At 45.6% G+C, this 230,686-nt stretch carries 171 protein-coding genes and 2 pseudogenes (1 of these 173 only partly in view); 52 read left to right on the top strand and 121 right to left on the bottom strand.

Annotation, left to right across the window (positions count from 1 at the left end):
* The 5 genes from PAEAM_RS24130 to PAEAM_RS24110 all read left to right on the top strand — a co-directional run.
* On the top strand, nt 1-329 hold the end of the coding sequence (locus PAEAM_RS24130; protein WP_100529252.1) for a carbohydrate-binding protein. It extends 1,612 nt beyond the left edge of the window; only the last 329 of its 1,941 coding nucleotides appear in the window; its start codon lies off the left edge, out of view; it ends in the stop codon at nt 327-329.
* Nucleotides 330-362: 33 nt separating this feature from the next.
* Nucleotides 363-2,426 (top strand): beta-xylosidase family glycoside hydrolase, encoded by a 2,064-nt coding sequence (locus PAEAM_RS24125; RefSeq protein WP_100529251.1) that lies wholly within the window; start codon nt 363-365, stop codon nt 2,424-2,426.
* Between the two features lie 121 nt (nt 2,427-2,547).
* On the top strand, nt 2,548-2,781 hold the full coding sequence (locus PAEAM_RS24120) for a winged helix-turn-helix transcriptional regulator (RefSeq protein ID WP_100529250.1): 234 nt from the start codon (nt 2,548-2,550) through the stop codon (nt 2,779-2,781).
* Nucleotides 2,782-3,035: 254 nt separating this feature from the next.
* Entirely contained in the window at nt 3,036-8,006 is a 4,971-nt protein-coding gene (locus tag PAEAM_RS24115; RefSeq protein WP_100529249.1) for a discoidin domain-containing protein, read from the top strand.
* 175 nt (nt 8,007-8,181) lie between these two features.
* On the top strand, nt 8,182-8,901 hold the full coding sequence (locus PAEAM_RS24110) for an SDR family oxidoreductase (protein ID WP_100529248.1): 720 nt from the start codon (nt 8,182-8,184) through the stop codon (nt 8,899-8,901).
* Nucleotides 8,902-8,980: 79 nt separating this feature from the next.
* Here the strand turns inward: PAEAM_RS24110 and PAEAM_RS24105 are convergent, their stop codons facing one another.
* Nucleotides 8,981-10,009, bottom strand: coding sequence for a leucine-rich repeat domain-containing protein (locus PAEAM_RS24105; RefSeq protein WP_100529247.1), 1,029 nt, complete (start codon nt 10,007-10,009; stop codon nt 8,981-8,983).
* Nucleotides 10,010-10,266: 257 nt separating this feature from the next.
* Between PAEAM_RS24105 and PAEAM_RS24100 the strand changes: the two genes are divergently transcribed.
* Together PAEAM_RS24100 and PAEAM_RS24095 are read left to right on the top strand one after the other, a co-directional pair.
* Nucleotides 10,267-12,342, top strand: coding sequence for a methyl-accepting chemotaxis protein (locus tag PAEAM_RS24100; protein ID WP_207765599.1), 2,076 nt, complete (start codon nt 10,267-10,269; stop codon nt 12,340-12,342).
* A gap of 94 nt (nt 12,343-12,436) precedes the next feature.
* Nucleotides 12,437-13,609, top strand: a complete 1,173-nt coding sequence (locus tag PAEAM_RS24095; RefSeq protein ID WP_100529246.1) for an aminotransferase class I/II-fold pyridoxal phosphate-dependent enzyme — start codon at nt 12,437-12,439, stop codon at nt 13,607-13,609.
* A gap of 288 nt (nt 13,610-13,897) precedes the next feature.
* Here PAEAM_RS24095 and PAEAM_RS24090 read toward each other — a convergent pair whose 3' ends face one another.
* The 4 genes from PAEAM_RS24090 to PAEAM_RS24075 all read right to left on the bottom strand — a co-directional run bounded on the left by PAEAM_RS24090 (nt 13,898) and on the right by PAEAM_RS24075 (nt 19,683).
* Nucleotides 13,898-15,946 (bottom strand): iron ABC transporter permease, encoded by a 2,049-nt coding sequence (locus PAEAM_RS24090; RefSeq protein ID WP_036617472.1) that lies wholly within the window; start codon nt 15,944-15,946, stop codon nt 13,898-13,900.
* Nucleotides 15,943-16,944, bottom strand: a complete 1,002-nt coding sequence (locus PAEAM_RS24085; protein WP_100529245.1) for an ABC transporter substrate-binding protein — start codon at nt 16,942-16,944, stop codon at nt 15,943-15,945. The genes PAEAM_RS24090 and PAEAM_RS24085 overlap by 4 nt, the downstream gene beginning before the upstream one ends.
* Before the next feature lie 175 nt (nt 16,945-17,119).
* Nucleotides 17,120-17,662, bottom strand: a complete 543-nt coding sequence (locus PAEAM_RS24080; protein WP_100529244.1) for a CueP family metal-binding protein — start codon at nt 17,660-17,662, stop codon at nt 17,120-17,122.
* A 170-nt stretch (nt 17,663-17,832) separates the two neighbouring features.
* Entirely contained in the window at nt 17,833-19,683 is a 1,851-nt protein-coding gene (locus tag PAEAM_RS24075) for an AraC family transcriptional regulator (protein WP_165790042.1), read from the bottom strand.
* Nucleotides 19,684-19,886: 203 nt separating this feature from the next.
* Between PAEAM_RS24075 and PAEAM_RS24070 the strand changes: the two genes are divergently transcribed.
* Nucleotides 19,887-20,861 (top strand): ABC transporter substrate-binding protein, encoded by a 975-nt coding sequence (locus PAEAM_RS24070; RefSeq protein WP_165790041.1) that lies wholly within the window; start codon nt 19,887-19,889, stop codon nt 20,859-20,861.
* Nucleotides 20,862-21,428: 567 nt separating this feature from the next.
* Here the strand turns inward: PAEAM_RS24070 and PAEAM_RS24065 are convergent.
* From PAEAM_RS24065 to hcp, 6 genes are all read right to left on the bottom strand, one after another.
* Nucleotides 21,429-21,827, bottom strand: coding sequence for a hypothetical protein (locus PAEAM_RS24065; RefSeq protein ID WP_036617460.1), 399 nt, complete (start codon nt 21,825-21,827; stop codon nt 21,429-21,431).
* Between the two features lie 173 nt (nt 21,828-22,000).
* Entirely contained in the window at nt 22,001-23,026 is a 1,026-nt protein-coding gene (locus PAEAM_RS24060) for an NAD(P)/FAD-dependent oxidoreductase (protein ID WP_100529267.1), read from the bottom strand.
* A 6-nt stretch (nt 23,027-23,032) separates the two neighbouring features.
* Complete coding sequence (locus tag PAEAM_RS24055) at nt 23,033-24,049, bottom strand: ABC transporter substrate-binding protein (protein ID WP_100529242.1); 1,017 nt, start codon at nt 24,047-24,049, stop codon at nt 23,033-23,035.
* 102 nt (nt 24,050-24,151) lie between these two features.
* Nucleotides 24,152-25,675 carry a helix-turn-helix domain-containing protein gene (locus PAEAM_RS24050; protein ID WP_243391455.1) on the bottom strand — a complete coding sequence of 508 codons (1,524 nt, stop codon included), beginning with the start codon at nt 25,673-25,675 and terminating at the stop codon, nt 24,152-24,154.
* 327 nt (nt 25,676-26,002) lie between these two features.
* Nucleotides 26,003-27,412: a PTS transporter subunit EIIC gene (locus tag PAEAM_RS24045; protein WP_165790040.1), complete on the bottom strand. Its 1,410-nt coding sequence runs from the start codon at nt 27,410-27,412 to the stop codon at nt 26,003-26,005.
* Between the two features lie 300 nt (nt 27,413-27,712).
* The gene (hcp, locus tag PAEAM_RS24040; protein WP_100529239.1) at nt 27,713-29,005 is read right to left on the bottom strand and encodes a hydroxylamine reductase; all 1,293 of its coding nucleotides are present in this window, start codon (nt 29,003-29,005) and stop codon (nt 27,713-27,715) included.
* A gap of 309 nt (nt 29,006-29,314) precedes the next feature.
* Here hcp and PAEAM_RS24035 point away from each other — a divergent pair, with 309 nt between their 5' ends.
* Nucleotides 29,315-31,966: a cation-translocating P-type ATPase gene (locus PAEAM_RS24035; RefSeq protein WP_100529238.1), complete on the top strand. Its 2,652-nt coding sequence runs from the start codon at nt 29,315-29,317 to the stop codon at nt 31,964-31,966.
* Nucleotides 31,967-32,029: 63 nt separating this feature from the next.
* Here PAEAM_RS24035 and PAEAM_RS24030 read toward each other — a convergent pair whose 3' ends face one another.
* A complete protein-coding gene (locus PAEAM_RS24030) occupies nt 32,030-32,413 on the bottom strand; it encodes a VOC family protein (RefSeq protein ID WP_207765598.1) in 384 nt (127 codons plus the stop codon).
* Between the two features lie 290 nt (nt 32,414-32,703).
* Between PAEAM_RS24030 and PAEAM_RS24025 the strand changes: the two genes are divergently transcribed.
* Nucleotides 32,704-34,044: an MFS transporter gene (locus tag PAEAM_RS24025; protein ID WP_100529236.1), complete on the top strand. Its 1,341-nt coding sequence runs from the start codon at nt 32,704-32,706 to the stop codon at nt 34,042-34,044.
* A 152-nt stretch (nt 34,045-34,196) separates the two neighbouring features.
* Here the strand turns inward: PAEAM_RS24025 and PAEAM_RS24020 are convergent, their stop codons facing one another.
* Entirely contained in the window at nt 34,197-34,853 is a 657-nt protein-coding gene (locus PAEAM_RS24020) for a DUF2625 family protein (RefSeq protein ID WP_100529235.1), read from the bottom strand.
* Nucleotides 34,854-34,955: 102 nt separating this feature from the next.
* On the opposite strand from PAEAM_RS24020, the gene PAEAM_RS24015 reads away from it, so the two are divergent.
* Nucleotides 34,956-36,443: a right-handed parallel beta-helix repeat-containing protein gene (locus PAEAM_RS24015; protein WP_100529234.1), complete on the top strand. Its 1,488-nt coding sequence runs from the start codon at nt 34,956-34,958 to the stop codon at nt 36,441-36,443.
* A gap of 130 nt (nt 36,444-36,573) precedes the next feature.
* On the opposite strand, the gene PAEAM_RS24010 is transcribed toward PAEAM_RS24015, so the two are convergent.
* Nucleotides 36,574-37,557, bottom strand: coding sequence for a sensor domain-containing diguanylate cyclase (locus PAEAM_RS24010; RefSeq protein WP_100529233.1), 984 nt, complete (start codon nt 37,555-37,557; stop codon nt 36,574-36,576).
* A gap of 25 nt (nt 37,558-37,582) precedes the next feature.
* Nucleotides 37,583-38,389 (bottom strand): alpha/beta fold hydrolase, encoded by an 807-nt coding sequence (locus PAEAM_RS24005; RefSeq protein ID WP_100529232.1) that lies wholly within the window; start codon nt 38,387-38,389, stop codon nt 37,583-37,585.
* Between the two features lie 219 nt (nt 38,390-38,608).
* Here PAEAM_RS24005 and PAEAM_RS24000 point away from each other — a divergent pair, with 219 nt between their 5' ends.
* Together PAEAM_RS24000 and PAEAM_RS23995 are read left to right on the top strand one after the other, a co-directional pair.
* Nucleotides 38,609-39,823, top strand: a complete 1,215-nt coding sequence (locus PAEAM_RS24000; RefSeq protein WP_036668642.1) for an MFS transporter — start codon at nt 38,609-38,611, stop codon at nt 39,821-39,823.
* Nucleotides 39,816-40,379: a TetR/AcrR family transcriptional regulator gene (locus tag PAEAM_RS23995; protein ID WP_036668643.1), complete on the top strand. Its 564-nt coding sequence runs from the start codon at nt 39,816-39,818 to the stop codon at nt 40,377-40,379. The genes PAEAM_RS24000 and PAEAM_RS23995 overlap by 8 nt, the downstream gene beginning before the upstream one ends.
* A gap of 85 nt (nt 40,380-40,464) precedes the next feature.
* Here the strand turns inward: PAEAM_RS23995 and PAEAM_RS23990 are convergent, their stop codons facing one another.
* Entirely contained in the window at nt 40,465-42,099 is a 1,635-nt protein-coding gene (locus PAEAM_RS23990) for a DUF1593 domain-containing protein (RefSeq protein ID WP_100529231.1), read from the bottom strand.
* A 333-nt stretch (nt 42,100-42,432) separates the two neighbouring features.
* On the opposite strand from PAEAM_RS23990, the gene PAEAM_RS23985 reads away from it, so the two are divergent.
* The 3 genes from PAEAM_RS23985 to PAEAM_RS23975 are packed head-to-tail and all read left to right on the top strand — an operon-like array spanning nt 42,433 to nt 44,376.
* Nucleotides 42,433-43,083, top strand: coding sequence for a hypothetical protein (locus tag PAEAM_RS23985; RefSeq protein ID WP_100529230.1), 651 nt, complete (start codon nt 42,433-42,435; stop codon nt 43,081-43,083).
* Between the two features lie 34 nt (nt 43,084-43,117).
* Nucleotides 43,118-43,675, top strand: a complete 558-nt coding sequence (locus PAEAM_RS23980) for a DUF1697 domain-containing protein (RefSeq protein WP_100529229.1) — start codon at nt 43,118-43,120, stop codon at nt 43,673-43,675.
* Nucleotides 43,676-43,728: 53 nt separating this feature from the next.
* On the top strand, nt 43,729-44,376 hold the full coding sequence (locus PAEAM_RS23975; RefSeq protein ID WP_036617416.1) for an Imm50 family immunity protein: 648 nt from the start codon (nt 43,729-43,731) through the stop codon (nt 44,374-44,376).
* A 122-nt stretch (nt 44,377-44,498) separates the two neighbouring features.
* Here the strand turns inward: PAEAM_RS23975 and PAEAM_RS23970 are convergent, their stop codons facing one another.
* The 3 genes from PAEAM_RS23970 to PAEAM_RS23960 form a co-directional block, all read right to left on the bottom strand.
* Entirely contained in the window at nt 44,499-44,942 is a 444-nt protein-coding gene (locus tag PAEAM_RS23970) for an Hsp20/alpha crystallin family protein (RefSeq protein ID WP_036617413.1), read from the bottom strand.
* Between the two features lie 191 nt (nt 44,943-45,133).
* The gene (locus PAEAM_RS23965; RefSeq protein ID WP_100529228.1) at nt 45,134-46,336 is read right to left on the bottom strand and encodes an MFS transporter; all 1,203 of its coding nucleotides are present in this window, start codon (nt 46,334-46,336) and stop codon (nt 45,134-45,136) included.
* 313 nt (nt 46,337-46,649) lie between these two features.
* Nucleotides 46,650-47,609, bottom strand: a complete 960-nt coding sequence (locus PAEAM_RS23960) for a helix-turn-helix transcriptional regulator (protein WP_036617408.1) — start codon at nt 47,607-47,609, stop codon at nt 46,650-46,652.
* A gap of 320 nt (nt 47,610-47,929) precedes the next feature.
* Between PAEAM_RS23960 and PAEAM_RS23955 the strand changes: the two genes are divergently transcribed.
* On the top strand, nt 47,930-49,516 hold the full coding sequence (locus PAEAM_RS23955; protein ID WP_100529227.1) for a choice-of-anchor I domain-containing protein: 1,587 nt from the start codon (nt 47,930-47,932) through the stop codon (nt 49,514-49,516).
* Nucleotides 49,517-49,651: 135 nt separating this feature from the next.
* Here PAEAM_RS23955 and PAEAM_RS23950 read toward each other — a convergent pair whose 3' ends face one another.
* The 3 genes from PAEAM_RS23950 to PAEAM_RS23940 all read right to left on the bottom strand — a co-directional run bounded on the left by PAEAM_RS23950 (nt 49,652) and on the right by PAEAM_RS23940 (nt 54,888).
* Nucleotides 49,652-49,864, bottom strand: a complete 213-nt coding sequence (locus PAEAM_RS23950; RefSeq protein WP_100529226.1) for a Z-ring associated ZapG family protein — start codon at nt 49,862-49,864, stop codon at nt 49,652-49,654.
* Nucleotides 49,865-50,005: 141 nt separating this feature from the next.
* On the bottom strand, nt 50,006-52,249 hold the full coding sequence (locus PAEAM_RS23945; protein ID WP_100529225.1) for a carboxylesterase/lipase family protein: 2,244 nt from the start codon (nt 52,247-52,249) through the stop codon (nt 50,006-50,008).
* A 725-nt stretch (nt 52,250-52,974) separates the two neighbouring features.
* Nucleotides 52,975-54,888 (bottom strand): AraC family transcriptional regulator, encoded by a 1,914-nt coding sequence (locus PAEAM_RS23940; protein WP_100529224.1) that lies wholly within the window; start codon nt 54,886-54,888, stop codon nt 52,975-52,977.
* A gap of 229 nt (nt 54,889-55,117) precedes the next feature.
* Here PAEAM_RS23940 and PAEAM_RS23935 point away from each other — a divergent pair, with 229 nt between their 5' ends.
* Together PAEAM_RS23935 and PAEAM_RS23930 are read left to right on the top strand one after the other, a co-directional pair.
* Entirely contained in the window at nt 55,118-56,770 is a 1,653-nt protein-coding gene (locus tag PAEAM_RS23935; protein WP_243391454.1) for an alkaline phosphatase, read from the top strand.
* Nucleotides 56,771-56,935: 165 nt separating this feature from the next.
* A complete protein-coding gene (locus PAEAM_RS23930) occupies nt 56,936-57,301 on the top strand; it encodes a VOC family protein (RefSeq protein WP_076252789.1) in 366 nt (121 codons plus the stop codon).
* A gap of 125 nt (nt 57,302-57,426) precedes the next feature.
* Here PAEAM_RS23930 and PAEAM_RS23925 read toward each other — a convergent pair whose 3' ends face one another.
* The 4 genes from PAEAM_RS23925 to PAEAM_RS23910 all read right to left on the bottom strand — a co-directional run bounded on the left by PAEAM_RS23925 (nt 57,427) and on the right by PAEAM_RS23910 (nt 62,794).
* Complete coding sequence (locus PAEAM_RS23925; RefSeq protein WP_100529223.1) at nt 57,427-58,650, bottom strand: GNAT family N-acetyltransferase; 1,224 nt, start codon at nt 58,648-58,650, stop codon at nt 57,427-57,429.
* Nucleotides 58,651-58,835: 185 nt separating this feature from the next.
* Nucleotides 58,836-60,314, bottom strand: a complete 1,479-nt coding sequence (locus PAEAM_RS23920) for a methyl-accepting chemotaxis protein (RefSeq protein WP_100529222.1) — start codon at nt 60,312-60,314, stop codon at nt 58,836-58,838.
* Nucleotides 60,315-60,617: 303 nt separating this feature from the next.
* Nucleotides 60,618-61,661, bottom strand: coding sequence for a pectate lyase family protein (locus tag PAEAM_RS23915; protein WP_091013596.1), 1,044 nt, complete (start codon nt 61,659-61,661; stop codon nt 60,618-60,620).
* 290 nt (nt 61,662-61,951) lie between these two features.
* Nucleotides 61,952-62,794, bottom strand: a complete 843-nt coding sequence (locus PAEAM_RS23910) for an AraC family transcriptional regulator (RefSeq protein ID WP_100529221.1) — start codon at nt 62,792-62,794, stop codon at nt 61,952-61,954.
* 114 nt (nt 62,795-62,908) lie between these two features.
* On the opposite strand from PAEAM_RS23910, the gene PAEAM_RS23905 reads away from it, so the two are divergent.
* Nucleotides 62,909-64,894 (top strand): beta-galactosidase, encoded by a 1,986-nt coding sequence (locus PAEAM_RS23905; RefSeq protein WP_100529220.1) that lies wholly within the window; start codon nt 62,909-62,911, stop codon nt 64,892-64,894.
* Between the two features lie 123 nt (nt 64,895-65,017).
* Here PAEAM_RS23905 and PAEAM_RS23900 read toward each other — a convergent pair whose 3' ends face one another.
* The 7 genes from PAEAM_RS23900 to PAEAM_RS23870 all read right to left on the bottom strand — a co-directional run bounded on the left by PAEAM_RS23900 (nt 65,018) and on the right by PAEAM_RS23870 (nt 69,512).
* Nucleotides 65,018-66,160, bottom strand: coding sequence for a DUF4179 domain-containing protein (locus PAEAM_RS23900; RefSeq protein ID WP_100529219.1), 1,143 nt, complete (start codon nt 66,158-66,160; stop codon nt 65,018-65,020).
* Nucleotides 66,150-66,698 (bottom strand): sigma-70 family RNA polymerase sigma factor, encoded by a 549-nt coding sequence (locus PAEAM_RS23895; protein ID WP_243391453.1) that lies wholly within the window; start codon nt 66,696-66,698, stop codon nt 66,150-66,152. The genes PAEAM_RS23900 and PAEAM_RS23895 overlap by 11 nt, the downstream gene beginning before the upstream one ends.
* A gap of 182 nt (nt 66,699-66,880) precedes the next feature.
* Complete coding sequence (locus PAEAM_RS23890) at nt 66,881-67,282, bottom strand: hypothetical protein (RefSeq protein WP_076252794.1); 402 nt, start codon at nt 67,280-67,282, stop codon at nt 66,881-66,883.
* 36 nt (nt 67,283-67,318) lie between these two features.
* Entirely contained in the window at nt 67,319-67,645 is a 327-nt protein-coding gene (locus PAEAM_RS23885) for a hypothetical protein (protein WP_100529218.1), read from the bottom strand.
* A gap of 14 nt (nt 67,646-67,659) precedes the next feature.
* Nucleotides 67,660-68,307 carry an SMI1/KNR4 family protein gene (locus tag PAEAM_RS23880; protein WP_100529217.1) on the bottom strand — a complete coding sequence of 216 codons (648 nt, stop codon included), beginning with the start codon at nt 68,305-68,307 and terminating at the stop codon, nt 67,660-67,662.
* A gap of 28 nt (nt 68,308-68,335) precedes the next feature.
* Entirely contained in the window at nt 68,336-69,016 is a 681-nt protein-coding gene (locus tag PAEAM_RS23875; RefSeq protein ID WP_100529216.1) for a hypothetical protein, read from the bottom strand.
* Nucleotides 69,017-69,044: 28 nt separating this feature from the next.
* The gene (locus PAEAM_RS23870) at nt 69,045-69,512 is read right to left on the bottom strand and encodes a DUF6386 family protein (RefSeq protein ID WP_243391452.1); all 468 of its coding nucleotides are present in this window, start codon (nt 69,510-69,512) and stop codon (nt 69,045-69,047) included.
* Nucleotides 69,513-69,700: 188 nt separating this feature from the next.
* Here PAEAM_RS23870 and PAEAM_RS23865 point away from each other — a divergent pair, with 188 nt between their 5' ends.
* A complete protein-coding gene (locus PAEAM_RS23865; RefSeq protein ID WP_036617371.1) occupies nt 69,701-70,078 on the top strand; it encodes a PilZ domain-containing protein in 378 nt (125 codons plus the stop codon).
* Between the two features lie 74 nt (nt 70,079-70,152).
* On the opposite strand, the gene PAEAM_RS23860 is transcribed toward PAEAM_RS23865, so the two are convergent.
* Together PAEAM_RS23860 and PAEAM_RS23855 are read right to left on the bottom strand one after the other, a co-directional pair.
* Nucleotides 70,153-71,496, bottom strand: a complete 1,344-nt coding sequence (locus tag PAEAM_RS23860; RefSeq protein WP_243391451.1) for a uracil/xanthine transporter — start codon at nt 71,494-71,496, stop codon at nt 70,153-70,155.
* Between the two features lie 50 nt (nt 71,497-71,546).
* A complete protein-coding gene (locus PAEAM_RS23855; RefSeq protein WP_100529214.1) occupies nt 71,547-72,134 on the bottom strand; it encodes an ankyrin repeat domain-containing protein in 588 nt (195 codons plus the stop codon).
* Between the two features lie 184 nt (nt 72,135-72,318).
* On the opposite strand from PAEAM_RS23855, the gene PAEAM_RS23850 reads away from it, so the two are divergent.
* Nucleotides 72,319-73,221, top strand: coding sequence for a LysR family transcriptional regulator (locus PAEAM_RS23850; protein WP_076252800.1), 903 nt, complete (start codon nt 72,319-72,321; stop codon nt 73,219-73,221).
* Nucleotides 73,222-73,291: 70 nt separating this feature from the next.
* Here PAEAM_RS23850 and PAEAM_RS23845 read toward each other — a convergent pair whose 3' ends face one another.
* The 6 genes from PAEAM_RS23845 to PAEAM_RS23820 form a co-directional block, all read right to left on the bottom strand.
* Nucleotides 73,292-75,196, bottom strand: a complete 1,905-nt coding sequence (locus PAEAM_RS23845) for a beta-glucoside-specific PTS transporter subunit IIABC (protein ID WP_100529213.1) — start codon at nt 75,194-75,196, stop codon at nt 73,292-73,294.
* Between the two features lie 128 nt (nt 75,197-75,324).
* On the bottom strand, nt 75,325-76,176 hold the full coding sequence (gene licT, locus PAEAM_RS23840) for a BglG family transcription antiterminator LicT (RefSeq protein WP_036617363.1): 852 nt from the start codon (nt 76,174-76,176) through the stop codon (nt 75,325-75,327).
* Between the two features lie 233 nt (nt 76,177-76,409).
* On the bottom strand, nt 76,410-77,834 hold the full coding sequence (locus PAEAM_RS23835; protein WP_036617361.1) for a glycoside hydrolase family 1 protein: 1,425 nt from the start codon (nt 77,832-77,834) through the stop codon (nt 76,410-76,412).
* A 48-nt stretch (nt 77,835-77,882) separates the two neighbouring features.
* Nucleotides 77,883-79,550 carry an S-layer homology domain-containing protein gene (locus tag PAEAM_RS23830; protein ID WP_165790039.1) on the bottom strand — a complete coding sequence of 556 codons (1,668 nt, stop codon included), beginning with the start codon at nt 79,548-79,550 and terminating at the stop codon, nt 77,883-77,885.
* A gap of 151 nt (nt 79,551-79,701) precedes the next feature.
* Nucleotides 79,702-81,159: a glycoside hydrolase family 1 protein gene (locus tag PAEAM_RS23825; protein WP_036668687.1), complete on the bottom strand. Its 1,458-nt coding sequence runs from the start codon at nt 81,157-81,159 to the stop codon at nt 79,702-79,704.
* Nucleotides 81,160-81,448: 289 nt separating this feature from the next.
* Nucleotides 81,449-81,742, bottom strand: a complete 294-nt coding sequence (locus PAEAM_RS23820; RefSeq protein ID WP_100529211.1) for an MbcA/ParS/Xre antitoxin family protein — start codon at nt 81,740-81,742, stop codon at nt 81,449-81,451.
* Between the two features lie 147 nt (nt 81,743-81,889).
* On the opposite strand from PAEAM_RS23820, the gene PAEAM_RS23815 reads away from it, so the two are divergent.
* From PAEAM_RS23815 to PAEAM_RS23805, 3 genes are all read left to right on the top strand, one after another.
* The gene (locus tag PAEAM_RS23815) at nt 81,890-82,954 is read left to right on the top strand and encodes a suppressor of fused domain protein (protein ID WP_100529210.1); all 1,065 of its coding nucleotides are present in this window, start codon (nt 81,890-81,892) and stop codon (nt 82,952-82,954) included.
* A 26-nt stretch (nt 82,955-82,980) separates the two neighbouring features.
* Nucleotides 82,981-83,742, top strand: coding sequence for a LuxR C-terminal-related transcriptional regulator (locus PAEAM_RS23810; protein ID WP_100529209.1), 762 nt, complete (start codon nt 82,981-82,983; stop codon nt 83,740-83,742).
* 112 nt (nt 83,743-83,854) lie between these two features.
* Nucleotides 83,855-84,634 carry a hypothetical protein gene (locus PAEAM_RS23805; protein WP_036617351.1) on the top strand — a complete coding sequence of 260 codons (780 nt, stop codon included), beginning with the start codon at nt 83,855-83,857 and terminating at the stop codon, nt 84,632-84,634.
* Nucleotides 84,635-84,748: 114 nt separating this feature from the next.
* On the opposite strand, the gene PAEAM_RS23800 is transcribed toward PAEAM_RS23805, so the two are convergent.
* Nucleotides 84,749-86,500: an ABC transporter ATP-binding protein gene (locus PAEAM_RS23800; RefSeq protein WP_243391459.1), complete on the bottom strand. Its 1,752-nt coding sequence runs from the start codon at nt 86,498-86,500 to the stop codon at nt 84,749-84,751.
* A 150-nt stretch (nt 86,501-86,650) separates the two neighbouring features.
* Here PAEAM_RS23800 and PAEAM_RS23795 point away from each other — a divergent pair, with 150 nt between their 5' ends.
* From PAEAM_RS23795 to PAEAM_RS23785, 3 genes are all read left to right on the top strand, one after another.
* Nucleotides 86,651-88,093, top strand: coding sequence for an ABC transporter permease subunit (locus PAEAM_RS23795; RefSeq protein WP_243391450.1), 1,443 nt, complete (start codon nt 86,651-86,653; stop codon nt 88,091-88,093).
* A gap of 36 nt (nt 88,094-88,129) precedes the next feature.
* The gene (locus PAEAM_RS23790; RefSeq protein WP_076328215.1) at nt 88,130-89,641 is read left to right on the top strand and encodes an ABC transporter permease; all 1,512 of its coding nucleotides are present in this window, start codon (nt 88,130-88,132) and stop codon (nt 89,639-89,641) included.
* Nucleotides 89,642-89,717: 76 nt separating this feature from the next.
* Nucleotides 89,718-91,538, top strand: a complete 1,821-nt coding sequence (locus PAEAM_RS23785) for an ABC transporter substrate-binding protein (protein WP_100529206.1) — start codon at nt 89,718-89,720, stop codon at nt 91,536-91,538.
* Nucleotides 91,539-91,599: 61 nt separating this feature from the next.
* On the opposite strand, the gene PAEAM_RS23780 is transcribed toward PAEAM_RS23785, so the two are convergent.
* From PAEAM_RS23780 to PAEAM_RS23770, 3 genes are all read right to left on the bottom strand, one after another.
* Nucleotides 91,600-92,244, bottom strand: coding sequence for a sugar O-acetyltransferase (locus PAEAM_RS23780; protein ID WP_243391449.1), 645 nt, complete (start codon nt 92,242-92,244; stop codon nt 91,600-91,602).
* Nucleotides 92,245-92,302: 58 nt separating this feature from the next.
* Nucleotides 92,303-93,310 carry an ROK family protein gene (locus PAEAM_RS23775; protein WP_076318758.1) on the bottom strand — a complete coding sequence of 336 codons (1,008 nt, stop codon included), beginning with the start codon at nt 93,308-93,310 and terminating at the stop codon, nt 92,303-92,305.
* 548 nt (nt 93,311-93,858) lie between these two features.
* Nucleotides 93,859-94,233, bottom strand: a complete 375-nt coding sequence (locus tag PAEAM_RS23770; protein ID WP_133120479.1) for a hypothetical protein — start codon at nt 94,231-94,233, stop codon at nt 93,859-93,861.
* A 95-nt stretch (nt 94,234-94,328) separates the two neighbouring features.
* On the opposite strand from PAEAM_RS23770, the gene PAEAM_RS23765 reads away from it, so the two are divergent.
* On the top strand, nt 94,329-94,529 hold the full coding sequence (locus PAEAM_RS23765) for a hypothetical protein (protein WP_026080945.1): 201 nt from the start codon (nt 94,329-94,331) through the stop codon (nt 94,527-94,529).
* 265 nt (nt 94,530-94,794) lie between these two features.
* Here PAEAM_RS23765 and PAEAM_RS23760 read toward each other — a convergent pair whose 3' ends face one another.
* From PAEAM_RS23760 to PAEAM_RS23750, 3 genes are all read right to left on the bottom strand, one after another.
* Entirely contained in the window at nt 94,795-95,253 is a 459-nt protein-coding gene (locus tag PAEAM_RS23760; protein WP_100529204.1) for a GNAT family N-acetyltransferase, read from the bottom strand.
* Between the two features lie 64 nt (nt 95,254-95,317).
* A complete protein-coding gene (locus PAEAM_RS23755; RefSeq protein ID WP_051447475.1) occupies nt 95,318-95,533 on the bottom strand; it encodes a hypothetical protein in 216 nt (71 codons plus the stop codon).
* Between the two features lie 247 nt (nt 95,534-95,780).
* On the bottom strand, nt 95,781-96,518 hold the full coding sequence (locus tag PAEAM_RS23750) for a cyclase family protein (RefSeq protein ID WP_100529203.1): 738 nt from the start codon (nt 96,516-96,518) through the stop codon (nt 95,781-95,783).
* Between the two features lie 200 nt (nt 96,519-96,718).
* Here PAEAM_RS23750 and PAEAM_RS23745 point away from each other — a divergent pair, with 200 nt between their 5' ends.
* Nucleotides 96,719-97,354 (top strand): type 1 glutamine amidotransferase family protein, encoded by a 636-nt coding sequence (locus PAEAM_RS23745; protein ID WP_100529202.1) that lies wholly within the window; start codon nt 96,719-96,721, stop codon nt 97,352-97,354.
* Here the strand turns inward: PAEAM_RS23745 and PAEAM_RS23740 are convergent.
* A complete protein-coding gene (locus PAEAM_RS23740; protein WP_165790038.1) occupies nt 97,338-98,264 on the bottom strand; it encodes an NADP-dependent oxidoreductase in 927 nt (308 codons plus the stop codon). The two genes, PAEAM_RS23745 and PAEAM_RS23740, sit on opposite strands and share 17 nt — an antisense overlap.
* Before the next feature lie 196 nt (nt 98,265-98,460).
* On the opposite strand from PAEAM_RS23740, the gene PAEAM_RS23735 reads away from it, so the two are divergent.
* A complete protein-coding gene (locus PAEAM_RS23735) occupies nt 98,461-99,339 on the top strand; it encodes a PhzF family phenazine biosynthesis protein (RefSeq protein ID WP_100529200.1) in 879 nt (292 codons plus the stop codon).
* 78 nt (nt 99,340-99,417) lie between these two features.
* Here PAEAM_RS23735 and PAEAM_RS23730 read toward each other — a convergent pair whose 3' ends face one another.
* From PAEAM_RS23730 to PAEAM_RS23710, 5 genes are all read right to left on the bottom strand, one after another.
* Nucleotides 99,418-100,365: an alpha/beta hydrolase gene (locus tag PAEAM_RS23730; RefSeq protein ID WP_100529199.1), complete on the bottom strand. Its 948-nt coding sequence runs from the start codon at nt 100,363-100,365 to the stop codon at nt 99,418-99,420.
* Between the two features lie 109 nt (nt 100,366-100,474).
* A complete protein-coding gene (gene exlX, locus PAEAM_RS23725; protein WP_036668609.1) occupies nt 100,475-101,191 on the bottom strand; it encodes an expansin ExlX in 717 nt (238 codons plus the stop codon).
* Between the two features lie 517 nt (nt 101,192-101,708).
* Nucleotides 101,709-102,914: a cation:proton antiporter gene (locus PAEAM_RS23720; protein WP_017687037.1), complete on the bottom strand. Its 1,206-nt coding sequence runs from the start codon at nt 102,912-102,914 to the stop codon at nt 101,709-101,711.
* Between the two features lie 3 nt (nt 102,915-102,917).
* The gene (locus PAEAM_RS23715) at nt 102,918-103,424 is read right to left on the bottom strand and encodes a cation:proton antiporter regulatory subunit (protein WP_036617317.1); all 507 of its coding nucleotides are present in this window, start codon (nt 103,422-103,424) and stop codon (nt 102,918-102,920) included.
* Nucleotides 103,414-103,887 (bottom strand): GreA/GreB family elongation factor, encoded by a 474-nt coding sequence (locus PAEAM_RS23710; RefSeq protein WP_051449595.1) that lies wholly within the window; start codon nt 103,885-103,887, stop codon nt 103,414-103,416. Before PAEAM_RS23710 ends, PAEAM_RS23715 begins: the two co-directional genes overlap by 11 nt.
* 388 nt (nt 103,888-104,275) lie before the next feature.
* Between PAEAM_RS23710 and gdhA the strand changes: the two genes are divergently transcribed.
* Together gdhA and PAEAM_RS23700 are read left to right on the top strand one after the other, a co-directional pair.
* Entirely contained in the window at nt 104,276-105,661 is a 1,386-nt protein-coding gene (gene gdhA / locus PAEAM_RS23705; protein ID WP_174806476.1) for an NADP-specific glutamate dehydrogenase, read from the top strand.
* A gap of 155 nt (nt 105,662-105,816) precedes the next feature.
* Nucleotides 105,817-106,671: a pentapeptide repeat-containing protein gene (locus tag PAEAM_RS23700; RefSeq protein WP_100529198.1), complete on the top strand. Its 855-nt coding sequence runs from the start codon at nt 105,817-105,819 to the stop codon at nt 106,669-106,671.
* A gap of 158 nt (nt 106,672-106,829) precedes the next feature.
* On the opposite strand, the gene PAEAM_RS23695 is transcribed toward PAEAM_RS23700, so the two are convergent.
* From PAEAM_RS23695 to PAEAM_RS23675, 6 genes are all read right to left on the bottom strand, one after another.
* Nucleotides 106,830-107,807: a diaminopimelate dehydrogenase gene (locus PAEAM_RS23695; RefSeq protein ID WP_017687032.1), complete on the bottom strand. Its 978-nt coding sequence runs from the start codon at nt 107,805-107,807 to the stop codon at nt 106,830-106,832.
* A gap of 212 nt (nt 107,808-108,019) precedes the next feature.
* Complete coding sequence (locus PAEAM_RS23690; protein WP_100529197.1) at nt 108,020-108,598, bottom strand: hypothetical protein; 579 nt, start codon at nt 108,596-108,598, stop codon at nt 108,020-108,022.
* A gap of 32 nt (nt 108,599-108,630) precedes the next feature.
* Complete coding sequence (locus PAEAM_RS31960; protein ID WP_165790037.1) at nt 108,631-108,777, bottom strand: hypothetical protein; 147 nt, start codon at nt 108,775-108,777, stop codon at nt 108,631-108,633.
* 47 nt (nt 108,778-108,824) lie between these two features.
* Nucleotides 108,825-109,808 (bottom strand): alpha/beta hydrolase, encoded by a 984-nt coding sequence (locus tag PAEAM_RS23685; protein WP_100529196.1) that lies wholly within the window; start codon nt 109,806-109,808, stop codon nt 108,825-108,827.
* Nucleotides 109,809-110,042: 234 nt separating this feature from the next.
* The gene (locus PAEAM_RS23680; RefSeq protein ID WP_036617303.1) at nt 110,043-110,798 is read right to left on the bottom strand and encodes an exodeoxyribonuclease III; all 756 of its coding nucleotides are present in this window, start codon (nt 110,796-110,798) and stop codon (nt 110,043-110,045) included.
* A gap of 110 nt (nt 110,799-110,908) precedes the next feature.
* Nucleotides 110,909-111,466 (bottom strand): GNAT family N-acetyltransferase, encoded by a 558-nt coding sequence (locus PAEAM_RS23675; RefSeq protein WP_076328222.1) that lies wholly within the window; start codon nt 111,464-111,466, stop codon nt 110,909-110,911.
* Between the two features lie 131 nt (nt 111,467-111,597).
* Between PAEAM_RS23675 and solA the strand changes: the two genes are divergently transcribed.
* Nucleotides 111,598-112,731: an N-methyl-L-tryptophan oxidase gene (gene solA, locus PAEAM_RS23670; protein WP_481856136.1), complete on the top strand. Its 1,134-nt coding sequence runs from the start codon at nt 111,598-111,600 to the stop codon at nt 112,729-112,731.
* Between the two features lie 130 nt (nt 112,732-112,861).
* Here the strand turns inward: solA and PAEAM_RS23665 are convergent, their stop codons facing one another.
* From PAEAM_RS23665 to PAEAM_RS23630, 8 genes are all read right to left on the bottom strand, one after another.
* On the bottom strand, nt 112,862-114,706 hold the full coding sequence (locus PAEAM_RS23665; RefSeq protein ID WP_100529194.1) for an RICIN domain-containing protein: 1,845 nt from the start codon (nt 114,704-114,706) through the stop codon (nt 112,862-112,864).
* A gap of 197 nt (nt 114,707-114,903) precedes the next feature.
* On the bottom strand, nt 114,904-116,253 hold the full coding sequence (locus PAEAM_RS23660; RefSeq protein ID WP_100529193.1) for a glycoside hydrolase family 43 protein: 1,350 nt from the start codon (nt 116,251-116,253) through the stop codon (nt 114,904-114,906).
* A 443-nt stretch (nt 116,254-116,696) separates the two neighbouring features.
* A complete protein-coding gene (locus PAEAM_RS23655) occupies nt 116,697-119,735 on the bottom strand; it encodes a beta-galactosidase (protein ID WP_100529192.1) in 3,039 nt (1,012 codons plus the stop codon).
* Nucleotides 119,736-119,991: 256 nt separating this feature from the next.
* Nucleotides 119,992-121,488 carry a glycoside hydrolase family 30 protein gene (locus PAEAM_RS23650; protein ID WP_100529191.1) on the bottom strand — a complete coding sequence of 499 codons (1,497 nt, stop codon included), beginning with the start codon at nt 121,486-121,488 and terminating at the stop codon, nt 119,992-119,994.
* Nucleotides 121,489-121,578: 90 nt separating this feature from the next.
* Nucleotides 121,579-122,424, bottom strand: a complete 846-nt coding sequence (locus tag PAEAM_RS23645; RefSeq protein WP_036617294.1) for a carbohydrate ABC transporter permease — start codon at nt 122,422-122,424, stop codon at nt 121,579-121,581.
* Nucleotides 122,417-123,304 carry a carbohydrate ABC transporter permease gene (locus tag PAEAM_RS23640; RefSeq protein WP_017687021.1) on the bottom strand — a complete coding sequence of 296 codons (888 nt, stop codon included), beginning with the start codon at nt 123,302-123,304 and terminating at the stop codon, nt 122,417-122,419. The genes PAEAM_RS23645 and PAEAM_RS23640 overlap by 8 nt, the downstream gene beginning before the upstream one ends.
* A gap of 101 nt (nt 123,305-123,405) precedes the next feature.
* Nucleotides 123,406-124,677, bottom strand: coding sequence for an ABC transporter substrate-binding protein (locus PAEAM_RS23635; protein ID WP_076252824.1), 1,272 nt, complete (start codon nt 124,675-124,677; stop codon nt 123,406-123,408).
* Between the two features lie 180 nt (nt 124,678-124,857).
* Nucleotides 124,858-125,886: a LacI family DNA-binding transcriptional regulator gene (locus PAEAM_RS23630; RefSeq protein WP_036617286.1), complete on the bottom strand. Its 1,029-nt coding sequence runs from the start codon at nt 125,884-125,886 to the stop codon at nt 124,858-124,860.
* Nucleotides 125,887-126,161: 275 nt separating this feature from the next.
* On the opposite strand from PAEAM_RS23630, the gene PAEAM_RS23625 reads away from it, so the two are divergent.
* Entirely contained in the window at nt 126,162-126,536 is a 375-nt protein-coding gene (locus PAEAM_RS23625) for an iron-sulfur cluster biosynthesis family protein (RefSeq protein WP_237177085.1), read from the top strand.
* 151 nt (nt 126,537-126,687) lie between these two features.
* On the opposite strand, the gene PAEAM_RS23620 is transcribed toward PAEAM_RS23625, so the two are convergent.
* From PAEAM_RS23620 to PAEAM_RS23600, 5 genes and pseudogenes are all read right to left on the bottom strand, one after another.
* Complete coding sequence (locus PAEAM_RS23620; RefSeq protein WP_165790036.1) at nt 126,688-127,113, bottom strand: hypothetical protein; 426 nt, start codon at nt 127,111-127,113, stop codon at nt 126,688-126,690.
* Between the two features lie 131 nt (nt 127,114-127,244).
* Nucleotides 127,245-127,430: a hypothetical protein gene (locus PAEAM_RS23615; RefSeq protein WP_100529189.1), complete on the bottom strand. Its 186-nt coding sequence runs from the start codon at nt 127,428-127,430 to the stop codon at nt 127,245-127,247.
* Nucleotides 127,431-127,483: 53 nt separating this feature from the next.
* Nucleotides 127,484-127,916, bottom strand: a pseudogene (fabZ, locus tag PAEAM_RS23610) (3-hydroxyacyl-ACP dehydratase FabZ).
* A 210-nt stretch (nt 127,917-128,126) separates the two neighbouring features.
* Nucleotides 128,127-128,771, bottom strand: a complete 645-nt coding sequence (locus tag PAEAM_RS23605) for a DEAD/DEAH box helicase family protein (RefSeq protein ID WP_100529188.1) — start codon at nt 128,769-128,771, stop codon at nt 128,127-128,129.
* A gap of 155 nt (nt 128,772-128,926) precedes the next feature.
* Nucleotides 128,927-129,403: a hypothetical protein gene (locus tag PAEAM_RS23600; protein WP_100529187.1), complete on the bottom strand. Its 477-nt coding sequence runs from the start codon at nt 129,401-129,403 to the stop codon at nt 128,927-128,929.
* Between the two features lie 199 nt (nt 129,404-129,602).
* Between PAEAM_RS23600 and PAEAM_RS23595 the strand changes: the two genes are divergently transcribed.
* The 7 genes from PAEAM_RS23595 to PAEAM_RS23565 all read left to right on the top strand — a co-directional run bounded on the left by PAEAM_RS23595 (nt 129,603) and on the right by PAEAM_RS23565 (nt 136,235).
* A complete protein-coding gene (locus PAEAM_RS23595; protein WP_100529186.1) occupies nt 129,603-131,303 on the top strand; it encodes a PucR family transcriptional regulator in 1,701 nt (566 codons plus the stop codon).
* 241 nt (nt 131,304-131,544) lie between these two features.
* The gene (locus PAEAM_RS23590) at nt 131,545-132,321 is read left to right on the top strand and encodes an ABC transporter ATP-binding protein (RefSeq protein ID WP_036617567.1); all 777 of its coding nucleotides are present in this window, start codon (nt 131,545-131,547) and stop codon (nt 132,319-132,321) included.
* The gene (locus PAEAM_RS23585; protein WP_076319947.1) at nt 132,321-133,193 is read left to right on the top strand and encodes an ABC transporter permease; all 873 of its coding nucleotides are present in this window, start codon (nt 132,321-132,323) and stop codon (nt 133,191-133,193) included. The genes PAEAM_RS23590 and PAEAM_RS23585 overlap by 1 nt, the downstream gene beginning before the upstream one ends.
* 34 nt (nt 133,194-133,227) lie before the next feature.
* Nucleotides 133,228-134,259 (top strand): ABC transporter substrate-binding protein, encoded by a 1,032-nt coding sequence (locus tag PAEAM_RS23580; RefSeq protein WP_100529185.1) that lies wholly within the window; start codon nt 133,228-133,230, stop codon nt 134,257-134,259.
* Between the two features lie 11 nt (nt 134,260-134,270).
* Nucleotides 134,271-134,456, top strand: coding sequence for a hypothetical protein (locus PAEAM_RS23575; protein WP_100529184.1), 186 nt, complete (start codon nt 134,271-134,273; stop codon nt 134,454-134,456).
* Nucleotides 134,453-135,829: an amidase gene (locus tag PAEAM_RS23570; protein WP_100529183.1), complete on the top strand. Its 1,377-nt coding sequence runs from the start codon at nt 134,453-134,455 to the stop codon at nt 135,827-135,829. The genes PAEAM_RS23575 and PAEAM_RS23570 overlap by 4 nt, the downstream gene beginning before the upstream one ends.
* Before the next feature lie 19 nt (nt 135,830-135,848).
* Nucleotides 135,849-136,235: a RidA family protein gene (locus PAEAM_RS23565; protein ID WP_100529182.1), complete on the top strand. Its 387-nt coding sequence runs from the start codon at nt 135,849-135,851 to the stop codon at nt 136,233-136,235.
* Nucleotides 136,236-136,334: 99 nt separating this feature from the next.
* On the opposite strand, the gene PAEAM_RS23560 is transcribed toward PAEAM_RS23565, so the two are convergent.
* Nucleotides 136,335-138,392 (bottom strand): methyl-accepting chemotaxis protein, encoded by a 2,058-nt coding sequence (locus PAEAM_RS23560; protein ID WP_165790035.1) that lies wholly within the window; start codon nt 138,390-138,392, stop codon nt 136,335-136,337.
* 275 nt (nt 138,393-138,667) lie between these two features.
* Here PAEAM_RS23560 and PAEAM_RS23555 point away from each other — a divergent pair, with 275 nt between their 5' ends.
* Complete coding sequence (locus PAEAM_RS23555) at nt 138,668-139,093, top strand: hypothetical protein (RefSeq protein WP_100529180.1); 426 nt, start codon at nt 138,668-138,670, stop codon at nt 139,091-139,093.
* A 154-nt stretch (nt 139,094-139,247) separates the two neighbouring features.
* Here PAEAM_RS23555 and PAEAM_RS23550 read toward each other — a convergent pair whose 3' ends face one another.
* The 5 genes from PAEAM_RS23550 to PAEAM_RS23530 all read right to left on the bottom strand — a co-directional run bounded on the left by PAEAM_RS23550 (nt 139,248) and on the right by PAEAM_RS23530 (nt 145,640).
* Nucleotides 139,248-140,411, bottom strand: a complete 1,164-nt coding sequence (locus PAEAM_RS23550; protein WP_074096076.1) for an iron-containing alcohol dehydrogenase — start codon at nt 140,409-140,411, stop codon at nt 139,248-139,250.
* 263 nt (nt 140,412-140,674) lie between these two features.
* Entirely contained in the window at nt 140,675-141,553 is an 879-nt protein-coding gene (locus tag PAEAM_RS23545; RefSeq protein WP_100529179.1) for an amidohydrolase family protein, read from the bottom strand.
* Nucleotides 141,540-144,707: a GNAT family N-acetyltransferase gene (locus PAEAM_RS23540; RefSeq protein WP_100529178.1), complete on the bottom strand. Its 3,168-nt coding sequence runs from the start codon at nt 144,705-144,707 to the stop codon at nt 141,540-141,542. The genes PAEAM_RS23545 and PAEAM_RS23540 overlap by 14 nt, the downstream gene beginning before the upstream one ends.
* Before the next feature lie 298 nt (nt 144,708-145,005).
* Complete coding sequence (locus PAEAM_RS23535; RefSeq protein WP_076252839.1) at nt 145,006-145,341, bottom strand: type II toxin-antitoxin system PemK/MazF family toxin; 336 nt, start codon at nt 145,339-145,341, stop codon at nt 145,006-145,008.
* Nucleotides 145,338-145,640: an AbrB/MazE/SpoVT family DNA-binding domain-containing protein gene (locus PAEAM_RS23530; protein WP_051449997.1), complete on the bottom strand. Its 303-nt coding sequence runs from the start codon at nt 145,638-145,640 to the stop codon at nt 145,338-145,340. Before PAEAM_RS23530 ends, PAEAM_RS23535 begins: the two co-directional genes overlap by 4 nt.
* A gap of 339 nt (nt 145,641-145,979) precedes the next feature.
* Here PAEAM_RS23530 and PAEAM_RS23525 point away from each other — a divergent pair, with 339 nt between their 5' ends.
* Entirely contained in the window at nt 145,980-146,585 is a 606-nt protein-coding gene (locus tag PAEAM_RS23525; protein ID WP_100529177.1) for a DedA family protein, read from the top strand.
* Between the two features lie 198 nt (nt 146,586-146,783).
* On the opposite strand, the gene PAEAM_RS23520 is transcribed toward PAEAM_RS23525, so the two are convergent.
* The 5 genes from PAEAM_RS23520 to PAEAM_RS23500 form a co-directional block, all read right to left on the bottom strand.
* Nucleotides 146,784-147,983, bottom strand: a complete 1,200-nt coding sequence (locus PAEAM_RS23520; protein ID WP_100529263.1) for an MFS transporter — start codon at nt 147,981-147,983, stop codon at nt 146,784-146,786.
* A 355-nt stretch (nt 147,984-148,338) separates the two neighbouring features.
* Nucleotides 148,339-149,376 carry an ROK family protein gene (locus PAEAM_RS23515; RefSeq protein ID WP_100529176.1) on the bottom strand — a complete coding sequence of 346 codons (1,038 nt, stop codon included), beginning with the start codon at nt 149,374-149,376 and terminating at the stop codon, nt 148,339-148,341.
* A gap of 198 nt (nt 149,377-149,574) precedes the next feature.
* Nucleotides 149,575-149,844, bottom strand: coding sequence for a hypothetical protein (locus PAEAM_RS23510; RefSeq protein WP_100529175.1), 270 nt, complete (start codon nt 149,842-149,844; stop codon nt 149,575-149,577).
* 106 nt (nt 149,845-149,950) lie between these two features.
* Nucleotides 149,951-151,258, bottom strand: a complete 1,308-nt coding sequence (locus PAEAM_RS23505; RefSeq protein WP_100529174.1) for a reverse transcriptase domain-containing protein — start codon at nt 151,256-151,258, stop codon at nt 149,951-149,953.
* 428 nt (nt 151,259-151,686) lie between these two features.
* On the bottom strand, nt 151,687-152,568 hold the full coding sequence (locus tag PAEAM_RS23500; RefSeq protein ID WP_100529173.1) for a hypothetical protein: 882 nt from the start codon (nt 152,566-152,568) through the stop codon (nt 151,687-151,689).
* Nucleotides 152,569-152,913: 345 nt separating this feature from the next.
* Between PAEAM_RS23500 and PAEAM_RS23495 the strand changes: the two genes are divergently transcribed.
* The 3 genes from PAEAM_RS23495 (at nt 152,914) to PAEAM_RS23490 (ending at nt 154,953) form a co-directional block, all read left to right on the top strand.
* Nucleotides 152,914-153,435, top strand: coding sequence for a TetR/AcrR family transcriptional regulator (locus PAEAM_RS23495; RefSeq protein WP_243391447.1), 522 nt, complete (start codon nt 152,914-152,916; stop codon nt 153,433-153,435).
* A gap of 196 nt (nt 153,436-153,631) precedes the next feature.
* Complete coding sequence (locus PAEAM_RS32405; RefSeq protein WP_243391446.1) at nt 153,632-153,991, top strand: amidohydrolase family protein; 360 nt, start codon at nt 153,632-153,634, stop codon at nt 153,989-153,991.
* Nucleotides 153,992-153,996: 5 nt separating this feature from the next.
* Entirely contained in the window at nt 153,997-154,953 is a 957-nt protein-coding gene (locus tag PAEAM_RS23490; RefSeq protein WP_243391445.1) for an amidohydrolase family protein, read from the top strand.
* Nucleotides 154,954-154,979: 26 nt separating this feature from the next.
* On the opposite strand, the gene PAEAM_RS23485 is transcribed toward PAEAM_RS23490, so the two are convergent.
* Both PAEAM_RS23485 and PAEAM_RS23480 read right to left on the bottom strand, forming a co-directional pair.
* Nucleotides 154,980-155,237 (bottom strand): type II toxin-antitoxin system HicB family antitoxin, encoded by a 258-nt coding sequence (locus PAEAM_RS23485; RefSeq protein WP_100529172.1) that lies wholly within the window; start codon nt 155,235-155,237, stop codon nt 154,980-154,982.
* A gap of 120 nt (nt 155,238-155,357) precedes the next feature.
* Complete coding sequence (locus PAEAM_RS23480; RefSeq protein WP_100529171.1) at nt 155,358-155,951, bottom strand: YdeI/OmpD-associated family protein; 594 nt, start codon at nt 155,949-155,951, stop codon at nt 155,358-155,360.
* A 276-nt stretch (nt 155,952-156,227) separates the two neighbouring features.
* On the opposite strand from PAEAM_RS23480, the gene PAEAM_RS23475 reads away from it, so the two are divergent.
* Together PAEAM_RS23475 and yidD are read left to right on the top strand one after the other, a co-directional pair.
* Nucleotides 156,228-156,449: a hypothetical protein gene (locus PAEAM_RS23475; protein WP_100529170.1), complete on the top strand. Its 222-nt coding sequence runs from the start codon at nt 156,228-156,230 to the stop codon at nt 156,447-156,449.
* A 55-nt stretch (nt 156,450-156,504) separates the two neighbouring features.
* Nucleotides 156,505-156,972 (top strand): membrane protein insertion efficiency factor YidD, encoded by a 468-nt coding sequence (gene yidD / locus PAEAM_RS32400; protein ID WP_243391444.1) that lies wholly within the window; start codon nt 156,505-156,507, stop codon nt 156,970-156,972.
* A 42-nt stretch (nt 156,973-157,014) separates the two neighbouring features.
* Here yidD and PAEAM_RS23465 read toward each other — a convergent pair whose 3' ends face one another.
* The 4 genes from PAEAM_RS23465 to PAEAM_RS23450 form a co-directional block, all read right to left on the bottom strand.
* Nucleotides 157,015-157,491: an EVE domain-containing protein gene (locus PAEAM_RS23465; RefSeq protein WP_100529169.1), complete on the bottom strand. Its 477-nt coding sequence runs from the start codon at nt 157,489-157,491 to the stop codon at nt 157,015-157,017.
* Between the two features lie 26 nt (nt 157,492-157,517).
* Nucleotides 157,518-158,054 (bottom strand): DinB family protein, encoded by a 537-nt coding sequence (locus PAEAM_RS23460; RefSeq protein ID WP_100529168.1) that lies wholly within the window; start codon nt 158,052-158,054, stop codon nt 157,518-157,520.
* A gap of 67 nt (nt 158,055-158,121) precedes the next feature.
* A complete protein-coding gene (locus PAEAM_RS23455) occupies nt 158,122-159,069 on the bottom strand; it encodes a helix-turn-helix transcriptional regulator (protein WP_100529167.1) in 948 nt (315 codons plus the stop codon).
* 216 nt (nt 159,070-159,285) lie between these two features.
* Nucleotides 159,286-162,825 carry an S-layer homology domain-containing protein gene (locus PAEAM_RS23450; RefSeq protein WP_133120478.1) on the bottom strand — a complete coding sequence of 1,180 codons (3,540 nt, stop codon included), beginning with the start codon at nt 162,823-162,825 and terminating at the stop codon, nt 159,286-159,288.
* Nucleotides 162,826-163,433: 608 nt separating this feature from the next.
* Here PAEAM_RS23450 and PAEAM_RS23445 point away from each other — a divergent pair.
* Complete coding sequence (locus PAEAM_RS23445) at nt 163,434-164,390, top strand: MORN repeat-containing protein (protein WP_100529165.1); 957 nt, start codon at nt 163,434-163,436, stop codon at nt 164,388-164,390.
* A 494-nt stretch (nt 164,391-164,884) separates the two neighbouring features.
* Here the strand turns inward: PAEAM_RS23445 and PAEAM_RS23435 are convergent, their stop codons facing one another.
* A complete protein-coding gene (locus PAEAM_RS23435; RefSeq protein WP_100529163.1) occupies nt 164,885-165,346 on the bottom strand; it encodes a MarR family winged helix-turn-helix transcriptional regulator in 462 nt (153 codons plus the stop codon).
* Nucleotides 165,347-165,482: 136 nt separating this feature from the next.
* Between PAEAM_RS23435 and PAEAM_RS23430 the strand changes: the two genes are divergently transcribed.
* Nucleotides 165,483-166,361, top strand: a complete 879-nt coding sequence (locus PAEAM_RS23430) for an SDR family NAD(P)-dependent oxidoreductase (RefSeq protein WP_100529162.1) — start codon at nt 165,483-165,485, stop codon at nt 166,359-166,361.
* Nucleotides 166,362-166,433: 72 nt separating this feature from the next.
* Here the strand turns inward: PAEAM_RS23430 and PAEAM_RS23425 are convergent, their stop codons facing one another.
* From PAEAM_RS23425 to PAEAM_RS23295, 27 genes and pseudogenes are all read right to left on the bottom strand, one after another.
* Nucleotides 166,434-167,261 carry a sugar phosphate isomerase/epimerase family protein gene (locus PAEAM_RS23425; protein ID WP_100529161.1) on the bottom strand — a complete coding sequence of 276 codons (828 nt, stop codon included), beginning with the start codon at nt 167,259-167,261 and terminating at the stop codon, nt 166,434-166,436.
* 145 nt (nt 167,262-167,406) lie between these two features.
* The gene (locus PAEAM_RS23420) at nt 167,407-168,729 is read right to left on the bottom strand and encodes an LLM class flavin-dependent oxidoreductase (protein WP_165790034.1); all 1,323 of its coding nucleotides are present in this window, start codon (nt 168,727-168,729) and stop codon (nt 167,407-167,409) included.
* A 30-nt stretch (nt 168,730-168,759) separates the two neighbouring features.
* Complete coding sequence (locus PAEAM_RS23415) at nt 168,760-169,989, bottom strand: MFS transporter (RefSeq protein WP_100529261.1); 1,230 nt, start codon at nt 169,987-169,989, stop codon at nt 168,760-168,762.
* Between the two features lie 154 nt (nt 169,990-170,143).
* Nucleotides 170,144-171,169 carry a hypothetical protein gene (locus tag PAEAM_RS23410; RefSeq protein ID WP_100529159.1) on the bottom strand — a complete coding sequence of 342 codons (1,026 nt, stop codon included), beginning with the start codon at nt 171,167-171,169 and terminating at the stop codon, nt 170,144-170,146.
* The gene (locus tag PAEAM_RS23405; protein ID WP_100529158.1) at nt 171,162-174,848 is read right to left on the bottom strand and encodes a non-ribosomal peptide synthetase; all 3,687 of its coding nucleotides are present in this window, start codon (nt 174,846-174,848) and stop codon (nt 171,162-171,164) included. The genes PAEAM_RS23410 and PAEAM_RS23405 overlap by 8 nt, the downstream gene beginning before the upstream one ends.
* Before the next feature lie 37 nt (nt 174,849-174,885).
* Nucleotides 174,886-175,758 (bottom strand): ABC transporter permease, encoded by an 873-nt coding sequence (locus PAEAM_RS23400; RefSeq protein ID WP_047843969.1) that lies wholly within the window; start codon nt 175,756-175,758, stop codon nt 174,886-174,888.
* A complete protein-coding gene (locus PAEAM_RS23395; RefSeq protein WP_017686951.1) occupies nt 175,755-176,735 on the bottom strand; it encodes an ABC transporter ATP-binding protein in 981 nt (326 codons plus the stop codon). Before PAEAM_RS23395 ends, PAEAM_RS23400 begins: the two co-directional genes overlap by 4 nt.
* A gap of 87 nt (nt 176,736-176,822) precedes the next feature.
* Nucleotides 176,823-178,097: an ACP S-malonyltransferase gene (gene fabD / locus PAEAM_RS23390; RefSeq protein ID WP_100529156.1), complete on the bottom strand. Its 1,275-nt coding sequence runs from the start codon at nt 178,095-178,097 to the stop codon at nt 176,823-176,825.
* Between the two features lie 30 nt (nt 178,098-178,127).
* A complete protein-coding gene (locus PAEAM_RS23385) occupies nt 178,128-179,198 on the bottom strand; it encodes an HAD-IIIC family phosphatase (RefSeq protein ID WP_100529155.1) in 1,071 nt (356 codons plus the stop codon).
* Nucleotides 179,199-179,256: 58 nt separating this feature from the next.
* Complete coding sequence (locus PAEAM_RS23380) at nt 179,257-179,490, bottom strand: acyl carrier protein (protein ID WP_017686948.1); 234 nt, start codon at nt 179,488-179,490, stop codon at nt 179,257-179,259.
* A 35-nt stretch (nt 179,491-179,525) separates the two neighbouring features.
* Nucleotides 179,526-180,377: a 3-hydroxyacyl-CoA dehydrogenase family protein gene (locus PAEAM_RS23375; protein WP_100529154.1), complete on the bottom strand. Its 852-nt coding sequence runs from the start codon at nt 180,375-180,377 to the stop codon at nt 179,526-179,528.
* Between the two features lie 27 nt (nt 180,378-180,404).
* Complete coding sequence (locus PAEAM_RS23370) at nt 180,405-189,398, bottom strand: SDR family NAD(P)-dependent oxidoreductase (RefSeq protein WP_100529153.1); 8,994 nt, start codon at nt 189,396-189,398, stop codon at nt 180,405-180,407.
* A complete protein-coding gene (locus PAEAM_RS23365) occupies nt 189,376-197,121 on the bottom strand; it encodes an SDR family NAD(P)-dependent oxidoreductase (RefSeq protein ID WP_100529152.1) in 7,746 nt (2,581 codons plus the stop codon). The genes PAEAM_RS23370 and PAEAM_RS23365 overlap by 23 nt, the downstream gene beginning before the upstream one ends.
* Nucleotides 197,122-197,782: 661 nt before the next feature.
* Nucleotides 197,783-209,092: pseudogene (locus tag PAEAM_RS23360) on the bottom strand (amino acid adenylation domain-containing protein); the annotation flags it as partial.
* Nucleotides 209,093-209,105: 13 nt separating this feature from the next.
* Nucleotides 209,106-212,957 carry a type I polyketide synthase gene (locus PAEAM_RS23355; RefSeq protein ID WP_165790033.1) on the bottom strand — a complete coding sequence of 1,284 codons (3,852 nt, stop codon included), beginning with the start codon at nt 212,955-212,957 and terminating at the stop codon, nt 209,106-209,108.
* A 20-nt stretch (nt 212,958-212,977) separates the two neighbouring features.
* On the bottom strand, nt 212,978-215,542 hold the full coding sequence (locus PAEAM_RS23350; protein ID WP_100529149.1) for a non-ribosomal peptide synthetase: 2,565 nt from the start codon (nt 215,540-215,542) through the stop codon (nt 212,978-212,980).
* A gap of 23 nt (nt 215,543-215,565) precedes the next feature.
* A complete protein-coding gene (locus PAEAM_RS23345; protein WP_165790032.1) occupies nt 215,566-216,273 on the bottom strand; it encodes a thioesterase II family protein in 708 nt (235 codons plus the stop codon).
* An 88-nt stretch (nt 216,274-216,361) separates the two neighbouring features.
* A complete protein-coding gene (locus PAEAM_RS23340; RefSeq protein ID WP_053061648.1) occupies nt 216,362-217,168 on the bottom strand; it encodes a helix-turn-helix domain-containing protein in 807 nt (268 codons plus the stop codon).
* 74 nt (nt 217,169-217,242) lie between these two features.
* Entirely contained in the window at nt 217,243-218,049 is an 807-nt protein-coding gene (locus PAEAM_RS23335) for a phosphotransferase family protein (protein ID WP_047843976.1), read from the bottom strand.
* 143 nt (nt 218,050-218,192) lie between these two features.
* Nucleotides 218,193-219,389 carry an acyl-CoA dehydrogenase family protein gene (locus PAEAM_RS23330; protein ID WP_100529147.1) on the bottom strand — a complete coding sequence of 399 codons (1,197 nt, stop codon included), beginning with the start codon at nt 219,387-219,389 and terminating at the stop codon, nt 218,193-218,195.
* Between the two features lie 92 nt (nt 219,390-219,481).
* Nucleotides 219,482-219,763: an acyl carrier protein gene (locus PAEAM_RS23325; RefSeq protein WP_165790030.1), complete on the bottom strand. Its 282-nt coding sequence runs from the start codon at nt 219,761-219,763 to the stop codon at nt 219,482-219,484.
* 274 nt (nt 219,764-220,037) lie between these two features.
* On the bottom strand, nt 220,038-220,475 hold the full coding sequence (locus PAEAM_RS23320; protein ID WP_100529145.1) for a GNAT family N-acetyltransferase: 438 nt from the start codon (nt 220,473-220,475) through the stop codon (nt 220,038-220,040).
* Nucleotides 220,476-220,720: 245 nt separating this feature from the next.
* Nucleotides 220,721-221,620, bottom strand: coding sequence for an ROK family protein (locus PAEAM_RS23315; RefSeq protein WP_100529144.1), 900 nt, complete (start codon nt 221,618-221,620; stop codon nt 220,721-220,723).
* A 28-nt stretch (nt 221,621-221,648) separates the two neighbouring features.
* Nucleotides 221,649-223,121 (bottom strand): glycoside hydrolase family 32 protein, encoded by a 1,473-nt coding sequence (locus PAEAM_RS23310; protein WP_100529143.1) that lies wholly within the window; start codon nt 223,119-223,121, stop codon nt 221,649-221,651.
* Between the two features lie 25 nt (nt 223,122-223,146).
* Entirely contained in the window at nt 223,147-224,754 is a 1,608-nt protein-coding gene (locus PAEAM_RS23305; protein WP_100529142.1) for an ABC transporter substrate-binding protein, read from the bottom strand.
* Nucleotides 224,755-224,809: 55 nt separating this feature from the next.
* Nucleotides 224,810-225,691, bottom strand: a complete 882-nt coding sequence (locus PAEAM_RS23300) for a carbohydrate ABC transporter permease (protein WP_036617174.1) — start codon at nt 225,689-225,691, stop codon at nt 224,810-224,812.
* Between the two features lie 16 nt (nt 225,692-225,707).
* Entirely contained in the window at nt 225,708-226,568 is an 861-nt protein-coding gene (locus PAEAM_RS23295) for an ABC transporter permease (RefSeq protein WP_223200008.1), read from the bottom strand.
* Between the two features lie 540 nt (nt 226,569-227,108).
* On the opposite strand from PAEAM_RS23295, the gene PAEAM_RS23290 reads away from it, so the two are divergent.
* Nucleotides 227,109-228,185 (top strand): LacI family DNA-binding transcriptional regulator, encoded by a 1,077-nt coding sequence (locus PAEAM_RS23290; protein WP_047843982.1) that lies wholly within the window; start codon nt 227,109-227,111, stop codon nt 228,183-228,185.
* Nucleotides 228,186-228,303: 118 nt separating this feature from the next.
* Here the strand turns inward: PAEAM_RS23290 and PAEAM_RS23285 are convergent, their stop codons facing one another.
* From PAEAM_RS23285 to PAEAM_RS23280, 3 genes are all read right to left on the bottom strand, one after another.
* Nucleotides 228,304-229,122 (bottom strand): purine-nucleoside phosphorylase, encoded by an 819-nt coding sequence (locus PAEAM_RS23285; RefSeq protein WP_036617166.1) that lies wholly within the window; start codon nt 229,120-229,122, stop codon nt 228,304-228,306.
* Between the two features lie 165 nt (nt 229,123-229,287).
* On the bottom strand, nt 229,288-229,458 hold the full coding sequence (locus PAEAM_RS31955; protein WP_164783344.1) for a hypothetical protein: 171 nt from the start codon (nt 229,456-229,458) through the stop codon (nt 229,288-229,290).
* Nucleotides 229,459-229,657: 199 nt separating this feature from the next.
* Nucleotides 229,658-230,659, bottom strand: coding sequence for an endo-1,4-beta-xylanase (locus PAEAM_RS23280; RefSeq protein ID WP_100529140.1), 1,002 nt, complete (start codon nt 230,657-230,659; stop codon nt 229,658-229,660).
* Between the last annotated feature and the right edge of the window lie 27 nt (nt 230,660-230,686).

The raw sequence follows: 230,686 nt of genomic DNA, 5'->3' as shown, positions 1-230,686 counted from the left end.
GCGGCCAATACGCTGGCGTAATCAGTTCCCCTTTTAATGGAGTCGCTCTTTACGGGAACAATGATTATGCAGCATACAATCAATATTTTGCATTCCCAACCCATCAATTCTCTGTCCGCGGCGCTTCCAACAATAATAGTACAGCCCGTGTTGATCTGGTCATCGGGGGTGTAACCGCTGGTTCTTTCTACTTCACGGGAACGGAGCCGACCGTTCAAACCCTCACCGGCATCACTCACGCTACAGGCAATCAGGAAATCAAGCTGGTCGTAACAACGGATAATGGCACTTGGGATGCTTACATTGATTATCTGGAGTACTCGCTTTAATTCCTAGGACATGATCAATTGGGAGGATAGAATATGTGGAAAAAAATCAGTGCTCTTCTACTCGCTCTTCCTTTGCTTATAACATCATTCCCTTTGACAAGTCCGGCAGCTTCGGCCGCAACGTTCAGCAATCCGGTTATTTACGCGGATGTTCCTGACAGTGACGTCATTCGGGTAGGCAATGCATTTTATATGACAAGCACAACGATGCATATGAATCCGGGAGTCCCGGTCATGAAGTCTTATGATCTGGTCAACTGGAGCATCGTAAACTATGTATACGATACGCTTGGAAACGGGGATATACAGAATCTGAACAATGGACAAAACGAGTATGGGCGTGGTTCCTGGGCGAGCAGCTTGCGGTACAACAACGGTATATATTATGTTGCCTTTGGCTCGCTTTCTACGGGCAAGACGTATATTTACCAAACCAGCAATATTGAAACAGGGCCATGGACACCTTACACATTGAACAGTTATTACCATGACCCCTCCCTTTTGTTTGACGGGAATCGAACCTTTCTTGTTCATGGCAGTGATAACATCAGTATCGTTGAGCTGACACCTGATGCCAAAGCCGTCAAATCCGGCGGGCTCAATCAGGTCCTGATTCCAAACGCAAGCAGTGTTGCCGGCTCCAACATGATTGTAAAGGCAGAAGGAGCACATATTCAGAAGATCAATGGTATGTACTATGTATTCCTGATTGCCTGGCCTTCAGGTGATGGTCGCATTCAGCTTGCCTATCGCGCAAACACATTGACAGGTCCATACACAGGTAAAGTTGTACTCAGAGACTCGGGAATCGCCCAAGGAGGCATCGTGGATACCGCATCCGGCGCTTGGTACGGCTTGCTGTTTCGTGATAGCGGGGCCATTGGACGCATCCCCTATCTTGTTCCAGTGACGTGGTCGGATAACTGGCCTGTGTTTGGGGTGAACGGCAAGGTTCCCCTTAACATGAATATGCCCGTTGAAGGTCAGCCTGCTGCCAAAATCTACGGGTCCGATGAGTTTAACGCAACCACATCAGGCACACCCTCAGTAACGCAACTGTTAGTGAACGGCGGCTTTGAGGAAAGTAGCATTCAGCCCTGGACCAGCAACAATACGGCAACCATCAACTTAACGAATGCCGAAGCATTCAGCGGTACAAAAAGTCTGCTCGTCAGCGGCAGACAGCAGACAGCAGGCGGAGCCAAACAGATGGTTACAGGCAAGCTGGTACCGGGAGGAACATACTCTTTTTCGGCAAAGATCAAATACACTACTGGTCCTGCAACCAAAACGTTCAATCTTAGCATCCAGAACGGTGCAAGTTACACCGGAATTACCATTATGGGCAGTGCAACGTTAACTCGCGGACAGTGGGGTACCATTCAAGGTACGTATACCGTTCCGTCAAATGCAGACCTGTCCCAAAGCTTTATTTTTGTGGAAACACCGTATAACTCGAATCCGGACCCGACCAATGATTTGATGGCGTTTTATGTAGATGACGTCTCCCTGACGAGCAATTCATCTTCCGGTACATCCAGTCTCGGTACTTTCTGGCAGTGGAATCATAACCCTGATGCTGCCAACTGGTCCCTGCTCCAGCGGCCCGGTTTCATGCGGTTAACCGCAGGCAAAATCAGCAAAAACCTGTTAGAAGCCCGCAACACCCTGACACAACGAACCTTTGGTCCAAAAAGCACAGGGATGACCGCTTTGGATACAGCCGGCATGAAGGATGGTGATTATGCTGGACTCGCTGCTTTTCAGGCCAAATATGGTTTTGTCGGCGTAAAAATGACGGGCAGCACCAAATCCATCGTTATGGCTAATGCCAGCTCCGGCACCATGACTGAAGTAGCAACTGTGCCATTAAACCAGAACAGAATCTATCTACGCGTCATCTGTGATTTTACGAACCAAACCGACAAAGCCTACTTTGCTTATAGCCTGAATGGTAGCAACTGGACAACCATTGGCAATACACTTCAAATGTCTTACACCCTGCCACACTTTATGGGATACCGGTTTGCACTATTCAATTATGCAACGAAGTCTACCGGAGGATATGCAGATTTCGATTATTTCCGCGTAGAATAAATGTAGTTTTATTCGGTTATTAATGTTTCGTTTATTGATCAGGACCTGGACTTCACCATGTGTGAGCCAGGTCCTTTTCAGTACATTTCTTATGAAGAGTTTCAGCTTTTAACTTTTAAAAATCCCGGAACAAGTGTTAATTCAACAATTGCGCGAGCTGGAGCGGGACGGCCTTGTCACCAGACATGTCTACCAACAGATGCCTCCCAAAGTAAAATATGGACTTACAGAATATGGCGTTACCGCCAACACCATCGTGGATGTCATGTGTGCTTGGGGGAGGGACAATATTGCTCTCAGGCAACAACGGGGCGAAGATATCGTATTATTGGAGAACAACGATTCCGAATCTTGATTTCACAGTTGCACATTCCCCATACATTATGTAGGACATATGTCTCTTTTTCCACGAAAACGATTAAAAAACCTTTATATTCCAGACAAAATGATCGATATACAAAATGGGGCACCTGAATATCCCGTGTTGAGCATTGGATTCACATCTCACAAAAGCAACACGGGAAACAAAATGATACATACGGTAGCGAGTAAGAGAAGAAGAGAAGCTCTGTCTGGTGAGATGGCAAGGGCTAACAAAGGAGTAGTCATATGAAGGTACGAACGAGTCAAAGAGGAAAAACACGCAACATCTACATGAACTTGCTGTTATCTGTTCTGTTGTTGATTAGCAGCATCCCGCTGTGGCCGGTCTCAAAAGTGAACGCCGCAGATGAGGAACATCATCTGTTATCCCTGAACCGGCCTGTGTACAGTTCCTCATCTCTGGGCGGCAATACGGCAGATCTTGTGGTTGACGGCAACAAAAACAGCCGCTGGGAAAGCATATGGCAGCAAGATCCGCAGTGGATCTATGTTGACTTAGGCACGGTGGCCTCCATCTCGGGCATCTCCATCCAGTGGGAAAATGCGTATGCTTCCGCCTTTGATCTGGAAGTATCCAACGACGAGGTCAACTGGCAGTCTGTTTACTCGACAACGAAGGGGCAAGGCGGCCTGACAGAAATCGAGGTCACAGCGGAGGCACGATATGTGCGCTTGTTTAGTCATCAAAGAGCACAGCCAGCCTATGGCGTCTCTGTATACGAATTCAATGTATATGGGACGGGCGGAGCAAATCCACCTCCCAAACCATTAGCAATGAACCTTGCACTAGGACAACCGGTTACAGCGTCTTCGGAAGAAATTGATGAGCCCAGCCGTTCAGCCGAGGATAAAGCCAAAATGGAAAAAGGGAATTACGAAGCCCGGAATGTAACGGATGGCCGTCCGGATACACGCTGGTCTTCCATCTACAAGGATCAGGAATGGATTGTTGTAGACCTTGGACTAGTCCGGGAAATCGGGAACGTATCCCTACAATGGGAAAACGCTTTTGGACGTGCATACGATATTCAAGTATCAAATGATGCAGACCAGTGGACTACATTATACCGGGAACTGCACAGCGACGGTGGACGGGATGAGATTCCGGTATATGCCGAAGCACGGTATGTGAAATTAGCCGGACTTGGCAGAGGAACAACCAACGGATACTCCCTGTACGCATTCGACGTCTACGAGTATATCGAAGGCGATGCCACACCTGTGCATACAATTCCGAATATCCCTGAACCGTCCTCGGTAAAGGTGGGTTCCGGCAGTTACGCTGTAAATGACATCACCATGCTGCAGCCGAAAAACCCGAAAAATCGCACGACTGACATCACAGCGCCCCTCCCTTCCAATGACTGGTGGCAGTCTATTCTTGTATCCGATCTGGGGGATGGCAACAGTTTGGTCACACTCCCGCTTAAAAGCAGATATACCAAACAAGGACTTCAACTTCTGAATCCCGGAGCTGGTTACGTTTCGGCTGATGGCGGTTCTATGGACGCTGACGGTGAACCGGATCTGATCATGAGCACCAGCAATATGAACCCGGCGGAGGTAAATACCAAGGTGGCGGGATATGGGGATTATTCCGCCACGATCATCATGAGCGATGATGACACAGCCAAAATGAATACCACGTTTGTGAAAGGTTCCCCTTTCCTGTACAACACCTTCGATAACCCGGATACCATTATTGTTCGTTCTCCCAACATCACACGTCTCTTCGATGATCAGAACCGTGAAATTGTTCTGAATGATGGAGAATCGCTGACGGCCGATCATATCGGTGTTGAAGTAACCAATCAGGACAGAGCGCCCACGCCTCAGACCTTTACAAGAAACTACGGGATCTTTGCACCTGAAGGAACCGTATTTATGAAACTTGGCAATACGCTCAAAATCAAGCTGGGCCAGAGCGAAAACTATCTGTCACTGGCTACCCTGCCGTCCGCGGCAGAACTGTCTTATTATTACCGGCATGCCTACGCCTTTGTAACCGATACAACAGTGGACTACAATTATAATGAGAGCACTTCACTGGTAACGACTACCTTCAACTCGGTAACCCGGACGAAGCGGGCAGGCTTTTCCTCCGAGACACTGATGGCCTTGTTGCCGCACCAATGGAAACTAGCGACTACTCCGGTAACGGAGCTTGCTTACCCTTCCATTCGCGGCATCATGAAAGTAAGTGAAGGCAATACGTTTACGACACAGGATCGATTCTATGGCATTATTCCGCAATTTGTGGAGCCAGATGATCCAACCTACTCGCGTGCACAATTAATCAGCTATCTGGATCAGCTTGACGCGGATACGGCAGGCAATCTGATGATCGAGGATCCTTACTGGCAAGGGAAAAAGCTTCATCCGCTTGCGCTGGGTGTGCTCATCAGCGACCAGATAGGAGATACGGTACGACGAGACAACTATCTGTCCCTGCTTCGAACCATTTTGACAGATTGGTATACCTATTCGCCGGACGAACCTTTGCACTCGTATTATTTTTATTATTCGGATGAATGGGGAACCATCTTCCCTTACGGTAGCGGATTCGGTGTTAATACCGGATTGACAGATCATCATTTCACCTACGGTTATTACGTTTTTGCATCGGCTGTACTGGCCACATATGACAAAACATTCTTGCAAGATTACGGCGACATGGTTGAGCTTCTGATTCGGGACTATGCCAATCCTTCACGGACAGATGATCAGTTTCCATGGCTTCGCAATTTTGATCCGTACGCTGGTCACTCCTGGGCAGGTGGTTACGCCGATAATCGCAGCGGGAATAACCAGGAGGCCGCAGGAGAAGCGCTCTTTAGTTGGGTCGGCCAATATATGTGGGGTGAGGTGACAGGCAACAAAGCCTATCGCGACACCGGGATCTGGGGCTTCATGACCGAAGAGAAAGCTGCCGAGCAATACTGGTTTAACTATGACGGGGATAACTGGCTGGAGGATTACCAACACGCTACGATAGGTCATGTGTACGGCAGCGCCTACCTGTATGGAACGTACTTCTCTAATGAGGCGGAGCATATTTACGGTATTCACTGGCTGCCGCCAGCGGAATGGATGACCTATTATGGACGTGATCCGCAGAATACTAAGGCTCTCTACAATGGTCTCATTAAGGACCTGGGTGGTCAGCAGGAGCGCACATGGCAGCATATTATCTGGCCATTCCAGTCCATTGGAGACCCGCAAGGTGCTCTAGCCAAATGGAATACGAGCGAGATGCAGCAAAATGAAGTCTTTAACGCGTACTGGTTCATGCACAGCATGGCTTCTACGGGAACACGCACGATGGATATATGGGCAGATGATCCGGCAGCAACCGTGTATGAAAAAGACGGCGTCTATACAGCTCAAATCTGGAATCCGTCCGACACTGTCAAAACCGTTCATTTCTACAATGCCCATGGCGCTTTGGGTTCGGCTACCGTGTATGCCAAAGCGCAAGTAAAGGTTAACCCGCTGGAACATTCCGTCGTTAAACAGCCGGATGCCTCTCAGGGTGTAGTCTATCTCGATCGGAGCCAATGGACTATTACGGCATCCTCCAGTTCGGAGCCGGTAGAGCGCATGGTGGACGGTGATCTGACTGCACGCTGGTCATCCGGACAGATTCAGAAGCCCGGCGATTGGCTGCATATCGATCTGGGTAGCGAACAGACTATGGATACGGTATTCATGAACTCCGGCAACAACGGCGGTGATTATGCTCACGGGTACGAAATCTACGTATCCAAAGATAACGAGAACTGGAGCGAGCCTATCGCAGAGGGAGCAGGAACATCTCCAAGTCTGTCCGTTGATTTGGGCATGCAAACCGCCCGTTATGTCAAAATTGTATTGACTTCCTCTGCAGACAGCTGGTGGTCGATCTCTGAACTAAAGCTTGCCCGATTTGGCAAGCTTGAAGCAACATCAGAGCTCCCACAGCCCGTACCGCCTCCAGATCGCTCTTCATGGATCGTAACCGCCTCCTCTACTCAAGGAGCAGATGTTACAGCCAATATGCTGGACGGAAGTTCAGATACACTATGGACAAACGGTAGGAAGCAAACCAAAGGACAATGGATTACCATTGACCTCGGCCAGAAGAGTTTTTTCGATGCCATAGAATTGGACCCGGGCCATGCGAAAGAAGACTATCCGAGACAGTATCGGATTTATGTCTCGGATGACGGTGAACACTGGGGCACATCCATTGCGGGCGGCGAAGGCACGCCTGGACGCATGTCCATCACTTTCCCTGAACAGCAAGCACGTTATGTGAAAATGGTGCAGATCGGGGATTCCGATCAATGGTGGACGATCTCCGAGTTGTTTGTTCATCATAATGGAACGGGCAAACAAAAGAGGCTGCTGCCAGATGGCTGGTCCGTGACAGCTTCCTCCGGAGACGATGCAGTGGCTATACTCGACGGCTTGGACCAAACACGCTGGACCTCCGGTCAGACTCAAACAGGCGGCGAATGGATTCAGCTTGATCTGGGAGCCTCGCAGCCAGTGAATCGGATTGTGCTGGACAGCGCGCACAGCCGGGAAGACTTTGCTCGCGGTTATGAAATATATACTTCTCTGGATGGAGAGCATTGGGGAAAAGCCTTGGCTTCGGGTGAAGGATCAGATACGCTACTTTCTATCGCTTTTACACCGCATGAGGCACGTTATATTAAGGTCGTACAGACGGGTACCGATTCTCATTGGTGGTCCGTGGCTGAATTAGAGGTCTATACCGCTGATCAGACACCTTGGATATCCGGGGAACAGGATCATCTGCTACCTGCTGAACTGGATCGAACATCATGGACAGCGACTGCCTCCACCTCTGAAGATGTTGCGGCGATGCTCGACGACGATCTGAATTCACGCTGGACCTCTTCATCTGGTCAACATGCCAATCAATGGGTCCAGATTGATCTGGGAAGCAAGCAGAGCTTCAGCCGCTTGACAATGGACTCAGGCAGCAGCAGCAACGATTATGCTCGCAACTTCCAGTTTTTCACTTCTGATGATGGCGAACGTTGGGAAGGGGTTACGGAAGCACTGGGAACAGGACCTGTCATCTCACATACGTTCTCCAGACAAACGGCGCGATACATCAAAATTGCCTTGACCGCGGACACTCCCGAGTGGTGGTGGTCCATCGCCGAGTTAAAACTTTACCATTAATGTCAACATGATCTCTCCAACCATCTCTCTCCCGTCCTTGCGGGGCAGGGGTGGTTTTTCTTTGATAAGGATGAAGCATACCTCATGTAAACTTCATGTTCCATATATCACCTCTATAGTAAGATATAGATTAATGTAAATATTATTAATTTCTAATCGATAAGGAGGGCTTTATTTGAAAAATATAATTGTCTTTGGTGCAAGCAAGGGATTGGGCGATGCATTTGTCAGAGGTATCCCGCAATCCGGTGATAAGGTCTGGGTGGTCTCTCGCAGCAAGCCGGAAAGTCTGTCCGTGGAGGATGGCGTCCAGCGAATATGGATTCAGGCTGATCTTTCCGAGCTTCAGGCCGCGGAGCAAGTTGCCAGCCAACTTCAAGGCGAGACGTTGGATGTGCTTATTTATAACGTGGGGATCTGGGAAAAGGAAGGATTTGAAGAGCACTACACGTTTGATAAGGATGAACCCGCAGATATCAGTCAGCTGATCCATGTGAATGTGACTTCTACAATTGTATGTATACAGGCTTTACTGCCTCAGCTCCGCCAGTCTGAAGCAGGGAAGATTATCCTGATCGGTTCAACAGCCGGTTTGAGCAATGCAGGCAGCAGCCAGGTTTCTTTTGTCGCCTCCAAATTTGCCATACGGGGTATTACGGAAGCTCTAAGAGAACATACGAGGAATGACCGCATCGCTGTGACATGCATCAACCCGGGAGAACTGGCGGCAGAAATTCCGTATGAAGACGGGATGGAACGTGCACTGGCCGAGTATGATGGGACCCGCATTCCCCTGCAGGATATGGTCGCCATCGTTCGATGTATCATCAGCTTGTCCAAAGCGGCCTGCGTGAAAGAGATCAACATGCCTGCATTAACGGATACGAACACCTAGATAGCAATGACATCTACACGCCTCAATCGGTCCGTTCACCGGAGTGCGCTCTGTATACACACGCTGGACAGAAGCCCGTTTACATTAATACATGCGACAAGTGCGCAATACCTATAGAATTCAGGCGTTCTTGCTCAGGGATATTTTCATATAACAAATGGGATTTTCCGGCCTTGTCCAGGTGATCACGCATAGCTGCAATTCGTCCTTTGTTAACATCAATAAAACGAAAATCGATTTGGCGTAAGTGCTCCAACCCGGTTAGTCCAGCAAAAGAATCCGCCTTGAGTGCCGTATTAATCTCTTTCAGTTCAATAGACTCCAAAGCACGGGCTGTCCATAGATGGTTGGTATCCCGCAACGATTTCATATAGTCCAGTTCGAGCTGTCTGAGAGAGGTCATATGGGAAAAGTCGCATAACTGCTCCAGCTTGGGCAAGGACAGATGCAGATATTCCAGCCCGCGCATCTGTTCGAGTCCCTGAATACTCGTCAGTTTGCGAACAGAGCTGAGCTTCAACATCGAGATGGTCGACTGTGTCAATACATCCAGTCCCCCTTTTAACTCACAGTGATCCAGGGATAGATACTGAAGCATAGGCAGTTCCGCCAACACATCAGCACTTTCGACCGTGCAGTTCAGAATGAGCGTATGCAGTTGGAGGCATGCCGCAATGGAAGCAAATCCGTTGAATTTGCCACGCAGTTCAAGAAAGGTCAATCGTTTGTAGTGTTTAATAAAATCGAGCACGGTTGCCTTTGCAGGTGAATTCAATCTTAGAAACTGCAGTTGCTCCATCGCACCCAGTATCGTCAAATCCTGAGCCTGCGAAAGATCAAGCTGCAAGGCAGACACATGTTTCAACTGTGCCAGTCGCCCCAAAAATCCGGATGAATATACCCCTTTAGGGTCCATATGTGATATGTGTAGAATCAGATCCGGCCGAGCAAAGAATACTTTGGCATCGAGCTCGGCAAGGTCCTCGTATGTATCCGCGTCAACGCGAAAATGAACCGTTGCTCTGCGACGCAACAGATGCACCGCCTGGTGCATCTTTTCGGCATTCCATGGAACCCCCTGTATTGAAGCATGCCATAACTCACTCACAGATAATCCCCCTTTTCCATCCATAGTTCCAATTCATTCCATTATAAACAAGATCGCCTGGATGAACCACTACCGATCCCGTTTTTTCATTCCTTTCCTCTTTTTTCATCCCTCCCCTTTCACCCTTCTCATACTCATGCCTTTCCTTTCCGTTGCTTTCAGGATTATTCGACAGAAATCTACATAAAACTATAGATTAAGCCGACATATAACTTAGGCGTTTTGAGCTTTTTATTAATCATCTGGGGAGATGGAATATGTCGAACATGTTGAACAAGTGGGGGAAAACGGGAGCACGGACATCTAGTATGGCAAATACGTTGTCCATTGTGCTGCTGATCATTATCGTAGTTGTCTTTGCCGTGCTGGGAACATTTATGTTTGCAAGCACACGAAACATTCTGGTGAAACAGCAGGAATCCATGCTCCAGACCAAGACACAAGCCATTGTTAGTGAATTTGATGCACTATTCAAGGAAAAAGGTGCACTGGTCAAGCAAATGTCCACCAACACATTATTTCAGCAATACATAGAAACAACAGCATCTGCTGCGGATGCGAAAAGTTCAACCTACGCTGCGGAAACACAGGCGACACTCGCCGCTATCGTTAAGGCAGAGCCTTCGTTTGCCGATGCCTGGGTCGCGGGCCTGGATGGAAAAGGCTTTTGGATTCAAAATGATGGTGTCGTATCTGCACCGGACTTTGATATCCAGTCACGTCCATACTACAAGCCGGTTACTGACGCAGACGGACTTTATTTCTCCGATCCGTACATTGATATTGCAGCAGGCGATGTACTCATGGGTATCTTCTATCCGATCAAAGACGAAAACAACAACACGATCGGCTTTGCCGCAGCGGATATTGCATTCAAGGATATCCCGGCGATTATGGAGAGCTATTCCCTTGGAAGCACAGGTTATTCCATGTTGCTATCCAAGAGCGGGGAAATTCTGTACCATCCGGATCAAGAGAAGGTATTGAAGGAGAACATCCTGAACAGTACGGGGGACATGGGAGACATCGGCAAGAAAATGCTTGCCGGTGAAAACGGCGTACAACTTATGAACGACAATGGGGAACGTCGATATATCGGCTACGCTACCAGCAAAGATACGGGATGGTCCGTTGGTCTGACCATATCCGAAGAAGAAGTTCTTGCGGAATTAAAAACATTCACGTGGATTACGCTTGGCGGTTTTGCTGCAGCCACCCTTCTGCTTGTGATTATCTGTTATATTACCCTTCGCCGTCTGTTACGCTCCATACCACAGCTGCTGGCCAAGATTAAACAGATTGAACAAGGTGACCTGACTGTCAAACTGGATATCAAATCTAATAATGAAATTGGACAGATCGCCACAGGCTTGAATTCCATGGTGCAGAAAATTCAGGGCATGCTGCAAATGGTCGGCAGCTCGGCGCAAATCCTGAACCAGTCGTCGAATGATCTGCAGGCCATCTCCTCACGAACGGCTGTGACCATGAATGACACATCAACAGCCATCAACGAGATTGCCAATGCAACGAATTATCAGTCCATCGAAACGGAAAATATCTTACGCAAAACAGGCTCATTATCCAGCCAAATTGATGAAATTGCTACCGATGCGCAGGCTATGGGAACGGTCGTGCAGACATCTGCTGATCAAAGCAGCCAAGGACTTGCGGTCGTGGAACAATTATCGAAATGGTCCGACGAAAACCACCAGTCCACCCAAGCAATGTCCTCTATTATCCAGGAGATTGACCTGAGTCGGAATGAAATATCCAGTTTTGTGGATACAGTCAAACAGATTGCCTCTCAAACGAACCTGCTCGCCCTGAATGCCTCCATCGAGGCTGCACGTGCTGGCGAACATGGAAGAGGATTTGCCGTCGTTGCCGAAGAGGTCCGCAAACTTGCAGAACAGACGGCTCAGGCAACAGAGGAAATCAACAAAAAGGTGAATGTTATTGAAGAGAAAACAACCCTGTCGGTTGAACATACCATGCGCGGTATGAAGATTGCGGAGGAGAATGCCAAATCCGTAGAAGATACCAAACATGTATTCTTCAGTATTAACAAAGACTTGAAAGATCTGCAGCAACGTATGATGCAGATTACCACTAATACCGCCAATGTACACAAACACAAAGATGAGATATTCCAGGCACTGGAGATTATCTCATCCACCACAGAGGAGAACTCGGCATCGACGGAAGAAGTAAGCGCCAGCACGCAGGATCAGCTGGATAGTATCGAACAGGTAGCGGATCTGTCGAAACAGTTGAACCAGCTATCTGGCAAACTGCAAGACGAACTAAGTCAGTTTAAAGTAAAGTCATGATCCGCAAGCTTTCCCCTGCTCTTCTCTTTTAGTCGCTGTCCATTTATTATTAATGAATATGCGTACGAAGAGGATTGGAGGCTGAATCATCATCATGAACTTTGCCAAACGAATGGATCATTTCAACGAAGGAATTTTCACCCGGTTGCTGGAGATCAAACGCCGCAGACTGGAGAACGGTCAGCCCGTTATTGATCTCAGTGTGGGTACGCCGAATATCCCACCTGCGCAGCATATTATAACTGCACTATGCGAGGCCGCAGCTGATCCGGCTAATTATATATATGCTGTGAATGATCAGAGTGAATTGCTGCAAGCTACAAGCGATTGGTACAAGCAGCGCTATCAGGTCGAGTTAGACCCGGCAACACAGATCTGTTCCTTGCTCGGTTCACAGGAAGGGCTGGCACATATATCCCTCTCCATTGTCGATGAAGGTGATCTGGTGCTCGTCCCTGACCCCTGCTATCCCGTCTTCGCGGATGGGCCGTTACTGGCAGGTGCAGAACTGTATTATATGCCGCAAAAAGAAGAAAACGGGTATGTTATTCAACTTCAGGATATACCGGAAGATATCGCTCATCGAGCAAAATTCATGCTGGTCTCCTATCCTAACAATCCGACAACTGCGATGGCACCGGATCAGTTCTATCTTGACCTGATTGCCTTTGCCAAGAAGTATGATATTATCGTGCTTCACGATAATGCGTACAGCGAGCTCGTGTTTGACGGAAAGTCATGTGGAAGCTTCCTCGCATTCCCTGGCGCCATGGACGTCGGTGTGGAATTCAATTCCCTGTCAAAAACGTACGGACTGGCAGGAGCTCGAATCGGCTTCTGTGTGGGCAATGCAACCGTGGTCTCCATGCTGAAAAAGCTAAAATCCAATATGGATTACGGGATGTTCCTACCGGTCCAAAAAGCAGCAATTGCCGCCATTACCGGTGATCAATCCGAGGTTGAACGGGTCAGAGCAATCTATGAACAGCGAAGAGACATCCTCTGTGATGGATTCAGCAATCTCGGTTGGCCCATCGCTAAACCTGAAGCAACGATGTTCGTCTGGAGCCGGATTCCGGCGCACTACGACAGCTCGGAGCAATTTGCCATGGATCTGGTTACACATGCAGGAGTCATCGCAACCCCAGGCAGTGCCTTTGGTCCTTCAGGCGAAGGTTACGTTCGATTCGCGCTTGTTCAGGATAATGAAATATTGCAACAAGCGGTACAATCCGTCGATGACAGCGGGATTCTGAAATCCAGCTAACGGGAGTACGATTCGAATGTGCTCAAGCAAAAAGTCCCCTCAAGGTCCACAGAGAGTAAGAGTTTCACGTTTGATAACGTGGTCTCTACTTCTTGTAGACGTGAGGGGATTTTGTCATTTGCAGATGAACTAGCCATTCATCGGGTAAGGTTATCTGTGGGTACCACGTCAGGTCCAATGATCCAATATCTATGCAACCGGGTTAAACAGGAACATAAGATCATGGCTGGAGGGCATACCGTTACAGCAAAAAACCTGCTCGGGGAGCAGGCTTCAGGTTTGAACTTTTTATACAGACTTGCGCCAGTTGGAACGATACATCAGATACAGGAAGTACGGTGTTCCGATGATCGCAATGAGTATGCCTGATGGAATCTCTGTCGGTGCCATGACGGTTCTGCCGATTGTATCGGCGAGCACCAGCATGACTGCACCCGCTAATGCGGATAGGAACATGGATCGTCTTAACTTATTCCCCGTCAGTAGCCGTACCATATGTGGTGCAATCAGGCCGATAAAACCAACGGTTCCTACACAAGCAACCGCACCTGCTGCAAGTAATACACCAACTGTCATGGCCAATAATCGTGTACGACGTACTCCGAGACCAAGCCCGGATGCACTATTGTCGTCAAATACCAGCAGTTCGAATCTGCGTGCCAACCACCAAGCCACCGGTACCAGAATAACTAAAAATAATCCGATAACCCTCACCTGTTCCCAGGTACGAGCATAGGTGCTTCCTGTCAGCCAGATATATCCGCTGCTACCGTATACCGCACCACGGACAATCAGAATCTGAATACCTGCTCCAGCAATGGCAGACATTGCGATCCCCAGCAACACAACCGCCGAAGGGTTCAGTCCTTTCTTCCAGGCGAGGGAGAACACCACCACTGCAGCAATGGCTGCACCGATGATTGCCGCAATTGGCAGCAAGTATATCGGAAGACCCGGCCATAAGATGATGACCATCATCGCTCCAAGCCCTGCACCTGAGGACACACCAACAATTGAAGCATCTGCCAGCGGGTTACGTACCGCCATCTGAATGAGCACACCACTAATTGCCAGTGCAGCTCCTGCACCTGCGGCAACAAGAGTACGCGGAATCCGGAGCTGAATCAGCGCGGAGAACAATCCATCCGATTGGAACAGACTTGGTAACCAATCGGCCAGAGGAATTCGCATACCGCCAAACATCGTACTGAGCAAGATAAGCACGACCGTTATGACTGAGAATAATACAGCCATCGGGCCAAATGCAAAGCGACGCGCAGCTCCTCCTGTGCTCATTGAAGTAGACATGCCTGATCCGTTCGCAGCCTTCATCCGTGTAAGAACAAGCCAGATGAGCCACGGTGCACCAATGATCGCCATAACAGCACCCGTTGGTAGTTCCATGCTGGAGTTATGCACCATCTTGGCGAGGACATCTGCTCCAACCAGGAGCGCTGCGCCCCATATGAACACACCGGGTAAAAGTAATCGATTAGAACGTACACCACTCAATCGAACCAGATGTGGTGCGACCAGTCCCACGAAGCCAATCGGCCCAATTACACTGACAATCACAGCGGCCAGCAATACAGCAAGAATTAACCCTACTGCACGAGCCAATGTAACCTTTTGTCCCAAGGAAGAAGCCGTTGATTCATCCAACTCCAGCATATCCCACTGTCTGGACAGGATTAACGCGAGAAGGGTAATACCAACCACCCAAGGCAAAGCATAAAACACACCACTCCAGTCATTCTGGACAAGTGTTCCGGAGCCCCAAAGGAACAACCCTTGTGTCTCCATGGAGAAAAAAATATGTAATGCACTTGTAAATGAACCAAGCACCATTGATACAATCATACCGGACAACGCAAGTCGAACCGGGCTTGATGTTCGTCCGCCGCCCATGAAATAAGCCGCAAATGCTGCCAGCAAACCACCTAGTGCTGCGAAAAGAAAAGGCGACTGACTTAATAGACCTGGAAAAGCGATTGCTCCCAGCACCACCACAAAGTACGCTCCTGCATTAATGCCCAGCGTATCTGAAGCAGCCAATGGATTACGAGTAATCGTTTGCAGCAAAGCGCCCGCAACAGCCAGTGCGCCACCCGCAAGAATACCAATCACTGTACGCGGCATGCGCAAGTCCCAGACCATATTGTGCTCTAATGAATCCTGTCTGCCTGTAAGAGCGTCCCAAACGACATGCAAAGGAATGGAAGCTTCTCCATAACACAGACTTACAAAAAAAAGCACGATGAGAGCGGTTAGACCGCCCCCATATATGCTAATTGTGCGCCAATTCATAGCTGGCTTAGATCCTTGAACCGAACTCATTTGGTAATCGCCTCGACTACCCCATCAACCAATACTCTGGAGGAGATCGGTCCACCAAATGTCCATGTTGTGCTATCGAGTTGATATGTGCGTTTTTCCTTCACAAAATTCAGTCCGTTCCATACCGAGTTATCTTTCATAGCTGTGCCAAAGACGTCATCGTCTGGTTGTGTAATATAAATGAAGTTACTGTCCTTCACATCGGTTAAGGATTCAATACCTACTGTAGAGAAGCCATAGTTCTCAACTTTATCCGGCTTCCATTCGTTAACCAGTCCGATTTTGTCCAAAGTACCAATCACAACCGAGTTATCGGTAAACATACGCAGGCTGACTGCATTTTGATATGTGAATGCTTGTGTCAGTGCAAAATTGAAGTTTTCTTTCCCCGCAGCAGCCAGTTTTTCTTTGGCTTCTACATAGTGTTGATCGAGATCACTCAGAACTTCTTTTGCTTTGTCTTCTTTACCGAGAGCTGTTGCAATGTTATTAAAGATCTCTGTCATCTTGTCATAATCATAGCCGTCACCATCATACGGATCATATTCAATCGTTGGAGCAATTGCATTCAGCTGATCGTAGACCGCCGTGTTATTATCCGCATTAGCAATGATGAGATCTGGCTTCAATGCAGCAATAGCTTCCAGATTGGGTTCACTGCGTGTTCCGATATCCGTTACACTGTCATCCAGTGCTGCTTCGGATGTTACCCACACTTTATAGTTAGCGTTATCTGCGTTACCTACTGGTTGAACACCCAGGGCAACGACATCTTCCGTATATGTCCATTCAAGCGTAACAACACGTTCTGCTGGCTTGTCCAACTTAAGCTCTCCACGTTTATGCTTCACGGTAACAGGACCTGCTGTCTCTTCAGCCGGAGCACTACCCGAGCCACTACCTTGACTTGTATCTGTTGTAGTCGTGGTTTTACCACAACCCGCCAAAACCAGCACAAAGGCCAGCATAATCAACAGTCCATTCAACCCTTTTTTCATATCTCTTTTCTCCCCTGTTAATATGTATTTATATGATAACAATTATCATTATCACTATTGGATTATGCCGTAGGAATGAATTTTTGTCAATGGAAAGTACCTTATTCCCATTCTTTTATCAAATAAAAAAGGAAAGAATAGCTCAAAAGCCATCCTTCCCTTCTATTGATTGCTGTTAACTCAACTGCATCGTAGTGATGCATGTATTATCATTTTCATATGTAGACAATTGCGTTTCTGCAACCTTTCCATCTCCAACAATACGAATCAGATAGGTTCTGTCTCTAGGCACCCAAAAATCCATAAATCCGTTCGCACCAGACTTAATCACTGCATCTTTCATAAAAGTGTTGCCTTGAGAATCGTGAATGGTAACGCTAAATTCCTTATTGCTCATTTCCCCCTGACAACCGGTCAAGCTATGAATTGCACAGGGATGGGTCTGGTCCACATAGGGTGCAATGGAAAGGAAAAATTCATTTTCAGGCAAATCATATGTAATGGTTTTTTCATCTTGATCGGTGACGATTAACTGTTTGGCATTAATGGAGGCAGATTCCGGTGTTTCTTTTCCTGTGCTGATATCTTCCACCAATTTTCGGATGTTGGGCGCATTGGCTGTACCCGCCTCTTCCTTGCCCGTATTGCTTGCAAACAGATAGGTTCCGATTACAATCACAACTACAACACTTGCAATGATCCACATTTGTTTTTTCATTTGGAGTCCATCTCCTCGTCCGTTTTCATCAAGTATAATGGAGAACAAACCATCATGGACTTAAACATCGAGAAATTCACCAGATATTCACATATATGGTTCGCTCATTTCGGGATATGCATATATGATATCTGGTCGATAAGTCTTACAGTTCATTGCGTGAGCGACAATTAATATGCCATAATCCGGTCTGCCATTTCCTCGGCTTGAAGTACCGCAGACAACGGGTCGGATAGAAAATATCTATTCCAGTCAAGGCTAATAATCCGGCAGTGATCTGTCTCGATGGACTTCTGCCATGGTTTGCCTGAAGCTTGATCAAGTTCGTGTCTTATACCATTATCCAACACCAACAGGTAGTCCTCCAGGTACCCACCTACCGCACTCCGCGCAATATCCAGGTATTCCAGGCCCGGCTCCAATAGTTCCTGGCGAACCTTGCCTGCTGGCTTCAAGTTCAGTAACCCGTAGGCTGCCTTACCTCCACGAGTTCCCGTATTTCCCACAAGGGTAATATGTTCTCCCCAGTTCGGATCAATGACGGTAAATGTCTTCTCTGCGGAGACCTTGCCCGGGATCGTTTGCTGCAAAGTATGTACTCTCCGCCCGTATTCGTTAATCCATGTTTCGGCTTCTGTCTGGCGATTCAGAATACGTCCCATCTCTCGAATCTCCTCCGCGACAGAGCCGTAACCAGTCTCTCCATAGACCACCGTAGGTGCAATTCTGGCATAGGAAGCGTAGGCAGCAGGATTCCAGGTGATAATCAAATCGGGCTCCAGTTCAAGCACTTTTTCGAGCGAGATAAAATTATGATTGCCGATATCCTGTACTTGATCATAGATATAAGGCTCCAGCATTTGGTTACTTTCAATGAGTGAATGCGGCGCTCCGAGAGGCGTCACTCCCAATGCCAGCACTTCTCCCAAATTCCAGTCCACGACAACACGGCTAGGCTTGGTCGGTATCGTAATCTCGCCCATGCTTGTGGCAAGCATCCGAGTTCTGGCTCTTGGTACCGCGGGCGCTGGGGGTTTCCTCACTTGGACTCCTTTCAAATCTACAATCTCCTGTTCTGGCCAGGTCTGGTCGGCTTCAAGTATGGGTACCGTTCGTTCGCTCCATCCCGAATAATGACTTTCCAGAGCGGCATGTGGTTGGGATGTTTGCAGGGCTACATCTGGAGCACCGCACTCTCGACGCTTTCTGTAAAACTCAGGAGATACACCATAATGTTTCTTGAAATAACGACTTAGCGTGTAGCCGTTCTCATAGCCTACTCTCTCCGCGATTTCTTGTAAGGTCCCATTCGTGCTCACCAGTAGTTTTAATGCCTGTTCCATCCGAATCTGTGACAGCACACGGCTGGGACTCGTATTTAATTGAAGCTGAAACAATTGGTTCAGATACCTTGGACTACAATTCAGCATTTCAGCTACCTGTTCTATCTTGAGTGGTTCCCCGTAGTGACGTTTCATATAATGCACCGCCTGATCTACCCGATCCAGCTTAGCATCGTTAAACCTCTGCTCCTGCATTTGTTTCAGCATCTCGGCGAGCCATTGGTAGAACAACGCCTTGGTTTGAATCCGGCCTGCTGACTGTAGTTCATTCCATTGTCTGTATATCAACTGCATGATTTCAATTAATGGCAATGGACACGCTGGTTCAAAACCAAAACTGACTTGCAGAGACTCCACCCCAGTATATGTTTGGGATCTTTCAGTATTTGGCTTCTCTGACTCTGGTGACGAATAAGACAACATATGTATTTCCATCGGCTTCTTAGCCAGACAATCCAGGCGTGTTCCTTTGGAGGCGTGCAGAATATATGTTCCTTTAATGTGATGCATCGCCTGACCAAGCCAGATCTGCCCCTTGCCATCCGTTATTAATAAAAAAGCATTCGAGGGAAGCGTCCACGTATTAGGATCTTCACTGATGTTAACGGTAATGATTCGAATATCCAGTAATCGGATTGTTATATGCTCCCATAATGCCCCGTATTCTTCTATGTTCATCTTCATGGACCTTTCTTTGTGTTTCCTCGTTACTACATCCAAAGCTTCGCCTCATCATATATGATAATCATTCTCAGTTCAACCTGTACGTCTGTTCTGAAATGGTTATGCTTTCGCTTCCGAAACGGTTATTGTGCAATCGCAAGATTGCCTCTAGAGTTATATTAAATGAAAATCATTATCAATTAGAAAGAGGGTTTGTCATGTTGTTTAAGAAAGCTTGGTATCGTATCGCCCTGCCTGTTTTGCTGATCATGGCCGTATTCATTAGTGGTTGTAACCAGAAAGAGACGGTGGAACCCGTCGCCACAGAAACTGAAAACGCCGCACCACAGACAAGAACACTCTCTACGATGATGGGAGACGTTACAGTCCCCCTCAACCCGGAGCGGGTTGTCGTTGACTGGAATATAGGACATGTTCTGGCTGTCGGCGTAACACCTGTTGGTGTGCCGAGCAGCCTGCTGGATTATGGAATGTTCCTGCGTGACAAACTTGTGGATAGCGCGGATTTGGGTAACCATAGTGAGGTTTCACTTGAGAAAATGGTAGAGCTGGAACCGGATCTGATTATCACATGGGACCAGGAGAAATTTCAGACCTATTCCAAAATCGCTCCGACTGTCGTATTCGTACCCGATCAGTATGATTCCATGGAAGCAGAAGTGACAGCCATGGGCGAGATTCTGAACCGCGAAGCAGAAGCTATAACTTGGAACGAATCATTTAAACAACGGATCGCAGCAGCTCAGGCCAAAATTAAAGGTGTCATTCCGGACGGTGCCACCTTCACCGTTGCCGATTTTAACTTTTTGAAGAACCCAGCCATTATCGGCAACAGCGCCAATCGTGGTGGAAGAGCAGCCTATGAATTGCTTGGACTAACTCCGGCACCCAAGGTAAAATCAGATCTTCTGGACCAAGGCAAAGAAAACCTGGAAGCTAGCGCGGAGGTCTTTGGAGAGTATGTAGGTGATTACCTGCTGATGATGGTTACAGAAGGCACGAAAGATCACTCCCTGTTGCCTACCGTCTGGGACAATCTGCCTGCGGTGCAGAACGACCATATCTACAAACTGGATATTCATAAATATTTCACTGCTGATCCCTATACCTCTATTCTACAAGCCGAAGAGATCGCAGATCGACTCGCAAGTGGACAGACTGAGCTGAATTAGCGCGAGTTTTCAATTCTAGTGAGACCCGAAACCGAACCTGAACGTGTTCAGCGTAGGCAAGCGCACTGAATCCTGAATGTATGAGAACGTACCTTTCAAGTGCGAGCAGGCACTGACGAATCTGAGAGGTCTTATTCAACGATTTGAAGCGCGTGCAGAAATCTAAGGAACTTGAGACACTCTATATCCGATTAACAAGCCGTTTTCAGTGTTTTTATAAGGGCATTTTGGTAGATAACGTGTCTGAGGTTCCTTAGAATTTAAGAAGAGGAGCGGAAGGCCAAATAAGATGTCCTGAGTTCCTTAGAAAATCATCTATCCATTCGCCAAGATCGGCAATCTGGGATTCAAGTTTTTATCCAGCTCAAAAAAGATTACACAAACAGCGCCCACCAGAACGATTCAGGTGGCGCTGTTTTATTTGGTTTGAATATCTCGCTGTCGTCAATGATCATAAGCCGAAAGACTATAAATATCTAGTTACAAAAATAAGTGTTCATACTTTCGAATCTGGAATCTTAAAATTTGAGCAACTATCTCAAAATCTTGCTACTACTGACAAAAGTCTTACGAGAATCCTTGCTCACCTGCAAAACGGGGATGGACATCAGCACAAGACAACTCCTCATTAGAAAATCTAATCCAGACATAATCATCATATAACACACCATGTGTTTGTTTTACGATCTCCGAAGCTACATAATCATTCAGACCTAATGATTGCAAAATTTTATCGGCATGATGTCTGGTGCGAGGGAAACATCTTGATTCGAAATAATCCAGTACATCCCCAACGGTTACCTTAGACTTGCTTGGAAAAGGGAGAAAAACAGGCGATACACTTTTATCTTGCCATACTTCAACCGTTTGATTGCTATAATCCAACTTCACTTTGGCAATCACCTGGTCATGCTCCAAGACCTCAAATTCAAGAGGAGAAGATATAAATTTGTTTATTTTTTTCATCTGCTACCTCCCATAGTGATCTTTCATATTTCTTTGTTATGATTATATCATTTCTTCAACTTGTATTTCATTTCCTTACTTCATCAATCTATTGAAAAAAGCCCGAACAATTTCGAGGAGATCTCGAAATTGTGTCGGGCTCTTCAGATTGCCTTCCCTCCGTGCAAACCTATCTACGTATTGGAGAGCGCTTTGTTTTTTTCATAAAACCGGGCATTGTGAGAGGATACACCCGCCATATCGGAAGCAGCAGGTTCCAGATACGTCTTGGCACTGTTGACTGCGAGCACCGCATCGTTAAAAGCACCTGCGATCAGCCTGACTTTGCTTCCATAAGTAATGAAATCACCTGCTCCGAATATGCCTGGAATGTTGGTACGCATGCGCTGATCAACGGATACGCCGTAATCTTCCCGCGCCAGTCCCCATTGCACAAGGTTACCAAAATCACGATCATACCCATGGCTTACTACAACTTCATCCACTTCAACATGTGTGATCTCACCGGTTTCTACATGGGCTAGCTCGACACGATCTATTTTGTCACCTGTACCGTATAAGCGTGAGATGCTAAATGGCGTCATGACGTTCGCTTGAGCTTTCATCTGAGCAACTGGCGACTCGTGTCCGGTAAATTCATGCCGTCTGTGTGCTACCGTGACTTCACTTGCTATCTTGCCCATTTCATTCGCCCAGTCGACTGCGGAATCGCCGCCACCCGAGATCAGAACACGCTTCCCGGCAAATCGGGACAGGTCGGTTATCGTATAGTGCAGATTTGTCAGCTCATACCGATTGGCACCCTCGACATCCAGCTTTTGCACCTGAGTCATGCCTCTGCCCGCACATAACAGGATGGTACGTGTGTAATGACGCTCCCCTGTTTTGGACATGAGTACAAATACACCGTCCTCACGTCGTTCAAGCTCAGCAATTTCCTGCCCAAACACAATCGTTGGATCGAACGTTCTCGCCTGTCTCTCCAGCGATTCAATCAGCTTCTCACAGCGAATCGGATCAATCCCGCCCACATCCCAGATCAGCTTCTCCGGGTACGTACGCATGAATCCACCCAGTTCCTGTTTGGCTTCGATGATCTTGGTACGCATGGCTCTCATGCCACTATAAAAGGAGGCGTACATTCCAGCAGGTCCCCCACCAACGATGGTAATATCGTAGATATCCAATTGTGTCTCCATCGTCATCTATGGCACCAACTTTTCAACAACATAGTCCATCAATTTTACAGAGCCAATCGGACCCACACCCGATACGAATTGGCTTGTCTTCAACGGGAAGACATGATCATTCTTCACAGCCTCCAGATTCGACCACACTTGGCTTGCTTTCAGATCTTCCATAGATTTCTTCGTGTCATAACCTACGAGGGTTCTGTCTTCCAGGAAAATATAATCCGGATTCATCTCAGGCAAGAATTCCAGAGAGAACTGGCTAAACCAATCTGTAGAATCTTTAATAGCATCAGGACTATTCAGACCCAGGATATCATAGAAGAAAACACTGCTACTTCCTCCTTTGGGACCCATGAAACGGTAACGATTGTGCTCAACCCGGAGAACCAATACGGTCTTGTCTCCCAGGGCTGTCGCAATTTTCTCTTTCGCTTGTGAGGCTTTCTCGTCGAATTCAGCCAGTACTTTGGCAGATTCTTCGGTCTTGTCGAATATGGCAGCCAGCTTTGGCATAGCACGTTTCATTTCACTGTTGGCATCCAGTGCCACCGTAGGAGCGATTTTGGACAATTCATCATATACGCCCTGTTCCATACCTTCGCCAGCTGTAAGTATCATATCCGGTGACAGCGCAAGCAATTGCTCATAATTATATTGATATTGCTCGACTTCAATGATCTGGACTCCATGTTCTTTCAAATAATCAGGGCGGTATTCCGCTTCCACTTCTGGAGTTAACAAAACGATTTGGGGTGTAACACCCATTTCAATCAGATACTCGGCATAGATCGAATCAAACACAACCAGATTTTGAGGATGGGTCGGAATCGTTACTTCTCCAAACTGATCCTGCACCACCTTAGTCCCACTTTCAGTCGCTTTTTGTTCTGCAGTACTCGCTGCTCCTTCAGTTGAAGCCCCTGCTGTTCCAGCTGTAGCATTCTCTTCCTTGGTTCCACCGGAACATGCCGCCAGCATTACACTGATCACCAACAGCATAATGCCCAATCCTTTAAATCTTCGTGACATGATATACTTCGCCCCTTATGTATATTGATAATGATAATTATTATCAAATAGTATCAAATAAGAAGTATTGCTTCCATAGCATATCGTGCGTATTCAGTTGGATTATTGTGCTCTCTCATGAAAAGGTTCCGTAAGATGGCGAATGATCTGATTTAGAATCAGAGTGTGTCCCGTAATTCCGTGACCGTCTACCCACAGATGAGTATCTACGTAAAATACCCGATTATTTTTCACAGCCTTCAAGTCATTCCATTGCGGGCTCTCCCATAGTTTCCTCATATTCTCTTCAGCGCTGAAGTGCTGCATAATCCGCTTCTCCACAAACAGATAATCGGGATTGGCTTGTGTGAGCAGGTCAAGCGAACAAGGGTTAAACCATGCTGTACCTGAATCCAGTGCTTGCGGCAGTGTTAATCCAAGCTGTTCATATAACAAGTGGGATACCCCGTGTGAATGCCCACCCAGATATCGATAACCAAACGCTTCTACCCTCAGCAACATGACTGTGGATGCGGATTGGATGATGGGTTGCAACTGTCGCTTAGCTACGCTGACTTCGTGTTTCATCTGCTGATGCAGTCTATAAGCCTCATCTTCTTTATAAAACCAGGCTGCCATTTGATTGAGCATTGGTTCTACATCTTGATGAAGTCCGGTTAGAATCGGTGCAATTGTGCGCAACTCCCTTTTGACCTCTTCCGTCAATACGTTTCCTATCAACATCTCCGGTTGAACTTGTCGAACAAGTTCTATCTCCACCTCATACTGTGTTACCTCCAGCATCTCTACTCCATACGCTTTAAATTGTTCATGGTGATGTGGGGACAACAGGATCGGGGTGACCACTACGGCATGGGGGATGACACCCAGATGAATCATAATTTCTGCACAGATTGGAGAAAGTGATACGATTTTGCGCTGCGTCATCGTCTGCCTATATATCTTAGGTGATACGCCAGTCAATTGTTTGAAGCGCCGGCTAAAATAATGAGCATCTTCAAATCCAGACTTTTTGGCAATATCCTGTGAGGTTGCAGCGGTTAATATCAGTTCTTCCTGCGCGCGATAGATCCGGTAGTGGGCCAGATAATCCAGAGGTGGCTTACCATATCGCTCACTAAATTTGCGGGAGTAATGCCATGGACTGATTCCGGCAATCTGAGCTAACTGTGTACGTGTAATGACCTGATCATAATGCTGCTGCATGTAGTCAATGGAGCGAAGTATACCGTGTTCTGGTTTCAACTCGTCATCCGGCTGTTTCCGATATAGATTACTTAACAACTCATATAACAAATGCTGATTGCCAACCCTTTCTGCACTCTGATCCGGTGAATGCACTTCACTCCAATGCTGAATGATACTTGCCAAACCTCCACCGGACAGTTGCACTTTCTGATACGCCTCTCCTGACGGTAACCGCCATTCGAACTTCTGAGCTTCCCGTCTATCATGCAGCACCGAATATGTATCGAACTGAACATACCAGCCTGCCAGATCCAGGTTGCCACCTTCAATGACCTCCATTACGGAGTTCTCTTCAAGCGCAATTAATTCTCCATAGGAGACGTGAACTCGGTGTCCATTTATATTCCAGATCGCTTTTCCATCAATGATAAATATCAAGGTGTGACTGGGAAAGTAATGCAGCTCGCCTTTCGTTATCCATGTGTTGCTTAGTGCATTCGTTGACTTCCATTGAGCAATCCATTCCATGTTGTCAGACATAGGTTATCCTTTCAAAGGGATTAATAATCCAGATTTATAGGTTTCACTATATCAAAATACATGACAACTCCATAACCAACAAGGTATGGCTTGAATAAAATGGTGGACAGCTATTATACATCTCATTACTTTAATCAGAAAAACACAACAAAAGGCCCGTACCATCAGGTACAGGCTCTTTCTTACAACTTTAATACTACTTTTTCAATTAGTACGTTTTACGTATTACTCAATGCTGGGTTTCGGTGACCCCTGTCCCCGTTTCTGTCCTTTTCCTGCCATCCAATACGTTAGTCCACCTGAGACACCAAACGCAATAACCACACCAATGCAAGTGTGTAACAGATTCAAGCCACCCTCTTCGATGAAGAGCGGGAGGCTGATTAAGTTCGGATTCCCCACCATAGCAAATGCCTTGACAGATAACAAACCGAAATACAGTCCACCCGCAACTCCACCCAGCAATGCCGCGTAGAAAGAGGATCTTTTTCTCATGTTGACCGCATACAATGCAGGCTCTACAACTCCAAGGAGGGCTGTTCCAGTAGCCCAGAAAGCAAGTCTTCTGGATGTTGGCTCTTTCGAGCGGATTCCGTTTGCAAGCGCAGCCCCCGCTTGTCCAACAATCGCCACTAACATGGCAGCAATCACCATAGAACCACCATTCATAACCATTTCATTAATGATGATGGCAATCAGCCAGTAGTGTAATCCTATAATTAACATCAGTGAGAAGACAGCTCCCAGTAACATCACCGACAACACTGGAGCATTAGCTACTAGTGAATCCAATGCCTCCGGCAGATACTCATCAATCCAGGTTCCGACTGGACCAAGTATCATCAATACTAGCGGAACAAGAATCAGTAACGTCAGGAATGGAGCAACCATCCCTTTGGAGAATTTTGGACTCCATCGTTCAACGACTCTTTCCAAGAAGGCGGCTGCACAGATCGTTAGAATGACCCAGATGGGCGTAGAGTAAAAAGCAGGCTGAGACACAAGTGGCAAACCCAGGAAATGCACCTCTTTTTCCCCTGACATCAGCATGGTCATCTCCGGATAAAACATGAGTCCGCCAATAGATGCTGCAACATAGATATTGCTCTTCAACCGATAAGCTGTGCTGATTGCTACCAATATAGGCAGTACATAAAATACACCGTCCCCAATGATCCTGAAGATCGTAAAGGTCTGGCTGTCCATCAACGCAGAAGAGTCCGCAGAACTGTACGTATCCATTAACGCAATAATGGCGACTATAATTTTAATAACAGCGGCTCCGAGAATTGCAGGCATCAAGGGCCTGAACACATCGGATACAAAATGTAAGATCGAGAATCTGTTTTTCTTCGCGTGTCCCGCTTCCTGCAACGCTGTCCCTGTCGAATCCCAAGCGTCCATACCCAGTAACGTATTGTAGATGAGTGAAGATTCATCTCTTATTACCAGATGACAATGCTCACCTGTTACCCGAATATTTGCTACAACATCTGCGGAGATAAGAGCCGACATGTTCAACTGTGTACTGTCCTTCAGTACCAATGTCGTTGTGTCCTTATCATGTTCTACGAGCTTAATGTTCTCCTTGCCACCTGCGAGTTTCAACCAATCTTCAATCTGTGTGTCATGCATTATGTACGATCTCCTCATATTACGGTAAACCCGTGTTTTGTGATGTGTTATGATCTAATATGCCTCTATCTATATACACATTTCCATGAAAAAACTTCAATAGGATAAAAAAACTATTTTCCCTTACATTGCATGTTCATTTATACAAGGTATATGGACCTATGACATTCTTTACGTAGCAAAAAAGCCTACTCTTATGTAGGCTCTTATCCATCTTTACTTATGAGTCATACTCTTCATACTCACAACCGACATTCACAGTCATCAGATGGCAATGCACGTAAATATACACCCTTCATCCTATGACAGTGCCAACATCGCGTTCATATCTTCTTCTGCTGTTGTAATTAACTTCAGACCAAACATATCCACGAGTACATCCAAGACACCTTCCGATATGAACTCAGGCGGTTTTGGTCCAATGCGAATGTCCTGAATGCCAAGGCTGAACAGGCCAAGCAGGATCGCAACTGCTTTTTGCTCAAACCAGGACAGCACAATGCTGACAGGCAACTCGTTCACGGTACAGCCAAAAGCATCCGCCAAAGCCATGGCAATTTTCACAGTAGAACCAGAATTATTGCATTGACCCAGGTCGATATAACGCGGTATGCCCGTATCTCCAACCGTACCATAATCCACATCGTTGAAGCGGAACTTACCACAGGATGTCGTCAGAATAACGGTGTCATTTGGCAACGATGTAGCTAGTTCACGATAGTAGTTGCCACCTTTGCCTGGCGCGTCACAACCTGCAATAACGAAGAATCGACGAATATGACCGTCTTTCACCGCTTGAATAATCTCGGGCGCAAGTCCAATCACCGTCTCATGATGGTATCCTGTCGTTAAAACTTGCTCGGACTGTACATTAGCCGCAGGCAGTGACAATGCGCGTTCAATTAGAGGTGAGAAGTCATCCTCTGTAATTTTGGCAACACCCTCCAGACCCGCCACTTCGTATGAGAAAAAGCGGTCTGCATATGTACCTTTGATCGGCATAACACAGTTCGTCGTTGCGAGAATAGCACCCGGGAATTGTTCGAACAGTCTTCTTTGATCGTACCATGCTTTGCCGATATTACCCTTGAGATGAGCGTATTTCTTCAGTGCCGGATACCCGTGCGCAGGCAACATTTCCGAGTGTGTATAGATGTTGATTTCTTTCCCTTCAGTTTGACGAAGCAGCTCCTCCAATGCATAGAGATTATGTCCCGTCACTACGATGCACTGTCCTTCAATCTGGTTCTGGCTAACCGTAATCGGTTGCGGTACACCAAAGCGGTCCGTGTGCGCACGATCCAACACATCCATGATACGGATTGCTGCATTACCGACTTTCATCGCCATCTCCAGGTGTTCCTGTACATTAAAATTCGAGTTCGTTAATGTCATATATAATGCCTCATGTGTAATCCGATCCACCTCAGGATCATGATATCCCAACTGGCGTGCATGTGTCGCATAAGCAGCGATGCCTTTTAACGCAAAAATCATCGTATCCTGCAAACTTGCGATTGTTTCGTTTTTGCCGCATACCCCTACCACGGTACACCCGCCACTCGGCGTCTGTTCGCACTGATAACAAAACATATGGTTTCCCCTCCAAACTTAGATTAAACGCAGTTCGTTATGTAATAGCGTAACAGACCCTGATATGAGCTAGTGTGATGGTGCACACAGTTTCTGATCCAACATCTATATATGGTTCTCCAGACTATCATCCAAATTGGAAATAATAACATTCAAAAAAAGGCATATCTCGGATCATTATGAAAAATACTGTGTACAGCTAAAAACGTATAAATCCATAATCTTAAAAAAATACGAAAATGAAACGATTCTAGATTTTGCCCGTAAGGGTAATACACAGAGAAATCTAATATTCAAGGAGCTGGTCAATTGCAACATTACAGACACAGTGCGGAGGAAACCCTTCAGGATGTACAGAGTTCCTCCAAGGGACTCACGACCTCCGAAGCTGCCAAGAGAATTGAAACGGAAGGATATAACGAGTTAAAAGGTAAAGATGCAACACCAGTCTGGAAATTGTTCCTCGAAAATTTCAAAGATCCGATGGTCATCGTGCTGCTGATTGCAGCCGCGGTACAGGTTGTACTTGGACACCTGATTGAATCATTGATCATATTCCTGGTTATTTTGCTCAACGCGGTGATCAGTGTAGTACAGACCAAAAAAGCCGAGAGTTCGCTTGACGCGCTGAAACAAATGTCTGCACCTGAAGCCAAGGTCATTCGTGACGGGCAGAAAAAGACCATTCCAGCAAGGGAACTTGTTCCCGGTGATATTGTTATGCTGGATGCAGGTGATTATGTCCCGGCAGATGGACGTATCCTGGAATCAGGAAGTTTGAAAATCAACGAAGGTATGTTGACCGGAGAATCCGAAGCTGCGGAGAAACACGCCGATGCCATTCCGGATGAAGCGCCTATTGGAGATCGTCGCAATATGGCCTTCAGTGGCTCACTGGTTGTATATGGACGGGGCATGCTTGTCATTACAGGTACGGCTCTCAAAACCGAAATCGGCAAAATTGCCGAACTGATTGAAAATGCCGAAGCCAAGAACACCCCATTACAGCGCAAGTTGGAATCATTCAGCAAAAAACTGGGCTTTTTCATCCTGGGCTTGTCGATTCTCATCTTTGGCATTGAAGCGGGTCGTGTATGGTTGACCGAAGGTACGGAGAATATCGGACCATCCATCGTGAATGCACTGATGTTTGCTGTAGCTGTTGCAGTTGCTGCCATTCCTGAGGCGTTATCCTCCATTGTGACTATCGTATTGTCACTCGGAACAAATAAGATGGCCAAACAACATGCGATCATTCGCAGACTGCCTGCCGTTGAGGCGCTCGGCTCTGCCAGTATCATCTGTACGGATAAAACAGGAACGCTAACTCAGAATAAGATGACTGTCGTGGATTATTACATTCCCCATGGCACCAAGGACGAATTCCCGGATGATCCCGATCAGTGGTCAGAAGAGGAACGACGTTTGTTACATATTGCAGTGCTCTGCAATGATTCGAATATTAATCAGGAAGGCAAGGAACTGGGTGACCCAACCGAAGTGGCCCTCATTGCCTTCAGCAACCGGGTGAACAAGGATTACAATGAAATCCGTGACCAGTTCCCGCGTGAAGCTGAGCTTCCTTTTGACTCGGATCGAAAGCTCATGAGTACGGTGCATACCTTCGAGGGACAGACGGCTTTGCTGACCAAAGGTGGACCGGATGTGCTGTTCAGCCGCTGTAGTCATGTGTTTATCAACGGTGAGGTTCAGCCCCTCACACCCGAGATTCGCACACAATTTGAAGAAAAAAATGAGGCCTTCTCCAAACGTGCCTTCCGTGTGCTGGCCTATGCGTACAAAAAATTTGATGATAAAAACCAGGTCACCATTGATGACGAGCATGATCTGACACTTGTTGGTCTGACAGCGATGATTGACCCACCGCGTGAAGCGGTATACGGCTCTATTGAAGAGTCCAAAAAAGCGGGCATTCGCACCATCATGATCACTGGAGATCACAAAACGACGGCTCAGGCCATCGGTGTGGATATCGGCCTTGCCGAACCGGATGATCTCGCCATTACCGGCGCTGAACTGGACAAAATGTCCGATGAAGAGCTGGATCAACAACTTGAACACATCTCAGTATACGCCAGAGTATCACCTGAGAATAAAATCCGGATTGTGCGTGCTTGGCAACGTAAAGGCAAGGTTGCAGCGATGACCGGAGATGGGGTCAATGACGCACCAGCGCTGAAACAAGCTGACATCGGCGTAGCGATGGGTAGCGGAACAGATGTCGCCAAGGATGCGGCTGCCATGATTCTGACGGATGATAACTTTGTCTCCATCGTGAATGCGGTCAGTGTTGGACGGATGGTATTTGATAACATCAAAAAAGCCATCGCATACCTGTTCGCCGGTAACCTCGGCGCGATTATCGCCATTTTGTTTGCCTTGATCGTCGGCTGGGTTAATCCATTTACGGCCCTTCAGCTGCTGTTCATCAATCTGGTGAACGACTCCCTGCCTGCCATTGCTTTGGGTACAGAGAAACCCGAGCCAGATGTCATGCGGCGTAAACCCCGTGATATTAACGAGGGTATCTTCGCAGGTGGAACCGTGCAGGCTGTGATTACACGTGGTGTCCTTATTGGTGCGGCTGTTATTGTGTCCCAATATATAGGACTTGGCATCTCGGAGGAAATCAGTGTGGCTATGGCCTTCACAACCTTGATTCTCGCACGCAGTCTGCAAACATTTGCAGCACGTTCCAACACACAAACCATCTTCCAAGTGGGCTTCATGACCAATAAATTCGTGCTTGGCTCCATTCTGGTATGTCTGTGTCTCTATGCAATCACACTGATTCCAGGTGTTCGCGGCGTCTTCGCCATCCCGGATACATTCGGCTGGAATGAGTTCCTGATTGCAGGCGGACTTGCTCTTGTCGCCGTCATTCTGATGGATGTCATCAAGTGGATTCGTAATCGCGGCAAACAAGTTAATGCGGCGTAAGATCTGCAGTTATAACATGCACAAACAGGCGCCCGTTATCGGAGCGCCTGTTTCTGTATCTAATTACCCTTGTTTGATGCCAAAAGCGATCCAGCGTCCATCGATATCCTCGATCACAAACTCCTTGTTATTATAGTCTGTATGATTGAGGGCACGTACGATTTTCACATCTGCGTTGATCAATTCCTGTTGAAGCTCTTCCTGGTTCTGGGTAATAAAATATGCATCATATCCATAACCATATAACTCTCTGTTGGGTATAACTTTCTGTCCATTGCTTTGGGTTAAAATAATCTCGGTCAGATCACGATACAGGCAGACATGAGGTTCTGCGGCATCAAGATATTCGACGACCCGAAAGCCCAACTTTTCTTCATAAAACTGAGCGGTTCGATTCATATCAAGCGTCGGAAATACGCTATGGGACATTAATAATGCATGAGTCATGGGTATAATCTCCTTCATTTTCAATTCAACATGCTAATTACTTACATATCTAGTTACCTAACCGCTGATCCATCTGCTTATGTATGCTTCAATGATCATTTTAGTTAAATTCAGGAAATCCGTCTATTGTTTATTATTAATATCTTTCTATGCTCATCACATCCGAATGAATTAATATGACATTATTGCCATATGATAAATTTGGGTGTAAAATGATATATTGCTTTTCATCACATTTTCATCAGAGCTCAATCCGAATTCATATTCATACCCAAGACAGGAATGGTACCGTGAAAGATAAAATTGTCATGCCACTCTGGACATGCTGCTTGTTCATCGTTGTGATGAATACCACCATGTTCAATGTTTCTTTGCCAGTCATTATTCAAGATCTACAGATTACCTCGGACCTGGGGTCTTGGGTCATCTCAAGTTATTCGATTGGTTACGCCCTGTCGACGGTGATCTACAGCCGATTGTCAGACCGTATCCCGGTACGCAAACTGTTAACGGTCGGGCTTCTGATCCTGGGGTTATCTTCATTGCTAGGGTTGTTCGCGCATAACTTTGCAATCCTGTTACTGACACGTATTCTGCAATCTGCGGGTGCAGGAGTTATGGCCGGGCTGGGTCTCGTCATTGCAAGTCGTTACATCCCGGTGGAACGACGCGGAGCTGCCATCGCGCTGATCTCATCAGGTAGCGCCATGGCTTTTGGACTTGGCCCCATTGTCGGCGGACTCATTAGCGAATACTGGGGCTGGAACGGACTTTTTGCCATAACGGTGCTTGTCTTGCTCGCCCTGCCTGTATTGCTCTATTTCCTTCCACGGGAAACAGTCAAAACAGATCAGCCGTTCGATGTTATTGGTGCCATACTAACCGTCATTAATGCCACTACACTTCTCGTCGCGATCACCCAGCAATCCTGGTTATGGTTTGCCGTGGGCGTTATTTCACTTGTTGCACACCTCCTGTATATTCGAAAAGCGAGTCTTCCGTTTGTGAATCCACAAGTATTCCGAACGCCAGGATACACCCGGTTAATCCTTATCGGATTCTGCGTGCTGGTGGTGAATCTGGGCAATCTGTTTTTGATGCCGCTTGTGCTTGCTGATCTATATGGGCGCTCTTCGCTCGCCATTGGTTTGCTGATTGCTCCTGGGGCAATCGTTGCAGCATTCTGCACCCGTTTCGTTGGACGCTGGATCGACCGTTATGGCAATATGCGATTTATGATCATTGGACACATCCTGCTCGCAGCGGTACTTGCCTTATTCATGCTCGGACTGGATCAATCCGCCTTGATCATTACCAGTGGTTATCTCTTTTTCTCACCGGCACTGTCAGCCTCCATGGCTTCCCTGAATAATGAAGCGTCACGAGTGCTGCCCAAAGCCCAGATAGGTTCCGGTATGGGCATGTTACAACTGATTCAATTCTTCGGTGGTTCGGTGTCTGTAGCCGTGTGTGGGCTGCTGCTACACAGTATTCCGGGAGTCTCGGTCGAGCAAGCTTATCATGTGGTGTATGCTTGTCTGTTGCTCGTCTGCGTTGTTTCACTCGGGTTGACCGTCTGGCATAGCAGAGCTTCACGCTCAGGCATTAAACCTGTTACATTGGACAATTGATAATTGAGTTTAAAGTTCAGAACAAAGAGGCCCGCACCAAGCGCGAGCCTTTTTTAGTTTGGAACAGAATGCCGTTTTTTTTAAAGTAGATCACTCAATGAACTTGAACTTACCGGTTACTTTCCTGATTTCATCCTACAGCAGCAGGCCAACTATTTACCGTCCAGTGCGAACTTCCAGGCCTCCATTATGCTAATTGGGGCTTTACTGCTGCTCTCGCCCTCACCTTCCTGCGTCCAAAGTGGTGGGTAATACGCAAATACTTGTCCTGTCTGGAGCTGAGACATATCCTCTTGCCAGCCTTTCCAGCGAAAGGTCCGATAGAACTGCTCCAGATCACCATTCGCCAGCCAGTTGATGAAACCTGAATATGCCAGTTCTGTCGATTCCCATTCGAGTGTATCCGGTGCAAAATAATATATGTGTCCCGTGCGGCCATACTTGCCTGTATCCAGTCCGAAGAAACCGCCTGCCGCATCATATGCAACGACCATCATACCTTCCAGCACATCTACCCAAGGTTGCTCACTCACACCATTCCAACTGGTGAGACTCCCAGATGTACTGTCACCACCCGCACCAAGCAACGTGATCCAGCCATGGTCCAGTACAATACCTTCTGTCTCATAAGCAACAGCCCCCAAATAGGATTTGGTGCTTATTTGCAGACGATAGAGGGTATCCTCTCCAGCCTCTTGTTTTGCTGGAACATACACATATGTATTTTGCCCGCTATTCAGGAGTTCCTTGAGTTCTTCCCATGCGTGATTCTCCCGATCTACTAATTCAGCTATCGTTAATGTATTCATGAGCAGTCTCCTCGCTGATTTTATAAGAGCATATCATGGGTTATTAACCCGTTCAAATCTGCTATAATCTATCTTCAAAGCTAAATTCAAGGGGGAAACGATTTGATTCGCGTAGTTATACTTATGATTCCGATTCTGATGTTGCTGGTATCCGGTTGTCAGAATCATACATCTGCCATGAAGGAACCCGTTTCTGTTCAAAAGTCTGATCCCCAGGTCATCCATTACATATCACCCCAAGGAAACGACTCGAATAAAGGAACCATTCAATCTCCTTGGAAAACGTTGCAGCACGCAGCCGACCACGCTTCGCCAGGAAGCACGATCTATTTGCGTGAAGGTGTCTACCATCAGAAAGTCAAAATCACCCGGAGCGGTAATTCTTCCGCTAATCCAACCCTATTTTCAAGTTATCCTCAGGAGCAGGTTATCATTGATGGTAAAGGTTTATCTGTCCGGGGCATTGAAGGGTTAATTGAAATTGAAAATGCCAGTTATATCACGATTCAAAATCTCGAAATTCGTAATTTTACAACCACACTTGGGGGCCAAGTTCCAACCGGGATTTATGTCCAAGGAGCAGGTGAGCATATTCAGCTGTTAGGCAACACCATACACGCGATCGCTAGTTACGCAACTCCTGAAGGTCCCGATTTGCGGGGCAGGGATGCCCACGGTATTGCCATATATGGCACAGAGCACCCTCAAGCTTTACGCGATATCATCATCAAGGATAATGAATTGTATGATCTTACACTTGGTTCAAGCGAGTCACTCGCAGTCAACGGTAATGTTGATACCTTTGCTATCCAGGACAATATCATCCATGATTCCGATAATATTGGTATTGATCTGATCGGGTACGAGGGTACGTCCGAGGACGACACGTACGATCAGGCTCGGAACGGCATTGTACGAGGAAACGAAGTATACGATATTACGTCCAATAACAACCCCTCCTACGGTACAGACCTGCCCAATGATACCAACTCGGCGGGCGGCATCTATGTAGATGGCGGGAAAGATCATATCATCGACCAGAACCGGGTATATCAGAGCGATATCGGAATTGAGATTGCCTCAGAGCATGCCGGACGTTCAACCAGCAACATTACCGTGCGTGATAACCTGATTTATTCCAACAGATTGACGGGGATTGCCATGGGAGGTTATGACGAGGAACGAGGAGCTACCGAGGATAGCAAGATTATGTACAATACACTTGTGGGAAATGATACCCTGAATGCAGGCAATGGACAGTTATTCATGCAGTCACGGACAAAGAACAATACGTTCATGCGTAACATTCTCGTATCGGGCAGCTCGGAAGTACTGATATACAACGAATATACTAGCAATACCGGCAATGTGTTTGACCATAATGTCTATTACTCACCAGGTGAGCAGGAAGATGCCCTGTGGGTTTGGAAAAATAAAGCCTACTCCGGCATCGCTGCCTACATCAAGGGATCTGGCAATGATGCACACTCCATATATGTGAACCCGGCATTTATGGATGAACCGAGCGAAGATTTTCGTCCTCAGGCGAACTCTCCGGCTAAGGCGTATGGTTACCTTGCTCCGCGATAAATTAACCCTGAGTCTGCCATCTCAACTTAGTCAATCTTTTTCATGCAAATAAAAGGAGCCTGTGCATGTGGGATCATCTCCCTCATCATGCACAGACTCCTTTTTGCTTTCTTTTGATGTAATCCAATCCTTAACTTTTTACCATCTGAGCTGCATGTGTCACCCGGTTTCGTCCTCCGGTTTTGGAGGCATACAGGGCGTTGTCCGCTCTTTGGAACAAGGACTTTTCCGTATCATCCTCGACTACAGTGGCCGCACCGATACTCACAGTAATGTTATATTCACCCCAATCGGCTGAAGCAACTTGTGAACGATATCGTTCTGCAATACCGATCGCCTGCTCCTCTTCACAATCTGGAAGAATGACAACAAATTCCTCCCCACCGTAACGTGCAACCACATCCGTACTTCGCGATACCGTTTGCAGCAGCCCTGCCAGATTACCGAGCACCAGATCTCCGATCGGATGTCCGTACGTATCATTAATGTTTTTGAAATGATCAATGTCCACAACGAGAAGGGAGAAATAACGTTGTTTCTCCTGGAACATCAGTAAGCTTTCAAGCATTTTTTCCTGGAAAAACCTGCGGTTCTTCAATCCTGTCAACAAGTCGGTGGAGGCCATTGTCTCCAACTGATCATTCACTTTGATTAACGCCTGCTCTTTAATTTTATATTCCTCATGCAGTCGTTCAAGCTCTTTATTCGCTTCTTGCGTCGCTTGATACAGCTCCTGAAGCTTCGTTTTGGTATGCAAAATATCCTTCTCATGTTCGATTCGCTTACGCATGACTACAACGACACAATCTACCACGCTTTCCCCGTTACGGGTCTGACGAACACCGTTAAGCAGAACAGGAACAGCCTGCTGATCACGGGTACGGAACGTGAAGTACATCTCGTCCACATGTCCATATAACTGGATGTAGGGATAGAAATACGTATGGAAAAACACCTTGTTGCTCACCGACATGGTGGATTCAATATGTTGCCCTATGAGCTCATCGCGTTCATATCCAAGCATCGTAAGCATAGTTTGATTAATCGACTGTACGACGCCCGAATCAGAGATAGAGAAGTATCCACAGGGAGCCAGATCTAATTGTATATCCATGGAATAACTGCCTTTCTTCCGCGTTTTATGCGCTCGTTAAATAATCCTTAATCATTCGGATGGTTTCTTCCGGTTGACTTAGATGCGGATAATGTCCCTTGGCCGTCATCTGTTGCAACCTGCTATTCTTCAGATGGGCGTGTAGATAATCCCCTACTTCTAATGGGGCAATGCTGTCATCCGAGCACTGAAGAATTAATGTTGGCACAGTTGCCTGCTCCAGATCAATACGACAGTCAGATAAAAACGTCACTTCGGCAAATTGTCTCGCAATATGCGGATCTCTGGAGCAGAAGCTTTTCTCCAACTCTTCCGTCAGCTCTTTCCGTTCCGGATTGTTCATCACAATGGGTGCCAGATAACTCGCCCACCCAATAAAATTCATCTGCATCATCTCAAGCAATTCATCGATATCATTCCGATCGAAACCTCCATAATAATTCGGCAGATCATTCACGTAACGTGGGGAGGGCCCTAACATTATAATTTTTTTGAAATATTTAGGGTTCTGAATCGATGCCAGCATACCAATCATACTACTGACGGAATGCCCGACAAATATGGTGTCCTTTAGCTCAAGCGCTTCCATAACTTCCAGCACATCCTGGGCGTATCCTTGAAGGTTGCTATATTTGATAGCATCATAATAGTTAATTTGAGATTCGCCAGATCCAACATAATCAAACAACACCACACGGTAGTTCTCCATAAAACCTGGAATAATGTAACGCCACATATCCTGATCACATCCAAAACCATGAGCAAATACAATCGTTTGGCTACCCGAGCCAAGTACCTTAACATTATTTCTTACAAGTATATCAACCGTCATTGCATATCACCTCTCCGAGGTAGTATTCACTTGAATCATTTTATCTGATTAGTATACCGGAAAATGTTGGAATATGAATTAAAAATAATTAATAACTTCTCTCATCCACTAAAAAATCATGAACTCCTGCTCTGAATACGCGCTTTACAATCTGACGATCGTCAGGTAAAATCAGTTCAACATGTCGCGCGACAGAGATCAATATTACGGAGGAAAACCATGAGTACTTCAACACATAGCTCTACACCTCAGCAACTCTGGGGAAGATCATTCCTATTTATCATGTTAGCCAACGCATTATTGTTTATGGCATTTGAAATGTTGCTTCCCACCTTGCCTTTGTTTGTCTCAAGTCTTGGTGGCGAAGCCTCCCAAATTGGGCTTGTTACCGGCGTATTTATGTTTTCTGCCATCTTGATTCGACCCTTCACTTCTGTTTTAGCAGCTCGAATAGATAAAAAATATCTATTGATTATCGGCATCACTATCTGTGCATTAATGACAGGCGCATACTACCTATCGTCAGGTATTTGGATGATTCTTGTATTTCGAGTGATCCACGGATTCGGATTTGGTTTGGCAACGACATATTTTGCAACGATTGCCACTGAAAACATACCAAGAGATCGCCGGGGAGAAGGTATGGGGTATTTCGGCGTAGGGGAGACGGTCGCTATATCCATTGGTCCATTGATTGGAACAAGCCTGTTGTTTAGGTACGACTACCAGAGCCTGTTTATGGGAGGTATGTGCATTTTGCTGTTAGCTCTCCTAATGACAGTGTTTGTATCCAGAAAGCCGAAAACAGAAGGTAGTAGCGAGTCTATGCAAACTCATGTCCCTTCGGTGAAACTGATTGAAAAGAAGGTACTCTTCCCTTCCCTTCTCATTATGCTCGTTGGCATTGCAGCGGGTTCAATCATGTCCTTTGTGGCTTTATTTGCCGCCGAAAGAGGGTTCGAGAATATAGCCTGGTTTTTCTTCATCGTTGCCATCGCCAGCTTCGCCGTTCGACTGTTTTCGGGGAAAATGTTTGATCGATGGGGACCAGGTTCCGTGTTGTTACCTTCTGCCGTGTTTGCAATCGCGGGGCTACTGGTTCTGATTATCGCCCAGAGTGATGTGCAATTCCTGATCGCCGGTGCGTTATACGGCTTTGGTTTTGGTGCCATATTCCCGGCGATTCAGACCTGGTGTGTGAATCTTGTAGAAGAACATGAGCACGAAAGTGCGATGGCTTCCTTCTTTAACTTCTTTGACCTCGGAATTGGCGGTGGTTCGTTGATCCTGGGCGTTGTGGCTTCTGCATTTTCCTATACGGTGGTGTATGCTATCTCTATAGGCATTTTTGTGGTATATATCTTGTTATATTTGGTATACTCCCAAAAACAGCAGAGGTATACAGCTCGCCAACTGGAGGTAGACATTGAGTAAAAAACGAATCAAGGAAATTGCCATTCAACATTTTAATCGTCTGGGTTACGAGGGGACCAAGATGGCGCAGATTGCCGAAGAGGCAGGCATTCGCAAGCAATCCCTGGCTTATCATTATTCATCCAAAAAAGCGTTATTGCTGGAGTTATATGAGGAAGTTGTGCAGGAGGAACAACAGTTTGTACGCCAATTCTTCAGCGAGTCTGTTACCCAAACTTTGGATCAGCAGCTATATGCCTTTTTGCATGAACACAAAAATCGCTTTCTGACTCACCCAAACGTTGCTTTTATGTATATCTTGTCTTTTATCACACCGCTGGAGGTGCATGATTTTGTGCTAGCCCAGTATCGAACGTACCTCGGGACACTGAAGGAAGAGCTGGCAGCCGTATTTACCAGACATTCCGATATACGCCTGAGTCCGGAAGAAGCCACCGTAGCTTTTGTCACCGTGATGGATGGATTGGATGTACAGCTCGTGTATGAGACACGGCAATCCTATGAACAAGCTTTGGCAATCACCTGGAATGTCTTCTGGTCAGGCGTCCAGCGTTAACGGATCAATTACGATCAGACTACACAAATAAGAGAGGTGTCCCACCAGCCATGTTGATGACTTTTGAGACAGCCCCTCTATTTCTTTATTTTACGGTTAGGATCACACGTTGATAACGCTTCAACTGATGCTCTCCATCATCCTGTACTTCGGCAACGATATGAAGGGTATCACCCGATTTGGCATCGTCAGGAACGGTAAATGTCACCGCTTCGGTGTCACTGCCCTGTAATTTTATCGTATCCACCTGCTCATCCTTGGCAAGTTCACGATGCAATCCAAGCTGCAGGTCACCCGCCATTTCAGGCTGAACTTTGTTCGGTGTTACTTTGGAATCCTCATAAGTGTCCGCTTCGAAATATCTCCACCACGTATAGGTCAGTTGATCTCCATCCGGGTCTGTGCCTTCCGCGTGAAGAGTAACTTCCTCCCCAGGACTAACACTCAGATCCAGCCCTTCCTTAATCGTTAATGACGGATTATGGTTGGCACCTTCGTAAGTGTCTGCAACTGCCCAGTCTGCACGTGCTGCAAAATCATCCTGCACATCGTCAAACCATCTCATCAGAGAGTATTCGGCTTCATAGCGTTTGGTGTAGGGATCGTAATCAAGCACATTGTTTCTAAACAGCTTGTCGTTCACAACCCCAAAGCGTCCACCCCAACCGCCGTAGGAAGGGTCTTCCATACTGCGCAGCCCATTATCAATCAGATAAAAGAAGGAAGGAGAGTCACCCTCAGATATAAAATCGTACTTGTCATATTGTGGATTGTTCTTCAGATACTCAGCACTTCCCCGTTGTTCTTCGGCTAGTTCGCCTTCGATCATTTTACCATCACCCATCGATGCATACATATCCATCAGCTTGCCATGTCCGTTCAGAATATTCTTGACCATCCAGTCGCCATGAAGCTTACTGTTCACTTCTTCGGCATGCATCTTCCATGCATAGGCAAAATGCCAGAAGTTCGACTGGTCGTTGAGAATGCGGATATCCGGCCAATTCTTCGCAATGTATTCGTTGTAGCTGTCATCCTGATCGAGGATGATGTACAGGACCAGTTTGTCACTGACTTTTTTGCGAATCGTATCCCACTCGGCCGTATCCTTGTACTGTTCCTCAATCGATTTTAGCGCTCTGGCCGTGGTATTGGTGCCCCCCCATGTCTGAACAATCAGGTCTCGGGAGTCATCATCGAGGAAAAGAGTTTCGAGGAACTCGGAACCTTCGGTTTCCTTCTCCATCTCCCCTTTGTCGGAAATATTACCGATCTTGGTCATCGCTCGAAGCTGTTCCGGCTCCGGGTACCCATCCGCATGTTTGGATAAGTTCGGGTAGATCTCGCCATAGGCATCGATCATATCGTACACCCACTGTGTGCCTGTCCAGCGGAACGGCTTGATCCCTGCTTCCTCGTCTCCAGCATAATGATACACCGAGCTGGTCAGTACAATTCCGGCAAGGTCCATCTCATTCGAATATAAGAGGAAACGAATGACGGAGTTCATATCATCCACTTCACCGTCGGTTGTAATCACCGTTCTGCCTTTGGCAGCTTGGTTGTTTGCAGGTTCCTGGGTTTCATTCTCTGTCTGCTCTGTCGCCTGATTTGGTGTGTCACTCGCGGTTTGTGGCGCTTTGGATGCGCATCCACTAATTCCCAGGATGATACTGAGACAACCTGCGGCAAAACCGCTTAACCATTTTCTCTTGTTCATAATGCTCCCCTTTCTTCTGTACAGCGTTATGTTAGTTGGGTTGGAAATAAGTACGTCCTCTGTTTTTCTATCCTTAATATGGACCGTAGAATGCAAAAAAACCCGAACAACATTATGAATGGAACAAAGTCCACGCATAGTGATGTTCAGGTTTTGCCTGCCCGAAGCAGTAACAATCCTTATTTGAGTGAAAGTATATCATGTCCACTAATGAATGTAAACGTATTCAAATGTTTTTTTGAATTTATCTTTGATATAGTATAATGCTTATAGCCAAGAATCAAACGAATCGGCCTGTTATTATATCAATGTTATTAGGAGGACTCAGACATCATGCAACAACTGGATGCGGCCTTGAGCCGTTTGGTGGAACAGCAGGATTTATATAATGAAGCTTATGGACTTTTCAAAAATCATGATCTGCGTCCCCGCGAACAACATCACCAGCCGGAAGTGGATACACGAATACCTCTTTCTCCAGAACTTCAGTATCTGTACAGTCATTATGAAATGATGGATGCGGATGCGGAAGGTACACTCAAAATGAAAAATGCCGCCGTCGAAATCGGTGATGCCGCACTGATTTCCTTTGTCGCACCTGAACATCTGCTTCGTCAGCAACTGGGGTTCCGCTGGATTGGCATGAATGAACCTTATGAGGAGTCCTCCACTTGGCCAAAAACTCACGTTGTCATCGCAAACTTTAACGATGATCCGTTAATTGTAGATGTGGAAGCACCAAACTCTCCCGTATATGCCGCTTTTACAGGTGGAGAACCAAACCGTGTTGCTGATTCACTATCAGACTTTTTCAGTGCACTAGCCATCCTGATTGAAGCGGCGCGTACCTATGCCGGAGAAGTAAAAGATGAAGAAACCTATGAAACCAAGCCCGAGTATCTGGAGCAAGTGGAACCTTTATTGCAAGATCTGTTGGGAGAAGAGTATACTACTCATCTGTTCGAATATCTGTCCTTTTGTTAAAACGGTGAATTGAAGGAATTGGAGGGGCGCCCATATGATCTATGTGGCTTTGCTACGAGGCATTAATGTAGGCGGGAACAATAAAATTAATATGAAGCAGCTGAAAGAAACATTTGAACAAGCAGGCATGCTGGATGTCGTTACCTATATCAACTCTGGCAATATTATTTTTGCCGATCATCAGGAACGTGCCGATGCAAATAGGGAGATATCCCATGTGTTAGAACAGGCCATCGCCGCCGATTTTGGCTTACAGATCAGGGTAATGGTGCGGAATATGGATGAAATCCATAGCGTTATTCAGGCGCTGCCAGAAGAATGGGTTAATGATGACACAGCCAAAAGTGATGTGATGTTCCTATGGGATGAGATCAATGATCCCTCCGTGCTGAACCAACTGCCCATCAAACCGGAAATCGGCACACTAATCTATGTTCCCGGAGCGATTTTATATTCAGTCAGCAGAGAAGATGCGTCCAAAAGTGGCATGAACAAGCTTGTGGGTTCCAAAGTCTATGCTTATATGACGGTTAGAAATGTGAATACCACACGTAAGATTTATGCCCTGATGCAAGCAGCAGCAGAGACATAATACAGACAGGTGGAGATGATGCCACGCAGCTTGTGGCAATTGGAGGAAGTCTAATGAACAGAGCATGGACATTAAACGTCAGCGTCCGATCCGTAGAGCGGGAACCATTCTGGTATGCACCCCAGACTCCCTGGCAGATACAGGGACAAGGTTTTCGAGTGAAATTCCATACCAATAGGGCAATCGACTTGCTTGCTCAAGATCAACTGCTTGTTACCGTTGGTGAGGAAGGTACCGCGAACTGGGCTGCTTTTATCGGAACAGTCGTGGAATGCGAACCAGACTCTCTCCTGCTCTATACAAGTCCTCAGTACGAGGCACAGTTAATGGATATTCGGAGGTTGGAACGTGAATTTTCTCCTTTGGCTTCCATTCTCGGAGCGCAACATGTAATCGAAACTCTGGGCTATTTCCCTCCCTTCCATTATGACGAAATTACGGATGTGCAGCTGGAAACAGTCCAAAATATACAATCCCTCTCTCTTGTGCTAACGCATAATGCTGATCAGGAATGGGAACAGCAGGTGCACTTCCATTTTGAACATATTCAGCAAGAGATGTTCTCCCCTGTGGAGGCATCTAACGTTTGTTTACAGCTAAGTTTCACTAATGCAGCCGATCAGATTCGTGTTAACTTGGATGCCGTATCCGGCTTCTCCGCTACATTCCTATGCAGCACAATTCATATTCAATTCCATTAACCCGGTTATGTAAAAAATCCCTTCATGGGACAACATGACAAAACATCTTTACAGATGTTCTTCCATGCCTATTACCATAAAGGGATAGCTCAACTTCTTCAGCTACACATTTTGCATCTGGTTTAGTCAATCTGAATGCGTCTGCGAGATTGATCATCACCAGGACGTTTTGGAATCTCGAGCTTCAGCACACCTTCTTCCAATTTGGCCTTAATGTGCTCCTCATCAATATGATCAACATAGAATCGCCGGATAAACTCGCCGGAACGGCGCTCCTGCCGTATGATTCGATTGGAGTCATCCTTCTGCTCCACTATATCATTGCGTTTGGCACGAATAATCAATTCATTACCTTGGACCTGAATGTCTATGTCCTCTTTGGCGATGCCCGGAAGCTCGGCTTCTACCGAATATTTGTCTTCTTCCTCACGAATGTCGGTCCGGAATGGCTGGGAGCCAGTTCCAAAAGGGGAGAGGAATGAGTTCTCAACCATGTCATTGAAGGATTTCAACATGTGTCCGAACGGGTCTTCATTTCGTTTACGAAACGGAATCAGATCAAACATGAAAATCAGCTCCTTTTGTGTGGTTGGTTTATTGGTGTTGCTTACATTGATTATTATAATACCCTTGCAAATAAGGCTCAAAGTCTGTAAAAGACGAAAAAAACCGATTTCCTTTCATCATGGTTCACTATTTTAAAATAGATCCTTTTTTCTTTTATTTTGACCTTATTTGATCTTCTGACTTTGTCTGACTATAACGAATGAATGGGGTCTGTTACAGTATTGGATTCATTCTTCCTCATTCCCAGCATCATGATTGCCAGCAAGACAACCAGAACAGCTACGAACATAAATGGAACATGTTTGTCCACCTGATAAAGTGTCGTTGTAAGTAAAGGCGTAATGACGGCGGATATCCCCTGAATCGCTGCTACCAATCCCGCTGCACCTCCCTGCTGTTCTTTGCTAACTGCCAGCGAAGCACCTGCCATGAACCCCGGCATCATCAGACCCGAACCCATGCCAAACAGGAAAAACGAGAAATAATACATGGATAACACATTAAAGACCAAAAACAGGATCATACTTGCGATCAGGAAAAGGGACCCGAGCAAAATCATTGGGCGTGGCTGCCATTTCAACCATTTCATCTGAATGACCTGCATGATCAACATCGCTGCTCCAGAGAACATGAGTCCAAACGAAACCATTCGGGCCGTCGCCGCTGAGGATAGAGCCAGTTGATCCTGAAAATAAAATCCCCCGACAACCTGTAGTGTCATGATACCCATCATCGTGACCAAGCCGGCAGCAAGGTACATTCGTAAACCGCGTTGGAACGGGTTGACTTTAGGCGGTTTTGCCTGAATGACCGGTTTGGCTGACGGGATTAACAACAAGGCAATGATAAACGCAGCTATCGCTATAAAAATGCCAAAATAAAGCGGCCAGAGCAGACCGATAAGGGTAAAAGCTCCTGCAATCGCAGGTCCAAATACAAGGCCCAGTCCATTCGCAGCACTGATAATCGCCATTCCACTTCCCCGCTCTTCCCCTTCTGTCACATCACCCATATAGGCTTGGGCAGAAGACAGCACTGCCGGAATGAACATGCCGATCAGACTGCGCGTCACAATCAGAAGGGTTAACAGGAGCCCCCCTCCGATCCATGCATTTAATCCCCCGTACAATGCCAGTGCAAATAATGCACAGCTCACGGACATACCTATGAATCCAATCAATATAATTGGTTTTCTTCCTCTTATATCACTCCATCTGCCCCATAGCGGAGCCATGACAGCCATCATAATGGACCCAAGCGAGATAATAAGACCGGAATGACTTTCTTTCATGCCCAACTCGCGAATAAGTGGCGGCATAATGGGTGCAATTAGCATCAGACCCAACATGGCTGCAAATACGCTAAAAAAAATACTTCCTCTGATTCTATTCATGTTTGTACACTCCTCTATATTTCAGTACAGTACCCACTGTACCTGGAGTATACAAGGCTGAGAGAATCCCCACTGCCTCTATACGGAACAATTCACGGCAAGACGGATTATTAATCTTATTTTAAATAAGATCAACCCATAAAACATTACACCAGACCACTACGATTACAGTACCATCTTCCGATCGCTGTTATCACCGGATTTCTGTGATCCCTTCTATGATGGGAGAAATCCGTTGATAAAGGCGAACGCTCCGCTTCTCCAGACTGGTTCTGCACTCTTCGTTCTCGTGTAATGTTTCAGTTCATCTTACTTAATAAATCTTCTTCATCTCGGAAGGCTTCACGCCGAATTTGCGATAAAATTGCTGCGAAAAGGCACTGACATTACTGTAACCGACCGCAATCGCGGCCTCGGTGACGTTGTTATCCTGATTGCGCAACAACTTCATGGCGTTGTCGAGACGAACCTGACGCAAATATTCGAAGACCGTGCTTCCGAAAAGTGCCTTGAATCCTTTTTTTAATTTAAAATCGTTAAGACCTACCTGTCTGGACAATGCTAGCAAAGATGGAGGATCTACCATACAGGCCTCCATAATCTCCCGTGCCGTATGTAACTTCCGGATGTCCTCTCTGGAGAATCCCGCGGGGATTGGCGCCAGATCAAACAATTGGATCATAAATCGATTCAAGATCTCCAAGGCTGTCGCTTCCATCATTAAGGATGATCGATAACTGTTGTTTAATTCCACAATCAGACTGTCAATCATCGTTCGTATCCGGTTATCCAATTGAAATACAATCGGCTTGAACACTTTTCGTCCCAACACCTGATTAAACGCAATCGACTTGAAACCGCCCAGTTGCGCCGCAGCATAATTGAACAGAGAAACCGGAATCCCCAGCGAAAAGGACGTATACAGTTCCCTTGCCGGAGGATGGAACCACGCTTCGAAATCATGCATAAAAATAAGGGCCCCTTGCCCTATCGATAATGAATAATCCTGACCGGATATATCCACATTTCTCTCTCCTGACAAGGCAAATTGCAATTCCACAATGGGCGTTTCGGATGCAAAATACGTTGGATACGGCTGATGATATTCAACCTGGGAATATAAAATCTCAATGCCACTGTATGTCGTTACTCTTTTAATATTGCCACTTCCCGCCTTGGGAGAGAGCAGATACGTGTGTTCATCTTGCTGACTGTAAGGCTCCTGGGTCAGGTAATGCTGATATACTACGCCTAATGCATCATCCGTGCGCATGGGTATTCACCTCGCCTATATCTTGATCAGACTTGTCAGTAAAAAAGCCCGAACTAATTGATAATGATTCTCAATTATAATTTTAGCGTATTTTCGCCCGTTCGACCAGTCCTATATATATGAAGGCTCACGTCTGCTTTTTTCTTCATGTGGCAACATCATTTTATACACTAACTTACATATCCAATTTGGAAAAATATCTCTTATCTAACCTTTTACACAAATCGCAGACTTCTCTTACCTCTCCTTAACATAAGCTCCCTATACTAAAACAATTGTACAACTCATTACACACGAAACGATAAAGGGGATCTGGAACATTGAAAAAGAGAAATCAATGGCTTGCCGTTCTGTCGATGACTGCCATTCTTACCGCAGGAGCAACCAGCTACACATCCATGATTCATGCCGCTGACGCAACTAAACCCGCCAACGATCATGTCGTACTGCGCACAGCCATCCAAAATATGCAGGGTACGGTCACATGGAATGGAAGCAGTCGCAGTGTTGATATCCAGATCGCAGATACTAAAGTACAACTTCCCGTAGGGACGTCTTCAGCCACCATCAACGGTGTGAAAACCCCTTTGGACAGTAAAAGCTACATCACCAAAGGTACAACGTATGTATCTTCACAAACACTAAAATTAATTACGGATCAACTGATCCTGAAACAAAATAAAACCGGTTTTGAACAGACCGCTTCGTTTCAGATGCCTGGAGGAAAAGCAGAAATATCAGCATCTACGCCAGATGGGCAGCGCCTGCTCGTAACCGAAGCGGACAATGGCAGCATTTCCGTACTGGACATTGCTGATCTGAAAAATATTAACGTATTGAAGACGGTCAGCTTCCATGACCTCTCCGCCAAAGCCGAAGTTACAAGCGTAACCGTGTCCAAAGATGGTAAATACGGTCTTGCTGTTATTCGTACAGGGGATACAGACAGCGAAGCAAACAAAGGGTTGCTTGCCATTGTGGATCTGACAACCTACAAAACCGTCAAAACGTATGAACTGGGCATTGGTCCTGACTCGATTGCACTGTCACCTGACGGTCTGCATGCGGTGATCGCGATAGAGGATGAGGAGCTGAATAAAGCTGCCGATGAAATTGACTATGCCAACACCAAACGTCCGGGTAGCATTATGGTTGTATCTTTTGCTGGCGGGAATGTATTAGAGGGCGAGATCACCAACTTACCGGTATCTCTCGAAAATGTAGAAGGTGCCATCTATCCGCATGATCCACAACCAGAGTATGTTGCTATTAGTCCAGATAGTAAAACAGCAGCCATCACGCTACAGGAAAACAATGTCGTTGCCATCGTAGATCTGGAGACAAAAAAAATCAGCTCAATCTTCGCTCTGGGTACCACTTCACATCAAGCAGATCTGAAAGATGATGGTATCGTTCAGTTTAAAGAGACGTTGACCGCTCGTTATGAACCGGATGGGATTGCTTTCTCGGCAGATGGCAAATACCTGCTGACAGCTAATGAAGGGGATTTGGGCAAGAATGAATTTGAGGATGGTGTAAAAGCAGGCGGACGTAATATCGCTGTCTGGGATCTGCAAGGCCAGCGGATGTACGATAGCCAGAACCTCATTGACGAGGCAACAGCTATGGTCGGCTTGTATCCCGATGATCGCAGTCCCAACAAGGGAAGTGAAGTGGAGAATCTGACCGTTGCTACTGTAGAAGGCAAAACGTATGCCGCTGTAGCTTCCGAACGGGCAGATGCCATTTTGTTCTTTGATCTTGCTGATCCGGTCAATCCGGACTACCTGGGTCTAATTCCTACAGCCGGAGAATCACCAGAGGGAATTCATCGTGTTAACGGACGCAGCCTGTTTGTGAGTGCAGATGAAAGCACGGGAACACTTAGTTTTTTTTCCAAGAAATAGTTCGAGTGCCCTCGGTATGTAAAGGCTGAATGAGCGGTGTCACGTTGTATTGAGTAGGTGGGGGCTTAGAGCCCCTGTCCTCTCCTACTGCTGTACCCACACCATTCCGCGTATCCAAAACTAGTGGTGTAAAGGTTATCGACGCTTCATATTTTCCAATTCCCGCCTGTTCCGCTCTACTTCCTCTTGTAACACTCGTACTTCCATCCTTAATGCGGATACTTCCTCTTTGACGCCAAACCGCTTCATCACAAGATAGAAAACCAGATATACTACAAGACCAATCATAATAAAGAAAATTAATAGCGTTATAATACCTGCAATACCAAAATTACTAACTCCATCCATAATGTACGTTTCTCCTTTCCGACATTCTATTAATTTATATTTACAACAATACCATATTCAAGCATAACGAACAGTACAAAAAGCCAAGAGAGCACGCTCCCTTGGCTTTCAATTTATATATACCTTCCTATCCGGTGATCCTTATTCCCAGAAGAAACGACCTGCGAACACTTTTTCCGTCAACAGTTTATACGTTTCTTCAGGCAATTCTTTTTTCATCTTTGCCATAACGGCGTCTTTGCCTTGATTATATTGTGTCGACATGCCAATCTCTGCCGTTGTATTGCTTGCATCCAGACGCATGATTGGGGCTTGAGCATCTTTCGTCCAAGGTGTCCATGCCACCAGATCAGGTGATCCACCCGTACCTGGATTGCCTGTGTACAGGAACTGCTTCAGATATGCTGCCATCGCGGTGGACAACTGGTCACGTCCTGGTTTGTTTGTATCGCTAAAGTACCCATCAGGGAAATAGGCAGCAATTCCGTCTGCGTGTCCTGTATAGAAGTCCATGTCTGCACCATGTGGTGCGCCCAGTAATGTAAGCAAACGCTCAGAGATGACTCCAGGTTGTGTGCCCCATGCAAAACGATACGCATATACCGGCGGCTGACCTGCTTCACTTGTCAATTGTTCCGCTACACGCTCTGCATTAAAGCCTGCATAAGCTTCGCTACCGTATTTCAACGCAGCAGCATATTGTTCCGCCTTGGTTTTATCAGTAAACAGAGTCTCATCCGTAATCGATGGAGAGAAGTTTGGATCACCGAAGGCAAATCCGGAGAACTCCGTTTCCAGGCTGCCGAGCAATACAGGAACTTTCGTATAATTGCCATTATTGATGGCGTCAAATCCTTCTTTTGGAATCACTGTACCATCACGGAACAGATGCGGGAATGGGTCCATACGGATTGCAGTTGCGCCAAAAGCAGTGACCAACTTGTCCGCAGGCAGTGCACGCAGGTAACTCTCCAGCTGTGCCTGAGATTGTTTGCCAATCCATGCTTTTGCTTCTTCTCCGGTAGCCACTTTCCCCTCTTGCACGAGTAGCTTCACAAGTACATCCTCGGATTTTTGCTCGCCGTCTTCCGGTGATGCTGTCGTCAATCCTCCGCTGAAAGCAACTGCTTTTTGATACAATCCTTTGCTAAGTGGCGAGATCAGAGTTGCCAGCACATCACGTGCACCAGCAGATTGTCCGGCTAATGTAACATTGCCTGTATCTCCGCCAAAACCTTCGATATTATCCTGCACCCACTCCAATGCACGGAATGCGTCAAGCAGACCATAGTTACCTGAGTCATCCAGGGCATTGCCTGTTTTCAGCGCTGCATTCTCGAAGAATCCGAGAGCTCCCAAACGGTAGTTCACCGAGATAATGATGCTGTTGGTGCTCCGTGCAAGCTGTTCACCCTGAAAATCTTTGCCTGATCCGGTCATATTCCCGCCGCCGTGCAGGAACACCATAACCGGAAGTTTCGAACTGGTTGTGTCGGGACGCCAGATATTGAGATACAATGAATCCTCGCTGCCTACAGTATTTTTACCGGAGATCTGCAAGCTGTTCGCTGCAAATTCCTTAGCCGATCTCGTTCCTGTCCATGATTCCGGTTCTTGCGGGGCTTTCCAGCGCAGTTCACCTACTGGCGGTTTCGCGTAAGGAACACCGAGCCAACCGAGCGTGCCATATTGCTCATAGGTCTTGCCATCAATCGCGCCATACTTGGTCTGTTGCACCGTTTGAGGTTTGAACGCCCCAGCTTCTTTATGTTTCAACCAACTCTGCTCCAAGGTTCCACTGCCATTCTTGAGCTGTATCTGCAAAGCCTGTGCGGTTGCCTCTGCCATCAGGCGGTTGGTAAGTTGACTCGCTCCCTTCCCTTGAAGCGCCATGATTCCTTTCCCAGCCGCATAGGTGGAAGCCGATCCCTGCTCATAATCCGTACCTGCTTCATATCCAAGCACCTTCAGCAGCATTTCGGCATAACCTTCCGCTGTAAGGGGTGCATTAGGTTCAAACTTCTCCGTTCCTGTTACGATCTCAGACACATACGGATGCTGCTTCAAGTAACCAACGACCGGTTGTAATACTTTGCCTGCCTGAGCCGCATCGTCATACGTTTCCGATCCCTGATAGGCGAGTGCTTCTTTCTCCAATCCGGACAAACGCAAGTAAAGTACTGCGGCCTGAATGCGTGTTGCCTTTTTGTTCAAATAAGCTGCATTAACACCTTGACCGCTGCCGCGAATAAGCTCAGATTGGATCAGCTTGTCCATCGCTGCAGAAGAAGTAGGTCCTGTATTGACTGCTGCATAAGCTGGTAGAGCGGATACACATAACCCCAGAATTGTTGCTACAGCAATCGAACGTTTAATGGTTTTCATGTCATAAATCTCCTCGCTGTCGAATAGTGTGTGATGGGATAAGTTCATTGGAATGTCCATTTGAGATGCGTATCTAAGATCAGTATTCCAATGTCTGGATGAGTCTATATCTCTATTTAGGAAAAATTAAATCTGCTGCGCTCCTTTCTGCTCGAAATATCTGCTACGGCGCTTGCGGTCATGCCATCAGGCATTTTTTTATATAAAAAAACCTGAACCGAAGGCAAACAGACATCGCTTTAGCGTGGTCTACTGCCCTCAATTCAGGTTTTGCCTGCAATCAGTAACAACCCTGAGGAATGAGGTTCATTCCATATGAAAATGTAAACGCAATCAATCGTTTGATGAACAAAGAACCAACGAATGAACTGACACAGGTATTGCCCTAAACACGGTTACAATCCTGTTGTTATGGTGATGTTAGCACAGAATGAAAGCGTTCGCAATATCTTTTTTTAATCGTCAATATATATCTCTGAATGGGTAACATTAAAAACAAGCTCTGCAAGTTCCATATCATATCGAATCGGAACCTACATTGCTTCGGGTATCTGCCTAGCCAGAAGCCCATAAATATTGAGCATGGCGGTCGCTGCGCCCAGCGGTTGTAAGCTTTAATCATACAGAACCGCCGACATAACAAAACAGGCCATAGGCGCATCCTCCTATGAACCTGCTCTGATATGACGTGATTTGCGTCAAATTTGTAGAATGAAATGTTTTTTTTATTCCTGTAGCTTGCTCACTTGCTCAATCAGGCTATCCAGCCCCTTGTCGACCAGATAAGGTCCATAATTCCAATAGTTGCGAGAAACATTAATGATCCGATGATTTTTGATCGCAGGAATACTCTGATACACCGGCTCATTGAATAGCTCCATCATCTGCTCCATCTCTTCATCGTCCATCTGAGTGAAGAAGTAGTCTGCAGGTTTATCCGCCAGCTTCTCCAATGAGAGCACGGTTCCACCATCTGCATAGGCTTTGTACTGTTCAGGCATATCAAATCCGAAATCCTGGTATATCAACTTGCCCAATGTGCCGCCTTCTCCCCCAAGTAATACCTCCTTATTGTAGATAACGAAGGACATGGCCGTTGTTCCCGGTTCAATATTGATGTTCAGTTCATCCCGGATCCCATTCAATTTACTTTCGAAAGTAGCAATCCATCGCTCTGCTTCCTCTTTTTTATCCATAATCTCACCCATCGTTCTCAGGGTGTTGATGACATCTGGGTCACCGCCCCAGGCTACCGTAATCGTAGGCGCAATTTTCTCATAGGTGCCGATCACTTCCGTGCTTGTATAATCAGGTACGATGATCAGATCTGGCTCTAGATTCGAGACCACTTCTACGTTCCCCGTTCCTGATCCGATATCCGGTACATTAGCCATCTCTTCCGGGTACAGATCCAGTGTTTCCTTGTTGGCACCCGCCGGCTTCATTCCGAGTGGCAGCAAATACCCCCCATATGTGATCACAACCGGTTTGGCTGATTGGGCTGGAATCTCAACCGTTCTCCCCGATGCGTCGGTATACATTTTGGTTGCAGGCAGTGAAGCATCTTCATTTGCTGTTGACTGTGGATCAGCTCCTCCCCCGCAAGCTGCTAATAGCAGGGATAAACTAAATAATAAACTGACCGCCAAAGTAGGCTTAAAACGAACATTCAAGTCATTCACGCTCCAAGTGTTGTATTGATAATGATTATCGTTATTATCAATATAGCGTTGTGTGAGTTCTCCAGCAATGAACGATTCAGACTTCTTATTAGTACGATTTGAACCTTTAAACAGATGACTGTGCATTTTATATTGAGCAGGAGTTTCTCCCATCATTCGTTTGAAGATTCGGCTAAAGTAGTACAAATCTTTATATCCAACGCTCTCAGCCACATCACGAATCTGAGCCTCTGTCTCTGTTAGCAATACTTTGGCTTGGTTCATCCGGGTTTGGATGACGTATTCCATCGGACTGCAACCGAATTTTCGCTTGAATACCCGTGCCAGATAATGACTGCTGTAATGAAATTGGGCCGCCATATCCTCCATGGACACGGGATGTGCGTAGTGCTCCTGAATGTATGCTGCAATCTGCTCGGCTAATTCTGGAGGATCAGCTATCTGATCACTCGCCTGCTTCCATTGACGAAACTGTTCGTATACAAACTGATACAACAGTCCTGTAACCTGCAACCTGTCCAATTCTTCGCTGCTTGCCCAGCATTCATGCATTCTCTCCATTATGGGAATTAGCAACAGCGGATATGTTGCTGCAAAATAATACTGCTGCGGGGAAAATTCATACTCTTGTTGTACGTTTTCTACTCTCGACGGGTCGGTACCAGTGGAGCTTGGCTGGGGTTTATATAAAATAAGATAATATTCCAAGGGGAGATCCAGACAATGGATATGTATAGTTGTGCCTTTGCCAACATGCAGAACCTGCGTCTGGTTGGACCTGAGCTTTTCTTTACCCAAATGAACAATGGCTTCTCCTCTGACCATCAGCAAAAAAGCATGGGCTGGCAAAACATACGGCTTAATTGCCTGTCCCGGCTTCAAGACCAGATGACGAATGTCTATGAGCTTCACCTGATTTTTATTCCACCACTTAATGGCTTCTGACCATTCTTTCATTACAAACCACCTCAAAGCCGATCATTAGACGAGGGGCATTCCCTAGCCCGATTTTCTCCTTAACATACAAGAGTGGTCCTCATTTTGTCCAGTTCACCTGAATTCCAGCACCCTTCACTAATCGTAAATTTTACATATAGTTAATCCATTTCATACGTTAGTTTAGCAATTGTTGTATACACTTGGTTTGGGATACCAAACTATACATATATTCTAGGAGGATGCATTCATGTTAAACCGGTTTAATGTCCGTGCAGCCAAAATGATGCTCGCGGTGACAACAATTGTTACGGCTACACTCGGAGGAAGCAGTGCAGCGTGGGCTGTGGAAGATACCACCTCAACAACATCTGCATCACCGATTAAAAATGTGATTATTCTGATTCCTGACGGTATGGCTAACGATGCTACCGCTCTGGCTCGTTGGTATAAGGGCTCATCCTTGACACTGGACTCCATGGCAAGCGGCATGGTTCGGACACACTCCGCCGATGCGCCGATTGCGGACTCGGCCCCTGCCGGAACTGCTTTTGCTACAGGTTATAAATCTCATACCGGATTTGTTGGTGTACTGCCGGACAAGGCTACCATGCCTGGGCAAAAGGCTATTGCGCCTGGAGACGAAAGAAAACCGATCGCTTCTGTACTGGAAGCTTCCAAACTGGCGGGTAAAGCAACTGGCATTATCGCTACATCCGAGATTATGCACGCCACACCAGCGGACTTCTCCTCTCACTATCCGGACCGTAAAAACTATGATGCACTCAGTAAACAACAAGTCTACAATGGCATGGATGTTGTATTGGGCGGAGGTAGCAAATATCTTGAGCCAGCCGGACGTAAAGACGGCGAGAATCTGATTTCGTCCATCAAGGCACTGGGTTACGATTACGTCACTACACCAGCTGCAATGAAAGCATCCGATTCGAACAAGCTATGGGGTATGTTCGCGCCAGCGGGCATGGCTTATAATATGGACCGTGATCCTGCAAAACAGCCAAGCCTTGCCGAGATGACATCCAAAGCAATTGAAGTTTTGTCCAAAGACAAAGACGGCTTTTTCCTGATGGTCGAAGGCAGTAAAGTGGACTGGGCAGCTCACGCCAATGATCCGATTGGCATTATCAGTGACGTGCTGGCTTTTGATGATGCCGTAAAGGTAGCCATGGATTTTGCCAAAGCCGATGGAGAGACTGCCGTTGTGGCTGTTACGGACCATGGTAATGGTGGACTCACCATTGGTAACAACGCAACTAGCGGCACATACGATAAAGAGCCGTTGTCCACATTTATCGGACCTTTGAAAAAGGCCAAACTGACAGGCGAGGGCGTTGAAGCGAAGCTGAATGCCAAGCGTACAAACATCAAAGCAGTGATGAAACAATACTATGGCATTACCGACCTGACTTCCGAGGAGATTGCCACCATTAAAGCGGCCGAGCCGGGCAGTCTTAACTATGCAATCGGTCCAATGATTAGCAAACGTGCAGGGATCGGCTGGACAACCGGTGGTCATACAGGTGGAGATGTTGTGCTGTACACGTATGCTCCGAACAATGACCGTCCATTCGGTGTAATCGACAACACGGATGTAGCAAAGTATATGGCACGTGTACTGGATCTGGATCTCGACAGCGTGAGCAAACAATTGTTTGTACCTGCCAAACAAGCATTTACGGCCAAAGGCGCGACGTACAAACTGGACCTGACGGACGCCAAAAATCCGAAGATTCTCGTTACAAAAGGCAACACCAAACTGGAACTGCAAATCTACAAAAATATTGCACTGGTGAACGGTAAAAAGACAACTTTGGAGGGTGTCATTGTGTATAACGGCGTAGAGGCATTTGTACCACAAACGGCCGTTGATCTGATTCAATAATTCGTTAGAACTACTAGGACTACAGGAGATTACACCATTTGGCTGCCGAATATTTCGGCAGCTATTTTACTGTTTATTATTAAGGAGTAGGTTCCTGCTAGCGCCTATCGTATAATGAACGTAACAAAAATACATATCATGCAAAACAAAAGGAGAGATTCACCCATGTTGATCAAATTAAACTGGATCACGCTGAGGGTCAGTAATTTGGAAGCTTCGCTCGGGTTCTACCACAACATGCTCGGACTTCCCATTCAGCGCAGATTCGAAAGCCGTGGACGACAGATTGCCATGCTGGGCATGGAGAATGAAGCCAAGCTGGAACTGATTGAGGGCAGTGAATCCATTCTTAAACCAGAGGCCGGCGTGTCGATCGGCTATGAGGTGAACTCGCTGGATGAAGCCATGGAACGATTGGCAGAGCTGAATATTCCGATTGTGCGTGGCCCCATCCAGCCCAATCCGCATCTGCGGTTTATTTACATTACAGATCCAGACGGCTTCGAGGTACAACTCGCAGAGCATGTCTAATTAGGCGAGTGTGAAATGAGTGTGCGTATCACTATGACCAGCTTGGTGTGCATGTGTGAAGCTAAAACTGCATACATGCACACACTAACTCAAAATGGTGTGGTATCGGTAAGCATTATGTCTGTTTACAGCTTCATGCGGCGCATCAGCGGCACACCTACGCGATTCAACAACCGATCAAGCAGCAGCCAGCACCAGCGTCTGCTCCACGGAAGATGGCGCTCATACACAGCGGAATATTCAAAATCCGCCACAGCACCGCGATTGCGCTTGAACTGCGCAGCCCCGGCGCTCTCATGTAACAGATGGCCGTTCTCGCGAGCCTGTCCGATCAGACAAGCGGATAACATGCGGTATAGTCCGACGGATTGGGGCACCGCTGTGTCGTAACCAAACAGCGGCGTTGTCATGATTCCATTTCGGCAGAAATAACCCATCACCGCGTCCAGGCACCCTTCCTTCCGCAGTCCGTAGAGTCTGAGTGTTCCTGATGCCATCGCAACAGCAATGAACCGCTCAGTGAATTGCGGATTGTGATAGGAGTACTTTTCAAGGTATAACAGCTTGTACAACTCCGCGATTCGCGGAATATCTGCATCCGTCATATCTGATTCGGAAACGAATTCGTATCCATGCTTGCCCAATAATTCGTAATCCCGCTTCAACAGCCAGCGTGACTTCGAGTTGCCAAAATTCGGATCATGCGCTTGGTACAGGTAGATTTGTCGGCTCGGAATTAATCGGCAGCCCGCTTCCGTTAGCCTCGCCGTCAGATCGGGATGAAGTCCTGGACACAAGGAGCGAAACACAATGACATGTTCAGGGTATCGCTCTTGTACCGATGCGAGCAAACATTCCGCCTGTTCACCGGACATGGCTGGATACAGATTGGTGGACAACAACCAGTTGTTCACATGCACAACTTTGTTGATCTGTGATTGCTTCATTCCCCAACCTATTAGACTGAGCAGCACAGAAAGACCTTTTTCCAACACAGGCTTCTGCAACATGGTCAATTCCTGCTTGGCGTAACTCACATAATGCGTATATGGCGAACAAACGTAAGCATTATCATACTCTGTATCATTCACCGTCAGCGGAATAACGAGATTATCAATCCGGGCGAGCAACAATGTCGTTTCCACATTGGACATAAAGCTTTGGGTTCCGTCCAGCATCATAGGTTCCAGATAGACTCTGGCATATCTGCCATCCTCCGTATCGGGCCAGTCCATGTCTTTGAACGATTGCTGATCATACAGCTGCACGCGTGCAGTTCGATTATCTTTCCTAACTTCATATGTACGGTCATCGTAGGCCGAACTGTATTTCATTCCTTTATTCTTCAACCTTTTACTCCCCCATGAGGTAACATCTTCTTTTAACTACCATTTACATTGTTAGTTCTACTCTCTTCATACTCTATACAACACACTGTATAGGAAAAAAATGTCGGCATCAAGCTGTTTGGAAGATGAAAAAAAAGCCCGTCCAGTACGCTAAATACGCACCGACAGGCCCTCAACAATTAATATTAACGTTTATTCTCAACGGAAGAAGCCTGATGATCCGAGACCAATTCATTCAAGTCTACAATCAGTTGCTCCAATTCTCCAAAGCTCTCTACCATCTTCTGTGTCAGGTTACGTTGTTCTTCCATGCTCGCCAGAATCTCTTCTGTCGCTGCACTGGATTGCTCCGTTACACTCGAAATCTCGGAAACCTCATTCACAACTCTGGTGGAAGATTCCTTCATGGTCGCCGAACTAGTCTCGATATCTGTCGCTTGATTCAACACATGCTGAGAGTTGCTGTTGATCGTACGGAATACTTCCTCTGCTGTATGGACGCTATCTCTTCCTTGTTGTAAAGATAGACGAATACGTTCGAATCGATCTGTCAGTGCCTGCGTCTGTCCTTTTAATCGAGACAGGATGGTTCCGATATCACTTGCGGACTGACCTGAGTTCTCTGCCAACTTGCGAACTTCCTCTGATACAACAGCAAACCCACGTCCATGCTCACCCGCACGAGCGGCTTCAATGGCTGCATTAAGCGCGAGCAGGTTGGTCTGACTCGCAATATCCGCTATGCTGTTCAGCATAAGCGTCATGGATTCACTTTCCTCGTTGAACTTTCGCATGTCATTTGCAGTTGTATTGATCGTTTCATATAGATCTTGCATCTGGATGTTTAGCTGGTCCATCTGTGTGCTTCCAGTTTGCGTGCTCGTTGCCATACTTGCGGACAACTCTTTCATCTGCTGCGAATACGAAGCAACGTCCTTGATATGCTGATCCGATACAGATAAGGATTCCGAGATCTCGGCCACACTGGTCGCCTGGAACTCAACACCTTTTGCAACCTCACTGAACCCAAGCGTCACCTCATTGGTGATAGAACCAGTCGCATTCACTTTTTGCTTCAATTGATCTGTATAACGTGATAAACCTTCGACCGATTCCTTCACACGCTCCAGCATGGTTTCCACTCTTTGCTTAGAATGCTCCACCTCATTCTGGCGTACTTCACTTTCATGGAAGAGCCTTTGATTCAGCTGGGAGACCAGCATCAGAATGGCCCCCGTGAGAGCGAATAGTCCCACATTAACGATATTACCTATTAGCTCAACAGAGTCAACGGTATTCATAACAAATAATTGAAGAACACTGTTGACTAGTAATACCGAAAATCCAACCACAAAAAATTTCTTGTTAGGAAATAACAGTAGAACTGCGGTTATGACCAAACTTAACGCAAAATTGACCGTTCCCCAACCGACATAGACTCCACATATTGTCAGTAATACGGTAATCAGCCATGGAATGAGATGAATATGTTTCTTTTTCGCATTAGCGTATGTAATCCAAACTACAAAGACTAGAGCTACTCCATTGGACACAAGTAACTTCGGCATCGTAAAGGCCAGCCCCATACCAATGGCAATAATAATCCACAAAATGATACCGATTAATTTGTTCCTTTTCCAAATAATTTCGTCCATACGATCCATGCATACCCCGTCCTTTTAAGTAGGTTAAATGTGAGTTGTAGGGCCTTTCTGTACTACATCTAGTAGTCTTTGGTCCTGCTTATGTGCAAATCGCAAATACGCAGCGCCTTAGCATAGTACATATTAACTTCATAAGTATGAAACCAGCGCTACTTTATGTATATCGGTATTCAACATTTAAAATGAATATGAAATGTAAAATGATATGTAAGCATATCATTTTACAAACAAAAAAAGGTCTGTCTTATGCGTTATGGCGCACAAGACAGACCTTTTGGATCGTGAAAGGATGTGCAGCAACTCTTACTTTCCGAATACAAGTGTCGTATTGGAGGAGCCTGCATACTTGGTGACGAACTCACGCGCGTAGCTGGCACTCTCTACCTGATAACTATAATTGGAGCTTGGTCTCCAATTCGTTTTAGGAGAAGTCGGACTATTCAGCGCTGGTGTACTACCGCTATCCGTGAACTCCCCTTTTCCTTTGTCATCCAGGATGCCACCCTTTTCAGCGCCAGCACCAAAGTAGTTGTTTTCGGAATAAATCCGTGCTTTTTCACCAATTGTGATGGCCTGGTTAAAGTTATTTGCATAGTTATTTTTGAGATGGAAGTAACCATATCTTAAAAGTCCAGGACCACGTACATATAAGTTTTCGAAGTAATTGTTGGACATTGTCACATGAGGTACCCCATTGTAACTGCTGTTACCATCATTCGGATGACCGAGGATAACGCCATACTTATGGTTAGCAAATTTGGAATTGCTAATCGTAATATAATCGGCGCGATCACCAATATACAGAAGTTTGTCCAAATCACTACCACCAGAGCTGTAGCTGTGACCAGCAAACGTCACATGATCAATCCAGTAATTGGAGCCTGAAGTGATATACATCTGGATATCATCATTGGCATTAATATTGGAAGCGTGTTCAAAAGTCAGATTCTGAAAGATCACATTGCTTGAACTGCTTGTGGATCTGAAATGAATATTCGTTAATGTATGTTTGCCAAAGGAACCTACAAGTGTCTTGTTCGCTCCGAATTCAACCTTTTGCAGCGTGGAGGAAGAAATATTCTGTTCAACGACGACAATCTTAGCTGTAGAGCCCGCCATATGTGTTCTCAAATCATTGAGATTACTAACGTAAACCACCTGACCGTTCTTGCCACCTGTCGTAGCCGACTTGGATACACCATTTTCATTCTTGGCACTGCCTGCAAAACCAGTCAACCCGTTCGTACCTGTGTTTGGATAACTGGCCGCACCATATGTAGACGGGGCTGTGGAGACAGTTAACAACAATAGAGTTACAGCGAGTAAAAGCATCGAAAATTTCTTCAAAATTTCACCATCCTTTATAATATTATCCTCAAAGACAACTCGATTATATCGTGTAACTTTGGCTGTGACAATACAAAAATTGCAAAAAGACAACAATTATCACTTTTATGCAACAGCAGATCAGATATAGTGAAAAAACGTAAAACCAGGCCATTTTTTTACACAAAATAGAGCCGCTAATTAGCGGCTCTATTAACGAGTACTATGTGATCCAACTTGGAACTGATCTGCCCTCGGATCAGTTCCTGAAGCCTCTGACGAAAAACCATTCGTTTGCGGATAATAATATGTCACGACTTCTGATAGCTGCGTCGGAAGGCGCCAGGTGTAAGTCGTTCCAGCTTCTTGAAGATGGCTCCATAATAGCTGGTCGATTCGAAACCGACTTGACGAGCAATATCCTCCATCCCGCGCTGCACATTGTCGAGCAGCAGTTCCTTGCTCTTGTTGACTCTTACCTGATTAACATAGCTGATGGGACGAATACCTGTCGTCTTCTTAAACAAATGACAGAAATATTCTGGTGTGACACAGATCAATCCAGCCAGCGTTGGCAAAGTAATCTCTTCAGCATAATGCTGTTCAATATAGTCCAGAACCGGCTTTATTCGCTCATACTGCTGCCCGACGGTATCGCTGCCCTCGACAGATACGCGTTGAATAATCTCTGTCAATAAGGTATAGAGGACAGCGGAGCAGGCGTAATTGCTTAATGTCTGCTCTTGTGGTGTTAAGGCAGCTTGCAGCAGCTCCCGCATTCGGGATAGAAGGTATTCAGGTTGCGCAAGCGTGTATACGCATGTGTCGACAATGCCCACGGTTTCAAACAAGTTTGCTGACCCGTTGCCATCGAAAATGATCCAGTCGACTTCCCAACTGTCGGATAGCGCATAGTATTCGTGCTTCTGCCCAGGGAACAACAGCATGCCCATACCTGGCTTGACGATATGTTCCGTTTCACTGAGCTTGAGCTTACCCACACCGCTGCGGCATTGTATCCACTGATAATCCTCAATGCCTTGGTCTCGGCGGATATGCTCCTGTTCATGATGCAGGCCGATGCCAAGTAAATAAAAAGGGAGCAGCTTGTCTCGGGAAGATAACACCGGAAAATTACGATTGGGATGAGGCATACGACTAACTCTCCTGATCTTAATATTGTTATATCATATTAATTATTTAAGATATTCACTCGAATTAATATAACATATAATCGCAATATATTGATAAATAAAGGAGATCACAGGATGACAATTAAGATCGGAATTGATTATTATCCAGAGCAATGGACTCCGGAGTTATGGGAGAAAGATGCCATACTTATGCAACAGACGGGGGTTGCAGTTGTGCGAATGGCGGAGTTCGCCTGGAGCCGAATGGAACCGACTGAGGGTAATTATCAGTTTGAATGGCTGGATGCGGCTATAGAAGTATTCGCTTCGCGTGGTATGAAAATTGTGTTATGCACCCCCACCAATACCCCGCCAAACTGGATGACAACCCGTTATCCGGATGTGCTGCCCATAGATGAACAACGCCACATCATTCGGCCAGGTGTGCGTGGACATCGTTGCAACAACAGCCCTTCCTTGAGAATGCTGGGCTCCAAATTTGTGGAAGCGATGTCACAGCGCTATGGACAGCATCCCGCCGTCATAGGCTGGCAAATCGATAACGAGATGCACTACCAGGAATGCCATTGTGATACATGTAATCGTTCATTTGTCGCTTGGCTGCAAAAGCGTTATTCCAATCTGGAGGAGTTGAACCGGGAGTGGGGAACGGTCGTCTGGAGTGGGGAGTACAGCAGCTGGGCTGAGGTAACAACGCCACTCGGTGCCAGCAAACCGATGAATCCTTCCTATCTTCTGGAGTACAAGCGGTTTTGTTCTGACAGCGTAGGCTATCTGCTGGGATGGCAGCTTGAGATTTTACGCCGTAACTGTCCAGATCAATTCGTGACGCATAACATGTGGCAATATCCGAACAGCCTGGACTATTATGATATGCACAACGAATTGGACTTCGTCTCTGTTGATTATTATCCGAATGAGCTGTATCGCGATTATGGCGATCGGTTTCCGAGGAACGGAGCGCTTACGCTGGACTTGGTTCGCGGCATCAAACGCCGGAATTTCTGGGTAATGGAACAACTCAGCGGGGCACAGGGCGCCTGGATGCCGATTCAGCGCACGCCCTATCCTGGATTGATCCGAGCTCGCTCCTGGCAGACAATCGCTCGCGGTGCGGATATGGTCGTCCATTTCCGCTGGCGGAGTGCTACCGTCGGAGCGGAACAGTTCTGGCATGGGCTGATCGACCACAGCAATGTTCCTGGACGCAGGTTCAGGGAGTTCGCGGAGCTTACTCGCGAGGTGAACCAGTTAGGAGAACTCTTGGCCGACTCAACCATTGTTACTCAGGTTGCGATTCTGCATTCGCATGATCAGCATACGGCGCTTTCCCTTCAGCCGCAGGCGGAAGGGGGAATGCACTATATAGACAACTTGTCCTCTATGCATAATGCATTTCTGAAAATGGGCGTCGGTACAGACGTTATTAACTGGACTGAGGAGCTCGATGGGTACAAGCTGGTCATTGTCCCTTCCCTCTTCCTGTTAAGTGAAGAAGTAGCACAGCGGCTGGAGCGATTCGCAGCTAAGGGTGGTACGGTTGTCCTTACCAATCGGACTGGCGTGAAGAACATGAGGAATGTATGTGAGATGCTGCCTCTTCCGGGGCTACTGGGTGAAGCGGCGGGTGTTGTCGTAAGTGAATATGATGCCATCGGCAACAGTGAGCATCGGATACGGAACGCGGAGGGCAAGACTTTCGCTGCGAAGCAATGGTGTGATCTACTGGAACTGCGAGGTGCAGAGCCGATCGCCTGGTATGACAACGACTTTTACGAGGGTGTACCGGCGATTACTGTCAATAAGCTTGGTGAAGGTGAAGTGTATTATGTCGGCACTTGGCCGGAGCCATCGTATTTCTATCAGTTGTTTGAAGACATATTGAAGGAAAAAGGGTTGACGCCCGAGATCCAGCTTCCGGAAGGTGTCGAGCTTTCGATTCGAACGAAGGGGGAGCAGAACTTCCTGTTCCTGATCAATTTGACGAATGAGCAACGAGAGATTACGTTGGACGTTCCTTATCATAGCTTGTTGACTAGCGAGAGATTGAATCAGAAGTTGACCCTTCCAGCTCTGGGAGTAGATATTCTAACTGTATAAGATCAGCAGCTTGTCATATTTAAGAAGGGATGTCTCACAAGGCTTACGACCTTGCGGGACATCCCTTCACTTACTTCACTAACGTCTACCAATTCGAATAAGAGTTATTCCAGTTAGTTCATCTTATTTGATTTTGATTTTCAGTTCATCCTTCTTGGCTTCTTGTAAATCATCGTAGACCTTATCTGGTTTGCCACGAAGTATTAATATCATTGACTCCGGATTGTCCAGCAGATTGCTGCTGAAAGAATACATCATTCCGTCTTCCGTTCCGCTCCCGCCTACCATGGATAACTTGGTCTGCTTCCCATTCCTGGAGATCGAAATGATTTCGATAGGCCAAACGATCTCGTTGAGCGACAACTTCGTTTTGTAGTCCATCTCTTGATCAGGTGCATGGACAAATTTGACCCGCGTTACTAGCGGAGACATCTCCACCTCCGACAATAAGACCTCATAGCCTCCAACGGTAAAGGTCCGATTAACGTTGATGATTTCCGTTTTGGGGATAGAGAATTTGGGATCCAGTGCAAAAGAAAGATTCATTTTTTTGGAATATTTATATTTCCGTTCCTTTTCCCCTTTTTCTGAATTTCCCACCACATCTGGAACAACGGAAGAAAGCTGGAACTGAAGATTCACTTGCTCAGGGAGCGGTTTATTTCGATTACGCTCAATTGTATTCCGGCCATAAATGGTATGCTTATCCTTCGAAAAATGCATACCTCCTATATTTCCGTTATCAAGGACATAACCTGTTCTTGCATCCGTCATCTTGGTATTGACTATCGAATAAATCTCTTGCGAAGCATCCGTTCTGGCGGTATACAATACCGTTATCCTGTTCTCATCTGCCAGAACCGCATTCACGGTAAACTGATATATGCCCGATGTAACCGTCCGATCCACGAGTTGCACATAATCATGATTTAGCGTTGAAGTAATCGTGGCACTATCCATATCCGAAGTTAGCAGGCCACGAAAGGGCTCTAGTACACCCCAATGGGTGACAGGCTCAGTATATGTTGCCGGTTGTTGCCCATAGTTTCCAAGCGGGCCCGTAAGAAACCAACCTGCAGCAAGGACCGTGACCAGCACTGCCGTAATCCATTTGACACGAACGATCCTACCTGATCGTCTTGTTCTGCCCTTCGCGAGACCACGTTGAATTGCAGCAGTCGTGTCCGCCGGATTCCAGTGCTGCTTCTCTCTTTTCACCTGATATGCGTCTGCAAGAAGTGCTTTTTCCTCCGGGTTAGTGGTCATGCCAATCCCTCCTGTTCTTCATCAACTTGCGCAACTGCTGGAGCCCCTTGTGCTGCCAGGTCTTGATCGTACCTTCTGGTTTGCCGAGGATGGAGGCAATATCCGTCAGTGTCATGTCGTTATAATATTTCAGCACTATTACATGGCGATATTTCGGTTTCACCTTTTGCAAAAGAGATCCCATAGCGATTCGATTATCGTCAACGCTAATCATCCAAGATGCCGGAATACTGTCCTCCATATCCTCCTTCGCCAGAGGTGTCGCCCGCTTTCGGCGCCTCTGTTCATCGATACAGACATAAATCAGAATCCGAATGATCCAAGACTTGAACGCCTTCTCATTGTTCAGCGTACGACGTTTGATCCAAGCTCGGCACGTCATCTCCTGTACCGCTTCCAGCGCATCTTGCTGGTTACGCAGATAACTGTAGGCAATATAAATAAGCGTATCTTGATGTTCCATAATGGATTGCAAAAATTCCGTCTCGTCTTCGGTCTGCACATAGATCCTCTGGTTCATCTCTGCTTTTGTTTCCACCCCGCATCCCTCCTTCTCTCTCTCTTTCTGTGGTATAAGACGGGTGAGTGAAGCAAACGGTTTTTAATATTTATTCATCAAAAAAAGCTCCGCCATCATCATGAGGGAGCTTGATTACATAGGACTTCGTCTGCCGATATACTGAATTACGTACACGCATGAACAATTCAAGATCAACTAACTTACAAATTGCCGGTGACTTCGATCCCGTCGGCCAATTGCAGATGATTTCTCACCCAAGTGGTGAACCGATTCAAAAAAATCCGTAATTCTGGCTCTGCAACCACCTGTTGATCCAGCTCTGATAAAATCCCCACCCACACTTCCTTCGTAATCGGATTCTCCCAGCAGGGATCAAGTGCCTTCATCTCTTCTCCAGTTCGCGGGTCAGTTAAGGGAAATGTGCGATCCAATGCGGGACGAATATAGTCAAAGTCTTCATTATATATGAACAGCATGTCTTCCATCTCTACTTCAACCGATTCTTCTATATATAAAGGGGATAAAACAAAACCCACATTCCGCTGTGGACCTTGATACTGATACATGAGCGCAGGAATTGTTCTCTTTGATTTTTTAGCCATATATGCTCCTCCTGTTTCAGGCAAATCTCTTACCGCTCAGAGTTCAAACCAGATTAAACCACCATCAACCTGTCTGGTTTCTTGCTCCATCTGATGCATCCAGCTCCGCGCCTCTTCACCCCAGATATGAAACAAACAGTAGATATACGAATCCCCATCCACAATCTCTTCTAACCCGGAAGCCTTTTCTATCCACACTTCAAGTGCTCTAGGCCAGGAAGGATCTTCACGTTTCAATACAAAGCCGTTGGCTTGGTGTTCCAAACTATACACTTCGTTAAATTTTAATGAACTTGCCAAACGCTTCACGACTTCAGGTAAAATCGCAGGCTCCGTTGTTCTAATTCCATATTCCCAGCCCATATGTACAACCTCCTTCAGACTTCGTTCGCTCCAGATTGTTGCTTTTGTTCATGGATTTGATGGATCGAACGATTCAACCACAACTCGTACCAGTCCAGAAAATGTAATCGATTCGTATTGCCCCAATACTGATCAGGATAGATTCCATTGCGGTTAGCCCGGTCATCAACCCAGATCTCTCCGTAGGAGGCTCCCTTAACAATCAGATTCATGGATATGCCACAGCCAAAATCACTGATGCGCAGCATGCCTGCCGACCATTTTGGATCAATATATTTATGTTCCAGCGCTTCCCATTCCTCTTCTTCCTTGCTGTCATCGAACCAGTCATAGTTCCAGTTCCATGCTTCCGTGAATTGGAAAGGGTCGGAGACCGCGTTCAGCTCATCGTCATAACCAAGCACAGCGTATACGCCGTCATCCGGGTTTTCCAGACCATAATAAGGCCCTGCACCACCCGTTCCCATATGAAGAAGCCATACCTTATAGTCCTCCGGCAACTCAATTCGCCATTTCTGTTCAAATTGCGTAATATCCTCCTGTGTCCATACAGGTACCATCTCATATTCATGGTTTTCTGCGCCAAACAGCTCCAGATCCGGGTCCAGACTTCGGAGAGTGATCAACTTTTCACGCATCCGTTCCAGTTGTACAGTGTACATAATCTACCTCTCCTCCTTCGCTACTCTATTACGTTTGTTCCACGGCGTACCCGCATTGCTGTAACTCATCCAGTGCTGCTGCCACATCTCGCTCAGGACACAACTGCTTAATCAGTCTGGCGGTCACCAGTTTTTCTTCATATACTTCAGCTATGGCTTCCAACGGCAGATCCGGCAAGTCATAGTAACCTTTAGCCCAATCAGCGTAATCTTCCGAGTTTTTTTCCAAATATCCCAGCAAAAATTCTGCGCCACCTCTGGCGTCCGCTTTGTCTTCCTCGGTCATCGCCATCTGAATCCAATTACCAACCTTCCATGGTAAGTCGTTCCCTTCCTGCCATAGGCAAAAGGTCACATCCTCCAGATCCAATGTTTCCTCCTGATCTCGCAGAACAGCCATCAACGTCTCCGGCACTTCATCGTACATGCCCGGATAGATTTCTCCGTCCTCACGAGCATGTGGGCTCAAGGGTGACTCATGATCGAATCCTTTGATCAACGTGCCTGAGTTCGTAAACAATACATGCAGATGATCACCTGCGCCGTTATTGATGTTTCCCCATGCCACACCTGGCTGAAGTTCAGCTTCATAATGATGTACGCGTAACCATTTTTCCTCCGAAAAGATGATATCCAAAGCAGCGAGTATTCTCATCCGTTTACGCAGGGCATCTGCATTCATCATCGTTATCTCGTTCCATTCCTGCATATGAATCCCTCCTGTTCGTATATGTACACTATATCCGGATTAATTCATCCAGCGTGTTATTTCCCTGAATACTTGGTGTCATGACAATGGTGATCCGACTGGCTTCTCTGGAGACGATACAAGCATAATTTCCGGGTTTTAACTGAAACAGAACCCCTTCACACGTCTCATCCGGCTCCAATTCACCTCCAGTGACATCATCCGCCGCTCCCAGATAGACGTGCCCAGACGGAACTTGCAGATGATACACCCTTTCCCGTTCCGCTCCGTCATCTGGATCTGAATCCTCCTCTACATCCTCCAGGCTCCATTCCACCTCATACACTCCATCCGCACCCAGATTCAGGAACAGACAATGACCTGCATTCACCTCAGCCAGCTCATCCACTGAAATGGACCACCAGTCCGAAGTATCCTCAAGCCGATGTTTTAACGCTGCCAGATCATACAGGCACAATGTTGCCGTATCTGTAACCATTTGAAATGTACCTCTCATATTCATCCGTCCCTTCTGTCTGATCCAAGTCTGACCTCAGAAATATATTCCATCATTATATCAAGCCTGATACACGTGTAAAAGGAACCCATGGACCATCTCTGCTTGCGCAACTCTTCATTTCTTGCTCCAAATGGTCGATATAAGCATAACTGACTTTTTTTGAACCTGATGGAGGAAGCCAAGCCATGTCAATTAACAATAGAAAAGAACCCTTTCGCTACACATTGAAGGAACCGATCCACTTTGAGATCTATATTCTCAGCATCAACGGGGTTAACGCACCAGCCAAGCCCATTCAGGCTGAACTCTGTGACATCAGTCGATCCGGCTGTCAGCTGTCATTTCCGCTATCCCTTCCTGTAGAGAATAACGATATTCGGATTGGAATGAATATGCTGCTCTTTGAAGACCCTCTATATATGGAAGGCACTCTCCGCTGGGGTCAAGAAAAAAATACCTCATGGCACTATGGTGTTCAACTCGAAATGCAGGATGGGAACCAGGACCGTCTCTCTAGAGAGATGCGAATGCTTGCAGGACAAGGCAAAATCATTGTGAAATAGTTAAATAGCCTTAAAATCTGTAACAAAAACAAAAAAACAGCCCAATCAAATTGGACTGTCGCAAGTGAAACTCTTTATGCCGCTTTACTTACTGTCGCTGGTTGTTCCATTTTGGACCAGTTCACGGTTTTTTCAAGAACCAGTGAAACCAATACCCCTATGACGAGACCATTACTTATGATCGGAATGAGGTACATGGGCAAAGTTTGAAAGGCCTCCGCAGGAATATTCATGACCGCAACTCCCGTGAGGACCGGCAACGCTACACGATAGATCGTTTTAGAATTAAACGTCGTACCTTCAAGCGTTCTAAGTGCCGTGCCGAACATCTGAAGATAAGCCACGAACAAAACCGCACTGCCGACGCTTGGTGGTATTTGTGCAAAAAATGCTGTCACTGAAGGTGTAAGACCTATCACACATAACATCCCCGCTCCAATAATCAAGGCAGCACGACGCAGAATGCGAGTACTCTCCAGGAACCCGATCGATGATGCAAATAAACCAAAGGGCAGCACACCTACACAGGCTGACAACATCGTGAACAGACCCGTTAGCGCATAGGAATGCCTATACTGACGACTTGTTGTTTCTGTCTGGTATAGTTTCTCAACTGTGCTTAATGTGGTGATCGAATTCGTCATGTTCACCAGTCCCACGAAAAATGCAGTAATGACAATACCCGGTTCCCATCTGGGCGCTCCCCACGGAAACAGTTCGAGACCTACCGGGGCCTGATTCGGCTGTCCGCTATGTTGTCCAGGAAACAATAGACTATAAGCGATCCAGCCTGCCACAATCCCAATCAGGATCGCGTAGTTCTCCAGTTTCCCCCTACCTTTTAATTGAATCCATGCCACCAAAAATGCAATGACAACGGACAATGCGGCAACAGGCAGATCGAAACGACCAAACTCCGTATATCCAATCATACCTTTGAAAAAATTCATGGTTAATTGAATCGTCATTAGAAACAACATGGCACTCTTCACCATAGGTGTGAACAGCTTTTGCAGCACTTGCGCTGCTCCCAGCCAACCCAGAATCACCATCGTTAGTCCCGCTAACAGAAAACCTGCAGCCAGTCCACCGCCAATACGCTCCAGACTCATACCGGCCGATGAAGCAGATACCGTCAAACTTAGCGTCAATCCCCACCATAACCCTGATGGACCATCCATAATCGCATATCGATGACCAAATACGGCTTGAAGAATACACACTGCTCCGGTAAGGATAAATGCGTGCTGCATGGAGGCAGCGATGGCATCGGGAGACAGATGAAAATTATGTCCAATGGATAGCGGAACAACAACGGTATTGGTAAACAGGAAGAAAAACCACTGTATACCTGCCAAAATCAGTGAAGATACGTCCTTCATATTCTTTTGTGTAAAATGCTCTTGATGTCTGTTCATTCGTTTGGAATATCCTTTCACTGTTCTGTATCATAAATGTATAAGTCTCTTCAGACTTGGGTTAACAGTCGTTCCATCTCGGCATACCGATGCCGGCTCGCATGTGCAAGCGGTGTAATCCCGTCCCGATCCGCGATCTTTGGATCTGCACCATATTGCAAAAGCAAGGCAACAATCTGCTGGTGACGCGGCCCACCATCTCCCAAAATGACAGCTTCCAGCAAGGCTGTCCACCCCAGGTTGTTGATATGGTTCACATCCACATCACTGCGTGTCAGCAGAAGCTCCACAATGTCCACATGGCCCCGATCCGCTGCTGGGATAAGAGCTGTGCCGCCAAAACGATTCGTTAACCTCGTATCTGCACCTGCTGTAATCGCCAATTCGACCATGTCATACATACCCTCAGCACTCGCGTATAACAGTAGGTTGTCCAATCGTGCATCCCGAAGATTAATGTCGGCTCCGGCGTCTACTAACATCCTTGCCGTGTCTATCTTGTTACCGTGCACCGCTGCCAGCAGAGGTGTTCGCCCCAATGCATCCCGTTCATTCAACCGGCTACCCTGTTGTGTGATAAATCGAATGACCTCATCGGTATGGCCCGCTTGAGCAGCATCATGTATTGTTCTAACCACGTTGTTTTATCCTCCAATTCAAGGTCTTTCTCATGCAGTAATATTCATATAGAAACCAAACCCTGTTAGTCAGGTATGCAAATCTAATGTATGGTAACATAAGATCGTAGTATATTAAAAATACATGTTTTGTTGCCTTTCCATATGAATTACATATACATTGCAGGCGAAGGAGAACAACCACTTGGATATCAAACAATGTCGCTATTTCATTGCCATTGCTGAGGAGAAACAGATTACAGCAGCAGCTCGAAGACTTCACATGGCTCAGCCACCCTTAAGCCAGCAGCTTAAGTTAATGGAAGAAGAGCTTGGTGTGATTCTATTTGAACGCAAAGGGCGTATGATGGAACTAACGCAGGCGGGGCGCAGCTTCTATGATTATGCGGTTACCTTGACCAAATATATGGAGGAAGCTGTAATGGAGATGCAAAGTTTCCGTCACGGCATACGGGGCAAACTCGCCATCGGCATCAATACCATATCGGATCGCCTGATCCCGCAAGCACTGCAACAGTTTCGCACCACCCACCCACAGGTTACCTATAAAATTCAACAAAATGAATCTGCGCAATTATGCCGATTGCTGGAAGATGGCAAAGTTGAACTTGCCTGTGTACGCATGCCTGTCCAGACTGAACGTTATGAGGTTCTGCATCTGCCACAGGAACCCCTTTTCTACATTTCTTCAACACCGCTCGATAGTCCGACAGAGATGGGACCAGGAGTGGAGATGGGGACTTATTTTGAGCAGCTTACAGGTATCCCTCTACTGCTTCCAAGCACAGAAGGACTCGGTATGTTCGAGCTAATTTTGGACAAGTTTCGGGAGCATCAGGTTACCCCCTCCATCATGGGTGAGTGCTCAGACATTAATATGTTGCTCGAGCTGGTCCGACTCGGCTTTGCCAGTTCCATCGTGCCTCACACGGTACTACAGCTATATCACGAGCACCCATTTCACGTATATCGCATTCAGGACCAGCATTCCACGGTTGGCTCGGCGCTGGTCTGGCTGCAGAACCGCTATCTGTCCAAGCCTGCACAACATTTTGTGCAATTGGTTCAGGGGATGCTTCCCGTGTAAAAGGCTATAAGCAAAAAACAGCAGCTTCACCGGATTACATTCCGGTGAAGCTGCTGTTTTTTGCTTATGGTTAAGCTTTAGCTGTGAACAACAAGTCTTTTTCTTTGATCGTAGTGCGACCAGCAGACTCAATGGACTCATACTGATGCATGTTTGTAATAATGACTGGTGTAATCGTTGTGTAACCGGCTTTTTCGATCTGTTCCCGGTCAAACTCCATCAGTACATCACCTACAGATACCTTTGCACCTGCTTGAACTTTAGGAGAGAAGAATTGACCTTTCAGCTTCACGGTATCAATCCCGATATGAATCAACATCTCTGCGCCTGTATCACTTACCAGACCAATAGCATGTCCACTCTTCGATAAGGAGAACACGGTTCCGTTGATCGGAGATACGACGCGACCTTCAGATGGTTGAATCGCGAATCCTTTACCCATAATCTCTTCAGAGAACGCAGGGTCTGGCACTTCGCTCAGCGGTTTAACTTCACCTGTGATTGGGCTGAATACTTGTTCATCTTGTGCTTTTGCTTCTTCAGTTACAGTAGCAGAAGTTACTGCTGGTGTTGCCGGCTCAGCTGCTGGTGCAGCTACTGGCTCCGATGCATTTTCTTCTTGGAACCCAAGAATGTACGTCAGTACTGCCGCAGCTACGATGGCAATCAAACCACCAGCCAGAGCATAGAGCAGTGTGCTAATTGCTGGACTGATAAATGCTGCCACACTCGGCAGACCTGCAAGTCCTGTAATAACGTACGATTTAACATTGAAGATACCCATGAACCCACCGGCAATCGCTCCCCCGATAAGGGCTGCGATAAATGGTTTTTTGAACTTCATGTTGATACCATACATCGCTGGTTCCGTGATCCCCATAATAGCCGTAAGACCTGTGGAATAGGCCAAGGATTTGGTTTTGCTATTTCTCGATCTGAGACCTACACCAAATGCTGCACCACCTTGTGCCAAGTTAGCTGCAAACATCAGTGGAATAATAAAGTCGTAACCCAGTGTTGTCATTGAACCAACAACGATTGGCAGCAACGCATAGTGCATACCTGTAATGATCAGCAGTGACATCGTACCACCAATCAGGATACTTGCGAAGATGGACATGTTGTCGAACAACCATGAAATACCACCGGACAAACCATTACCAAGAACCGTACCCAATGGACCTACTGTCATCAACGTCAGTGGAACCATAATTAACAGTGTTACTGTTGGAACAACCAAGAGTTTAAGTGAAGCATGTGTTACACGATCAACGGCTTTCTCTACATAAGAAGCAATCCAGATGGCGAGAATGATCGGAATTACTGTGGAGGAATACGTTGCGGCAATGACTTTAATGCCTGCGAATGTCGAATCCCCTTCTGCAAGTAACGCGGTAATCGTTGGATGCATAATACCCGCGGCGAGTGCTGCCCCAATGTACATATTGCTACCCAGTTTACGTGCAGCACTGATCGCCAGAATGATTGGCAGGAAGTAGAATGCACCGTCACCGATTGCTGACAAAATGATGTAGGTCGAGCTGGTATCGGACAACCATCCCAGTGCTACCAGGATAGCCACGATCCCTTTGATCATACCAGCACCTGTAATCGCTGGCAGAATCGGCGTAAATATACCTGAAATGAAATCGAATAACGCACTTATCGGATTTCTCTTTTTCTTTTCTCCAGTTGAAGCGCTTGAGGTTGCATTATCTGCGTTTGGTGATTTGGACATGTTGCCAACGAGTGCGTTATACACGATAGGCACATCGTTACCGATGATAACCTGGAACTGTCCACCGTTCTCCATAACGCCCATAACGCCTGGTGTATTTTTTAGCGTCGCTTTGTCCGCTTTTTGGTTGTCATTCAGGTTAAATCTGAGTCTTGTCATACAGTGTGTGACTTGATCGATATTCTCTTCGCCACCAACAAGCTTCAAAATATCCTTGGACAATTGTTGTTTATCCATTGTGTTTTGCTCCTTTTATGTGTAATGAAGGTTAAAAAAAAACCTAAACACTGAATAATGACAAAGCAGAAAAGCTTATCATTATTCAACGTTTAGGTTTTGCCTTTTTAGCAGTAACAATCCCAACTTTATTCAATTGTTTGTTCATTTCTGACAATTCGTTCAATATGAATGGTCAGATACAGTATTTCTTCCTTGGACAACACCCGATTATAGATCTTACGCGTATAGTCACTGATCCTTACTGCACATGCATGTGCTTCCGGATACTGCTTGCTCACCAAGTCATGAAGCGGATTATCTACTTCTTTATCTTCAATCGCCGTTCCTTGCAACACACGTTGGGCAAAGAACTTCAGATGAGTTAAAAATCGATAATAACTCAATGAATCTTCATCAAGTTCAATCACAAAGCTACGTCTTACGATGTTAAGTATGTCCTTAACGATGTTCGTAATACTGATCGTTTCCCTCATCTCACCGTTCATCTGGGCATTAACCAGATGCATTGCAATGAATGCGCATTCGTCTTCGGGTAGCAGGACACCTAATGTTTCCTCGATAATCTGTAGCGCCTTGAGTCCAATGGCATATTCCTTCCGGTACATGCGCTTGATCTCCCAGAACAATGCGTTACGGATCTGCAATCCTTGACGATGTCGATCAATGGCAAAATGAATATGATCCGTCAGTGAAATGTAGATGCTTTCATGCAGCTTCTCACCTAACACCGTCTCGGCATAACGGATAATCTCATCCGAGCACTCGACATATTCAACCGGGATATCAGACAGAAGTGTTTTAAGTTTCTGTGATACTTCCTTACTTTCAAGCGAGAATATTTTTTCGACGAGACTCTCGTCAATCGATTCACCAGTATGCTTTTTGAAGGCAATTCCACGTCCCATAACGACCAGTTCGTTTCCTCCCGGATCAATTACGGTAACTACGTTGTTGTTCAGCACCTTCTCAATTTTCATTTCTTCACATCACCTTGCACCGTCAAAGTAGTAAAAGGCAAAACCAAAGCAGGTCACGAAATATGCCCCGCTTCTGGTTTTGCCTGATTGAACAGTAACAATCCAGTATTCATTAGCCTTAGGCCCATCTTACCATATAATTATCCATATGACAATGTTTTTGTGAAAGCGGTTAATGTGCGTTAATGTGACATCAGAAGGTGCTTGCACAACTATGCTTATAGAACTAGTATTTACTCGTTGTTGTTCTTAAGACTTGCGCCATTTGTACTAATAACTTCCTTGTACCAATGGAATGATTTTTTCTTGTAACGATCCAATGTTCCTGAACCGTCATTGTTGCGGTCAACATAGATGAAACCATAACGTTTCTTCATCTCTGCTGTTGAAGCACTTACCAGGTCAATACAGCCCCATGACGTATAACCCATCACTTCTACGCCATCCTCAAGAGCTTCGCCCACCTGTACCAGATGGTCATTCAAGTATTGAATACGGTAATCATCGTTCACCGTTTTATTGCCATTTTCGTCCGTAATCAGCTCATCGACTGCGCCCAGACCATTTTCGACAATAAACAATGGTTTTTGATAACGGTCCCAGTATTTGTTCAAGGTTACGCGCAGTCCTTGCGGATCGATCTGCCAGCCCCACTCACTCGCTTTCAGATAAGGGTTTTGCACACCTGCGAACAGGTTTCCTTTGCCTTCGATACGTTTCTCGGGATCACCAGTCTCACAGATACTTACATAATAACTGAACGAGATAAAGTCTACGGTATGCTTCAGAATTTCAGCATCGCCATCTTCAAACTTAATATTGATATTATTCGCTTTGAAATAACGATTAATGTATTTCGGATAATAACCACGTGCATGGATATCAGCAAAGATATCATTGCGCTGTTCCGCATGCATCGCTGCAACCACATCATCCGGGTTTGGAGTCAACGGATACGTAGGCATGCTCAGTACCATACAGCCGATTTTGGCTTCAGGCATAATTTCATGACCCAGTTTCACAGCTAACGCACTGGCTACCAATTCATGATGGATCGCTTGGTACAGATCCTGTTTGGACAGTTCAGCTTTTGGCGTATAGATGCCGCCACTCATGAATGGTTCCTCCAGGATGGAGTTGATTTCATTGAATGTCAGCCAGTATTTAACTTTGCCTTTGAAACGGTTGAACAGCACTGTTACATAACGCTCGTAGAAATCGATCATTTTACGGTTAACCCAGCCATCATACGTTTTGGACAGATGCAACGGTGTCTCATAGTGAGAGATCGTTACGAGTGGTTCAATCCCGTATTTGTGACACTCATCGAACAGGTCATCATAGAATTGGAGACCTTTCTCATTTGGTTCCAATTCATCACCTTTAGGGAAGATACGGGACCAAGCGATGGATGTACGGAACACTTTGAAGCCCATTTCAGCAAACAGTTTAACATCCTCTTTGTAGCGGTTGTAGAAATCGATACCGATCAGTTTCAGGTTATCTTCTGTAGGTGCTTCCGTTCTAGGCGTTGTAATCCCGTGTGGCATTACATCTTGAACAGAAAGACCTTTACCATCTGTATTATAAGCTCCTTCAAGTTGGTTGGCTGCTACAGCGCCGCCCCATAGGAAGTCTTTCGGAAATGGTGTAGTCATATCAATCATTCCTCTCATTATTTATCATTATTAAGTTGGTTATTGAACTTAGTTTGTTGGCAATTGTTCCAATCGTTGCAGAATCAGCTCCAGCTGAGCACCTGTAACCGACTTCGATGAATCAAATTGATCTTTGGACATACCGGACATAATACCGGCTTTGGCACTATTTTGAACGGCTTCATAAGCCCAATGCTTATCATTCAAATCCTTGAACAATACTACAGTTGACTCGTCTGCATCATTCCAGCCGCGACTCGTCAAAATATGGTCTACGATCACTGCCATCTGTGCACGTGTTACTTCCTCTCCCGAGGCAAATATCTGATTGCTGACACCTTTCATCAATCCTGCCTTGGTCACTGTTGCAATGGCCTGACGAGCCCATTCAGGAGCAGAATCTGTGTACGGGTAAGCAGATTCGGATACTTCAGGAAGATTTAACTTGTCGGCAAGCACGAGGGCGATCTGCGCTCTTGTCACAGGCTCAGTTGGTTTTGTTCCATGCTCTATGTTACCTCCATCCTGTTCCCCTGAAGTCCCTTTGCTTAGTTGGAACAGGTCGGCAAGTACTTCTTTGTTGTCAAAAGCCGGTACCCATGACCAATGCTTCATGCCACCGTACAGTCTTTGGCTATCCATGTATGCATCGTCATACAGCGTCATATTGACATGCTTGGCTCCAAGCTCAGTCAAAGCCTGATAAGCCAAAGAGCTTGTCCGGCTGTCAGTGGTTGGATCATTTTTGGCATGCATAATCCATACTGGGACATCCACAATATCTTTCAGTTCTTTTTTGAATGCTTCTACAGATCCGGTGTAATCCGCTACCGTATCCTTGGCCGCTACAATAATCGCTCCAGCAAACAGATCGGGATATTGTGTCAAGAAACGGAAGGCACCACCACCGCCACTGGAAACACCAGACAGATAGATCCGATTCGGATCAACTTCACCTTCAGCAACCAGCTTCTGAATCAACTCATACTGCGCCACGAAGTACGCCTGCATCTGGGCCAGTTGCTCCGGGTTATCATAGATTTTGAAGCTGTAATTCTCAGGATACTGTACGGCCAGTACGGAAGTATCATACCCCGATTCCGTCCAGACTACTGCTCCACGATTAGCCGTAAGATGACTTCTACCATCCGTACCTACTTCTCCCCCGCCATGAAGCCATACGACAAGCGGTTGTGCGTTGGTGGAAGGACTACGCTTCAGACGGTAAGACAACGCTTCACCGTTGCTGCCCGTGTACGTACCTTTTTCAAAATCATCGACGGTTCGGGTAACAACCTTATCCACATTGGTCTCATCAAAAGATAGCTCTGGATACGTTTTGTTCGTTACCTTAAATTTTGAAATCATACCTCCAGGATATTTAAACGGCTTTACCGCCATATGGATGGTATGATCCGTAATTGTCAATTTTATTCCGTCATCTTCATACTCATTTTGTATGATCTCTTCCGCTTCATTTAAAGGATAGCCATCATAATTGCCAGTAATTTCGAAGTCTGAAGCTTTCAGATTCTGATATTTCTCCGGATTTGCTACAGTAATGTCAAAGGACTCTACCATCTCTCCAGGATCACCAACATAGGTATTGGCCTGGATTGGAGTAACCTGGGTGCTTTCCGCACCAACGGTTGCTGGCCAGATCACACTCAGACTTAATGTCAGGGCAAGCATCCATCCGATACTTTTTGTGTTCATACTCCATCTTTTCAAAAGATATCCCTCCATATGTAATGTTTGCAGCACATAAAAAAAGCGGACAAACGCTAATCAGCAGGCCCTCAGGAACATTAAATTCCATTAAACACTAACTGTTATATCAGGTTTGCCCGCTCAGAAAACGTGAGAACTACAGTTGCTCACCATTACTGGAGATTACGTTTTTGTACCAGTCGAATGAATCCTTTTTGGAACGTTTGAGTGTTCCGTTACCTTCGTCATCCAGATCCACGTAGATGAAACCATAACGTTTGGACATTTCGGAAGTGGACATGCTCACAAGGTCAATCGGGCCCCATGCTGTAAATCCAATCAGATCGACGCCATCTTTGATGGCTTCTTTCATTTGTTCAATGTGTTTTTTCAGGTAATCCACACGATAGGAGTCATGGATCGAACCGTCTTCTTCAACACGGTCATATGCACCCAGACCATTTTCTACGATGAACAATGGTTTCTGGTAACGATCCCAGAAGTTGTTCAAGGTTACGCGCAGACCGATCGGATCGATCTCCCAGCCCCAGTCGGATGCTTCCAGATAAGGGTTTTTCACGCCGCCAGTCAGGTTACCCGATGTTTCTTCCTTGTCTGCAGATGCAGATTTGGTTACGGACATATAGTAGCTGAAGGAGATGAAATCAACGGTATTGTTCAGCAAGATCTCGTCATCGCCTGCTTCTTTTTGGATCACGATGTCGTTTTCTTCAAAATAACGAGCCATGTAGTTCGGGTATTTACCACGAGCATGCATGTCCGTGAAGAAGAGGTTAATCTGATTCTCGTGTTGAGCCAGACGAACATCTACCGGATTACATGTTGCTGCATAAGTCTCCATACGAGCAAGCATACAACCCACTTGGGAACCAGGCATAATCTCGTGAGCAAGCTTCGTTACCAATGCACTTGCTACAAATTGGTGATGCAGCGCTTGATAAGTGGTTTGCAGTTTGTTGTCCACTTTATCGATCAGAATGCCGCCGCCAGTGTATGGGCTGAACAGCATTACGTTAATTTCATTAAACGTCAGCCAGTATTTCACTTTATTTTTATAACGGTTGAACACCGTTTCTGCATACCGAACATAGTGCTGGATTACTTCACGGCCAGCCCAGCCGTTATATTTTTGCGTCAAGCCAAGCGGTGTCTCATAGTGAGACAATGTAACGAGCGGCTCGATGCCATATTTCAACAATTCGTCAAATACTTCATCATAGAATTTCAAGCCTGCTTCATTCGGCTCTTGATCATAACCGTTCGGGAAAATACGTGCCCAGTGAATGGACAAACGGAATACTTTGAAGCCCATTTCAGCGAACAATGCAATATCTTCTCTAAAGTGATGGTAGAAATCGATACCAAAACGTTTCGGGAAACGTTCTTCAAATTTGCCGGAGAGGATCTCTTCGATTCGGGAAGAGGAAATTTCCATAGCATGTCCGCCTGTCCGCTTCTCTTTGGGAACATGAGCGATCATGTCCGCTGTGGAGAGGCCTTTGCCGTCCTTATCGAATGCACCCTCCAATTGATTGGCAGCTGTAGCGCCGCCCCATAGGAAGTTTTCGGGGAATCCTTTTTTTGCCGTGGTCATGAACAACAACCTCTTTTCGAAATTTATTTTGGTTTTTCCAGGTAAAAAACTGTAATTTAGAGCAGAAAACAAGAAAAACCTAAACTCAAGGTAAAATAGCACCAAAAAAAGGAGCTTTCATTTCACCATCAGTTTAGGTTTTGCCTGTCTTCACAGTTACAATCCATCAAAAGATGTTATTGCATATTCTGTTGTGTTTGCTCTTGTAATGTAAGCGTAACATATCTATTTTGCAAAATCAACTTCACTGGATCAACTGATCGTTCGCACACTCTCACCATCGAAAAAATTAACGTGGCATACGCATAATGGCCGCCCTTAATGCCTGCGCTCCTTCCTCCGTTTCCAGGTAAACAGCGGGACTTTGGTCCCCTAAAGCCGGGATATCTTTCGCCATCCATTCAAAAGCGTACTCCCCCATTTCACACAAAAGCACCCGACTTATATCTGCCGGAATCCCTTGTAATCGCGCATGTTCTACCCACGCGGGGTCCAACTTTTGTCCAAGTTCTTCAAACCCTTCGGAAAATGAGTCCCAGCTTGTATGATTAAACTCCTTTAAATAGATACCTTTCATACTCATGTAATTTCACTCCCTGAATTGCAATTAATAACACCCAAGTCCTATCTGACACAATTCATCCTTAAGCCGCTTGAATCCGTTTCTGTAACAGGTAGACTTAATTTTAAATGTTTTTCGGGGGAAAGAACAGTCAAGGAGGATTCAATAATGACTCAGGAAGAAAACACATCCGGTTGGGATGCGATTGATCAATCCATGCGTGAATTGTATGGGGAACAAGAGCCAAAACACTACGGCACTGCCCTTCCATATATTCTTGGAGGTCCCGATCCACTCGATGGCATTAGCGTTTATGAGGTGAACACACCTATGCCTCACTGGCATTTTGTTACCTACGGTTTCTCAGAATTATATGAAAAAGAGATGCATGATGCATCCAAAAGCGGGTATGGATTTGAAATCACCTTTCGTCTTACACGCAGTGAAGCAGAGACTGATCCGCCAGCCTGGGCGCTGAATCTGCTACAGAATGTAGGACGTTACGTGTTCAACAGCGGAAATATCTTTCAGCCAGGAGATTACATGGACGCCAATGGCCCCATCTGTCTGGAATCCGATACTTTGCTGACAGCTCTCTCGTTTATTGAAGACCCGGATCTACCCGCGATCTCTACGCCTAATGGTTCAGTGCAATTTATTCAGATGGTTGGCATTACAGGTCGGGAACTGGAAATGATTCAAAGCTGGAATGCTCGTGGATTCCTGTCTGCCTCCTCCATGTTCATGCCCAAATATGTGACGGATCTGATGAGAAATTCGTACGCAGATATCCCTTCGGTTATACAAGCGGTTGAGCATGGAATAGAACAGGACGGGTCCAGCACAGCGTTTTTATTCATACAACAACTGGCTTGGGAATCTCCTCGCAAAAAATTGCTGCAAAAATCGGTTCCGGCTAAACTCCAGCTTGGAGCCAAACAAGCCGTATTAGTTGGCACCATCCTTCGTAGCCGAATTTCGAAAGGTGCCTCTCTATCCTTGATCGGACCGGATACTAATATTCTGTTCGAAGCAGGAGAACAGCCAGCCGTATTGGAATCAGACAGACAAGTTACCCTGACGGTGAACAAACAAATTGTTGATGAGCTGGCAGAGAACCTTCGCCCGTTTGAAGGGACATTTGAGATAACTTCATTGGATCATATTATCGTTCAGATTGTTAGAACAGAAATCAAGGACCAGGAAGGACACGTCATTCAAACGATTGGATGAGAACTGTGCAGCAAGGAGGAAACAACATGCCTGCCATTACATTTGCCTCACGACACGAAGAGTCTCCGAATTGCTCGCATGCAGCAGGAACGGCTCCGTTCGACTATTTACCAGAATCCAGTCTGGACAGGCTTCGTAAAATCAATCATTTCCTGATTCATGCATTCCAGAACAGTATCTCGGTTATCCAAGAGAATTTAACGGGCACTTATCTTTTTTTACTCGCAGATAGCAACGGTGTGCTCCTCTCGATGAATTACAGTTCAGATCTTAAAGCTGTAGTAGAACATTCCCCCATTCGTCCGGGCATGTTCTTCACTGCACAGAGCTGTGGAGTTAACGCCATATCTGTAACGATGGACAGCAACGAGCCTGTAGTGCTGCTGCCCAAGCAGCATGAAAGTCCTTATTTTCAAAGCTGGCATTGTTACGCCGCACCTCTGTTCATGGGATCCCAACATGTCGGTTATCTGGATGTGTCCACCATTAATGCAGATATGCAAGGTGAACTGATTGCCATTGCCAAGCTAATTCCAGCGTACATGCAGAACTGTTATCAGAGTCAACAGACTGCTGAAGCGTGCGACAAACCGGCGGTGGAGTTCACCGAGCGTCAGTTAACCATTCTGGAGATGATAGCCGGAGGCCTCACGGTAAAAGCCATTGCTTTGAAATTAAAGATCAAGGAATGCACCGTGAATCATCACAAAAAAGTGATTTTTAACAAATTAGGTGTGCAATCCAGCACAGAAGCTGTTTCAATTGCCAGCCGAATGTCTTATGTATAGAAGACCCCTATAGATTCCTATAGGTAGTATATGAGAACGTTTGTGCTACAATTTAGGAAGCAGGCAACATGTAGAGAGAGAAACAAACACACACACATTTCAGGAGGGTAATATGACAATTCCAAAAAAAGCTTCTTTATTCGCCATGCTCATTATGATTATGCTGGTTGCAGCCGCTTGCGGTGACAAAGCAGATAACACAGCCGAAACAGAAGAGACTACCCCGACAGAAACAACGACTGGTACTGATTCTGATACAGCGACTACAGAAGAAACAGAGAACACAGAACCAGCAAGCGAAGAGTCCAAAGAAACTGATAATTCCCAAGACGTTGAGCTGGGGACTACGGAAAAAGGTTCTTACACCAATGACTATTTTGGCGTATCTCTGAAATTCCCGGAAGCATGGGAGTTCCAGGATGCTGCAGGCATGAATGAGCTGACAAGTGCTTCATCCGAAGCGATTGCTGGTGATGATGAAACGAAGAAAAAACAAATTGAACTGTCTCAGACCAAAACATTGAATCTGCTTATGGCTTCAAAGTACCCATTGGACGGCGGTCAAGTTGGCCCTTCCGCTATGGCCATTGCTGAGAAAGTAAGCTTGTTGCAAGGCATTCGTACAGGTAAAGACTACCTGGAAGCAACCAAAAAATTCATGGTGGATAGCCAGTTCCCTTACGATTATAAGGAAATGACAACGGAAACCATCGGTGGTAAAGAGATGGATCTGATGCAAATCACGATGGATCCAGGTGACGGTTCAACCGTTACTCAAGATTACTATAGTACAATTATTGAAGGATATGCTTTCAACTTCATATTCACTTACGTGGATGATAAGACCAAAGCCGAGATTGATACCATCAAGAAATCGGTTCAATTCAAATAATCGCTTTTGATTACTGCCCTTATACGAAGCACATATAACACAACCCCGATAACGATCTATGGAGATCATTGTCGGGGTTCTTTTTTCGTTGAAAAAGACTATATGTTGCACTATCTAACTAGATATGGCTACCCAGTGCCCTTCCGTGACTTCTACCCACTTGGAATGTTTGAGATTATAACGGTCCTCTACTTCAACATTCTCTCTTGTTGTTTCTTTCACAACATGTCTCTTTTTCTTCGCTTCTACCGCCGGATCAGGCACGGGAATAGCAGATAGCAAAGCCTTGGTGTAGGCATGTTGCGGGTTGGAATAGAGTTCTTCACTCTCGGCCAGCTCCACAATTTTCCCATTATACATCACAGCCACTCGGTCACTGATATGTTTAACCATGGACAAGTCATGCGCGATGAAGAGATACGTCAATCCGAGTCGCTGCTGCAACTCTTCAAGCAATTGTACGATTTGAGCCTGTATCGACACATCCAGTGCAGACAACGGCTCATCACATACGATGAATTCAGGTTCCACAGCCAGAGCTCGTGCAATACCGATCCGCTGTCTCTGTCCACCCGAGAATTCATGTGGATAACGCTGCGCATGGGTAGGATCAAGACCCACCATCTCCAGTAGTTCCTCTACCCGCTTCTCCCGCTGAGATGCTGTACCTGCAAGTTGATGAATATCAAGGGCTTCTCCAATGATATCCATAATCCTCATTTTGGGATTCAGAGATGCATAAGGGTCCTGGAAAATAATCTGCATATGTCTGCGCATCGTTTTCATCTCAGAAGCTGACAAGCGATTGAGCGGAACTCCTTTAAACAGTACATCTCCACCTGTTGGCTCATGCAACCGCAGAATGGCTCGCCCCGTGGTTGATTTTCCGCTACCGGATTCCCCTACAACGCCAAGCGTCTCTCCTTGACGAATATGAAAACTGATATCATTAACAGCCTTTAAGGTATTGCCTTTCCCCAGATTAAAATGTTGTCTGAGTGATTTCACCTCAAGCAATGGCTGATCATCCTCCAGATCTCTCGGGACCAACGATACCGGTTTGGGCTTTTTCTTCTGATCCAGACGTGGTAATGCATTCAGAAGTCTAATCGTATACGGGTGTTTGGGATTAGCAAAAATCTCTGTTGTTGTCCCGGTTTCCACAATCTGTCCTTCTTTCATAACAACTACCCGATCACACATGCCTGCTACTACGCCCAAATCATGCGTGATCAGGATAATCGATGTGCCCAGTTGGTCCTGCATATCTTTCATCAAATTAAGAATTTGTGCCTGAATCGTAACGTCAAGTGCGGTTGTCGGCTCATCGGCAATGAGCAATTCAGGACGACAAGCAAGTGCAATACCGATCATGACCCGCTGACGCATGCCTCCGGAGAATTCGTGTGGATATTGGTTGTAGCGTATTTCACTACGAGTTATCCCCACCCGCTCCATCATGGCAATTGCCTGTTTCTTGGCTTCCCTTTTGGACACCTTCTGATGTTTGATCAAACTTTCGGAGATCTGTTTCCCTACTTTAATGGTCGGATTAAGAGAACTCATCGGGTCCTGAAAGATCATACCAATATCACGCCCACGGATGCTCTCCATCTCTTTCTGCGTTTTATTCGCCAGATCGACCCCTTTGAACAGAATCTCTCCATTTTTCATCTGTGAAGGCGGCGATGCAAGCAGCCTCATAATGGAACGTGCTGTTACACTTTTTCCGCTGCCCGATTCGCCTACAATGCCCAGCGTCTCGCCTTTGCGCACTTCAAAACTCACTCCTCGCACTGCCTGAAACTCACTCTCTCCAGAATGAAAAGAGACCGATAGATCATTAACTTTCAATAAAGGTTCCATATCATCACCAGCTCTCATCCGTTTTTCCCATTTACTCATCTCATATGTATACCATTTAATTCCTTGACAATTGTTTAGACCCTAAATAATATATACTATATCAATCGGAATAATGCAATTTAAACCTGAATGAAAGGAGGCACGCTTGGTTTGAATCTTGCAGAAGGCAGCAGACTCACGCGGTTGGTGCACAATTTAAGTTTTATTTATGGCAAAATGCTGCTTCATCCTTCCTACCGATATGTTCTGTTCATTCTTGGATTACCGATCAATCTGGTCGTGTTTCTAATATGGCGTTCGAATCGAAAAAATGACGGCTGGGTAGCCGCCAGGCAGACGGCTGAGCAAGAACTGCTCGCTTCTTCCTATCGGAACAAGATGAAGTTGGAAGTCGAAGAACAGCTACGACGCAAACATCGTTTTTTCCAGCAGCAGGTCAGTGAGGAAGAATTCAGACGTCAGACCGAGGAATGGTTGGAAGAAACGGTTCAGAAAGAGTTGAAGGAGCGGACTTCTCGCATACTTCAGGAACAGGGAAGTCAACGTCTTACGATGGCCGATACATTCCACACCCTTATCGACAAACCGTGGTTTTTAGCGATATCCATTATTCCTGGCTGTCTGATGTATGGCATCCTCTTTTTGTATGGAAATCCTTATCTAAAGTACATATTTGAAAGAATACTGATGACGGTATTTGTCATTCTGGGCGTAGCCACACTCGTATTTACGATTTTGTATCTGTCTCCGTTCAACCCGGCAGCTAACATTCTCGGAGAGACAGCAACGCAGGAACAGATTGCAGCATTCAATCAGGTGTATGGCTTGGATCAGCCTTATCTTACACAGCTCTGGAACAATATTAAGGGAGTTGCTCTCTTCGATCTTGGCAAGTCTTTTGCAGGAAATGAAGACGTAACAGCAACGATTGCAAGAAAGTTTCCAATTACATTGACGCTGGCGGTCATCTCCCTGCTGCTAGCACTCGTCATCGCATTGCCCATCGGTATCATCTCAGCGATTAAGCCTAATTCATGGTTCGATTATACGTTTATGTTCATCGCTCTGATTGGATTATCGATCCCGAATTTCTGGCAAGGACTTATTTTCATTCTGAACTTTTCGATCAAATTACAGTGGCTTCCCGCCACCTTCAACCCGCAGAACTGGCTGTCGATCATTATGCCAATCATTGTGCTGGGCACAGGACTTACGGCTGCGGTGGCACGGATGACCCGGTCTTCTACACTGGAAGTCATTCATGAGGATTATGTGATGACCGCCCGCGCCAAGGGGTTAAGCGAACGTCAGGTCATGCTGAAACACGCTGTACGTAATGCATTGATTCCAATCGTAACTGTGGTTGGACTTCAATTCGGAGCCATGCTTGGCGGGGCAGCAGTGACGGAGAAAGTGTTTAATATCAGCGGTCTCGGCAGCTATATTGTGGATAAACAATTCATCCCCGATATTCCGAGTATCATGGGCGGAGTAATCTACACAGCAATTACGATCTCCATTATCAATGTAGCGGTTGATCTGCTGTACGCTTTTATTGATCCAAGAGTGCGCTCCAAGATGAAACAATATTAAAGTGTGTGTTGAACTACCTCTTAAAGCAGGTGTATTATGACAAACTCGTCCTTAACACAAGAAATGCGTTTCCGGCTTAAGTCTTCTCGAGAATACAGTCAGGCAAGCTTCGCCTGGATCACGTCCCTTCTCTTGACTGCCTTGTTGCTGTTCAACAGTTATGACTGGAGTGGGCAGACGTTCAAACCATTTCTGCTAACGATACTTGGGATCTATGTATTCTTCACACTGGTCCAAAGTGTCATCACCCTTCGGATTCGAAAAGACTTGATCCGTACAGGTACGATCTCTACTTTGACCCGCAGGTTAGCCTGGGTTCAGCTACTTGCCATCATTTCTGGCAACATATTTATCGTAACGGCAGCCTTTCATCTGATTCGAAAAGCCAGGAATGTGGAGTACACCTTTGCGGTATATATGCTGTTAACCCAGCTGTTCGTCATCGGTGTATCTGCGTTAAATGTTTTCAAACCCTATGTGGCTGACAACTTTCTGCCAGCTATGGCGGTGCTCATATTTATTCTGGTCATCGACCTGGTCGTACTGATTATCGTATCCCGATATAACGCGACCTCTATCCTCCCTCGCTGGATGATCGGTGTCAGTGTAGTACTGATTCTGACCTCAATCACAGGTAATGTATTTGCCCTATTACTCGGCATTTCCATTATTGGACGAATTCGCAGACAGGGGAAACAAAAATCAAACTTCTGGAATGATCTGTGGGAGCGACTTGCTCCAAATATGACTGCCATGTCCGGTTTGTTTTTTATCATTTTTCTGTTCTCGATATCGATTTGCAGCTTCTTTACTTTTGATTACAGCATGGCTGTGGAAAACAACTACTCCGCTCTGCTTCAACCCCCTTCCCTTGCGTATCCGTTGGGAACGGACGACTTCGGACGATGTTTATTTTCCCGGATTGTATTTGGTGCCCGGATCTCCTTGATCGTAGGTTGCATGTCGACCATCATTCCTGTGTTGATCGGTGGAGTCCTCGGAGCATTCTCCGGTTTCTACGGAAGGCATACGGATAACATCATCATGCGGCTGCTGGATATTCTCTATGCGATTCCGGGAATTCTGCTCGCCATTGCTATTATTGCGGCGTTTGGAGCCAATACGGTCAATCTCATTCTGGCGCTGAGTCTGGGTTCGATTCCAACTTACGCCCGTACCATGAGAGCCAGTGTGCTCTATGTGTCTACTTTTGAATTTGTGGAAGCTGCACGTGCACTGGGGTACAACAATCGTACGATTATTTTCAAACACATTATTCCCAACTCCCTTGCGCCCATGATTATCAAGTCCACACTCACGATTGGTGGAGCTGTTATTGCTACCAGCAGTTTAAGTTATCTGGGACTCGGCGTGGAGCCGCATATTCCGGAATGGGGTAACATTCTGAAGCTCGGCAGTACATACCTGGAGACCCACTCTTATCTGGCGATTTATCCAGGCTTGGCTATTATTCTGCTGGTTCTTTCGTTTAACTTTCTCGGTGACGGTCTGCGTGATGCGCTTGATCCCAAGCTGGAAAAGGCATAACTGATTCGTCGTTGAAATGAATGATATAGAAAAAAGAAATCACACATCACACATTCAAGATATGGAGGGTAATCCCATGAAAAAACGTACACTGATCTCATTACTATTAATTCTCGTCATTGTGATTTCCGGCTGCAGTGTAAAAACGAAAACTGAATCCCAGGCGGAGACCGCACCAGCGGACACAACTGAAACTGCACAAAAACCGGCAGACATTGAACTGCTCGCCATGAGTTCTTCCGAAAATGATGTAAACATTGTCCGCGACCAGCTGACTAAAAACGGCTTCAATGTGAAGCTGAACCTGCAGCCGGATTACGGTAGCTTCAAATCCCAGCAGGATGCAGGGAATTATGACATTGCCTTGTCCAGCTGGACAACGGTAACGGGAAATCCCGATTATGCGGTGCGTTCCCTTTTCAAAACAGGTGGAGATTACAGTATCCTTGCGGATGGGGAACTTGATAAACTCATCGATCAGGCAGCTACTCAAACTCCGGATGAGTACAAAGACACGTACAAACAATTGGAAGATCGCTTGGTAACGGATCAGGCGTATATCGCTCCTTTGTACATTTCCCTGAAAAGTCAGGCTGTGAACCAAGACATTCTGAATGTCGACACCGTTCGTCTCTCCAAATCCCGCGCCATGGCTTGGGAACCGATTGAGTTCAAGGACAGCTCCAAAAATGCCAAAGATCCGTTGATTCTGACGCAAAGTGCATCCGTACTGACTTCCCTTGATCCAATCAAAGGAAACGACGGCTCCATCAACCAGTTGAACACCAATATGTATGTACGTCTCGTTAACTTGACGGATGACGATCAGCTGACAGCAGATGGATCACTGTCCCATAACTTTAGTATTGCTGAAGGTAATTCGGACTACTACTTCATTCTCAGAGACGATATCAACTTTGCGAAGATTGATAACAAAAAAGCCGTAGATACAGGAGAACGTGTCGGTGCAGATGATGTGATCTTCTCCCTGGATCGTGCTAAAAATAAAGATTCCGTTCCGGATCACCGGACGTACAGTCTGCATGAACACATCAAAGAAGCTGAAGTTGTAACGGATCTGAGTGCATTGCAATCCATCAAACAATCCAGCGGTAACGGCACAATCCTCGAAGCATTGGAACAAGGATTGGGCAGCAAAATTACAGAACTCGTGACGGACAAAACCAAAGCAGATAATAGCGCAGGTAAATATCAGGTCGTTAAACTGACCACAACTGAACCTTTCCCGCAAGTACTGAACTATCTGGCTCACCAATCTGCGGGTATCGTGTCCAAAAAACAGGTGGAGAGCATCAACACATATGATGTAGCTTCCTTTGACGTCAACAAAGATATTCCTTACGGTGATCAGAACACGGTGACTGAAGGCGCAGCATACAATAACACCCTTTATACTAGCGGACCTTATATTTTGTCTTATAAAAATGACTATGAAGGTGTATTCTTAAAAAATCCGGCCTACCTTAAAGGCACGAAAGATGAGCCAAAAATTGCTCAGGTTAACGTCCGATTCATCGCGGATGCAGACAGCGCCCTCTCTGCTCTTCGCAGCAGTGAAATTCACTTATACTACGGTGTACCTGAAACCAAGTATGACATCATCGAAAATGACAGCAAACTGAAACTGCAAAGTCTGCCAAGTAACGCTGTCTCCTATCTGTTGTTTAATACGGCCAATCGTGAAGTTGCCAAGAGCAGTGACCTGAGAAAAGCCGTGCTGTACTCCATTAATCAGGATGAGATTTTGAGCTTCTACAAGAACAACAAACTCAAAGCATACTCTACAGTAAGCCCGCTCGTTCAGACCGGGAATGAATTGAAAGCTGATCCTGCAAAAGTAAAAGAATTCTTGAGTAACTACAACGCCTCCAAGTAAACGCATAACAAAAAAAAGGTTGTCACCAGGATCATCTATTTGATCCTGATGGCAGCCTTTTTTATTCTTCCAGCACACGGCAATCTGCCAGAACATCGGGGTAGTTTCGCATGCTGTCCGCATCAGTAATTTTACGAATAACTTTGCACGGTACGCCTGCTGCAAAAGAATGCGGTGGAATATCACGAGTCACCACGCTACCTGCTCCAATGACACAGCCGTCTCCAATCGTTACGCCCCCGCACACTGTGACGTTTGCCGAGATCCATACATCGTTACCAATCGTGACCGGTTTGGCATAACATAGCGACTTCACATCACCGTTCTGGTCCACCATCTGTCTCCGCTCGCTGGCAATCATGGGATGAATGGGGGTAACAATCGTAACGTTGGGTCCAAAACTGGTATAGTCCCCGATCGTCACTTGCGCGTCATCTTGTATCGTCAGATTGTAATTACCGAAGAAATGCTCGCCTATCCGGGTATGCACACCATAATGAAAGAAGATGGGGCCTTGCATGAATCCACCTTCACCGATCTGCCCCAGTAACTGTTGTAATATCTGATTCCTCTCCTCAGTCTGTTCTTCAAAGGTCTGACTGTAACGCTGACTGAGATTATGGGCTCGCCTTTTGATGATCTTTAATTCGGGATCACTTGGACTAAACAACACGCCCTTCATGATTCTCTCTTCTTCACGCATCATGAATCCTCCTCTACAAGGGTTAGCTTATAAAATAAAAGCCACAGACATGGCCTGTGGGTTATAAGGCTTCTGATAGAATGCCTGACTTCAACGCCTGAAGCACCATTCCTCGTAACCCAGCATCAAAATCATGTTGGAACGAGTCCTGATGTACAATCTCGGGCAACGTCGGCATGGGGTGATCCTTCCCGTACTGTTTCCACGCCATATCCAGCTCTTCTCTCTCCACCCGTTCCTGATAAATGACAATCTGGTGCGGGGCAACGACGGCATTAATCGTTTGCAGGATGTGACATACGTTCAGTACAAAATCATCTTTGCTCATGTCACGGTGCCAATCAGGTGAATAAGGAAGATACTTGATCTCACCAAACATCCCGTTTTTCCCACGGATCATCTGTCCATTCAACATCATGCCCATACCCGGCGGGTATCGGTTCGGAAAATAAATTCCCGCTACACTCCGTTCCTTCATATCCGCATGCTGTGTACAGTATCCGCTAATCGCTGCATTAACATCATTCTCCACGAGAACGTTCAGTTGGAACTCGCTCTCGATCTCCCGTATCAGATGTGAATGGATAAGCTCTTCATGACTGCTCACCGTGATGTCCCCATCCACGGCTTGCCCCGGAATACCGATGCCGATCATATCAATGGAGGGATACTCCTTAATGAAACGTGCGATAAGTTGCAGCATATGCTGTTTATCAAAAGCAGGCAAGATGCGCTCTTCCTTCAACACAACCTTATTCTCCAGATTCATGACCGTTGCCGAAATCAACTCCTGGCCTTTCATCTCTTTGATGTAAAGAACCAAAGCAAGCTTGAAGTTATAATTATATCGATATGCCTGAGCAGGACGACCGCCGTTAGAGGGAACCACTTTATCCTGGAACAACTCTCCGCCATCACATAATTCCTGAATCAGCGCATTAATGGTAACAACACTAAGATTGGTTAATAAAGCTAATTGCGGTTTGGTCGCCGTCTCAATCTGCTGCATGACTTCACGCACATTATTCAAATTGATGTATTTCATCATTGTAGCGTTGGCTTTTTTCATAACCCTCTCGTTTCTACTCTGGTTCAATTGAGCCAAAGCAATGGTATGGATGTCATTCACACCATATCATAACATAATGCCTTACTTGAACACATGAGTTCCATCGTGCTGGCAATGGATCGAAATCGGCAGAGCTACTTTGTTCACTCAAACAAATCATCCATCGATTTCACAGGTTTCACTTCAATCGGTTGCTTTGACAAGACCATACTTGCATAGGTACCCGCCCATATTATAACTGCCATAATAACGTAGACCATCCATACTTACCTCCCTGTTTCATGCGGATTATGATTTTGAGATACTTATTACATGTGACTATTCCTCTAGTTAATAAATACACTTTATAAAGTATATTACGTAAGTATGCGAGGATAATAGTTCTTTGTCAATATGATTTAGATTTATCCGAGCCCTTTTCAGTCCAAGGAAGATGTGGACAACATGACTACAACAACGCGTATTATCTCGATGCCCATAAAAAAATAACTGCCGAAAGAATCATTCAACGATTCTTTCGGCAGCCGTTTGTTCAATATACAAGCAGTTTATTTTGAATATATTCGCTGTACCCCGGGCAATAAGGTCACAACTTGAATACCCACTCCCCATGCAAAATAGACCAAGTGAATGATAGAGACATCCTGAATCCAGTAAACCTGCGCCATAATCCAGATGATGAGAGCAAACCCCGTATACAACGAAAAAGTCCAAGCCCAATAGCGGTCAGGATAGAGATTCATTCTCTCACCCATCCCCCAATGAACGTAGCGGATGAGCGAAATAGCAATCATTGTAGGCATCACGCCAAGAACCAGCAATAGGATGATCCCCGGGAACAAAAAACTGGCAAGAGGATTATGCTCAAACCCTCTAGCACCATTCTCACACATGCCTCGTATTGTTCCTGTGCTTCTTTTCACTATATAGATCTCGAAAATCATTCATAATGGAAAAACTTGATAAAAGAACGTACGTTCGGTATAATGAAATTATCCTGAATAAGCGAGAGGCAGATATGGACGACAAATTTATTAAGGAATTACGCGAGATTAGTCGGGATGACAGACGAAGATCGGAATTTATGATTCAAGGTTTGAAGGAAACACTGCAAGAACGCAAAGAAGAAGGCATACTTAAGCGCTGGATACGGCGTAAGAAAACAGAGAAAAAAATCTCTCAAAGATTTAATCAAGATCCTCACTCGGATCAAAAGTAACAACATAAAAAGGAGGCGGAATACGCCTCCCTTGCTATTTACATATTTGAATTATTTAGAATTCATTAGTTGTGACTTAACCCATAAGTTTGCCAAAGCACACATTTATACTTCTAAATAAATCAAATCCTAGCTGAACTTGGTTCCTCATAAGCTTACTTGCCTCTTGCCAGTTAGCTAAATGAAAAAAGAGCAGCCTGCCATCCTGCAGTCTGCCCCGTGCTTTATGAACTAACGTTTCCCGTTAGCTTATAAGTAAGGGTCTCTATAGCTCTTTTACCATCTTCACAACTTCAATTTCATAATTTAAATGCTTATAGAAATTTACGGCACGAAGGTTATTGTTAAAGACATTCAGTATAAGCTGTCGATAGCCTTTTTGCCTTGACCACTCTTCTGCTTTGGTCATGAGTCCCTTGCCGACCCCATTTCCTTCTCCTTGTGGAGAAACCGCAATCGCCACAATATAACCTTGTTCTATATCGTTCAATTTATCTTTATGCGGCTGTACTTCAAGGAAACCCAGTAGCTCTCCTGTTTCATCTTCCGCCACAAAAATCTCCGTACCAGGAGAAAGATTGTCTACTGATTCTTGGGCTAGGCTGAGCTGTGATTCTTCCATTTTGTCTGGATCACGCCAGCTCATCAGCTCAAAGTCCATAAATCGTAAAGCCAGACTTACAATGAAATCTTTATCGGACTCTTGAAAAGCTCTAATCTGCATACACTTACCCCTTATATATAATATAAATTATGGAATACCTGTTCTAATCTTAAAATTAATGCCGTTATTTCTCCCAAAGCTCGACCAGTCGACCTTCAGGAACTTCATTCAAAATAAACTTTCCAAATTCACTAATCTCTTTTTTCTTTGCAAGAAGTACACTAATCTGTTCAAGATGCTTCATAGTCTCGTTTAGATTATGTACTTGGAAATTTAACATCACTTGTTGTTCTGTTGGAAAATAACTGTCATTCTCGATAAAGACTGTACCTTTTTTTATAACTTCAAGATTCTTAGTTCTCCAAAATACTCCTCCGAAACCTTTATCATCGTATCTAAGTCCTGTCTATCATCAAATTTTTAGCTATCCGATTACATTAAATATTCGAGGTTTAAATTAAAATACCTTTTTCAACTATTCTGCCCGTTAGTTGAAAGACAGCCGACTATTTAGCCGGCTGTCTGCTTGAGTATCATTCTGAGTTCTGTGCTGGATTTATCTATTTCAGCTTTTGATCTACCCCGTTTTACGGCAGAATGGCAAAAGACCGGACTGGGAAACCAGAAGCTTTCTCCGCTTTGGGTACAATATTGAAAATAACAGCGCCCTTGGCCGGCACCTGATCCAGGTTTGTTAACAGCTCGACCTGATATGTATCCTGGGCAAGTACATAATATTCTGCCAGAAGTGCTCCATTCTTCTGATAATCCACCGCTGAATCCGTGTCAAAGGTTTCGTGACCAATGGCTTGCACTTTTCTTTCCTCAAATAAAAACATGAGCGCACTAACCGACCATCCAGGTGCATGACTGTTGCCCTCCGCATCCTTGTTATCAAATGTTTCATGGTTAGGCCAGCGTTTGCTCCAATCGGTACGTAAGGCTACAAAGCTTCCAGCTTCAATCACGCCATGCTCTCTTTCAAATTCAAGAATATGCTCCACATCCAGTGTGAGATCCGGATTGTTCTCTACTTCGGCGGACTGGTCAATCACCACAAGTGGCAATACAAGCTCTTTCAAGCCCAGCTCATCCAGATACCGGGTATCCCGAACGAAGTGGATCGGCGCATCAAGATGTGTCCCGTATTGACCCGGGAACTTGAAGCTCTGGGCAAAGAAACCTTGATCGTGATCAAACAGTGTATCGAATTGTGCTGCCTCAAAAGCTGAAAAATGTGGAGAGCCTGGACCAAACGTATGGGTCAGATCCACCCATTTCTTTTCTTTTAACAATTGAATGGCTTGAATGAGTTCGTTGGACATCCTAATCACCTCATGCACAAAATGGAATAAATTTCTCCTATTATATCTTATTCCACTACAATTGGGGAGCAGTCCCTATATTGGTTCTTAGGGCTGTTAATTTTCAAATTTAAAAACTTCACTGACCGTAGATGTCAGTGAAGTTAATTTATAATACAAGAGTAATCCATTCAATCATGAAAACAAAAGGAGCATGTATGATGCAAACGAAGAACGTATATCTATATGTATTTGATACGATGGCGGATTGGGAGGTAGGCTATCTAACTGCTGAATTGAACTCGGGAAGGTATTTCAGGAAAGAGATCCAGCCTTTACAGGTCGTAACCGTAGGCGTGGATAAACATCCGGTAACTACCATGGGCGGATTGAACATCCTTCCTCATATTTCTATTGATGAATGTACATTGAAAGGTGACGACCTCATCATTCTTCCAGGAGGAAACACCTGGATGGACACCATCCATGATCCCCTATTGAAAAAAGTTACTGCCTCTATAGAAGAGGGTACGGTTATTGCGGCGATTTGCGGTGCGACAGTTGCACTTGCAAAAATAGGGATACTGGATTCGAGACAGCATACAAGCAATGATTTAGAATACCTGAAGATGATATGCCCAGATTATACTGGAGAAACCTATTATGTAACGGAGCCTGCAGTAACCGATGGAAATCTAGTTACTGCATCTGGAATAGCTCCGTTAGAATTTACAATGCATGTGTTGAAGCTGTTGAATGTCTATACACCAGAAACATTACAGGCCTGGTACAATCTATATCAGACTCGTGAGTCCAAATACTTCTACGAGTTAATGAATTCTATTGCACCTGAATAACCAGTTTCCCGCGGGTATGATGGGTTTCACTCTTCTCATGTGCTTCCCTTACTCCCTGTTGAGTTAGCGGGTACGTTCCATCAATAATCGATTTGAGCTTGCCTTCCGCAGCCAGTTCAGCCAGCTGATCCAGTTGATCCCCTTTGGGCTCCATCATGAAGACGTTGGCCGTTACTCCGGCTTCCTTGGCAAGCTTCTCATCCGGTTGTTCCACCAAGGATACCAGATGCCCGCCAGACTTTAACACCTTGAAGCTATCGCGCTGAATATCACCGCCCATGGTGTCCAGCACAACATCATAACCGGAGAGAATCTCCGAGAAATCTTCTTTTTTATAATTGATAAAATGATCCACACCCAACGAACGAAGCAACGCTTCGTTTGATTCACTTGCCGTGGAAGCCACTTCAGCGCCGAGGGACTTGGCGATCTGAATGGCATACGTTCCCACACCACCTGCACCAGCATGAATGAGTACCTTCTGCCCTTTGCCTAAACGTCCGTGATCCACAAGTGCCTGCCATGCCGTCATCGCCGCTAGCGGGATCGCTGCTGCTTCCTCGAAACTCAGTTGCTCCGGTATACGGGCAATAATATCCGCATCAACAGCAACATATTCTGCATAGGTTCCGAATTGACGCGGACGCGCAAATACCCGATCACCTTCTCTGAACCGCGTGACATTTGAACCTGCTTCAGCCACAATACCGGCAACATCGCCGCCCAGAATCAACGGAAAATTCTCCGCTGCTTCTTTCATATAACCTTGTCTGATTTTGAAGTCGACCGGATTCACCGACGTGGCATGTGTTCGAATTAATACCTGATTCACTCCACATGCTGGCTTGGCTACTTCTTGTTCCTTCAATTGTTCCGCTCCACCAAATTCCTCAATCACAATTGCTTTCATTAGAAATCCCAGCCTTTCCATTGATTATCGTTATACTCTCTCTCCCTTCATTACCCTTTCCCGGCGATCACTTGACCTATTCATTCAAAATTCACAGCAATCTGGGATTCACAAGCCCGTTCAACAATCGTGATATAATGTCCATTATCGATTACGTTAAATCTTAACCCAATAACTGAACAAGCGAGGTAACACGATGGAAGTAGAAGTAAGTACATTACATTCATTTTCGGACAAGGCTCATGGCGGAAACCCCGCAGGTGTTGTTTTACAAGCAGCGCATTTGTCTGAAACCCAGATGCAGGAGATTGCCAGACAAGTTGGTTTTTCAGAGACTGCGTTTGTCATGCCGTCGGATCAGGCTGATTTCAAAGTACGTTATTTCACCCCAAGTGATGAAGTCGATCTATGTGGACATGCCACAATTGCTTTATTTTATCTAATGAAGACACAACATCTCGTTAATGTTGGTACATATACACTGGAGACACTGGCCGGAATTCTTAAAGTTGATATCGAAGTCAATGGAGAAGTCTATCTGTCTCAGACGTTGCCGGAGTTTGGGGAGATCGTGGATCGACAGCAGATTGCCGATTCGTTACGTATTTCTATGGCGGATCTGAACGCCGAACTACCTGTACAGATCGTATCTACCGGGCTACCCGATATCCTGATAGCTGTTAGAGATGTTAATGTTCTGACCAAAATCGACCCTGACTTCCAGCGTATCACTGAAATATGCAAGGCTCATCATGCCGTAGGTTATCATGTGTTTACACTCGAATCAGATGCTGAGGACGTTCTGGCAGAATGCCGTAATTTTGCACCGCTTTATGATATACCGGAAGAAAGCGCGACAGGCACATCCAATGGTGCCATGCTCTGTTATTTATCCCAATACAACCAGCTTACAGATCCTCATCTTCACACGTACACGATCAGACAAGGGTATACCATGAACCGCCCCTCTGAGATCCGAGCCAGATTAACACTGGACAGCTCTAATGAAATCACACAGATTCAGGTTGGCGGTAGTGCAATTCATATCAAAAACATTCAAATACACCTCCCTTAGTGGGCTTAGTGGGAGGTGTTTTACGTACTTAGGATATGTAAACTATCTTATGCGAAGCAGTGTAGTAGCCAGTGTTCATCATTGAATTTGTTGTAAAAATCGTAGTACCGCTACCTCCAACTGGTTCAGCCCTGGCTGCTCTATAGGAAAATGGCCTGCCCCTTCCAAGATCACACATTCCTTCTCCACCACCAGACGATCAAAAAAAGATTGGCTGAACCTGATCGGTGTCATGGGGTCCAGTTCAGGGTGAACCAACAGGACCGGACACTGATTGAACTGTTCCGGGCTTACCTCCGGTTTTTTATTAAGGAATGTTCTTAATAATTCCAACGGAATACGTGTAGCTGCCGCTTGTGGATCATTCATAATAAGCCGGGTTAAGTCCTTGTTATTAGTAATCAGTTGCATTCGGGATACCTGTTTGACCGAAATACGTACATGATCCAGCAGACCAGGGAACAGATCCATCATCCGTTTTCCCGCCCGGCTTACCAGAGGATTCGGTGCAAGCTGATCTCGCATTTTCGGATTACTCGTGTCTACAAATGTAGTTGCGATCAAACCCTTAACACGCTTACTGCGTGCACTGGTGTGATAGGCAAGCATACCTCCGATGCTACTTCCCAATACAACGATTGGCTTGCCATCTTTTTTGTGTTCCCGTTCGATGAGTGACACAAGCAGCTCTATCCAAAGTTCGTAGTTAATACGTGTACCAGACATTGCGTAACTTAACCCATACGGCGGAAGATCTGGCGATACCACCTCGTATCCATGTCGCTGCAACATGCGGGCATACGGAGCGAGCAACCTGCCATTGCCTCCCGCACCATGAATGAACAGAATTTTGATTGAAGACTCCGACGCAGGCAAGCGATCGATATGCAGATGAACCCCATTTGACTCCCACCATTCTTCCTCAGGAGCTGTATGCTCCCCTAACCTCACTTCTTCCGGGAAAAAGGCCTGATACTGTTTCCAATAGGGATGTGTTGTCTGATATGAAGGCAAACTTTTTTTCATACGTTACATTCTCCTCTTTTTGTATACAAAAAAAGCCGTACAGTGTACGACTTTTCGTTAAGAATACGTCTATGACCATACTTCTTTTTATAACAACTCCGTATATCTGTCAATCGGGAAACTGTACATTGCCCGGTACGATATATGCACCACCTGACCCATCATTAGGCAGAGCTGGGATCGTGTCATTTAATACCTGACCGCGAATATCGGTAATACGAACGTTTAATTTTTCTTTGCCCAGTCCAGTTCCGAGGAAATGATTATAGTCTTGCTTTTCAAGATTGAGCCACGTGCCATCCTTCTGTTTCACTTCGAACTTCAGCACCGGATATTTGTGATTACGAACCTGAATGGCTGCCCACCACTGACTGCTGCCTTCCTTGATCCGATAGGAGACGTTGCCTTGAATTGGAGCTTTGACCACTTTCCAGCTGATATCGATTTTACCTGCCTTTGGGTCACCGATCAGGTTAAAAGCATTCGGTGAGAGATCCAGCGCTCCGCTGGCGCCTTCTGGATAGAGGTCTGTTACATAGACCGTTGTTTTGCCTTTAGGACCCTGCACCTCGAGATAGGCTCCCGCTAAAGCGGCTTTGACACCGTTATAATTGAGTTGGAACGGATTAAGTGCAGTAATCTTCATGTCCGCCGGGATGGGATCAAGCAACACCGCACCTCCCGAGTAACCTGAGCCTGTATACGTCGCGTAACCCTGATATGTATCATTCCATGCAGCAGATGCAGGTAGAGCAAATAATACGAGACTGAGCAACATCCCTGTACCGGCCCATTTTAACCGTTGAAATCTACTTTTCTTGTTCATAAGCTATTCCTCCTCGTCATTCTAACTTCTGTTACATTGAAACATAAGTTGAACTAAAGAATATTTACACTTGCCACTCCGATGACAGAATAACCTTCCGATCACTGTTATCCCCAGATTTTTTGATTCAATTTTACAAAGGTGAAAATCTGTTGATAAAGGCGAACGCTCCGCTTCTTCAGGTTTCTTCTGTCCTCTACGTTCTCGTGTAAATGATCCATTCAACTGCTAGATTTGAATATAACATTATTTTACATAATAACTTCTTATTTTCAATCCCTCTCAACTAAATCACATCTTTAGTCCTGCCCGTGGACTTGGACATTCACGACCACGCACAAGATATGGATACATACCATAATTTGGTGGAATAGGTATAATAACAAGGCTGTATTCGATGGGTTCCCCGTAATAAAAAAACGCCACACCCCGGAGTGATTTCTCTCTCCAAACAGTGTGACGCTTATTAAGCATTACGGTAAAAATACCCTGGCTGTCCAGCGACAACCGCATCGACTCAACCCGTTTCCCTTCGTTTCATCCGCTTCCTTAGCCGCGCATACTGAGCATAGATCCGTGGAGATTCTTTGGTCAGGATAGGCCCCAGCACAGCCAGAATTAACACATACAACACGGCAAACGATTGGATGGATGCCATCAGCCCTCCGGCCTTGCCGATGTTCGCCATGATAATGGAGAATTCGCCCCGCGAGACCAGGGTAAAGCCCACATTCAATGAGGCCTTAGGGCTCATTCCAGCCAGTCTGCCAGCGATCATACCTGCACCATAGTTACTGGCAATCGTCAGAATAACGGCAATAATCGTCATCCCAACAGCTCCGCCAAGTGAAGCCGGCTCGATGGTCAGGCCAAAACTGAAGAAGAAAATTGCACCAAAAAAATCTTTGAAAGGCATGATCTGATGTTCAATCCGACTTACATGTCTTGATTCGCCCAACACAAGCCCCATCATCAATGCTCCAATGGCTTCTGCTACATGCAGTGTCTCCGAGAAACCAGCCACCAGGAAGAGCAGTGTCATGACGGTAAGCAGAAACAACTCTGATGACTTGATATTCAGTGCCTTATCAATATATTTGATGCTTTTCCTGCCAATAATCAGGAATAGCACAATAAACAGCAGGGCAGACAGCGATACTAACAGAACACTTAAGAATGAAGTTGCCCCGCTGAGCACAAGCCCGGTCAGGATGGAGATATGAATCGCGATGAACAAGTCATCAAACATGATCATGCCCATAATAATCTCTGTTTCAGGGTTTGCCGTGCGTTTCAGATCAACGAGCACTTTAGCTACAATGGCTGTAGAAGAGCTGGTCATGATCCCGCAGACAACAAGTGTCTCCTGAAGGGGCAGATCCATGAACCACCCCAACAGCAATCCAGAGACAAAATTCAGACCAACATAGAACATGCCCCCGGTCAGAATGGCTTTGCCAGACTTTAATAACCGGGAGACCGAGAACTCCAAACCCAGATAAAATAGCAGAAACAAAATGCCAAGCCTGCCCATAAATTCAATAAAGGTCGAACTTTCGATAAAACGTAAATCCACTATGCCAATCTGTGGTGCATGTGGTCCAACAGCCATACCAATCAGGATATAGAAAGGAATGACTGAAAATCGTAATCGTGAAGATATCAGCCCAGTAAGTGTAATCAGCGCAACGGCAATTCCCACTTCGAATATGAGCATATCCATAGGCTAAGTCCGTCCATCAGTCAACAATTGTTTGAGATGTTTGATCTGATTCCGTTCACCGGCAACTACAATTGTAGCCCCAGCGGTAAAAGCATAATCCGGGCCTGGATTAAAATGCTTCTCCTTATCCTTGGTCACAACAGCGAGAATTACGGCGCCCGTAGCCTGACGGATATCCAGTTCACCAATCGTCATGCCTACGCTTGCGGCGTGGGGCTCAATCCGTAGCCATTCGATTAACAGCCCTTCAAGCATCACTTCACGCTCATCCTGAAACTTCGGTTTATAGGTCATACCACCAACAATAGCGGCTACCGCCCGGGCTTCATCATCGTCCAGGGTGACCAGAGATACCATATCACCCACCTCTTCAGGTGTATCCCCTGACTCCATATGGAACAGGTCACGTCGCTCGTCGTTATGAATCACTATGACCAAATGCTCACCACTACGGGTATGCAGCCAGTATTTACGTCCAATCCCGGGTAAGTCCGTCTCTTTAAAGTGCATGATCTGCACCCCCTAGCGCCGGCTCGTTCAAGGTTTCGCTCCTCAGCTCGATCCCCGTAATGCGGATTCTCATGGAACCTGATGGTGTATGAACAGACCTAACTTCCCCTTTACTGCCAAGCAGTAATTGACTCCCTACTGGAGAGAGGAAGGAAATACGACCCTCATCAGGATTAGTATCCTCTGGCATGACAATCATGAACGAATCTGACGTATGAAAATCGAGATATTCAAAATCAATATGACTGCCGATCAATACAGCTGAGTCCAGATCTTCATCAGGACCCAGGAGCAGTTTTTCCACATACTCTGTATATGCGGACAATTGTTTTTCCAATTGTATCCGCTCTGGATCACGCGCGTCGAAATAGTCGTCGAGAAATGTTCTTTTCTCTTCACCGAATGTAAATAGCTGGCTCACCAGCTTCTCTCTGCAATTATGGCGGGAGGTCCTATGGTTCATAGTAGATTTCCCCCCCTATACAAGCCTTGTTCTCCATGTTGATTGGCATGTTTCTCTTCATCATCTTGTTTTCCTCCTTTATATTTTAAAAAGATCCCGGAATACGAGACCTTCTTACCATCTTACCAAAACTAATATTTTAATCCAGTATATTCGTCTAACTTGCTTTTTTATTATCATTTGTGGTCATATCTTCCATTTAATAACTTAATTCTTCACATCATATGGTAGATCCATAGAACATTTTAATTACTGCATAAAAAACATTTTATGAATTTTCATCTCGTATTTTTATTTGCTTTCCTGTATATTTAACTACAAACTTTTATTCAATTTATGCAAATAAGCCTCTACAGACTTTAACACAATAAAGGAGTGCATCGAAAAAGTGTCCACGATAACAAAAGAAACTACAGAGTCCGTTCAAGTTACTGCCGCAGAATATGTTCATTCCGTTTATGAGTCGGTTGTCGCCAGAAATCCGCACGAAGACGAGTTCCATCAGGCTGTCAAAGAAATTCTGGATTCCCTTATTCCTGTTATTGAAGCACACCCCAAGTATAAGAACCATAGTCTGTTGGAACAGCTTGTTGAACCCGAACGTGTAATCACATTCCGTGTCCCATGGGTAGATGATCAGGGCAAAGTTCAGGTTAACCGTGGATTCCGGGTGCAATTCAACAGTGCCATTGGCCCTTACAAAGGCGGACTTCGCTTCCATCCTTCTGTATACTCGGGCATCATCAAGTTCCTTGGCTTCGAACAGATCTTCAAAAATGCTTTGACCGGTCTGCCCATTGGCGGTGGTAAAGGTGGTTCTGACTTCGATCCCAAAGGAAAATCAGATCTGGAAGTCATGCGTTTCACACAAAGCTTCATGACTGAGCTGTACAAATATATCGGTTCCGATACGGATGTACCGGCAGGTGACATTGGTGTAGGCGCAAGGGAAATCGGTTACATGTTCGGCCAATACAAACGTATCCATGGCGGGCATGAGGCAGGCGTTTTGACAGGAAAAGGTCTGCTGTACGGAGGAAGCTTGGCACGTAAGGAAGCTACTGGCTTCGGCTGTGTGTACTTCGTGAAGGAGATGCTGCAATCCAAGGGACTCAGCTTCCAAGACAGCACAGTCGTTGTCTCTGGCTCTGGTAATGTGTCCATCTATGCCATTCAGAAGGCACAGGAGCTTGGAGCTACAGTCGTGGCGTGTAGTGACTCAGGTGGCTATATACACGATCCACAAGGCATCAATCTGGATACCGTGAAACGTCTGAAAGAGGTTGATCGTCTTCGCATCAGCGAATACATCAAAGAACACCCGCATGCTACATATACCGAAGGTTGTGAAGGCATCTGGTCCATCCCTTGTGATATTGCTCTTCCATGTGCAACGCAAAATGAGATCGATGAAGAAGCTGCGGCCCTTCTAATCAAAGGTGGCGTGAAGGCCATTGGCGAAGGCGCGAATATGCCTTCCACCCTGGCTGCCATTGACGTCTTCCACGGTGCAGGCGTGCTGTTCGGTCCAGCCAAAGCGGCTAATGCCGGAGGTGTAGCCGTGTCTGCTCTTGAAATGTCACAGAACAGCATGCGGTTGTCCTGGTCATTTGAAGAAGTAGACGCCAAGCTGCATGACATCATGAAGAACATCTACACCAGCTGTGTAGAAGCTGCTGAAGAGTATGGCTGTGAAGGCAACCTCGTAGCCGGAGCGAATATCGCCGGTTTCCTCAAGGTAGCGGATTCCATGATTGCTCAAGGTGTAGTTTAATTTAAATACGTGATTCTCCACGATCAAAGGGCGTTCCCATCTATTTGGGTAACTGCCCTTTTTTCCTTGTCTTCAATTGCTCTAATCGCAAGGCAATGGTAAAGTGGTACTGACGTAATTCCATCTATTTGTACTATTATAAGGAAGTGTTTACATTGTCTAACCAACCATTTGCCAGCACTGCGAGTCCTCATCTTAGCGCAGACTGTGAGCAATGTTTTGGCCTGTGCTGTGTTGCCTTGCCCTATGGCAAGTCATCTGACTTTGCTTTTGATAAAGCCAGCGGCACACCCTGTCCCAATCTGCGCACGGACAATCGCTGCGGTATCCATACCCAGCTTCGGCAGAAAGGGTTTAAAGGTTGCACGGTATACGACTGTTTTGGAGCTGGACAAAAGCTGTCCCAAGTGACCTACGCGGGCAAAGATTGGCGTGATCATCCAGAGTCTGCAAACGAGATGTTCGATTGTCTGCCTGCCTTGCGACAACTTCACGAGTTGCTCAGTTATATGAAGGAAATGATGATGAGACCGGAAACGTCATCCCTTCACTCGGCATTTGGTGAGTTATATGAGGAGATTGAGCGCTTGAGCAATCTGGAGCCTGCGGCACTCCTCCGTCTGGACATCGCCAATTATCGGTCCAGTGTGAATCAACTCTTGGTCCAGGCAAGTGAGATGGTACGTGCGAATGTGCCACCCACCGCTCATGGACAAGGTAAGTCGAAGAAGAGTAAAAAACGTACCGGAAGTGACTTTTTTGGTGCCAATTTAAAAGGGGCTGACCTGCGGGGCGCAAGCTTCCGAGGGGCTTTAATGATCGCAGCCGATCTCCGAAATGCAGATACACGAAATGCGGATTGGATTGGCGCGGACTTGCGGGATACGGATCTGGGCGATGCAGACCTGAGAGGTGGCATCTTCCTGACGCAATCCCAGATTAATGCAGCCAAAGGTAATGTGAATACCAAGTTGCCGGATCATCTTAACATTCCCTCACACTGGGTATAGGGTGCCATTTCCACAAGAGCACGTGCAGGGATACAGGCAGGATAGTACCTGCCAATTCATATGAATGTATGAATCGTATACAGCAACAGCAAAAAAACAGCTCGTCCTATACATCCAAGGACGAGCTGTTTCTATAAAATCACTGGAACGAATCAGAATTATAACAAGTCGCGGCGAAGATCTTCAGCCGATTTTGGAGACAAATGACCGAGCGGAATATCAAATACCGTTTTCGCTCCCTTATGTCCTTCCACACTCAAGCGTTGTGCGGCTCTTGCATACGCTACAAGTACGCTTGCTGTAAATTCAGGATTGCTGTCGAGTTTCAGACCAAATTCAATAATTTGCTTTTGACCAGCACCTGTAACCCCACTGCGAATTACAAATCCACCATGCGGCATACCTTCATGCTCGGATTTCAATTCTTCTTCGCTAATGAACGTTACAGTTGTATCGTAATCTGCAAAATAGTTTGGCATCGACACAATCGTCTCACGGATCTCATCCTGATTAGCACCATCTTCTGCTACCACATAACATTGACGCAGATGTTTCTCGCGTGTAGACAGCTCTGGTGTCTCCCCTGCACGAATCCGGTTGATTACCTCTTCAACAGGTACAGTATACTGTACACCCGCCTTAACGCCTGGAACACGACGAATAGCATCCGAGTGGCCTTGGCTCACACCTTTGCCCCAGAACGTGTACTCTTTTCCTTCTGGCAGGATGGACTGTGCAAGCAGACGGTTCATGGAGAACAAGCCTGGGTCCCAACCTGTGGAAATGACACTTACGTGACCGCCTTGCTCTGCCGCAGCATTAACTTCTTTGTAGAATTCAGGAATTTTCGCATGTGTATCGAAGCTATCTACCGTATTGAACAACTTGGCGATGGCTGGTGTCTGCTCTGGAAGGTCGGTTGCAGAACCACCACAGAGGATCATAACATCAACCTTGCCTATGTATTGCTCCGCTGCAGAGATATGCTCAAAACGTACTTCTGTGCTTTCAGCGACCATCTGCTCCGGATTACGACGTGTAAACACAGCAATCAGTTCCATATCCTCGTTCTGGGAAATGGCTTTCTCTACACCTTTACCCAAGTTACCGTAACCAACAATACCCACTCTAATCATGTTCAATCCTCTCCTGTCTTCTTCTATAGTTGTCTATTACTCTGTTTATAATGATATAACATAACATGTAACCTGTCAGGTTTCCAGTTCGAAATAAAAATACCTTGCAGCGGTGCAGCAATAATGCGGCTCCGTATGCAAGGTATTGTGGCGTTCAATCGTTATTTTAGGAAGAAAAAAAGCAGGAAAGAAAAATAGCCCTTATCTTCTGCTTATGATTCTGTCCAGGTCAACGTCAGTTCAATGACACCTTCCTGTCCCGCCAATGTTCCTCCAATCAAGGACCAGACATCCTGTGTTTCCGGATCGGTTCCCTGAATGATAATATTTTTGTCATCGATCGTCTGACCTGCATCCGTTAACTTTTTGGCGTTGAAGTAATCTTTATACAGCTGGGATACGGTTTTCATATCTTGTTCAGTGGAGAAAATCACCATGGCCGATTGCTTGCCTTCATTCTCACCAGAATTGGCTAAACGAATCGTTGCATCTTCTGGCAATGGGAAATCACTTGGCAAGTTCTCCGGCAACTCATTGGTTCCAGCAGTCGCTTCCTCACCACGATCTGAATCCGAGTCGGTTGGTGCAGTCGTACCCTCCGTCTCGGTCACTGTACTTGTTGTTGCTTCGCTTGCACCTTCATTAGTCGCTTGTTCATTAGTTCCGGAGGAAACTTCAGTGTCCACCTTCTCAGTATCACTCTGTTCATCTGCCGCGCTGCTGCAAGCACTCAAGGCCACCATCATCACCAGTGCCGCACAGGCCAATACATATTTCCTTCTCTTCACCATCTGTTACCACTCCTTCTTCTTCGTTTTATGTGCTAATCACGTTCAAACGGCTGGATCACAGGCACCGCATGAACGTTATTCTTAACCCATATCACAGATACAGATAATACACTAAGAGACAATAGACAACTGACTACAAGAATGGACAGGAAGCGGGTGATTACTTTAAACTTTTTCATCCATCCCTCCTCCTCCTGTTCATCATGTATTTGTGGAATCATGTTACTCATAGGTCACTGGACGGTGTCACTAATTTCATGATCTCGGCGGCGACAATATCCGGTTGACTGTTGTGGATACTGTGTGTCGCTTGTGGAACTGTCAGCTGTGTTCCGTGTCTTGACCATGAAGCAAAATTCGCTTGGTCGGCCTGCCAAGCATGACTGTCCTCATCCGACTCCTCCGAACCGGCTGTGAGGATCGTCAGGGGGAAGCCAAACTTCGTTTTGTTCTCAAGCACACACGCTGCATTTGTTCTGGAATTCCGAACCTCTTCCATGACATTGTCATTGTACGCATGTCTCAGCGTGGATATCGTAACGGCTTTTTTCATCGGTTCCTTTACCAGATTTGGGTCAATGACCAGAGATGCCATCATACGATCCGATTGCAGCAATGTTCGTGCGATGCCTGTTTTCACCAGAAAACGGGACCAATCCATCATCCATTCCGGTGTATTCAAGTCTGTACGACTGTAATACTCCGGGCTTCCGCCATCGATCATGACCATGCCAGCCACCTCATCAGGATACCTTTGCGCAAACCGCAGTGTCTCCAGCGCCCCCAGGGAGTGACCAACCATGATGTAAGGTGGACGTTGACCGGATGTGCGCAGCAATTGGTGGATCTCTTCCGAGATGGTATCAACATCACGAGGGTCATCCGTATAGTCGCTGTATCCGTACCCGAACCGATCATATACCGCAATTTTCACCTGTGATTTCAACTTGTCATATAGCGGACTGAAATCCACATACGGATTGGGTGTACCCCAGCCTGAGGCAAACACCACGGTTACCTCTCCTTTGCCGGCGGTGTAGAGGTGCATGTTGCGACCACTCACTTCATAATACTTGCCTGGCGGGGGATAGGACTTCATATCCTGCGTGGATTGATACGCTTCATACGCTGTACCTGCCAGCAGCAAAAGTCCTGTGGCAAGCATGATGCCTCCCAGCACTTTTAACCCTCTCCGTAACCCCTTCTTCATCTTCTCTACCCCTTACCCCAAAGGTTCATCTATATATGTATGCTTCAATCGTACCCAAGAAATAGCGGGATTGAAACAATCCCGAGTCCAGTTCTTTCCCCAACCAAAGTCCAGTGTTCCTCCCCTACCTGTGACGCAAAAAAAAACTGCAAATCTCCCATTCAGGAAACTTGCAGTTCATCTATACTTGTATTCTAAAACTCTTACCTCAATCTATCTCACGATGATCCTTACCTATAGTTGCAAAGTAAGACCCACCGGGCAATGATCACTGCCCATCACATGGCAGTCGATATGCGCATCTGCCACCTTAGGTGCCAATTGATTGGATACGAGAAAATAATCAATGCGCCAGCCGACGTTCCGTTCTCTAACCTTCGGCATATAGGACCACCAGCTGTATACATCCGTACGATCCGGGTACAGATGGCGGAAGCTGTCTACATACCCGGAAGCAAGCAAATCAGTCATCTTGCCACGCTCTTCAAGGGTAAATCCGGAATTGCCCAGATTGGGCTTCGGATTCTTCAGGTCAATCTCCTGATGAGCCACATTCAGGTCTCCACAGACGATAACCGGTTTAGTCTGCTCCAGTTGCAGAATGTAGCCCCGGAATCGATCCTCCCATTCCAGACGGTAAGGCAGCCGGGTCAGATCCCGCTTCGCGTTAGGGGTATAGACGTTCACCAGATAAAACTCATCATACTCCAGTGTAATCATCCGTCCTTCCGGCTCACTGTCCTCCTCCATCCCGTAACGAACGGATAAAGGTTTAATTCGGCTAAATACAGCCGTACCGGAATATCCTTTTTTGATTGCATAATTCCAATATTGATAAACATCTTCCCCCAGGTCCATCTCAATCTGTCCGGCTTGCAATTTGGTCTCCTGAAGGCAGAAAATGTCTGCCTGACTCTCCTGATAATAATCCATGAATCCTTTGGTCACACATGCCCTTAAGCCATTCACATTCCAGGACACCAGCTTCATATCCTCATCTCCTCACATCTCTCCAATATAGCACGGGCCCATTCAGAGGGACAAGCCTTACGGCTCTGGAATGAGATGGAGTCATTGGAATCCTTATGGGGCTAGCTTGCCTATATTTCGCTTCGTAACTTAGAGAACACCGCAAGGTCAATATATCTGCCTTTCTCAAACTCATGCTGCCGCAGCACACCTTCCTGTTGGAAATCAAGTTTATGTAACAGGTGAATTGACGCCTCGTTCTCCGGTTCAACCTTTGCTTCAATCTTGTTGAGCTGCATGCTTGTGAATCCAAAATGTAACACAGCACGGGCCACTTCAGTCATAACACCGCGGCCCCAGAAAGAGGAACGCAAATCGTATCCAATCTCTGCACGGTTATGTACATCTTCATAGTTCAGGAACCCACAGGTTCCGATCACTTTACGAGTTTCACGGTCTTCAATCATCCAGCGTAAACCCGTGTGTTCCTTGAAAATCTTCGTATACCAATTCATCTCACCCTGTGCATCCTCCACGGATTCAAAGGGAGTGAATGGCATATATTGAACCACAGCTTCATCGGAATATAACGCGAGCAGATCATGGCTGTCTCCAGCCTCAGCTGACCGGAGGATGAATCGTTCTGTCTGAATTAATGGAAATAGATCAAACCTAAATTGCTCACTCATGCGAGGTCTCCTTTGCAACATTCATTGTAGAAGTCCATTTTACTACACTTGCCTTCATCAAGCTTTTACTATTAATATGTTCTATTAAGGCATTACTGTAGAAAAGGATACATAGGAGAGGACGTGCTATTATCACACAATCATATGACGTTATTATCGTTGGAGCCGGCTCCATGGGTATGAGTGCTGGTTATTATCTATCGCGCAGTGGATGCAAAACTTTATTAATCGATGCCTTTGATCCTCCGCATACGGAAGGAAGTCATCACGGGGATAGCAGACTGATGCGCCATGTGTACAGTGGTGGGCCGGACTATATTGCCATGGCATTACTTGCACAGAAGTTATGGCACGAGCTGGAGGAAACGACCGGAGACCAACTTTTTGTTCCTTCCGGTGTAATAAATGTGGTAGATCCGGAGATTCATTCCTTCCACAACCGATTGAGCCATGCAGATGATGCAGGTATTCGGTATGAAACGTTGCACGCAGCCGAGGTGATGAAACGCTGGCCAGGTATTACAGTACCTGAACATTACGAGGGCATGTATGAGCCTGATGCGGGTTATCTGTATAGCGAACCCTGTATTCGTGCCTTCCGCAAAGCAGCCGAGACTCACGGTGCCACCTTGTTAACGCACACGCTTGTGGAGCATATCGAATACGGACCACATTCCGTTGCAGTTCAGACTTCAGGTGGCGAGACATACCATGCAAATCAAATCATCCTGAGCGCTGGTGCCTGGTTTCAGACATTAAAACCTTTCGTGGATCTCCCCATTCAGGCAGTGCGTAAAACGGTTGGATGGTTTGATGCACCAGAAGCTTTGTACGGCGAGGAACACTTCCCTGGTTTTACACTGGCAGGAAAAGAAGGTACATATTATGGATTTCCAAGCATTGGCGGATCAGGTCTGAAGATGGGTCGTCATGATACGGGTCAGGTGTGGACACCAGGAAGTACAATGGCTGCTTTTGGTACGGAAGAAACGGACGAGGGGGATCTGCGCAGGCTGCTCGAACTTCATATGCCTCAGGCAGCTGGAGCATTGAAACGTGTTAGTGTGTGCAAGTATGAATTCACTTCGGATGAAGATTTTATTATCGACCGACACCCTGCCCATGAACGTGTGTGGCTCGCAGGCGGTTTCTCCGGTCATGGCTTCAAGTTCGCAAGTGCCATTGGGCAGATTCTATCCGACTTGGTGCAAACGGGGCACACGGATCAGGATATTAGCAGGTTCACCCTATCCCGTTTTTGTTAAGTACCAGCTGGGTGGATGAATATATGTATGTCTAAAATAGTTACTTTTCTTGAGGGTACAGTGTTGCTTAGAGCACTGCACCTCCAAGAAAAAAGGACACGTAATAACGTTTAATTCATGCGTACTCACACTAATTAACTTTGACGAGGCTCCATTGCTGATTGGCTCCGCCATTGTCGGCCCACTGAATCGTGGAGGCACCTGCGGTCAGAGAACCTTGATTGATGTCAACCGTCAGGCCACTATTTCGATTCGCAAGTACCACATATCCTCCCACATCAATTGGCAGCCATTGCTGATTGTTGCCCCCGTTATCCTGCCACTGAATCAGAGCGGCTCCGCCTTGTGTGGAACCCGAATTCACATCCAGCAAAAGCCCACTGCCTACATTGCGAATGTTGTAATATCCGTTACCTACCGACTCCAGCTTCCATTGCTGGTTAGCTGCTCCATTATCATTCCACTGAATGATTGTTGCCCCACCCGTAGAAGAAGCACCGTTAACATCGAGTGCAAGTCCACTGTTGCGGTTGATTAATTTGTAGATGGCTCCGGATTCATATCCTGTACCGCCATTATAAGTTGCACCGGAAATGACGTAGGTTGTGACCGAATTGGCCTTGGCCGTAGCGGTAAAGGTTTTGTTTTGCACCGAAATATTGGTCAGTTGCTGCAACTTCTCTGTTGAAGAGGTCCGATATACTTGAGCAGCCGTGCCTGTGTTAGTAAACCGACTGAGATCATAGGTTACCGTTGTATCCGTCGATTCCGAATTGGTTGTTACCAGCACAACTTTGCCGGAGGCTGCATCATAGGCTGCAAGGGTATTGGCATCATTCATGCCGATAATCTTGTATCCAGGACGAATAAATTTGCTGTAATTGCCCATGACATAATATTTTTGGTTCACGGTGTAACTGGTCGTTTGCGTATTGTTCAACACGTTCTTGAAAAATCCCCATCCTTCTGCACTATCGACGGCTTGCCAATACACCCATCCACTTGCACCCATATTGCGAATATCCTTGAGGATGGTCCGTGACATCGTAAGTCCGCTTGCATCTCCGTCTCCATATTCCGAGGTCCACAGATGTTTGCCCGCAGACGTCGCTGTGTTGCGCAAAGCAGTACGATTGCTTCCGCCATACGTATGAGTGTTGATCTGAGTGATCGCTGATTTAACGGCATTGCTGTAGCTGTTGAACGACACATTGGTATCATCGATACTGTATTCTTCTGGTGCGCTCAGCTTTGTGGACAGGCCCTTCGCATTCAACGAAGCTTGTACCTGACTCAGAATCGTGTTCTGATCCGCCCGGTCAAAGTGCATGCCCTCCTGGTCATTACCCTGCTTCCACCACGTCGAGATCGGTTCATTCAGCGGAGTTACACTATCAAATGTGATCCCCCAGTTATCCCGAAAATGCTTCACAACCTCAGTTAAGTAATCGGCAAAATCATCGTAGTAATCGGGCTTGAGGTTGTTACCTCCATTGGCCGAACCGGACACATTACCACTGATCGTCATCCAGTAAGGTGCGGAATTCGCAAAAGCTTCGATGACATTCACGCCTTGAGCTTTGGCAGCTTGCAGCATATATCGTTGGTTTGCATCTGCATTCCAGTCATACACACCGGGAGAAGGCTGGTAACCAGGAACGGCTTTGCGATATTCAAGGATATTGGACGATGGATTATCCCCGCCTCCAATGTTGTACCGCAGAATATTCAGCCCCAGTCCGGTATTTGCATTGAACATTTTCTCCACATACTCATCCCGATTGGAATATTCTCCAACCACTTTGCCCCACCACGCGAGGGATGTCCCCCATCCTTCAATCGTCTGATATTGCTTCGAAGGATCGGCAACAGCCGTGTAGGCTCCCGCAGCAGATACCTCTGTTCCCAGACCCAAACTGCCTGTTAGCAGACTTCCTGCCAGCAGTAGCGAGCTCATTTGTTTTAACCACTTCATCCGCTTCACTCCTTATCATTTTACACTTGCACTCCGATGTCAGAACAACTTTCCGATCGCTGTTATCCCCAGATTTTTTAATTATTCCTTAAAAGGGGAAATCCGGGGATAAACGCGCACGCTTCGCTTCTTCAAGTTATTTCTGACCTCTCCGTTATCGTGTAAATGTATAGTTTAACTTAGAAAATAAACACCTATTATTGTGCAACCTCTCTGAAGGTCGCGTCTGACTTATCGAGTGCGGTAACAACAGCTTCCAGTTTCAGCACATTATTATAATGTCTCAGATACAGGTTCGGGTTATTAAACGAGGCTAACGATGTCCAACTAGCATTAGCAAGTCCACTTACACGTTTGAACGTGGCGTCATTTCGGAATGTAGTGCTGCCGTCATTTTTCACAAGTGTGATGTTGCCATTATTATTGCGCAGGAAATAACCCGGATAATTCATGGACTCAAACGAAATGCCTGTTGCATTCGACAGCCCGCTTACGATACGGAATTGTGCATCCTCCGCTGGACTGACACTTGCATCAATCCGTGCCTGATAGTTGTAGTGACGAATGAAGCTGCCTGGTACATTGAATGACTCCAACTTGCGGATATCCCCCGGTTGCCCGGACTCTTTCAATACGGTCATATGCCGGACGAGTCCGGTAAGACCTGCAATCTCTTGTTTGGCACCCCAAGTCTGGAAGTTGTCAGCAGAGTCGCTGTAATAATATTTTTGTGTTGCATAGCCGTCAAAGTAGATTCGCCATGAACCATTATCCAGCTGAACAAGCGCCGGACCTTCCACCCAAGAACCCCAACCTGCCCAATCCCCTGTGCCTTTAAAGGTATAAGGACCCGTTAGCGAAGTTGATGTCGCATATTCAATGTATTTGGTGGTCTCGTTCTTGGTAAAAGCATGATAGGTTGAGCCTGTCTTCACGATAAAAGTGTCGATATAATTGGGAGCAATGCCTGCCAGTTCAGTAGGTGCAGACCATGAGGTAGATGTTAGATTGCTACCTGAAGCTGTGAGTACATAAGGTTTGAAATTCTGATAGTTGCCTGGTGAGAGGGACACGATAATGTTCAGACTGCCGTTGCTGTCTTTGAACCATTCTGGTGCCCAGGTGTGTGCAATTGTGGTAGGTGTGGATAAAGTAATATTACGGACAAATGTCCAGTTTACCTTATCCGGGCTGGAGGCGATGCCGATGGTGTTACCCGACCAGTTCGTGGTGTAGACAACGTAATATAGACCATCTGTGTGCTTCATGATGCTGGGATCGCGGATCAGATCGGCCGGAGGTGTATAGGCTGGCCCTTTTAGCAAACCATAGTGGGTTGCATTATAGGATTCGTAGATATACATATTGGACTCACTTGTGTTCGTAAAGGCTGATATCGTATATACACTTGTCGCTGCTCTGGCTGTATTGGGGAATAACATCGTTAATAGAAGTAATGTTCCGAGCAGCAGAATCATTCCGGCCTTGAAACCTTTGGACTTTCCTACTCCTATTCCTCCTATTCCCTCTTCCTTCTTCGTCAACATTGGGTTCATCTCCTTATTCATGAGTGATGAACAGAGGAATACCTTACTGTATTACCAATGACAAAGCGTACCTGGGACTGCCACTGATGAGCAACACCTCACGACTACCTGTTCAAATTCCAATTACATGAAGCATCACTCCCTTCACAGATCTTGGATGAACAATTACTCTTTATGTAAACGGTTACAACTAATTAAACTACAAGTGTTACCTTAGTTCGTTGTACCAACCTGATCACCACAGTTTCCCCATTCCCTTAGCCTAATTCACTCCGCAAAACTGAATCCGAAAGATTCACAAGCTCGGGTTATTTGACTAAGAAAATGAGGTAGTGTGACTGTGGTAAAAGGTGAAATGTTGCGTGCGACTCAAACTATCTCGATCCAGTTATTGTTCCCAACCATAGTTGGATCGGTAAGACAGCTAACGATCCATACATGAACTATTCCACCACAACCCACGGATAACGGGATAACGCATCCAACAGGAATCGTACACGTTCTGGCGTTCTGCCTTCTTCATCGAACAAAAGTAATTCATTCTCTTCCTGTAGCCAAGCTACTGGAATTTTGTAATCCTCTTGCGGACCAATCTGCCAATAACGCCCCAGATGATGCCCGTTCAGGTGAATCGTTCCTTTGCTCATCCCGGTCAGGCGAAGCATCAGGTTCACTTTATGATGCTCCGAAACCGCAGGCTCCGCGAAACGCCAGCGGTACCAGACCGGCTGACCATACGATCCTTGGACTGGAGTATGATTGGATACAGGGTGAGACTTCTCACTCAATGTAGCACGATTAACCGATTCATTCGTGGTGTGGGGCACCAGATTGGCAGTACAATTGCCACCTGCGGCGATACCAGGCTGTCCTGCACGCTGGATTGACCCCTGTGCTCCAGGATGGATCGATTCCTGTCCTACCTCGTAGCTCTCCCATTGTTGCGGAAGCAATGCATCCGTCCCTGCCATACGCCAATCCTTCAGTTCTCCCTGACTTGGATACGTGATCAGTTCCAGTCTGTCCAGCGATGAACGGCTATACGGCATTTCAAGTGTATTCGTCTCTCCGGGCTTGATATACAAGGAGATATCTAACGTCTGGAAGGCAAACCAATCCTGATATCCTTCCATCGGAACTTCGATGCCATTGATACGAAGGCCTTTGCTCAGTGCACCCACGAGAATCGCACGATCCATGACATCCAGCGTAAAACTTCTGCTCAGAATTGGCGATCCTTGGAGAGAGTTCACCTCATCGAGATGCAAAAGTCCACTCTCCATACGCCAATCCCGACGAATATCCTGAACCTTGCCATCCAGATACACAGCACCAGCCAGACCTTTGCTCTCACCCAGATACGGAGAGAAGTTCAATCTGCCCATATGTTGCACCAGAATCTGAAGTGTATTCTTCCCTTGGGCTACTTGTAACTGCACTCCTGCGGCACCTACCTGACGCACTAATGCCTGCTGAACACCGTTAACGATGATTCTGGCAGTATCCTGGATATCCGGCAAAATGAGGTTAGTGACCCCTTCGGTTGGACTCTCGAAATCACATTCGTACAATAAATAACCAAAATCTTGTCCATACCGGGAAAAGTCTTCGGGTTGTCCACTCGCCGAGCGTTGCTTCGCAGTTAACGTAATACGTGACATCTCAGGAGAATCAGACAATGTCGGCGCACTCGGTAATGTCCATGGAAGCTGCTGCTGTTTGCCTGCAATAGGCTTCTCGCTGGCATAGAACTCGTGACCTGTTAACGTCCGTTCTCCATCGGTCCAGTCACCAAGCAACGTAATTGTGCGATCTGGGTCAGTAATCATGCCCTTGACCTGACCGGATGGTAATACGTCTACGTCATCGAAGCCGATCGCATAACGAAGTCCCTTCTGGTCTGTTGCTTCCAATCGCCATGTTCGATTCATCGTTTCTTGATCCAAAATGATGAATCGGATCGGTGTGCCGTTTGCTTCCAGCTGGATCGTTCCCGGCTCTTGGAAATGGAACAAATCGAAGCGGTATACGTTCCTGGCTGAATCATGTTCGACCAGCACTTGCACTGTGCTGCCCGTGACGTTCAATGCCCCTGCTTCCAGTTCAAGAACAGAACGCTGCCCGGCAGCGGCCACGATGAACAGGTTCAATTCTCCGTTTATCATTTCATTGCCCGTAATCATCGTACCCGCAGTCAGGTATACGTGTTCAGCAATCTGTACTCGATCCAGCAACGGAACAATCTGACCCGGATTCACCGATACGGGAAGAGTACGGCCTTCCTCCAGCGTAATGTGCATCGTCTCCCGTTCATCCTTGTGACTCTCCAAGAACCAAATCTTCTGGTTGTCAGCCTGTCTGCCTCGTACAGATATGCCCTCAGGATGACGTACAACGATCTGTTCTTCTGGAATTTCCTCTGTTTCCATCAGAAGGGCCCCGAAAGCATGGACGAAATAGGACAAATTCTTGGTTACTGCATATTTTGGTGTCACCCGTCCATATTCGTTCAGGGGTGCATCATAGTCATAGGACGTAATCATAAAGATGTCACTGCTACCCATCGTTCTGCCGCCATATCCACCAAAGTTCGTGCCACCATAGAACATGTAGTGACTGATTCCGGTATACCCGGCACGCAGAATCTCCATAATACGTCTCTCCAGCAAAGGTGCTGTCTTCTGAATAGCCGAAGGCCCTCCCCAATTCTCGAACCATCCGGTCCAGAATTCCGTGACCATCTTCGGGGTGTCCGGCTGTTTGACTCGAAGTTTCTCATAATGCCCGTCAGCACCTGACCAGAAATTAGCCCCTTCAATCGTGCCTTCCGCCCCGCCAACGCAAGTGATCAGCGTAGCGTCAATGCCACGTTGCAACAATCCATCCCTCAGCGTATTCATATGGTCACTTGCAGCAGTGTCATCCATCAGATACCCGTATTCATTCTCCACCTGCACGAGAATGACCGTACCCCCGGCGGATAACTGGCGCTCCCGAATAATCGGCACAATCCGGTCAAAATACAGGTTCACATAGTGCAGATACGTCTCATTATTTTCCCTAAATTTCACGCCGTCCTTCGTGCCAAGCCAGTACGGGAAACCGCCAAAATCCCATTCCGCACAAATAAACGGACCTGGACGCGCGATAACCCACATGCCCAATTCTGCGCACAGGTCCAGAAAAGCGCCGCAATCGTTGTCCCCTTCAAAAGACCACTGTCCTTCTTCCGGTTCATGCACATTCCACGCAAAGTAAGTGTCGATGCAGTTCATGCCTGCCAGCTTCGCCTTCAGCAGAACCTCACGCCATTCCTCCTTTGGCATACGGAAATAATGGATCGTGGCACTGTTCAGAAATACCCGCTCTCCGTTTAGGAAAAAGCTGCGTGCATCGTATGTTAATTCAGATTGAACACCATTCTCAGCCCCGTTGAAGTTCTTCTCCTGTTCCTGAAATAAAAGGGATGCTTTCTCTGTCAAAGTTATCCCCTCCTTCTCTTTATTTAGGTTCATATGTCCTGTGGTTCATTTAAAATATAAGTTCAACTAATGAATGTTTACACTGGCACTCCGATGACAGAATAACCTTCCAATCGCTGTTATCCCCAGATTTTTTTGATTCCCTTTTCTCAAAGGGAAAATCCGGTGATAAAGGCGAACGCTTCGCTTTTTCAGGTTTTTTCTGTCCTCTCCGTTTTCTGTGTAAATCTGTAGTTGAACTTATATACCTTAATCATCAGTTCCCCTGCAACGTCACGCCTTCCAGTACAACCGTTGTGATGGAATTGTCGGCCGTAGGCACTTCAAGTCCGTTGGCATACACCGGGATGTCTTCAAGCTGTTCCATGTTCCGATCCGGTGAAGTCTGATACACCTGAGCGGTGGATGATTTTCCATACGTATACCCTTCCAGTTCAAACGCTGTTGTACCCGCTGACAATTCGTTACGAATCACCAGCACCAGTCTCTGACGTTCCGCGTCATAGGCAGCCAGTGTGCGTCCACCATCGGTTGGAATAATTGTCGCGCCGGGACGAATAAACTTCGTGAACTGGGCCATACCATAATACTGTTTGGTCATCTCGTACTGCTCTTCTCCGTTGAAATTGGCATGAATGAAGCCCCAATTGTTATTGGCACCTTCATCTTCAACGGCCTGCCAGTATACCCAGGCGGATGGCTGCATGATTTTCAGATCAAACATGATCCGCTCCGCCAATTCTTGCACCGAGGTCATATCCTCATGACTGTGCGGCTCGCTGCCGCCGGTTCCGTACTCGGACATCCACAGCTTTTTGCCTTGGCGTTCTGCCAGCGTGCGCAGCTCTTCCATTTTGCTACCATTATAGGAGTGAGTATTGATCTGCTGGATTACGTCCAGCGTGTCCTGATCATAGAGGTTGAAATTAAACACCGTCTCATCAATGCTGTTATCGTCCGCGGCACTAATGACGGTTCCATCCAGTCCTTTGCTCTTCAACGATGCAGCAACTTTCTTGATAATCTCGGCCTGTTTCTCATTGGTAAAATGACTACCTTCCTGCATATTGCCCTTCTTCCACCAGTCGGAGGAAGGTTCATTGAGTGGATTCAGTGTGCGGAAGGTGATCCCCCACTCGTCCCGATAATGCTTCACGACTTCAGTCAAATAATCGGCAAACGCATCATACTGGTCGTCACGCAGATTATTGCTGCCATCCACAGCTCCGGTAACGGATCCACTGATCGTCATCCAGTAAGGTGGTGAATTGGAGAATGCTTCGGTAATGTTCACGCCACGCTCCATCGAGCCTTGTAATACAGCCCGCTGACCTGCATCAGCATCCCAGTCCCACTCTCCAGGTTCAGGCTGGAAGCCAGGTACATCCCCGCCGGGACGAAGAGCTTTCATCTCCGGATTTTCCTCGCCGCCAATATTGTAACGAACGATGTTCAGACCTAATCCTTTCTCCGGGTCAAAGACCAGATCCATCACTTCACTCACCTTCGCCTGATCCTTCCATCCTCCAAGATCGTTGGCCCACCAGGCAAGTGACGTACCCCAACCTTCAAAATGATTATAGGACTGATCCAGCTTCAGACGTACTGGTTCCCCTTGGAACTCAAGTGTTTTGGATGATTCATTGGCAAAATGATTGATAACAATTCCTCCTCCTGCCAGCAGAGCAATCAGAGCGACACCCATGAGGATATAACTCCGTTTGCCTCTGCTGCGTTGTTCTTTATGCGCCATGGGCTATACAATCCTTTCTCCATGTACGTTGATTATTCCGTTGACCCTGAACATCAATTTCAATACATACAACCACTACAGACACTTCGGTTACTTGATTCCGCTGCTTCCGCCGCTAATGTTGGCTTCATAGACATAACGTTGTCCGAACAGATATACCAGCACCATCGGAATGGTGAGGAACAGGGAAGCGATCATCACGAGGTTCCATGGCGGCATCTGCCCGCCACCTACCGTAGTCAACAGCTGCACCCCAAGTGCCAGCGGCATTTTCTCCGGATCATTGATATAGATGAGCGGCCCCATGAAGTTGCCCCAGTTATAGGAGAATGAGAAGATCGCAATGGCCGCAAGTATCGGATAAGTCAGTGGCATGATGATCTTCCAGTAGATTCCCGGGTGTCCCATACCATCGATCATGGCCGCTTCATCCAGTGATTTTGGAATACTCATGACAAACTGCCGAATCAGGAATACGTTGAACGCTCCGGCGAAGAAACTCGGCACGATCAGCGGGTAGAATGTATTAATCCAGTCCAGATGACGGAAGATGATGAACTGCGGTACCATCGTCACCTCACCCGGAATCATCATCGTACTGAGCAACACAATAAACAGGAAACGGCTGCCTTTTGCTTTGATTCGGGCAAAGCCGTAGGATACGATCGAAGCTGATAATACCGATCCGACAATCGTAAAGATGGTTATGATGACCGAGTTTTTGAGATACGTGCCAAGATTGTTATTCGTGAAGATGGTATAAAAGTTCGACCATTGGAACTCCATTGGAACAAAGGTAAAGGCTGATTTGACGGTTGTTGCGTCACTTGCCAGTGCAATAGAGATCATGTACAAGAAAGGCGAAGCAAGCAGCACCCCGACCAGAATCAGAAAAATATAGGATATCGTCTTCTCCACAGTGGATGGATTACTCATTGGCTTTTCCCTCCTCGTAGTGCACCCATAGCGCCGATGAACGGAATACAACGAGTGTCAACACCATGATGATGATGAATAGTACCCAGGCAATCGCCGATGCATATCCCATTTTGTAGAATTGGAATGCATTCTGGAATAGGTAGGGAACAACCATCTGACTTGAATTGTCAGGTCCCCCGGCAGTGACGATAAATACCTGCGCGAAGGTCTGGAGCGCTCCAATCATGCCAGTCACGAGATTGAAGAAAATGACGGGAGTCAGCATTGGGAATGTAATATGGAAGAACGATTGTGTACTTTTCGCCCCATCGATGGCAGCGGCCTCGTACAGCTCCTGTGGAATGCCTTTCATCCCTGCAAGCAGCAATACCACTCCACCACCCACACCCCATAAGGACATGAGAATCAATGCAGGCTTAACCCAGTTGGGATCAAGAAGCCAGGCAGGACCCTGAATACCGAAGATCGCAAGTGCCTGGTTGATCAATCCTTCCGTCGGCGCAAGCAAGTGGATGAAGAGCAATGAACTCGCAACCACCGGAACAACGGAAGGCAGATAGAACAGAATACGGAAGAAGGTGATACCTTTGATTTTCTTGTTGAGGTAATATGCAATCCAGAGCGAGATCGACATGCCCAGCGGAATGGATATCAGCGCATAGAAGAATGTATTGCCGACGGATTTCCAGAAGATCGGATCATCGGTCAGTAATGTTTTGTAATTGTCGATACCAATGAATTCAGGGGACTGGAACAGATCCCAATTCGTGAAGCTCATATAGATGGAAAACAGGATCGGACCCAGAGTCAGCCCCAGAAATCCGATCAGCCAAGGCGAGATGAAGATGTAGAACCATTTCCCGTCCTTTTTTCTCACGTTAAGCCCTCCCATGACGCAGAGAGCAGATGGAACCCGCATTCACGCCGATTCCACCTGTCCTGCTGTCGCTGCTATTTGTGCATGTTCAGAAAAATCCTCTATTTGTAGAGTCTTTCCAGTCCACTCTGAATTTCGGTTACGGTATCATCAAGCGAGGCTTTGTTGTTGAAGTAGACACCCAGCTTATCGTTAATGAGCTTCATCATTTCGTTCCATTGCGGGTTGAATGGTTCCGCATAGATCGTTGATTCACTGAACGCAGCCATGTTGATTTTTTTGCCGCCATATTCGGCATTGAGGAATTCATCACTGGAAAGACCTGCTTTGGTTGCAGGAGCATCCTGACCGGCTTTGACCATTGGCATCTGTGCTTCCGGTGTGGTCAGTGCTTCAATTACTTTGAATGCTTCTTCCTTGTGTTTGGAAGCGTTGGTAATCGTTAACCCGTTAAAGAATGCGTTTGTTTCGCCCCATACCGGAGAGATATCCCAATTAATGCCTTCCACCTTGGCAAGTGAACCGATGTTCCAGAACCCTGTCGTTTCCATGGCGATCTTGCCTTGAGCGAACAGCGGATCGGCTCCGATATTCCCCATGTCGGCAATCTCGGTTGGCGTTGGTCCCGCACCGTGTGTGAAGGTCAGATCATTCATGAATTGTAATGCTTTCCGCACAGGCTCTGTATTAAAGGTTGGTTTGCCACTCTCATCGAACAGTGAGCCACCGTTCTGGTAGATCAGCTGCATCCATTGCGGCCACCAGCTGCCAGGGTAGTAACCCCATTGAGTCGTCTTGCCGTTCTCCTTCACCGTCAGCTTCTGAGCTGCCGCCATCAGATCGTCCTGCGTCCAATCTTTGGTTGGATATTCCACCCCAGCCTTGTCGAACAGATCTTTGTTATAAAAGAGGACCATCGCGCCTGCCCGATCCGGCAAACCAAATTGTTTGCCATCATACTTCATCAGGTTGGCAATATCATCGGAATAACGCTCGGACATGTTCACATTGTTCGCCTGAATCATGTCATCCAGCGGTATAATCTGATTCTTGGAGGCGTAAGCCTGATAGTTCTCGGCAATCATCATGATGTCCGGTGCCGTTCCTCCGGCGATCATGGTCTGTACCTTCTGGTCATAATCCCCTGCAACCACGTTCAGCTTCACGTTAATATCGGGATACGTCTGCTTCACAATGTCGAGTCGTTCCTGATAAATTTTCTTCTCATCCTCTGAGCCCCAGATTGTCATGCTCAAATCAACCTTGCCACCGGACTCACCGGAAGAACCGTTTTTACTCCCGCTGCTACAGGCTGTCAGACCCATTACCATGACCAGCATCAATAACGAAATGACCTTTAAACTTCTTCTCATACGTTACGCCCCCTTGATATAATGAATGGATGACTACACTGAAACCCGTTTCATGAAATGGGTTTCATTAAGCTGAAACATAAAACCCGTTCCACTTTATGAAAGGGGTTTCATTCACGCACTCATTATATTTCACCCTTCAAGGAAATGTCAACGCTTTCTTTTCCAATTACAGGCCCTTTATCTTGCAGCAGGTCCTGTACTTTGACGCACAATCAGCTCCGGTTGCAGAATGATCTGCTTCTTCGGTTTGCCTTGGTTAATCAACTCATGCAGCACATCCACAGCCTGTTTGCCAAGCTGATACGTGTTCTGGGATACAGTTGTCAGTTCCGGTATAACGGCACTGGCGAGCGGCGTATCATCAAAACCTACAATGGATATATCTTTCGGAATCGAGAGCCCATGCTCAATCGTCGACTTGATCGCACCAATCGCTGTGTTGTCATTGACGCAGATGACTGCGGTGGGTGGATTGTCACGATCCAGTAGTTTGGACATCTCCCGTTTGCCGTCGTCGATGGAGAAGCTGCCGAGCAGTTGCCGTTCTTTTGGTATTTCGAGCCCATGCTCCCGAAGTTTCTTCTGCACAGCTCTGACCTTGACCATGGTGGTGGACAACTCTTTCAGGCCACCAACAAAGGCGATATCACGATGTCCCAGTTCAAGCAAATGCTCTGCTGCAAGGGCTGCCCCTGCACCTTCATCCGTGTACACCCGATGGAACCCGCCTTTGGCAATATTGCCATTGACCAGCACGATTGGCATACGTTTGCCCATATCAATCAATTCCTGAGCCATGTCATCCGGACAGACCTGCATGTTAATTCGCCCGCCGAGAAAAATAATCCCGTCTACCCGCTTCTCTCGCAGGATGGACAAATATTCAGATTCCCTGTTGTAGTCGCCTGCGGTATTGCACAGAAAGAAGGTATACCCCAATCCGCGAGCCTCATTCTCCGCGCCCCAGAACACTTCCGGGAAAAACGGGTTTGTAATGTCCGGCAGGATGATGGCAATGGTGCCCGTCTCTTTTTTGATCAGACTGCGCGCCTGCGCATTGGGCTGAAACTGGTGTTTTTCAATGATGGACATAATCTTCTCTCGGGTGCTTGCACGCACAGGTGCCGTATCATTCAGTACCCGGGAGACCGTCGCTACAGATACATTTGCTTCTTTGGCGATGTCGTATATGGTGATCGGTGTCATAGCGGAACCTTCCTTTTTCTCTAATTTTCCCTATTTTCCCTGCTTATCATACCAGATAAGGAATGGCGATGAAATGGGTTTCATTGACGGGCGAATGATTTCACACTGAACCCATAGAAATTCCGGGTATAACATTCATACGTAAATTATTCTTTGCATTACGCATTAGCGTCAATATATACAGGACATGTTTGCTTTTCTTTATTTCACCTTCTAATCTGCGTTTATGGTCCATATATTAAATTGTAAGCGAATTCATTGGAGATTAGAGGAGTGTGAACAACGTCATGATCATTCAAGTCAGTCCGCTGGCAGAAGCAAGACTTACTGAAAAGCTGGGAGATCGACCAGGCTATTTCAAATTGTTTTATGATACCGATGGATGCGGTTGTGACGGAATTGCGGTACTTCTGATCTTAAACGAGCCGGATAGCGATGATGTTACCGTAGAAGCGGGGTCGCTTCCCTTTGTAATCAACAAACAGCAGCAGATTTACTTTGAACCGTCTCTGCGTCTGCAATCCGAGCACAGTTTCCCTTCATTCCGACTGAGCAGCGATTCCATGATCTATGGCAGTAATGTCAAAGTCCATGATTTAAGAGATACCGCAGACGTAGCCCCTCAGCCCACTGGATGGTTTGTACGATAAACGTTTAATTAGCACTATAATCAAAACCTCCCAAGCCCAGATGTCATGCGGGACGGGAGGTTTTTTATCATTTCTAATGAGTTTATTAGGCATTATTTTCGTAAACATTTCATGTGAGCTAACGTTTGTTGTCAGTTAAATATTACTAAGATTACTTCACAACAATTTCAATTGAGTTCATGGTCATAGAGATATCCGCGGTCATATCCACAATGAGGTTTTGTTTCCCTTTTTTGGTTACTATACACTCATCTTCAACCTCAACCACTTGACCTGACTTAAACTCAGTTACATATCCCACATCCGCATAATTACGCTGCTCGTTACTACCGGAGAAGGAAAAACGAATTATAGGTTTTCCATGGGTTACTTCAACAGGTTTAATACCTGTATATTTTAATGTTCCTTTTACTTTCAATGTCTCACCCGTACTTAAAACTGTTGGTGTTGTGACTTCGAGAATAAAATCAGTTGCTACTACACGTTCAGTAATTGTATCTTCATTTTTTTCTTTTGGTGAACATCCCGCAAATATCATGGATACCACTAGTACCAACATTAATATGCTACTACTCATTTTATTAATTTCATATCACCTCTTTCATACTGAAGATGTTAATGGAATTATACTTACGCTATGAAAAGCGAATTACACTATTTGAGAGCAGCAATAATAATCCGATTTCCCCTTGCACTGAAAGTTCCTTCCTAATCTCCCCACCAGATTATTTTAGTCTTCGAGTCACCTTCCTCATGATACTTTAATTCAGTCTCTGCGGGAGTCTCTGAATGCTCAATAACTATGGGTATAGGAAAGCCTATGATCCGAACCCCTAATAATAAAACAAAGCTGATGACAAGAATTCCAAACAGGCCAATAATAATACGTTTCATTTGCACTTCTCCTTCAAAAGACAGGTGGAAAACTGTTCATTGATTTTCCTGAACTATCGTTTCCCGTTAATTGAATGCCCAATAGAATTAAAAGCAAACATTATTTCTGCTTCACAAACCAATTCATTGTTTACCATTGCGACGCCTATTCCTTTGACAATCTGTTTTTTAGTTCGGGTCACTTCAAATTCAAGATGAGTTGATCCTCTGGTTTTACTTGCTTGTTGAATCGACAATTATCAATACCAGTCAGTAACCCTATCTTATGGTTATTTCTGTCTACGTTGGACATAGCTATACCACCAACCTGTGCTAAAGCTTCTAAAATCAAGACTCCAGGTATGACAGGATAGTCGGGAAAGTGACCAAGGAAATATGATTCATTGAAAGTCACATTTTGATTCCAACGGCTTTCTTTCCCTCGACAATTTTTAAGATTCTATCGTCCAAAAGAAAGAGATATCTAAGAGGAATAAGCGCTTTAATTTGTTGTTTAAATTAAGCATGGATTTCCTCCTCAAATACTGGCTGATCACCATTCTAATGTCATCTGGAGAACTCAGCCATTATTAAAGTATCTTTCCCGCTAGCTGAACAAAAGCAGCCGATCAGGTTGATCGACTGCTGTCTGAGGTTTATTGAGCTACCGTATACTTTTAGTGTAACAAACGACTGATATCATTTGACACTTCAGTATCATAGAAAACCGAAATGCTTTTCAACTTCCAATAACATCTGATCTTTATTGGACTGAGATGTTCTCATAAACCATTTTAATTGATACTGCTCTGCTTGTTGCAGGTAATGATTCGATGCTCTAACCACCGTGTTTAATGTTTCGTCCCGTGCACGTTGTGGATCTGATAAATTAGGGAACACATCCTCCATGCCTCTCAGATGATCTCGATCCAGATACTCCGCTCGAATTAGGTCATCTTCTGCAAACATATAAACAACTCGGTTGGGGTCAACAATCTCCCTTAGATAAGCAGGTTCCATAAAAGTATCTACTACGATTGGCTTCTCTTTCCCCATCTGTAACAAATCCAAAATAATAAACTCAACGCTTTCATCAAACACTGAATTCAACCAGTGACTTCTATCGTTCCCACGCCCTAAAAAGAACCATTCCCAATCAATGAAGTGTCGCAAAATTGCTGGATGATCCTGCGGATTAGCCTTTTTTTGATAATCGAAAGTGTGGTCATCTGAGGAATAATAATTCAGTTCCCATTTTGAAGAAAGTAACTTTGTCATCGTGCTTTTGCCGCCGCAAGGGCCGCCACATATCCAATAAACGTGATCTAGATATTGTCTTAATAGTCGATCTGAAATTTTCATTGTACAACCATCCCCCTGTATAAGAATGTTTCTTAAATGGGAGAATATCTCATTTTGTTCGCATTAAATGTCCAGGTCGCTGGCATTGCTACACCGCCTTTCCGAGCTTAATTTCTGATAAATTTATTCCTCGGAATCGCTTTTCAAAATCACAACTAATGATCTGTATACTGCCAAGCGTGAATCGGTGTACCTTTAGTGACTTCACCTGTCACCGTATTGATTTCGAGTGGCTCTACTAAAACCTTCCATCCATTTTCACTTTTGAAAATTTTATATGGAAGTGGTGGTGACTGTTCGTAGCCTTGCCCTGCATACTTTTGAACTACATAAAGTTGAACTTCATCCGTGTTGATTTGTCTGGTTTCCACAATTTCATACCCTGTAGTTGGATTGGTTTTAAAATCCTTCACATATCCTTCTTCACGACTTTTCTCATCCAAATAATTTGTATCTTTAGAATAGAACATCATTCCTTCTACATCCCTAGCAATGTAAGCCTGAAAGTACTCCGTTGCTGCTTCCATCGGAGTTTGGGCTACGACTCTTTCCGCAGTAGTAGTCGATGCTACTAAAATAGAACCAGCAACAACACCAGCAAGTAAAAGCGATACTATTCTTTTTCCTTTCATGGATTGAGGACTCCTTTTTTTTGTGAGAGAGTTGGTAATAGCGATCAAACTTTCTTTAGATCTATTTAGTATAACGCATTGAATTATTGGAAAGTTTTTATATTTATGAGAAATTTGTTTACATCTATCTTTTAGCCTCTTTATCCAAACTCTTCTTTACGCCTACCTCACTTAATGTTAGATTTTATAACATATCATTATGAAAGCGAGTGGGTTGAAGATGGATCTGCAACAGTTATTGACTATCCCCATTCTCTCCAAAGCAAAGGTTATTGCCGGACATCGCGGCCTTAATCGCTTGGTGCAATCAATTAATATTATGGATGCCCCAGATATTGTACAATTCCTGAAGCCAGGAGATATGCTGCTGACCAACGGTTATATCCTGAAGGACCGCCCTGATGCGCATCTTGCATTCATTACAGACATGCATGCAATTGGTTGTGCAGCGCTTGCTGTCAAGACACAGCGTTTCTCTCTTGAATTATCTCCGCAACTGCTTGCAACGGCCGACAGGTTGGGCTTCCCGATCATCGAGCTGTCTGAGATAGACAATACACTCGGTGAGATATTTCAACATTCGATCAGTGCCATCCTTCAGAACAAAACCCATGAGCTCCACTACGCCTTGTCTATTCACAAGCAATTTTCCACGATGGTGATGCAGGGAAAAGGCATACCATCCATCGTAGATACGTTGTCTCAGTTGCTATCCTCACCTGTACTTCTGCTTGGTTCGAAGAAGCAGATTACGGCAAGCTCCCATGATGCACAACAGATGGATCACCAGTCTCTCGCCGCGCCCTTACTGACTTTTATAGATGAGCACCCTTCCTTCCATACCGCAATCTCGATCTGCCTGCTTACTGCTGATAAATATCGACATGCCGAGCTTCATCCCATCTTCACGGATCGGCACGAGGGTTATTTGATCGCACTATACGACAGTTCCGCAAGCTCTAAGCTCTCCACTCTAGCACTGGAACAAGCGGTCAATGTGATCGGTCTGGAGTTAACCAAGAAGCAAGCCGTCAAGGAGCGCTCCCGCCGTTACAAAAATGAATATTTCTCCGATCTCATTCAAGGCTTCATTCGTTCGGAACAAGAAGCGCTGCACCGCGGCAAAAAATATGGGCTGCAAGCCAAAGGAAGTTCTGTTCTGATCATCGCCAAAAAGGATGAATCCTTAGCGGGCATACCTAAGCAGAACTCTACTCCCTCTGGGGAAGAGCGATTCATCTCGGAACGAGACGCTAATTATGAGCTGATTAAACAGGAATTCGCCAGATTGGATCTCTCCTTTGTCATGTTCACTAAGAACGACCAGTTCGGCATACTCGTTTTTTTGGCTGAATCGTCTTGGGACGAACACACCGTTGTTCAGCAGCTTGAGCGGATGGCGATCAATCTGTATACAGAGTCGCAGCTCAGCCTATCCTTCGGCATAGGTAATTCCTACACGAATGTATTGGATATTGGACTCTCCTACAAAGAAGCAGTCAAGGCGCTCCAATCCGGTTATCAGATGCGAAAGACCCGCTTCGCTCATTCCTATCAAACCATGGATATAAGCCGTCTGTTGCGCATGATTCCCCACGATGAGATGCTGCAGTTCCATCAAGAAACCTTTAAGCCCTTCAACGACCGAGATCCAAACGAGCGCAGCGAACTGATGAAAACCTTGTCCTCCTTCTATGAGAATCATTGCCAGATCGTCGATACAGCGAAAGAGCTCTTTGTACATCGCAATACAGTGATCTATAGGTTGGAGAAATGCGAGAAACTAACCGGCAGGAACATTAAGGACCCAATGGAGAGCCTTCGCTTCCGACTTGCCTTCGCACTTGAGTCCCTTTTGAATGTTAATCCAGCTCCTAGTGAAGCTAATCATACGTCTTAAATCGAGAACGTGTCATGTATAATGACACGTTCTTTTGTTTTCTTTTTATATTCAATTCACGTTCAATCTTCATTTGTGCATTTTAACTGATTTAATTCTATTTTTATGTTCAGAGTAACTAATGACAATGATGCAAACAGTCTATATGATTAGGAATATATTCATTAATGTCATGTTAATTAACATCGAATTACATCGAGAAACGAAAAAACATCAGGCTGTTGGAAAGGGGCTACCTATCATGGCTATACAGATACAAGGCGTATCCAAATCATTTGTCAGTGCAACCGGAGAAGATATTCAGGTCCTGGCTGAGGTTTCGATGCAAATCAAGAAACAGGAGTTCTTCAGTATCGTGGGACCGAGCGGTTGTGGCAAAAGTACGATTTTCAATATTATCGCAGGTCTGCTTAAGCCAACAAATGGCAAGGTTATCGTCTGTGGCGAAGAGATCGATCAGACCACCGGGCATGTCGGTTATATGATGCAGAAGGACCTGTTACTTCCTTGGAGAAGCATCCTGGACAATGTCACGTTAGGCTTGGAAGTGAAGGGCATGTCCAAAAAGGATCGCGGCGATATTGCCATGGATTATCTGGATCGTTATGGCCTGGCCTCATTCGCAGAAGCCTATCCCTCCACACTATCAGGCGGTATGCGCCAACGTGTAGCCCTCATACGTACCCTCGTTACCCAGCCCGATATTATATTACTGGACGAACCCTTCTCCGCACTTGATTATCAGACCCGACTCATTCTGGAAGATGAAATCTTGTCCATTCTCAAATCCGAGGGCAAGACAGGCGTTCTGATCACGCATGACATTGAGGAGGCCATCGCCATCTCCGACCGTATTGCCGTTATGAGTAAACGACCAACAACCGTGAAACAGGTGTATGACATTGGTCTCGCCTCGCAATATGGCTCAGCACTGAAAGCCCGCTCTGACCAGAAGTTCAAGCAGTATTTTGAATCGATCTGGTCAGAGCTTGATATCCAAATGGGGAGGATCAGCTAATGAAGAGCACATCACCTGAAGTTACCCTTGCCGGAAAGCCTGCTGGAGTTACGAAGAGCAAGAGCAAACGCAGACAGTCCACCTTCTCCAAAGAATGGCTGATGACGATGCTGTGGCGGTTCATTATTGTAGCGGTCATCCTGGTGATCTGGGAATCCGCTGTTCGTTTGGAGCTGGTTAACGGATTCCTCATGGGATCGCCAAGCGCCATTCTTGATGCCGCCATCACCATGGCTAGCTCAGGGCAACTGCTTACAGACGCGTTCGCGACGGTGAATGCCACCGTTATCGGATTCGTAGTCGGAAGCTTAATCGGCTCATTGGCAGGACTGCTCATGTGGTATTCCAAGTCCGTTGCCCGTGTGCTCGATCCATTCATTGTAGCCATGAACGGCATCCCGAAGATTGCCCTAGCTCCTATGATTATCATCTGGTTTGGTTCAGGCATCTTCTCCAAGATTGCTCTGGCCTCCGTAGCAACATTTATCGTAGCGCTATTATCCGCCTACCAAGCGACTCATCAAATCGACGAATCCCAGATTAATCTGATGAAATCCTTCGGTGCAAAGAAATCACAAATTTTCCGCAAAATTATCGTCCCTTCCTCTCTGCCATGGATCATCTCAGCCTTCCGGATCAATATCGGTTTGGCATTGGTGTCTGTCGTAGGTGGAGAATTCATCTCTTCAGATAAAGGACTTGGACACATGGTATTCGTCGAAGGTAACCTGTTCAACCTTCCGGCCGTATGGGTCGGCGTGTTCATGCTTATGCTGGTCGCCATGCTCCTCTACACCTGTGTCGGTTATATTGAATCCCGTCTCCTTCCATGGAATGACAACAAGACCAGCAGCAAATCCACATCTGTATAGCTGACCTACAACGATTAAAGGGGACTGATGACTAATGCGTACATTCAAAAAGATAGCTTTTCTAGCAACCATGACGGTTATATTGACTTCACTGCTCAGTGCATGCGGCAGCAATGCCACAACTCCTGCGAGTGGCTCAGGTGCATCTGATAGCGGGGGGCAAGCAAATACGCAGGTAGACAAAATTATGGTCTCCGAGGTGTATCACAACCTGCTCTACCTTCCCTTGTATGTAGCGAACAACCAAGGTTTTCTAGAGGAGAATCGCATTGAGCTATCTTCCATCCGTGCTGCCGGAAGTGGCCCAACAGCATTGTCTTCGGTGATCTCAGGCGAGTCTGCATTCTCCTTCCACGGTCCTGAGCATGTCGCATTTGCTAATGCAAAGGGCGGAGATGCTCGCTCACTGGTCCTTCTATCCGGCAGTGCTCCAGTATGGGCAGTTGCGCGAGAAGGTGTAACCGTGAACTCGACAACGGATTTCAAAGGTAAAACCATCGTTGTGGGCTTGGCACCTACAAGCTCGAACAGCTTACTGCGGAAACTATTCGCTGACAATAACATTGATATCGACAAGGATGTGACGATCACTGAGGTTCAGAATGGCTCCGAGCTTGGTGCTGTATTAGCCGGCAAAGCCGATATTGCCATCGTTTACGAGCCGCAGCTGGATCAAGGCATTGCTGAGGGACTGCATATTGTCCATGATTTTACGAAGGATTATCCTGACTTCGCCTTTGCAACGATGAATACAACTGCAAGCTTCATTGAAAAGAATCCTGATCTCACCCAGCGCTTTGTCACCTCTATTGAGCAAGCCCTGGACTACATTCAATCGAATCCTGAAGGCGCAAAAGCAGTTGCCGTGAAGGAATTTCCGAATCTGGACAAAAACGTCGTGGAGCAAGCGGTACAACGCATGATCGACAGCAAGGTATATCCTGCGGAGGGACTTATCAATGAATCAGCATTCCAGACCGCAATCGATATGCAACGCTTTATCGGCAATCTGAAGGAAGACCTCGCTTACGAGGAGATTATCGATTCAAGCTTCACCACCAAATAGAGAGAGAAAGGGTGATTACTCTGAACCAGGACGACTATCTCACACACCGCCGTACAGAAAGCGCCAAATATGCGGACGGAGTTATTACAAGCGAGGAGCTTGCCCTATTTACAGCAGACTTGGAGCTGATTCGAAACTTCAAGTTGCCAGAAGAAGTAGGTCCCAATCCCCCGCATAGGAGGGTGCCTCTGCGATGATTACGAAACCACTTAACGAGCTGACGATTGCTGAAGCCGCAACACTGATTAAAAATAAGTTGATATCTCCTGTCGAGCTTACAAAATCCTATTTGAATCGCATTGAGAAAGTAGAGCCTTCTGTGCAGGCCTTCATTACAGTCACCGCCGAACAGGCTTTGCAGGCCGCAAGAGTGTCTGAACAGAAACTGATGAATGGCGAATATCTCGGTCCTCTGCACGGCATTCCCTATGGAGCCAAAGACATTGTCCATATCGCCGGCATACGCACCTCGGCCGGATCAAGTACCTTTCCAGACTTCGTACCCGGAACGAATGCTACTGTGATTAATAAATTGACAGCTGCAGGCGCTATCCTACTCGGCAAGACAACAACGACGGAATACGCCTTTCAGGGAGGAGAACCGCCAACCCGCAACCCATGGAATTTAGAACATACCCCGGGCGGTTCCAGCTCCGGCTCTGCCGCTGCAGTAGCGGCTGGCATGGCTTCCTTCACACTCGGGACACAGACTTTCGGCTCTCTGCTTAGACCCGCAGCATACAACGGATTAACCTGTATGAAACCCACTTACGGCAGGGTTAGCCGTAATGGTGTCATCACAGCCAGTTGGAGCCTGGATCATATTGGCGCCTTCACTCGATCCGCACAAGATAACGCAATCGTTCTGGAAGCGATGGCCGGGCAAGATGAGCTGGACTCCTTCACGCTTCCTTATGGCAAGCCAGACTTAACAAGTGCTCTTGAGCATCCTATTTCAGGAATGGTAATCGGGCTACCGAGCAGCTTCTTCCAGACTGATGAACCGGCGATCTTGTTAGCGGTGGAGTCGGCAATCGCTGTGCTTGAGAAGCTGGGCATGCAATGGAAGAAAGTTGACCTGCCTTCTTATATGGAAGAAACCATTGCTGCTCATCGTACGGTTATGCGGGCAGAGGCTGCCGCCTTCCATCAGGAACGCTTCGCGGAAGCCTCTGATCGTTACGGCCACACGATGCGGGAGCAACTTGAACTCGGTTACCAGACGAGTGCCGTTGATTATTTGCAGGCACAACGCATCCGAACGATATTCCGGAGCGAGATGATGTTGTTGTTCGATGAAGTGGATGTGTTATTGACTCCATCAACACCCTATGTGGCCCCATATGGCTACAAGACGGGGAGCCCGATTTTTAACGGACCGTTTACTAATACAGGACTACCTTCCATCACCGTTCCCATCGGGTTTGATACCACCTCAGGGAAGCCATTGCCTATCGGCATGCAGCTTGCTGGTCCACTCATGCGAGAAGACAGCTTGTTATCCATCACTCATCATTATCAACAGGCTACGAACTGGCATCAGTTAACACCAAATATACACACTCATTAGGAAAGGAATGACAGCTACGATGTCTACCATCATACATGCAAGTGCAGCACCCAAGTTCCCGCTTCCTTTCTCCCATGCTGTCCGCGCAGGAGATTTGGTCTACGTAGCAGGTCAGGTAGGTGTCGATCCACAGACGCTTGAGCCTATCGGCGGCATTAAGGAGCAGACGGAGCAGTGCATTCGTAATATTGAGGTGATCCTTCAAGAAGCCGGACTTACACTCGATCATATTGTGAAGGTAACCACTCATCTGGCCCGAGTCGAGGATCAGCCCGAATACAACGAAGTGTATGCGCGAATGATTAAACAACCCTATCCCGCCCGTATTACCGTATTTAGCGGGTTAGGCCCTTATTTAATTGAAATGGAAGTGCTAGCGTATGCACCTTCCATTCGAGGAGAGTAACACATCACCAAAGAGCACCTGTAGCCATAGATGGGTACAGGTGCTCTTTGTGTCTAGAAACCCTGTTCTCTTTTGATAAACGGGTTTCTTTTCGTATTCCTATTTTGTTTTGAAGCGAGATGCTTCTTCGGCAAGTTGTTTGGTCAGTCCATCGATTCTCTGCACCATATCTGTCAAATGTTCCGTCATGCCGGACTGTTCCTGCATTGTTGCTGTGACTTCCTCAACAGAAGCCGACACCTCTTCACCGGAAGCGGACAAGTTCTGTGCAGCTCCAATGACGCCATCCTTATCACGTTCAATGGATTCGATCTCCGTGGCAATAGCCTGAACCTGGCTCATCATCTCATTCATATTCTCGGTGACAAAATTGAATGTCTCCTTCGTCTGGCTAACGCTGCTCTTATGCTGTTCCGCAATCGCTTCAATAGCCTGAACACTCCGGTTATTCTGCTCCACGTGATCAATGGTCTGCATCACAATTCGGTTGATATCCTCCGATTGAGCTGTCGTCTGCTCTGCCAGCTTGCGGATCTCAGAAGCAACGACTGCGAAGCCACGTCCCTGATCACCAGCTCTCGCCGCCTCGATTGAAGCATTCAACGCAAGTAATTTCGTCTGATTTGCGATCTCGGCAATCGTACCTGTAATCTGGTGAATGCCCGAGGAGCTTTCGGCGAGTTGCACTGTAATTTTGGAGATGTTACCAACTTCAATCTCGTTCTGTCCGTTCACCGCAATGAGTGCATCAATAACTTCATGATTATTTTGGAATGCATCCGTAATTTCATCTGCCTTGAACTTCACTGCTTGCGACATTCCATTCACGTTGGCAATCTTGTTACCCACATTCATGAATTTGTCCACAATGGCTTCCGTATCGTTCGCCTGGGACTCCATCGCTCGTGAAATCTCAAATGCTGTTGTCGTTGTTTCGGCAATCGTGGTTGAGGTTTGCTGAGTGGACTGTTCCAGCTCGGATGTACTTGTTTTCAGGATGCCGATGGAATGGTTCATGCTGGAGATCAGCTGTTTATTGCCTGCTGCCATGGTATTGAAGCTGTCCACCAATTGTTTGAATTCTCCACTATATTTACCTTGAGCCTGCACCGTCAGATCGCCGCCCGCAAGCTGTCGGAACAACACAGTTAGTCTTGTAATTGGTCTGGTTACCAGCAAAGAGATCAGAATACCCGCTACGATAGAAACCGCAATAGCACTAAACAGAACAATATACATCTGTTTTGCCATCGCACGCAAAGGCTTCTGCACATCGCTCAGTTTATCTTCAACAACGACGGTCCAGTCGGATCTTGGGATTTTGGAGTAATACGCCACTTTCTCATCTGTGCTAATATCCCCTTGCTGTAGTTCAGCTACAGGAGCAAGATCTATCAATGATTGGTATTCGCCGGACTCCATCTTCTGGCCTGCCAACTTCTCATCCGCTGAATCGTAGATGACCGTACCTACACGGTCCAGAATGATCACTTTTCCCTCATCATTAATATTGATATTTTGTAGCTGATTAACGAAGAACGAGGTGGATGCCGCTGATACGAGCACTCCCTGTACTTCTTGATTCTCATTGTAGATTGGCATGGCAAAAGCCGTACCAAGTTGTCCTGAGGACTTGGCTACAATCCCTTCACTAATCACATTTTTACCCTGAATCGCTTCTTGGAAATATGCCCGATCTCCGCGTTCTGCCTTGATAACTGCCGGATCATTCGCTGCAATAATAATGCCATTCCGATCCAACAAAATCAGACTGTTGTTCCCTTCCATACCTGCCAGACTGTCCGCGAGAATACCACTCGCCTTATCCAGCAGCTCATTGTTTTCCGAGAAAAAGTTCTCCCCTTCCTGCCCATCCGTATTCCGAATCTCTAGCAGATCCTGGAAGGTACGATGTGTTGTGATCAAAAATGTGGATTGTTCTTCCAAACTTAATGAGGCATGTAGGCCTGCACCAATCCGGTCAGAGGTTGCCTGAATTTCATCTTTGCTTTTGTCGAGTGTGATGACAGCCGCTACAGTGTAGGATACCACTGCAGTTACCGCCAGTACGATACACACCAGCAGACTGATCATAAGTGGCAGTTTGACTCTGAACGACATGTTGCGCATGCGTTCTCTTGCCTTGCTAAATACCATGATTACATTCACCATCCATTTTCATTTTCATCATTATGAAGTCCAATTCTATGTATCTACTTTATATCGGTCGATATCAAATAATCTGTAAGCTGTTTCGCCAGTTATTCTAGGTCAAAGGCCACTGCAAACGATTGGAAAATGAAGACTTTGGGTTAATACAAAATATGACATCAACATCGTATAATATATAAAATACATATCGTGCAGGAAGAGGGACACCGCATTGAATCCGAAAATGCCTACTTTATTAAATGTCGAATAGGAGAAGTGACATGGTAAAAACAGCATTACCCACGCTATTAAATGTCGTGCGCATTTTATTGAGTGTAAAACTGATCTACGTGATTGTGTCCTTTATCGTGTTCCTCATTGACTTCAACCAGAACATGGAGGCCTATCTGGGTTTCTTACGCAAAGGAGATGATCTGGCATACGCCTCTGGCGTAATCTTAGCCAGAATGTTGTTTATCATCGGTCCCAGCCTGCTCGCTGTTATATTCATCACCAAAAGAAAGTTCAAGCTCACCGTGACGTTTCTGAGTCTGGCGCTATTCGTTTCCATTCCAAATGAGAGTAACCTGTTCACCCTGATTCATCTCTTCGCCCTGCTCATCGTGCTCTTGCATCGTCCAAGCAAAATGTATCTGAAACGAAAGGATACCCCTGTCAATGAAGCCGTAGTTGAACCGAAGGATTAATTCGAAAAGGGGATCACATGACATTGAAGTCCAGAAAAAAGGTAGAGCGCTCAAGATATGATGTCATAATAAAAAAACAAGGACGTTCCTTAGTATTAAAGGAAGGTCCTTGTTTAATGTGGCTCACTATTCAAAGTGATTGTAAGATTTACAATTACAGTGCAGCTTGATAGATTTGTACTACATCTTCACGCTGCAAGTTTTTGAAGAATCCGAATGGACCGAACCGCATCGCTTTATCAGCCATCACATCAATCTGGCTATCGTCAATGTCATAGTCAGCCAGACGGCTAGGGGCACCAATTGAAGTCCAGAATGTACGCAGCGCTTCAATGCCTTCTTCAGCCACTTGTTTGTCCGACTTTCCAGTAGGATTAATATCAAATACATTAACAGCCATACGTTTGAATCGATCTACATCCACATCCAGATTATGTTTCATCCAGTGCGGGAAGAGGATTGCAAGGCCACCCCCATGAGGAATGTCATACACAGCCGACACGGCATGTTCAATATTGTGAGAAGCCCAATCTCCGGCAAGACCCATATTCAGGACATCGTTAAGCGCCATTGTTCCACAGTAGAGAATGGTTTCGCGCAGTTCATAGTTTTCTGGATCTTTAATCAGACGAGGGGCCGTATCAATGACGGTACGAAGAATCGTCTCACAGAATCCAAGCTGAACCGGTGTATTGGTATCCAGATGAAAATAATGTTCAAACACATGAGACATCATGTCCACCATGCCGTATACAGTCTGATCCAGTGGTACGGTGTATGTGTACTCCGGATCGAGAATGGAGAACGCCGGGAAAGAATACTCGCTGAACCATGCCCATTTTTCCTGCGTGTCCTGATTGGTTATTACTGAACCGTTGTTCATCTCGGAACCCGTCGCTGCCATCGTTAGAATTGTACCTAGTGGAAGTCCGCCTTCCGGGGTTGCTTCGCGCACAACAACATCCCACATGTCTCCATCGTATTTGGCTCCTACCGCGATGGCTTTCCCACAGTCAAGTACACTGCCGCCGCCAACCGCAAGAACCAGATCAATGTTATGTGTTCTGCATAGTTCTACACCCTTATGAACCGTAGACAGACGAGGGTTCGGTTCCACACCGGCCAGTTCCGTAACCTCTGCTCCGATTTCATTCAACTGGCTGATTACCTGATCGTACAGCCCGCTACGTTTGATGCTTCCACCACCATATACAAGCAAAATGCGTTTTCCGTATTTTGGAACTTCGGTTTGTAGTGCTTGAAGTTGCCCTTTGCCAAAAATCAGCCGGGTCGGATTATAAAACTGAAAAGATCTCATAACGTGTGTTCCTCCAAAGAAGTCTGAAATTTTGTGCATCCACCATTATAGTTCTCTTTATTCGTAAAAACAAATACAGGCAAGAAGGAGATAACAGATGAGTATGGAGTCTGTCATGGCTAAACACTGTTTTTCTGGACAAAAAAGCTCCTGCCAGCAAAGTGGCAGGAGCTTACAACACAGGGATTCAGCATGACCATCGCATGCTTCCATAACAGGATGGTCTACATCCCCTCAGATATTAAGAATTCGGTACTTAGGTTCTACCCCAGATCGGCAATCCGCTGTCCAATACGCGGAAACAGCCCGAAGGCATTCTCGTAAAAGACTTTATCATGATGCTGTTCCGGTACAAGTCGGCGGACAAATTCGGCATACAGATCGATGGGCGCAAGCGGCCAGTCGGTGCCAAACAGCATTTTCTCGTAATGATCCGAATAGACCAAGGCCCGGCGGAAATGATCCATGAACAAAGGCTCGTTCATGAACCGTTCAAAATGGGGCCGATCCCCCACCACAAGACCAGACAAATCCGCATACACGTTAGGATTCTTCGCCACCACTTCAGCTGCATCCATCACCCAGGGATCACCCAGATGACAGATCATGAAGTTCACACCACGCTGCTGCAAGGCTAATTCATCCACCGTCAGTGGATGCGAGTACTTAAGCAACCCGTTCATGGAGTACGTGTCACCCGTATGAATCACGACAGGTAGGTTGTACTTGGCTGCGAGTTCATAGACCGGGGTATAGATTTTGTCATACACATAGTGATGATAGTATCCCGCATAGAGTTTGATTCCGGCTACTTCAGGGGATTGCAGTCTAGCTTCAATCCGGTCCAGCTCGTCCTGAGCGTGTTTACCGTCTAACGCATTAGGATTGATCCCCGCACATTCCATGAGGAATGACGGAACCTTCTCTTCCAGATCAAGTCCCATCGGGTTAGGGGAACTGGAATCCGGGAACGCTCCCTTCGTCTGCTCCGTAACCCCCATTCCGATACCCATAATGACGTCGTTTTTATCAAACTCCGCTTTAAGACCAGCGGTTGAGTAATCCACTTTCGATAGATCGATCGCTGTTCGGTGAAAGCTGTCGATGTCCGACAGATGAATGTGAATATCAATGATCGGCATGTGAAGCCTCCTTTTCATCGGTAGAAGTTGCAAAATTAAGTTTGAGAAGGTCATGCACATCCGGTGAACTTAGCGGGATTGGCCCCAGAACCAGATATGTCGGCTCCGTCCAGACCGTCTCCCCGTGCTGGATTGTCAGATGATGATGAACGTTTAGACCCGTCACCTGATTATTGGCAAACCCCCATGCACTCTGATTCGGGTAACGATGGACCGCATGCAGCATGTTTTCACGCGAAACCGATCCTACTCGCAAAAGATCTTCAAGTGGCAGGCCCACATCCACCTTGCCCAGCGGGAATCGATCTTTACCCGGTTGCTCTATCCAACCTTCCGCAAATACAGATGAAGGCTGGAGGAAACGTTCCTCCGCAATCGAGTAATCCGTCAGCGTCAGGCCGCTTTCGTTGGTCACGGCAAGCAGCGTGCATAGCACAGGAACACCCGGGAGCATCAGATAATGCTGGTGGATCGTGATTCCACGATTCGCTTCATGCTTTTCAATCCGGGTGGTCAGCTTTATACCCTTCCAGACGTTGCCGTATTGATCCTTCTGCTCTGTCCAGGAAGCGACTCTTTGTTCCAACTGGCGGCTGAAACCATTCATGCCTGGAACCCCCACACCCAGTCCGCCGTACCACGGATTCCACCACGAGCGTGGAGCCGGTTCAGGGTACGAGCTATCCAGCCATTCTTCTCCTGCAACTTTCAGAGAGTGTACTACACTCCCGAATTCAGGAGCAACGGCGATCGACAACACTCCATTATCTACGGTGTACAACGGTCCAGATGAACCTTCTTCAATCTTCTGTTTCACCTCTGTTCCGCTCTGCGGGAACCAAAGGGCAGTTCGCTCCTGAATCCGATCTTCACCCCGATATAGCCCACGAACTTTCCAACCACTCACGTGCTGGTCTCGGTCCGCTTCGTCTGGTGAGAATGTCAGCTTGGCTGAGTTTAGATTCTGCTCCGGATTGAATTCCTTAACATTTGCCATAACCTCCGGTTTGCCACCCTGCTGCACATATAGCTCCAGCTTGCCCGCAAGCGGAACCAGTTTGTGTTCAGTCAACGTTGCTTGCAGCACGTCTGGTGCAAATGGATTCCCCTCATTCAGTGTCAGATCCAGATGACTGTCCAGCAACGGAATGACCGGGTTACGCTCCTTCCGTGCAAACGCACGGAAATCATACCATTTGGCAAACGTGTTCAAAGCATATACAGTTGCTTTGGTCCGTACAACGGCTCCTGCGGCAATACGGCCAAGCTCATGCTGCAACCCCAGCGTGTATTCCGGGCGAAGCAGCTTCAGAGAAGGGTCCCAATAGATACCGCTGGCACCATACTCTTCTTTGCAGAACAGCCAGTTCTCCGTAATCTGTGAGCTATTCCAATGGCTCGGATCGCCAGCGTAAGAATCCCCCATATCCACAAAACGACCTTGGTAAGGGAGGATTAGCTGGTTTCCGTAGAAACCGAAGTTATTCATCAGAAACAGGTCTTCTTCCCAGGCGGTGTCTCGTGTATTTTCAACCTCTTGGTGGAATTCGGCGACTCCATTCGCAGACAGCTTGACCACGGACTTAATCTGCAAGCCAGGGAAATCCTCCGAGTCATACAGTGCTTCAAGAACCTGACGTTCCCCTTCGGGATAAATATTCACTTCTTTTGCTTGTTTCTTGGATAACTCTTCGGCAAACGGCTTACCCAGCTTCGGATAAGTCCACCAGAACGAATGACGGGAGCCCGGGTATTCAATCCACATAACATTATCATGCTTGTTCATATGGAGCGAGAATGCGCCATTCACAGCCACCCATTGATCCTCAATCTGCCCGCCATATTTCCCTTCGATTCCCTTCATCAGTACAGAAAGTTTACTTGTAAAAGAGATCGCATGGTTCCCCACTGGGACAGCCGTCACTTCAACTTCTTGGGAATAGAGACCATACGAACGCAAGGTGAAGGGCACTGGCACAGACATCTTACCTTTGGCAGGCACCGTAAAGCGCACCGAACGCTCCGCCCATTCCAGGAATTCATCCTCAGGCAGGTTCAAGCTAAACTCCGTTTCGGCATCCACATTATTTTCCACGTTCAGAACCAACTCCGCTGGAATACCTGGATAGAGCTCCTTTACCGGCAAGATAGTCTTGATCTTGGCCGGGAATTTCGGGGCAATACCTAACCTGAACTCCGCTTTCTTACCGCCGATCAACCATGTGCTGGCAACCACGGGGTGGGTCTTATTGTTATTCTGTTCCTCTGTAATTGGATCAAGGTGGAACTCACCTTCCACGATGATGGTTTCTCCCGGAGCGACTGCTCGTGCAACGTCCAGCGCAAATCGAATGTTTTTGTTATCCTCACCATTGATCTCAATCGCAAGTTCGGACGCAGAAGTGTTCTTAATGCGATAGCGAACCTTATAGCTGGAACCGAATACCAGATCATGATCGTCAACCTCTGTTGAGATCTCGTAATCCGGTGTTTCGAGGGCAGTCAGCCCGCGACCCGACTTTTCAAATTCAGCCCGCAGGGAGATATCTCCCTTTTTCCACGTGTAGTCAAAGAAATCAAAACCACGCTCCCGTCGGCCATCCGGCTCGACCACGAGTTCACGCGTGCTGTCTGCATACCAATCCAACTCCTCGAAATATGGAGCAAGTGCTTCGGTCTGCAAAATGGTAGGGATGAAATTCATCAGATGTACATTATCATCTTTTTTCTCCCAGAAGAATCCACATTTCTTGTACATCGGTACAGCCTTTGTATTCCCTGCCCATGTGAACAGATCCAGGCGGGGCCATCCGGCCTCTACGGTCTTGCGCACAGCATTCAGGATCAGATTACGTCCAACCTTATAACCGTGATAGTCGGGGCGTACGTTAAGCAACGGTACATATAGGGCTCTCTCGTCATAGCGGTAATGAGCAAAACTGCAGAAGCCAACAACCTCTTTCTCATGAACGGCTAGAAACACATAAAGATTGGACGAACTCTCCATCTCCCGGCGAACTGTTTCCTCTGTTCTAAGGTTGGTGCCCCCTCCCCAGCTTTCATTACTACGGTTCCACATATCCGCGAGTGCGGCAGCGTAAGAGGGGTCGTATTCAATAATATGGATTTGATCAATAATCGAAGTTACTGTCATATTTGGATCTCCTTATCTTTATCTATAGGATGGTCTTTGTGAACTTTCGATATGGCCTTTGCCCGATAGCCGCAGAGATAATACAGGCCATGTTTGAAGAAGCTAGCGATAGTCTTATCATACTATAAATGGAAGCATTTTCAGAGAATTAAAAATCTTTCTTTCCAACTTATATGTGCCTTTCGGAAGCTCTTGTTAGAAGCGTCAAGGATGGACGAATCTATTTAGGCATGAAAGAAAAAATCCACGTCTTTAGTTAGACGTGGATTTAGGAATATGATCAGCTACTAATTTTCAATTATGCCAATATAGAACGGACATTGCGTAGAACTGATTTCATAAATTCAGAGGTTGGTTCGGCATGCCCCGCAATTTGGATACGTCGTTGCCGCACATCAAGACTCTTCAACTGATCCGTCAAAACAACACCTGAAAATGGCAGCTCTTCTGGTAGTGTAACTTCAAAAGGATAATCCTTGGCTTGGCTCGTTATGAGACATACAACGGCAAAACCCGTTATTTCATTGAATTCAAGTTCCGATAGAACAATAGCCGGTCGTCTCCCGGCTTGCTCGTGACCCGCTTGAGGATCAAAGTCAAGCCATATCAGATCGCCTCGTTTGGGAATAATCAAAGTAACTCGTTCCCTTCAGTACCAAAGTCTATTTCTTCATGTCTTGTATCCCGTTTCACTTTAGAGAGCAAAGTCTTTAGATGGTTACGTAGTTCCTCATTGGACTCTACAGGCTTGGTTTTTGGACGCAACAACAATTCATTATCTTCTGTCACCAAAATCTCGATTTCCGAGCCTTCTTCCAGATTAAGTCGCTTAAGCAATTGGTTAGGAATGCGAATTGCACTGCTATTTCCCCATTTGCTAAGTGTGGCTGTAGTCATGGCAATCCCACGCCTTTCGTTTGATTGATGCTCCAATTATACCTCACCTCCCTACAGTTGTATATCTATATGATATACATGAAACAATAAAAGGATACATTGTATTCAACCATAAAATAATGATTGTACAGCCTATGATTATGAATAGATATACCATTGGTATAAAGCAAAATAAGCATATCATTGCCTGGTATCCACTTCTGTATGAAGTGTCAATGAATCCATGCAACCCTTATGTACGGGTAAACATATTGCCGCAGTATGTCCTGAAATGGATATTCATGTGAACTTTGACAAGCTCTATTCGCTATTGTTACTCTTTGTACAGGAGTGTTTCTTTTATATATAAAAAAGATAGATTCATGGAGGGAAAGCATGACAGAATGGATCACGCAATTTATACTCTTTTTTAAAGATTTGTCATACGCAGGTCTCGTTATTGCCTTGTCGTTTGAATTCGTACCTGCAGAACTTGTGCTGCCCATGGCTGGATATTGGGTGTATCTTGGGGATATGAAGCTTTGGCTGGCTATACTCGCTGGTACCGTAGGTGGTACGTTTGGACCTCTGACGTTATATGCCCTGGGACGATACGGTGGCAGACCGATGGTCGAAAAATTCGGCAAGTATTTCTTGATTCGCCCCCACCATCTGGACGCTTCCGATAAGTTCTTCGAGAAGTATGGCAGCGGGGTAGCTTTCTATGGACGTTTTGTCCCCGGCATTCGGACTGTGATCTCCATCCCTTGTGGAATGGCGAAGATGAATGTGTTTAAATTCAGTATCTTTACATTCTTAGCCATGCTTCCAATCACATCATTGTACATCTACTTAGGATTCAAACTAGGCTCTCAATGGGAGCACGTGGACGAGATTGTTAAACCTTATATCGTTCCGGCAGCGGTGGTTTTCTTAGGTGCTTTTGGATTTTATGTGCTTTTGAAACGTTGGAAAAGAAGAACGGCTTTGAACAAGTCATAGGTTTGCCTGAGGAAATGCGGGCTGTATAGTAGAGTAGCTGGTATATGATGAAAAAAATCCTTACTCTACATGGCCTGTGGTTATGATTTGTTAAGTTACTAGTGATAGATGATATACCGTACTAATCTACTCGTAAATTCACATGCAAAGCCCCACCGATCATAGCGATCAGTGGGGCTTTATCGTTTCAATTGATTTCTATATCAGTTCCTGTCGTCTTTTCAAATACACATACAACACTACTCCCGATGCCGCACAGATCACAGCACATAAACCGATGAATCCATATCCCGCCTGAAGTCCGCGCAGCAGCCCCAACTGAGTCGTTGAACCGTACAGATTCTTCACACCCTCAATCACCCAGCCAATCACATAGTTACCAATGACACTACCAACCCCCATCAAGGTAACCGTGAACGTAATCGCGGTGTCACTGCCGTTTGGATATCTGCGTGCGATAAACGCCATAACTGTTGGATAGATCATTGCTATGCCCGCGCCAGATATTGCAAAGAAAATCGCAAGACGCTCTCCCCCTGCAAGCGCCACGAACGTACATACTCCCGAGAAAGCCGAGAACATAATCAGCGACAATACAAATCCGATCCGGTCCGTCAATGGTCCAAGCAGCAGTCGTCCCAGCGAGAACGTGAGGAAGAACGCAGATAATAACCCGGAGGCTTTGACCGTGTCCCACGTGTAGGCTTTTTCCAGGAAATTAACCAACCAACCCCCAACCGCCAGCTCCGATACCACGCCAAAAGAAAGAATGAGCACCATCAGCCAAAGGGCAGGATCACGTGTTAACGTCTTCAGTGAAGTCCGATCTTCATGAGGAAGATCGTCCCCCGGGAATTTGCTGCGCAGCGCCGCAATGATCGGCAGCAGACAGAGTGACAACATCACCAGATACATGCCGCGCCAGTCCAGTTCGTGACCAAACACGCTCAACGACATGACACCCGTCGCTAGCAAAGGAGCCACCGTTGAACTCAGTCCATAGAAGAAATGGGACAGGTTCATCATCGTACCTGTGTTTTTCACAAAGATCCGCGCACCCAGAATCGCCAAAGCAATCTCCAGCATGCCGTTACCGATGTACATGAAGAAGTATGATGAAGCAAAGAGTGGATAAGTATGAGACACATAAATGAACACACCCGAGAGGATCATCGATGCAAACGAAATGATGCTAACCGCCTTGATGCCCCATTTGCGAACCAGAATAGCTGTGAAGGAGCAGGCGATCAGGTAACCCAGTGCGTTCAGGGATAATAACGTCCCGAGTTGTTTCTCATCCAGATTAAAATCGAATTGAATGCGCGGAATGGCCGGCCCCTTAATATTTTCCGATATCCCGAATACGATAAATCCCAGAAAGATCGTTGCCAGCTGCATGGCGTACAGCTTGTTGAACTTTCGTTTGTTGCCTTGTGTACCTGCTTGCTGATTCAAAATAAGTTCCTCCATTGTGTCTAGAAAAATGAATTTAATTCATGACTATAAGTTCAACCTGAGATGATATACAGAGACACTACGCTGACAGAATAACCTTCCGATCGCTGTTATCCCCAGATTTTTTTCATCCCTTTTCTTAAGGGGAAAATCCGGTGATAAAGGCGAACGCTTCGCTTCTTCAAGTTCTTTCTGTCCTCTCCGTTACGGTATATAAGTAATTAGTTGAATCATATAGAAAGAATTGAAATGGATTATTGCTCAAATAAACAAATCTCTCTTTAAGTTCACTGTTCTTTTACCACTGCTTCTCAACCACCTGAATGCGGTAGGTCAGGCTCTCCAGCGTCACCGCGACTAGCCCCGTCACATATTCGCGCCGTGTATCTCTTTGGATGATCAACTCCGGCATATGCTCCTGTGGGATCAGGTGATCCAGAAAGCCTTGTAACAGGTCATTCCGCATAGCCGGGTCCATAGTATCGCCCGTAACGACAATCGCTGCCGGGTTGATAATCGCAATGATGGAAATCAGCGTCTTTGTGACGAGTTCCTGCAACCCTTCCGTCGTTTTCAACATTCGCAACTGTTCTTCTCGTGACACGCCAAAAGGTAAGAAGGACACCTCGCCCCCAAATTGCGTATTCCCGGTCAGCGGACGACCATCAATGATAAAACCTGCACCCGGAAAATGGTTCTCCGGAAACGTAACTACCGCAAAGTTCTTCTCTTCCTCAAATTGCTGCTGGTTGTAAAGTCCGTAAACGGTCAAGTTCATGTCGTTGCCAATGACCACTTCCACGTCTTCATATTGCTCCTTAAGCCTTGGGCCGAGTGGCTGATACATTAGCTCCGGTACGTCACAGATCCCAATAACGCCGTTGTGCGCCACCCCAGGTATACCAATACCAATCGCCTGCACATTGTGGTGTTGTTCGATCAGGTTTGAAATTAGATCCTCTAGCACCGGGACATTAATCTCATCCAAAAATAGTGTCTGTTCGTCCGCCATCTCTCCGTTCAGATTGGCATATGTATGTGTGATCGAGTGAACGCCGCCCTCCGTTCGAATAATCAGGCACATTACACTAGCGTAGTCTGCATTGAATTGATACCGACTCGCAGGTCTTCCACCACTCGATTCGTCTGGACCCAGATCGATAATCTCACCAGTTTGGAGCAATTCATTAAGGATCGTACCGCATGTCGCCACGCTAAGTTTGGTCAGGTTTGCAATGGAAGCCTTCGTACCTATGCCCATGGATCGGAGTGTATTCTTCACAAGTTCAACGTTAATGCGCTTCACCTGTTGGGTGTTGTGTGATGTGGGTAACATGGTAAGTTATATGCCTCCTTTCGTTCATTTCGAACCATTCAATGAATGTTTTTAAAAGTGTTTTAATAATTGAAGTTTAGGGGGATTTTTTGGGAAAGTCAATGCTTAATTCAGAGCGAAAACGTTTGGATGGACAGACAAAAAGACAGTTCAAGATCCTCTTGTGTGATCCTGCACTGTCCTTTAGTTAAGGTGGTTTTATGTAGACTGACTCATTTGATTTGCCAAGATGCTCTTCTCCAGTCGGACTTTAAATAGCTTTCGATTCAAATCCTGTTCCATGGAATGAAGGTGATATGCAGCCTGTGTCACCGTATCCATGTGCAGCACCCCTGCTCGCTTGGCGATGATGTCCATGGCGTCCAGGATGAGTTTGTTACATGTGACCAGTTGGTCGACGTAATCGTCTTCGCGTTCAATGAGTTGTGCGTACTGCGAAGCGAGGTCTTCGCTGTTGGTACTTGTCATGTCACCACTCCTTTGTTAAGGAGAGATTAACACATCGACAGAGTGAATGTGGTACTTAAAGACGTACCACTAAGTAATAAGAAAAAAATCGCTGTTACTCTCAGTTTCATTTTATTTTATTTATTTGTTTTCTTATTTTTTGCATATGTCTTCTCTTCACTGTTCCTATGTTTTTCTCATCTTTAAAGATTTTTTCAGCTCTTTTTACATATGATATAAAATTCCCTTTTTCAATTTCAGAACCCTTAATTGAATATATTTTATATAAATTTTCGAAACTCACTTTATTTCCTTTTTTGGTTAAACCACTATTAGCAATTATATTATTTAACTTTTTATACATTCTATAATAATATTTAGAAATCGTCTTGTCTTTTAAAGCAACATTATTGCCATCAAAAGAAAAGCCCAAATAATTCATAATATTGCTTCCATTCTTAACATTGTCTAATACTTTTTCATTAGAGCTTATCAATTTACCTTTATCAAATTCAAAGATTTGTGTTTTATCTGGTTCTAAGTCAACATTAGGAGTATCAATAATGATTGAATTAATAAATTGGAATTTCTTTTGAAATCCATTCAAATCTTCTTTAGGAAGTATAACTATAAAATCATCGCTATACCTCATGTATAACCCCTTATTGTTTATGACAAAATCATTAATTGATTTATCAAAATCTAACATATATATATTTGAAAGAACTGCACTTATTGCAGATCCCTGTGGTATTCCATAATCATTGGGATTAGCTTCTGCATATTTTTTTACTAACTTTTTAAATTCGTTTGGTGGGATAGCATACTCCAATTTATTGAAGGCACTCATGTCATTTTTCAAACCGTTTAGTTCAAGGAGGATTTTAAGATCCCACTTTGAGTATTTTGTTATATTCTTATAAACCGCATAATAATCTTCTGGCAATCTCTCTACTTCTAATAAACTACATATCATTTGTTTTAAATATAAGTGATCTAAGCTGTCAAAAAACTTAGTGAAATCACCTATAATTACATAACATTCTTTTTGGCTTTTGATAAAATCAATAGCTCTCTTAGCAAAGTGAATATTATTTTTATGCATATTATTCCTATAAGCTATTGCCACACCATCAGTATTATCAAGTTTTACTCTTGCATTATATAACTGATTTAATTTAAATCCGTAGTATTGATATATGTATCGATCCCTATGTCCGGAGTAATAAATTTCACGATACTTTTTTAACTTACCTTTCCTTTTATTAAATTTATGAAAGATAATCGTATAGTGTATAAATGGATAAAATCCATGTTTCGCTACTTTTTCAGGATTACTTATATAGCTCCAGACTCTGTTTAAAGAAATCTTTGAATCAAAGTGTGCATAATTTCTTCTGTGTTTATTTTTTTCCTTCCATTCCCGAAGTTCCACTCAAATCCTCCTTAAAAAGCGTAATACCTGCCAACACGGGGGGTAGTATCCCTTAGATGGCAGGTATAGCTTAAAAACTTGTATTTAGTTGCGATAATTAAATGAGTGCACGCTAAATCCAACTACCCAAATTATCCCGAATTAGCAACTATGATATAATAGTTAAGGAGGGATGCTCAGTGACCAAGATTGTACTCTGGTTAATTACATTCATGATTACCGATCAGCTATCAACTGAGAACAGTTTCTTATTATTCTTTCAAGAATTGTTCATAAACAGATTGATAACAATCTCCAACCTTCATATCTAAAATATGAAGTAAAGAAATTATAGCATATTTTGATATATTTTCAAGCTATATGTTGAAATTTGTAAAACGCAAAATTTTAGTTATATGTAGCAATTACTTATACTAGTTTTCCTAGCACTAGAAGTAGTCATCAATATTACTTAAGCTATAATATTCTTTGGTTAACCTTGCTCTAATTGTTGAAGCAGGTAAATTGTTTTGTATAATTTCCCTTTCAAATGATTCAAGCCATCCAATTTTCATCCTCTTTGAGAATATTACGAATAAAAATTGAATCATAAAAGTAATCAACACTAAAATGAAGCCATATAAATTCAGCTTGAGGTCTAACTCAGTAAGATTATCCATTAAGAATCGGTACAGAAAAGGAATTATCGATAAGAGTAATAATACAATTTTATTTTTGGAATACTTCCTCACATCAACATTTTCTAACTGTTCTTTCTCTTTACTCATACACTTTGCTTCTTCCTCAGAAATGGAAGCTTTTTCGTTAATGAATTTTATCAATTTATTCCAAACTTTTGGTAACCATTCAGATGAAGTGTATACTATCCCGAATAAATTCCAAAAATGTCTATGTATAAATGGTATTATTAAAATAATATAAATTGGATACATAATTGAAACAGCTACGTTCATTAAAAGACTCATTACTACTAGTATAAACTCAAAATCCCGCAGAATTATTTGACTATCAACCATGGTTCTCCTTCCAGACAATTCTCTAAAAGCTCCAATCTTTGTTTGCCTGAACCTAGAATTAAATATATCAAACAGAGCAATGGCAAGATTTAAAAAAAGTACATAATTAAGGAGTGTATATGACAAGTTAGCTCGTATTAAATTTAAACCAGGGAAAAGAAAATAACTTAATGTTGCAATAGTTACGAAAAGCACCCAATTACTAAGCCCCATTGATGCTATCTTCTGTCTTTCTCTATCCTGCAGTTTACCTACATGATCCAACATTTCCTTTTGTGTAAAGTACTCTCTCATTCCTCTCACCTCTACGTTTCTTAAATCAAAAGCTTAAACACATGCATCTAATTCCCCGAAATATAAATAACGAATTCGGAGAGTTATTATTCTATCTATCAGTCACGTTCGCACAGTATTCTTCATTCACAGCATAACATATATCCTCTAAAGCGTTGTAGTTTGTTAACTGCAATTCATCAGCCATTTGACAATCCCCTCAAAGAAGCCTTTCCTAATAACGAATCATTCATTCACTAATAAGGAGTCGTTCACGATGGTGCAAGCCAAGAAAGACGAGGTCAGGAAAGAGATTGAATATGCGGCGCTCAAAGTCTTTTTTGAGAAAGGCTATGTAGATCCAAGATGAGCGATATCGCGAATGAGATCAATATTTCCGTGGGCAATATCTATACTTATTTTAAGAACAAGAAAGAACTATTCTACGCCGTTGTGACGCCGGAACTGGTGGATTATTTGAAAAATGTGCTCGTGAAAACGATTCACTTTGATAATCAGACCTTGTTCGAGGAAACGGATAGCGAGCGAAAGTCGGCGCTGTTGCAGGAACAAGTGGATGTATTACGTAAATACCGGAATCAAATCGTTATTATCTTTGAAAAGAATAAAGGCACTATCTACACCAACGCTAAGAATGAACTTGTTGAGCTGATGATCGAAACCAAGAAGGCCTATCTGAAGAATCAATATAAACGATATGAGATCGGAACCGAAGAGAATTTGATCTTACTGAACATCCTCGCGCACAACGTGATCGACATGAATTTGGATCTATTGAAGCGGGATATGAGTGAGGACAGCCGGAAGCAAATATTCGAAGCTTTGTATGTATACAGACTGTACGGTATGAAGAGTCTCAACGAATAACGCTCCATCTCATCATTTATGCCGGTTAGCCAAAGCGTGCAGATCAGATCAACTTCATTTGGTTTGCACGCAAAAAACTTCATCATAGATCTGGCTATTTTTTTAACCTAAAAATGAATTGAATATTCATTATTGAAACAGTTATCTTCTTTACCTTAACTACTCGCTTCACCTATATCCAAAGGAGGAACACAACATGAACACCGCTTACGCATTAAAAAACGTCAATCTGATCCACGGCGACTCAAGCCGCAATCTGCAAAAAAATATGACCATTCTCGTCAATGAACAAGGACTTATTCAGGATATCGGCCGAGATCATGATTTGCATATCCCTAGTCACTACACAACAATCGATCTCTCAGGGAAATACGTAATGCCAGGACTGATCAACGCCCACGTACACCTCTTTGCAGATGGTAAACCGTTCAGTCTCTCGGTCAGTGAAGGTTTGTTGCAGTTTGCCTATGATCGGATATTGAACACGAAGTTTGGTAGAAACGTATTGAAAAAACGTATGAAACGCAACGCGCTGACGCATTCCATGTGGGTGTGACAACGATGCGCAGTGTGGGAGAATTCTTTTACACCGACGTCCAGCTGCGGGATGAGATTAATAACGGTGAATTCGTCGGCCCTAATCTGCTTGTATCCGGATTTTTCCTAAGTGTCACGGGTGGACACGGCGCTCCATTCTTGGCTCTTCTGGGCGACTCCCCGTGGGAAGCCAGAAAGAATGTGCGCATCAATGTGAAACACGGCGTGGATCTGATCAAAATCTGTGTGACGGGTGGCGTGACGGATGCCAAGATGGTCGGCCAAGCTGGACGTTTACAGATGACGGTGGACGAAGTTGCGGCGATCTGCGATGAAGCGCATAAGATTGGTTTGCGGGTAGCAGCGCATGTGGAAAGCACGGAAGGCGTAAGAGTTGCGTTACAAGGTGGCGTCGATACGATTGAGCACGGTTCGGAGATGGACGACGAAATCATTCGTTTGTACAAAAACAATCCCAATGCCCTGAATGGTTACACCGCACTCATCCCCACCCTGCAAGCCGCTTATCCATCCGCTTCACTGGATACCAGCGTAACAAAGGTAAGTGCAACGGTAAAAGAGAATTCCAAACTGGTCTACGATTCCATGCTCAAAGGCGTAAAACAAGCAATCGAAAACGACATCACCATCGGTATAGGTACTGATGCCGCTATGCCTTACGTGACTCACTATGATATGTGGAGAGAGATGGACCACTACATGAGACAGGCCAACCTGAACAACAAACAGGTCATCGACATGGTGACTCGAACCAATGCGAAGATCCTCGGTGTTGACGATGTAACAGGAACGGTGGATATCGGAAAACATGCTGATCTGATTATCATGGAGCAAAATCCGCTCGAACATATCGAGGCCTTGTCAGACATCTCTATGGTCATGGTCAAAGGAAATCTAATTCAAACACCATCTGTCACAAGAATCAAAGAAGTTGACGATGTTCTAAACTCAGTTTGGTGAATTCAGATATGTAAAAATAGAATTCATCAATAATACGCAATACTTGCTTCAATTAAATATGCTTTATCTTTAGAGTTCAATAATTCAGGCATTATGCTTTGAGGAGGTGGAATATCTTCAACAGGTTCTCCATCCAAAAATAATTCAAGTGCTTCTTTCGCCATCGCTAATGCCTCATCAATTGATTCGCCACAGGTGATACATCCAGGCAGATCAGGAAATGTAACATTAATTCCATCCTCAGCAAAATTAAAAATTGCGTAGTATTGGTAAGTTCGAATCATATGGGACACTCTCCTGTTATCTACACTTTTAGCAAAAACAGCAAAAAGCCTTTCGGATTATATCTGAAAGGTTTTCACTCGTTTCAACTCTTAATTTCCCTCAAATATATTGTTATAAGATTAATCATTCAATCCTTTGCCCTCCAGGATCGGCTGCATGTATTTCTCGATTCGTGACACTTTTGTTTTGGATTGCTTAGGTTGTGAGAAATAATAGAGATATGCCCGCTGCCGTCCGGGTGTCAGTGCTTCAAATGCATCTCGGAAAGCAGGATTCTCATCGAATTGCTGCTGAAGTTCCTCAGGAACGCTATATTCGGCAGTTTTTTTCATTTCCACTTGCAGTCCGGCTTGTTCCACTTCAATCGCTTGCTGGATATAGGCTCTGATCATAGCCTCCTGCTCCACAATCTGCTCCAGACTGGTGAAGCGAAGCTGGCGTTCTGCCTGTACATTCTCCGTTTGCTGGACCAAAATGCCGTGTGTATCCTTCAGCAGAGCACCTTTGAAGAACAGAATAGCCACGTACTCTTTGAATCCATGGATGAGAACGATGTTTTTCCCATCCAGCATGTAACAAGGATGCATCCATTTCATATCCTCTGTCAGTTCAAAATCCCGAATAATCTCTCTCAGCTTTGTGGACTCTTCCTTCCACGTTTTGAGTTTCTTTAGATAGCCGTCAACTTTGCGATTCCCACTTGTATCCGTCATGGAGAAATTCCTCTCTTTATCTCATGTTCTTATAGGTTCAATTGTACTGGTTTTCAGTGGTTTGTACAGCGTTGCTTACAGAGCTTTTATTGACTTTTCTGCTTGAATTTAAACCCTAATAGCAACAAAGACCATCCTGTTAGATAGCCTATAATTTAATCCAATTTAATTTAATCCAATCTCATCTATTAAGTTTCAATCGACAGTTTACCATACCCATAGTAAAATAATGGAATGTCTATTGCCATAATTTCAACATACGAAAGGAAGATTTAAATGAGAGAGTACACAGTCGTTCCAGGTCCGAAAAATGTTCAAGTAAACCGAGGTGATACTCAGGCTGCTGTTAATTTATTTGCTGATATCATCAATCACAAAGCACAATCCGGATGGATCTATCAATCGATGGAGTCGCTAGCCGTCACTGAGAAACCCGGTTGTCTTCAGCAACCTGTTACAACGCATCATTATATGCTGATTTTCTACAGAGAGATTTAATAATAGTACAACAATCATGAGAAACTCAGAATCTGAGGAACTGATATATAATAACATGCCATCCGAAGAAGAACTTATTAGACTCTTACATACACATCATGAAGAAAACGATCCTCGAAGCAGTTTCTATATAAGAACTCATGTTATTCCAGAAATTGATTGGTTGAAGTCTTTGCTTAACGTTACACTTGCATTATTGACAGGTCTAATCATCTCTATGATCTGGTTCTATCTCTTGAATCTATTCACCCCAGTATATGCTTTGCTAAGTGCCCAGATTGTTTTCATAGCAAGTATGTTATTCATAGTTCTACAACGTGTTAGAGCAATCCTGATATGGAGTATTAGAATTTATCAACGTTTTGCCCCCATTGAGGTGAGGAACAAATGTCGTTTTGAACCAAGCTGTTCTGTGTATATGATTCAAGCTATTGAGAAATACGGGGCGATTAAAGGTCTTTCCTTGGGCATCCAGCGTCTTCGCAAATGTAATATCAACGGTGGAGGATATGATTATCCTTAAAATTAAAAGGTCCATAGACTGTCTATGGGCCTTTTGCTTTGGTTAACATTTATGGCTTAAGCTAATATCCAGTAGTGACTGTGTCTCATCTTCCAACATGGATGAAGCTATCATCATGAAGTCTTCAGCCCCAATCTCAAAGTGACCTTTACGAAATGGAAACCCCCAATTGCGATTCTCGCGTGTAAAACTAAGCTGCTCTAACAACGTTGCAATCTTTACATCTCGACACGGTAGATAACGGAGATCTCGGCGAAAGGGTATAAAGGATTCCGACATCTGATATTGGTATATCCTGTCGTCGATAATTTGACCAATAGCGGTAAAAGCCTGAAGTGGCTGCCCTGTTGATATGTCTGTACGTGGAGAGTAGTATATCAGCCAGTCACCCGCGGACATCTGTCGCAACAGCGCTGACTTGCCATGGCACAACTGCGCAAACCCTCCCTCTACGGCTACATTCACATGAGAAGCAGATACAACACCAATCCAATATCTGCTGTCCTGATTTGGTTTCATGGATACATCTCATTCCCTTCTCTCGTTTACATTTCCAGATTCGATTTCAATCGGTCTAATTGCAAAAAATGATGTCTGTAGTGCATCTCTATCAACAAAAACCACTCCTGAGCGTTTAGAGCGCCAAGCCTTGGATGACGTATTTTGTTGTTTACGGACGCTTGGTGTAGAACAGATACCGTGCTTCTCATCCGATCCACTACCTCGTGAAGCCCATCGATCAAGGATCCCATCCTCTCGGGTGGTTGCGGGGTGTACTGCGGGGAAGCAGGAACCTTAACGGGAATGGGCGGGAATTGTCCTAATTCAAACACTTGCCTACCCAGTTCTGTTTTTTCCTCCCCCAAGTTTAAAGTCGAATCCTCACTGCTCAAACACTGCTCAATATTATGCAGATGTAAGAAAAGCGCTGATTGAATCAAATGTACATACATCTGTCCAATGGACCATTCCTCTTCACTGTGTTTTTTAAGTAAGCTACCCATATCCAATTTGTTAAGTTCTTCCAAATATCGTTCTACTGCCGTTTCAAATGATTTCAATACTTCTGTTGTACTTCTCATCCTTCAACCCACTCCTCTTGATCTGTGATATATCAAAGTATAAAAAAACACTACTGACAGGTGTATGTCAGTAGTGTTTTAAGATGTTTTTGGCTACTTCCTGCATTCGGAAGCGCAAAGACTCCGGCTCCAAGACCTCGATATCTCCACCCCAGCCAAGTAAATAATGCAATATTTCTTCCGGGTAGCGGACACGAAAATGAAAAATGAAACCTTCCTCTTGCTCCTCAAATGCATCCATATAAAAATGCAGGGCCTCCATAACTTTGTCAGTGATTTCAGGTTTAGCCCTGATTAATACTTGTTCGTTACGGTCGTCAGGAGGTCGATAACTGTTAAGATCAAAATCCGGTGGCAAAAGGAATTGATCCTCCATCACGGAAAGTTCAGTCATGCGTGACAAACGAAAATGACGGATGTCTTGTCGCATATCACAACGTGCAATTAACATCCAATTCTCCTGAACCAGTGAGAGTCCGTAGGGTGAAACCTCACGCATATTATACCGATTGCCATCCGTTCCTGGCATTTTTTTCAGATACATAAAGCTGATTTTACGTTGATCCAGAATGGCATTACGTATCTGGTTAAGGTATGTTTTCACCCGTGCTCGGGTTAAAGGTTCAACCGTATGAAGCAGTCGCATCGTTTCCCGTACACGTGTGGATTCATTACGAACGGATTCTGGTAAGATTGCTTCAATTTTTCGTTGAGCCGACTTAGCCTCCATCGCGTATTCTGTATCCATTCTCTGTTCGATAAAATCAGCTCCCATGAGCAGGGATACGGCTTCTTCTGCGGTGAAGCTTACCGGGGGCAGAAAATATCCTTCCATGAGGGAATACCCATGACCCGGAGCACCCATAATCGGAACACCAGCCTCACTTAATGCCTGAATATCTCGATATATCGTACGTACACTTGTCTCAAATTGAGCAGCTAAATCTTCTGCTCTTAACATCTTTCTTCGCTGCAATTCAAGCGTAATCGCAAGCTGCCGCTCCGTTTTGTTCATTTTCTAGCCCCCACCGTTTCATCATCCAAACCTAACTCATTCTATCACAGTAACTTGCCCTTTCGTCTCGTGAATTACAGCAATGGACCTTCTTACATGCCACCCCCGAAGAGATGAGCAACTCTTAATCTCAAAAAAACTGATACCCCAAAAGGATATCAGTTTTTTATCTACATTATATCTGCTGTAAATACGGTTAATTCTCTTTGTTACTTCTTACACGTACATGGCCAGCAACAAGTTATAGATCATCGTCGCAGCTTCCGCTCGAGTCGTTTCACTTCCTGCACGAACCGTATGGTCCGTATACCCACTCACAATCTTGGCCTGCACCGCTGTATCCAGTGCTTCTTGTGCCCAAGATGGCGTCTGCGATGCATCGGTGAAGTTTGGTTTAACGGATGTATTACCAGACATTCCGGCTTGTGCATCTGAACTTACTTTCAGCGCATTCGCCATCATAACAGCCATCTCGGCACGGGTAATGGTCCGATCAGGCTTAAATGTGTTATCACCATAGCCTTTCACGATTCCGGCTTGCACGGCTGCGGCAATATCACCTTTTGCCCAGTCTGGCAGACTACCTTGATCTGCAAATGTCAGATCCGAATCCACGGACTTCAATGCCAGTGCCTTACTGAGCAACGTAACAAACTCTGCCCGTGTGATCTTCTTCGATGGTTGGAACGTACCATCTGTGTAACCTTGAATCACGTTCATGCCCAACAAACGATCTGCGTAGCCGGAAGCCCAGTGTCCATTCAGATCAGACAGATTCACCGGTGTATAACTGGACACAACGAATGTACCCAGATGATTAACATTGGCCGTTATGCTTCCTGCTGCATTCATCTTGCCACCGATAAATACCCAGCTCTGACGAGCTTCATTATAGTAATAGATTGCAGGTTGGGTACCGTTAGGCAGATCTGCCGAATCCACATTCAGGCTCAATGCCGCCTGATCATTCAATGTTCTTCCGCCACTGCGGCTGATCTGTACAGCTTGTCCAAGTACATTCAGGGAAGCTGTATTCTGCAACTTGTCCTTGGCAACCACAGACACTTGCAGTGTATCCTTGGAACCAATGGCTCCCGATGGAACATTGAATTGCACGATGTCTTTCAAACTCGTTTGGACCGGCTGATTCGCTTCCACCTCTACCTTCACTTCAGTGGATGAATCTGACCCCGTTTCCGGATTGGTTGGTGTGGTTGGAACGGTAGGCGTTGTTGGCACACTTGGTGTGTTTCCTCCAGAATTGCCACCAGAGTTGCCTCCAGTACCTCCACCTGAACCCCCGCCACCATTGCCTGAGCGGGCTTGTACAGTCACGGTACGGATAACTTCCTGTGCCACATTACCAGCGATATCCTTCACGTTATACCGAAGGGTATAGATCCCTGCTGCTTGTGTGTTCACCGTGCCATCCACCTGCACGGAACCACGGATGCCGACATTATCAGAAGCCTGTGCTCCAGGCTCGTTGTACGTATCTCCTACGTTCAGCGTCATCTGGCTGCTACCTTGCAGGGTGATGACGGGAATCTCACGGTCTATTTTAATGACCAGAGGTAAAGTATACGTTTGTTCCAGATCGTCTGTTGCTCGGAATAAAAGGTTGTGCTCTCCCGGCTCCGTTACCTCCAAAGGTGTATTCTCTGTATAAAGTTCATACGTCTGCCCTCCATCACGGGACAACTCGATGATCGCGGAAGTAGCAGGCGCGTATACTGCGCTAGTTACACTAACCGTTACAGACTGGTTCGTCCATGTATCCGTGTGATACGGCTGGCCGTCAGCGGTAGTCATGTTGCTTTTTAACACCAGCGCCTGATTATTCTTGCCTTCCACAATGACAGTGAATGTTTTGGGTTGTGACTCCGTGCCACGTTGCACGGTTGCCGTCAGTTCCAGTCGCTCATTATTGTCCGGTTGCGTTAGCAGCTTGCCCTCGTTATTCATTAGTTCCGGGTTGGAGCTGGACCAGCTAATGGTTGCCCCATGCTTCCCTTCGACAGGAAGGGTGAGATCGGAATGGACCGCGTTAAGATCGCCCAGATCGATTGCTTGAAGTGTATCGGTTACAGCCTGTGCGTCACTGTATGGTGTGGCACTCACGAAGATTGGGTTGGAGTAGAACCACAGATCGCGATAGTTGCTATCGTTAATTTGATTAAAACGAGTCGTTGCATCAGCTGTCGTAATCTTCGGATCAAGCTGTGGTTCACCATTTACAGTCTCACCTGTCACGTTCATCCCCAGATTCGTACCGCGAAGGCGGAAATACTTGTCCTGGTCTGTGGCTTTGATCTTGTACGTGATGACATTATAGCCTTCGGCATCTGTCGTCCAATCGTTGGATGTGAAGGTAGCCAGTACTTTGGTAGAGTCGTTGGTGTCTTTATTATATGCGGCTGTACCCTTCTGGGCCTTGGCTGTCACATCCCCAGCGATGAGATCGACGTGATCCACCACGGGTACTTGTCCAGCGGACGTACCACTGTTGATTGGATTTTCATAGTTGTTGCTCGTCGTTGAACTCTTGAAGCGGATCTTCAGCTCAACTTCATCGCCTTGGGTCACATGAAGGTCTCCGCCCATCTCAACCTGAGCACCCGCTCCGGAAGCCGTGAAATCCAGTGCGTTGATCAGATCACCGAATACGGAAAATGATTTCCCCGAACGCAGTCCATCCAGAACAGCCTGCATACCTGTACCCTCAACCCAAGAATACGTCTTGGCATATTCGCCCGGAAAATAACCACTGGAATTCGTGTCAATCGTCTTGAAGTGGTAATCCGAATTGCCATAGTTCCAGAAGTGACGTCCTTCTCCCAGCAATGCATCCCATAGTCCGCCCACTTTGGCGACCATATAGTCTACACCGCCGTATGTACGATATTTGTATCCATCATCTGCGGTCGGATTAGCTACATTGTAGCTTGTGTTGTACCCTCCACGATCCGGTTCCATTTGGTTACCCAACATGCCTTCGATACCAAATACCACTTGTGGAGCCAGATCGTTGAACTCACGGAAGTCCGCGACGGTATATTTGTTTTTGCCGCGTGAAGGGTGGTTGATCATCGCATAACTTGTCGTTGGATAGTTCGTTGCGAGCCAATTGATGGCGGTTAGGGCATCCTGATGAGTCGTGTACGCACGCCCTCCGTTCCGATCCCATTTGGTTACGTCCGCCGCATTAAACAGGTTCGCTGCGCGATTCGTGAAACGGTATTCGAATTCCTTGGCAGCGTTCAGCGCTTCGGTTGAGTTAGGCTCATCCGTAAGAATCCCCACCCCAACATGTTCATGTGTCGGCATGTCCCATTCGAAACCGGAAAAGATCGTTTTACCTGCGTATTTGCCTGCATCCTGAAGTGCCTTGATCTGTGGTACCTGATATTCATTCATCCCTTGAGACATGGGGATTGACCCACTTGGAATGTCTACGCCGTTGTGATCTCGCTTGGATAACCGCAAATGATCCGTAAGCGCGATCCAGTCCAGCCCATATTTGGTTAAACCCGCATCGAGCACGTTCTCCAGTGAAACCTGTGCATCATCAGACTCAAACGTATGTACATGCAAATCTCCCGTTTGCCAAGAACCTGTTGCCGAGCTGTTGATTGATGTGTTATCCCCCGCATCTGCATACGTTATCGCAGTAGGGAAAGCCCCCATGACCATCCCTGTAGCCAAGGGTATAAGTGTAAGCATAGCGAGCATTTTCTTGCCTTTATTAATGAACAAAATCATCCCACCACCCGTTCTGAGTTGTTGTGTCGGGAGTAAATATAAGAGACTTTCGGGGGCAGGGTCAACGGCCTGGAAGCATGTATTTAAAATTTTACATATACCTGCATTCTTTCATATTCCGTTAAAGGTTACTCAAGCTTTTTCTAACAGAGTCATGCTCTGTACTGCTCCATATTGGGGGAGTGAATCTAGGGATAACGCTGCAAATAGGAGGTGATGCAAAATTCAGAGATTGTTCACGATTCAGGAAAGTTCCACCACTGCTGTGGATCATTAGGAGGAGAACTGGCGTAGGCGGAATGATGAAGTGTAGAAGATAGTGGGTTTTGTAAAAAAATCAGGATTGCGTATACGCTGAGTATAGAAACAGTAGCCACGAATCATAGGCATAATATGCCCTGAAGCCGCAGGTACTTTGGGTTGAGCGGGATTTTGTATCAGCTTTTACATCTTTACTTTTGTGAAATGGGGGCGAGTTGTTTGTGAAATCTGACCTATCTCCACTTTATATTTAAACTGGAAAAATACGATACATAAACCGATAATGTTGAAGATGGCAAAATAACGCAAAGATCATTATTCATTGAAGGAGTTGCACACTTTTGAAAAGATTCTATCTAGGTTTTGGATTAACGATCATCGTTATCATTGTACTATTATCAAGCTCTACTCCAACAGAAGCAGCATCGAAGAAAGTAAACTTAAAATTGTCAGATGGAGGGACGTACTATGGTGAAGTTTTAAACGGGAAACCTCATGGTAAAGGAACCGCAAGATGGGGAGAAACCGAAGTTTACTCTGGAGATTGGGTGAGTGGTACGCGGCAAGGAAAAGGCAAGTATACATATACATTAGTTGAAGGTGGAGGTGTCCCCTTTGAGGATTACAATGAATCTAATATGGGCCATGGAACAGGTGAATTCACTACAAAAACCTACACCGGATCATGGAATAATGATACATATCATGGTAAAGGAAAAGAAATTACGCAATGGTTAGAAGTACAGTATCTTACTTCTGATGGCAAGGTTTACCCTGTACATGACCGTTACAACAACACCATTAACGATGGAACATTCAATCAGGGCAAGATGTCTCAGGGATATTACGCAATCCACTCTTCAGATACTGTCTCACTAGGATATACCGATCATACGACTACGATTGCTCTCAAAAATGATTATTTCAACGAAAAGTTAACTGGGGATAAGGACTTTTTTGACACGATTATCAATTATAACAAGAAACACGGTTCTTCTGAAAAATATATTGGGATTAAACCATCCGAATTCTCCAAAGGCACATTAACAAGTGGCAAATTCACGGGGGTTACGCATCTAATCGATTATAGTAATTCAGTTAGTTATGCTAAACAAGTCATAATGAACGATAACGTATTAAAAGAGAATCACATAACATCTGTCGTCTTTGATAAAGATCGCAAGCAAATCATTAATGAATTCCTTCAAGCTATTAAGCCCTATTCAGTCAAAATCAATACCATCTCTAACGAGATTATGTCATTAAAAGACATTAACTATGAGGGAATGATTCCCTAGGTAGTGGAGGTCACAAAAAATGAGAAAAAAGCGATGGATTGTGAGCATAGTCATTTTGATTATCATACTTTTCAGTAGCGAATTCGTTATGTTGTACTCAGGGAAGGTTGGCGTTCTCAACACAACGCAGAGAATCATTTCAGGTGCACCTCATGTTATCGTTCAAGGGCAAACACTGTCTTACCAAGGTAAGGTTCATTGGGAGGATATCCAAAGTAGTATCGAAGAATATTCCGCAAGCGATGAAGGAACGGTCTTGTATAAAGCACTAGGCACCCCTGTCCCACCACCTTGGATATATGTGAGAAAAGGAAACCATCAGGGTTTCCGATATAAAATCCCGCAGCTTCCCTGGAAACTATAAAATGATCTGGGAACTTCACGAGCGGACATCACCAGATGTCCGCTTTTGCTATGAATTTGTAGTCTACCTCGCTCAATGGTGACATGTCCTATGGTTCGGGTATCAAATACAATCCACACTATAGAACCTCTCACTTTTCTTCCAATCCGTTAAACTGCCTGAGCATGGCGGTGAAACGCTCCAATTCCTTATCATCCCATCTGGATATACGGTCATAAAAAGCGGACTCCTTCTCCTTGAGCGCAGCAACCGTCGATTGTTGACCAAGTTCCGTAAGAGACAGTAACACCCCACGACGATCGTCGGGGTCTTGCTCTTTGCTTACATATCCCGACTTTTCGAGTTGTTTGATTAATCGGCTGACCGAGCTACGGTCCATTGCATTCGCTTCTGCCAAAGCCGCGGCGCTTGTTGGGCCGTAGGAGTAGAGCCACCGTACCAGTTGAAAAGCGGCAGGTTGCAGGTTCGCATCAAAACGCTCGGCAGATCGAACGTTAAGCGCATGCGAAGCACTGATCAGTGCATGAATCTGCTCACCCAGCGCTAGCTCCAGGGCTGCTCTATCTTTGGTTTTGACTGGATTTTCACTCATTATTGTTAACTCCCTCTCCTCGATACATGAAAGTAGACTTCCAGAAATATAGTTGACAAATATCAATTAATATTTATAGTTGATTTATGTCCATTATATAATTCCGAATCTATTCGTGTCAAAAGGAGATCTTCTCATGAAAACTAAACATCCCATTATTGTAATTACTGGAGCAACAAGCGGTTTAGGGCAGCTTGCAGCCATGGAACTCGCCAAACACGGGGCACATCTTATACTCACAGCCCGAAGCAAGGAACGTGCCGAGGCTACCAGGTACAAAATCAAGGAGATCATGCCTTCTGCCAAAATCGAATTTTTCTATGGAGACTTATCATTACTGAGTGATGTAAAACGTGTTGGGCTTGAGATTGCAACCGCTTATCCGCGTATAGACATACTTTTGAATAATGCCGGACTTCATGCTTTTGAACAGCGAGTCACGTCCGAAGGATATGCCGAGATGATTGCCGTCAACTATTTGGCACCTTGGCTGTTAACGCACACCTTGCAATCTTCCCTGATTCAGTCGGGCCATGCCCGTGTCGTCAATGTTGCTTCTGAAGCTTCGCGAAATCACGGCACACTGGTATTGCCAGATGACTTAACGGATATCACTCCTTTTACTGCGCGTGGTTCCTCTCCAATCTATGGCAAAACCAAACTGCTCAATATTATGTTTACTGGTGAACTAGCCAGACAATGGCGTGGAACCGGAATTCGCGTAAATGCCTTGAATCCTGGCTTTAATGTTACGGGTCTCGGACGAGAGCTATGGTTTGCAAGTGTGCTTGAACGCATGTTAACCTTTTTGCACATCGGCGACCCGCGCCGGGGTGCGGATATCATTACTCGGTTGGCTGTGGATTCGAAGTATGGCGAGGTATCAGGAGGATATTTTAATGTGGGAACTGGAGCATCTATTGTACCTATACATCCTGGCGGAGATGAGGCCATGCAAAACAGACTGTGGATCGTTACAAAACAACTGATGAAAGATCACGGCGTGCTGGATTAATTGAACAAAAACAGGGGGGTTCCATAAGCCATAAACATAGCTAGGAACACCCCCCCTCCTTTTTTCAGTAACTTAGATTGCCGCGAATACCTTGTCAAAACCTGCTTTCGACTTAGCCAATATTTCATTCAAATTTAGGGTCGGCGCCGGTGCCAGTACTTCCTGAGCCACCACACCATTGTAACCAATCGCCTGCAGGTTTATCAGAAAACCACTCAGATCAATGACCCCTTCGCCGGGGTACAAACGCTCATAATCCAGCAATTCTTCAACGGGCATATCATAGGCATCATTAATGTGAACATGAACAACCTGTTCTTTCTTCAGCTTCAAGAGATCTTCCATCGGTAAACCATTTGTATGCCAGTGATAGGAATCTACGAGCAAACCTACGTTCGGCGCATGGATCGTCTCGATCCAGTCCAGCGTATCTTCCACACGCCAGATAAACGGATTCTTCCATTGCGTCCGCAAGTGGTGGCATCCCACAAACTCCAGACCCAACTTAATCCCGTAAGCGTCCAAGATATCTGCGCAGAGTCTCAAGCGTTTCGTAGCCGCGGCCATAAATTGCGCTGCCGGTTGATCCGTTGAGGGTAGTATATACGTGCAACAGCTGTAACAGTCCAGCGAAGCAGAAGCTTCTGCCATAGCGACCAACGATTGCAATCCCTCACGGAATTGCTCATCTGTCGTCCGCCACTCTAACGTCAGCCCCGATGAACCGATGATCACCTGATTGCTTTCCAGCAGATGTTGCGCCTGTTCTTTGCCATACGTTTCAATCAATGAGAGCGGATTCAAATCTACAGATCCGAATCCGTGCTTGGCCGCTTCTGTGATATATTGTTCATCAGACTCGATGTTGCCCAGTCCCGCATTCGTTAACCCTCTAATCATCCCAATCTCCTCCTGTGACTCGTCTGGAATTGCAGCTTGTGTATCATTTTCTTTATCATTTTATAATAGCAGTACTCTCCGAAAAAGAAACCATCAAAAAGAGCCGCAACAACGTTACCTTAACGTCATTACCGCTCTATCTTTTCTATCTCACGCTCTCTAATGTATACCGGTTACGTGGAATCTCAAGACCCAGATTCTCCCTTAGCGTCTCATGTTCATACTCCGTACGGAACAGCCCTCGTTCTTGCAGAACTGGAACAACTAACTCCACGAAATCTTCCAAGCCATTGGGTACCACGGTACGAACATTGAATCCGTCTGCCGCTTCGCCTTCAAACCATTCCTGAATCTGATCTGCGATCTGATCCGGTGTACCAATGAACGATGTACGTGGGGTAGATGCCAGCAATGCCACTTGACGCAAGGTCAGCCCTTGTTCTCGTGCCTGCTGCTTAATCTTATCTGTTGTACTGCGGAAGCTGTTGCTGCCAATCTCCCCAATCTCGGGGAAAGGTTCGTCCAGCGCGTGCTGGGAGAAGTCATAATGATCGAAGTAACGTCCCAGATAATTCAACGCCTGATCAATACTCACCAGTTCGGCAATTTCCTGATATTTCTGCTCCGCCTCTTCCGCCGTTCTACCCACAATCGGGCCGATGCCAGGGAAGATCAGGATATCTTCTGCCTTGCGTCCATAAGCCACCGCTCTTGCCTTCACATCCCGGTAGAACTCCCTTGCTTCCTCCAGCGTCTCATGTCCTGTGTAGACGGCATCTGCCGATCGGGCGGCCAGATCTTTACCAGATTCAGATGAGCCCGCCTGAAAAATCACCGGATGCCCCTGCTTCGAACGCCCTACATTAAGCGGACCCTGTACCGAGAAATGCGCTCCTTTGTGATTCAGCGTATGTAACTTGGCAGGATCAAAGAATACGCCCTGCTCTTTGTCTCCGACAAAGGCATCGTCCTCCCAGGAATCCCAAAGGCCTTTGACCACATTCAGATGTTCTTCCGCAATTTCGTAGCATAGCGCATGGTTCGGATGTTCGCCTTTGCCAAAGTTCAGTGCCGAACCTTCCAGAGGTGAAGTAACCACATTCCATCCGGCTCTCCCACCGCTTAATTGATCCAACGAGGCAAATTGCCGCGCAACCGTGAAGGGTTCACTATAGGAAGTAGACAATGTAGCAACCAGCCCGATGTGGGAAGTTACCCCGGCGAGTGCGGACAGAAGCGTCAAAGGTTCGAAGCGATTGAGAAAATGAGGATTGGACTTCTCGTTGATGAAGAGGCCATCTGCAATAAAGAGCAGATCAAACTTCCCTTTTTCCGCGATACGCACCTGCTTCTTGTAGAACTCCAGACTAACGCTCGCGTTAATGGGAATATCCGGGTGACGCCAAAAGGAAATGCTGTTACCCACTCCGTTCAGATTGGCTCCCAACTTCAATTGTCGTTGTGACATATATATTCCTCCCCATTTCATTGTGAGTGTTCACTTCTTCATATTCGTACTACCTGAGTCTACTGCCATCCGCAATTCGGTTTTATCCGCCTTCTTCACATCACTAACTCTGACTGCCCAAGCCGCTCCAAGCAATACAATCCCTGTGAAGAGAAAAATAAACGGAATACCGATCCATCCACCGAGCAAACCACCGATTAACGGTCCAAGTACAATACCGAACTGACTCGCCGTCTGACTCAGACTGACAGCCCTCCCACGAAAATCGTGATCAGCATACTTGATGATCAGCGCATTAAGTGCCGGATAAACCGCGGCAAAGAACAAACCATAAACAAATCGCAGGCTGCCAAAATAAATCAGATTATTTGCTGTCATTTGCAGCAGACTGCCAATTCCGCCGCCAATCAGACCGATAAACAGGGTTTTCTCGTACCCGATCCTTCCACCAATCTTGCCCCAGCGCGGCCCCATTATGACGGTTGCCACACCAATCGCCGAGAAGACAATACCTGCACTCAGTGTTGCACTGCCAACATCTCCGCCAATCTCTACGACATAGAGCGTCAGCACCGGTTCGATGATGAGCACGGAGGTCGAGACTAGGAGAATCAAACCGTAGATTCGCATCAAACCCGGCGTGGAAGCCGCTCTTTTCAAATCCCCTATGATCCTTGTTGGAACTATCGTACGAGCTTGTCGTGACTCCTTAACACCGAGGACCATCAGTGCCGCGAGTAATGTAATGGCAGCAGATGCAATGAAACATCCCCGCAGTCCGATCCAGTGACTTAGCACACCTCCAGCAAGAGGACCAAGAATCCCGCCCGCAGCGCTGGCCGTGGAGATCACGCCAAGTGCATAACCCACCTGTTTCTCCGGAGTATTGGTGCCAATCAGTGTAATCGAGGCGGGATGAAAACCAGCCATGAGTCCCTGAAAGACCCTTACCGCGATAAACGTATACGGATCGTAAACAAAGAAGTTAGCCAGATGTGCAATGCCTAGCCCCACTCCGGAACGGACCAGCATCAGTTTGCTGCCATATTTATCAGCCAGTGATCCCCAGAAGGGTGCGCATAATCCACTGATCAGAAAGCTGATGGAGATCGAAATACCGGACCAAGCTTCTAGGCCGCTCTGGATACCAAGATCATTTTGCAGAAATATAGGAAAGAACGGAACGGACAGCGAGTACGCCATATGATTAAAAAACAGGCCGAACCACAGAATATACAGATTTCTCTTCCATTGTGGCATCTTGGCATTCTCCATACTATATAATTCCTATATAAAAAGTAGGTTATTATCCATATTAGGGTAACGTCATCGGAAAGTATAATAGAAAAGTTCAATAGACCCATTCAAGAATTAAATGAATGAGTCTATCTTATCGTCGATACATCGTATTTAATTATTGTCCTAACTGTGATTGATACTCGTATTCGAATACATGTTTCATAATAGCCAATTCCATATTTTTCAATTCAATGATTTTATCAAGCATGACATCATACTTTTTGTATACACCCTGCTCCATGATGAATTGATTCATATACATGACCAGATTACGGAGTTTCAAAGCTTCGCTAACCAGCTCTTCCAACCTTATTTTTATCGAAGGATCGGGGAGAAAGTCAAGTATGGCTTGAGCAAGCAGTTGTTTATGTTCATAAAGCAGGTGAAAAGGATGTATAGCAAACGGCTGATTTTGCATCCCTTTCTTCTGCATCCCCAGCATATCAATCATCTTATCGTATATTTCACTTCCAAGATAACGGTGATCCTTTCTCAGAATACTGCGAACTTGATTAGTCTCTCCTACGTATTCTTTCAAAATATTCATTAGATCCTCTTTGGAGAACTGGAGAACCGTTTCATAATAATATTCACTGGGCTCCTTATACTCATCTGTCTTTTCAATGGCCCATATTCCGTTTAGGTAATCCGTAGACCATTCAGCATCGAAATTCGAATCTTGAATAACAGTGATCTCATCATAGGGAAGCCATTTCTCACCGTAGAATCCATCCCAAAAATCATGGCACAAAAACTCTTTACGATCCGAATCAAATCCAGAGATGAATACCTCATGTTTACCACCGCCAGGAATATTTCTCAGGAAATAAATATAATTATTCTTTTGAATTAGTTCCACTATAAAATCTTGCAGTTCCCACTGTTTTAAAATCATATCTCTATCGTACACCCTTGTAATCAACATAGGGCATGTCGACATTTTGAATTTGTGCCAAGGATAATATTGTGAACAGACGTCCAATCCATAGCCCCCTTCATCATTGTGACTCAGGATGACCAATAGAAAATTATGATAAATCCAGCTACGTGAACGCTTGTCCAAATCTAGCATCGAAAAGAGACTCGCATGATGTGGGTAGGTAGTCAATAAAGGCTCGTTCATTTGCAATTTTTTAATCATGACTGATCTCCAATCCTGAGCAATTTATTAAGTTATGCTTCTCCAGTTCATGAATGGCTTCCAGCTTGCTTGTGAATTTTCTCCACTGATTATGTGTCATATTCTCCCGATATACCGCCTTCGCCAGCACGTTACGTAACTCACTCCACTGATCCTGTATTGCCTGAGCAGCAGAAACAAGATCGGTATGATGTTCATATAACCGTTGCATACGATAGGTTTCGACCTTTTTGGCATTCACAATGTCTACAATGGATTGTAGAACAAGTTCAGCATAGGCCATATCAGGTGAATCTTCTTCTTCATTGAACTGATACGTCTTCTGTATGAAGGACAGAAGATGACTCAGTTCCTGATTAATCTCTCCCGGTGTAACACGCACATGATCAATAAACATGTCACGCAGTTCTCCCAGCATGATGTTGTTTCTTTCATGTGAGACAGTCTCACAAGCTGAAAATGCGTAGAACGTGGGTACTTCTTCTTCCTCCATGAAAAGCCGTACGAACCCTTCGTAAGCTTGTACAATATCATTCATAGGCATCTCCATCGGTTGATACGTGAGATTGTCCCGGTGATCATGTTCTATTACATGGAAGACTTTCCTCTGAAGATCATACCCATAGATTAATAAGGAATGAGGCCAGTGGGTACGTAAATACATGTCTTTGCGCAAGGACTCGTAATAACAGTCCACTCGGATAATTACTGGGCGGTTCAAATTAACCGCTTCTATAATATCTTTTTGTACATCCTCGCTGTAGGTCTTCGTTTCATAAGTTAGCCCCATACGTTCAATTAGCTGGTCATCTGATAATACAGCTTGATACTCTAATCGGAGTATGCCCTGATGTTCATCGAATCTATAGTGCATTCGGTCGTTAATCATCACAGGCAGTACACCAATAGAATAGAGATTTAATACGGGAAAGAGTGAATTATAGAAGCAGTTTTTGTAGAAAACATCATTAAACGGCTCTATTCCTGCGATGATAACTATTGGCCTATGGGAATGATGTAAGATAAGATGATCCGCTTCCGACGTTGCCCCAACTTCTTCGGTAAATTGCTCCATTGCACCATCCGTCTCTGGCATATCCTGCTCTTCAAGAAGTATCTCTTTTTCAGAGTTATACTCATCCGCTTCATACCCCTTGTTTCGAAGCACCTCAGCCAGTGATGCAATAGTCTCATGCCGCATCACTTCATCAGCAGTAAGCGGAATACTCTGCCTCTCCATATCGGCCTCAAGTTTGATGACATTCAGTGAATGCCCTCCAATTTCGAAGAAGCGGGCATGAACGTCAATCTCTTTCAATTGCAATAGATCCGACCACAATTCGGCTAGCACCTGCTCTAATGCATTGCGTGGAAGTGTAATATCTGTCCCTTCTCCCTGTAAGAGCAAGGGATCTGGAAGAGCTTTTCGGTCCAACTTCCCATTGGCTGTATATGGCATATGATCCAACATGGTGTATCTGGAGGGCAGCATATATTCAGGCAACTCTGTCAGCAAAAAAGATCGCAATTGCTCCTGATTGATACTTTGGCTCTCCGTTACTGTGTAATAGGCACATAACAGGGACTGCCCATCCTGATCTGACCGAACTGTGACCGCAGCAGCCGAGATAGCCGGGTACTGGAGTAACCTGTTCTCGATCTCCCCGAGTTCGATCCGATAACCACGTATTTTTACTTGAAAATCGGAACGACCCAGATACTCCAGATCTCCATTCGCATTGAGACGTGCGAGATCTCCTGTTTTATACATATAAGCGCCTTCATGAAAAGGATCTTTTACAAACCTCTCGGCCGTAAGCTCAGGTCTGTTCCAATAACCTCTGGCTACTCCATCTCCTGCGATGCATAATTCTCCCGTTGCTCCGATTGGCATATGCCGATACCGCTTATCCAGAATATAAATACGGGTATTGGCAATCGGATGACCAATCGAAATTGTCGTGGTAGGCGAAAGTTCCTTAATGCTCGACCATATTGTTGTTTCTGTGGGACCATACATATTGTAGATGCGGGCAGAGGTCATCCCCGCGATCTCCTCATACAAGGCATACGGTAGAGCTTCCCCTCCGATCATCAATGTTTGAATTACGCTCCATACCGGTGAATCGACTGTAAGCCCAATCTGAAGCATCCGCAGTCGAGAAGGAGTTATTTGTATTAATTCAATGTTATGAGTAACAATTAGATGCGCAATACGGCTTGGACTTAACTGATCCTCCTCTACTGCCATTATCAGTGTTAACCCGTTAGCGAGTGCCCCGAGCGTTTCCAGTACAAAGATATCAAAGGAGAATGTTGTGAGGGCGAGAATTCGTTGGCCAGCTTCAAAAGGAATGCTGCGGGATACACCTTCCACAAAGTTTCTTAGTGCCAGATGTTCAATCATGACCCCTTTTGGCCTGCCTGTAGATCCGGAAGTATATATCAAATAAGCCAACTGCTCCGACGAAACAACTGGCAGTGAGATATGTTGGTCATCCCATTCTTCCTTGCGAGAAATATCGATTATTTGGCCTGTGTATATGAGTGAGCCGATCAGATCGGGCTTCGTTAGCAAAATCGCAGCCTGGCTATCCTCCAGCATGAACTGCAAACGATTATTTGCATAAGCGGGGTCCATCGGCATGTAAGCAGCCCCCGCCTTAAGTACACCCAGCATAGCCAAGAGCATGTCTTCCGATCGCGTTAACAGAATTCCTACAATGGCACCTGATCTCACTCCCTGAGCTAACAGGTATTTCGCAAGTTGATCTGATTTGCAATCCAAGCTTCGATAGGTAAGAATATGATCTCCGCAGATCACTGCGGGAATATCCAGCTGTTGCGCAGACCAAGACTGAATCATCTGGATGATTGAACGAGCTTCAGGAAAACGTATCTCCGTATCATTCAGATGTTGAATAACCCGGTCTTCCTTGAGCGAGAGCATCTTTATATGATGTAATCCCTCATCTGGATGGGCTGTACACATTGAGAGCACACGCATCACATGGTCTACAATCTGTTCAATGGTTGCTGGAGAATATAATGTGGCATTGTAATTCATGCGTAACGCCAGCCCCACTTTAGACATTTGAAGTGAAAACACCATATCGGCTAGGGGGCCTGTTTCCTGTAAATTCGCCTGCATATTGTCCATACGAACCACAGTGGCCACCCTTGGCAAGTCTGTCCCTTCATGACCAAGCAATTCAAGAATTTTCTCCAGCGAAAGATGGTTAAACTTTTTGGCTGCACCCACAAGGGTCCTGAGTTGAAGAACAAGCTCCTTAAAACAACACTCTTCACCAAAATTGATGCGAATAGCACGTAGTTGACTTGAATTTGCTGCACCAGACGAAGCGGTAATACCTACTGTTATATCGTCATTGTCCAGATAACGGTGTAACACATAGGTGACACCTGCCAGTAGAAGAATAAATGCCCCAGCTTCGGTGTTCCCGGAAATGCGAAAGATTTGTTCTGAAACAGGTTGAGGAAATGCAATTTGCATCTCCTCAAACACTTGCTCACCCCATGTTCCCCTCGTTTTTTCACTAGGAAACATGCTGAATTGAAGGTCCCCCGAGAGATGGTTTAGCCAATATTGCTTCTCCTCTTCGAACTTTCGGCTCGATAATAGTAAATTTTGCATGAATGCACCTGGCTCTGCTGACAATTAGCACGCCTCCCATTCTCTTTGGGATCAAGAATAATCAGATTAGGTTGAGACCTTTTTTCTTTGCCATCTTTTCTACCTTGCGCAGCATAACGATTGAGATGATTGTATACGAAATGGCAAAAAAGATGAGAATGCACCATTCCATCCAGATTGGTGCAAGGGGCACCCAATCTGTTTTGAAACTGTAATAACGCACCATATCATACCCCCAGGTATAAGGCAGGAGATATGCGATCCAACGAACGACTGCCGGAAACTGGTCTACTGGGAAATAAGCACCTGCTACAAATTCAAACATGATAAACAAAATACCCACAATGGATGAGACCTGGCGGTACAGAATCCCCAGTAGTGCAATCATGACGCCAAGCGCCATTAATGCAACGATGACCACAAGACAGGTGACTAGAATCATCATGGATTCAGCAAAGTTGAGACCTGCGTACAGAACAAGCAGGATATACATCGGTATGAACACAATGACATTCATTAATGCACTGGCTACAACCGTCCCCACATAATACGCATAACGAGAGATTGGATTGCAGTACAGATACTCCAAAGTGCCGTTATGAAGATCATTCGTCACGGCACCGAGCGGAGCGTTTAACGCTACTCCATAGAACAGCCATACAAGGATTGCACCCAGATAAAAGATAAACAGGTTATCTCCTTGAAGTACATTCTCTCCCTCGTATACAACAAACGTGGACATCAGCAGGAAAAAGAGTACTCGTAGACCCAACTGTAGGAAGTTACCGAAGAAGTTGGGCAGATACCTTACAGCAATCTGCAATTCCTTCACGGTTGTTGCCCACACGACGGTGAAAAATCCGGTAGGTTTACCTATGGCTTGCAGCTTTAGGGTTTCCTGACCTGTCCCGGTTTTAGCGTATTCGATACTCACTGTTCTCTGCCTCCTGCCAATGTGTACTCTAAATTCTCATCAGACTTCACATAGAGCTGCACAAACAAATCTTCAAGTGTTAGTTGTCTATGCTGAATGGTCGTATGGATATTGCCTTCTTTTAATTCACTAATAACCGCGCCCATCCCGTCGTACAGGTTCGTGATTCCGAAGGAAACCGTGTCTTCCTCCTCACGAATAATAGTGGAAGTTACCTCCGGCAGAGCAGTGATTCGCTCCTGAATGGAAGGGGGCAAGTCTGCTCTGGGAATGTCGATGAATTCGACTGCGCCCAGATTGGATTTTAGTTCGGCAATTGTACCTGTTTTAAGGAGCGTTCCTTTGCGCATCAGGGACACACGGTCCGTCATGTCCTCTACCTCAGTCAGAATGTGAGAGGTCAGAATAATGGATTTCCCCTCATCCCGTACATAACTTTTAATGAACTCACGTACACGTCTGGAGATCACGGGGTCCAGGCCCTTGGTCGGCTCATCCAGATATATCACTTCAGGATCATGCAGCAGGGCTCGCATAATGACAACGGTTTGCTTTTGGCCTCCCGATAATTGCATAAATTGCTTGTTCAGATGTTCCGAGAAATCCAGATACGTACTTAATTTGTCAATCTGGTTTGAAATCTCTTGTTTGCTAAGTCCGGTAAGTCTTCCAAAGAATATCAAGTTCTCTCGAACCGTTAATCTCGCATAAGCAGAGCGTTCAGTATCTTGACCCACGTATCCGATTAGTCTTCTGATGATGTTCGCATCGGTATCCAAATCGTAGCCGCCGATATTGACAATTCCAGAGTCCTTGGTCAACAGAGTCGCCAGGACTTTAATAAATGTTGTTTTACCTGAACCGTTGGTTCCCAGAATTGTGTGGATCTCACCCTTGCGAAGCTCAAAGGACATGTTATCTAACGCTAGGTGTTTACCATAGGACTTCGTGACGTTCTCAGCGGATAGCACTCTCACTTGTTCTCCCCCTTTATGTATTGCCTGTATTGCTGAATTCATGGGAGGGCGAATACGCTATTGCAGCGCATTTCGCCCCTAATGTAATCACTTTACGCCGACAGCTTCGTGTACCAGATACTCCGCCAGTTCGTAGTGATGTCCAGTATCATCAATGATATGATTCATCCACTGATTTCTTTCTTTAACAGGTAACTTTTTGGTTTCAAAGATGCCCTTGAGCAGTTCCAACGCTTCTATCATTTGCTCTTTTGAGGGTTTGTCCCCCGCATTTTCAACCTGCTCCTGAATTGCCTGGATTCGTTTGTAACGCTGAACAACACCTTGTTGATACTCTGCTTCATCCCAATTCTGGTTCGGCGTTGCCACTGCAATTGCTAAACATTTAGTTATGACTGTGGGTACTCCTTTTTTCTTCTTGCCATCCGATTGAAACATGCTAATCAATTTTTGACGTTCCGCTTTTTCGCCAAAACAGAGCGAATTGATATCAGGACAGTTCGTTTTGGTCAATTTGTTCAGTACATTTTTGGGTCCCATTTCGATGGCAAGTGTGACACCAAAACGCTCAAGGTATTGAAGAATCCGTGTCCATTGCACAGGTTTGACCATCTGATCTGTCAGCAATCCCGGAATTCGCTCGACATCACCATAGGGTTGACCTGTAACATTGGATAGTACCGGCCATTTGAACATATTGTACGAATACTTTGCCAGTTCTTGGCCGAGCCTCTCTGCATCTTCCGCCATCAGCGAACTATGAATGGGTGCACTGGACATTAGGGGGGTAACCTGACCATCGGCATCCAATACAGCTGCTTCGATCTCCTCCAGTACGTATTGATGACCAGATACGGCAGCTTGTGTTGGCGAATTATAACAGGAGACTACAGCTACACCCTGCTCGCCGCTGTATTGTTCACAGAGTTGCTCCACGATGGATGTATCAATACCGTCCATAATGGTCATGGATCCTGTGCCCCGATCAATATGAATCTGCATCATTGCACCACGCAATTTGGTGATTCGAACAGCATCGGAAAATGTCATGGCGCCTGAACATACCAACGCCGAATATTCACCCATACTGTGACCTGCACAGAATTGTGGTCGAATCCCCACTTCTTCCATATACACTCTGAAGGCCGCTACATTCGTTGCCAGAAGAGCCGGTTGCATGTTCTCATTCTGATTCAGTTCAGATAGACTTCCTTCAAAACATAGTTTTGCCAGATCCACACCTGCAACGTCACTCGCTTCCTCGTACGTTTGCTTGGCAATGCTATATTGATCATAGAAACTCTTTCCCATACCTACATACTGAGAACCTTGTCCCGGAAACAGCAGTGCTATTTTTTCCATGTCGTAACCTCCATTAATAGGGTTGGTGTATTAATTATTAATAATGTTCAGTTCCACATATGAAGGAATTTTCTGAATATAGCTCATGTCGTGTTCAAAAATGACAAGGTCCTCTTCCTGATGGATTTCTTTGAATCCGCCAAATTTATAGGTCAGATACATCATCCGATTACGATCGGTCATTTTGAATTCAGCCCGTATCTTGACCCCGGCTTCTTTCGCCTGTTCCAGGATATAATTCATGAGAATCGTGCCTACCCCTCGCGACATTACACGGCAAGACATCAACAGCAGCTTCACGGTCCAGTACTCCTCTTCCATCTCAAGCAAAGCGAGTCCAATTTTTCCATATGCTCCATACTTGTCTTCCAGTCCTGTAATGAGAAGTTTGTGATTAGGAGATTGACTGAGTTGTTCCAGATCTTCATAGGAATAGGTATACCCTGTGGTGTTCAGCTGATGAGTCCGCACCGTCAACTCTTCAGCACGCTGCAGATCATCTCCCTTGAGGGGAGAAATCGTGAATGTCATGCCAAGTGAAGCCAGAAAGTCATCTTTGGGACCTGTGAATTCATCTTCCGCCTTATTACGGATCTCATCGCTTTTGTACATTAAACGGCGAAGTTTGGAGTCCTCCGTAATAAAACGGGGATTCATCATCTCCATGTCGGGAATGTCCAGGTACTGGGCAGCATCTATGCATCGAACTTCAGCGTGCTCAAACTGTACCTCTTCCAGCTCAAACATCTGATCATCCACAAAAGCAACCGTATTCGCTCCGATATTAATGGAAGTTATGATGGATTGAATCGAGCTCGACTTGGAATTCCAGTGAATCTGGGGATATAGGAAGTATTCATGAATTCCGAATTCCTCAAGCTTCTCCATGGCTGTCTGATGGTCATTTTTACTGGCGATGGATTGCAGAACCCCACGCTCGTCCAGTGTCCGAATCACATCAATAATTCCCTCTCTCAAGACAACATTCTCATCTTCCAGAAGGACACCTTCCCAGATTGTATTATCCAGATCCCAGACGACCAGCTTCACCTTCTCTTGCTTTTGTTTGTCCATTACGAAACTTACCGATGGATCACCCATACCTGAACCCCTCCTTGGCATATTGTTCCAAACTATTGCTTCAAGACCATCAGGCAGTCTATGCTGTCTTTCGTTCAATCAGTTCATTAATCTTGTTCAACGTACGGAAGTTGCTCAGATCCATATCCTGGGTCTCAATCCGAATGTTGAATTCTTTCTCCAGAAACATCACCATCTGCATCGCAAACAGGGAATTGGCAAAACCCAATTCAAAAATATCCTCATCATCCTGAATTTCACGTTTGCGATAGAAACGACTCAGAAATGTTTTTACTTTGACCTTGGACTCCATGCACAGTCACCTCGTATAATTTATAGTCGATACACTTACAGAATCACGTGCTCAAAGAAGCCTTGACCGCTTTTTGCTCCTAACAATCCGGCATCCACCATCTTGCGAAGCAAGGGACATACTCTGTATTTCGGGTCCTGATAACTCTCATAGAGTACATCCAATGAATGAACCACAGTATCCAAACCAATCAAATCTGCTGTGTGAAGTGGGCCCATCTTATGTCCGAAACATTTGACGAATATGTCATCCACCTCTTCCGGTGAAGCTACCTGATCCTGAACGACAAAGGCAGCTTCATTCATTAGAAGATGGGATATTCGGTTAGATACAAAACCGGGAAGATCTTGTACCAGTATGGCTTCTTTGCCCATGGTATGGAGCAGGGATCTGGTCGCTTCAATCGTTGTATCCGAAGTGTGATAACCCTGAATAGCTTCGACTACGGGCTTTAACGGGACCGGATTCATAAAATGTACACCGATGACCTTGTCAGGCCGTTTGGTGATGGAACCAACTTTTGTAATCGAAATGCATGATGTATTGACCAAATAAATACAAGAATCGGGGCAATAGTTTTCAAGCTGTGCATAGACTTCTTTTTTCACATCCCATTGCTCAGGCACGTTCTCAATAATGAAATCAGCATCGCTTAGCGAATCGTAATGTGTCGTAAACTCCATACGCGAGAGCACCGTTTCCGGGTCTTCGGCCTCGGTATCCTTGTTGTAGAATCCCGAAAATCGGATATTGGTAAACAAGGCTGTCCTCGCCTGATCCAAAACTTCATCACTCACATCGATCAAAACCACGTTGTGCCGGGACTGGGCAAGGCTCTGCGCAACCCCTTTTCCCATGACGCCTGCTCCGATTACACCAACCTTCATTCCTATCAACGCCCCTCTGTGATCTGGCTAGAAATTGAAATTCACTTCTTCATCCACAGCTTCATCCGTGATATCCGTGACACGATCAACTTCAATATCATAGATCAATGTATCCGGCTGCTCTGAAATTATCTCAAGAATTTTCACAAAATCTTTGGCGATATATTCAGCTGTGCCAGGCAAGAACAAGCTTGTATTATATTCCAGAATAAACTCGATCGTACCGTCCCGCTCAATCGCATCCAGTGCCAGATCGAACCTTGAAACTCCACTGTCATAATCGATTAATGTGCCTTTGAAAGCCTCAATCTCTCCGGTGTACATCCCAACATTTTGCAGTGCAAAATACACATCAAACAGCGGATTTCTGCTCGGATCACGTGTACTATTCACAAGCTGTACAATTCGGTCGAATTGACAGTCCTGATGTGCAAAAGCCGATAACGTACGCTGCTTCACGTCCAGAAGTAACTCCCTGAATGAGTCATCAGGCACAGGTTCGTTTCTCAGGACAATTGTATTCACAAACATGCCAATGGTGGCATCAAAGTTACCCTGTTGGCGACCCGTAACAGGCGAACCGATGAGTATATCACTCTGGTTCGTGTATTTATGCAATAGGACATTTAAGGCGGATAAGAGTAACATGTATAGCGTGGTTCCTGTACGTGCTCCGAGCTTGCCTATACGTGCAGTGAGTGCTTCGTCAGCATAAAAAGTCATTTTGGCTCCATCATAGGTTTTTCGATCAGGTCGTGAAAAGTCTGTTGGAAGTTGCAGTGTCGGCAATGGTCCTTTCAGCGTTTCCAGCCAGAAGGCTTCCTGTGATTTAATCGAATCCGATTGCTGATACTGGTTGCTCCACTCCGAGTAATCTCTATACTGATAAGGAATATTCGGTAGAGGTGAACCACTGTACATTGACGTGATTTCGTGCATCATATTGTCCATCGACATGCCATCTGTAACCAAGTGATGCACATCGAACATCAACAGATGGCGACCGTCATCCAACGAACCGACAATCATGCGGATCAACGGTGCCGCTTCCAGATCAAACGGTCGGACAAACTGCTTCACTACATCTTCCACTGCTTCCGTTCCACGAATGACATCTGGCAACGTTTCGATCGAAAAATCCACGTTCTCGTGAATTCTCTGAATCGGCTCTCCTTGTTCCCAGTGAAATGATGTACGGAACGATTCATGGCGCTGAATCAGAGTGTTCATATAACCGTTCAACGTCAATGGGTCAAAATTCCCCTCCATAATCAACGCTTTGTTCAGGTTATAACTGATGTTGTCCGGGTCCTGAGTGCAAAGGTAGAATATCCTTTTTTGAGCTGATGAAAGTGGATATTTTTCTTTGGCTTCTGCATGAGGAATGGACTGTTGTCCGACTGTTGCACTCTCCACATCGACCAAAGATTGCAGGTGAACTCCCAGTCCCCAGATCGTCGGATATTGCAGCACATCCGAAGGATTAACCTGTATCCCCGTTTCCCTGTATATATCCGATGCCATCTTGAGCCCAATAATGGAATCTCCACCATATTCGTAAAAATCATCATACAGATCCATTTCTGTCAGTCCCAAATGAAGTGACCAGATCCGGGATAACATCTGTTCCATGGCTGTATATTGACCATCATTGCGGCCGTGTAATGAGACTTCTTTGTTCAGCGTGGCCTTTCTCATCTCCACTTCAGCAATCACGCTGGCACTTTGATCCTGAATCGTGTTGTATACTTCCTCCGACATCATCATTGGCATATCACCTACGTAGGCCATATATTCCGAGTCATAATTCAGTTCGCCGATGATAGATCGATGCACTTTACGCTGAAAAGCCTGGTCAAAGGCCTTTAATGCAGACTTTGTTAAAACAGACTTGAATACCATGTCATCATTTACGCCAAAATCTTTGGCCATCCCGGTCTCTTTCCAGGCCACCCAATTGATCGTTAACGTTCGTCCGCCCCTGCGATTGCGATACGCTGCATAAGCATCCAGATAACTATTCGCTGCTGAATAATCTCCTTGACCCGGAGAGCTGAATAATGTTGAAGTGGTTGAGAACAGAACAAGAAAATCAAGAGAGTCTTGGGCTGTTGCCTGATCCATATTCCAGGTTCCCTGGACTTTCGGAAGCAACACACGGTTAAAGGTCTCCGCATCCTTGGATGCAAGGAATCCTTCACCTGCTACCCCTGCTCCATGAACAATGCCATCCACTTTGCCGTACTGCTCTCTGATGTCCTCCATGAGTCTTGATACTTGTTGAAGATCACCTGTATCCACGCTGTAGAGACCTACTGTGGAACCTTTGGTCTCAATCGAATGTATCCATTTAATTTTGTTGCATTGCTCCAGATCCTTGTTATCCTCCAAAATGGCTGGCCATGTTTCCCGATCAGGGAAATCCGATCTGCCTGCAAGAATCAAGGTAACGTTGTGTCTGTTGGCAAAATGTTCTGCAAATGCTCGGCCAATGCCGCCCATTCCACCGGTGATGAGATAGACCCCTTGCTCCTTAATGGTTACATCAGAGAGCTCAGCTCCCAACAGATCTGTCTTCCTAAACTCTTCCACATATCGTTGACCCTTCCGATAAGCAGTGGAGTAGAAACCATCATCTGCATTCATTGCATTAAGCAAAATAGGAATAGCGGTGTCATCATCTATATCCATGACTTTGCATTCCAGCTGAGGATGCTCTTGTCCAATCGCTTTGCCCAAGCCAAACATCGTTGCATATTCAGGAGCAAGATGTGATTCGTGGCCGCTAACTTCGTGAACGTACTGGGATAACAGAACAATGCGCATTCGATTTCGCAATCCTGCACCTGCAATGGCTTTTGTAAGGTAAAATAAGCTATGCACACCTCGGCATAAGGCATCCTCCAGTTCCTTCGGACTCTCGGGTGCTGTATGATCATTTATGGTAAAGGTGTGAATAATCTGATCTATTCTGTGGTTCTTCGTAGCTTTCAATAATTGCAGATACTGATCCTCCGAACCATCGATCTGATAATGAACCGGAGAGATCTTCGCATATGTTGCACCAAGCGTAACTTCAATTACATGTGCTCCACGTTCAGTAAGTTCCCGAGAGAGACTGTCACATAAAGGAATTGTCCCCTTCAAAAGCAAGACGGTTTGCGGATTCGGAATGAACCGCTCAGGATTAGTCGCTTCCACCCAGCCAATGGTGTAATGCATCGTTGGTTCTTCCTTCTGCACAACGGATGGTTGAACCGCAACTCGCTCGGGAATATCAATCCAGCAACGATTGCGCTCATAAGGATACGTTGGAAGATGGAGCCGGAAGGTTTCCTCTTCTGCGTACAATCTGGACCAGTCAATATCGGCCCCCTGTGTATAAAGAATCGATATTTCCTCCAAGTGCTGATCTTCCCATCCGTGCTCGTTAATGAGCTTCAGTACCCTGTCTGCTTGCTCGTTTAATTCACGAAGTTTTTGTTCCGTCAATTCGCCAACACCCGGCTCCTTCGTCTCAGGAACCATTCGATGTTCAGATGCATAAGCAACGGGCGGTTTAATCTCGCTAAACGGGCACCCATGCAGCTTGTCCAATCGGGATACCAGCTCTTCTTTGTCTTTAAAAGGAATGGCGATACGCAACTTGTAGTGTCCTCTTCCCTGAGCAGCTGTTCCGCACAGGCTTAACAAATCCAGTTCATCGTAACTATCGAGATAATCATGATAAGCTGCGATCAATCTGGATAGAGAGTCTTTACTTTTGGCGGAAAGAGGCAAAATATAAGGTCTGCGTTCCTCTGCTTGGACAAATGTCTGCACTGGGGCCTCTTCCAGGATAACGTGACAATTGGTTCCACTAATCCCGAAGGCGCTAATCCCACAACGTCGCGGTCCTTCCTCTGAATGCCACGTACGAAGACGGGTATTCACGAAGACCGGTGAATTGGAAAATTCAATCATTCGATTAGGTCGATTAAAGTACAGTGTCGGAGGAAGCTTTTTCTCACGCAGCGCCATGACCGCCTTCACCAAACTAATCACTCCAGCAGCCTCCGAAGAATGCCCCAAGTTGGTCTTGATGGAACTCACCGCACAGAATTGCTTGCGATCTGTGTAGCTCGACAGTGCATCGGATATGCCCTTAATTTCAATCGGATCTCCCAATGTCGTGCCCGTGCCATGTGTTTCAATGTAGGTGATTGTCTCCGGTTCGACTCCTGCATCCTCCAAAGCAGATATAATAACCTCTGTTTGAGATGCCGGATTAGGTGCCGTGATGCCTATTGAACTGCCATCCTGATTCACAGCCCCGCCTTTAATTACAGCATGGATCGAATCATGGTCATCCAATGCCTGCTGAAGTGATTTCAGCAGTACCACTGCAACCCCTTCTCCAATACCTGCTCCATCTGCTTCATCATCAAAAGCTTTGGAGCGATGATCTGTAGATTCAATGCCAAGTTTCATATTTTCATCATCCACCGGACACAGATTAATCTTGATTCCGCCAGCCAGTGCATAATCACATTGTCCGCTACGAATAGCTTTGCAAGCCATGTCTACAGACACCAATGAAGATGAACAGGCCGTATCAATAACCATGCTTGGACCCTTTAGATCCAATAAATATGAGATCCGGGCAGACATCATTGCTGTCAGATTACCCACCATGGAGCTTGAACCGCTCCCAGGATCAACTTCATATAAGAGACGTGCATACAGATCTCGCAAGGTTGCCGCATAGCCCAGATATACGCCTGTTTTACTACCGCTCAATCTGGTGCCGCCATACCCTGCATCCTCAATTGCAGTCCACGCAGCTTCAAGAAATAATCGCTGATTGGGATCCATTAGACTTGCTTCCTTAGGCGATAACCGAAAGAAACCTGCATCAAACTTGTCTATGTCTTCCAGATACGCGTTCTCATTGTATTTCATCTGTGCCTGGTCATGACCTGTGAACGCAAAATGCCTGTCAATATCCACTTTTCTCGATTCCGGAAACGACCGAACCAAATCCGTGCCGTTGACGAGATGTTCCCATAGCTCCTCAGGTGTGGAAGCAAGCGGCACATTCACAGCCATGCCGATAATCGCAATATCTCCATCTCGTTCCGCCGCAGTACGCTTCTTGAGATGCATCGCAGGAGAAGGACGCTGTTCCTCCTTCTTGTTTTTTCCACCGATAAATTTTGCGAGATGATGTACATTCGAGTATTCGAACAGGTCCGTAACATTAATGGCTCCTGGAAAAATTCGCTCAATCTCACTCTGAATTTTCATTAGCAGAATAGAGTCCGCGCCTAGTTCAAAGAAGTTGTCGTGAATATCAATTTGATCAAAACCTAATATTTTTCTACAACATTCGGCCACACGTTTTTCCGTATCACTAAACTCTTCGTTGAGACTTCCTGTCAGACTTACTTCTCCTGCTGGATTTGTCGCTGCACTCTTTGCTTTGTTCGCTTTTTCCTGCTTCTTTTTCTCCTTGAATAGTTCAATTTGCGCAGTCAGCACAGGAGAGAGCATCACCCCTGATTTTTCGAGCAGGAAGACTCCACCGTTCTCATAATTGAGATAACCTACAAGTGCTCTCGGTACATTATGGGATAACACCTGCTCAAACCCTTCAAGAGCCTTACCCGTTGGCAACGTCTTAAAAATGGTATCGATTGTGAAACCACCTTCAAGGGCCATACCAGTCTCTTTCCAGGTCGTCCAGTTCACCACATGTGTCCTTCTGCCGAGCTTGTTCCGATATTCCCCGTAGGCATCCAGGTAAGCATTGGCTGCGGTATAATCTCCTTGAACGGCTCCGCTAAACATCGTTGCTACCGAAGAAAACAGAATAAAGAAGTCCAGATCATCCGAATGGGTAACTTCATCCAAAATACGTGTACCCATCACCTTCGGGTTGAAAATGCTTCTAAACTGGTCATCCGTACGATTCATCAACAGGTCGGATCTTCCGATTCCCGCACCATGGATAACCCCCCGGATCTTCCCATGACGTTGACGCAGCTCTTCTACAATTGGAACTACCTCTTCTTTTTTGGAAATGTCAGCGCTGTATATTTCAACGGTAGCTCCCATATTTTCAATATCAAGAACTCCCTGAATCTTTCGGCATAACGACTGATCCTGCTGTGCATCCAAAATTGCTTCCCATGTTCTCCGGGGTGGAAAGGCAGTACGATTAATCCAGGCCAGATGTACCTTGTCCCTGCCAGCCAAATATTTGGATACTTCAATCCCGATACCTCCGGCTCCACCAGACACAAGATATATCCCTTCTGAATGAAGAGCCGGAAATTGTCCATTGTTACTGTCCGACTCTGCAACAGGCTGGAGTGTACCGAATGACTGAATATACCGTTTTCCGTCTCGAATGGCGGTAAGGAAGTGATCTGTTTTTCTGAAAACAGACTCTGCACTCCCTTTGCTCCATAGCATATCTTCCACGTCGATAACTCGACATTGGATGTTCAGATGCTCCTTACGTATGACCTTGGCAAGACCTTCTAGCGGTGCGAGCTCGGGTCTAAGAACCTGTTCTTTGCCTGTGACATGATGGACGCATTGGGTCAAAATCACCATATCCATATCATAAACAATACCATGTCTGGTCAAAGAACGAACCAGATACAGCAGGCTGTAAACACCGCGTTCCTGTGATTCATTCAACTCCACCAGATTCTGAACAGAAGTGTCCGAAGCAAAGGTAGGTGCGTAGATGACCTGTGACCATGATTTTGAATCCAAAGCATTGACTAAAGAATCAAAATCGCCCTCTTTCGAACCAATTCGAAAATCAGTATCGTTCCTCTGTTCATAGCAATCTCCCGGGCAAACCTTAATGACGTCCTTACCCGATTGTTGCAAAAGCAATGCAAGGTCAGCTCCACCTTTGTCATCAGCCGTAAAGAGTACAACTCTCTCGCTTGAATGAACTTCGTTATCCTCGTAATCTCCCTCAAGCTCATGCCACGTGAGAGAAAACAATCCGTTGTCATGGTGGACACTCTCTTCTGCTGGTCTGCTTCCCATGTCAATCCAGCATTTCTGCGAATCAAAAGGATAACCCGCCAGAGGTACGGTCTTCGTAGACTTGCCCTCATACAGACGCCACCAGTCCACGGATGCTCCTTGCACGTAAAGAGTACACAGTCGCCCCCAGTCGAATGTAGCCTCATTCATCTGGTTCAATTCTTGCCGGACCTCTTCGCTTAACGCACGAACGTTTTTCTGAGTAATATCATGTACCCCTGAAACTTCCCGATTGTCGCTGATCAGTCGGTGTTCCCCATAATGAAACCAAGGTGCTGTGAACGTGTGAATGTCTCCAGATATAACCTGGGTCAGCTTAATGCGCAAATCCTCCAAATGTTCAGCCAAAATGATCACTCGGTGAGCATAATGTCCACGACATGCATTGGCTGTTCGACACACATCCAGTAATGAATACCTGTCGGGGAAGGTAGATACTCCGTCCAGATACTGTTTCATGAGAACTTGAATTCCATGATCTGATCCCGCAGACAACGTGAATGGATGAACACCCGTATGCCCATCATGCGTAACGGTCAAAGTGGCCTGTACAGGAGCTTCTTCCAGCACGATATGACAATTTGTTCCGCTCAAACCAAATGTACTTATCCCGCATCTACGCGGATCAGCACCTCGCTCCCACTCTCTTAACCTTGTATTGACATAGACGGGTGAATTCCCGAAATCGATATTCAGGTTTGGATAATTAAAATGAAGGGAAGGCGGGAGTTTCCGATGATACAATGATAAAAGTCCTTTGATCAGACTGGCCATACCTGCTGTTTCATACAGATGCCCGACATTGGTTTTGACCGAACCGATTGCACAAAATTGCTTTTTGTTCGTATATTTTCGAAAAGCACGTTCCAGCCCCTGAATCTCGATAGGGTCACCCAGATTGGTTCCTGTTCCATGAGTTTCAATATAGGCCAAGGATTCCGGGTGGATGCCTGCTCGCTTCCACGCTTCCTCGATTACTTCGGATTGAGCAACCGGATTGGGGGCCGTGATGCCCATGGACGTTCCATCCTGATTCAAGGCGATGCCTTTGATTACACCATAGATGTGGTCTCCATCCTTCTGAGCCTGACGAAGCGGCTTCAAAATTACTGCAGCCACACCTTCACCCATACCGGACCCATCTGCTTCTTTATCAAAAGCTCTTGTCCGGTAGTCGGTGGACTCAATCCCAATCTTCAGAAAATCATTATCCACTGGCAAAATATCCAGCTTAACTCCTCCGGCAATCGCCATGTTGCAATCCCCGTTCATCAGCGATTTACAAGCCAGATAAACGGATACCAACGAGGACGAACAAGCCGTATCCACTACCATGGTCGGTCCTTTTAGATTAAGCAGATACGAGATGCGGGTTGGAAGCATTGACGCGATATTTCCAGTCATCGCAATAGATAACTCTTCCGGATGGGTATCCTTGATCATTTCCTTATAGTTGTTACTATTGGCAAATCCGGTAAAGACACCGGTATTGCTTCCTGCAAGCCTTTGCCCGCCGTAACCGGCATCTTCGATGGCATGCCATGCTGTTTGCAAAAATAAACGATGACAAGGGTCCATCAGACTAGCCTCTTTTGGCGAGAGACGGAAGAACTTATAATCGAATTGATCCACTTCATCCAGAAAAGCACCATCCAGATATTGAAGGAATTCGTCTGAATATCCGCTTAGTCTGAGGTACTCATCCGTTACAGATTTTCGATCAGATGGATAATCACCTATGCAATCAATCCCCTGCTCAACAATGTGCCAGTATTCCTCCGGACGGTTTGCATGGGGAAACTTAAGGCTCATGCCTATGACTGCTATATCCTCTTGATGATTTGCTTCTTCCTGCTTCAGCAGATTGATGACCTGAATCCCCGTCACTTTGTCAATTTTGCCGGAGGCTATGTTTTCAACAACATGTTTGTAGACTTTCTCCACAAGCTCACTCCCCTGGCCGTATTTCATCCAAACGATGAAGAATGTCTTCGACAGATACTTCCCCGTCCTGCAACTTGTCCAGCATATGGCTTAATGAGTCATTCCAATCTCCGTCCTGCTCTTCTGATGCGGATGTTATCGGTGCAGCTTGCAGGATATGTTGCTCATTGCCTGCAATGTAATTGCTGAGTTTGTCTACGGTTGTATATTCGAACAGATCTACCAGTTTGATTTTATTTGGGAAATGCCGATCCAATAACTCATGCATCTGGCCCAACATGATCGAATCTCCCCCTAATTCGAAGAAACTGTCATAAATATTGATTTCACTGAACCCTAGTACCGAACCGAAGATTTTGGCAATCAGATCCTCAGCATCGCTATATGCTCCTTCTCCTGTCCTGCCATCCAGAGTAACTTCTGCATAACCGGTCTGGTTTTGAGTTTCAGGAAACACAGTTTTCTCATTATTATCCAGGGATCTCAGGTCATCAGATAGTCTCACAGCAACACTTGACATCATGCCAAGCAATTTGCTTTCACGATTGATCTCGCCGACGATTACCCGATTCAAGTTCATTCCCATCGCACGATCCAGCCATGCAATGCCCTGCTCCGTAGGAATGGCAGAGAATACGCCATCCACATTGATGCCGTAACGAACGCCCATCCCCGTATCTCGCCATGTGTTCCAGTTCATAGTTAGGGTTCGTTTCCCGAGCTTGCTTCGATATGCAGCAAACGCATCCAGGTATGCATTGGCAGCAGCATAGTCCCCCTGGCCCGGAGCAGCAAACACCGAAGAGATCGTGGAGAAGAGCAGGAAGAAGTCAAGATTATCCTCAAGCGTGACCTGATCAAGCGCCCATGTTCCATGGACTTTGGGACCTATCACCGCTGAGAACTGTTCCTCCGTCTTGCGCATCAGCATGCCTTCACCAGGTACACCGGCACTGTGGACTACGCCACGAATGGGACCGCAGGTATGTCGAAGTTCATCAAATACCTCACGTAGCCTATCCAGATGTCCGATATCCACTTGATAAAAGGAACATGATGTTCCCTTCTTCTCCAAATCCGTGACGCGGTTTATCGTCTCGCACACTTCCCTGTCTCTGTTCTGATCAAGCCATTCAATCCACTGGTCACGCGGCGGAAAAGGTGAACGGGCAAGCAAAGCAACATGTCCTGCTCCCTTGTCAGCCAAGTACTGGGCAACTTCCAGTCCAATGCCTTTCGTGCCGCCAGTAATCACGTATACACCGTCATTTTGAATTGCTGGCGCATGGCCGATCACCGTCGTATCGTTCAAAGTCTCGAACTGCTCCTCATAACGGGTACCTTCCCGGTAAGCAACAAGATACAAATCAGACTTCCGGCCGATCTCTTGTAACACATCTTCAGCAGAGACAACATCATCAACGTCCAGAAATTTGCAGGATATGCCCATCAATTCCTGACCTACAACTCGTCCCATTCCCATAAAAGGAGCTTGTTGTGGCTGAAGGACACGTTCATTACCTGTCACTTCGTTCACATAATCAGATACCAGTGTAAGGCTCAATCCGCGTTCATAACCCACATGTGCCAGCGCCTGTGTAAGATACATCAGGCTGCGAGCCCCACGTTGCTGGGTCACCTCTAATTGTTCGATACTCTCGGGAAATACTGCTTGTTCAGTCGTTGACATATGGATAATATGTGTGAATTGATACTCAGATTGAAGATCTGTTAACAAATCCTCATACGCCTGTTTATTTGAATCAACACCATACCATCCATCGCCAGGAGTAGAATCCTTTTGAAGTCCAATCTCTACTCTTACAACCTTCCGACCCGCAGCTAGTAATCTCTCAAAAATCGATGCCGAAAGAGCGGTTTTTCCTGTGAACAATAACACATCTCCAGATTCGGAGGACATCCATGATGTCCCATCGTTGGATGGCATGTTAACCCAACGAATAACATGAAATGGTTGTTCCATACGTTCCACTTTTACAGGGGCGACGTCGGGTATGTCCAGCCAGTGTGTCTTACGCTCGAAAGCATACACCGGGAGCCGCACTTTACGAGGTGCCTGTCCGTCATTCCATAATAATGGTGGCAAATCTGCGCCCGCCGAATACAACTCACTAATTTTGACCTGCATGGATTCGTCCCTGTAGAGGCCGTTCTTCCACGCTAATGCAACTTCTTGAATTTCGGCGTTCAAACTTTCCTTCTGAACCAGAGTAAGATCATCCGGACGTCTAATCCCATCCGTACCTGATACCAATCGGTGTTCTCCATAACGATAGAAAACCTTACCGGTTTCGCTCAGTTCAGACTCCCAAAATTGGAGCCGGCTCAATTCATTCAAACGGGAAACAAGTTCCATTGTTGTATTCACTGCAAAAATTAATCGATGCGGATAATGACTGCGACCAGCCTGGACCGTGTAACAAATATCCTGCAGATCCATTGGTAATAATTGCGGACCATATGCAACGTACCTCGTAACAAGTTGCTGCAAGCTCTCACGTGATTTGGCCGAAAGCATGAACAACTGTGGCCCAACGTGAGGAACATGGTCGGACAGTTCTTTATGGGTATAGTCTGCCGGTGGTTCTTCCAGCACAATATGGGCATTGGTTCCGCTCATGCCAAACGCACTGACGCCAGCTCGCCGCGGATGGCCTTCAACCTCCCACTTACGAGTAACGGTATTGACGTATATGGCAGAATCGTAAAACGGGATATTTTCATTGGGTCGATTAAAGTGAATCGTTGCAGGCAATTCCTTGTTTTTAAGTGCCAACGCAGTTTTGATCAACCCCACGATTCCCGCTGCTTCAAGCAGATGACCCATATTGGCTTTGACAGATCCAATCGCACAGAAATTTCGTTTGTCGGTGAACATACGGAATGCATTCGTCAAACTGTTTACTTCAATCGGATCCCCTAAAGGTGTACCCGTCCCGTGGGCTTCCACATAACCAATGGTCGCAGGATCAATGCCAGCATCATCCCATGCCTTGCGAATCACGTCTTCTTGAGCTGCCGGATTTGGTGCTGTCATCCCGGCAGAACTACCATCCTGATTGGATGCTGATCCCTTAATGACCGCATAGATTTGGTCGCCATCCTGTTTAGCTTTTTCGAGTGGTTTGAGCATGATTACACCAATGCCTTCGCCAAATCCCGTTCCTTCCGATTCCTCATCAAATGCACGCGTGATTCCATCCATGGATTCCATGCCTATTCCCATGCGTGTATTCGTGTGATGAATTGGCATAGTATGGATTTTAATCCCACCAGCTATGGCCATTTCACATTTGCCGCTACGAATCGATTGACATGCTGCATCTACAGCAACGAGGGAAGATGAACAGGCTGTGTCTACGACCATCGATGGCCCTTTCAAGTCCAGCATATAAGATACTCTTCCAGAGGTAACTGCTGCTGTGTTGCCCACCATAGCGCTGGATAGCAGAGTTGGATTGGTTTCATAAATGAGTCGTGAATACATATCGCGAATATTCGGCGAGTATCCAACAAACACCCCGGTATGACTTCCACTAATGTTTTCTACACAACCGGCATCCTCAACTGCTTCCCAACATGCCTGCAGGAAGAGACGCTGATGCGGGTCCATCAGGCTTGCTTCCTTGGGAGACAAACGGAAAAAGGTACTATCGAACTTATCAATCTCATCAATATAGGACCCTTCCACAAGAGCAACGCTGCCCTCAGGAAACTGTTTATATCGAATATAGCGATCAATGGCATCCTTTCGTTCTGCAGACAATGCGGTCCTGCAATCCAACCCGTTACGAATATTGTCCCAGAATTCATCAGTATTGTTGGCGTTAGGCAGTTTGACGGAAATGCCAATAATGGCTATGTCCTGTTCCGTTCCTTTCATCGTTGCATGATGTGTCATGTTGTTGCTTCCCTGGCGTTTATCTACCAGAAAACGGGCCAGCTTATAAACTGTTGCGTGCTCAAACAAATCCGTAATCATAAGCGAACCTGGATCAAGCAGTTCCAATCTGGCATGCATCGTTTTTAACAAGAGTGAATCGGCTCCCAGTTCAAAGAAATTTTCATGGATGTTAATTTCCTCGAAACCCAATACCTGTCTGCAGACATCAGCGACACGTCGTTCCGCTTCGGTGTAATCCTCTTTTTCTTTTCCCGTTAGGATCACCTGACCCGTGCCATGTTGTGAAAGTGATCGGGTAGAAGCCCTTTCTGCTATAGACCTGGTCGTAGACTTCATTCTCTTCAATCGTTCGAGCAAATGTGGAGCAACCCGAATCCCTGAACGTTCGAGTAAACGAATGCCCCCACCATCTATGTTTAATTCCCCGATAATAACGCGGTCTACTTTTCGAGTAACAACGTCTGCGAGAGTATGGATCGCCTGTTGAGGTAAAATGGCCTTAAATATAGTATCCGCCGTAAAACCCGAACGTGCTGCCATTCCCCGCTCCCTCCAGGTCACCCAGTTAATCGCGAGTGTGTGAAGTCCCTGCTTGGTTCGTTGTGCAGCGAACGTATCCAGGTAGGCATTGGCTGCAACATAATCTCCCATAGTCAACGTGCTAAATGTTGTAGCGATAGAAGAACATAACAGCATAAAATCAGGCTGATCTTGTCGGGTAAGTTGATCAAGCAACCATGTCCCCCTGATCTTGGGAGCCAACGTGCGCTTGACGTCATCTTCACTCTTCTGATCGGTAGACAGATCACTTCCCGTTCCTGCACAATGCACAATTCCATGTATAGAACCAAACGTTTTTCTGATAACATCCAACGTATGGGTAAGACGCATTTCATCAGATACATCTACGCTAAAATAAGTTACCATTGCTCCGAGACTTTCCATGGAATCTATTTCACGAATAATCTGCTGAACAGCCGTCTGGTCTTTCCCATCCTTACGAAGCAGCGGCCATTGCTCTCTGTTGGGTAATTCAGTCCGTCCCAGTAGGACAATTCGTACCTTTGTCTGACCAGCCATCCATCTCCCAATCTCTGAACCTATCCCCCCTGCTCCACCCGTTATGATGTATACTCCATCTTCAACCAGTTGCCAGTCCCTATTTTCCTGAGTCTCTGTGTTCCATTCATCCAGCTGTTCAACATAACGAATCCCATTCCGATAGGCAAAATTCTCGTTGGAGATGCCTATGCCACCAACCAACTCCGGAATAGATTCAAGTGAACTATGTTCATCTCTGTCGATGCACTGACACCGGATATGCGGATATTCCTTTCCTATAACCTTAGCCCAGCCGATCAAGGCAGCGTGCTCAGGATACAGTTCCACTTCTTCCCCCGTCACTTGATAAGCAGTTGTCGTAGCAATTGATATGTCTACAGGGCCAGACACTGCTCTCTGCACCAGAGATTTGACCAGTCTGAACAGACTCAGAGGACCCTCTATTTCCGCCTGAGAAAGATCCGCCAGATTATGCACCTGCATTCTGGGCGTTGAACTCAGTAGATGAATAACACGGGTTATATCATTGAAAGGCAATGCACCAAGCAGATGATCATAAACATCTTCTGAAGAAAGTTGCACTAGACCTGAGAGTCCTTCCATAACGGCAACATCTCCGTCAAATGTCACGGATACCAGCTTTCGTCCCAGATTACGCAAGGTGGTTTCAAGCCTTTCGCCTTCAAGGTCCTTATCTTTTCGCAATATCAGGGTTATCCCATCATCAATTGGCTGCTGCGCCTCATCGGGTATGGATGGTTCCAAAGAATCCGCGATCCAGCGTGTTCTATACATGCTCCGATACATGTCATCTGTCTGGCGTTGATCCATGTCCGATTTCCAGTCCAGCCAGCATATGTTCGGTTCAAACTGGTATGACGGAAGTGGAGTCCTGCGCACAGACTTTTCTCTGTACAGATCTTCCCAACTCACATCGGCTCCCTTAACATACAAATCACAAATGGCCTCCAACAGCACTTCCCTCGGATGAAGATGCGCTTCTGAAATCCACCCCTGTGCCTTCTGGCCAAGTAACTTGACCTCCTGCTCCGTGATTTCCCCTGTACTTCGCGTGGACTCCCCTTCACCCGCTGTTATAATCCGATGTATGCCTGTGTGTACTCCATTTATCTCAAGATCAGGACCACCTTTTACGTCTGATACAAGCTTCAATTTTCTTTCCAAATCCTTGCGATCACTGTAAGTGATCGCAAGCCTTTGAGTGTAGTGCCCTCTTCCGGTATTAGCCGAAAATGATAGATCTGCCAGCGAAAGTTCAGGATTTGAAACGAGCAAGGCCTGATACGCTTGCACCAGCTTTGTTAAGCTGGCAGCACTTTTGGCAGAGATCGTTAAAATTTGCATATCCGGGGTCACTGCGGTATCTGCCCTGTGATAACGTGGCGGCTCTTCAACTACAATGTGACTATTGGTTCCACTTAGACCAAACGCGCTGACACCACATCTGCGTGGAGCTCCTTCGGCATGCCATATTCTAGGGCGAGTGTTGAGATAGACTGGAGAATCTTCAAAGTTGATTTTTGAGTTTTGACGCTGAAAATGAAGTGTGGGTGGCATCATGCCTTCACGCATTCCCATAATGACCTTGAAAAGCGAAGCCATGCCAGCTACACAATCCAAGTGGCCCACATTTGTCTTCACTGAACCGATAGCACAGAATTGTTTCTTGTTCGTAAACTTTTGGAACGCTCTGCGAATGGCCTCAAACTCAATGGGATCTCCCATATCTGTCCCCGTACCATGTGTTTCAATATAATTAAGCGTCTCCGGGTTAATCCCCGCATTTTTCCATGCTTTCACCAGCAAATCTGCCTGTGAAGCAGTATTCGGCGCTGTGATGCCTACGGAAGTTCCATCTTGATTCACAGCACTTCCTTTGATGACTGCGTAAATATGGTCTCGATCCCTGAGTGCTTTGTTCAAAGGTTTGAGGATAATAGCGGCAGCACCTTCACCCCACACCGTCCCATCCGAATCTGCATCGAACGCCTTCACTTTGCCATCTGGCGCTTCCACACCAAGCTTGTTCCCTTCATCCAGGGGAAACAAACGTATCTTGACGCCACCAGCGACAGCCAGATCACAATCCCCGTTTCGAATGGCCTGGGACGCGAGATGGATGGCTACGAGAGAAGATGAACATGCTGTATCAAGACAAAGGCTCGGCCCCTTCAGATCCAGCAAGTAAGAAATCCGGCTAGCCAGAATGGAGGCCAGATTACCTGGAACTGCACTGGGATCTGCCTGAGGTTCCAAGTCAGTGATTAATCTTTTGTAGTCATATACTTCATCGTTTCGAAACCCAACGTACACACCTGTGTTGCTTCCTTTAAGTTTCCCGCCTCCATATCCCGAATTCTCAATGGCGTGCCAAGCCGTTTCAAGAAACAACCGCTGATTGGGGTCCATGAGAGAAGCTTCACGGGGAGACAGGTTGAAGAAACGATAATCGAATCGGTCAATATGATTCAAAAACCCTGCTTTGGTATACGCGACCGACTCTCCCCGTGTCTTCATATAATAATCTGTGAAAGATTGTCGTTCTGCGGGAAAATCGCTGATACTGTCCACACCGTTAACCAGATTACTCCAATATGCCTCGAGTTCCTCTGCACCAGGGAATCTGCCGGACATTCCAATAATGGCAATGTCCTTAGTCGAAACACTTTCGATATCGACCGATTCTGCTCCGGATTCCAGGAGATCATCCAGTTTAATACTTCCCATTAATCCTTTTCTCATTTTGCTCTCCTTTACAGTCGGCTTGAGATCATTCGAGTATCGGGTTCAGTAGTTTAAAGTAGAGTTGCAAGAGTGACTCTACCTTGCTCTTCCGCCATTTCATTGAACGGAATCCACATACAAAGTGCAGGCTGTCCTCCTGATGAACCACTTGTAACGTTAAGTCGTACAGTTCTGACACTGGCACTCCCGAAGCAACTGCACCAGCGTTATAGAACAAAGGTAATGTTCCTGTACCGGGCTCCTGCAAGAGTGTACTAACATGTTTGGTGTGGAAGGTCTCTCTGCCATCTTGACCCTTGGATTGATGGATAAGCTGGAATAATTCATTAAATTGTTCCAACGAGCCGAAGTCCAGATCAAATACTTGAATATAGTCGGACTGCCCAATGGCTGCATGCACACTTATCCGATCACGGTTGGAGGCCTGTGCGAGAAGGTACGCAAAGCCGGCAAATAAAATATCATCCACCTCCACGTCCCACCTGCTGGCAGCATTCACCACACGATCATAGAGTTCTGCCGATAAGGCAAACTGCAACTCTTCTGTTTCGTTTGATGTTGAATCTCCTTCCACGAAATAATCCATGGACAAGGGAATGCGGGAGCGTGATACATGGATTACATCCATCTCGTCCAACTGATTCTCGATAAATGCGGTAATATCCGAAATAGTTGGCAAATTAAACATGTCGGTTATCTTCACAATTCCCGGATATTGGTCATCAAGTCTGGCATGTGCTTTGATCATCAGAACAGAATCGCCGCCGATCTCAAAGAAATGCTGATTCACACCAATGTGAGCATTGCCAAGTACTTCGCTCCATATCTGTACCAATAGTTTCTCAATATCATTGGCGGGAGCCTTGTATTGGACCTGAGCTGTGTGTAGAGCTGTTGGTTCAGGTAATGCATTACGATTGATTTTTCCATTTGCTGTTAGAGGGATGGCTTCCAACCGGATAAAGAATGAAGGCACCATGTACTCCGGCAATCTGGATATCAGAAACTCTCGCAGTTCAGCAATGGAAACTTCCTGATCAGAGACATAATAGGCACACAGATATTTTTTCTTTTGCTCGTTCTGCCTGTCCATTACATACACACGCTTCAAGGCGTGGTGTTGAATGAATATGGCTTCAATTTCACCAAGTTCCACGCGATGCCCCCTGATTTTGATCTGGTTGTCCTTTCTGCCCAAAAATTCAATGTATCCCTCTTTACGCATGACGCCATGGTCTCCCGTTCTATACAATCGACCAAGGAGCGGATGCTGAATGAATGCTTTCTCCGTTTTATCCAAGTCATTCACATATTGATTTGCAAGACCTACTCCGCCGATAAACATCTCACCTGGAACATCAACCGGACATGGACGCAGTTTATAATCGAGCACATGGAATGTTTGATTCGCCAACGGATACCCGTAAGGGATACTGTTCCACGCATCAGATATTGAATTAATAGGGTAATAAATGGACCAAATACTAGCCTCTGTTGCACCACCGAGACTCACAATGCTTGCATCAGGACACAGATTTCTGACTTTGCCCGGTAACGATAGAGGTATCCAGTCACCGCTGAGCAGTATAAGACGAAGACTGCTTTGATGGTTACCCTCGTTGGTGATGTTTACTGCTCTTTCTATATCAGAACTTTGGATATTTAACTTAGCCAGCGGAGCGGTCTGTGCACCCAGGACTGCTACGGAACGTTCCGGTAATAGGGATGGGTCAGCAGCCATTGAGTTTTCGCCATAGGATACCGATACGCTTGGACTTTGCCTGATATAATTTCTGCTGCTCCATTCTTCTGGAGAAGCCATTTCATCGTCTGGCTTCAATCCTGCTTCCACCGTATGAAGCCAGATCTGATTTTCATTTAAATTGAATAACGGTTTTATTTTCTCAAAAGGCATATCTCCAATCGAACACATTCCAATGCCCAACATCTCTCCAACACTGTTTAGTGTGGATACCATAATTCCGGTATCAATAAGGGAGTATAAATAACCTTGCGCGCCATATTTCGGCATGGTTGCTTCCGCGTTGTAAATGAAGAAAACAGTAAACGCTGAAGACTGATAAATGGACCTGTTTGTGTAATAGTGCATTTCATCAGTGAATGACTGATTGCCATGAATAAGGCGTACCGTGTAATCCACTGGACTAAAGTAGTACAAGCCCGCCTCCATTCCCGCAACTCTTCCTTCCTTCACATACACAAACACATCTATCGGATATAGCCCTCCCGCAGAAGGATAGTAATACCGAATTTCCTGTCCTTGATCATACTGACCCAGTACTCCCATCAGATCGGAGAACTGTTTCATCGTGACAGGCTGATCCTCCTTAAAGGAACGATGAGAACGTCGCTTGGAGATGAAATCAGGATATTCAACACCACGCTCCAGTGAGACCTCAAGTGTGGTGTTCTCACCGAAATTACGATGCAACTGTATTTTTTTAAATTCCTCGTATGCCTGTGCATCGTATGCCACCTTTTCGTCATACGGATTGCGGAATAACTGCGTCTGCTTCTTGAAAATTTCCGCTGGCTCCATAAGTCCGCTGACCAAAGCACGTTTGCGAATGAGCAGTTCCATGAGCGAATTCACTTCACTAACAGGTACATTCGGGAAGAAAGAAGCAATCTCGGATTGCCGAATCCCCTTTTGTGCCAAGAAATACAGTTCAGGGAACATACCAGTTGCATATGCAGGGCATTTGAACTCATCCACGTAGATATGCTTTCCATCCATTCGCCACAGCGTGGAGAATGACCAGTGGTACACCGATTCTACTGACTCTTTCTCCACAGCGAGTTGGGTTGACGTCTGAATCTCTTCATCACTTGCCCAACGGTAACTTCGTCCAGCATCGGATTCCAGTCGATCCATGAACATATCCATAATCGCTGGAACCGAATTCCAGATTGTAACCTGATGGCGATCAACGGCCTCTTTCATCATTCGGATATCTCTTTGGTCGGATATAATTACGAGAGCTGCACCCGAGGAAAGCGCACCGAACACGTCATATACGGATAAATCGAAACACATGGAAGATACGCCAAGCATGCGATCCTTCTCATGAACACCGAACTTTCTGTTCATATCCTGAATCGTATTCGTTACAGCCCCATGAGTAATGGCCACACCCTTCGGTCTACCCGTACTTCCCGAGGTATAGATTACATATGCAATGTCATCAGGTGTTCCAGATGGCTCACCTTCGAGTAGAGGATAACCTGAAGCCGAGACCTGATCATAGGCATCCACGTCCAATACAATTCGGCAATCACTATTCTTAAGCATGTAAGCTTGCCGATCTTCAGGATAATCCGGATCAAGTGGTACATATGCCGCACCAGTGCGAAGTATAGCCATTACATTTACAATGGTCTCCATACGGCGCCTTGCTACAACGCCAACTCGATTCCCTCGCCCGATCTCCTGTTCAAGTAAATATCCTGCCAGTTGACCGGATCTTCGGTCCAGCTCCGAATACGTCATCCGCTCATCCTCAAACAACAATGCATCCTGATCTGGATAATGTTTGGCCATACGGTCAAATAAATGTTGCAATGTTGTTGGCATAATATTTTCTTCTGATTGGTTATACCTTTCCAAAATGCTGCGATCGACTGAAGGAATGTCAGGCCCCGTAATCGTTTCTCCTACAATTAGGCCATCCAGCAGTGCAATATATTGCGCAAACATCGTTTCGACCACCTGTTGGTCAAACAAGTCATCCACGTAATCCCAGGTTAGCGTTAGCTGCCCTCCCGCATCCGAAGCCTGATGATCCAGATATACCTGCGATGTTTGGCTGACCCCAGTTCGAACCTTTCCAATCAGTCCCTGAGTTGCTTCAGATGTCTCACGTTCATTAAAGATCATACTTGTGAAGACAATTGGCATTACGGTCTTGTTCCCCATTTGATGATGCTTGGAGAGATCACGTATGAATTCGATGCCTTCATAATGCCTGTGCTCCAGCGCCTCCAGTATACTGTTCTGAACATGGCGTACATGACCCATAAAATCGTTCCCTGAAGTCATATCCACATCAATTAAAATCATGGAAGTAAAGTCCCCAATGATATCCTGTATGCTTGGGTGGAATGGATAACGATTGAAGACTGTCAGGTTCAGTGCAATCTTCTGTTGATTGCTCCAGTACGATAAGATCTGGGCATAGGCTGCACAGAGAAGCGATGAAGGTGTTAGCCCGTGTCCATTAGCAATTTTTTTCAATATCTCCCAACGCTGTGGTTCAAACACTTCATTGAGTCTCTTGAATTTTGGCTCGCTGATCTGTGCAGGATCTGTCTTCAATGGGAGTGCAGGTGCTGCTGGGAACTCCTCTACTCGGGCAAGCCAGTATTGTTTGTCAGCCAGGTACGTATTCGATTTACGGAATTCATTGTAAGCAAGAATATAATCGCGGAATGTAAATGGATTAGGCTCCGGATCAATCTCGGGATGATGATAGAATTTCAGTAGATCATTATTGAAGATCTGTATGCTTGCCCCATCAGCAATGAGCAGATCATATCCAAACAACAGCAGATGTGTATTTTCAGATATTTTTTTCGCACGTATCTCAAATAATGGCCATTGCTCCAATTCAAAAATATGATGAGACATGCGTTCTCTTTCGGCTATGATCACCCGTTCCATCTCATCAGGACTCAAACCACTGATATCTTCAATATCCATCCGGTATACCGGTACATGTGGCAGAATTCGTTGCTCTCCGGTAGGCAGGATAATTGCCCGTAACATAGGATGGTGTTCAATCAGCTTGATTAGTGCTTCATTGAAGCGCGTCATCTCCAGTTGAGTTTCGAATTCGAGGTACCCGTGTGTCGAAGTGCCTCCCATTTCAAAAGCCTGACTTCTTCCTGCGACATAAGCCATCTGTACCTCGGTCAGCGGGAATGGTCGGCCTTCAGGATCAGGGCATGGATCATGCTGCGGATAATGAATTGTTCCCACTGACTCTTCATTTTCCACAGAGCTCTCAAGCAAAGCCGCCAGTTCATAAATATCTCTCAGGGCCATAAATTCCTTGAAGCTGAGACGTTGATTGAATTCCTGCCCAATCCGATTCACCAGCTGCACCATTAGAATTGAATTGATCCCCATCTGGAAAAAGCTGTCGTGAGTTCCTACTCCATTCATACCAAATACCGATTCACAGAGTTCAATCAGCTTTTGCTCCGTTGGGCTTTCTGTTCCTGCAAGTGCACTGGACTGTTGTCCAAAGGTTGGTTCCGGCAACGCTTTCCGATCAATCTTTCCATTGGGTGTAAGTGGAAATTCAGGCAACTGGATTAAATGCTGAGGAACCATGTAATCCGGAAGTGCTTTTGCCAAAAGACGCTTCATCTCCAATTCGTCATAGCTGCGCTCCGCTGAGTAATAGGCTACTAGTACCTTTGTTCCTTGCATGTCCACTTTATCTATAACGACAGCCTGCTTCACGCTAGGAACTGTAGATAATCGGCTTTCAATTTCTCCAAGTTCAACCCGATAACCCCTGATTTTCACTTGAGAATCCCGTCTGCCAAGGAATTCAATGTACCCTTCTTTTCGCAAGACTCCAAAATCACCTGTGCGGTATAAACGTCCCAATTCCGGATGATTAAAAAATGCATTGTCGGTCCTCACCGGATCATTAAAGTATCCTTGAGCCAATCCTGCTCCACCGATACAGAGCTCACCAATGACATCGACTGGACTCAGGCAACCCGTGTAGTCAAGCGTATAGAATGTCTGATTTGCAAGTGGTCTTCCATACGGGATGCTCTTCCAATCAGACTTGACAGTATCAATGGGATAATAGATAGACCAAATGGATGCCTCTGTCGCACCTCCCAAGCTGATAACCTGTGCCGAAGGAAAACGCCCATGTACTTGCTCTGGCAATTTCTTTGGTATCCAGTCCCCACTGAGCAGGATGAGTCTTAATTGTTCATTGGTTTGATCGGTTACGTAATCTGCCATCAGTTGCATAATGGCTGGAACTGAATTCCAGATGGTTACTTTATGCTGTTGTATCGCGTCGTACATGTCATGAATATCACGCTGATCAGCAATGATCACAAGTGCTGCACCCGTCGCAAGTGCACCGAAAATATCATAGACTGACAGATCAAAGCACATTGAAGAGATACCAAGCATCCGATCTTGATCCGTCACTTGAAACTTCATATTGATATCCCGAATGGTATTCATTGCCGGGCCATGGGCAGTAGCTACCCCTTTTGGAGTTCCCGTGCTGCCAGACGTATAAATAATGTAGGCAAGATCGTCAGGTGCTGCGTTATTTTCCAGTGGCTCCACCGGCAATTTAGCCAATCCCTCAAACGTATAAAGTTCGGGTAATAACAGCATTTTGCAGTTACTATTTTGTAAAATGTATTGCTGACGATCTTCAGGATAATCGGGATCAACAGGCACGTATACCGCTCCTGCTTTGAGAATACCGATGGTATTCACAATTGTCTCCATACCACGTTTGGCCAACAACCCCACCCGGTCTCCCCGTGTTATTCCTTGTTGCATCAAGTAATGAGCGAGCTGATTGGAACATTCATCCAGCTGTTGATAAGTCAATTGCTGATTACCGTAAATCAATGCTGTCTGATAAGGAGTCTTGGTCGCCTGCTCCATAAAAGACCCATGCAGTGTAGATATAGGAAATGATTGTGCTGTTGCATTAAATGCATTCCAGATGGCATTATCCTGTTCAGACAAATCTGGTAAAAACTCGATATTCTCTTGCTCACACAGATGAGTAATTATCGCTATATAATCATCGAACATGGCGGAAAGTGTATCGGAATGAAAAAGATCCTGAATATAGTCCCAGTTAATGGTCAGTCTCCCGTCAGTCTCCATTACCTGATTATCAAGGTAGACTTGGGAGGTCTGACTGATACCCATTTTCAGATCTCCGATATGCTGCCAGCTTCCGATGGCATCCACAAATAATGTGCTGGTATATACAATCGGCATAATGGCGGAAGTACCCGCTTCTCGATGACGGGCCAGTTCTCGAATGAACTCCACGCCGTCATAATGGCGATGTTCCAACATATTGAGCATGCCACTCTGCACGTCTCTTGCTTGTTCCCAAAAAGGCTTGTTTTTTTGTTCGTTAATTTCGAGCAACATGATGGATGTAAAATCACCGATAATTTGATCGGTTTCTTCATGAAATGGAAAGCGGTTGAACGCCGCCAGATTGATGGCAAGTCGATCCTGATTGCTCCAACGGGCCAAAACTCGAGCAAAGGCAGTACATAGAAGCGCGGAAGGTGTTACATTTTTTTGCTGTGCCTTATGCTTTAATTGCTCCCACGGATCTTGTTCCAATATCCAGCTTAGCCGTGAAAATTGCGGTTTCTTGATATGTCTTGGCTCCTGCTTCAGCGGAAGTGCTGGAGCGGAAGGGAATGTATCCAACTGATCCATCCAGTACTTCTTGTCACGTGCGTACATCTCACCCTTTTTCAGTTCTCCGTATGCCATCATATAATCCTTGAACGAAAACTTGAGTGCAGGAAGTTCCTTTTCCGGCTCACGGCAATAATGCACCAGGTCCTCTCCAAGGATCTGGATACTCGCACTATCACAGATCAGCAGATCATAACCGAATAACAGGTAATGCCGTGTATCATCTATTTTAAAAGCTTTGAATTCAAACAGCGGCCATTGGCTCGGCTCAAACACATGATGGGACATTCGATCCCTTTCCACCTCAATGTGTTTCCACTTTTCCTGCTCATTCAGATGGCACACATCAACGATTTCCAGTTGATAGTCTGGTACCTGTGGCAATATTCGTTGTATGCCCTCAGGCAATATGACCGCTCGCAGCATTGGATGGCGCTGAATCACTTTTTGCAATGCAGTCTGGAAATGCGTCATGTTCAATTTGGTTTCCAATTCCAGATAATAGTGAGTGGATGTTCCACCCATCTCAAACCGCTCGTCTCGACCTAACAGATAAGCCATCTGTACTTCTGTCAAAGGGAAGTCCTCATACAGGGTTGCCGGTTCCGGCTCTTGCTGGGGATACTCGGATATCGCTCCAGTTTCCTTGAGTGCACCAATCAGATGAATTGCAAGCTTCGCCAGATTCATACCTTCAAAGAACGTGTGGTAGTTTAGGTGAACATGGTAGCGTACCCGTATTTCAGTAATAATGCGCATCATTGATATTGAATCAACGCCGAGTTCAAACAAGTTGTCGTATACATCTAACCCGGTAAACCCGAGAACATGTCCCACCAGTTGGGCAAGTTCCTTCTCCGTAGTTGTATATATACCGTTATCTCGTCCGTGCAGTTCAACCTTCTGCTCATATTCAGTTCTCGTCAGCTGGTTGTTATGATAATTCAAATGATTACGTTCCTGTTGAATTCGAGCTGTCATGGCTTCCGAAAATTGGATAACTCTTGACGACTCTAACAACGGTAGGAGTTCACTCGCATAATTGGGCTCACCGATCAACACTCGGCGTATACGACGGCTCAATACCATGTCAAAAGCACTGATCGCTTGATGAGTCGCTAACGTCTTGAATGCTGTATCCACATTCAGACCAAATCTGGCAGCCATCCCGGTTTCCTTCCAGGCAGGCCAGTTAATGGTTAGCGTTCGGCCCGACCCATTTGCACGGTAAGACGCAAAGCTATCCAGAAAACAGTTTGCAGCAACATAATCGCTCTGCCCCGGTTCTCCTAACATGGATATGCCAGAAGAAAACATAACGAAGAAATCGAGTGGTTCCTGCACTGTTACTTGATTCAGAACCCAGGTTCCCTGAACCTTCGGTCTCAGAACCTCTTGGAATGCAGTCTCTTCCTTACGGATAATCAAGCCATCATTGGCAACACCAGCGCTATTAATTACCCCATAGATTTGCCCATATTTTGTTCTCAACCTCTGCACAACATGAGTCATCTGCTCCAGATCGGAGATGTCTGCACTGATTAATTCAACACTTGATCCTCCAGCTTCAAGCTCCATAATGGTTTTCATTCGTTCAATCATTTCCATGGATATTATCTTTGGATCTTCTTCTTGAATAAGCTTGTCCCACACAGTGCGATCAGGCATCGCCGTACGACTGATTAGTGCCAGACGAATGCAGCGTTCATCAGCCAGATGCTTCGCGAACTGCAAGCCAATTCCGCCTGTTCCACCAGCAATAAGATATAAACCGTTCTCACGAATAGTTACTTCCTCATGACTGGCTTCCAGAATGTTAGCAATATCCAATTCTTCAACGTATGACTGATTATGGCGATACGCCACTTGGAAACGGTTATGGGAGCTATTCAATTCTGCATAGATCGTATCCGCATCGGTATCTGAATCCACATCAATGAATCGGCAGGATATTTCCGGATACTCCTGTTCAATGACTTTTGCGAATCCGTTAAGCGTTGCATTTTCCGGTCGTACCTGACTTTCATACCCCGTAACTGCATTCGCTAGGGAGGATATGAATTGAAGCTGAAGTCCCTCTGTCATATGATGATGTAGAATCGCACGGGTCAAGTAGAATGCACTCTGAATTCCACGGTCCTGGCTTAACTTCAATTGTTCCTCGCTTTGTAAATAATCATCTGAATCATTCTCTGCCAGAGTAAACCCGTGAATAATGCGGGTTAGCCCCTGACCCTTCATATCATCCAATAACTGAATGTAATCACTTTCATCACCACGAATCACATAGTGCGAATCATCATACTTTTCGTAACGATCCCCCCAGGCTACCTGGATGACTCGTACTTCGAGCTCACGCTCCAATCGGACCGTCAAGGCAGCACTGACTTGATCGTTTCCGCGGAAGAGAAGTACGGCGCCTTTCATTTTTGAGACGACAGAATCTCGAGATACGGGCGTGTATCGTTGCCATACAGCTTGATAAAACATGCCCTCTGCCTGTACCTTTTCCGATCTTCTGTTACGTTTTGGAATGTCGATCCAACATCTGTGCGTCTGAAATGCGTAAGATGGCAAACTGACCTTGAATACATTCTGATTCGCATAAAGCGCTTCCCAGTCAGCATCGCCCCCAGAGACATAGTATGAAGCAGCCTGATGTAACGCATTGATGTCTTGCTGCCCATTGTTCATGAATTCTCCAAGAGCTTGTCCCAGCGATACGCTCATCTCATGCCTGGATGAGAGCGACATTCTGAATTCCTGATCCGCTGCCTCCTCATCTTGAACCAGCTTGTGAAAACCGGTATAGATGTGCGAACCATGTGAAGTACCAAATAGCTGTTTTGAACGCTCCAACTGAGTAAGTTTCTGATGCAAATCGATGTTGCTGTTCATTATGATTGCTACCCGATATGGAAACTTTCCTCTTCCCGTGTTGGCGGTATAACACATATCTTGTAATGTTGGCAGTTCATTTTTTTCAAGAAAATAGATATACTTACTGATCATCTGACGTAGCGATTCCTCAGACTTGGCGGACAACGTCAGAATGGATGGACCTGTTACAGAAGTGTTCGCTTGATGCGCTGCAGTTGCCCGATCAGGTGCTTCCTCAAGTACGAGATGACAGTTGGTTCCCCCAATGCCAAAAGAGCTGATACCACACCGTCTTGGAGTTGTGCCATCCGTGTTCCACTCTCGTAGTGTAGTATTTACGTAAACGGGTGATCCACTGAAGTCAATCGCTCTATTTGGCTTTTCAAAGTTCAAGGTTGGAGGGAGTTTTTTATTTTTCAACGCCAGAATTGCCTTAATTAAGCCAGCAGTTCCAGCTGCTTCGTACAGATGACCGATATTGGTTTTAACCGAACCGATCGCACAAAATTGTTTCTTGGAAGTATATTTCTTAAACGCGTTCTGAATTCCCTTAATCTCAATGGGATCTCCCAATTCTGTCCCCGTACCATGCGGTTCGAAGTACGAGATCGTTTCGGGATCAATGTTACCGTCCTCCCACGCTTTTACAATCAACTCAGCCTGAGTGGATGGGTTTGGTACAGTCAATCCGCCAGAACTTCCATCCTGATTGACGGCCAAACCTTTAATTACCGCGTAGATCTGATCCCCATCACGCATTGCAGCGTCTAGTGGTTTCAGCAATAAAGCAGTGACTCCTTCGCCCATTCCCGCCCCATTTGCAGAATCATCAAATGTTTTGGTCCGGTAGTCTGGAGATTCCATCCCGATTTTCTCATTCTGATTCTCGCGTGTCATGAGATGAAGTTTCACACCGCCCGCGATTGCCATATCACATTCCTTGTTCCGGATAGCCTGGCATGCCATGGCGACAGCTACGAGTGAAGAGGAACACGCTGTATCAACAACAATACTGGGTCCCTTCAGATTCAGAAGATACGAGATTCGATTGGATAATATGGAAGCCAAATTTCCAACGATGGACAGTGCACTTGTCTGCATCGTTTCGGTAATATATCGCATATACATATCTTTGATATTGTTGGAAAAGCCTACATAGACACCTGTATTGGTGCCCGATAATTTATCGTTACCGTATCCTGCATCCTCCATGGCATCCCATGCCGTCTCCATAAACAAACGCTGATTAACATCCGTTAAACTGGCTTCTTTGGGAGGCAAACGAAAGAATTCATGGTCGAATTGGTCAATATTGTCCAGGTACGCCGCTTCGTAATATTGAATATCTCCCTCAGGAATATCCATATAAGAGAGAATAGCGTCCATATCCGATTTTCGTGTCTTGGGAATGGGACGTATGCAATCTACACCACTCTGGATATTATCCCAGTAGTCATCCAGTGTTTCCATATTGGGCAACTTGGCTGAAATACCGATGATGGCGATATCCTTGACGGGTTTCTTTTCCCCTTCTTTTAGCATTTTCACGATCTGAGCCGCCGTTGTTTTGTTCATCTTCTGGTCCTTGACACTCTCTACCAGGAGCTTCAGAATTTTCTCCACGCTTCACGTCCCCCTACATCTTTTGAAGGTTGATGATTGCTTCATCCAAATCCATTGCTCCACGTTCGATCTCATCGAACAGATTCTCAAGATCTGTATCCCGTTCCTCTTCGAAAGTTTCCTTTTGAGGAGACTGGTGAGGCTTCTGCTTTTCTGTGGTACTCATATAAGTAGTTAGTCTGGAGATACTTGGATATTCAAACAGATCGGTCAGTATGAGTTTTCCAGGGTAAGTTTTGTCCAATTTCAAGAAAATCTGCTTAATCATAATAGAGTCTGCACCGAGTTCGAAAAAGCTGTCATGTACATTCATCTCTTTAATGCCTAAATATGGTCCAACTATATTCGCAATAGTCCGGTCCATCTCCACGGAAGATTCCAATTCAAGTTCATACTCTTCCTTTGGGATCTGAACAGAAGAAGCGGATTCCTTCTTCATTGATATTTGCTTTGCTCTCTCCGGAATTCTCATCAATTTTTGTAACCTTTGTCCAATGTTGGCATCAAGATGAAAGTGGTAGTTATTCAAAATGTTTAAATAGGGTGAATTCCAGTTCAATTCCCCCACCAGCAGACGGTCGGTCTGTTTTCCCATTATTTCGAACAATCGATCCAATGCCCACTCTTTGGGCATCGCTTTGAATAAGGTGTCAAAATCAAACCCGGCTCTGGAAGCCATGCCTACCTCTTTCCAGGTCGTCCAATTCAGCGTTATCGTACGCATCCCTTTGCGGTTCCGCATCGGGGCATAGGCATCCTGAAATGCATTCGCGGCGGCATAAGCAGCCTGTCCAGTAGAACCAAATAACGTAGCGACGGACGAGAACATGACTAGAAAATCCGGCTGATCTTCGGCTGTTAACTGATCCAGCAGAGGAGTTCCCTTCACTTTCGGAGCCAGCATTGCTGTAAACTCTTCCTCGGTCATCTGGTCAGCATGTTGTGTACTCCCAACGCCTGCTGCATGGATGATGCCACGAATACATCCAAAACGACTTCTTAATTGTTCAATGGCTTGACTTAACTGATCTGCATCGGCAACATCAGCTCCGAGATACATCAACTGTCCGGCCCGTTTCTCCATATCAAGCAACCGAAGAAGCTTACTTTTTAGATCTGGTGAAGTATTTTTCGCATTTAGAATGATGTCCCAATTGTGACGTTTGGGCAGTGCCGTTCTTGCAATCAAAGCCAGATTCATACGTCCAAATGATAACAAGCGTTCAGCAATCTCCATCCCCAGACCACCAAGTCCACCTGTAATAATGTATACGCCGTTTTCTTTCCAGTTCATATCAACATCAGGCATGGAACCCACATCAGCAGGTGCGAATTCAGCTTGGTATGCTTGTCCATTTCTAATCGCCAAAGACTTCTTCTCCAACGGCCCCAAAATGTAACGCATATACTGAGAGGTATCCCAATCTTGGTCAACATCTATACAGAAGCATTCGAGATTCTGAATCTCACGCTGTACCGTATGTCCGAAAGCCAGCATCGCCGAATTCTCCGGATACAGAACATTCCCGTCACTCGTCACATCATTAGCAAAGCTTGTCACCAAAATCATCTCAACCTGCTCTGCAATGACGTGTGAGCATGCCTTGGTAAGTCTCCATACAGACATAAGACCTTTGTCCAGCCTGTTTTCCTTATTTTCTACATGGTCAAGTGATGCTATATGGACGATCCGATAGGGACCTCCAAAGGACACTTCCTGCAAAAGTTTGATATAATCACTCTCGTTATTTCGAATTACATATGTCTGTGCATCCCGTTGGAGGTAAGATGTTCCCAATATCACTTCGATAACTGCTACTCCGGCTTCACGAATTTGGTTCACCAACTGGCTTGCATGAGGCTGTGTATCATTTCGTATTAATAAAACACGTTCAACATTAAGGATGCTGGATGAGTTAGTCTTGCCGATCTCGCTCCAAGGCTTCCATGACAATGAATAATACATCGCTTCTTCCTCAGTCTGTACCGAATTATCGGGGTTAGTATCAATCCAGCACTTACTCTCCTCAAATGAATATGTGGGCAAGCTCAACTTGTTATAGGTCACATCTGGATAGATTCTTGACCAATTGATCTGAGCACCGCCTTGATAATGTGTGCACAACTCCTCTAGCACGGTTGCTCTATCACATCCTTCGATATGCCAGTTCGAGATAAGTTCTTCTGTAGTGAATAACTGATTTCTTTTCCTAAATGTATCTTGTTCATATTTACCGGTCTTGGGTTCTGCAAGAAAGTCGTTTAAATGCTGCAGCAATTGATCCAACGAACTGACCACCCACACCGCTCGGTGTGCATGATGCTGTCTTCCAGTAGCTGCTGTGCAGCATACATCCCTCACATCGGCCTTCGGGTTCTCATTGATCCACTTCACATATGATTGCACCTGACGGGAGAGATTTCCGGATGATACACTTGAGATCAAAAAGGGATAATGGTCATCGCGCCCCAATTCCACTGATATGTTCGGAGCTTCTTCCAGTACAACATGGCAATTGGTGCCGCTTAACCCAAATGAACTGACTCCACATCTTCGAGGAGTGGCCGCCTCCCACTCCCTTGAAATGACATTGACATAGACTGGTGATGTATCAAATTCAAATTTTGGGTTTGGCTTATTAAAATGAAGTGTAGAGGGAATACGTTTGGATCTGAGTGCCATAATCGCCTTCAGCAGACCCGCTAACCCTGCACTGTCGTACATATGGCCCACATTGGACTTAACCGATCCTATCGCACAGAATTGTTTTTTGTCCGTAAATCTGCGAAAAGCCGATTGGATACCTTCCAGTTCAATCGGGTCCCCAATGAGCGTACCTGTTCCATGTGCTTCCAAATAGGAAAGACTCTCTGGATGAATTCCAGCATCACGCCAAGCATGAGTCAGTACTTTTTCATGAGCTACCGCATTGGGCGTTGTGATCCCTGCCGAATACCCATTCTGATTCACAGCTGTGCCTTTTATGACTGCATACACATGATCATGATCCCGCAATGCCTGTTCCACAGGTTTTAGTACAACACTTACTACACCCTCACCCATTCCTGATCCATCCGCATCTTCATCAAAGGTTCTTGTTGTTCCATCACTGGATTCAATACCGATTTTGTAATACTCTTTATCCAGTGGAATCATATTCAGCCTGATCCCTCCAGCGATAGCCATATCACAACTTCCTTCACGTAATGCACGTACTGCCATATCCAGAGCAACCAGCGAAGAGGAGCATGCTGTGTCTACAACCATAGCCGGCCCCGTCAGATTAAGTAGATACGCAATTCTTGCAGGAATGATGGACGAAAGATTACCTACGGTGGCGATTGGTAACATGTCTGGACTTAATTCCTCGACCATCTGTTTGTACTTGTAACCTTCTTGATCTCCGATTACACCCACGTACACCCCAGTTGAACTTCCAGCCAAACGGTCACCACCATAACCTGCATCCTCAACCGCACGCCATACCGTTTGCAAAAACAATCGTTGGACCGGACTCATCAGCTTGGCTTCCTGTGCACCCATACGGAAGAAGGAATAATCAAATTCATCGATTTCGTCCAGATAAGCTCCGTTCAAATAACGTACATGCTCCAATGAACCTTGCTTGTGAAGCAAGTATTGATCCAACTGGCCCTTTCGATGATTGGGCAATTCCCGTATGCAATCAATTCCATAATCAAGCATCTTCCAAAATTCATCCAGCGACTCTCCGGTCGGCAACTTCGCACCGATACCTATAACAGCTATATCATGTCTATTATCCGTTGTTATATCCATTTCAGTAGTAGTGTCCTGGTCATCTTCTTCTTCCCATTGCTCTCTGTCGAACAATTGATCAAGCATGGCCGTCCCCCTATGAAATTTCATTTCAATTCCGGTTGTACCAATAGTTGAAGTCCTCTCACATAATTGGCAATAAGACGTTTCACACGGCTCTGTTTTAATTTACGTCCATTAAAACGACAATTGCACTGCAGAATATCACCTTCGTCAGACACTAGGATAATCAGATCGTAATAGTTCAGTACATCGTCCGATGCCTTGAACAGATGCTGTTCACCATATAAAGGAATAATTGCCCACTCCGTGCTGCTTGTTCTGATCTGGCTCATCTGCTCGACGGGAAACGCTCGATCGGAAGGCATGGTTATGATCTGTTGATGAACATTTTGAAAGAGCTCTTTCATTGTCTTGTATTGATCGAAATTCAATCGTACAGGTGTGATCATTCTCGCTGTACCATAGGATACGTGCATATCAATAGAGGGTTGTTCTGACAACGTGTGTAACAAGTAAGCATACATAGCTGATGCCAACACATGAATACTGATCGCTTCGGATTGTGCAATCAGTCGCATATCCTGTACCAATGAAGCTGGGAGAGTGAATTGATACGACAAGGCTTCGTAACCTCGATCCGTATGGAAAAAGCCCCGATCCATCCGTACAGGCTCCATTTCCACTCTGTCTTGTCTGATCAGATTCGCCCATGAGACAATAGAGGTATGTGAATACAAGCTGGAAATGGCCATCTTGTCTGGAAATGCATCATCAATTGCCTGATGAATCTGCGTTACTTTTAGCGAATCGAATCCAGCTTCAGCCAGGTTGTCCGTTACTCCGACATTCCTAAGTCCCGCTACGGACTCAACAATCTCAATCAGCTTTTGTTCGATATAATCACGAGCTGGTTGTACTTCTTTGATCTCCTGGATATGGCTTAACATGCTCTGAATAGATTGTTCGATTTCACTAAATTCTCCTGTTTCGTACCGCTCCTGAAGCCTGTAACGTTGAAATTTCCCACTCGTCGTTTTAGGAATTTGCTTAATGGGCAGCACGGACTTGAGTTCAATCCCCATCCGCTGCTGAATATGTGCTTTGGCTTCTCCAACTCTTGGAATAAAAGATGGCAAGTCCTTTTTATATAGCACAAACATTACAACGCTTTCCGATCCTGTAAGTGGATTGGAGACACCACATACAGCGACTTTCCCCAGATCAAACTGCTCCAGTTCCTCCGTTACACGTTCAATATCATGCGGATATACGTTTTGACCATTGATAAAGATAATGTCCTTGGTTCTGCCCGTAATGACTATTGCGCCATCATTCATAAATCCTATATCTCCAGTACGAATCCATCCATCGGCTGTACTTGCTTTTTCCGTAGCTGCTGCATTGTTGTAATAACCGCTTGTTACACTCAATCCTTTAATTTGAATACTGCCCAGCACCAATTCCTCGACCGGCTTATCATAATCATCACATATTCGTACATCACAGTATTGAACCGGCTTGCCTACTTCCACAAAAGAAACAGCATGTTCTGAGCCCGGTTCAACTTCTATGAATGGTTTCCCGGTCTCCAAATATCTTCTGTCCAGTACATAACAAGTCAAATCACCGACGTTACCAAAGGAAACACCAACGGTTGCTTCGGCCAAGCCGTACGCCGTCAGCATTGTATTGGAAGCCAGCCCATAAGGACTCATCGCCTCCAGAAAATTGAAACAAAGTGCCGGAGATATCGGCTCAGCACCGTTCATAATAAAACGTACCGAAGACAAATCGGTTGATGCAAAGGTTAGTGGATTATATGAATCCAGAAAATATTTATAAGCAAAATTCGGAGCATATAGTTGGGTGACACGGTGTTCAGAAGTTTTGGTTAACCATAATGTAGGGTGACGGATGAATAAGGAAGTCGGCATAATAAACTGTTGCAGACCTTGGAAGGTACTTGTAAGATGAAACGCAATCAGACCCATATCATGGGTCAGGGGTAACCAACTCAAAGAACGGTCATTAGAGGATATTCGGGTTGCTATATTCATAGCTTGTATATTTATCATGACATTGCGGTGTGTAATTACTACACCCTTGGTTTGTCCTGTAGAACCTGAAGAAAATTGGATAAAGGCTATGTCATCCGGCTGGATGCTAGCTTCAATTCCCTCAACAATAGGTTCTTCTCGTACGTTCGAGATGCCCTGTACTATAAAGATTCGGGCATGCATTTCGCGGACAACCTCTTCCAATCCATTCTTCCGGGCAAACTTGTCCAAGCTTTCCGTGAGATCCTGATCAGCAGCAATAAACGGATGATTCAACGTTTTCCACACATTGTAAAGCTTCATTCTTTGCTCCTGATTTCCGCCTACGGTTATCGGAACCGGTATGATTTTTCCAAGCGTGCAAGCCCAAAAGGTGACAATAAACTCTTCTTCCGAGTTCAGTTGGAAGATCAATTCATTACCCGGCTGCATCCCGAATGCTTGAAGTTCTCCTAATCGGATTTTGGCTGATTGCAGAAGGGACTGGTACGATACAACCATTTCTTCTTTGCTGCCATTCAGAAAAGTAATACCTCTGTCTGTGACTGAACCAAGGGAGTTAAATAATTGAGCCAAGTTATCCATGCTCATAACTGGAACACACTCCTTGTCAACTAGATTACGTAAGGTTGCAGCTTTTCATTTATAATTCTCGTTGTTTCCTGAATATTATCCTGGATATAGAAGTGTCCTCCATCCAATTTGACAATGTCACATTGTGAACCAGCGTACTTTTTCCATCCGATCAGATCGCTAGATTTCACTCGGGTATCGCTTCTGCCAGTTAACACGGTAATATCACTCTGAACCTTGAAAGGCTTGGGCTGAAAACGATAGAGTTCGACAATCCTGAAATCGGCTCTAAGTACAGGTGCAAATAACGAAAAGAGCTCTTCATTGGTAAAGACCTCATCCGATGTTCCACCCATGTTCTGAATCGTCTCTCTGAACTCTTCGTCTGGCAATGCGTGAATATTCTCATCCTTGAAAATATGTGGTGCACGATTGCCTGAAAGCATCATATGTTCAGGCAATTGTTTCGTTGACTGTGCAAGTCGGTAATATAGTTCGAGCGCCATCCAGCTTCCCATGCTATGTCCGAAAATAGCATAAGGCCCATGAATTAGTGAGGAAACCGTGGGGTAGATATCTTCAATCGCTTCTTCAAAGCTTTCATAGAATGGTTCCCCCACTCGAGCGCCTCTTCCTTTTAATTCGATCGGTATTACGTCAATAAAAGGGCTTAAAGATGATTTCCAGCGATGAAAAATCATGGCTGATCCACCTGCATGAGGCAAACAAAAAAGTTGAATTTTCTTCATTAGCCCTATCATTCCTCGTATTCTTATTTTTATCGTAATTTATCATTTTACGTAAAAAAATACAATATTTTCTGTGTTATTGAATACATTATGTAGATTGAATAGATAGGGGCAAATCTCCCTTGTTGCTTCTGAATTGATTGCGATGTTCGGTCGGACTTTTGCCTACTTTTTTCTTGTACATTGCACTAAATTGTGTACTAGAACTGTACCCTAACTTCGTTGTAATTTCAGAGATTGGAAGATCCGTCTTGGTTACGTACTCCTGTGCCTTATCCACCCGAATCTGCTGTAGGTACTTCAGTGGCGAAACATTGAAAACCTTAGAAAACAGATTACACAGATACACAGGATTATAACCAACCATATCCGCCAGAAATTGCAGAGTAATTGGCTTCTCATAATTGTTTTGGATATACTTGCATATCATGACCAAGTTCCGTTTGACTGAGTCCTCCCGATCCGTTTCCGGTCGCATCATATTAGCGAGATTCGTCTGATAGTAACTGGAGTATACTTCAAGAAAATCTCTTTCAGCTATTTCGATGTCCTCTCTACTCTCTACCGTTCGGTTCAACAGACTTACAGCAAGATCATAGTGTTTACTACCATTCTCACTTAGTATGTGACAGCTTGGCAGTCGCTCAAGCAGATCCGATCCAAAAATAATACCTCTCATTTTCAGAACAGGTTTATCGTAATTTTGCAGTCTTATTTTATTTGCCAGCAGCACAGCGCCTGCCTTAACCTGCACCGTTTTGCTAAACACACTGATTTCCAATGCATCCATAACCTCAAATATGGCAATCTGTCTTCTGAGAGACAAGTCAAATAGATGTTTTTTTTCACGGACGACCATATCATAAGAAACAACAGAACGTAGTTGGAAATCCATTATCGTTAACCTCCTGATTGTTTTTCGGACGGTTTTGACAAGTACGGTGCTATACATTCATTCCTAATCTTGATCTAAGTTGTGTTGAATTTTTTAAGCTGATTACGAATGTAATCCAATAAATCTTTTTTTTCCTCAGGTGGGATCCACTCCGTTAGTCTGGCTGCAGCAATGGGAAGAACCCATCGATGTATCTCGCGAATGTCCATGCCCGAGAGAGACAAGTAATACTCGATATACGCTTTACTCATCCTGCTTTTGATTATCTTCAGCAGAACTTTCATCATCAATGGAGCGCCTTTGGGCAAATTTCCGTATTTTAATAACACCAGCGTCCTTGCAACATCTGCTGCTGGACAGCCCGATGCGCCTGTCATCCAGTCTATGATCCAGGATTCTTTGCCTGTAATCACATTATTGGGATGGAAATCCCCATGACATAGAGATCTGCCTTCCGGCAAACTATGTACATAGTCCATAATCTGTTGCTTCTCAATGTCCGATAGATCACTTGCGTTTGATATATTCTTCTCTAATACAGTCTTATGCTTTTGTTGAATCCGTTCACCCGATTGCTGGTGTATTTGATGATGAAGTGCTGCCATCTGCCTTGCTCTGCGCTCAATGGACCATGGTTTAATAATCATCTCTTCCAAAAGTGTCCTTCCACTGGCCAACTCAAATATGATACCTTTACGATTATTGATCGTCACCATATCGATTGTTTGTGGGCATTTAACTCCAAGTTCCAAAACGATTCGAGTATTATCAAACTCATGCTGGATCGCTTCCGCAGAGAAATCTTCTCTGAAAAGTTTCAAAATTGAAGTTTCACCATGTCTGAATATTTCCGCTGTCTGTCCCTGCCCAATCCGTTTCAATCCTAATCAACTCCGTATCTTTCCTAAATCAATTATGGTAAAACATCAAAGAACCTAATGATCAAGCCCTTTTTTCATAGCATAATGAATGATCCTGCCTAATGCAAAAAAAGGGCTCTTCCTTAGGTCCTGCAATGCAAAATCTAAACGTTTCGATTCGCGCTATCCTTAACTTTTTCTGCTTTATTTGAACGTCTTATTTCACGGCGGTGTGTTACAACCTCCTGTGTTGCGATTAAAATCTCATGCATTTGAGTCGTGCCTTCGATAATTTCATTGATCCGGGCATCCCGATAATATCTCTCTACGGGATAGTCTCGATGGCAACCATTGGCACCATGAATCTGCACCGCATCACTCGCAACTTTATTCACCATGGTTGAAGCAAAGTATTTGGCAGTCCAAGTTTCCATAATGCTCTCTGGATCACCCACATCTCTTAAATATCCTGCTCTGTAACACAGCATCCGTGCCGCTTTCATATTCACTGACATTTCAGTGATCATTTTTTGTATCATTTGATTCTCGCGTATAGCTCTTCCGAATTGGATTCTGGAATTGGCATAATGTACCGATGCATCCAGACATGCCTTGGCTAAACCGACACAGCCACAAGCGATCGTGTATCTTCCATAATCCAGACAAGGTAGAGCAACATGTGATAACCCTGTACCGACTTGACCCAGGAGGTTTTCCTTCGGAATACGACAAGAATCCATTTTCAGTTCAGCAATCATCGATGCTCTCGCACCAAGCAACCCGCTCATAGGTTCAACGCTGAACCCAATGGAATCTCTCTCCACGATAAACGCTGTCGGCTTGTTCTCACATTGGGCAAGAATCAAAAATACATCTGCAAGCTGCCCCATGGTAATCCATTTTTTATGACCGTTAAGTATGTATTCATCTCCGTCTAATACGGCCGTTGTTTCAATGCTTTTGGCATCGCTTCCAACACTCGGTTCTGTCAATCCGAATGAACCCAAAGTTGTTCCCGTAGCTAATGCAGGCAACCAGTACTGTCTTTGTTGCTCCGTTCCCCAACGCAAGATCGCTAAACCCACCATCCCCTGAACGGTTAACAAACTTCTGACAGAGGAGCACCCACGTCCAACCTCTTCGTTAAGAATCCCGATAGTGATATTGTCCAGTTCCATCCCGCCATATTCTTTTGGCAACATGGAGCCCAGATAACCAGCCTCTGTTATTTTCGCAAGGAGTTCCGGGTGAATTCGTTCTTCGCTGTCATTTAAACTAGCATATGGAATAATCTCGCTGTCTACAAAATCCTTGAATTGTTCCTGCCACATCAATTGCTCCGCATTCAGTTCAACTTTCATCACATATCACTCCTGATTTTGAGGTTATAAGTCCAATAAACGGAACTCGATGCTGTGATTGTCTGATATGAGCTTGTGTCGTCATTTCCCCTTTATGACTCATTGGGAATCTCATAATTGATGCACTTACGCAAACTGTCTTTCAGATGTTGCAATGTTGTGAAGTTCTCCAATTCAAGATACTCATCGTCCATCTCAATATTGAATTCGTTCTCCAAGGCAATGATCAGTTTGATAAATGAAATGGAGTTTAATCCAAGAACTCTTAAATCCTCATCCAACGCACCTACATCCAGCTTTTGTTCAGAAAACATTTCCACGACCTGATAGAAGTGAATATCAAACTGATCATAAGCCACAGGATATTCTTGCAAAAAAGATTCCTCCTCGATGTGAGACATGTAATCTTTGAAAATCCATTTTTGTGACACCATTTCTGTGATCAGAATCTGTTCGAACGTTTGCCTAAGAGTATAGGAATCGGAACAAAAAAGTCCTACATTTTGTAAATATTCCATATATTCTCTGACTTCGATACTATCATAATTTTCCTGAGTCAAGCAATCACTATTGCCATGTATTCACAAATATTTAATAGGTTTCCACCTTCGAGATGATATCCCTATCTTGCGACAAGGATTCATTCTCTCAAAGGTGCTTTGACATAAATACATCGACCTCATCTTCACTGTCCAATATAAATCCAAATCGTTCATACAATCGCCGAGCAGGGCTTCCCTGCAAAACATTTAAAATAACACGTTTCCCCTGAACTTCATCCTGTTCCAGCAGCATGTTCAGTACCTGAGTTCCTATTCTCTGGCCTTGATAATCGGGATGTATATAGAAATGTTCCAATAGATATGCCTCTAACTTGGGCTTCAACGCTACACAACCTACCATTGAACCCTCCACTTCAATAATCTGTGTCTGGGCAGGATTGAATGTATTTCGGAAACGTTCACGCACCTTCACATCATCGTACCTTCCCAGTCTCGTTAGATCATCGTATAATACCAAGGCTCGCAAATCAGCGAGTTGCTCTTGGTCTGCCTGTACAGCTTGACGCATTGTTATTGGGTTCATTTGTTGAATTCCTTTCCAGTGGAGACACGTTAATTTTTGAATGTCATATCGCACTATAGAACACTAAAAATCATACCTTTGGCAGCTCACTTGAGCAACACCGGATTTTAGAACGCACTATTTTTTTTCAAACCTACTGAACTCCTCAAAAAAATAAAAAAGCCCAAAAAGGACGGTGCAGTCTTGCTTATACCAATAAGCGAACCTGCAGCCATCCCTTCTGGGATGTAGATTATTATAGAAAACTATGAAACATGTGAAGCTTGTGCTGTATGTTGCAATGCTTCCAGACCCAATGCTAACGCACCACATAGGCCTGCATGCTGGCCCAATCGGGGCTGCACAATATATTGGTCGATATGTTGCGTGATTGGGATTGCATTTACATAACCATTGAGATTCCGCACTACCTGCTCCCGGATCATAGGAAACAGATGATCTTGCTGCATCACACCACCGCCCAGGATGATCTTCTGCGGCGAATGAAGCAAGATGGCCGTAGTAATCGACTCCGCAATGTAAAAGGACTCAATCTCCCACGCCGGATGATCCGCCGGCAGTTCACTGCCAGGGATCTGCCAACGGGCTTCAATGGCTGGACCTGCTGCCATACCCTCCAGGCAATCGCCATGATACGGGCATAATCCGACAAAGTGGTCGTCTGGATGGCGTCTTGTGCGAATATGTCCACCCTCGGGATGTAATAATCCGTGTACTCGTTTGCCCCCTGCCACAAGTCCGACACCAACTCCTGTGCCAATCGTGTAATATACACAGTTATCCAGCCCTTGCGCCGCACCCCACGTCACTTCACCGAGCGCGGCAGCATTCACATCCGTATCCCATCCAAAAGGAACCGGAAATTCCTGCTTCAAGGTTCCAACCACATTACAGTTCTCCCACCCAGGCTTAGGTGTGGTCGTAATATAACCATAGGTGGGACTATCCGGTTGCAGATCAATCGGACCAAAGGAGCCGATCCCCAGGGCTTCCACATCTTTATCCCTGAAATAGTCGATCACCTTGGCAAGGGTAGTCTCCGGATGTTCTGTTGGAAAGCTGATCCGATCTTCAATCTGTCCATGCTCATTACCTACACCACATACAAACTTTGTTCCGCCCGCTTCTATAGCTCCAATACGCATCGTTTTGTGCTCCTTTCCTTCATTACAATTAACCTTTAGCCTTGGTTGATGATATCTCATAGATATGAAGTGAAGAGAAAACCAGATCTGTATTTTCTGCATGAGCAGAGATGCCTTGGCAATCCGCATCCGGATAGATCAGATCCGTGATAACCGCCTGACCATCATTTGCAAATACCTCCACAGATGAATGATCTACAAAGATACGCAAACTTTGATTTCCATCCACTTCTTTTAACTCAGCTGTATGACGGCTCAGGAAAAGTTCATGAAAATTGCCGATGCCCGATCGACTACGATCAACGTACACTTCACTTCGGATCGAGTCTACACCAACGACCGTTTCGTGATCTGCGCCGCTTCTTAGTGCAAAATGGAACGTCTGATCCTGAGCCCACTCTGCATGGATCTCATAGTTCACGAGTTGCAATGCGTTCAACTGCTCACTCACTTGCTGAATCGAAACATCCTGTAGGGACAATACTGGCGTACGGGCTTGCTCAAGTTCACGTGCAGGACGTTGAATCAATATAACTTCTCCCGCTCTTGTCTCCAGTGTCAACTCCCGGGCAATGGTCATTGCTCCACGGTAATTATTGGTTGGCGTCTGGTTGGCATACATCCAGTTGCTCATCCAGCCGATAATGAGGCGTCTTCCATCTTCCTCAGGAACGTCAGACCAACTAACTCCTGCGTAGTTATCCCGACCATAATCAATCCAGCGAACCGTATGGGAGGCCTCGTCTGGGACAAATGTAGTTCCATCAAAATCTCCGGTGAAATATTGTGTTCTGGAGCCTTCAATAAAAGCAGGATCTGCACCGATGCTAACAAGCATCACCCATTTCTCCTGCCCTGAATCTCCATCCACTGCAAGCGGGAACAGGTCGGGGCATTCCCACACGCCATCGTGAGAACCAATCCCGGCGCCAAATTCACTTCCTAGCGTCCAATCCTTCAGATTGGGAGAACGATACAGACATACCGTTTGACCACAAGCGATAATCATAACCCACTCCTTGGTCTGCTCATGCCAGAACACTTTGGGATCACGGAAATCAACAAAGGACTCATGCTTCAATACCGGATTACCCTCGTACTTAGTCCAGGTTCTGCCGCTGTCTTTGCTATACGCCAGACTCTGGGTTTGTATGGCATCTTGGTTTTTAACTTCAAGATGATGGGTGAAAATAGCAACCAATCCTGGCTCACCCTCAAAGAATCCGGTCGTATTATTCCAATCCACTACGGCGCTTCCCGAGAATATAGTGCCATTCTCATCGGGGAGTAAAGCTATTGGTAGTTCCTCCCAGGAGATCAGGTCCCGGCTCACTGCATGACCCCAATGCATGGGGCCCCATGTGGTTCCATGTGGGTGATGCTGATAGAACAAGTGATACTCCCCATTGAAAAACACCATGCCGTTTGGGTCGTTCATCCACTTCTCTTTCGGCGAAAAATGGTATTCATTTCTGTAATCTTGTTTAAGAATTGTCGACATTATGGTTTCTCCTCCGTACTTTTCTTTATTTGTTATTACGGTCATATCCTGCTTGTTTAATCTGTAGCCATTCTTGCAATCCAAGGCGATCCAGCTCTTTCAAATAAGCATCCCATTCCTGATCTACTTTCCCGTTCTGATACCATTCTGTACGCAGACGTAACACGTAGGCGAAGAGATCGGTCTCAATCGTGGACAATCGATCCAGTTCATCAATGGAGAAGAACACACTTGGATATACGTTCTCCGCTTTCATATGCGGAACCATAACCTTGTCGAGAAGTTCCATCCGCCAAGCCGCATCTTCCGGTTTGGTTGTGTATTTGTCATAATAACTGTCGAGAATGGCCAATGGTCCTGCGATACTGGTTTTTTGTCTGAGTTCCACAGGTGCAGATCCTTCCAGTGGAAGATGTTTCAGCATGCCTTTGGCTTCATCGAATTCAAAAATATTTTGCTGACTCTCGTCTCCATAGGTACCCCAGTTGTTCTGCACAGATTGGAGCGGATCGTACAGTTGGTCTACCCACTTCGCTGTAGATTCCAGGTTTTTATTGCTGCTGGTAATGACCATGCGACCACGATCAAGTCCTATTCCGTTTGTTCTTGTGACATTGACCTCTCCGTTAGGCCCGGCAACCGGAGGCAGAACATCATACGTATCATTCATGCCTGTAATGTTAGCCTTATCCCATGTGAAGTACATGCCATACTTATTATCCTTGCCTTTCGCCAGGTACGTGTTCCAATCCTGCTGGTACGATTCGACATCGATCAGCCCTTCCTTAACCAGCTCATGAATGTATTTAACCGCTTCCTTGTAGCCTTCATCAGCTGCAGTGAAGACCACTTTCCCTTCATTGGTTACCACGGTATGATCCCAGTTCTCTCCGAGTCCAAATGCCGCAAAGAGAAATGTCAGATCTTCTCCGCCCGGTTTGTTAATGAAAGATAACGGAATTTCGTCGGCCTTACCGTTGCCGTTTGGATCTTGAGTTTTGAACGCGATCAATACTTCTTTCAGTTCTTCGGTTGTCGTTGGCATCTTCAGTCCAAGCTTGTTCAACCATTCCACATTAATCCAGGGCAAGTTATCCACTGACTGAATCCGTTGTTTGCCACTTCCGAGTTCTTCAATCCATGGGAATGAATAGATATGTCCGTCTGGAGCCGTGATCATGCTCTTATATTCGGGAGCTTCCTCCAGCACCTTTTTCAGATTGGGCATGTGTTGTTCAATCATGTCCTCTAGTGGAATGATCGCCCCGTCCTTCGCCAGTTTCAGGAGATCATAATCCCCGTAACCTGCATCAAAAATGGCATCCGGCAAATCACCGCTGGCGACCGCCAGATTTCTTTTTTCTGCAAACACATCACTCGTATAGTTCTTCCAGTTGATATGCACATTGGTTTTCTCTTCGAGTCGCTTGTTAATCAGCTTGTCGTTTGGATCAGCTGGAGCCAGTGGAGAGCTCTGTGTTATAAAATTCAATGTCACCTTACCATCAGGGGATTGCGCCTCACTTGCCGCGCCGCCTCCACCCCCGCCACAGGCGGTTAGAAAGAGCATTGCAGATAACATAGAAATGGATGCCGTTGTAACGGCTTTTCTGGATTTGTTCACTTTTTTCATAATAATGACCTCCATGAGTTGGATTGGATCAACTTACTGTATCGCAGGCTGTTCACTATTTGAGGGAACCGACCATGACACCTTTTTCGAAATACTTCTGGAAGAACGGATACATAATGATGAGTGGCAGACTCGAAATGACAATCGCTGAGTATTTAATCATCTCGGAGAGCCGTTTCAGTTCCGCCATCGCGAGCTGATCACTGATCATGCCCGGTGCAGCCTGATTCTGAATCAGAATGGAACGCAGAACGAGCTGTAACGGATGCAGGTTCGGATTATCGAGATAGATCATTGCATCAAAATAGGAATTCCATTGCCCAACGAACGCATAAAGTGCGAGTACAAAAATGATCGGTTTCGACAACGGAATGACGATCTGGAAGAAAATCTTCATCTCAGAAGCGCCATCCACGTTTGCAGCTTCTTTCAGTTCTCGAGGGACTCCTTTGAAAAAGGTTCTGGAGAGAATGATGTTCCAGACGTTAACGGCTCCAGGGATGATGATCGCCCACACCGTATCCAACATGCCGAGATTACGTATGAGTAGATACGTAGGGATTAATCCACCGCCGAAGAACATCGTAATGATAAAGATAATCATGAAAAATCCACGTCCCGCGAGCCTATCATCCGACAATGCATAACCTGCAAATATGGATACGGTCACGGTGATCAGTGCAAAAGAAACCGAGTACAATACCGCATTTGCAAACCCCCGGATCATGGCTGGATTGGACAAAATCATCTGATATCCGTCCAGACTCCAGTCCGATACATTAAAGGACAGTCCACGATTCAGTAACACCGTGGGGTCCATGAATGAGGCGATAACAATATAAATCAGGGGAACAACCACAACCAGTACAGCACAGGTGAGAAAAATGGCATTGAGTGTGAGGATCAATCGATCCATTCCCGTGTGTTTAACAACCATGGATAATACTCCTTTCCTAATAGAGGCCTTCGCCTTCATTCAATTTCTTCACAATCAGATTCACCGTCACCAGCAAAATCACATTGATAACCGAGTTGAACAATCCAACTGCCGCAGAATAAGCGTAATCTCCAGACTGTAGCCCCACCTTATAGACATACGTGGCAATAATCTCGGAGGAAGGCAGGTTCATGGACGTCTGCATCAGATAAGCCTTCTCAAATCCAATGGACATAATCCCGCCAGCTGCAAGGATAAAGACGATGGCCATAATCGGACGAATCGTTGGAAGGTCAATGTGGCGAATACGCTGAAGGAGATTGGCTCCATCCAGATTAGCCGCATTGTGCAGCTCTGGATCAACATTGGCCAAAGCCGCGACGTATATGATGGAAGCCCAGCCTGCTCCGGTCCAGATATCGGACAAAATGTAGATCCAGCGGAAATATTCCGGTTCAGACATGAACATAATCGGCTGACCTGTAATCCATGTGGCTAATTGATTAATCGGCCCTGTCGGTGAGAGGAAGATGAACAGCATACCCACAACAACGACAACCGAGATGAAATTGGGTGCGTACAGAAACAATTGAATATTTTTCTTGATGCCAGCTTTGCGTACCTGATTCAGCATGAGTGCCAGTAAGATGGGCACCGGGAAACTGAATATCAATCCCAAAAAGCTGAGTTTAAGCGTATTCATTAAAATGATATCGAAATTGGGTGAAGCTATAAATTTCTCAAAATGCTTCAGTCCTACCCAATCACTACCCATGATGCCTTTGATCGGACTGAAATCCTTAAACGCAATGATGGCTCCGTACATCGGAATGTACTTGAAGATAAGAGTCAAAATTAAGGCTGGTGCAAGCAACATATATAAAAAGTAATTTTTTTTGAGCTGCTGCAACCTATGACCGCTTGTCGTCCTCACTTTCAGTACCCTTCCTTCGCCCTTTTTTCTGTCGGCTATGTTATCCAACACGATACCCCCGTTCATTCTAGAAGTTGACAATTGTTTTCAGTAAGGGCTTTCAATATTTACAATTGCCTATTTGATAATTTACAATTTATCAGGTTACAACGGATTTAGTCAATACGTTTTGTAAAAAAATATTTGTGCATTTGATCATTTTATCTTTGCATTAATGTAACTAAAGAGGATTAAATTTGCATATATACAGCACTGAATCGTTAATACCCGCACAGATATTTCTATATCATTACTGTAATAGATTATCATTGTTACACTAATTAACAAAACTTCTGGAACAATTATGAAAATAGAATTCGACTATATAAATGTAAATGTAATTGTGCATTTGTAAAACAGAGATTGCTATTTGTCCCGTTCTATTATACATTTGACTTAGAGAAGAATATGGATGACTATTGATGATTAGAGGTGAAGCATTAGATGGCAAAGGAAAAAGTCACGATACAAGACATCGCTGATGCTTTGGGGATCTCCAGGAATACGGCTTCCAAAGCATTAAATGATAGCGGAAACATCCCGGATGAAACCCGAAATCGTGTAATTAAAAAAGCAATTGAACTTAAATATAAACAGTTTGCCTATATGGACAATGAGCATGTTCTAACCAAGGCTCCGGGTAATATCGCCCTGTTAACTGAAAACCTGCCTAATACATCTCACTTTGGTTCGTTGTTAATCAGTGGTCTGGAGAAAAGAATCAGTGCGGAGGGATACAATCTCTCGATTCATATCGTGCGTGAAGACGATCAAGATACACTTACACTTCCCAACAATTTTGATATAGCCAAAGTAGACGGCATCATTTGCATTGAATTATTTGATCTGGAATATACACAGCTGATTACCGATCTGGGCATTCCCACCATCTTTATCGATTGCGCTTCCAACATATGTTATCCCGAATTCCAAGCAGATCTGCTACTCATGGAGAATGAACATAGCATCTATCAGTTAACCACAAAATTAATTGAGAGCGGCTACACAAGTATTGGATTCGTCGGAGATTACAATCACTGCAAGAGCTTTAATGAACGATGGGTTGGATATCAGCGTGCTATGCTGGAGGCGGGGTTGCAGGTCGACCTGTCCCATTGCATCGTAGATAATGATCGCCTGTGTTTCTCCAAGCCAGGATGGTTGAACCAGCGAGTGGCAGAGCTGGCCTCCCTACCTTCCGCTTACGTATGCGCTAATGACTTTATAGCAGTTGATCTGATTAGAGCGTTAAAAGACAGAAATGTCGCTGTGCCACAGGATATTGCGATATGCGGATTCGATAATGCACCCCAATCTCGAATTATTGAGCCAGCATTAACGACGGTTCATATTTATAGCAATGAGATGGGCATTAAAACTGCGGAGATGCTGTTAGCCCGGATTAATAGCCCGACACAGCCATATCAGGTCTCCCACATTGTGACCAAACCCATCATCAGGGAGTCCACACCAGCAATCATGGCCGATCATTCTCAGATGGTTCATAGTTCTGCAAAATAAAAAAAACGTATGTCTCACGAGTAACAGCTCGTGAAGCATACGTTTTTTTGTGGTTTCGATTGGGTTGGATGAAAACTCTATCCTATCCATCGCGGCCTAAATAAAAATCATCTCGCGATTAGATCTCTTTCAAGATGCCTTTTACAAGTCCGATAAAGGTTGTTTTCACTTGCGCAGCCACTTCAATAACTTCATCATGACTTAACGGCTGATCCAAAATACCACATGCCATGTTGGTCAGACAGGAAATGCCCAGTACCTTCATACCGCCATGAATGGCAACAATGGCTTCAGGTACCGTGGACATCCCCACTGCATCCGCACCCATCGTACGAATCATGCGAATCTCCGCTGGTGTCTCATATGCCGGGCCACTCCACCATGCATAGACACCTTGCTGCAAGCCAACATTCTGCTCTTCTGCAACCTTAAGGGCAATACTGCGCAGTTCACGATTGTATACCTGTGATACGTCTGGGAAACGAACACCCAGTTCGGCGTTATTCGGCCCCATCAACGGGTTATTGCCTACAAGGTTAATATGATCTGTAATGAGCATCAGTTGACCCGGCTCAAAGCTTGTGTTGATGGCTCCGCAGGCATTGGTGATAAGCAATTGCTCGACACCCAGCGCCTTCATGATCCGAACGGGGAAAGTCACTTCGTCCAATGTAAAACCTTCATAATAATGAAGGCGGCCTTTCATCGCTACAACCGTTTTGCCCATCAGTTCACCAATAACCAATTCATTGGCATGACCGATAGCCTCCGATTGAGCGAAATACGGAATATCTGTATACGGAATAACGGTCGCATTTTCAATCTCGTCCGCGAGCGCTCCCAGTCCAGAACCCAGAATCATGCCTACGGCAGGTTTGGTATGGATTCGGTTTAATATGTAATCTCTTGCTTCCTGAATATGTGCGGATTGATGCATAATGATATCCTCCTGATGATCTGAATTGAGTTAACAAAAACTGAGTTAATGAGGTGTTACTCATCAAGTGTAATGAACAATGGTCTTGATGTAAATGAAAGCTGTTCTATATACAATAAAAAAACGACCCTATGCTCCAGAATCGTTTAAAAACATGGACATCCCCTAATCCAATGTATATTTGTTTCTACTTTTCATGTAATCGATTGTCATAATCAGCAACAGCATCAATGTAGCAAACATCAGCGGTTTGGCAAAAGTACCTTCTTCAAAAATATAATAACTAAATATAAAATTTCCGGCAAAAGTAATTAAATAGTTTCGGATGCAATCCATCTTCTCATCTCATTTCAGGAAAGAATTTGGTTCACCATTTCTTCAACCCTATCACATAATCCCATTTAATACCATATTTTTATCATCTATACAAATCAACGCCTCTAATCATGCACGAGATAACCGCACTGTATAATCTATATTGACTACAGCAAAAAATCGGCCACATCGTGACCGATTCTCTCCACTTATCTGATGTTCAGGACATAGAATTAATGATACGCCAAAATGATTCCTTTGGCTGCAACTGCTGATCAAAAACAAAGGGCCAATTTTTTCGCCCACGAACCGGGAAATGGTCGAGCCAGGTATAATTGTCCGCTACTCCCCAGAACGTCACAGAGGTAATGGATGATTTATACTCACGGAACAAATTGAAGATTTCCTCATATCGACGCTCCTGTAGCTCAGCCATCTCCGAAGTTGGCGCGGTGAGGTCCGTTCGACGATCCTCATGACGAAACACGGACATATCCAACTCCGTAACATGCAACTGCACATCCAGTGAAGCATAACGCTCAATAGCCATTCGGATCTCCTCAATCGAAGGACCATGAATATTCCAATGCCCCTGCAACCCAATCCCGTGTACAGGCGCTCCCTTGTCCAGCAAAGACCGAACCAGATTGTAGATCTTCTCCCGTTTGACCGGATCCGTCTCATTGTAGTCATTATAGAAAAGAAGAGCATTTGGATCAGCTTCATGAGCCATACTGAACGCTTGCAGCAAATAATCTTCCCCCACCAGCTCTAACCACTTCGTGTCCCGCATGAACAGGTCGGTCTTATCTTCAACAGCTTCATTGACGACATCCCACGCATATATTTGCCCCTTATACCGACCTACTACCGTATCAATATGTTGCTTCAAGCGAGATAATAACAGCTCTCTGGAAGCGGGAGCACCTGAGGTATCCTCAAAGACCCATTTCGATGTTTGATTATGCCAGACCAAAGTATGTCCGCGCACCCCAATCCCTTGGGCAACAGCAAAATCAACAATTTTATCCGCCGCCTCAAATGAATAACGATCCTCTTCCGGGTGAATTTCTTCGAATTTCATCTGATTTTCAGCTGTGATACTATTGAAGTGTTTGGCGATGAAATCCGCTTCGGACTGCAACATTCTGGTATGTACAGCAGCACCTATTTTGAACGTATTAGCGTACGCAGCATGTAATGATGGAATTTCAGTTGGCATTTACAATTCCTCCCTGCCAGTTTTTAT

The sequence above is a fragment of the Paenibacillus sp. GM1FR genome, from assembly GCF_002803315.1.
GTDB lineage: Bacteria > Bacillota > Bacilli > Paenibacillales > Paenibacillaceae > Paenibacillus > Paenibacillus amylolyticus.
The sequence above is the reverse complement of the archived record's forward strand: the minus strand, read 5'-3'. Positions and strand labels throughout refer to the sequence as shown.

Excerpts from the sequence above, each read along its gene's own strand:
- PAEAM_RS24125 (WP_100529251.1), top strand. The coding sequence starts at position 363 with ATGTGGAAAAAAATCAGTGCTCTTCTACTCGCTCTTCCTTTGCTTATA.
- PAEAM_RS24115 (WP_100529249.1), top strand. The coding sequence starts at position 3,036 with ATGAAGGTACGAACGAGTCAAAGAGGAAAAACACGCAACATCTACATG.
- PAEAM_RS24100 (WP_207765599.1), top strand. The coding sequence starts at position 10,267 with ATGTCGAACATGTTGAACAAGTGGGGGAAAACGGGAGCACGGACATCT.
- PAEAM_RS24095 (WP_100529246.1), top strand. The coding sequence starts at position 12,437 with ATGAACTTTGCCAAACGAATGGATCATTTCAACGAAGGAATTTTCACC.
- PAEAM_RS24090 (WP_036617472.1), bottom strand. The coding sequence starts at position 15,946 with ATGAGTTCGGTTCAAGGATCTAAGCCAGCTATGAATTGGCGCACAATT.
- PAEAM_RS24085 (WP_100529245.1), bottom strand. The coding sequence starts at position 16,944 with ATGAAAAAAGGGTTGAATGGACTGTTGATTATGCTGGCCTTTGTGCTG.
- PAEAM_RS24080 (WP_100529244.1), bottom strand. The coding sequence starts at position 17,662 with ATGAAAAAACAAATGTGGATCATTGCAAGTGTTGTAGTTGTGATTGTA.
- PAEAM_RS24075 (WP_165790042.1), bottom strand. The coding sequence starts at position 19,683 with ATGAACATAGAAGAATACGGGGCATTATGGGAGCATATAACAATCCGA.
- PAEAM_RS24070 (WP_165790041.1), top strand. The coding sequence starts at position 19,887 with ATGTTGTTTAAGAAAGCTTGGTATCGTATCGCCCTGCCTGTTTTGCTG.
- PAEAM_RS24065 (WP_036617460.1), bottom strand. The coding sequence starts at position 21,827 with ATGAAAAAAATAAACAAATTTATATCTTCTCCTCTTGAATTTGAGGTC.
- PAEAM_RS24060 (WP_100529267.1), bottom strand. The coding sequence starts at position 23,026 with ATGGAGACACAATTGGATATCTACGATATTACCATCGTTGGTGGGGGA.
- PAEAM_RS24055 (WP_100529242.1), bottom strand. The coding sequence starts at position 24,049 with ATGTCACGAAGATTTAAAGGATTGGGCATTATGCTGTTGGTGATCAGT.
- PAEAM_RS24045 (WP_165790040.1), bottom strand. The coding sequence starts at position 27,412 with ATGCATGACACACAGATTGAAGATTGGTTGAAACTCGCAGGTGGCAAG.
- hcp (WP_100529239.1), bottom strand. The coding sequence starts at position 29,005 with ATGTTTTGTTATCAGTGCGAACAGACGCCGAGTGGCGGGTGTACCGTG.
- PAEAM_RS24030 (WP_207765598.1), bottom strand. The coding sequence starts at position 32,413 with ATGACTCATGCATTATTAATGTCCCATAGCGTATTTCCGACGCTTGAT.
- PAEAM_RS24020 (WP_100529235.1), bottom strand. The coding sequence starts at position 34,853 with ATGAATACATTAACGATAGCTGAATTAGTAGATCGGGAGAATCACGCA.
- PAEAM_RS24010 (WP_100529233.1), bottom strand. The coding sequence starts at position 37,557 with ATGGATATACAATTAGATCTGGCTCCCTGTGGATACTTCTCTATCTCT.
- PAEAM_RS24005 (WP_100529232.1), bottom strand. The coding sequence starts at position 38,389 with ATGACGGTTGATATACTTGTAAGAAATAATGTTAAGGTACTTGGCTCG.
- PAEAM_RS24000 (WP_036668642.1), top strand. The coding sequence starts at position 38,609 with ATGAGTACTTCAACACATAGCTCTACACCTCAGCAACTCTGGGGAAGA.
- PAEAM_RS23990 (WP_100529231.1), bottom strand. The coding sequence starts at position 42,099 with ATGAACAAGAGAAAATGGTTAAGCGGTTTTGCCGCAGGTTGTCTCAGT.
- PAEAM_RS23985 (WP_100529230.1), top strand. The coding sequence starts at position 42,433 with ATGCAACAACTGGATGCGGCCTTGAGCCGTTTGGTGGAACAGCAGGAT.
- PAEAM_RS23980 (WP_100529229.1), top strand. The coding sequence starts at position 43,118 with ATGATCTATGTGGCTTTGCTACGAGGCATTAATGTAGGCGGGAACAAT.
- PAEAM_RS23975 (WP_036617416.1), top strand. The coding sequence starts at position 43,729 with ATGAACAGAGCATGGACATTAAACGTCAGCGTCCGATCCGTAGAGCGG.
- PAEAM_RS23970 (WP_036617413.1), bottom strand. The coding sequence starts at position 44,942 with ATGTTTGATCTGATTCCGTTTCGTAAACGAAATGAAGACCCGTTCGGA.
- PAEAM_RS23965 (WP_100529228.1), bottom strand. The coding sequence starts at position 46,336 with ATGAATAGAATCAGAGGAAGTATTTTTTTTAGCGTATTTGCAGCCATG.
- PAEAM_RS23960 (WP_036617408.1), bottom strand. The coding sequence starts at position 47,609 with ATGCGCACGGATGATGCATTAGGCGTAGTATATCAGCATTACCTGACC.
- PAEAM_RS23950 (WP_100529226.1), bottom strand. The coding sequence starts at position 49,864 with ATGGATGGAGTTAGTAATTTTGGTATTGCAGGTATTATAACGCTATTA.
- PAEAM_RS23945 (WP_100529225.1), bottom strand. The coding sequence starts at position 52,249 with ATGAAAACCATTAAACGTTCGATTGCTGTAGCAACAATTCTGGGGTTA.
- PAEAM_RS23940 (WP_100529224.1), bottom strand. The coding sequence starts at position 54,888 with ATGAAAGAATGGTCAGAAGCCATTAAGTGGTGGAATAAAAATCAGGTG.
- PAEAM_RS23935 (WP_243391454.1), top strand. The coding sequence starts at position 55,118 with ATGTTAAACCGGTTTAATGTCCGTGCAGCCAAAATGATGCTCGCGGTG.
- PAEAM_RS23930 (WP_076252789.1), top strand. The coding sequence starts at position 56,936 with ATGTTGATCAAATTAAACTGGATCACGCTGAGGGTCAGTAATTTGGAA.
- PAEAM_RS23920 (WP_100529222.1), bottom strand. The coding sequence starts at position 60,314 with ATGGATCGTATGGACGAAATTATTTGGAAAAGGAACAAATTAATCGGT.
- PAEAM_RS23910 (WP_100529221.1), bottom strand. The coding sequence starts at position 62,794 with ATGCCTCATCCCAATCGTAATTTTCCGGTGTTATCTTCCCGAGACAAG.
- PAEAM_RS23905 (WP_100529220.1), top strand. The coding sequence starts at position 62,909 with ATGACAATTAAGATCGGAATTGATTATTATCCAGAGCAATGGACTCCG.
- PAEAM_RS23900 (WP_100529219.1), bottom strand. The coding sequence starts at position 66,160 with ATGACCACTAACCCGGAGGAAAAAGCACTTCTTGCAGACGCATATCAG.
- PAEAM_RS23890 (WP_076252794.1), bottom strand. The coding sequence starts at position 67,282 with ATGGCTAAAAAATCAAAGAGAACAATTCCTGCGCTCATGTATCAGTAT.
- PAEAM_RS23885 (WP_100529218.1), bottom strand. The coding sequence starts at position 67,645 with ATGGGCTGGGAATATGGAATTAGAACAACGGAGCCTGCGATTTTACCT.
- PAEAM_RS23880 (WP_100529217.1), bottom strand. The coding sequence starts at position 68,307 with ATGTACACTGTACAACTGGAACGGATGCGTGAAAAGTTGATCACTCTC.
- PAEAM_RS23875 (WP_100529216.1), bottom strand. The coding sequence starts at position 69,016 with ATGCAGGAATGGAACGAGATAACGATGATGAATGCAGATGCCCTGCGT.
- PAEAM_RS23870 (WP_243391452.1), bottom strand. The coding sequence starts at position 69,512 with ATGAGAGGTACATTTCAAATGGTTACAGATACGGCAACATTGTGCCTG.
- PAEAM_RS23865 (WP_036617371.1), top strand. The coding sequence starts at position 69,701 with ATGTCAATTAACAATAGAAAAGAACCCTTTCGCTACACATTGAAGGAA.
- PAEAM_RS23860 (WP_243391451.1), bottom strand. The coding sequence starts at position 71,496 with ATGAACAGACATCAAGAGCATTTTACACAAAAGAATATGAAGGACGTA.
- PAEAM_RS23845 (WP_100529213.1), bottom strand. The coding sequence starts at position 75,196 with ATGGATAAACAACAATTGTCCAAGGATATTTTGAAGCTTGTTGGTGGC.
- licT (WP_036617363.1), bottom strand. The coding sequence starts at position 76,176 with ATGAAAATTGAGAAGGTGCTGAACAACAACGTAGTTACCGTAATTGAT.
- PAEAM_RS23835 (WP_036617361.1), bottom strand. The coding sequence starts at position 77,834 with ATGACTACACCATTTCCGAAAGACTTCCTATGGGGCGGCGCTGTAGCA.
- PAEAM_RS23830 (WP_165790039.1), bottom strand. The coding sequence starts at position 79,550 with ATGAACACAAAAAGTATCGGATGGATGCTTGCCCTGACATTAAGTCTG.
- PAEAM_RS23825 (WP_036668687.1), bottom strand. The coding sequence starts at position 81,159 with ATGACCACGGCAAAAAAAGGATTCCCCGAAAACTTCCTATGGGGCGGC.
- PAEAM_RS23820 (WP_100529211.1), bottom strand. The coding sequence starts at position 81,742 with ATGAGTATGAAAGGTATCTATTTAAAGGAGTTTAATCATACAAGCTGG.
- PAEAM_RS23815 (WP_100529210.1), top strand. The coding sequence starts at position 81,890 with ATGACTCAGGAAGAAAACACATCCGGTTGGGATGCGATTGATCAATCC.
- PAEAM_RS23810 (WP_100529209.1), top strand. The coding sequence starts at position 82,981 with ATGCCTGCCATTACATTTGCCTCACGACACGAAGAGTCTCCGAATTGC.
- PAEAM_RS23805 (WP_036617351.1), top strand. The coding sequence starts at position 83,855 with ATGACAATTCCAAAAAAAGCTTCTTTATTCGCCATGCTCATTATGATT.
- PAEAM_RS23800 (WP_243391459.1), bottom strand. The coding sequence starts at position 86,500 with ATGGAACCTTTATTGAAAGTTAATGATCTATCGGTCTCTTTTCATTCT.
- PAEAM_RS23790 (WP_076328215.1), top strand. The coding sequence starts at position 88,130 with ATGACAAACTCGTCCTTAACACAAGAAATGCGTTTCCGGCTTAAGTCT.
- PAEAM_RS23785 (WP_100529206.1), top strand. The coding sequence starts at position 89,718 with ATGAAAAAACGTACACTGATCTCATTACTATTAATTCTCGTCATTGTG.
- PAEAM_RS23780 (WP_243391449.1), bottom strand. The coding sequence starts at position 92,244 with ATGATGCGTGAAGAAGAGAGAATCATGAAGGGCGTGTTGTTTAGTCCA.
- PAEAM_RS23775 (WP_076318758.1), bottom strand. The coding sequence starts at position 93,310 with ATGAAAAAAGCCAACGCTACAATGATGAAATACATCAATTTGAATAAT.
- PAEAM_RS23765 (WP_026080945.1), top strand. The coding sequence starts at position 94,329 with ATGGACGACAAATTTATTAAGGAATTACGCGAGATTAGTCGGGATGAC.
- PAEAM_RS23760 (WP_100529204.1), bottom strand. The coding sequence starts at position 95,253 with ATGCAGATTAGAGCTTTTCAAGAGTCCGATAAAGATTTCATTGTAAGT.
- PAEAM_RS23750 (WP_100529203.1), bottom strand. The coding sequence starts at position 96,518 with ATGTCCAACGAACTCATTCAAGCCATTCAATTGTTAAAAGAAAAGAAA.
- PAEAM_RS23745 (WP_100529202.1), top strand. The coding sequence starts at position 96,719 with ATGCAAACGAAGAACGTATATCTATATGTATTTGATACGATGGCGGAT.
- PAEAM_RS23740 (WP_165790038.1), bottom strand. The coding sequence starts at position 98,264 with ATGAAAGCAATTGTGATTGAGGAATTTGGTGGAGCGGAACAATTGAAG.
- PAEAM_RS23735 (WP_100529200.1), top strand. The coding sequence starts at position 98,461 with ATGGAAGTAGAAGTAAGTACATTACATTCATTTTCGGACAAGGCTCAT.
- PAEAM_RS23730 (WP_100529199.1), bottom strand. The coding sequence starts at position 100,365 with ATGAAAAAAAGTTTGCCTTCATATCAGACAACACATCCCTATTGGAAA.
- exlX (WP_036668609.1), bottom strand. The coding sequence starts at position 101,191 with ATGAACAAGAAAAGTAGATTTCAACGGTTAAAATGGGCCGGTACAGGG.
- PAEAM_RS23720 (WP_017687037.1), bottom strand. The coding sequence starts at position 102,914 with ATGGATATGCTCATATTCGAAGTGGGAATTGCCGTTGCGCTGATTACA.
- PAEAM_RS23715 (WP_036617317.1), bottom strand. The coding sequence starts at position 103,424 with ATGCACTTTAAAGAGACGGACTTACCCGGGATTGGACGTAAATACTGG.
- PAEAM_RS23710 (WP_051449595.1), bottom strand. The coding sequence starts at position 103,887 with ATGAACCATAGGACCTCCCGCCATAATTGCAGAGAGAAGCTGGTGAGC.
- PAEAM_RS23695 (WP_017687032.1), bottom strand. The coding sequence starts at position 107,807 with ATGATTAGAGTGGGTATTGTTGGTTACGGTAACTTGGGTAAAGGTGTA.
- PAEAM_RS23690 (WP_100529197.1), bottom strand. The coding sequence starts at position 108,598 with ATGGTGAAGAGAAGGAAATATGTATTGGCCTGTGCGGCACTGGTGATG.
- PAEAM_RS31960 (WP_165790037.1), bottom strand. The coding sequence starts at position 108,777 with ATGAAAAAGTTTAAAGTAATCACCCGCTTCCTGTCCATTCTTGTAGTC.
- PAEAM_RS23685 (WP_100529196.1), bottom strand. The coding sequence starts at position 109,808 with ATGAAGAAGGGGTTACGGAGAGGGTTAAAAGTGCTGGGAGGCATCATG.
- PAEAM_RS23680 (WP_036617303.1), bottom strand. The coding sequence starts at position 110,798 with ATGAAGCTGGTGTCCTGGAATGTGAATGGCTTAAGGGCATGTGTGACC.
- PAEAM_RS23675 (WP_076328222.1), bottom strand. The coding sequence starts at position 111,466 with ATGAGTGAGCAATTTAGGTTTGATCTATTTCCATTAATTCAGACAGAA.
- PAEAM_RS23665 (WP_100529194.1), bottom strand. The coding sequence starts at position 114,706 with ATGAAGTGGTTAAAACAAATGAGCTCGCTACTGCTGGCAGGAAGTCTG.
- PAEAM_RS23660 (WP_100529193.1), bottom strand. The coding sequence starts at position 116,253 with ATGTTGACGAAGAAGGAAGAGGGAATAGGAGGAATAGGAGTAGGAAAG.
- PAEAM_RS23650 (WP_100529191.1), bottom strand. The coding sequence starts at position 121,488 with ATGGCGCATAAAGAACAACGCAGCAGAGGCAAACGGAGTTATATCCTC.
- PAEAM_RS23645 (WP_036617294.1), bottom strand. The coding sequence starts at position 122,424 with ATGAGTAATCCATCCACTGTGGAGAAGACGATATCCTATATTTTTCTG.
- PAEAM_RS23635 (WP_076252824.1), bottom strand. The coding sequence starts at position 124,677 with ATGAGAAGAAGTTTAAAGGTCATTTCGTTATTGATGCTGGTCATGGTA.
- PAEAM_RS23630 (WP_036617286.1), bottom strand. The coding sequence starts at position 125,886 with ATGACACCGATCACCATATACGACATCGCCAAAGAAGCAAATGTATCT.
- PAEAM_RS23620 (WP_165790036.1), bottom strand. The coding sequence starts at position 127,113 with ATGAGTAGTAGCATATTAATGTTGGTACTAGTGGTATCCATGATATTT.
- PAEAM_RS23615 (WP_100529189.1), bottom strand. The coding sequence starts at position 127,430 with ATGAAACGTATTATTATTGGCCTGTTTGGAATTCTTGTCATCAGCTTT.
- PAEAM_RS23605 (WP_100529188.1), bottom strand. The coding sequence starts at position 128,771 with ATGAAAATTTCAGATCGACTATTAAGACAATATCTAGATCACGTTTAT.
- PAEAM_RS23600 (WP_100529187.1), bottom strand. The coding sequence starts at position 129,403 with ATGAAAGGAAAAAGAATAGTATCGCTTTTACTTGCTGGTGTTGTTGCT.
- PAEAM_RS23595 (WP_100529186.1), top strand. The coding sequence starts at position 129,603 with ATGAAAGCGAGTGGGTTGAAGATGGATCTGCAACAGTTATTGACTATC.
- PAEAM_RS23590 (WP_036617567.1), top strand. The coding sequence starts at position 131,545 with ATGGCTATACAGATACAAGGCGTATCCAAATCATTTGTCAGTGCAACC.
- PAEAM_RS23585 (WP_076319947.1), top strand. The coding sequence starts at position 132,321 with ATGAAGAGCACATCACCTGAAGTTACCCTTGCCGGAAAGCCTGCTGGA.
- PAEAM_RS23580 (WP_100529185.1), top strand. The coding sequence starts at position 133,228 with ATGCGTACATTCAAAAAGATAGCTTTTCTAGCAACCATGACGGTTATA.
- PAEAM_RS23570 (WP_100529183.1), top strand. The coding sequence starts at position 134,453 with ATGATTACGAAACCACTTAACGAGCTGACGATTGCTGAAGCCGCAACA.
- PAEAM_RS23565 (WP_100529182.1), top strand. The coding sequence starts at position 135,849 with ATGTCTACCATCATACATGCAAGTGCAGCACCCAAGTTCCCGCTTCCT.
- PAEAM_RS23560 (WP_165790035.1), bottom strand. The coding sequence starts at position 138,392 with ATGGTATTTAGCAAGGCAAGAGAACGCATGCGCAACATGTCGTTCAGA.
- PAEAM_RS23555 (WP_100529180.1), top strand. The coding sequence starts at position 138,668 with ATGGTAAAAACAGCATTACCCACGCTATTAAATGTCGTGCGCATTTTA.
- PAEAM_RS23550 (WP_074096076.1), bottom strand. The coding sequence starts at position 140,411 with ATGAGATCTTTTCAGTTTTATAATCCGACCCGGCTGATTTTTGGCAAA.
- PAEAM_RS23545 (WP_100529179.1), bottom strand. The coding sequence starts at position 141,553 with ATGCCGATCATTGATATTCACATTCATCTGTCGGACATCGACAGCTTT.
- PAEAM_RS23540 (WP_100529178.1), bottom strand. The coding sequence starts at position 144,707 with ATGACAGTAACTTCGATTATTGATCAAATCCATATTATTGAATACGAC.
- PAEAM_RS23525 (WP_100529177.1), top strand. The coding sequence starts at position 145,980 with ATGACAGAATGGATCACGCAATTTATACTCTTTTTTAAAGATTTGTCA.
- PAEAM_RS23520 (WP_100529263.1), bottom strand. The coding sequence starts at position 147,983 with ATGCAGCTGGCAACGATCTTTCTGGGATTTATCGTATTCGGGATATCG.
- PAEAM_RS23515 (WP_100529176.1), bottom strand. The coding sequence starts at position 149,376 with ATGTTACCCACATCACACAACACCCAACAGGTGAAGCGCATTAACGTT.
- PAEAM_RS23510 (WP_100529175.1), bottom strand. The coding sequence starts at position 149,844 with ATGACAAGTACCAACAGCGAAGACCTCGCTTCGCAGTACGCACAACTC.
- PAEAM_RS23500 (WP_100529173.1), bottom strand. The coding sequence starts at position 152,568 with ATGAGAGAGTACTTTACACAAAAGGAAATGTTGGATCATGTAGGTAAA.
- PAEAM_RS23495 (WP_243391447.1), top strand. The coding sequence starts at position 152,914 with ATGAGCGATATCGCGAATGAGATCAATATTTCCGTGGGCAATATCTAT.
- PAEAM_RS32405 (WP_243391446.1), top strand. The coding sequence starts at position 153,632 with ATGAACACCGCTTACGCATTAAAAAACGTCAATCTGATCCACGGCGAC.
- PAEAM_RS23490 (WP_243391445.1), top strand. The coding sequence starts at position 153,997 with ATGCGCAGTGTGGGAGAATTCTTTTACACCGACGTCCAGCTGCGGGAT.
- PAEAM_RS23485 (WP_100529172.1), bottom strand. The coding sequence starts at position 155,237 with ATGATTCGAACTTACCAATACTACGCAATTTTTAATTTTGCTGAGGAT.
- PAEAM_RS23480 (WP_100529171.1), bottom strand. The coding sequence starts at position 155,951 with ATGACGGATACAAGTGGGAATCGCAAAGTTGACGGCTATCTAAAGAAA.
- PAEAM_RS23475 (WP_100529170.1), top strand. The coding sequence starts at position 156,228 with ATGAGAGAGTACACAGTCGTTCCAGGTCCGAAAAATGTTCAAGTAAAC.
- yidD (WP_243391444.1), top strand. The coding sequence starts at position 156,505 with ATGCCATCCGAAGAAGAACTTATTAGACTCTTACATACACATCATGAA.
- PAEAM_RS23465 (WP_100529169.1), bottom strand. The coding sequence starts at position 157,491 with ATGAAACCAAATCAGGACAGCAGATATTGGATTGGTGTTGTATCTGCT.
- PAEAM_RS23460 (WP_100529168.1), bottom strand. The coding sequence starts at position 158,054 with ATGAGAAGTACAACAGAAGTATTGAAATCATTTGAAACGGCAGTAGAA.
- PAEAM_RS23455 (WP_100529167.1), bottom strand. The coding sequence starts at position 159,069 with ATGAACAAAACGGAGCGGCAGCTTGCGATTACGCTTGAATTGCAGCGA.
- PAEAM_RS23435 (WP_100529163.1), bottom strand. The coding sequence starts at position 165,346 with ATGAGTGAAAATCCAGTCAAAACCAAAGATAGAGCAGCCCTGGAGCTA.
- PAEAM_RS23430 (WP_100529162.1), top strand. The coding sequence starts at position 165,483 with ATGAAAACTAAACATCCCATTATTGTAATTACTGGAGCAACAAGCGGT.
- PAEAM_RS23425 (WP_100529161.1), bottom strand. The coding sequence starts at position 167,261 with ATGATTAGAGGGTTAACGAATGCGGGACTGGGCAACATCGAGTCTGAT.
- PAEAM_RS23420 (WP_165790034.1), bottom strand. The coding sequence starts at position 168,729 with ATGTCACAACGACAATTGAAGTTGGGAGCCAATCTGAACGGAGTGGGT.
- PAEAM_RS23415 (WP_100529261.1), bottom strand. The coding sequence starts at position 169,989 with ATGCCACAATGGAAGAGAAATCTGTATATTCTGTGGTTCGGCCTGTTT.
- PAEAM_RS23410 (WP_100529159.1), bottom strand. The coding sequence starts at position 171,169 with ATGATTAAAAAATTGCAAATGAACGAGCCTTTATTGACTACCTACCCA.
- fabD (WP_100529156.1), bottom strand. The coding sequence starts at position 178,097 with ATGGAAAAAATAGCACTGCTGTTTCCGGGACAAGGTTCTCAGTATGTA.
- PAEAM_RS23385 (WP_100529155.1), bottom strand. The coding sequence starts at position 179,198 with ATGGGTGATCCATCGGTAAGTTTCGTAATGGACAAACAAAAGCAAGAG.
- PAEAM_RS23380 (WP_017686948.1), bottom strand. The coding sequence starts at position 179,490 with ATGGAGTCCAAGGTCAAAGTAAAAACATTTCTGAGTCGTTTCTATCGC.
- PAEAM_RS23375 (WP_100529154.1), bottom strand. The coding sequence starts at position 180,377 with ATGAAGGTTGGTGTAATCGGAGCAGGCGTCATGGGAAAAGGGGTTGCG.
- PAEAM_RS23370 (WP_100529153.1), bottom strand. The coding sequence starts at position 189,398 with ATGAAATACGGCCAGGGGAGTGAGCTTGTGGAGAAAGTCTACAAACAT.
- PAEAM_RS23365 (WP_100529152.1), bottom strand. The coding sequence starts at position 197,121 with ATGAGAAAAGGATTAATGGGAAGTATTAAACTGGATGATCTCCTGGAA.
- PAEAM_RS23355 (WP_165790033.1), bottom strand. The coding sequence starts at position 212,957 with ATGCTTGATCAATTGTTCGACAGAGAGCAATGGGAAGAAGAAGATGAC.
- PAEAM_RS23350 (WP_100529149.1), bottom strand. The coding sequence starts at position 215,542 with ATGAGCATGGATAACTTGGCTCAATTATTTAACTCCCTTGGTTCAGTC.
- PAEAM_RS23345 (WP_165790032.1), bottom strand. The coding sequence starts at position 216,273 with ATGAAGAAAATTCAACTTTTTTGTTTGCCTCATGCAGGTGGATCAGCC.
- PAEAM_RS23340 (WP_053061648.1), bottom strand. The coding sequence starts at position 217,168 with ATGGATTTCCAACTACGTTCTGTTGTTTCTTATGATATGGTCGTCCGT.
- PAEAM_RS23330 (WP_100529147.1), bottom strand. The coding sequence starts at position 219,389 with ATGAAAGTTGAACTGAATGCGGAGCAATTGATGTGGCAGGAACAATTC.
- PAEAM_RS23320 (WP_100529145.1), bottom strand. The coding sequence starts at position 220,475 with ATGAACCCAATAACAATGCGTCAAGCTGTACAGGCAGACCAAGAGCAA.
- PAEAM_RS23315 (WP_100529144.1), bottom strand. The coding sequence starts at position 221,620 with ATGCGTATTGGAGCTATAGAAGCGGGCGGAACAAAGTTTGTATGTGGT.
- PAEAM_RS23310 (WP_100529143.1), bottom strand. The coding sequence starts at position 223,121 with ATGTCGACAATTCTTAAACAAGATTACAGAAATGAATACCATTTTTCG.
- PAEAM_RS23305 (WP_100529142.1), bottom strand. The coding sequence starts at position 224,754 with ATGAAAAAAGTGAACAAATCCAGAAAAGCCGTTACAACGGCATCCATT.
- PAEAM_RS23300 (WP_036617174.1), bottom strand. The coding sequence starts at position 225,691 with ATGGTTGTTAAACACACGGGAATGGATCGATTGATCCTCACACTCAAT.
- PAEAM_RS23295 (WP_223200008.1), bottom strand. The coding sequence starts at position 226,568 with ATGTTGCTTGCACCAGCCTTAATTTTGACTCTTATCTTCAAGTACATT.
- PAEAM_RS23290 (WP_047843982.1), top strand. The coding sequence starts at position 227,109 with ATGGCAAAGGAAAAAGTCACGATACAAGACATCGCTGATGCTTTGGGG.
- PAEAM_RS23285 (WP_036617166.1), bottom strand. The coding sequence starts at position 229,122 with ATGCATCAATCCGCACATATTCAGGAAGCAAGAGATTACATATTAAAC.
- PAEAM_RS31955 (WP_164783344.1), bottom strand. The coding sequence starts at position 229,458 with ATGGATTGCATCCGAAACTATTTAATTACTTTTGCCGGAAATTTTATA.
- PAEAM_RS23280 (WP_100529140.1), bottom strand. The coding sequence starts at position 230,659 with ATGCCAACTGAAATTCCATCATTACATGCTGCGTACGCTAATACGTTC.